The organism is Streptomyces sp. NPDC020845, from assembly GCF_044334165.1.
In the GTDB taxonomy this organism is placed as follows: Bacteria; Actinomycetota; Actinomycetes; order Streptomycetales; family Streptomycetaceae; genus Streptomyces.
On record NZ_JBIRSJ010000002.1, the window covers coordinates 571,106 to 741,004 of the forward strand.

Below are 169,899 nucleotides of genomic sequence, written 5' to 3' on the forward strand. Positions count from 1 at the left end.
ATGCCGCCCGCGCACACCGCCCGGACCCCGAACCGCTCGACGACCAGCCGGGTGCGCGGCGCGAAGATCAGCTGGGCGACGGCGAGCGGCAGGATCAACAGGCCGGACTCCAGCGCGCTGTAGCCGCGCACGCTCTGGATGTAGAAGACCATGAAGAACGTGACGCCCATCAGGGCGAAGAAGACCAGCGCGATCGCGGCGATGGCGGCCGAGAAGGCGGGCTTGCGGAAGTACGAGACATCAATTGCCGGGTGGTCGCTGCGCTTCTCGTACACCACGAACAGCACCAGGATCGCCAGTCCGCCGGCGATCGTGCCGAGCACCTTCGCATCGGAGAAGTCGGCGAGCTGGCCGCCCTTGATGATGCCGTACACCAGCAGCACCAGGCCCACGACCGACAGCAGCACACCGCCGGGGTCGAGCCGGCCGGGCGCCGGGTCCTTGGAGTCGGGGACCAGCAGCGACATCGCGATCAGCGCGATGATGACGACGGGCACATTGACGAAGAAGACCGAGCCCCACCAGAAGTGCTCGAGCAGCACACCGCCGGTGATCGGGCCGATCGCGATGCCGAGGCCGACGGCCGCGGTCCAGATGCCGATGGCCTTGGGCTGCTCGTCGCGTTCGAAGACGTTCACCAGGATGGCGAGGGTGGCGGGCATCACCAGCGCCGCGCCCAGGCCCATCAGCGCCCGGTAGCCGATCAGTTCGCCCGGCGTACTGGAGTACGCGGCGAGCACCGACCCGATGCCGAAGATCACCATGCCGCTGAGCAGCACCTTTTTACGGCCCAGCCGGTCGCCGAGGAGACCGGCGGTGAACAGCAGCCCGGCGAAGACGAGGGTGTAGGAGTTGATCGCCCATTCCAGCTGGCTCTGGCCGGCGCCGAGCCCTGTCGGCTTGGGCGAGGCGATGGTCTTCATCGCCACGTTGAGTATGGAGTTGTCGAGGACGACGACCAGGACGCTGAGCATCAGCACGACCAGGATCGCCCACCGTCTGCGGTGGATCGCCTCGGGGACGCCGCTCACGGCGGGGGCGCCCTGGGTGTCGGAGGGGGATGCCATATGCCCCAGGCTAGGTCGCGTTCCGATACGGAACCGTCTCGTATTAGAAAGTCTTTGCGAGCCTTTACCCGCCTTTACGGTCTCGCGCACGCCGAGCGGGGTAGAGCGGGCCCGGCTGAGGGCCCACTTTCGCCCGGCGGCACCGCGTGCCAGCATGGGGGTGGTCCGGGGACGCCGTGAGGGCGCCTCGAGATGACGAACAGGAGCGTTGCAATGACGCACGTCAGCCCTGCCGGGAAACAGCCCGACAGCAGCGGGACCGGCCCCCCCGAGGCCGGAAAGGCGCTGTACGGAGGGAAGGGGTCCCGGCGTATCACGGTCCGCGATATCGCGGCCGCCAAGGAGCGCGGCGAGAAGTGGCCCATGCTCACCGCCTATGACGCGATGACCGCCTCCGTCTTCGACGAGGCCGGCATCCCGGTCATGCTGGTCGGCGACTCGATGGGCAACTGCCACCTCGGCTACGAGTCCACCGTGCCGGTCACCATGGACGAGATCACCATCCTGTCCGCCGCCGTCGTACGGGGCACCAAGCGCGCCCTGATCGTCGGCGATCTGCCCTTCGGCTCGTTCCAGGAAGGCCCGGTGCAGGCGCTGCGCAGCGCCACCCGGCTGCTCAAGGAGGCCGGGGTGGGCGCGGTGAAGCTGGAGGGCGGCGAGCGCTCCGCCCACCAGATCGAGCTGCTGGTCCAGTCCGGCATCCCGGTCATGGCCCATGTCGGCCTCACCCCGCAGTCCGTCAACGCCTACGGCGGCTACCCGGTGCAGGGGCGCGGTGAGGAGGCCGCGCAGCAGCTGCTGCGGGACGCCAAGGCCGTACAGGACGCGGGCGCCTTCGCGGTCGTGCTGGAGACGGTCCCGGCCGAGGTGGCCGCCGAGGTCACCCACTCGCTGCACATCCCGACCGTGGGCATCGGCGCCGGGCCCGACTGCGACGCACAGGTCCTGGTGTGGACCGATATGGCGGGTCTGACCGGCGGCCGCGTGCCGCGTTTCGTCAAGCAGTACGCGCAGCTGCGCCAGACTCTCGGAGACGCGGCGCGCGCCTTCGCGGAGGATGTCGTCGGCGGCGCCTACCCGGCCGCGGAGCACACTTTCCACTAGCCACCGCGGCACGCCGACAGCCCGCCGATCTTCCCCCGTCGGCGGGCTGTCTGCCGCTTGTCTGCTGTATGTCTGCGGCTTGTCGGTGGGTTGTCGGTAGCGGCTGTCATCGTGGCGGTATGACGCGATACGAACACACGACCAGCGGCGGCAACGCCGTCGAAGTGCGGGGGCTGGTCAAACACTTCGGCGACACGAAAGCCGTCGACGGAGTGGACCTGACCGTGCCCGAGGGCACCGTCCTCGGCGTGCTCGGGCCGAACGGCGCGGGCAAGACCACCCTTGTCCGCTGCCTGTCCACCCTGCTGGTGCCGGACGCCGGCACCGCGGTGGTGGCCGGGTACGACGTGGTGCGCCAGCCCCGGCAGCTGCGCCGCACGATCGGGCTGACCGGGCAGTACGCCTCGGTCGACGAGAAGCTTTCCGGCTGGGAGAACCTGTACATGATCGGGCGGCTGCTCGATCTGTCCCGTAAGGACGCCCGCGCGCGGGCGGACGCCATGCTGGAGCGGTTCTCCCTCACCGACGCGGCCAAGCGGGCGGCGCGCACGTACTCCGGCGGTATGCGCCGCCGGCTGGACCTGGCCGCGTCCATGATCGGCCAGCCCTCCGTGCTCTATCTGGACGAGCCGACCACCGGTCTGGACCCGCGCACCCGCAACGAGGTGTGGGACGAGGTCAAGCGGATGGTCTCCGAGGGCTCCACGGTCCTGCTCACCACGCAGTACATGGAGGAGGCCGAGCAGCTGGCGGACGACCTCACGGTCATCGACCAGGGCAAGGTCATCGCCGAGGGCCGGGTCAACGAGCTCAAGGCCAAGGTCGGCGGCCGCACCCTGCAGATCCGCCCGACCGATCCGGAGGAGCTGCACCGCATGGTCGGCGCCATCGCCCAGGCGGGGCTCGACGGCGTCAGCGGCGCGACCGCGGATGTGGAAGAGGGCCTGGTCAATGTGCCGATCATCAGCGATGAGCAGCTGACCGCCGTGATCGGCCTGCTCGGCGAGCGCGGCTTCGCGATCTCCGGGATCGACACCCATCTGCCCAGCCTGGACGAGGTGTTCCTGGCCATCACCGGTCAGAAGACGTCCCTCTCCGATACGCACGACGCACTTGAGGAGGTCGCGGCGTGAGCGACGCACACGAGGCCACCGGCCTGCCGACAACAACGATGCCCGCACCTCTGAGCCGAGTGGGCGACAGTGCCCGCGGCGGAGCCGCAGATGTCACGAGCAGCCGCTACCGCGGCGGGGCGAACGGAAAGGTCACAGCGTGAGCGCCGCGACGGTGAGTTCCGCGCCCGTGAAGGCGCTGCCCGGAGAGGGCCGGATCGGGCTGCGCGCCAATCTGCGCCATATCGGCGCGCTGGTGCGGCGCAACGCGCTGCAGATCAAGCAGGACCCGGAGTCGATGTTCGACGCCCTGCTGATGCCGATCGTCTTCTCGCTGCTGTTCGTGTACGTCTTCGGCGGCGCGGTGGCGCAGGGCGACCGGAACGCCTATGTGAACTACTTCATCCCCGGGATGATGGCGATGGGCGGGCTGAACATCGCGATGTCGGTCGGCACCGGCGTCAATGACGACTTCAACAAGGGCGTCATGGACCGGTTCCGGACGATGCCCATCGCCCGCTCCTCGGTGCTGATCGCCAAGCTGATCGTGGAGACCGGCCGGATGCTGGTGTCCACCGTCGTCCTGCTGATCATGGGCTTCATCATGGGGTTCGACCTCAAGACCGGGCCGGCCGAGCTGCTGGCCGCGGTCGCCCTGGCCCTGTTCTTCGGCTCCTCGCTGACCTGGATATTCATGCTGCTCGGCCTGTCGTTGAAGACCCCTCAGGCCGTGCAGGGACTGGGGTTCCTCGTGATCATGCCGCTGCAGTTCGGTTCGTCCATCTTCGCCCCGACGTCGACCATGCCGGGGTGGCTGCAGTCCTTCACCAAGTACAACCCGCTGTCCCAACTCGCCGACGGGGCCCGGGCGCTGACCAGCGGTCATGGGGCGGTGGCGCATCCGGTGACCATGGTCGTGATCTGGGCGCTGGCCATCACGCTGGTCACCGCGCCGCTGGCGGTGGCGAAGTTCCGCAACAAGACCTGAACCGCGCGCAGCAACCCGCGGCACCCGCCGTCTCATACGAGCGGCCTTATACGAGCCGCCTCATACGAGGGCGGTGGCCTCCTCCAGGGACAGGCCGCCGCCCTCGGCGTACGCCCGCTCGTACGCCGCCTCGCCCAGCCGGTCCCGCGCCGCGGCCACCGTCCGCTCGCGGTTGGTGACCTCCATGGTCGGGACGAGATAACCGGTCGGCCGCAGCGCGTCGTACGCGCCGACCAGCCGCGCCGCGGTCTCGGCATGCTCAGCGTCGCCCAGCGCGGCCAGCGCCCGGGCGCCGACCAGGACGTTGACGATCTGCATCTGCGGCGCGATCATCCGGGCCAGCGGGTCGCTGCCCTTGGCCAGGGCTCCCCGCAGCGTCAACAGGGCGTCCTCGGGCCGTCCTTCGAGCAGATCCAGCCAGCCGAGCAGCCCCTCCACCAGCCCGTGGAAGAGGTCGAGCGCGCGCTGGTCGAACACCGCCAGCACATGCTCCAGGTGGTCCCGCGCCTCCTGGGTGGCTCCGCTGTTGCCGCACCGCATGGCGAGATGCAGCCGGGCGTACGCCAGCGCCTCGGCCTCCATATGCTGCCCCTGCTCCACCACCTCGCGCAGGATCCGCTCGCCCTCGGCGACCTTCGCCGCCACCCCGCTCTCGATCATCACCCCGGCCAGCCGGGCCCGCAGCAGCGACACCTGCGACAGCGCGCCAAGCTGCTCGGCACAGCCGATCGCCGCGCGATAGTCGGCGGCGGCCGCCTCGCTCTCACCACGCTGCTCCAGCAACTCGCCGCGGCCGGACAGGGCCTCGGCCACGCCCCACACATCCCCGAGCCGGGTGAAGATCTCCAGGCTCTCGTCAGCGGCCCGGCGCGCCTCGGCAGTGTCCTCCACCCGGTCGCCCAGGATCTTGGCGCGCAGCTGGAGGATCAGGGCGGTCTCCCACTCGTAGCCGAGCTCCCGGCAGCTGCGCACCCCCTCGTCGACGATCCCCCGCAGCAGTGTGAAGTCGCCCGTGAGCAGCACGGCGTAGAACCACATGAAGCCCGGTACGCGGCAGTTCTGCGGCAGCCCCGGACGGTACGCGGAGATGATCCCCTCCAGCTCGCGCCGCGCCTCCTCGCTGCCCAACTTCCGCATATCGCCCTCGATATTGGCCAGCCCGATCAGCCGCACCCCGCGCCGCGCCTCCTCGAGCAGATCGAGCGGCATGGGCGGCGGCCGGTCCGTGGAGGCCGCAAGCAGCGGGGGCGCCGGGGCCACGGGCGGCGCGAAGGGGTTGGGGCCGAGCGCCGCGGCGGCGGCCGACCAGTGGCGCGCATCGCCGCGGTGGCCGCGCAGCTGCCAGAACCAGCCGAGCGACAGCACCAGGCACAGCGCCTCCTGCTCGTCACGCGCGGCGACGGCGCGGCGCAGCGCGGCCCGCAGATTGTCGTGCTCCGTCTCCAGCCGGTCGAGCCATACGCGCTGCTCCCGGCCGCGCAGCAGGGGGTCGGCGGTGCGGGCCAGCTCGCGGTAGGCGACCAGGTGGCGCCGCTCCACCGCCGGGCGCTCCCCGGCCTGTTCGAGCCGTTCGGCGGCGTACTCGGCGACGGTCTCCAGCAGCCGGTAGCGCATCCCGCCCGCCGTGTCGGGGGCGGCGACGACCAGGGACTTGTCGACGAGGGAGCCGAGCAGGGCGGTGACGTCGAGGGGGTCGACCGCACCGGCCCTCTCAACTTCGTCCCCTGCGTCGCCCGGGTCGCCCGGGTCTCTCGGGTCACCCGTGTCGCTCGGGTCTCCGCATACGGCCTCGGCGGCGGCCAGGTCGCAGCCGCCCGCGAAGACCGACAGCCGGCGCAGCACGGTGCGCTCCCGCTCGTCGAGCAGGTCCCAGGACCAGTCGACGACCGCGCGCAGCGTCTGCTGGCGGGGCAGCACGGTCCGGCTGCCGCTGGTCAGCAGGCGGAAGCGGTCGTCGAGCCGGTCGGCGAGCTGACGCGGGGTGAGCGACCGCAGCCGCGCCGCGGCCAGCTCGATGGCCAGCGGCAGACCGTCGAGCCGGTGGCAGATCTCGGCGCAGGCCGCCGGGTCGTCGTCGACCCGGAAGCCGGGCCGGGCCGCCGCGCCCCGGTCCTGGAGCAGCCGCAGCGCGACGGGGTCCGGCAGCGGATCCACGGGGCGCACCAGCTCACCCGGGACGGCCAGCGGTTCCCGGCTGGTGGCCAGGAGGGTGACGCCGGGGCAGCGGGTGAGCAGGGTCTCGGCGAGCCGGGCCGCGGCGTCGACGAGGTGTTCGCAGTTGTCGAGCACGATCAGCATGCGGCGCGGCGCGCAGTGCTCCACGAGCCGCGCGAGCGGGTCGAACGTGGTCGGGTCGGTCGCGGCCCGCAGCCCTTCCGCGGCGGTGCTGCGGATGACGGTCTGGCGCGCCCCGAGCGCGGTGAGCACCGTCTCGGGCACGGTCCCCGGGTCGTCCACGGGCGCCAGCTCGGCCAGCCAGACGCCGTCCGGCCAGGCGTCCACCACCGATTCGGCGGCCTCCTGCGACAGCCGTGTCTTCCCGGCCCCGCCGGGCCCGAGGAGGGTGATGAGCCGGTGCTGCCCGGCCAGGTCCGCGCGCAGCATGCCGAGATCCGTCTCACGGCCGACGAAGCTGGTGAGCCGGGCCCGCAGATTGCCGCCCCGCACCCCGGGCCGCGCATCCGGCCGCCGGGTCGGCACGCCCTCGGAGCCCGGCCCCGGACCCGGCCCTGGCGCGGCGGATACGGCAGATACGGCGGCTACGGCAGACGCCGCCGGGTCCAGCAGCTCGGCGTGGAGCGCGCGCAGGGCGGGTCCGGGGTCCGCGCCGAGCCGTTCGGCGATCTCGACGCGGATCGCCTCGTACGCGGTCAGCGCCTCCGCCGGACGGCCCGCGTCGCGCAGGGCGCGGATCCGCAGGGCGTGCAGGGGCTCGTCGAGGGGGTGGGCGGCGCAGTCCTCGGCGAGCTGGGGCAGGGCCTGGTCGGCCCGGCCGAGGGCGAGGTCGGCCGCGATACGGCAGCGACGGGCGTCCAGCCGGCGGGCCTCGGCCCGGGCCGCCGCCGAGCCGCCGCCGGGGAGGTCGGCGAGGGCCGGGCCGCGCCACAGGGCGAGGGCGTCGTCGAGGACGGCGGCGGCCTTGGCCGGGTCGCCGTCGTCCAGGGCCCTGGCCCCCTCGTCCACGAGGCGTTCGAAGCGGTGCAGATCGACGTCGTCGCGGTCGGCGCACAGCCGGTAGCCGCCGGGGACCGAGCGCACGGCGTCCTTGCCGAGGGCCCTGCGGAGCCGGCCGACGAGGGCCTGCAGCGCGCCGTTGCCGTCGGCGGGCGGGTCGGCGTCCCAGATCTCCTCGATCAGCGCGCCGGTGGTGTGCGCCCGTCCGGGGTGCAGCGCCAGTACGGCCAGCAGCGCGCGCAGACGGGTGCCGCCGAGCGCGACGGGGGTGCCGTCGTCGCGTCGGGCCTGGGTGGTGCCGAGTATGGCGTAGCGCACCGACCTATTGTCATGCACGGCGGCGGCTGGTCCGCTCAGCTGTTCGCCCCCTTTGACGACAGGCCCTACTAGCATCTGCCACCGGAACTCACCGCACCTCGATCGACGTTTCCCGGTCACCGCACCGTGCACCGCGCACCACGCCCCGACCGCACAGCCGCACCCCCCACGGAGAGACTTCACGCATGGCCACCGCAGTCAGCCGCCGCAATCGGCGGATCAGTCCCGTGTTCCTCGGCTTGGTCGCGATCATGGGCGTGTCCGGATGGGCGGTGTGGACGGACTTCTCGGCGAGCCCCGGCTTCGCCGTCTTCCTCTTCGTGGTCTCCGGCTGGATCGTGTCGCTGTGCCTGCACGAGTACGCCCATGCGCGCACCGCGCTGCACGGCGGTGACATCTCGATCGGCGCCAAGGGCTATCTGACCCTCAACCCGCTGAAGTACACGCATGTGGCGCTGAGCATCGTGCTGCCCGTGCTCTTCGTGATCATGGGCGGCATCGGGCTCCCCGGCGGGGCGGTGTTCATCGAGCGGCACCGCATCCGCGGCCGCTGGAAGCACAGCCTGATCTCGGCCGCCGGACCGCTGACGAATGTCGCGTTCGCCATCGTGCTGACCGCGCCGTTCTGGCTCGGCGTGGACGGTGTGCCCGAGGTGTTCCGCTACGCGCTCGCGTTCCTGGCGATGCTCCAGGTCACCGCCGCGATCTTGAACTTTCTCCCGGTCCCGGGGCTCGACGGGTACGGGGTGATCGAGCCGTGGCTGTCGTACCGCGTACGGCGGCAGGTGGAGCCGTACGCTCCGTTCGGCCTGATCGCGGTGTTCGGCGTGCTGTGGATACCGGAGGTCAACACGGTCTTCTTCGACGCCATCGACGCGGTGATGCGGGCGCTGGGCATCTCGGAGTGGGAGACGTACTGGGGCCAGGAGTTCTTCCGCTTCTGGAAGGGCGAGCCCCAGCCGTACTAGACCAATAGCCCCGGCTCACTCACGCCGCGGCCTCCCGGGCGCCCTCCTCCGCGACGGCCCGGTCGATCTTGGCCTTGCGCAGGTAGTACCAGGTCATATTGGAGGAGATGCCCGCGAGCAGGATCCACACGACGCCGATCCAGCTGCCCCGTGCGAAGGACACGACCGCCGCGACGACGGCGAGGACGCAGACGGCGAGGGCGTAGAGGGCCAGTCGGGGCATGGGGTCGGCTCCTGTCCGGGGGTGTGTCAGTCCCGACATTGTCCCCCATGCCCCGAGCCTGCGGTCCGTGGCCCCGGTCAGACGTCGGTGATCCGCAGACCCGCGTGCGCCTTGTAGCGGCGGTTCGTCGAGATCAGATTGGCGACCAGCGACTCGACCTGGTGGGCGTTGCGCAGCCGCCCCGCGAATACGCCCCGCATCCCGGGGATCCGGGCCGCCAGCGCCTGCACCAGGTCGGTGTCGGCGCGGCTCTCGCCCAGCACCATCACATCCGTGTCGATCCGCTCGACCGCGGGGTCCTGCAGCAGCACCGCCGACAGATGGTGGAAGGCGGCGGTCACCCGCGAATCGGGCAGCAGGGCCGCGGCCTGCTCGGCGGCGCTGCCCTCCTCGGGCTTGAGCGCGTAGGCGCCCTTCTTGTCGAAGCCGAGCGGGTTCACACAGTCGACGACGAGCTTGCCGCTCAGCTCCTCGCGCAGCGCCTCCAGGAGCTTGCCGTGGCCCTCCCACGGCACCGCGACGATCACGACATCGCTGCGCCGCGCGCATTCGGCGTTCTCCGCACCCTCGATGCCGTACTCCGCGCCGCCCAGCTCCTCGGCCGCGGTGTGCGCCCGCTCCGCGGCCCGGGAGCCGATGATCACCTTCTGGCCCACCCGGGCCAGCCGGTAGGCCAGCCCGCGCCCCTGGTCGCCGGTGCCGCCGAGCACGCCGACGACCAGGTCGGACACATCGGGCAGATCCCAAGGGTCCTTGGCGGGGGCCTTCTTCGCAGGAGTCGCGTCACCAGCAGCAGTAGAAGTCATGACAGCGATACTGACACGCCCGATGACGCGGACACGCCCCGGTCACGCCTTGACACTGCCCTCCGTGAGCCCGGTGCGCCAGTACCGCTGGAGGACCCCCATCAGCACCATCAGCGGCAGTACGGACAGGAAGGCGCCGCCGACCGTGTACTGGTAGAGCTCGGGCTGCCGGTCCGCGTACCCCTGCCAGGAGGTGAGCCCCAGCTGGATCGGGTACAGATCGGAGTCCGAGAGCATGACCAGCGGCAGGAAGAAGTTGTTCCAGATATGCACGAACTGGAACAGGAACACGGTCACCAGCGCCGGGGTCATCAGCCGCAGCCCCAGCGTGGAGAAGATCCGCGCCTCGCCCGCGCCGTCGATCCGCGCCGCCTCCAGCAGTGAGTCGGGCACGGCGGCGGCCGCGTAGATCCGGCACAGATAGACCCCGAAGGGGCTGACCACGCTGGGCAGCAGCACCGCGGCATAGGTGTTGGCGAGCCCCATCTCGCTGAAGAGGAGATACAGCGGGAGGGCGAGCGCGGTGCCCGGGATGAGCACCCCGGCGAGGATGACGTTGAAGATGCCCTCCCGCCCGGGGAAGGGGAACTTGGCCAGGGCGTAGCCGGCGGCGGCCGACAGCAGGGTGGCGGCGAGCGCGCCGACGCCCGCGTACATCAGGCTGTTGGCGAACCAGCGGACGTAGATGCCGTCGTCGTAGGTCAGCACCCGGTGCAGATAGTCGATGGGGTGCGGATCGTGGAACCAGAAGCCGAATGTGCCGAAGAGGTCGCTGCTGGACTTGGTCGACGACACCACGAGCCAGTAGACCGGGACCAGGAAGTAGACGGCCGCGACGGCGAGCAGCGAGAGGGTGATGATGCGGTAGCGCAGCGGCGGCTGCCGGCCGTCCCGGCGGCGGCCGGGGCGGCGCGACTCGCTCGCCCCGGTGCCCGGCGCCGGGGTGCCGTCCGCCGGGATCTGCTGGGTGACCTCGGTGCTCACCTGCTCGTCCCGCCCTTCCCCTTGGACCCCTTGGACCCTTTGGACTTCTTGGACCCCTTGGACCCGCTGGGCTCTCGCTGTCCCACGAGCCTGAGGAAGCTGAAGGACAGTACGCAGGCGACGAGTGCGAGCAGCACCGCCTCGGCCGCCGCGATGTGCTGGTTGTTGCTGGTGAACGCCTCGTTGTAGGCGGCCAGATTGGGGGTGTAGCCGGAGTCGATGGAGTTGCTGAGCGGTTTGAGCACCTTGGGTTCGGCGAACAGCTGGAGGGTGCCGATGATGCTGAAGACTGTGGTCAGCACGAGCGCGGGCCGGATCAGCGGCAGCTTGATGTGCCAGGCGATCTGCCAGGCCCTGGCCCCGTCGATACGCGCCGCCTCGTACAGCTCGCCGGGCACGGACTTCAGCTGGGCGATCAGCACCAGCATGTTGTAGCCGGTGAACTGCCAGGTCACGATGTTGGCGATGGACCACAGCACGGTGGAGCGGGACAGGAAGTCCACGTCCCAGCCCGCGGAGTGGGCCATCTCCACCAGGGGACTGATGCCCGGTACGTAGAGAAAGCCCCACAGGATCGAGGCGATGACGCCGGGCACCCCGTACGGCAGGAAGAAGGCCGTCCGGAAGAAGCCGACCCAGCGGGCGGAGGCCGCCTCCAGCAGCAGCGCGAGCCCGGTGGCCAGCACGATCATCACCGGGATCTGGACGGCGCCGAACAGCAGCACCCGCCCGAATCCGGCGGTGAAGCGGTCGTCCTCCAGTGCGTGCGTGTAGTTGGAGAGGCCGGCCCAGACTTCCTTGGTCTCGCCGCCGAGGCCGAGCGCGCCGGTGCGCTCGACCTTCAGCAGACTCTCGTACAGGGCATAGCCGATGGGCGCGATGAAGCACAGCAGGAACAGCGCGAGGAAGGGCAGCAGAAACCCGGCCGCTGCCCGCGCGCTGCGGGCCTCCGTGTGGGTGGGGCGTCTCACCCGGCCTTCACCTGCAGTCCCTTTTCCTTCAGATCGGTGATCGTCTCGCCCTGCACCTTCTTCAGTACGGACCGGAAGGAGCCGCCGTCGCCGAGGGCCCCGGTGAAGGCGTCGCCGAGCCGCTGGTAGAGGGTGTCGGTGGCCGGGCCCCAGCGCCAGCTGGTGTCCACGCCCTTGCTCGCGGCGTCGAACACCTTGCTGTACTCCTGGCCGCCCATGAAGTCCTTGTGCACATCCAGCTGGGAGGTGGTGTAGCCCTGTTTGGCGGCGGGGGTGCCATAGCCGTTGTCGATAAGGAGCTTGATCGACTCGGGGTCGGTGTTGAGCCAGATCGCGAACTTGAGCGCGTCCTGGGGGTACTTGCTCTTGGCGAAGACCGCCGTGGTGGAGCCGCCCCAGTTGGCGAAGGCCCCGTCGCCCTTCTTCCACTGCGGCATGGGCACGACCCGCCACTTTCCGCTGGTTTTCGGGGCGTTGCCGACCAGCAGCGCGTCGCCCCAGCTGGCGCCGAGCCAGGAGGCCATCGCACCGGTCTGGACGTCCTTGTACCAGGCGTTCTGCCGGTCCGGGATGGTCTTGATCAGCTTCTGCTTGACCAGCGCCTCCCAGTAGTCGGCGACCTTACGGGTCGGCTCGTCGTCGATGCTGACCAGCCAGGTGTCGCCCTCGGAGCCGAACCAGCGCGCCCCGGCCTGCCAGGCCAGGCCCGCGAAGCGGTTGCCGTTGGTCGCCGAGAAGGTCTCGATCCAGGCGCCCTTCTTACGGATCGCCTTGGCCGCCGCCTCGTACTCGTCCCAGGTGGTGGGCGGCTCGATGTCCCACTTTTCGAACAGGTCCTGACGGATGAACAGGCCCATCGGTCCTGACGCCTGCGGTACGGCGTAGACCCCCTTGCCGAACACCGACTGCTGCCACTGCCAGCCGACGAACTTGTCCTTGTACTTGTCGACCCCGTACTTGGTGAGGTCCAGCAGACCGTTGTCGATGAGGAAGCTGGGCACGACCGGGTACTCGATCTGGCCGAGGTCCGGCGGGTTGCCCGCCTTGATCGCGGCATGCATCTTCGCGTACTGGGCGCCGTCCACGGCCGAGACCTTCTCGACCTTGACCTGCACCTCGGGGTTCTTGCTGTTCCACAGGTCGACGGGCTTGTCTATGCCCGGCACCCAGGACCAGAAGGTCAGCGAGATCTTCTCGCCCTTCTTACGGCCCTTGGGCTCGTCGTCCCCGTCGTCCGAGCCACAGCCGGCGAGGGCGAAGCCGGCCGCCACGGCGGCCGCGCCGCCCAGGACAGCGCGCCGCCCGGGGGCCTGGAGGGGACCGTGAGAACTGTGGTGGTGCGTCTTGCTCATACCAGCTCCTTCACCGGAATGCGCCGGAAGGTGATCGTCGAGTAGGCACTGAAGTCGCCGGTCTCGTACAGCAGTCCGACGGTCGCGTCATCGATCCTGACCAGATCGGAGTAGGCGGCCGGCAGCCCGTCGACGGTGTGCGCGGGCCGCCAGGTGACCCCGCCGTCACGGCTCGCCCGTACGGTCATCAGGGCCCGGTAGCCGGGGTCGGCGGGCCCGGAGAACAGCAGCACGTCCGGGCCCCCGGGGTCGCCGAGATACAGCACGCTGCCCTCGACGACCGGCGCGACCAGCCCGGCCTGCGGCCTGAAGGGCTTGGTGAGGGTCGCGCCGCCGTCGGACGAGTAGGCGTCGGCCCGGTTTCCGGGCGCGTTCGCGTCGCTGCGGGTGTTGAAGTAGATCCGGCCGTCGGGGAGTTCGGCCGCGGTGGTCTCATTCGCGTTGATGTATCCGTCGGGGTTGTCCTCGACGTATCCGATCCGCCAGGTGGCTCCGTCGTCGTCACTGAGCAGATCGTGTCCGCCGTCGTACTTCCCCTCGGCCCCGGTGTCCCCGGCGACGGTCGGCGGCGTCGAGTGGTTGCCGGGGACGACGATCCGGCCCGGCCAGGAGCCGTGGCGTAACCGCAGGGCGTGGCCGGGCGTGGTGGCGTACCAGCGCCACTCCGGCCGCTTCGCCTCGCTGGTGATCTCCCGGGCCGCGCTCCAGCTCGCCCCGTCGTCGTCGCTGTGCGTCACCCACACCCGCCGCCCGTCGGCCGCGGACACCTCGCCAAGCCGGATCAGGGTCTCGGTGGCGGTGGCGGCGCTGGTCACATGGACCAGGACGATCCGGCCGCCGGCGGTGACCACGGGCGCCGGATTCCCGGCCGTGCCGTCGCCGTATTGGGCGACGACCTGTAAGGGCCCCCAGGTCCGGCCGCCGTCAGCCGAACGCTTGAGGACGAGGTCGATGTCGCCGTGGTCGGCGGAGGACCCCACCCGCCCCTCGGCGAAGGCCAGGAGCGTCCCGGCGGCCGTCGCCACCACCGCCGGAATGCGGTAACTCGCATACCCGTCGGCTCCTGCCCGGAACGGCACGGAGACCTCGTACGCGCGCGCTGCCACACCGCTTGCCATCCGACCTCCGATGCCCCGTTGCAATCGAGTGCCGCCGCCAAAATGACCGGACGTAGGACGTCCCTTGTGTCCGGCGACCTTAGGGTTCGCCTCACAGAGCGTCAAGGGACGGCACATGAACACTTAGCGGCGGATCCGTCGAAAGATGCAGGGAGCCGCCACCGATTTCCTCCGCCGGGCGGAGGTTCCGTCAGCCGGCGGCTCATAGCGTCGCGTTATGACCAACGCTTACAAGCAGCTCCTGGAAGGGGGCGTCACCCTCGTCATCGGGCTGGCGCTGTGGCTGTTCACCGGGGACATCGAGCTCCCCGTCGTGACCCTCACCAAGATCGGGGTCGTGATGATGTGCTGGGGTGGCGCCCAGCTGCTCTACGGTTCGTACTTGAGCCTGGGCGGACAACGCTCAAAGGGGTGAGACCGGCCCGAATCGCCCCCACCGCCCCGCGCGGCCCGGCAGGATCCCGGTGCCATGGACGCCGTACGGGTCGCGCTGCTGCGCGATGTGCTCGCCGGGACCGAATGGCTGCGGGCCACCCGCCAGTTCGCGGGATCCCTGCGGGCCTCGGTCGAGCCGCGCGGGGGTGGGCTGCGCGGGGGCGGGTCGCGTGGGGGCGGACTGCTGCTGGTCGGCAGCGAGGAGTACGAACCCTGGCACCTGGCCGCGCACCTCGACGACGAGGCCGCCTGGTCCGGACTGCCCGAGCTGTCCCCCACCCTCGTACGCCACCGGGTCCCCGACGGCGCTCCCCCCCCGCATCTGGCCGTCGGCCTCGGCCGGTTGGAGCACGCCAGGCGCGGCGAGACGCTGCTCGTGGTCGCGCCCGACGCCCCGGGAGCCGGGCTGCTGGAGCGGGTGCACGGTGCGCGCCGGAGCGGGGCCACCGTGTTCGCCCTCGACGGCGGCCACGCCGAACTGCACGCCCTCGCACATGACGCGCTGGCCGCCCCTTCCGACGCGGGCCTCGATCTGGACACCCTCCAGCACCTGGTCAGCGCGGCTGCCGGGGAGAACGGCCTGCCCGCGCCGCGCGGCCGCCACCGCTTCCGCGACCGCCTCGCCCGGCTGGCCGACCGGCTGACGGACCCGCCGCCGGCCCCGTGGTAGGCCCGGCGAAGTGACCCGCCGCAGCGGCATGGCGCAGCGGCATGGCGCGAAAAATTCGTTTGTGGGCGGCACGGACGGCGCTTGAGCATGTCCCCTTGTGACGGACGATCCGCATCCCCCGCCGCCGGGGGCGCGTTGGCGCGCCCTGCTGCCCGATCTCGCGCCCTGGCGCTCCTCCCGCGACTTCCGCCTGTTGTGGACCGCGGGCCTGGTGACGTCCTTCGGCACCTTCCTGACCATGGTGGCGCTGCCGCTGCAGATCAAGGAGTTGACGGGGTCGGCCCTCGCCGTCGGCGCGATCGGCGCGGTCGAGCTGGTGCCGCTCATCGTCTTCGGCCTGTACGGCGGGGCGCTCGCCGACGCCGTCGACCGCCGAAAGCTGATCCTGCTCACCGAGGCGGGCCTGGGCCTGCTGTCGGCGCTGCTGCTGGCCAACAGCCTGCTGCCCGACCCCATGCTGTGGCCGCTGTACGTCGTGGCCGCCCTGACCAGCGCGCTCACCGGGCTACAGCGCCCGGCCCTCGACTCGATCACGGTCCGCATCGTCCCGCACGACCAGCTCACCGCGGCCGCCGCGCTGAGCGCGCTCCGCTGGCAGCTGTCCGCCGTCGCGGGCCCCTCGCTCGCGGGCATCGTCGTCGCGTACGCCGGGCTGCCCTTCGCCTACGGCCTGGACCTGCTGACCTTCGCCGTCTCGATCCTCCTCGGGCTCGGCCTCAAGCCTGCGGCACCCGCCCACGACGCGGAGAAGCCGTCGCTGCGGGCGATCGGCGAGGGCGCGCGCTACGCCTGGCGGCGCAAGGAACTGCTCGGCACGTATGCGGTGGACATGGCGGCCATGCTGTTCGCCTTCCCGAACGCGATCTTCCCCTTCCTCGCCGACGAACTGGACGCGCCCTGGTCGCTCGGCCTGATGTACGCGGCCGGGTCGGTCGGCTCCATCGCGGTGAGCGTGACCAGCGGCTGGGCCTCACGGGTGCACCGGCACGGCCGGATGGTCGTGCTCAGCGCGGCGCTGTGGGGCGCGGCGATGGCCGTGGCGGGATGGCTGCCGAACGTCTGGCTGGTGCTGCTGTGCCTGGCGGTGGCGGGCGGGGCGGACATGGTCAGCGGGCTGTTCCGCTCGACGATGTGGAACCAGACGATCCCCGACGAGCTGCGGGGCCGGCTGGCGGGCATCGAGCTGCTGTCGTACGCGACGGGCCCACAGCTGGGCCAGGTCCGGGCCGGCGGCATGGCCGGCCTGGTCGGCGTCCGGGCCTCAGTGTGGACGGGCGGCCTGGCCTGCGTGGCCTCCATCGGCCTGCTGGCGCTGACCCTGCCTAAGCTCATGACATACGACGCGAGGACAGACGAACACGCGCGCCACGTCCGCGAGCGACGCGAGACGGCGAGCGCGAGGGTGGCCGACGCGGCGGCGTAGACCGCGGCCCGGCGGGCGGGCGCGGCCCGCGGGTCATCCGGGCGCGAGCCCGACCCGGCCCAGCGCCCCCCGGCACGGTCCGGGGCACCGCCCGGCGGGGCGCGGCCCCGCCCGCGCAAGGCCGGGCGCGGCGGCGTAGGCCGCGGCGCCGCCAGGTGCGCCGCGGCAGGGCACGGGACCACGGCGCAGCCGAGTACGGCACGGCAGGCCGCAGGACCGCGGCCCGGCGGGCAGGCGCGGCCCACGGGTCATCCGGGCGCGAGCCCGACCCGGCCCAGCGCCCGCCCCGACGCGGTCCGGGGCACCGCCCGGCGGGGCGCGGTCCCGTAAGCGCAGGCGGGCCCATGTAGCGGAGCCGCGCCTCGCCACGGACATACGGGTCGGGAAGGGGCTGACCGCAGCGGGCCTGCGGCGCGCGGCTTCGGCGCGTCGTCGGCCCGCTGCGGTCAGCCCGCGCCCCGCGGGCCCTCGCCCGACGTGTCCTCGCCCCGCGTGGGCTCATCGCGCCATCGCGGGTCGGTCTCCCACTCCGCGTTCCGCTCCGCGGTCAGCTCCATCGCGTGCTGCGCCTCGGTGCGGGTCGGGTAGGGTCCCAGCCGGTCGGCGGCCCGGCATTCCGGGCCTTCCTCGACCTTCTGGTGCTTGATGCAGTAGTACCACTCGCCCGGTTTCCCCGCGGCCCGCTTCTTGAACAGCGCCATCGCGGCCCTCCCGCCCTCTTCTCTCCCTGTTTCCCGCCATGCTGCCCGATGCGCCGCCGATACACTCGCTGACATGTCTGGCCAGTCGCTTCTTGTCCCGGGAAAGCTCTCTCCCACCCGCCCGGTCCCCGCCTCGATCCCCCGCCCCGAGTACGTCGGCAAAGAGGGCCCGACGCCGTATACGGGGTCCGAGGTGCAGGACGCCGAAACGATCGAGCGGATGCGGATCGCGGGCGGGATCGCCGCGCGGGCGATGGCGGAGGCCGCGAGCCGGATCGCGCCAGGGGTCACCACGGACGAGCTGGACCGGGTGGCGCATGAGTATCTGTGCGACCACGGCGCGTACCCCTCGACGCTGGGCTACCGCGGTTTCCCCAAGTCGCTGTGTTCCTCCGTCAACGAGGTCATCTGCCACGGCATCCCGGACTCGACCGTGCTGCGCGACGGCGACATCGTGAACCTCGATGTGACCGCGTACATCGGCGGGGTGCACGGCGACACCAACGCCACCTATCTGTGCGGCGAGGTGGACGACGAGTCGCGGCTGCTGGTGGAGCGCACCCGGGAGTCCCTGAACCGCGCGATCAAGGCGGTCAAGCCGGGCCGCCGTATCAACATCATCGGCCGTGTCATCGAGTCGTACGCCAAGCGCTTCGGCTACGGCGTGGTCCGCGACTTCACCGGCCACGGCATCAACTCGTCGTTCCACTCCGGCCTGATCGTCCCGCACTACGACAGCCCTCATCACACCACCGAGATCAAGCCGGGGATGACCTTCACGATCGAGCCGATGCTGACGCTGGGCACCTACGAGTACGACATGTGGGACGACGGCTGGACGGTCGTCACCAAGGACCGGAAGCGGACGGCTCAGTTCGAACACACGCTCGTGGTGACCGACACGGGCGCGGAGATTCTGACCCTGCCGTAGGGGCGTATTACACATTTTTTACTCTCAGCTTACGAATCCTTGGGGCTGAGCTGGAGCTGGGTAGGTAAGCCTCAGTTAAGTTAGGGCGGCCTATCCGGCCCCTGTCTCGACATGCCGCCATATCGGCATGCTGCCCGATCTCGACTGGAGTCCCGTTTATGAGAGCCGCCCGCTCTTCCGCCGTCACCGCCATCGCGGCGGTGGCCTCGCTGGCCGCCGTGTCCGGCTGCGCCGAGAAGTCCGACGCCAAGGGCTCCGACGCGATCCAGATCACGGCGTCCGACGACAAGTGCGAGGTCTCCAAGACCAAGTTCCCGGCCGGGCACGTCAAGCTCGCGGTGGAGAACAAGGGCTCCAAGGTCACCGAGGTGTACGTCTACGCGCCCGGCGACCGGATCGTCACCGAGCGGGAGAACATCGGCTCCGGCCTCAAGGCCAGCATCACCGCCGAGATCAAGGCGGGCACCTACGAGATCGCCTGCAAGCCCGGTATGAAGGGCCACGGCATCCGCCAGAAGGTGACCGTGACCGGCGGCAAGGTCGCCAAGCGGAACCCGAAGCTGGACAAGGCCGTGGCCGACTACCGCGCCTACGCGCAGGCCCAGGCCGACGAGACGCTGCCCAAGGCGCAGGCGTTCGCGGACGCGGTCAAGAAGGGCGACCTGGAGGCCGCCAAGAAGGCGTACGCGCCCTCGCGCGTCGGCTGGGAGCGGACCGAGCCGGTCGCGGAGTCCTTCGGCGACATCGACCCGAAGGTCGACATACGCGAGGACGGTCTGGAGAAGGGCCAGAAGTGGACCGGCTGGCACCGGCTCGAGAAGTCCCTGTGGAAGGACAAGAAGATCACCGCCGAGGACAAGACCCTCGCGGACCAGCTGATCAAGGACCTCAAGGACTGGCAGAAGCGCGTCGGCACGGCGGACATCACCCCCACCGGCATGGCCAACGGCGCCAAGGAACTCCTCGACGAGGTGCAGACCGGCAAGGTCACCGGCGAGGAGGAGCGCTACAGCCACACCGACCTGGTCGACTTCGAGGGCAATGTCGACGGCGCCGAGAAGTCGTACCAGCTGCTCAAGCCGGTGGCCTCGGAGAACAACCCGGCCCTGACCAAGGACCTGGACAAGCAGTTCGCGGCGGTGAAGAAGCTTCTCGACAAGTACCGCAAGGGCGATGGGTTCGTGTCGTACGACACCGTCGGCGAGGCCAAGCGCAAGGAGCTGTCGGACGCGGTCAACGCCCTGGCCGAGCCGCTGTCCAAGCTCGCCGCGGCCGTGGCGAAGTAGGGGCGCGCCGACCATGACCGACCAGCCCCGGACCGACGACCGGTCCACGAGCGACCAGCCCGAGATCAACCAGCCCGCGACCGACGACCAGCCCGCGACCGACGACCAGCCGACCGCCACCCGCCGCACCGTCCCCTCCCGCCGCGCGCTGCTCGGCTGGGGCGGCGCCGGGCTCGCGCTGGGCGCCGCGGCGGGTGGGGGCGCCGCGGCCGCCCTCAGCAACTCCGGCGACGACACACAGCCGGTGGCCGACAGCGGGGCCGCGGTGCCCTTCTACGGCGCGCACCAGGCCGGGATCTCCACCGCCGTACAGGACCGGCTGCACTTCGCGGCCTTCGACGTCACCACCGACGACCGCGACGAGCTGATCGCGCTCCTGAAGGAGTGGACGAAGGCGGCCGCCCGGATGACGCAGGGCCACGCGGTCGGCGGCGGCGCGGTCGGCGGGCTCGCCGAGGCCCCGCCGGACGACACGGGCGAGGCGCTGGGGCTCAAGCCGTCCCGGCTGACCCTCACCTTCGGCGTCGGGCCGTCCCTCTTCAAGGACAAGAAGGGCAAGGACCGCTTCGGCCTCGCCGGGCGCCGCCCGGAGGCTCTGGTCGACCTGCCCGCGTTCCCCGGCGACAACCTGGACGCCGCGCGCAGCGGCGGCGACCTGTGCGTCCAGGCGTGCGCGGACGACCCTCAGGTGGCGGTGCACGCGATCCGCAACCTGGCCCGTATCGGCATGGGCAAGGTCGCGATCCGCTGGTCGCAGCTTGGCTTCGGCAAGACGTCCTCGACGACGCCGGACGCGCAGACCCCGCGCAACATGATGGGGTTCAAGGACGGCACCCGGAACATCGCCGGCACCGACTCCGCGGCCCTGGACAAGCATGTGTGGGTGGGGGCCAAGGCCGGCCCCGAGTGGCTGGTCGGCGGCTCGTATCTGGTCGCCCGCCGGATCCGGATGCACATCGAGACCTGGGACCGCACCTCCTTGAAGGAGCAGGAGGACGTCTTCGGGCGCACCAAGGGTGAGGGCGCGCCCATCGGCAAGCCGCGCGAGCGCGACGAGCCGCTGCTGAAGGCGATGCTGCCCACCGCGCATGTCCGCCTCGCCCACCCGGACTCCAACGGCGGGGTGCGGATCCTGCGCCGCGGCTACTCCTTCACCGACGGTACGGACGGCCTGGGGCGGCTGGACGCGGGGCTGTTCTTCCTCGCGTACCAGCGGGACGTGCGGCAGGGGTTCATCCCCGTGCAGCAGAAGCTGGCGCGTAACGACGCGCTCAACGAGTACATCCAGCACGTGGGTTCGGCGCTGTTCGCCGTCCCGCCGGGCGTCCGCGGCGCGGACGACTGGTGGGGACGGGCGCTGTTCACCTGAGCGGCCCGAGAAGAACAAGAGAAAGGCCAACCTCGTGTTCGGCAACTACCTGATCGGACTGCGCGAAGGGCTGGAAGCCAGCCTGGTCGTCTGCATCCTCGTCGCCTATCTGGTCAAGACCGACCGCCGGAAGGCGCTGCTGCCGGTCTGGCTGGGCATCGGCGTCGCGGTCACGGTGAGCCTGGGCTTCGGCGCCGCGCTGCAGTTCGGCTCGCAGGAGCTGACCTTCAAGGCCCAGGAGGCGCTGGGCGGTTCGCTGTCCATCGTCGCGGTCGGCCTGGTGACCTGGATGGTCTTCTGGATGCGGCGCACCGCCCGGCATCTGAAGGCCGAGCTGCACGGCAAGCTGGACGCGGCGCTCGCGATGGGCACCGGCGCGCTGGTGGTGACCGCCTTCCTGGCGGTGGGCCGCGAGGGCCTGGAGACCGCGCTGTTCGTCTGGGCGGCGGTGCAGAAGACCAGCGACGACGGCACATCGCAGCCGCTGATCGCGGTGGTGCTGGGGCTGCTCACCGCGGTCCTGATGGGCTGGCTGTTCTACCGCGGCGCGCTGAAGATCAACCTGGCGAAGTTCTTCACCTGGACCGGCGGCATGCTGGTCATCGTGGCGGCGGGCGTGCTCGCGTACGGCTTCCACGACCTTCAGGAGGCGGAATTCCTCCCCGGTCTGCACAGCCAGGCCTTCGACATCACCGGAACCGTCCCGCCGGACTCCTGGTACGGCACCCTGCTCAAGGGCGTCTTCAACTTCCAGCCCGACCCGACCGTTCTGCAGGTCACGGTGTGGCTGCTGTATCTGGTCCCCACGCTCGCCTTCTTCCTGCTCCCCGGTAGGGTTGCGCCGACCAGAGCAGTCCCGAAGGAGCCCAAGTCCGATGACACGCAGGTCACAGCGTCGGCGGTGCGCAGTTCCTACAGCCGCGGCAGCAGCGGCGGTGACGCTGGCGATGACGCTGACAGGCTGCATGACGGTGCACGGCGAGCGGGAGAACATCCCGTCCATCGCGAAGGATGAGGCGCCCAAGGCGCTCAAGCGATTCACGGACGTCTACAACAAGTCCTACAGCGAGCTGGATCCGGCGCTGGCAGGCCAGGTCCAGACCGGCCCGCTGCTGGACATCAGCGCCGCCGACCTGAAGGCGCAGCACGCCGACAAGCCCGACGGGAACCCCGATTACCCGCCGCTGAAGCTCAACGACGCGCGCTATGTCATACCCAAGCAGGTCGGCTGGCCGAAGTTCTTCGTGGCGAACACCGAGAGCAACCGCGACGACAACCGCTGGCTGCTGGTCTTCACGCGGGACGGGGCGAACGAGCCGTGGAAGGCCGCGTATCTGTCGATCCTCAGTCAGGACGAGGTGCCGGCCTTCCAGATCGACAAGGACGGCTGGGCGAAGTCCGTACCGGCCGAGGGGGCCACGCCCAAGCTGGCGTCGCGTCCGGATGAGCTCAGCGCCGAGTACACCGACTATCTGATGACCGGCAAGGGCGAGGTCTTCGCGGACGGCCAGGCGACGTCGGGGCTGCGGACCTCGCGGAAGAAGTTCCTGCGCACCCCGAAGTTCTGGACCGAGTACATCGACACGGCCGCCGAAGGCGCCCGCTACGCCCCGGTGGGGCTGCGCCTGAGCGACGGCGGAGCGCTGGTCTTCTTCACCTCCCACCACCGGCAGAAGCAGACCATGGCCAAGGGCTACCGGCCCAACCCCACCCCGCAGATCAAGGCGCTGATGACCGGCGAGGCGAAGAAGTCGGTGACCTTGACCCGGGTGTCGGAGTCGGCGGTACGGGTGCCGGCGAAGGACGCGGCGGACCCGAAGGTGGTGTTCCTCAACCGGCTGGAGGGCGTGACGGCGGCGAAGGGCGAGTAGCCACTGAGCGGGGCCCCGCTGACCCCACTGAGCAGGGCCGTGCTGAGCAGGCCCCCGCTCTCCCGGCGACTCCCGGCGCCGCCCCCGTCAGCGTCCTATCGGCCAGGCGTGCGACTCGTGCTCATGCCCCTCGTCCGCGAGCCGGGCGCACGCGTCGGTCAGCGACTCCAGCAGCGACAGCGGGTCCGGCAGCGGCCGCTCCGGGCCGAGCAGCCAGGCCACCTGGCCGTCCCCCGGCAGCCGCGCGGGCGGCAGGAGCACATAGCTGCCCCGGCAGTGCCAGCGCAGCCCGGGGTGCTCGTCCATCGTCTCGGGATGGCAGTCCAGTTCACACGGCCACCACTCGTCCTCGTCCTCCGGCGTGCCACGGGTGGCCGTGAAGAACAGCATGCGCTCCTGGTGATCGACGCTGGTGGTGGCGACGGGACCGACCTCGACACCCGCCTCGCCCAGCCGCTCCAGGGCCAGCCGGCCGGCGGCCACGGGCACGTCCAGCACGTCGTGGGCCATACCGGTGGCGGTGATGAAGTTCGCCTCGGGGTCGCTCCGCAGCCACCGCGCGACCTTCTCCGGGTCGGTGGTCGCCTGCGTCTGCCAGGCGAAGGAGACGGGGTGCCGGGCCGGGGTCGGACAGCCGATACGGTCGCAGGAACAGCCGTAGCCGGAGGGGTGGGCCGCCGGCGCGAGCGGGAACCCGGCCGCGGCAGCGGCCATGAGCAGATCCTCGCGGGCGCCTGCCGCGCCCGCCCCCGTGCCCGTGTCGCCGCCCGCACCGCTCCGCGGCCGACGCAGCCACTGGGAGAACCTGCCCTTGCGTTCCATCTACCGCCTCGCTTCCCCACCGGTACCGCCGAATACCGACCCAATGGTCTTAATGCTGCCACCATCCTGCTCCGGAGGTGGCCGGTGTCCGCATCCGGGGTGCACAGGACCCCCCTCTGGGTGCGGATATCAGGCATAACCGAACTGGCGCCCCTAGCGTTCCCTTTATGGTCACGAGGTCTCTACTGACTGGTATAGCGGTCCTCACCCTGGCCGTGCCGGCCGCTGCGCCGACCACCGCGCCGACCACCGCACCGGCCGCCGCGCCAACCGCCGAACCGCCCCTCCCGTCCGGGCGGCGCAGCGGGTTCCCGACCGCCGATTCGCTCCCGCCGATCACCTACGTGGCGCACCGCGGCGGCGCCCTGGAAGTCCCCGAGAACAGCATGTCCGGCCTGACCGCCGCCTATGAGCGGGCCGCCGCCCAGGTCCTGGACTTCGACACCAGGATGCTGCGGGACGGCACGCTCGTGGTGATGCACGACGCGACGCTGGACCGTACGACGTACTCGACCGGCTCCGTGAAGTCGCTCACCGCCGCCCAGTGGCGCTCCATACGGCTGCGGCCGGGCCCCGATCTGCCCGGCCTGTGGCTGCCCGAGGCGCCGCCGACCGTCGGCGAGGCGCTGGACCGCTTCGGCAGGCGCAAGGTGCTGATGGTGGAGGCGAAGGACTCCGACAGCCTGCCCCGCCTGTCCGCGATGATCCACGAGCGCGGCCTGACCCGCTCCGTCTTCGTCAACACCAACAGCCTCCGGGTGGCCCGGCAGGCCCACCGGATGGGGCTGCTGACGCAGCTGTGGCGCTCGGCACAGCAGCTGCGCGAGGACCGGCCCCGCATGTGGCGGGGGTTCGTGGATCTGCTGGACGTCGACTACCAGGCGCGGAAGAAGGACCTGCGGCGGGCGGTGACCTCCGGCATACGCCGGGTGTGGGCCCATACGGTGAACACGCCCGAGGCGCGGGACCGGATGCTGCGGCTGGGCTGCGGCGGCATCATCTCGGACGCGCCGACGCTGCTGACGCGGACACCGCGCTGACCTCACGGATCACCTGTCGCTGATCTCGCTGTTCACCTGTCGCTGACCTCGCTGTTCACCCGTCGCTGATCTCGCGGATCACTTCTTGAGGATCCCCCGCAGCGCCGTATCGACCACCGCGTCCGCGTAGTCGTGGCTGAGCGGATGGGTGCGCAGCAGCCAGCGGTGGGTCAGCGGGCCGCACACCAACTCGACGACGACGTCCGGGTCGACGTCCCGCCCGATCTGCCCGGCGTCCTGCGCGGCCCGCAGCCGCTCGGCGAGCAGCCGCAGCCCCGGCTCCAGGACCCGGGCGACGAAGTGGGCGCCGAGCTCGGGGTTCACCAGGCCCTCGGCGGTCAGCGCGCGGGCGGGCAGGTCGTACGCGGGGGCGTTCATCTGGTCGACGGCCCCCCGCAGCACGAGCTTGAGGTCCGCCTCCAGGTCCCCGGTGTCGGGCAGCGCGGGCTCGCCGCCCTCGGGGGTCTCCCCCTGGGGTGTCTCCCCCTGGGGTGTCTCCCCCTGGGCGGTGAAGGCGTCGAGCAGCACCGCGGCCTTGGAGGGCCACCAGCGGTAGATCGTCTGCTTGCCGACCCCGGCGCGGGCCGCGATGGCCTCGATGGTCAGCCGGGGGTAGCCCATCTCGCCGATGAGCTCCAGGGCGGCGTCGAGGATCGCCCGGCGTGCGCGTTCGCTGCGGCGGGCGGAGTCGGGCGCTGCCTTTTCGGCTGCTTTGTCGGCTGCTTTGTCGGCCATGGCGGACAACCTATCGACCTCTTTAAACCATCCATACGGCTCATGCCCCGGGCGGGGGCCGGGGCGCACCATATGTCCAGGACCGCGTACGACGATCCGTACGGGCCTGCATTCCCGTGAGGAGCCATCCTTGTCCTTGCGCACCCCTGAGCGCCGCGCCACCGCGCGCCGCTATCTGATGTGTCCGCCGACCCACTTCCGGGTCACCTACTCCATCAACCCCTGGATGGACCCGGCCAAGCCCGTGGACCTCCCGCTCGCGCTCGCCCAGTGGGAGGACCTGCGCGACCGCTACCGCTCCCTCGGCCACACCGTCGAGGAACTGCCGCCCCGGCCCGACCTCCCCGACATGGTGTACGCGGCGAACGGCGCGACCGTCGTCGACGGCCGCGTCCTCGGCGCCCGCTTCGCCCATCCCGAACGCACCGGGGAGGCGGCGGCCCACCTGGAGTGGTTCCGCGCCCACGGGTACGCCCAGGTGCGCGAGCCCGAGCACGTCAACGAGGGCGAGGGCGACTTCGCCGTGACCGCGTCCTGGCTGCTGGCGGGCCGCGGCTTCCGCAGCAGCCCGCTCTCGCACCCAGAGGCGCAGGAGTTCTTCGGCCGCCCGGTGCTCGGCCTGGACCTCGTCGATCCGCGCTACTACCACCTCGATACGGCGCTGTGCGTGCTCGACGACACGACGGACACGGAGATCATGTACTACCCCGGCGCCTTCTCCCCGGGCAGCCGGGCCGTACTCGCCCGGCTCTTCCCCGACGCGATCATCGCCACGGAGGCGGACGCCGCGTCCCTCGGGCTCAACGCCGTCAGCGACGGCCGCCATGTCGTACTCCCCCAAGCGGCGGCCGGACTCTTCGGCCCCCTGCGCGAACGGGGCTACGAGCCGATCGCGATGGACCTGAGCGAGCTGCTCAAGGGCGGCGGCAGCGTGAAGTGCTGCACGCAGGAACTACGAGATCCGGGCCACTAGCCCGGACCGCCCCGGCCGCCGCGAAGGTGCTGCCGCCGGGGCGCCGCCACCCCGCCGCCGGGGCGCCATCGACCGGCCGGGAGGCGGTCGCGCGAGCGGTAAACTCTGGCGGATGCACGCTTCCGCCGCCGAGGGCGCCCGTACGGGCGAGACGTTGCGCGCCGCGCTGGCCGGGTTGGTCGATGGGTTGTCGGCCCGGCAGGCCGCGCAGGCCACGGGGCGGCTGATCGAGAACTACCGGGGGCGGACCCCGACCGACGCGCCCGTGCTGCGCGACCGGGCCGACGTCGTCGCCTACGCCGCGTATCGGATGCCCGCGACGTTCGAGGCCGTGCGCTCGGCGCTGGCCGCCTTTCGGGCGGGGGCGCCGGGATGGAGTCCCGGCTCGCATGTCGACATCGGCGGCGGCACCGGTGCGGCCACGTGGGCGACCGCCGCGGCCTGGCCTGACGCGGAGCGCGCCACCACCGTGCTGGACTGGGCCGAGCCCGCGCTCGCGCTCGGCCGGGAGCTGGCCGGCGGTGCGGCGGTCGAGGCGCTGCGGGAGGCGCGCTGGCAGCGCCAGGTCATCGGCGACGGGCTCGCCCTCCCCGACGGGACCGACCTGGTCACCGTCTCGTACGTGCTCGGCGAGCTCACCGCCGCCGACCGCCACGCCGTCGTCGACGAGGCGGCCCGGGCCGCTCAGGCCGTGGTGCTGATCGAGCCCGGCACCCCGGACGGCTACCTCCGTATCCGCGAGGCGCGGGAGCGGCTGCTGGCGGCGGGGCTGCGCGTGGTGGCGCCGTGCCCGCACAGCGCACAGTGCCCGATCGAGCCGGGTGCGGACTGGTGCCACTTCGCGGCCCGGGTCAGCCGGTCCTCCCTGCACCGGCAGGTGAAGGGCGGTTCGCTGCCGTACGAGGACGAGAAGTTCGCGTACGTCGCGGCCGCCCGCTTCCCCGCCGCCCCCGCGGACGCCCGCGTGGTGCGCCGCCCCCAGCTCCGCAAGGGCCAGGTGCTCCTCGACCTGTGCGGCCCCGACGGCCTGCGCCGCGAGACGGTCACCAAGCGCCAGGGCCCCCGCTACCGCACGGCCCGCGACGCCGACTGGGGCGACGCCTGGCCGGGCGCGGGCACGGACGGGGAGCCGGGCGCCTGATCGTCCCGCTCAACCGCCTATGTAGGCCGCCAAGTGCTCGCCGGTGAGCGTGGCCCGCGCGGCGACGAGATCCGCCGGGGTGCCCTCGAAGACGATCCTCCCGCCGTCGTGGCCGGCACCGGGGCCGAGGTCGATGATCCAGTCGGCGTGCGCCATGACCGCCTGGTGGTGTTCGACGACGATGACCGACTTACCGGCGTCGACGAGCCGGTCGAGCAGGCCGAGCAGCTGCTCGACATCGGCGAGGTGGAGACCGGCGGTCGGCTCGTCGAGGACGTACACGCCGCCCTTGTCGGCCATATGGGTGGCCAGCTTGAGCCGCTGCCGCTCGCCGCCGGAGAGCGTGGTGAGGGGCTGGCCGAGGGTGAGGTAGCCGAGTCCGACGTCGGCGAGGCGGCCGAGGATGCGGTGTGCGGCCGGGGTGCGCGCTTCACCGGCGCCGAAGAACTCCTCGGCCTCGGTCACCGACATCGCCAGCACCTCGCTGATGTCGCGGCCGCCGAGGTGGTAGTCGAGCACCGAGGCGTCGAACCGCCTTCCCTCGCAGTCCTCGCAGGTGGTGGAGGTGCCGGCCATCATCCCCAGGTCCGTGTACACGACGCCGACACCGCCGCAGGTGGGGCAGGCGCCCTCGGAGTTGGCGCTGAACAGCGCCGGTTTCACGCCGTTGGCCTGCGCGAACGCCTTGCGGATCGGGTCGAGCAGCCCGGTGTACGTCGCCGGGTTGCTCCGCCGGGAGCCGCGGATCGCGCTCTGGTCGACGGACACCACACCCTCATCCGTAGGAATCGACCCGTGCACGAGGGAGCTCTTGCCGGAGCCCGCCACTCCGGTGACCACGCAGAGCACCCCGAGCGGAATGTCGACGTCGACGCCCTGAAGGTTGTGGGTGCTCGCGCCGCGGATCGGCAGCGTGCCAGTAGGCTTCCGTACCGTCTCCTTGAGTGAGGCCCGGTCGTCGAAGTGGCGCCCGGTGACGGTGCCACCGGCCCGCAGCCCCTCGACGGTGCCCTCGAAGCAGACGGTGCCGCCCGCCGTACCGGCGCCGGGGCCGAGGTCGACGACGTGGTCGGCGATCTCGATCACCTCCGGCTTGTGCTCGACGACGAGCACCGTGTTGCCCTTGTTCCGCAGCCGCAGCAGCAGCCCGTTCATCCGCTGGATGTCATGCGGGTGCAGACCGGTGGTGGGCTCGTCGAAGACGTACGTCACATCGGTGAGCGAGGAGCCGAGGTGGCGGATCATCTTGGTGCGCTGTGCCTCGCCGCCCGAGAGCGTGCCCGCCGGCCGGTCGAGCGAGAGATAGCCGAGGCCAATCTCCACGAACGAGTCGAGGGTCTGCTGCAACGCGCTGAGCAGCGGCGTCACCGACGGTTCCTTGAGGCCGCGGACCCATTCGGCCAGGTCGCTGATCTGCATCGCGCAGGCATCGGCGATGCTGATCTTCTTGATCTTCGACGACCGGGCGCCCTCGCTGAGCCGGGTGCCGTCGCACTCGGGGCAGATGGTGAAGGTGACCGCCCGCTCCACGAACTCCCGGATGTGCGGCTGCATCGCCTCCTTGTCCTTGGAGAGCATCGACTTCTGGATCCGCGGGATCAGCCCCTCGTAGGTCATGTTGATGCCCGCGATCTTCATCCTGGTCGGCTCGCGGTGAAGGAAGTCCTGCAGCTCCTTCTCCGTGAACCTGCGGATGGGCTTGTCCGGGTCGAAGAAACCCGACTCGATGTAGAGCCGGGAGTTCCAGCCGCCGCCCTTGTAGCCGGGGACGGTGATCGCGCCCTCGGCGAGCGACTTGGAGTCGTCGTAGAGCTGGGTGAGGTCCAGGTCGGTGACCGAGCCCCGGCCCTCGCAGCGTACGCACATGCCGCCGGTGCGGTTGAAGGTCGCCTTCACCGCCTTCTTCGCACCGCGCTCGACGGTGATCGCGCCGCTCGCCCGGACCGAGGGGACATTGAAGGCGTATGCGCTGGGCGGGCCGATATGCGGCTTGCCGAGCCGGCTGAAGAGGATGCGCAGCATCGCGTTGGCGTCGGTGGCGGTGCCGACCGTGGAGCGGGGGTCGGCGCCCATCCGCTGCTGGTCGACGGTGATCACCGTGGTGAGCCCGTCGAGGACGTCGACCTCGGGCCGCGCGAGCGTCGGCATGAAGCCCTGTACGAAGGCGCTGTAGGTCTCGTTGATCAGCCGCTGCGACTCCGCGGCGATCGTGTTGAACACCAGTGAGCTCTTGCCCGAACCGGAGACGCCGGTGAACACCGTCAGCCGCCGCTTCGGAAGCTCGATGCTGACGTCCTTGAGGTTGTTCTCGCGCGCGCCGTGCACGCGGATCAGATCGTGGCTGTCGGCAGCGTGCGGCGCGACGGGCGGCCGCGGGTCCGTCTTCTTGGCCATGCTCATGGTGTCTCCGTCTTTCTGTTACGCGAGTGCGCGAGTGCGCGAGTGCGCGAGGCCGCCTGCGCGGTCGGCGCGACCCCGTCCCATTGACGCCGGACGGGGTCGCGAGCGCAAGGAGCGAGGTCAGCGCAGTTCGTTGATGCGGATCAGATTGCCCGCGGGGTCGCGGAAGGCGCAGTCGCGCACCCCGTACGGCTGATCGATCGGCTCCTGGACGACCTCGGCATCGCCGGCCTGAAGCCGGGCGAAGACGCCGTCGAGGTCGGCGGTGGCCAGAGTGAGGCGGGCATAGGTGCCCTTGTCCATCATCGAGACGATGGTGCCGCGCTCGTCGTCGGTGATGGCCGGGTCGGTGGCCGGCGGTTCCAGGACGATGGAGGTGTCGGGCCGACCGGCGGGGCCGACCGTGATCCAGCGCATCTTGCCCTGTCCGACGTCGTTGCGGACCTCGAAGCCGAGGGTGTCGCGGTAGAAGGCCAGGGAGGCGTCGGGGTCGTGGTGCGGGAGGAAGGTCCAGTGAATGGTGAGGTCCATGGCGTCATGCGTGGCGTTGGTCATGGCGTTCACGCTAGCCACGGCCCCGTGACCCGGGCTTCTCCATTCCTGATCGGTTCCTGGGCCATTCCTGATCGGTTCCTGGACCGGTTCTCTGTGCGAAACTCCTCGCATGAAACGGCAGGACCTCGACGACCTCGTACGGCTGCGGCAGGCCCGCGACCGGATGGACCGCGACTACGCCGAGCCGCTCGACGTCCCGGCGCTGGCGCAGGGCGCCCTGATGTCGCCGGGCCACTTCTCCCGCAGCTTCCGCGCCGCCTTCGGCGAGACGCCCTACAGCTATCTGATGACCCGCCGTATCGAGCGTGCCAAGGCGCTGCTGCGGCGCGGCGACCTCACGGTGACCGAGGTCTGCTTCGCGGTCGGCTGTACGTCGCTGGGGTCGTTCAGCTCGCGCTTCACCGAGCTGGTCGGCGAGAGCCCGAGCGCGTACCGGGCCCGCAGCCACGACCATGCCGCCGCCATCCCCGCGTGCATCGCCAAGATCCACACGCGGCCGGTCAGGAACGCGGAGGCGAGGCGCGCCCCGCAGCCGTAGCGTGATTGCTATGGAGATCACGCTTTCCACCTGCTTCATCGCCGTCGACGACCACGACAAGGCGATCGCCTTCTACCGCGATGCGCTCGGCCTCGAGGTGCGCAACGACGTCGAGTTCGAGGGGATGCGCTGGGTGACCGTCGGGTCGCCCGCGCAGCCGGGTGTGAGCATCGTCCTGGAACCGCCGCTCGCCGACCCGAACGCCTCACCGGCCGACAGACAGACCATGGCGGAGCTGATGGCCAAGGGCCTGCTGCGCGGTGTCATCTTCTCGACGGACGACTGCGACGCCACCTTCGAGCGCGTCAGCGCCACGGGAGCCGAGGTGCTGCAGGAGCCCATGGACCAGTTCTACGGACTGCGCGACTGCGCCTTCCGCGACCCGGCCGGCAATCTGCTGCGCTTCACCCAGCCGCTCGAGAAGTGAGCTCTGGGGGCGGGCCCGGGCTCAGGGCCACGCTCAGGGGCCCGCTCAGGGGCCCGCTCAGGGACCCGCTCAGGGCCCCGGCGTTCCGGGCCGCAGCGCCCGTGCCAGCGCCGTGCCCGCCGCCGCGCGCGGGGCGCTGTCGGCCGGGCGGCGGCGCGGGTGAACGGTGTTGGCCAGCAGCACCAGATACGACGACGTGGCCCGGTCGAGCACCAGGCTGGTGCCCGTGAAGCCGGTGTGGCCCGCCGCGCCCCGGCCCGCCAGCTCGCCCATGAACCAGCGCTGATCGATCTCGAACCCCAGCCCCGGCGCGGCCAGCATCAGCTCGACGGACTCCGGCCGCAGCACGGGCGGGCCCCCGCCCAGCAGGGCGCGGCACAGCAGCGTCAGATCCGCGGCCGTGGAGAAGAGCCCGGCGTGGCCCGCGATGCCGCCCAGGGCGTAGGCGTTCTCGTCATGGACGACGCCCCGCAGCATGCCGCGGTCGAGCTTGGCCCAGGGGCGCCGCTGGTCCTCGGTGGCGGCGATACGGGGCAGCCAGGCGCGGGGCGGGCGGTAGCGGGTGGCGGTCATGCCGAGGGGGCGGGTGATGTCGTCGCGTACGAGGTGGGCCAGGGAGCGGCCGGTCACCCGCTCCAGAACGCGCTGGAGCAGCAGGAAATTCAGATCGGAGTAGCGGCGGGCGGTGCCGGGGGCGGCGGTCGGGGGTTCGGTGTGCAGCCTCGCCAGCCGCTGTTCGTGGCCGGCGTAGTCGTACAGCGGGAGTTCGGGCAGCAGCCCGGAGGTGTGGGTGAGCAGCTGCCGTACGGTGATGCCGTGTTCGGCGGCGGCCGTGAACTCGGGGGCGTGCGCGGCGACCCGGCCGTCCAGGTCGATCTCGCCGCGCTCAAGGCACCGCACCGCGACGATCGTGGTGAACAGCTTGGTCAGCGAGGCGAGGTCGAAGACGGTGTCCTGCCCCCGGTCCCGGCCCGGCCCCGCGCCCCGCCCTCCCGTCCGCATCGGCACCCACCGCTCACGCGGCAGCTCCACGCCGCGGTCCGTGGCCTCGTCGTACGCCGCGTAGCGCACCGACCAGCCGAAGGCCTCCTCGACGAGCAGGTCCGGGCCCCGCCCGGCGGCCACGACCACCCCGGCGCACCAGGGGCGCTCCCCCTCGGGAAGCGCCCCCACCTCTCGTATCAGCTGATCCAGATGGTCGTTCAGACGGTCTTGCCGGTCTTGCGCTGCTGCCACGGACGGCACAGTCCCATGAAACTGGCCATGGCCGCGACCGCACACACCAGCTGGACCACCGTCATCGGCACGGCCGTGTGCTCGCCCGCGATGCCCACCAGCGGCGAGGCGATCGCACCGACGAGGAACGAGCAGGTGCCCAGCAGCGCGGACGCGGAGCCCGCCGCGTGCTTGGTGCGCATCAGCGCCTGGGTGTTGGTGTTGGGCATGGCCAGGCCCATCGCGGACATCAGCACGAACAGCCCGGCGGCCATCGGTACGAGGCCGACGTCGCCGAAGACCCCACTGGCCATCAGGCACAGCGCGATGGCGGACAGGGTGATCGCGGCGAGTCCGACGAACAGGGCCGCGTCCAGGCTGACCCGCCCGGCCAGCACCTTCCCGTTGAGCTGTCCGACGGCGACCAGGCCGATCGAGTTGATCCCGAAGAGCAGGCTGAAGGTCTGCGGGGAGGCGCCGTAGATCTCCTGGATCACAAACGAAGACCCGGAGACATAGGCGAAGAGCGCGGCGAAGGCGAAGCTGCCCGCGAGCATGTAGCCGGTGAAGACGCGGTCGGCAAGCAGTCCGCGCATGGTGTGCAGCGCCTGGCCGAGGCCGCCGCCGTGGCGCCGCTCGGGCGGCAGGGTCTCGTGCAGCCAGCGCCACACGACGAGGGTGAGCAGCACACCGACGACGGTCAGCACGACGAACACGCCGCGCCAGTCGGTGAGGCGCAGGACCTGGCCGCCGATCAGGGGCGCGGCGATGGGCGCGACGCCGGAGATCAGCATGAGGGTGGAGAAGAAGCGGGCCATCGCGGCGCCGTCGTACAGATCGCGGACGACGGCGCGGGAGATCACGATGCCCGCGGCGCCGGCCAGGCCCTGGAGCAGCCGGAAGGCGATCAGCAGCTCGACGGTGGGCGCGATGGCGCATACGGCGGTGGCGACGATGTAGACCACCATGCCGACCAGCAGCGGGCGGCGGCGCCCCCACTTGTCGCTCATGGGGCCGACGACCAGCTGGCCGAGCGCCATGCCCGCCAGACAGCCGGTGAGGGTGAGCTGGACGGTGGCGGCGGGGCTGTGCAGCGCGCCGGTGACCTCGGGCAGGGCCGGGAGGTACATGTCCATGGACAGCGCCGGGAGGGCGTTGAGCCCGCCGAGCACGAGGGTCATCAGGAGGCCGGCGCGGCGAGCCGCGGGGCTCGGGGAGGGCGCGGGTACGGGGGTGGACTCGGGTACGGATATGGGTCTGTGGTCGGGTGCGGTCGGATGGCCGGACGGCGGCATGCAGCTCTCCGTGAGTTGTTGAGTCTTCTCTATGCTCTCAGCAAGTTCGTTGTGGTCATGACCGATGTGTGTACGGAGTGAGCGTGGAGATGGCCGAGACCGTGCGGTGGGGAATTCTGTCGACGGGCGGGATCGCCGCGTCGTTCACGGCGGATCTGCTGGAGCTGGCGGACGCCCAGGTGGTGGCGGTCGGCTCGCGCGGCCCGGACTCCGCGAAGCGCTTCGCCGAGCGGTTCGGGATACCGCGCGCGCACGGCAGTTGGGCCGAGCTCGCCGCCGATGAGGAGGTGGACGTGGTGTACGTCGCCACCCCGCATTCGGCGCACCGTATGGCGGCCGGGCTGTGCCTGGAGTCGGGGCGGGCGGTGCTGTGCGAGAAGGCGTTCACGCTCAATGTGCGGGAGGCGGCCGAGCTGGTCGATCTCGCCCGGGCCCGTAACGCCTTCTTGATGGAGGCGATGTGGACGTACTGCAATCCGGTCGTCCGGCGGATGACCGAGCTGGTCCGGGACGGCGCGATCGGCGACGTGCGGGTGGTGCAGGCCGACTTCGGTCTGGCCGGGCCGTTCGACGCCGGGCACCGGCTGCGCGACCCGGCGCAGGGCGGCGGTGCGCTGCTCGACCTCGGGGTGTATCCGGTGTCCTTCGCGCAGCTGCTGCTGGGCGAGCCCGATGACATCCAGGCCAGGGCGCGGCTGACCCCGGAGGGCGTGGACGAGAACACCGGGATCCTGCTGGGCTGGGACGGCGGCGCGACGGCGCTGCTGAGCTGCTCGCTCAACGCCGACACACCGCAGACCGCGTCAGTGACCGGGACGGCGGGCCGGATCGAGTTCCCGCGCGGCTTCTTCCACCCGGAGCGGTTCGTACTGCACCGGCCGGGGCGGGATCCTGAGGAGTTCACCGCGCAGGACGCGGACGCCGGTCTGCACGGGCTGCAGCACGAGGCGGCGGAGGTGATGCGGTGTCTGCGGGCGGGCGAGACGGAGTCCCCGCTGGTGCCGCTGGACGGCTCGCTCGCGGTGATGCGCACGCTGGACGCGGTGCGCGAGCGGATCGGTGTGCGATACGCCGCCGACGAGGGGTGAGCAGCAGCAGGATGCGGCCCGCTGCGGCGTCTGCCGCCGCGGGCCTCAATGGGGCCTATCACCGCGCTTCTGACCTCCGTTCGTAACCGCCATGGGCTCATCGATGATGCGCGGGTGTGGGTGCGCTCCGCTGCGCTGCGCGCCGCCTAGGCGCCGTCTCGCGGCATTCCGGTTCACGCGGGTGCGGGTTTCGTCTCGGACCCTCCGGGTCCAAAGCGTTTGCGAGAAGGGGGAAGAGGGAAGAGGGGCGGCTGGCCCGGTGTCCCGATTCCTCGGCCCGGCGGGTGGCACATGTCCCCCGGCTACCGGACCGCCGTGCGTACCGGACTGCCCCACGCCACCGTGGTAGTCGACCACTTCCACGTCGTCCAGCTGGCGAACAAGATGCTCAACCTGGTGCGCCGCCGCACCACCGCCACCCTGCGCGGCCGGCGCGGACGGGCCGGCCACCCGGAATGGAAGGCCCGGCGCCGCCTGCTGCGCAACCGCGAAGACCTCACCGACACCCAGTTCAGCACGTTGTGGAACCAGCTCATCGGCACCGGCGACATCGGCATGACGCTGCTGACCGCGTGGATCGCCAAGGAGAAGCTGCGTGACCTGCTCGCACGCGCCCGCACCACCGACCGGCACCGAACCGGCCACCTGCGCTGGAAGTTCCTCACCTGGTGCGCCGACTGCGACATCCCCGAAGTCCGCACCATCGACCGCTGGTGGCCCGAGATCCAAGCGTTCATCGCCACCGGCCACAGCAACGCCAAGAGCGAAGGCATCAACCGCATGATCAAGCTGGCCGCGCGAGCCGCCCACGGCTTCCGCAACCCCACCAACCAACGCCTACGCACACGCTGCGTCACCACCCGCCGGGCCCAAGGCCACCTCCACCCCGCCTAAATTCGAAGACTCCGCAAACCTTGCCGCCGGGATTTGTCGTTCGAGGCCCGGCGGAAAGGTATGCGTTTGGGAATCGCTCCGGCGTTCGTCTCTATGCGCGGACGGAGTGCACCGTCGTGTCGCGCGTATTGCGGCTAGATGCTTGATCCGCCGCCGGAGGTGTTGTTCCACCAGGCGCTGTAGGCGTTCAGCGAGTACCGCTTCTGCACGCCGCTGGTCGAGGTGATCTCAAGGCCGAACTGCATCGTGTCGAAATTGGTGTTGCGCAGGAGGTTCTGCGACGCGGCCCATCGCCAGACCGCCGAGGCGTCGATGCTGCCGGTGTTGCTCTGCTGGGCGGGGATGAGTTGCAGGACGTTCCATCCGGGATCGGCCTGCCAGACCGACGCGTACTGGACGCCGCCGATGGTCACGTTGGACGCGATCTGCCTTCCCCAGCCGCCTGCCGTCCCGGACCAGCTGGTGAAGACCATGATCTCGTCCTGGTTGCCGGTCGACCAGATGTCGCTCGTCCAGTTCCAGTGGTCACTGCCGGCGACGGGAGCCGACGACGTGTTGTACCAGAAGCCCGCCGAGTTCAACTGCGACAGCGGCGTCTGGGGCCGGACCGAGGTGTTCGGGTAGGACTTGATCCCGCCACCGGAGTGGTTGGCATCGACGTACCAGGACTTGATGCTGTTGACGGTCAGGCACTGCGTGCCGGCGTTTTCGCCCCAGACGTTGTTGTAGATCGTCCAGGTGCCCTGGGTGTACTGACCCCACCGGTCGCAGGTGGAGGATACCTGGGCCTGCGCCGGAGACGCGAAGCTCAGGAACCCGGCGATCACGGCGACGATCAGGGCCAGCCGACCGAACCCGGCCGACTTGCTGCTGACGGATTTAAGGGCTTGCCATCTCATGTGTCCCTCCAAGGACGGCGATGGGTTGTTCCGGACCCCCGGTCTGGTGGCGGACTCTGGCGCCGCGAGGTGTCGCTCGCCGGCGAGTCCGGGCTCGGGACGGCGCGACCCAGCCCCGTCCGAGGTGCTTGCGCAGTTGGCCGACTGATCGGCTCGATGGCCGGCCCTGGGCGAAGTGGTTCCTTCCACTGCTCGCAGTTGGAGTCCCCGCCGAAAGCGAGGCGGCCGAGACGGTCGATCAGCTGACGTGTTGACACCTTCGCTCCGTTCGCATGCGGTGCTGCTCGCGATGGTGGGTGGCTCGTGTCGTCGAGGTGGCGCGCTCAAGAACTGCGGGAACGGTGCTCGGTCCCCTTACCTTCAAGCACCGGGCTTGCCAGACTTAGGTGCGAAGTGTCGAAGCGCTTGCGTCCGTGGAACAGTAATGATGGGGCGTCTGAACAGCAAGGCTCTGCGCAGTGAGACACATTTCTTTCACCTGCGGACATCGTTGTCGAAGCGCTTCGAATAGCGGCCGCGCCCGCCACCTGGCCTTCACGGAACCGCTACTGGCCCTGGTGGATGTGGCGGAAGGTGCCGGGGCAGGTGCCGATGTGACGGGTGAAGAACTTCCCGAAGTTGGTGGGGTCGGGAAAACTCAGACGGCGGGCGATGGTCGCCACCGGCTCATCCGTGTGCGCCGGCAACCGCTGCACCTCCAACGCGACACGGGCATCGATCACATGCTTCACCGGCTGTCCGGTGGCAGCCATCCACGCACGGGTCAGGGTCTTGACCGTGTAACCCGGACGGTGCGCGTGCCACCGGTCGTTCCCGGCCGCACATACCGCTGCACCTGTGCAGATCACCGTCATCGGCGCCCGGAACATGGCCCGGGGCATCGCCACACGGGCCCCGGTGGGCGGGCACACAGTGACCGTCACCGCCAAGGATCCCGCCAATGCCGCGCGACTCGCCGGCGAGCTGGGCGCGCACGCCAGGAACCCGCCCACCAACACCGCCACCGGATACGGGGACGGCATGACCCTGAGTCGTGTCCCGGCCTCGCCCACCTACCGTCGGTCATGCCCGAGCGTTTCAGGCCCTGCTTGCCCCGGACCACCGGGGAGCGTCCGGCCGCCTCGCCCCCGCCGGGGGCTTTTGTGATGGAGCCGTCGACGGCGATCTGATCCCGGTCGGCGATCCGGCGCCGGTGGCAGCCCAGCGGATGGGCCGGATCGAACTCCGGGTGCCTTGGCAGCAGAGCCGCGAATTGGTCCCATAGCGGCTTGGTCAGCCATGATGGCAGTGCGGGCACAGATCTCCTTGATCAAAGAGCGTCGCAACTCGATGATCACGGAACCTGTGCCTGCCTCGTCTGCCCCCGGTGGCCGCCTATCTGTGCGAGCTCTTAGCGCCCCCAATACGGCGAAGGCCCCTTTCAGCCCGGGCAACCCCCATCGTCGCCTTCCTCCGCAGCCGGAGCCGATGTTCATCTGGTCGGCGTTCGGCCGACCTCGCGCGGATGGCGGAAGGGCCCCAAGACGGCACCGCCTGAAGTGGCGGTGCCGTCTTCCGCCTGCGGCCGACACTGCGGCGTACGTTTCGCCGACTGGTTCAGGCCGGTTCAGGCCGGTTCAGGCAGCAGCCGTCAGGCGTCCTGGAGGCCGGGGTTGCCGGCCTCGCTGACGAACGACGCCGCCGTGGTGAGCGGCGCGCCCGGCACGGTGACTCCGGGGATCGTCTTGTAGTCGGCCCGGGCGGCTTCGCCGTCCAGGGTCAACGTCACATAGCCGCGGCGGCCGTTGTAGAACTTCATATGCGGGTTGGCCGCCATGTACGTGGCCCAGTTGGACGGCTTGTCCAAGCCGTCCTTGCCGCTGCTGATGGAGGTGCCGACGAACTCCACGCCCAGGGTGCGGGACGTGGGGTCGTTGAAGTCCTTCTTGATGTCGAAGGCGTAGTGGACGTGGACGTCGCCGGTGAGGACGACGAAGTTCTCCACCCCGGCCGCCTCGACGCCCGCGAGGATCCGCTCGCGGGAGGCGGGGTAGCCGTCCCAGGAGTCCATGCTGAGCTTGGAGCGGGCGGCCGTGGTGTTCTTCCGCTGCGAGAAGGTGACCTGCTGCGGAAGCACGTTCCAGGTGGCCTTGGAGCGCCGGAAGCCGTCGAGCAGCCAGCGCTCCTGGGCGGCGCCGGTGAGGGTGCGCGACGGGTCCTCGGACTCGGGCCCCGGGTACTGCCAGCCGTCCCCGTACGCCTGGTTGGAGCGGTACTGGCGGGTGTCGAGGATGTCGAACTGGGCGAGCCTGCCGTAGTGGAAGCGGCGGTAGAGCCGCATATCGGGGCCGTCGGGCTGCTGGGGCATGCGCAGCGGCATGTTCTCCCAGTACGCGCGGTAGGCGGCGGCCCGGCGGATCAGGAACTCCTCCGGCGGGTTCCCGTTCTCGTCGATGTCGCCCGCGTAGTTGTTCTCGGTCTCGTGGTCGTCCCAGGTGACGTACCACGGGAAGGCGGCGTGCGCGGCCTGTAGGTCCTCGTCGGTCTTGTAGAGGGCGTAGCGCAGCCGGTACTGGTCGAGGGTGATGGTCTCGGTGTTGAAGAGGGCGGGCAGGGTGCGGTCGGTGTAGTTGCGCGCGCCGCCGACCGAGCTCACGGCGTACTCGTACTGGTAGTCGCCGACGTGGAAGACGGCGTCCAGGTCCTCGCCCGCGAGGTGGCCGTAGGCGGTGAAGTAGCCGTCGTGGTACGCCTGGCAGGAGACCAGGCCGAAGCGGCCCTCGCGGACGTGGGCGCCGGTGGCGGGGGCGGTGCGGGTGCGGCCGGCGGGGCTGGTGAAGCGGCCGACGCGGAAGCGGTACCAGTAGACGCGGTCGGCGTCGAGGCCCTTGGCGTCGACGTGCACGGTGTAGTTGAACTCGGCGTGCGCGACGGTCTTGCCCTTGCGGACCACCCGTCTGAAGCGCTCGTCGTGGGCGATCTCCCAGTCCACGTACACGAAGCCCTCGTCGGGCAGTCCGTTGCCCGGCTCGTACGGGCGCGGGGCGAGTCTGGTCCACAGCACGACGGCGTCCGGCAGCGGATCGCCGGAGGCCACGCCGAGGGTGAAGGGGTCGTCGCCCAGGGCGTGCGAGGTCTGCTCGGTGGCGTGGGCGCTGGGCAGGTTGGTGCTGAAGGCGATGGCCGCGGCGGCCCCGGTGACGGTGAGGAAGCGGCGGCGGCCCAGGCGCGCTGCCGCGGCTCGTATGGCCTGCTGATGCGGGTGGTGTGCCATCTTTTGCTCTCCCCTGGCTCGTGGCGGTCAGCTCGTGGCGACTGGCTGTGGCGTTCCGGCTCGTGGCATCTGGCTGGTGTGCCAGAGGAATTGCACGGCCAACGGGCGGCCGCCCGCTAGCCTGTACACGTCATCAAGATGTCGGACGGGTGAGTTCCGCATCGGGATGGGACGTTTGACGCGATATGCCGCCGCCTTGAGCGATGTTGACGTCGCGTACGCTGCGGACCCATGAATGTCATGTCGAAGGTTGCGGTGGTGACCGGCGCCGGATCCGGGATCGGCCGGGCGGTGGCCCTCGAACTCGCCGACGCGGGCTGGTCGGTGGCCCTGGCCGGACGCCGCCGAGACGCCCTCGCGGAGACGGAGCGGCTGGCGGGCCGGGACGGGGCGGTGATCGCCGTACCGACCGATGTGACCCGCCCCGAGCAGATCGACGCGCTCTTCGCGGCGGTACGGGACCACTTCGGCCGCCTGGACCTGCTGTTCAACAACGCCGGCAGCTTCGGGCCGCGGGAGGTGGCGCTGGACGAGCTGCGCCACGAGGACTGGCAGGCGGTGGTGGATGTCAATCTCACCGGCGCGTTCCTGTGCGCGCAGGCCGCGTTCCGCCTGATGCGCGGCCAGGATCCGCAGGGTGGCCGGATCATCAACAACGGCTCGGTCTCGGCGCACGCCCCTCGGCCGCGGAGCGTCGCCTACACGGCGACCAAGCACGCCCTGACCGGGCTGACCAAGTCGCTGTCGCTGGACGGGCGGCCGTACGGCATCGCATGCGGGCAGATCGACATCGGCAACGCGGCCACCGAGATGACCGAGAGGATGCGCGCCGGTGTCCCGCAGGCGAACGGGGAGACGGCGGTCGAGCCGGTGATGGACGTCGCCGACGTGGCTCGTACGGTGCGGCACATGGCGTCGCTGCCACTGGAAGCGAACGTGCAGTTCGCGACCGTGATGGCGACGGCGATGCCGTTCATCGGGCGGGGCTGACGGGCGAAAGATCGTCACTACGCGTACTTAACCAGTCACTTGATCCGATAATTCGATCAAGTGCTGATTTCACCCCTTAGGGCCAGTCGGGAGCCGGCCCGCGGGGCCGCCCCGGGCTGTTCGCAGACCCGTTCGTATGGCATGGTCGTCCTCTCACCGCGCCGCCCACCACGCCGCTCACGACCGAAGAGAGACCGCCGTGCGTTCTCTGCCGCTCACGCTGGTCGCCCGCCTGCTGCCGGTCGCCGTACTCGCCGCCGCGGGCGTGGCCATGACGACCAGTTCCGACTCGGACGCACAGCCCAAGCCCTCCGCCTCCTCCCCGCGCCCCTCGGCGACCCCGACCGCGACCGCGTCGGCGGATCCCACGTCCGCCCCGACGTCGGACGGGCAGGGCGACGGCACCGCGGCGCCGCGCTACCCCGAGCCCCCGGCCAAGCCCTGCGGCACCCTCCCGGCCGGCACCGTCAAGGAGCTGGTGCCCGAGGCCGAGACGGCCGGCACCCGGCTCAAGACGAGCGACGCCACCCACCGCTCGGGCTGCTCCTGGCACGCGCTGAGCGGATTCGACTACCGCTGGCTGGATATCACCTACGACGTGTCGGCATCGGCGTCCGCGCGCGCCCGGACGGCGCAGGGCAGCGGTCCGAGCACCGCCGTGCCCGGCCTCGGCGACCAGGCGTCGGTCAGCCTGAACGTCACGACCGATGACGATCAGCGGATACGCGAGGCGGTCGTGGTCGCGCGTGACGCCAACGCGGTGGTCACCGTCACCTACAACGGCGGCGACTTCGAGACACACGAGGCGGCGGGCACCGAGGAGATACGCAAGGGCGCGATCACCGCCGCGAAGACGGCCCTCGCCGCGCTCAACGGCTGAGCAGCGCGCTTGACGGCCGATCCGCCGTTCCATGGACCATCACGCCCCCATCCGCAAGGCCATTGGGCAGAAGGTGGCATGAAGTCTCCATGTGCTTGAGACCGACTCCACCATGCGCGACGATCGCCTACCAGTGGTAACTACAGCATCATCAGAACCGCTCTGAACAGCTCGGAAGTTGCAATGAGACCCACCCCGGTGCCCTTAGGGGTGCCGATCTCTGCTCAGCTGGACACCTTTCGGTGTCGTTTGGGCACCTTTTGGTGCCGGTGTGGATGAGAGGAGCACGAAGGTGATCGTAACGGGGGAGGACGCAATGCCGATCAAGGTCCTGATCGCCGATGGACATGCCCTGGCCAGGCTGGGGCTGTTAACTCTGCTGAGCTCGGCCCCCGGGCTGCGCGCCGTCGGCGAGGCCGCCGACAGCGACGGCGCCCGCGCCCTGGCCGCCGCGCACAGCCCGGACGTCATTCTCATGGACATCTCCCTTCCGCATCTCGGGGGAATCGCCACCACCCAGCACATCGTGGAGGCCGCGCCCGCCCGGCCACCCCGCGTCATCGTCACCGCCTCGGAGGTCAGCGACGAGGAAATCCAGTCCGCGCTGCGCGTGGGCGCCGCCGGGATCCTGCTCAAGGACACCTCACCGCAGAAGACGATCGCCTCGATCAGCGCGGTCGCCACCGGCGATATGGCCTTCTCGCCCAGCGTGATGGAGCGGCTGATCGACGCGTACACCTACCGCGCTACGGCCACCGAGACCGCGGGGTCGACCCTGGCCATGCTGACCATGCGGGAGACCGAGGTGCTGCGCCATGTCGCCAAGGGCCGCAGCAACTCCGCCATCGCACGGGAGCTCAAGATCAGTGAGGCGACCGTGAAGACCCATCTGAACCGGGCGATGACCAAACTGGGCATCACCAGCCGGGCCCAGGCCGTGGCGCTGGGCTATGAGTGCGGTCTCGTCGTTCCCTCGCAGCCCCATGCGGTCGCCTGAGTTCTCCCTCTTCATGACGGGCCTGCCCCGGCGGACCGGCCGACGACCGGTGACGGCGTCTCCGGCCGCCGGGGCGGCGCCACGCCCTCCCGCGTCAACACACCGCTCACCCCCGCTCCGCCACCTCCTTGATCCGGCCCAGCGTCGTACGCATCCCCTCGACCATCAGCCGCTCCCGCCGGAACCCCACCAGGCCGCTGGCGTCGACCGCCCGTATCAGCAGATGGGGGCGGCCGAAATGCTCCCGCCACTCGGTCAGCACGACGCCGTCGCCATCACCATCGCCGTCGGGTTCGATCCGATAGCCCCACCGCACCTTCGACTGCGCGACCTCGAACGCGAACACCTTCCCTTCCTCGCACTCCACGACCGTGCAGTCGGTGGTCCAGAAGATGAGCCCACGCCGGTTGCGGCCGCGGAACCGGGCCCCGAGGGCAGGCCCCGACGCCGGGCCCACCCAGCGTCCGCCCTTGCACTCGGGGCTGAACCGGCCCATGCCGGTGACATCGGAGACCAGCCGCCACACCCGCTCGGGTGGGGCGGCGATGGTGATCGAGACCTCGTCCACTGTGCGCCCGCCTTCCGGTCAGCGCCCGTGCCAGTCCCGCATATGGGACCGGTGCACCTCGGGCACCACGGACGGGTCGTAGAACTCGTCGTAGAAGTCGACGTCGAGATGGACGGACTGGAAGCCCATCTGCGTGTGATACGCGGGCAGATACGAGGGGAACCGACCGGACTTCTGGTACGTGTACTCGCAGAAGGCCACCGTGGCGTCGATCGCCTTCTGGCTGATTCCGCTGATCCCCGCCGCCACCTTCTCCGGCTCCCGCCAGCCGCCCCGGCCGATGCCGCCGCGGTAGATGCCGTTCTCGCCGAACTTGCGCTCGACGACGGCGTGCACCGCCGCCTCCATCGACTCGTAGTACGGCGGGCAGTACGGCTTGAGCAGCACCTCGCCGTCCCGCTCCAGGCCCAGCGGATAGGCGAAGCCCGCGTCCTGGCGGCGGAGTTTGAGGACCATCTTGGCCAGCGTGGGCACCCGGAAGTACTGGCTGATCGGCATCTCGGCCATCCGGAAGTCCAGCGCCTCGAACCACCCGCCGTCGTGCCCGGTGTAGTGCGGGAAGCCGCCAAGCCCCAGCGCCTGGCTGACCAGGCCCAGGTTCTGCAGCATCATGCCCATCTCGATACACGCCGTCTCCACCAGAAGGCGCTCGGCGTACTCCATCGGCATGGACTTCAGCTTCCGCGGGTCGTCGTCGAGGTGGCCGCCCTTGGACTTGCCGAACTTGCCGAGACCGGCCGGCAGAAAGAACCGCCGCTCGTCCAGGCAGAAGACCGCCATCTCCTCGTTGAAGAACTCCAGCAGGATGTTGATGTAGAGGTAGGACAGATCCTCAATCGGCAGGAAGTAGGTGGATCCGGGGGTGTGCAGCGACCACTCGTTGCCGGTGAGGTTGTACGGCGACGCCACCGGCGGATGGCGGCGCTCGCTCCCGATCTTGACCCGGGTGGCCCGGTACGCCCCGACGAAGTCGTTCTTGGCGACCAGCTCCTTGACCTCGTTCAGCTCCGCCGTGGACAGATCGCCGGGCCGGCGGATCAGATAGGTGGCCTCGTCGTCCATGACCACCATCGCCCCGCTCTGGAGCGCGTCGGAGCTGGAGATGGTGCGGCCGACGACGCCGGCCATCACATTGCCGCCCTTGCCCTTCTCCCAGTTCCAGTCGTTGAGCGCGGGGCCGGTGATACCGCAGGCGGCGAAGGTGAGGATCGCCTGCTCCTCCTCCGTCAGCGGCACCGGCTCGTGCTTGCTGCGGTACTCGAGCGGCCCGCCGGGGACCGTCATCCCCATGCCGAATCTACGGGCCCGGCGGGACTTCAGGCCCTCGATCAGCGGAAAGCTCTGCCAAGTGTCGCTCGCTGCCATGGTCTTGCGTGCTCCTCGTTCTTGAGGTTCTTGAGTTATCGGCCACGGATGGGGCGGCGGATGTGGCTGCGGATGAGGCGCCGCCCCGGCCGGGGAACCACCAGTTGGCCGAGCCCATGAGCTTCATCGCGGCCGGTACGACGAACATCCGCACCAGCGTGGCGTCCACGGCGATCGCCACCGCCATGCCGAAGCCCAGCTCGCCGATGGGCTGGATCCCGGAGAGGGTGAAGCCGCCGAACACCGCCACCATCAGCACCGCCGCCCCGGTGATCAGCGGGCCCGTGGCGGAGATGCCGAGCGCCACGCTCTCGGTGTTGCCGAGCCCCGCCTTGTAGTACTCGCGCACCCGGCCCAGCACGAACACCTCGTAGTCGGTGCTCAGGCTGAACAGCAGGGCGAGCAGGAGCACGGGGACGAAGTTGGTGACCCGGCCGGACGCGTCAAAGCCGAGCGCTTCCGCCACCGGGCTGTCCTTTTTGAAGGCGAGGGCCAGCATGCCGAACGCCACGGACACCGAGAACACATTGACCAAGATGGCCTTCAGCGGCAGCAGCACCGAGCGGAACGAAAGCATCAGGATGACGAAGATCGCGAGCAGCATCACCCCGACGACCGTGGGCAGTCCGTCGGCGATCACCTTGTTGGCGTCCACGCCCTCGGCGGTCTGACCGCCGACCTCGATACGCAGCCCGTCGCCGTCGGCCCGCGCCGCCACCCGCCGGACGTCCGCGAGCAGCCCGCGCGTCTCGGACGAGGAGGCGTGCTCCTCGGGGATCACCTGGGCGATGAACTTGGTGCGGTCCTTGGAGACGAAGTACCCCACCGAGGCGCGGACGGGGTCCGGCAGCCGGTCGCGTACGGCGGGTTCGAGCGCGTCGAACGGACGCCCCGGAGCCGCCTGTTCCAGGGCGTCGAGCGCGGAGTCCACCCGCCGGACGTGCCCCAGGTCGGCCAGCTCGTCCCGTAGCTCGGCGATCCGCCCGCCCTCGCCGCGCAGCGGGGTGCCGGAGCGGATCAGCACCACCATCGGGGAGGCGTCGCCCGGCCCGAACTGCTCCTCCACCCGGTCGTAGGACTGGCGCACGGTCGACGAGGTGGGGGTGATCTTGGCGTCCGGGGTGAAGGTGTCCAGGGCCAGGGCCGGGACGGCGCCCACCGCCAGCAGGGCACTGCCCGCCAGCAGGGAGAGCACCGGCCGGCGCAGCACCCAGTGGGCGAAGCGGTACCAGGCGCGCTCGCGGGGGTCGGCGGTGGCGCCGGCCGGGCGGAGCTTGGCGAACAGGTCCCAGCGCCCGATCCGGGGGCCGACCGCGTACAGCAGCACCGGCAGCAGCAGGACGCTGGTGAGCACCGACACCGCGACGACCAGCGCGGCGCCCAGCGCGATCGACTGGATGACCGGGAGGTTGACGAAGGCCAGCGTGGCCATGGACACGATGACGGTCACGCCGGAGGCGACCACGGTCTCCCCGGAGGTGGCGAGCGCGATCCGCAGGGCGCGCGGCACCGGCTCGCCGCCTTCGAGTTCGTCCCGGAAGCGGCGGATCATGAACATCGAGTAGTCGATGCCGACGCCGAGACCCAGCATGGTCGCGGTGTTCTGGACGAACACCGACAGGTCGTAGGAGTCGGCGAGCACGGACAGGATCGCGAAGGTGACGACCGCCGCCGTGCCCGCGGTGATCATGGCGACCACCGCGGAGACCACGCTGCGGAACAGCAGCAGCAGGATGAGGGTGATCAGCGGCATCACGATGATCTCCGCCTTGACCAGGCCCTCTTCGCTCAGGACGTTGATCTCGCCGAAGAACGGGGCCGTGCCCACCATGCCGACGGTCAGGCCCCGCGCCTCGTACCGCTTGTCGAACTCCCGCTGGATGTCCGGGAGGATCCGCCGGGCGGTGCCGTCGTCCACATCGAGGCCGAACATCTCGATCGCGGTGTGGCCGTCCCGGCCGACGAACGCGTTCTTGGGCGCGCCCTGGAGGGTGGACCACCCGTAGTGCGAGGCGGCCTTGAGCCGTTTGTCGCCCTCGATGTCGGCCATGGCCTGGCGTACCCGACGCTCGAAGGCGTCCGTGCCGGTGGCGTGGCGCTTGTCGTGGACGACCACGGTGACGCTGGTCCGGCCGCGGCCGGTGAACCCCTCCTTCTGCTGCTCCGCCACCCAGGTGGACTGTGAGCCGGGGACATACCAGCCGCCGCCGCTCAGCTTGTCCGGCAGCGACAGCGCGAGCAGCCCGCTGATCACCAGCAGCGCGCCCCACGCCGCCAGCAACGGCCATCGCACCCGGCCGATTACGCTTACGAACCGCTCCGTCACGTGGCCTCTCCCCGGCTTCTCCCGATGCTGCTGTCGGACGATCAGTAGACCGTGGTGTCCAGGTCCTCGCCCAGGAAGTAACCGGCCAGTGCCGGCAGCGCCTTGGCCCGCGCCGGCGGGTGGAACGCCAGGGCGCGCGTGGCCTGCAGCAGATAGCCGACCTCGGTGTCGCGGATGAAGGAGATACCGCCCGCCAGCTCGCTGGCGGCCGTGGACACCTCCATCACCGACTCCTGGACCTGGAAGCGGGCCAGCAGCGAGCGGGCCAGCTGGTCGCCCGGGTCCTCGATGGACGCGGCCATGTCCCGTGCCACGTTCTCCACCGCGCCCATGGAGCTTTCCAGCTTCACCAGCAGGGCGCCCACCTCGGCGCGCGAGACCCGCGGGGAGGCCATCGCCTTCTCCACGAGCGTGCTCGCCACCCCCACGTACGAGGCCGCGGCCAGCAGCTCGAACCAGGTCCAGCCGCGGACCTGGAGGGTGTCCATCTGGGTGCCGGGGCGCTGGTCGGTGAAGACCATCAGCGACTCGTCCAGGACCAGGTCCTCCAGGATGACCTCGTCGCTCTCGGCGCCGGCCAGCACCTCGCTCTCCCAGAACGGGCGCCGCACCAGGCCCTCGGTCGCGGCGGGCACCAGGGCCATGGCCAGATGGCCGTCGTACTTCTCGTCGCCCTCCACCAGCACGCTGGCGGTGAACCAGTCCATCGACGCGGACAGGCTGCACGGCTTCTTGCTGCCGCTGATGATGAAGTTCGTACCGTCCCGGCGGGCGCGCATGGTCGGCGCCAGCATGCTGGCGCCCCGCTTGGCCTCGGCGGAGGCCGAGGCGACCAGCTGCTTCTCCCCCGCGATCGACTTGAGCAGGATCCACTCGAAGGCGTCGGGGGCGCAGTGCTCGGTCAGATACTCGGTGAAGGTGGCCAGCGAGAGCTGGTGCATCATCGCGGCGACCGCCAGCGAGGGCGAGCGCATGGCCAGGGCCCGCTGAACGCGGACGGCATCCAGCGGCTCGGCGCCCAGGCCGTCGTGCTCGGCGGGCACCAGCAGCCCCGCCCCGCCGGCCTCCCGGAACGCCGGGATGGCCGGTCCGCCCCGCTTCTCGAGATCCGCCAGCGAATGGGCGGCCAGCTTCTCGTCGAGCCCGGGGAGCAGCCGCTCCAGCACCGCGCGCTCGCGCGCCCCGAGGCGGCCCGCTGCGGACGAGGCTGCGGACGATTGGGTGTCGGTCATGGTGAACTACTCCGGCTTCGCTACGACGGCACAGACAGGGGAGAAGCCGCGGTGGACGGCTTCGAGGCGGAATCCGGCGGACGCGAGCAGGGCCTTGATCTCCGGCTCGGTACGCAGCTCACCGCCGCTGACGACCAGGCACTCGATATCGCCGAGGGTGGCGAAGGAGGGGGTGCCGTTGCGCGGGATCACCATGTCGAACAGGACCAGGGTGCCGTCCTCGCCCATGGCGGCCCGGCAGTTCTCCAGCAGCTTGCGGGCCTTGTCGTCGTTGTAGTCGTTGAGGACCATCGACAGCAGATAGCAGTCGCCGCCCTCGGGCACCGACTCGAACATGTCCCCGGGTACGAAGTCGACGCGCTCGGCGTGCCCGGCCTCGCCCAGCAGTTCCTTGGCGCCGGCCACCACCCGTTCGCGGTCGAAGAGCACACCGCGCAGATCGGGGTGGGTCTCCAGCAGGTTGGACAGCACCACACCCGCGCCGCCGCCGACGTCCACGACCACCTTGTGCTGCCCGAAGTCGTGCAGCGATACGGCCAGCAGCTGGGCCTGGGAGGCCATGGCCGTCATCGCGCGGTCGAAGAGGTCGCCCTCCTCGGGGTGCTTGTCGATGTACGCGTAGTAGGGCGAGCCGTGGTGGTCGGAGAAGGCCTCGCCGCCCTTGCGCACCGCCTCCGGGGCCAGCGACCACGGGTCCCAGTGCCAGCGCGAGCTGTGCAGCATGGCGTTGTAGCGCATCGAGAACGGGTAGTCGGTGCGCAGGAAGTGTCCGGCCTCGGTCAGCGCGAACGTCTCGTCCTCGACATGGTCCAGCACCCGCAGCGTGGCCGCCGCCCGCAGCACCCGGTACAGCGCCCGCGGGTCCACCTCGTGCTGCTTGGCCAGGTCCTCGGCGCTGCGCGGGCCGTCCGCGAGCGAGTCGGGGATGCCCAGGGTGGCGAGGGTGCCGACCACCTGGGTGCCCCAGTGGCCCAGGATCAGCTGCATGAGACCGGCGACGGGGAGCACGGAGTGCGCTATGACGTCGACCGGTTTCAGCTGTTCGTCGGCGGAGGAATCGCCGGAGGACTCGGCGGAGGAATCGGCTTGCTCGGTCATACTCATCCTTCCTCGGGGCGCTGCGGGCGGTGGGCGACCACTTCGCCGGGCAGTTCCTGGTCCAAGTACTGGGTCAACATGAGGCGGCGCCGGGGCTTGCCGCTGGAGGTGCGCTGGATGGTGCCGCGTCGGCAGCTGAAGACGGTGACGTCCACGACGCCGCCGATGTAGAGGGACAGCGCCTCGGCCAGCCGCTCGGCCCACTCCCCCGGCTCCAGTTCGGCGAGCACCACGATCCGGCGGGCGTCGACGAGGGTGGCGCAGCGGTAGCGGTCCACGCCGGGGGTGTCGCCGAGCCGGGCGTCCAGGTCCTCGGCGTAGATGTTGCGGCCGCGGACGCTCAGGGCGTCGCCCAGCCGGCCGATGACATACGTCTGGCCGTCCAGCAGGAACCCGGCGTCTCCGGAGTACACGCTGCCATCGACGAACCGGGACGAGCTCTCGGCGTCCGGCGGCTCGTACCCGGCGGCCACGCTGTCGCCGGACAGCAGGAGTTCGCCGAGATAGCCGTCGGGCAGCGGCCGGCCCTCGGGGTCCACGGCGGTCAGCGAGACGCCCTCGATCGGGGTCCCCGAGCTGACCAGCCACTGGGCCGGGCTGTCGGCCGCGCCCGCGTCCCGCAGAGTGCCGCGGGCGAGGATCTTGACCGGCTGCTCCGGGGCCAGCGACTCCCAGTCGAGGTGGACCGCCTGCGGTACGGTGCCCGGCGCGTGTCCGGTGATCCCGAGCGTCATCTCGGCCATGCCGTAGCAGGGCGTGAACACGGCGGGGTCGAAGCCGTACGGCTCGCACAGCTCGGTGAACTCCCACAGCCCGCGCGGATCGTGGCGCTCCGCGCCCAGGGTGGCCGAGCGCAGGGTGGAGAAGTCGGCGCCCTTCAGGTCCTCGGGCTTGAGCCTGCGGGCCGCGTACGCGAATCCGAAGGACGGCGCCGCGGTGTACGCCATCCCTTCCCGGGCGATGCAGTCGATCCAGCGCCGGGGGTCGTAGATGAACTGCTCCGGGCGCATCAGGGACAGATCGCCCTGCTGGGACACGATGGTCATCAGACAGCCCACGAGCCCCAGGTCGTGGTACATCGGCACCCAGCTGACGGTCTGCAGCGAGCCGTCGTAGTCGATCAGCCGGCTGTTGCCGCGGGCGTTGGCCTCCATGTTCGCCCAGGTGATGCGCACCCCGCGGGGGCTGCTGGTCGAGCCGGAGGTGAACTGGAGGGTGGCCAGCTCGGCGGCGGGGACCGCGCTGAGCCGGTCGGTCTCGGTGCCGGTGGAGAAGTCGCTGGAGAGTACGGCGACCGGACCGCCGCCGTCCTCGCCCGCCGCGTCGGCGGCGGCTGCTGCTGCGTCGGTCAGTATCGACAGATGCACCGGGTCGCCGACCACCGCCGAGGCGCGGGTCAGCCGCAGGACGCGGGCGACATGGCGTACGTAGTCCTCGCGGCCGCCGAAGCGGGCGGGCGGCGCGATGGCCGTGGGGACGAGCCCCGCGTTCACCGCGCCGAAGTAACCGGTGACGAAGCCGACGCTGTTGGGCGTGGCCAGCACCACGCCCGGGCGGTCCTCACGCGCCCGGGCCCGGAAGGCCGCGCTGGCCAGGGAGACCAGATGGGCCAGATCGGCGTAGCTGTAGCGGTCCCACTCGCCCGAGCCCCGTGCGAAGCGCATACCGCGGTCGGTGCGCGGGGCGACCAGCCAGGACAGCAGCGGTGAGGGAGCGGCACCGGGCGCACCGGTCACGGGGTGTCCGCCTTCCGCTTCATCACCTTCTGCACCTCGGCGAACACCTCGAGGGCCTGTTCCAGCTGGGCCTGGGTGTGGGTGGCCATCGGGCAGATCCGCAGCATGGCGCCCGTCGGCGGGACCCCGGGGTACAGCGCCACACCGGTGAACACCCCGCGGTCGTACAGCTGCCGCCACCACTCCATGGCCAGGTCGTCGTCGCCGAGGATGACCGGGATGATGGGCGTCGTCCGCTCGGGCAGGTCCGAGTCGGGGCCCATCGGCAGGCCCAGGCCCTTGAGTTCGGTGCGCAGAAAACGGGAGTTGCGGCGCAGTTGCTCGGCGAGTTGGTCGCCTTCGGGCGAGCGGCGGATACGTATGGCCTCCAGCGAACCGCCCAGGGCCGCCGGGACACCGACCGTGGTGAACACGAAGGCGCGCGCGGTGATCTGCAGGTAGTCGATCAGCTCGCGGCTGCCGGCGATGAACCCGCCGACGCCGGCCAGCGCCTTGGACAGGGCGCCCATCCGGATGTCGATCTGGTCCTGGACGCCGAAGACCTCGGCCGCGCCGGTGCCGTGCTCGCCGAGCACACCGAGGGAGTGCGCCTCGTCCAGCATCACCGCCGCGTCGTTCTCGCGGCAGATGTCCAGCATCTCGTCCAGCGGCGGCAGGTCCCCCTCCATCGAGTACAGCCCGTCGAGGATGACCAGGATCCGGCCACCGTCGGCCTTGGCCCGGCGGACGCTGTCGGCGAACAGATCCATCCGGTTGTGCCGGAAGCCGCGCAGCTTGGCCCGGGAGAGCCCGGCCCCGTCGAGCATCGAGGCGTGTGCGAAGGAGTCGGACACCACGGTGTCGCCCACGCCCACCAGGGCGCTGATGGTGCCGATGTTGGTCTGGAAGCCGGTGGTGAACAGCAGGGTGGACTCGACCCCCAGCCAGTCCGCCAGCTCCTCCTCCATCTCCCGGTGCAGGGCCGTGGTGCCGTTGAGGATCCGGGAGCCGGTGAGCGAGGTGCCGTAGCGGTCCACCGCGGCCTTGGCACCGGCCAGCACACGGGGATGGCTGGCCAGGCCCAGGTAGTTGGGCGACCCCAGCATCAGCCGCGGTGTGCCCTCCATGGTGACGACCGGGTCGAGCAGGGATTCCGCGTTACGGAAGAACGGCAGGTTTCCGTTGGCGACGCCGCGGTGGTACGCGGTGACGAACTCCGACGACTGCAGGTCCTTGAGCCAACTCGCCGTGTACTCAGGCATCGTGGGCCCCCTCGCCCTCGGTCTGGGCGCCGCCGCCGGACACGCGCACGATGTAGTCGACGGCGTCCCCTACGGTGCGGAGGTCGATGGCGTCCTCTTCGCCGATCTTCACGTGGAAGGTGTCCTCGAGCTCCTGGGTGAGGGTGAGGATGTCGAGCGAGTCGATGCCGAGGTCGGCCTTCCAGGTCGCGCCGCGCACGATGCGCTCGGCGGACACCCCGCGGACCACCAGGTGGTCCAGGATCACCTTCATGACCTCGTCATCCGTCACCCGGGTCGACTGCTCTGCCATCACGCGTCCTCTCCTTGGTCCTGGCCGTCCCGGCGTTCCCCGTCTTCTTGGCGCAGTTGTCCCCGGGCCCTGACCAGATCGCGGCGGCTGACGCCGACCTTCTTGAGCGTCGGCATCAGGACGTCGCGGAAGAACACCTCGCGGTCGATGCCGATGACCTGCATCACGGCCAGCCGCTTGTCGTAGTCGGGCAGCAGGTCGTAGGCCGGCATCTTGAATTCCTTGACCACATGCGCGATGTCCTTGAGCGTGCCCTCGTGGTCCTCCTGAAGGCAGGCCTGGAGCGTGCGCCGGTAGAAATCCGCGTGCGCGGCCTCGTCCCGCGCGATGTAGCGGCAGATCTCGGCCATCACCGGATCGCCGAGGTCACGGGCCCGGTTCAGCTGCTGCCGATAGCTCATCCAGGTCGTCTTCTCCTGGATGGCGCCGTACACGAACATTCTGCGCGGGGTGGAAAACGGCATCGTCCACCGCCGGCTCAGCACCCTCTTCTCGAATTCCCGGATCTGCTCGTCGGTGCGCTGTCCGGTGCGCAGCAGGAATTCCTTCAGGGCGAGCGCGTGCTTGGACTCCTCATAGCCCCAGTTGACCTGGAACCAGGCCTGCCCGAAGGATTCCCGTACGACATTGAGCCCTTCGGCCACATAGTCCGGCAGATACATCTCGACGCCGAGGAAAGTCTCCGCGCACTGGGCCAAGCTCTCGTCCCGGCTCTGCTCCTGCCATTTGTCCCACGGAATATCGTCGAAAACACTCCAGCGGCGGCGGCGCTCGGCGAGTTCGAAGAACTCCATGTACTGCCGGTACAGCGTCTCCTCGGAAAGGAGGTCCACGGCTCAGCCCTCCCGGACCGCGGGCTTACCGCCCCGGATCAGTTCGACGACATCGCCGACGGTGCTGACCCCGAACAGCACGTCGTCGTCGAAGCTGAGCCCGGTCTGGTCCTCGATGGAGACGATCAGCTCGAGGGTGGCCACCGAGTCGAGGCCGATCTCCCCGATGTCGTCCGCCGGCGTGAACGTACGCTCGGCCAGCCGGGCGTCCACCTGCGCCGCGGCCTTGGCGACGATGCTGAGCGCTTCTTCTTCCGTCAGATCGGCGGTCGTCACTTGGCTCCTCCATGGCCCGCGGGGCCGTTGTGGGAATACGCGCCCTGGGAATACGCGTCGCGGCAGGCGGCGCGCCGCAGTTTGCCGCTGCTGGTCTTGGGCAGCGTGCCGGGCTTCACCAGCACCACGTCGTCGGGCGTCACCCCGACCGAGCCGCGGACCCGGGTGGCGATCTGCTTCGCGAGGTCCGGGGGCGAACTCGCCGGCTTGTGCTCGGCGACCACCACCAGGCGCTCGTCGGGAGTGGAGAACGCGATCACATGGTCCGGGCGGACCCCCGGGAGCCCCAGAGCGGCCCATTCGATGTCCGTCGGGTGGTACTTGCGGCCGTGGTGAATGACCAGGTCCTTCGTCCGGCCGGTGACATACAGCTCACCGTCGCGCAGAAAGCCGAGGTCGCCGGTGCGCAGCCAGCCGTCCCGGAAGGTCTCCTCGGAAAGCTCGCGCGCCCCCCAGTAACCGCGCGCGACGCTCCCTCCACGGATCTCGATCTGCCCTTCCTCGGCTACGTCGGCGAGTTCGCCGGAGGCGGCCCGGATACGGGCTTCCCAGCCGCTGAGCAGCGGCCCGCAGGAGACGATCTCGCGCGTCCCGGTCGCCTCGGCCCCAGGTGCGACGTCCACCGGACAGACGGCACCCCGCTCCTCGAAGGCCGCCCTGTCCACCGACAGCGTGCGAAGCCCGTCGCCGATCGTGGTGAAGGCCACCCCGAGGGTGCCTTCCGCCAGCCCGTAGGACGGGGTGATGGCGTTCGCGTCGAACCCGACGCCGGCGAAGCGCTCGGCGAACTCCCGCATGGTCCGCGGCCGGACCGGCTCCGCGCCGACCCCCGCCACCCGCCACGCGGACAGGTCCCAGCCGGCCATCTGCTTGTCGGTCGCCCGGCGGGTGACCAGCTCGTAGGCGAAGTTGGGGGCGTAGGAGAAGGTGGCGGAGATCTTGGACATCCAGTCCAGCCAGGTGGTGGGCCGGCGCGCGAACTCGTAGGGCGGGATGAACCAGACGGGGACCTCGTACACCAGCGGCCCGAGCATGCAGCCGATGAGCCCCATGTCGTGGTACAGCGGCAGCCAGCTGACGAACCGGTCGCGTTCGCCGGAGGTCCCCAGCGCCTGGTCCATGGCCCGGGCGTTCTCCAAGAGGTTGTCGTGGGTGACCACGACGCCCTTGGGCATGGCGGTGGAGCCGGAGGTGTACTGCAGGAAGAGCGGCTCCCCGCCCTCCGCCTCCACCAGCTCCCCGGTCGGCTCCCCGGCGGCGAGCTCCGCGTAGCCGATGGGCTTGGTCCCCACCGCGTCGACGCAGATGCCGAAAAGCGACTCGTCGGCGATGATGTGCCGCGGCTCGCATGAGGAATGGATCGAGTGCAGGCGCTCCCGGTATGCCTCGATCCGGGTCAGCATGGCCGGCGGGAACACCGGTACGGGGATGACTCCGGCGCGCACCATACCGATAAAGGCGACGATGAACTCACGCTGACCGGACAGCATCAGAATGCCGCGGTCACCTCGCCGAAAACCCGCAGAGGCGAGCCTCCTGCCGAAGTCCTCACCGGCGGCCTTCAGCTCCGCGAAGCTGAGAAAGTCAGTGGAATCCCCGGAGACGAACGTGAACCCCTGGGACGTTGATGACAACCGAGCGATGACACGAGAAAAGCTCACGTGCTGGAAACCTCCGCGTGCACGTACACCCCTTGGCAAGGGGGCATCGTTTTGCCGGGCCGCATTTTCGGTCCCCGGCGTCGTACGACACGGCAAGAAAATACCGAGGCTCGCACGCCACGGAATCCGGCACCCGATGTAGTCAGCGCTGCAACCAGAGCGGAAGTCCGGCATCAACCTTCCGCGGCACGCCGGATCAACCTCAGGGGGTGGGCGGCGGCGCGCGTGCCGCCGGGGGACTCCGTGCCCCCGGGCGGCGGGGGGAGTCGGGGGTGGAAACCCCCGTGGGGAGGTGGTGCGGGATGTACCCCGGATCCGCTGTGTAGCCCACCTCTCAGGGCCGCCGTATCTCCCTACCGTCGTTGTGCGCCACCGCATGGCGCACAACACCCCTTCCCCCGAACGGCCAGGAGCCGACTATGAGTTCACACGACAAGCAGGGGCGGCGCACCGTCCTGCGGGCCATGTCGGCGGCGGGCGCGGGGCTGGCGCTGACCCCGTCCGCTGCCCGGGCGGCTTCCGCCTCCCCGGACGGTGCCGCCGCCGGCTCCGGCACATGTGCGCCAGGGTGGCTGCCCGAAGGCCCGCTGCGTGTGTCCCCCGCCGACCCCCGCTACGCGCACCTGGTCGCGCGGGGCGCAAGCAACCGCTTCCGGGGCAGGCCCGACCATGTCTACCTGGTCGGCTCGACGGAGCACGTCGTACGGACCGTACGGGAGGCCGTCCGATCCGGAGCACGGCTCGCCGTCCGCAGCGGCGGGCACTGCTTCGAGGACTTCGTCGACAGCCCCGACGTCAAGGCCGTGATCGACATGTCCCCCATGGCGGATGTCTCCTTCGACGAACGGCGCCGGGCGTTCGTCGTCGAGGCCGGGGCCACCCTCGGCGAGGTGTACCGGAAGCTGTACCTCGGCTGGGGCGTGACCTTACCGGCCGGGTACCACGCCGAGGTGGGCGCGGGCGGACATGTGCCCGGCGGCGGATACGGACCGCTGTGCCGGCTGTTCGGGCTGGTCAGCGACTATCTCTACGCGGTGGAGGTCGTCGTCGTTGACCACGCGGGCGAGGTGCGTGCCGTCGTGGCCACCCGGGAGGAGGACGACCCGAACCGCGAGCTGTGGTGGGCCCATACGGGCGGCGGGGGCGGCAACTTCGGCGTCGTGACCCGCTTCTGGTTCCGCTCCCCCGAGGCCACCGACGACACGGACCCGGCCCGGATGCTGCCCACCCCCACCAGGACCGCGCTCACCTTCACCGCGGACTGGAGCTGGGAGGGGATGGACGAGGAACGCTTCACCCGCATGGTCCGCAACCACGGCCGGTGGGCCGAGCGGCACGGCGCCGCCGACGACGAGAACGCCGCGCTGTACGCCGAGTTCGCCCTGACCCGCCGCGCGGCCGGCGCCCATCTGCTCCTCGGCCAGGTCGCCGCGGAGCCCGGCGCGGACCGCCGGCTCCTGGACGGCTTCCTCGGCGCGGTGAGCGCGGGCACCACCCGGCCGGGCAATCTGAAGGTCCAGCGGCTGCCCTGGCTCACCGCCGCGCTGAACGGTTCGGGAGAGGCGGTGGGCGACTGGCACATCAAGATCAAGTCGGCCTTTCTGCGGCGCCGCCTGACGGATGCCCAGCTCGCCGTCGTACACCGCCACCTCACCCGCGCGGACACCGATGTGGTCGCCGGGAGCGTCGTCCTCAACACCTACGGGGGCGCCGTCAACGCCCTGTCCCCCGCCGATACGGCCATGCCGCACCGCGACTCCGTCATCAAGCTCTCCTGCCTCGCGTCCTGGGCCGAGCCCGATCAGGGGCCTGACTATCTGGCCTGGATCCGCGAGTGCTACCGGGACCTGTTCGCCGACACCGGAGGCGTCCCCGTACCCGGCGAGGCCGCCGACGGCGCGTTCATCAACTACCCGGACACCGACCTCGCCGACCCGCACTGGAACACCTCGGACACGGCCTGGCAGACCCTCTACTACAAGGACAACCACTCGCGCCTGCGGGCGGCCAAGGCGCGCTGGGACCCGCGCGAGGTCTTCCGTCACGCGCTCTCGATCCGCCCCTGACATGCATCACCCCCTTGACAGGTGACGCACGCGGCCGCCAATATCGTCACCACCCAAACAGGTGACGGTAACGAGAAGAGGGAATCTCCATGGCTGCCACATACACCGCTGTTGTCACGGCGACCGGAGAGGGGCGCAACGGAGGCCGGGTCGCGGCCGACGACGGCCTCCTCGACACCACGCTCGCCATCCCGAAGGAACTGGGCGGCGCCGGCGGCGCCACCAACCCCGAGCAGCTGTTCGCCGCGGGGTGGGCGGCCTGTTTCATGGGGGCGGTCAAGAGAGTCGCGGCGGAGCGGAAGACCGGCCTGAAGGGCGTGGCGGTCACCGCGGCCGTCACACTGCACCACGACGACGCGGACGAGTTCGGCCTCAGCGCCGTTCTCCGCGTCGAACTGAGCGGCGTGGATCAGCAGACCGCCGAGGAACTGGGCGCCGGCGCCCACCAGGTCTGCCCGTACTCGAAGGCCACCCGCGGCAACATCCCGGTCACCATCGAAGCGACCGCGGCCTGAGCGAAGCAGAGCGCCTGAAGCCCCGGGGCTGTCAGCACAACGGCCCTCAGAACGACGGCTGTGAGAACGACGGCTGTCAGATACGGGGCCACCGCACGGCCGTGTCGGCCACGGCGGAACGGGCCCGCGCCAGCGTCTCGGCATGCCCGAACAGGCCGGGCAACCCGCCGGTGTGCAGGAACACCGTGCGTCGGCCGGGGCGCACCTGGCCGTCGCGGACGGCCGCGATCAGACCGGCCAGGGCGCGGCCGGTGTAGATGGGGTCCAGGACGACGCCCTCGGTGCGGGCGGCGGTGGTGAGGGCGTCCATGACCGGCTCGGTGAGCGCGGAGTAGCCGGGCCCGACCTGGTCAAGACGCAGCCGCAGGGGCGCGCCCGCGGGGCCGCCGCCGGCCGGTCCGCCGACGACCAGGCCACCGATCAGGCCGCCGACCAGGTGGCTGACGGTCTGTTCGGGGTCGGCGACGGCCCCGCAGTGCACCCCCAGCACCCGTTCGGCGCCCAGGGAGTGCACGAGCCCGGCCATGGTGCCGCCCGAGCCGAGGGCCACGACGACCGTGGACAGATCGGGAGCCTGTTCCAGAAGCTCCCGCCCCGCCTCGACATACCCCTGGGCGCCCAGCACGCTGGAGCCCCCGAAGGGAATCACCACCGGCCGGGCCCCCCGCCCGCGCAGTTCCTCGGCCACCGCGGCCACGACGGCCTCCAGCTCCGCCTCGCCCACCTCCCCGGCCCATACGACGCGTGCGCCGAACAGACCGTCGAGCGCGATATTGCCGGTCATCCCCTCACTCGGCGCCCCGGCCAGCACCAGCACCACATCCATGCCCAGCCGCGCACCGGCCGCGGCCGTCAGCCGGGCGTGGTTGCTCTGCGCGGCACCGCTGGTCACCAGGGTGGTCGCACCCTCGGCACGGGCGGCGCCGGCGGTCCACTCCAGCTTGCGGACCTTGTTGCCGCCGCCACCCAGTCCGATCAGATCGTCACGCTTGACCCACAGGTCGCCCGGCTCCAACCCGACCGCCCGCGCCAGCCGCGGCGCGGGCTCCAGCGGCGTGGGCCGACTCATCAAGTGGGCCCGGACGGTTTCCTGATGCTCTTCGGACACGTTGGCCGCCTTCGCTGTGCAGTGGGACGACCTTGATAATGCCCCGGGCGTGGTCAGCCCTGAGCGTTCTTGGCTGCCTGGGCCGCCTCGGCCGCCGGGAGACGGTCGAAGATCGTGGTGATGTGCTTGATCTTGCCGTCCTCGATCGTCATGTACTCCGAGCAGCGGAAGTCCTTGATCCACTGGGTGTCGAAGCTGTAGACGATCGCGGCGCTCTCCTCATCGGCGAGCACCTTCGTCACAGTCGCCCTGGCCAGCACGTCGACGAACTTCTGGGTGAACGGACGGTACGCCGCAACACCCTCGATCCGGCCGGGAGGCGCGTCGCAGACGACGTCCTCCTTCAGGAAACCCAATGCGGTCTCGACATCCCCGCTGGTCCACGCCTTGGCGTAGCCCTCGGCGATCCGCTTGGTGTCGGTCGCGGTCGCGGTCACAGCCATGTCCTTCCGTAGCGGCCGCGTCGTTCAACGGCCTGATGGCTGCATCCTCGGCGAGGTATATGACACCTGGCGTCATATACCTCAGGAACTTGGCACGGCGAGACTCAGGACGCCGGGGTCTTGTCCGCCGCGGTGATCTGACACGTGATGGACGTCCGCTTGCTGTAGCTGGTGGTGTCCGCCATGGTGACCGTCTTGGTGGAGTTCGCGAGCACCGTGATGTATTTGTGCCGGTACCCGATGAGGCCGCCCGACGGATCGTTCCAGCTCACCGCGACGCTGTAGCTGTAGCCCCGCGTCGTGTCGGCGTTGGTGATGGTGACGTCGTACTTGAGCTGCTGGGTCGACGGGTCGTAGTTGCAGTTGCTGCCGTCGGTCTCGTCGAGCCCTTCCGGGTCGTAAGTGCTCGGCGCGGAGGGGGAGTCCGACGGGGTCCCGTACGACGGCGCGGACGAGGGGACGCCCGAGGGCAGGTCGGTCGGCAGGTCGGTCGGCAGGTCCGTGGGCAGATCGGTCGGAACCCCGCTGGCGCCGGACGACGCGCCGCCACTGCCGCCACCGGAGATGAAGCCGCCACCCCCGAGCCCGTCGCTCCCGTTGCTGTGCCTGTCCTTTTTCCCGCAGCCGGTCAGGGCCAACAACCCGACCGCGGCGACGGCGACAAGGCGTGAGGAACGGCGATGCATGTACTACCCCCGTGGGAAAACAGCCGATCAGGCTTTGACGAGCACACGCCACCCTAAATGGCTCCCCGCGCCGAGTTCGCCCCGGGGGGCCGGCCGAGGTGCCATCGCCCCGACAGCCGGTAACATTCCAGACAAAACGCGAGATCCCCCAGGCCGGGGAGGGCGCGACCACGCCAAAAAGCGCGAGTCGAGGTGACCACCGATGGCGACCGAGAGCGTGCGGTACCCGAGCCTGATCGTCCCGGTCGGCCACGTCGAACCCGTACCGCGACGCATCCGGGGGCTGATCGGCGGCCACGTCGTCTTCGACACCCGGCGCGCCCTGTACGTATGGGAGTGGCCCGCCTATCCCCAATTCAGCATCCCGATCGAGGACATGGTCGAGGGTGTGCTGACCGACGACCACCACACCGAGCCTCTGGGCCCCGGCCGCGCGCGGCGCCACTCCCTGCACATCGGATCCGAGGTCCGCCCGGGCGCCGCGTGGCTCTGGACCGACGGCGCCCCCGAGCCCCTGCTCGGCACCGCCCGCTTCGAGTGGAAGGCCCTGGAGTCCTGGTTCGAGGAGGACGAACAGGTCTTCGTCCACCCGAGAAGCCCCTACTCCCGAGCGGACGCGCTGCGCTCCTCCAGCAGCGTCCGCGTGGAACTCGACGGCGTCGTACTGGCCGACGCGCCGCACTGCGTAAAGCTGTTCGAGACCGGCCTGCCGACCCGCTACTACCTCGACCGCACACACATCGCCTGGCCCCGGCTGCGCCCCACCGACACCGTGACCAGCTGCCCGTACAAGGGGACGACGAGCGGCTACTGGTCATTCGACAGCGACACCTCCCCCCACGAGGACATCGCTTGGGCCTACGACTTCCCCACGCCCCACGTCAACCGCATCGCGGGCCTGGTCGCGTTCTACAACGAACACGTCGACCTGTACGTCGACGGCACGCCACTGCCACGCCCCGCCGACCCGGCCGCCGTTCGTCCACAGTTGCGTAGACGAACGACCGGAGCCGGTGGGCCGACGGAGGATGATGCGCCCCAAGATCCTGATTGTTGAGGACGATCACGCCCTGCGGGACGTGCTGCGCCGGGGGCGACGACCACCTGCCCAAACCCTTCCATCTCGCCGAACTGGCCGCCCGGCCGCGCCCTGTGACCAGCGCCCTGAGGGACGGGCAACCGCCGACGGCGGCCGGCGTCTCCGACCGTGGCACAGAGAGCCTGTACGCATCCTGAACGCGAGCCGTTCGGCAGGTCAGGCCGCCCTGGTGATCACGGTGCCCAGGCCCGGGCCGCCGTCCCCGGCGGCTGGGGGCACTCCGGCTCACCCGCCCGGTCGCTCCCCTTGGGCGATCTCGACGTTCTGGTGGAGGGTGAGCGCTCCGGCCCCCGCTCCGGCGAGCGAGAGGCAGGCGGAGAGCGCGAGGAGCACGCCCGCGGCCACCGCCGCGGGATACCCCCTGCCGCGGACCCCGGGCAGCGGTGGCCGCAGCAGCGCCGCGACCCGCTGCGGCACCGGCCCGGAGGTGGCGGCCGGGGCGACGGTGGGGCGGCGCCGGTCCGCGCGGGCCGCGCGGGTGGCGAGGGCCGCACGGCCGATGGCCCGGGCCGTGAGCTGCCGATCGCCGATGGCGGCTGCCGCGGCCTCGTCGGCGGCTCGCTCCGCGGCGAGCCGCACGGCGGCGCCGGCCGGGCGCAGCCCGGGGTGGCAGTGCGCGGCGAGCCCGACGGCGGCGAGGTGGTAGTGGTGGCGGGCGCTGAGATGGGCCCGCTCATGGGCGAACAGCGCCTCGCGCTCGGCCGGGCTCAGGCTGCGGAGCATGGAGGTGGTCACCACGATCCGGCCCGGGGTGCCGGGCAGGGCGTAGGCGTCGGGGTCAGGGCTGTCGATCACGCAGAGGTCGCCGGCCGTGGGCTGGGCGTCTGCCGTCTCCTTGGCCTCGTGGTACTCACCGAGCTGGCGCAGCGCCGAGCGCGGCAGCGCCCAGGCGCACACGGCCAGCGCCCCGGTGGCGGCCGCGGCGAGCGGAAACAGGCCGGGCGCGGCGCCGAGCGGATGGATCAGCTCTCCGAACGAGGCGAACGGCGGGAGTGCCAGCAGGCCGTACAGCGTGAGGGTGCCGAGCGCGGCCAGTGAGCACACGGCCAGCACCACCGTGGTCGCGGTCAGGCACCACAGGGCGGCGGCGGGGGTCAGCCGGGCGACGGCGCGCCGGGCAAGGGGCGGCACGGCAAAGGGCACGAGCAGCGGGACCAACGGCGCGACCAGCAGCGGGGCGATCATTGATCACCCCCTTCGAGGAGCTCCCTGAGCAGGCGCTCGTCGTCGTCGCTGAGCTGGTCGACGAAGCGCGCCAGGGCGACCTCGCGCGCTTCGTCGCGGTCGAGCTCCTGGTGCATACGCCGGGCGGTCAACCCGTGGGAGTCCTGCAGAGGGAAGTAGGCAAAGCCGCGCCCGGACCGCTCCCGGCCGATGACCCCCTTTTCGTACAGCCGCGTCAGGATCGTGGTCACCGTCGTACGGGCCAGGGAGGTCTCCATGCCTCGTTGCACCTGACCGGGGCTCTGCGGCCCCGAAGCGGCCCAGAGCGCGGCCATCACGGTGGCTTCCAGTTCCCCCGCGGGTCTGCGTTCGGGCTGCTTCCCGGCCATCGGCATGCCGTCTCTCCCCTGTTCGTCTACAGTGTCGTAGACCGTCTACTGGATTGTAGTCGTCGCGAGGCCCGAGGGCCCCGCCCCGTTTCCGTGCTGTTCTGTTCCGTACGCCCGCTCTGTTCCGTACGCCCGCCGAAGGGACCGCGCCCGTGACCCTCGACCTGTCCGCAGGCCCACCCCTCGCGGTGAACATCCTGGACGCCCAGTCCCTGCTGTCCGCATTCGGGGTGCTCGGCATCGCCGTAGTCCTGTTCGCCGAGACCGGGCTGCTGATCGGTTTCTTCCTCCCCGGGGACTCGCTGCTCTTCACCGCGGGGCTGCTGTGCACCGCCGGTACGTCGAGCGGGCTCAGGCTCTCGCTGCCCGGGGTCATGGTCGCATCCGCCGCCGGGGCGCTCCTCGGCGCCCACTGCGGCTATCTGCTCGGCCGGCGGGCGGGCGCCGCGCTGCTGGCCCGGGGCCGCTCGCCCCGGCTGCGGGCGGGCGCCGACCGGGCCGGGGAGCTGCTGGACCGCTACGGACACGCGCGGGCGGTGGTGCTGGCCCGGTTCGTGCCGGTGGTGCGCACGGTGCTGAACCCGATGGCGGGGGCGCTCGGTGTGCCGCCGCGCACCTTCGCGGTGTGGCAGACGGCCGGCGGGCTGCTGTGGACCCAGGGGCTGGTGATCGCCGGATTCGCGCTGGGGTCGTCCATCCCGAACGTCGACCGCTATCTGCTTCCGCTCATCGCCCTGATCGTGGTGGTGTCCCTGCTGCCGCTGGCAGCCGAGCTGCTGCGCGCCCGGTCCGTGCGGCGGAAGGAGGCCGGCCGATGACGCTCGCCTACGACGGTTCGGGGATCGACGGCTCCGCGTACACCGCGGTGGTGGATCTGGCGCACCGCACCCCCGGCTGGCTGGACACCGCGATCTCGATCTGGTCCACCTACGGGCTCGCGCTGTTCGCAGTGCTGATGCTGGCGGGCTGGTGGCACGCGCGGCGCAGCGGCCCCGAGGCGGCCGTGCAGGCCCTGGCCGCCCCGGTGCTGGTGCTGCTGGCGTTCGGAGTGAACGACGCACTGAAGCAGGTGGTGCGCGAGGACCGCCCGTGCCAGACCCTGCACCGCGCCGTCCTCGAGGCCTGCCCGGCGCCGGGCGACTGGTCCTTCCCGAGCAACCACGCGGCGCTGGCCGCGGCCGCCGCCGCGGCGCTGTGGTTCGTCTCGGCGCGGCTCGGCGCGGTGGCCACCCTCGCCGCCCTCGCGATGGGGGCTTCCCGGGTGTGGGTGGGTGCGCACTATCCGCACGATGTCGCCGCCGGGCTGGTGATCGGTACGGCGGTGGCCCTGGCCCTGGGCGCCGCCCTGCACCACAAGCCGCACGCCCTGGCCCGGCGCCTGGCGGCCACGCGGCTACGGCCGCTGCTGACCGTGGCGTAATCCGGTGTTCATCCGGAGGGCGTGAGGGCCCCGAACAGGACATAAGCCCAGGTCAGTGACCTAGAGGCGGACGAGTCGGCCATGTACGCCGGGTTCTGTTCCCCAGGGCCCTTACGGCCCCTGGGGCGGCGGCCATCCATCTAGGACCGACGTTGCCGCCGGCCTCGTGCGGTCTACCCGCGAACTCGGGCGGGCAGCCCTCGATCGTCCGCGCAGAGCCGCCGGTGGCGGCTCCTCTTGACCTTGCTCCGGGTGGGGTTTACCGAGCCGTCCGAGTCACCTCGGACGCTGGTGGTCTCTTACACCACCGTTTCACCCTTACCGGGAGCCTTGCGGCTCCCGGCGGTCTGTTTTCTGTGGCACTGTCCCGCGGGTCACCCCGGGTGGGCGTTACCCACCACCCTGCCGTATGGAGCCCGGACGTTCCTCGGCGGGACCCCGAAGGACCCCGACGCGACCGCCCGGCCGGCTCGTCCGCCGTAGTGACCATGGTACCGGGGGTGAGTGGTGGGTTGGACAGCGGCGGGGGTCAGAGGAAGTCGGCTTGGGGAAGCATCGCCGCCCGCGGCCTGGCCCACCAGACAAAGACCGCGGTGGACCGTGCGAGTGGCGCGATGGTCATCCGCAGCGTGGTCGACATTCTCGAAGCCACCGCCGTGGTCGAACCAGCCACCACCGAATCTCGACGGGATCGGTCCAAGACCGGACCCACCCGGCGAAGCACCACACGCCCCGCGCCCAGGCGACGCAGGGCACCCTCCCCCACCGGCCCCTGCGGTCCGGCGGGCAAGCGTCCGGAGGGACACGCACCAACGGACCCAAGACGGCTGCCCCGCGCAGCCCACCGGCACCAGGGCGTGACAACGATCAGCGCACCCACCACCCGCCGACACCGGCCGAGAGGGGCAGCACTGGGCGCAGGCTTCCACCTGCACGCCCACGCCACCCCACCACGGTGGGAACCGATCCAACCGATCCCACAACCCGCGGATCACATAGGATCACCTAGCTGATCAGAGACGCTGCCACGGGCTCGCCCGGACCCGTGAAGCGAAGGAGAGAAGACCGTGCTCGTGCTGTTGCCGCCGTCGGAGGGAAAGGCCCCGGCGGAGTCGGGGGACCCGCTGGACCTGGGGGCGCTGTCGCTGCCGGGGCTGGGTGAGGCGCGGGCGGCGGTGCTTGATGAGTTGGTGTCGCTGTGCTCGGGCGACGTCGAGAAGGCCGCCGAGGTGCTCGGGCTGAGCAAGGGGCTGCACGGCGAGGTGGCGAAGAACGCGGGGCTGCGGGAGGCCGGGACGCGTCCTGCCGGGGAGATCTATACCGGAGTGCTGTACGACGCACTCGGTCTTGCGACCCTGCCCGCCGCCGCGCGACGCCGGGCGGAGCGGTCGCTGCTGGTCTTCTCGGGGTTGTGGGGCGCCGTACGGATCGACGAGCGGATCCCGTCGTACCGCTGCTCGATGGGCGTGAAGCTGCCGGGCCTCGGCGCGCTCGGACCGTTCTGGCGCGCGCCGATGAGCGAGGTGCTGCCCGAGGCGGCCGGGGACGGGCTGGTGCTGGACCTGCGGTCGGCGGCATACGCCACGGCGTGGAAACCGACGGGCGAGGTGGCGGAGCGTACGGCGAGCGTGCGGGTGTTGCAGTCGAAGATCGTGGACGGGGTCGAGAAGCGGTCCGTGGTCAGCCACTTCAACAAGGCGACGAAGGGGCGGTTGGTGCGCGATCTGCTGATGACCGGGGCGGAGCCGAGCGGGCCCGAGGAACTGGTGGAAGCGCTGCGGGCGCTCGGGTACACCGTGGAGGCCGCGGCACCGGGCAGGCCCGGGCGGGGCTGGGGGGTGGATGTGGTGGTCACCGAGGTGTAGGCCCCTTGAGCCGGATGGTGCTGTGAGCTGTGCCCCCGCGAGCCGCCACAGCCAGCCCGCCCCCGCCTCCACTCTTATTGCAGCATGCGCAACGGTCGTTGCGGGATGTGTCCCGCGGCGGCAGGATGGCCGGTGTGACTAGCGCTGCCCCCTCCGCCACGCCCTCCGGCTCCCCCTCCGTGCTCGACCTCGCCCCCGTGATCCCCGTCGTCGTCATCGAGGACGCGGCCCACGCCGTGCCGATGGCCCGCGCGCTCGTCGCGGGTGGGCTGCCCGCGATCGAGGTGACTCTGCGTACCCCGGCGGCGTGGGATGCCATCCGGGCCATCGCCGCGGAGGTGCCCGAGGCGGTCGTCGGGGTCGGTACGGTGTTGACGCCCGAACATGTGGAGGCGTCCGTCGAGGCCGGGGCGCGGTTCCTGGTCAGCCCCGGTTGGACCGAGCGGCTGTTGCGGGCGATGCGTGCCTCGGGGGTGCCGTTTCTGCCGGGGGTCTCGACCGCCTCGGAAGTCCTGGCGCTGCTGGAGCACGGGGTGACCGAGATGAAGTTCTTCCCGGCGGAGGCGGCCGGCGGGACAGCCTACCTGCGATCGCTCGCCTCCCCGCTCCCCCAGGCCCGCTTCTGCCCCACGGGCGGCATCAACGCCTCCCGCGCCCCGGAGTACCTCGCCCTCCCCAACGTGGGCTGCGTCGGCGGCACATGGATGCTGCCCCCGGACGCGGTCGCCGCCCGCGACTGGACGCGCGTGGAGGAACTGGCCCGCGAGGCGGCGGCCCTGCGGGGCTGACCGCTACTGCTACCGCTGTCCGCGGCTACCGCCTTGCGCCGGGCGCGGCGGAAGCGGGTGCCTCCTGGGGCTGAGGGTGGGGAGCCCGGCCGAAGCGTCCAGAACCGGAGACAGGACTTCAGCAGAGCTCGATGACCAGCTTGTCGGACCTGGCCCGCGACACACACAGGGCGATCTGCGTACCGGACGCCTTGTCGGCGGCGGAGAGGCAGTTGTCACGGTGGTCCGGGGTGCCGTCGAGGACTCCGGAGACGCAGGACCCGCAGATGCCCTCCTCGCAGGACTTGAAGACATCGATCCCGTTCTCCTCCAGTACCGCGAGAATCGATTTGTCGGCCGGGACCTCGAACACCTCACCGGTGTCCAGTTCGACGGTGAAGGCCCGGTCACCGCTGGTGTTGATCTCGGCGGCCGTGAAGTGCTCGATGTGGACACGGTCCGCGCCGACCGCGGGGGCGAAGACCGAGGTGACCTGGTCCATGAAGCCCTGCGGGCCACAGGTGTAGACGTGGCACGCCAGGGGCAGCGCGGCCGCCGTCGCGGCGAGCAGCGCCGGCTGGTCCGCCCGTGGTACACCGGGACGGAGGCGGACCCGGTCGCGGAAATCGGCCCGTCTCTCCAGCAGGTCGGCGAACGCCGCTTCTTCCCGCGAGCGGGCGAAGTAGTGCAGTTCGAACTCCGAGCCCCGGGCGTGGAGCCGGTAGGCCAGGCTCAGCAGCGGGGTGATGCCGATACCGCCGGCCACGAGGACGTGCCGGTCCGCGTCCTCGGCCAGCGACAGCAGATTACGGGGGGTGCCGATCTCGAGCCGGTCTCCCGGGCCCACCTGGTGCAAGGCGGCCGATCCGCCGCGCGACCGCGGCTCCCGTTTCACCGCGATGAGCAGGGATCCGGGGTCGTCCGGCGGACCGCACAGCGAGTACTGCCGCAGCACGCCGGTCGGTCCCGTCACGTCGATGTGCGCGCCGGCCTCGTAGGGTGTGAACGGCGCCCCGTCCTCCCGGACCAGGCGGAGGGAGCGGATCTCCGGCGTCTCCTCGGTGACCTCGGCGACCCGGACGACGAGGCTCACAGCAGGAATCCCGCTGCGGGCACGGCGTCTTCGCTGTCGATGAGCCGTACGACCTTCAGGGCGATCCGGTCGCCGGGCTCCGACAGCCGGATGCGGTGGGTGACCTCGGCGGCCCACACGTCGTGCCTGCCACGCTTGTAGGCGACCACGACCTGGGCCGAGCGCAGGGTCACCTCATCCGCGCGGACCTCGACCGGCACGAACCGCGACACGGTCCGGACGGTCCGGGCGGCGTCGACCGCGGCGATGGCGTAGCCCTCGGTCATCCGGGTCACCCGCATCCGCCGCATCCGGGCGTCGTCGTACACCATGTTGAGCGTGTTGGCGAAGTCCTCGGTCGTCGCGTCGATCGGGACGACGTAGTGCGCGTCCTCGGTGTAGAGCTCCTGCCAGGTCTGGTACTCCCTGCGGTCGAGCAGGTCGGCCTCCTGCCAGACCAGCTCGACCGCCCGGGTCACGCGCGGGTCCGCCAGCAGCAGGCTCAGGGAACCAGCCGTCCGGGAGCCGGCCGTCTGCGGGGAATCAGTCATCGCTCATCATCTGCTTCCACTTGTCGTACGCCGCGCGCATGCCGGTCTCGTCGGTGACGTGGGAGGTCGCCCAGCCCTCCGGGCTCGGGGTCTCACGGGCCAGGCCGCGGTTGACCATGATCGGCATCTCCGGTGCGCCCTGGGCGCCGCGCTGGACACGGTCCCAGCCCTCGGCGTCGTCGGGGGTGCCGAACCCGAACGGGCCCTGGAAGTGCTCGTGGATACGCAGCCGTTCCCGGTTGACCGGGTCCACGATCTCGGCCGGCCCGTCCGGTCCGAGGGCCACGTGCTCGATCAGGGTCTCGTCGACCGAGACCGGCCGCAGCACCCGCAGGAACGAGATCGACATCGACACGTTCGGGAAGAGGTTGAGGTTGAAACCGGTGCCGTGCATGGCCCGGACCAGCTTGCGGATCCCGACGTCACCGAGACCGGCGGACTTCAACTCGGTTACCAGGGAGGCGAATCGGGGCTGCAGCGGCTCGGTACCGTCGTCGATGTCGAGGTCGGAGTGGTCGGGGACCATCTGGGCGACGCTGTGCCCGTTGCCGAGGTCGTGAGTGACCGCCGCGGGGTCGGTCATGAACGACATCATGTCGGCGGTCTCGGCGTCGGCCGAGGCCATCCACGAACGGTGCACGATCGGGAAGTGGTAGCCGTCGGTCGTGTTCTCCAGCTGGATCTTCCAGTTGCCCCGGAATCTGAACTGGTGGGTGCCGAGCACCTTGATCGGGTAACCACCCCCCTGCTTCATGAAGCGGTCGATCCACAGCTTCACATCGCCGAGGAAGTCCTCCAACGGTTCGACGCCGTCATGGAAGGTCGCGAAGACCATCCCGCCGTAGGACTCGGTGCGGAGCTTCTTCAACCCCATGTCCCCCTTCTCCATGACGCCCTCGTAGCCGTCCGGGTAGGGGATGCCGCGCAGTGCGCCGTCGAGGCCGTAGGACCAGGCGTGGTACGGGCAGGTGAAGCCGTTGACCTGGCCCTTCTTCTGCTCGCAGAGGCTGGCGCCCCGGTGACGGCAGCGGTTGACCAGGGTGTTGATGCGGCCCTTGCGGTCCCTGACCACGATGACGGGCCGGCGGCCGACGAACGTCGACTTGAAGCTGCCGGCCTTCGGCAGTTCGCTCTCGTGTGCGACCCACACCCAGGTGCGCTCGAAGATCTTCCCCATCTCGAGCTCGAAGATCTCGGGATCGGTGTACATCCGGCCGGCCACGCGATCGGCCTGCACCAGATCGGGCGGTGCGAGTTCGTGGATGTTCTCGGTGGTGAACGGGGCGTTCATGAAAGGGGCCTCCAGGAACGGTTCGGAGGTGTCCCGGCAGAGCCCGGGTTGTCGTCGGTCGGCTCTTTTGACGCTAAGGAGCCGACAGCGGCGGGCCAATTGGGAATGGCCTCGGCGGGCGTAGGGGATTTCTTCAGCCGGCGGCTCGGAGGCGGCACCGCGGTTCGTCCTCCGGACGCCGTAGGGGAAATCCTCAGCGACGCCCGAGGAAGTCTCGATACCACTGTCGGCAGGCGCGGTTCTACTTTCGGTAGTGCCCGGGGTGCACCCGGGAGCCCGAGGGCCCGGCAGGAGGAACAGTGGCTCCGAACATCACGCAACCCACGCCGACACAGCAAGAATTCCGCGCCGCGATGGCGAACCTCTCCGCAGGCGTCAACATCGTCACGACGGACGGCCCCCGTGGCCGCGCGGGCATCACGGTGAGCGCGGTGTGTTCCGTCACCGACACCCCGCCGACCATGCTGGTGTGCGTCAACCGGTCCAGCCGCAGCCACGACATCCTGCGGGACAACGAACGTGTCTGCGTCAACGTGCTCGGTCCCGAACACCAGGACATGGCCCTGGCCTTCGCGGGAGGCGTGCCGCCCGAGCAGCGGTTCTCCGTCTCCGGAGACGGGTGGGACCACTCGGTCGCCGACGTGCCGGTGCTCAGGGGCTCTGCCGCCTCGATCGTCGGCCACATCACCGGCACCGCCACGCAGGGCTCCCACTCGGTGCTCTTCATCGAGGCGGACCGGGTGATCGTCGGTGAGGACAGTGGCGGCCTGGTCTACTTCCAGCGCCGGTTCCACCCGATCAGTACCCCGCTGGGCGCGTGATGGCCGGCGAGCGGACACCGGATGACGGTTGCCGGATGACCCTGACCTGCTATAACGACACGTTTGGCTACGGCTGGCGGCATGTGGACCTGTTCACCCGCGACGCCGACGGGCGCGAGCTGAACTGGGTCCACTGGTCGGTCCCCGCCGACGGCCCCGACGCGGCCGACGCGATCACCGCCAGGGTCGAACCCCGGCTGCGGCGCACCTCCGAGTGGCGCCACGGGGTCAGTGCCGGCGGCATGGACTACTGGGAGGCCGACGCGGCCTGGGACGAGTCGTGAACCGGCGACACCCGCGGCCACCCCGGGCCGGCGTGAGACCGGCGGGGATCACCGGCCCGCCGTCATCGCGGGTCCCGGAGGATCGCGGGGAAGGACCACCGGAATGAGATTCGTGCACGAGACCCTGCCACAGCGGGTCGTCTTCGCCCCGGGCGGCGCGGCCCGCGCCATCGGCGACGAGGCCGCCCGGCTCGGCGCCGCACGCGTCATGGTGGTCGTCGCTCCGTCGTCGTCGGCACTCGCCGGCACCCTCACCGGCGCGCTGCCGGTGGCCCACGTCCACCACGAGGTCGTGCGGCATGTGCCCGTCGAGGTGGCCGGCCGGGCGCGCGAGGCCGCGGCACGGTGTCGCGCCGACGCTCTGGTGTCCATCGGCGGCGGTTCGGCGACCGGGCTGGCGAAGGCGGTCGCCCTCACCACAGGACTGCCGGTCGTCGCCGTACCCACGACCTACGCCGGGTCCGAGGCCACGAACGTCTGGGGCCTCACCGAAGGCGCGACCAAGACGACCGGCGTCGACCCCAAGGTGCTCCCGCGCGCCGTCGTGTACGACGCCTCTCTCCTGCGCACGCTGCCGGTCGAACTGTCGGTGGCCAGCGGACTCAACGCGCTCGCCCACGGCGTCGACGCGATGTGGGGGCCACACGCCGACCCGATCGACCTGGCCCTGGCCGAGGAGTCGATCCGCGGCCTTTGCCAGGGGCTCCCCGCCGTCAAATCCGACCCGCGCGGACTGGCGGGCCACGAGCGGACGCTGTACGGCGCCTACCTGGCGGCCGTCGCCTTCGCCTCGGCCGGCTCGGGCCCGCACCACAAGATCTGCCATGTCCTGGGCGGAATGTTCGACCTCGCCCACGCACAGACCCACGCCGTCGTCCTCCCCCACGTACTGGCTCTCAACGCCCCGCACGCCCCCGAGGCGGAGTGCAGGATCGCGGCAGCGCTCACCGCTCCCACCGCGGTCGAGGGGCTGGCCGCGCTGTACGCGCGGCTCGACGCGCCGATGGCCCTGCGGGACTGCGGAATGCCCGAGGACGGGATCGCCAGGGCGGTCGAACCGATCCTCGCCGCCGTCGCCGCGAACGCCCCCGCGCTCACCCGCGACAGCCTCACTGCCCTGCTGCGTGCGGCCTGGGCAGGAGAGCCGCCCCGCCCACCGTGCCGACCAGCCGTGCCGAGCCAAGGAGTATCCCGATGACCGACAAGACCACGATCGCCACGCTCGTACAGCGCGTCGAGGCGCTGGAAGCCGAGGCCGACATCCGCAGGCTTCAGGCGCGCTACATGTTCCTGTGCGACACACCGTGCCCCGAGTTCGGCGTGCGGGACGACGCCCACCGCATCGACCTGCTGATGGAGCTCTACTCCGAGGACGCGGTGTGGGAAGGAGTGGGCGAGTACTACGACAACCAGTTCGGCCGTGCCGAAGGCACCGCCGCCATACGGCGCCACTTCGCGGAGTTCTGGGGAGGGAAGCACGATTCCGCGCTGCTGCTGAACGCGCACTACCTCACGTCGGAGCAGATCCACGTCGACGGTGACGAGGCCACCGGTCAGTGGATCCATATGCAGCCGTGGCTCTTCTCCGACGGGACGGCCCTGCTGCGTTCGAGTCGGCTCAACAACGCCTTCCGCAAGATCGACGGCGTCTGGAAGATCACCCGGACCCGTACGGAGAACGTCTTCGTCACGCCGCTGCCGGAGAACTTCGCCGAGAGCCACCCGTCGGTTTCGGTGCTGATGCGGCCCTGACACACGGCGACATCGGGACGATGGAGCGCACCCGGGCTCGGACGGTTGGCCGTCCGGGCCCTTCCCGAGGTCAGCGGACGGATCGTGCCTGTGCGTCCAGGAACGCTTCTACGGGGTCGCCGCGAAGTTCCCAGGGCCACGCCGTGACCTTTCCCTCCAATAGCGGGAAGACGCGTGCGGCCTCTCGTCCCCGCTCCGCTGTGACGAGCGCGTACGCCAGGAGATTGAGATCCGCCAGAGCCCGCGCGTGCTGTAGGAATCCTGGCTGCGGCCACATTTCTCCGGCCTCGTCGAGGACCTTGGCCACGGGCGGGCGAGTCCAGAAGTCCCGGGCCATGAGCGCTTCGAGGTGGCCCTTGGCCACGATGCTCCGGTGCTGGTCGACGACGGCCGCCAGTCCCAGCCCGGCGGTCGGGGCGTTCGCCGGTGTACGGGCGCGCACGGAGTCGATGAATTCGAGGACCTGCATGCGTGAACCCCCCTCTTCCGGTGAGAGGTAGCCGAGCATCTGCAGATGCGCCTCGCGGTGCTGCGGGTCTCGCGCCGTCACCTCGCGCCATATCGCCAGCACGTTGTGGCGGTCGTAGCGCTCCAGACGGGCCACGCCCAGGGCGACGACCCAGGGATTCGGGTCCCCAGGATCCAGATCCGCCGCGTCGTAGCAGGTCCTGAGGGTGGCCGGCGCATCCCGTATGCCTCCTGACCATCGTCCCCGGACCAGCTCCGTCCAGGCGTACAGCAGCATCGCGTCCGCGCTGCGCGGTGCACGGGCGATCCAGGCGGACGGGACATCGGAGCCGGCTGCCGCCTCGGCCAGCACCGCGAGGCGGTGGGCGCGCCGGTCCCAGTCCACGCCGGTCTGCTGTATCAGGTTGGCTATGCGTGCGACGTGCAGATTCGTCATGCCGATCACACCTGGGCGGGGCACCTCTCGCAGGGATTTCACGACCCGGTCCAGCCCGGTGTCGTCAAGCGCGGAAGACAGGTGCGGTTTACGACGGTTTGCGAAGAGGGGCATGGGCGCAGAGAGTACGCGGTACTCGGCGCTCGGCCAACGCTCGTTGTCGCGCGCCGGTGGCTCTCAGGAACGGTCCGGGCCGGCCAACGCGCGTCGGCGGAAGTCCCGGGGTGTCTCGCCGTACGCCGACTTGAACAGGCGGCTGAAGTGCCGGCAGTCGAGTAGTCCCCAACGCGCGGCAACCATGCTGATCGGCTGTTCGGGGGCCGATGTGTTCGCCAGGTCCCGGGCACAGCGCTCCAGCCGGCGCATGCGGATCCAGCCGGCGACGGTCAGGTCCTGTGCGGCGAACAGCTTGAAGAGGTAACGGCGTGAGATGCCGTGTGCCTCCGCGATCGAGTCCGGCGTGAGATCGGGATCGGACAGCCGGTTCTCTATGTAGGTACGGATGCGGAGCATCATCGCGTCCTGCGGAGGCGGCGGCGCGGACCGGGCCAGGCTCTCCGTGACCAGTGCCGTGATGAGGGACACGGCACCGTCCGTGAGGCTGCCGGCAGCCGGGCCCGCACAGTCACGGATCTGTTCGCTCAGTGACCGCAGGAACGGCCCCACGACGGCGGCGACACCCGCGTCGGCGCTGATCCGGCGCGCGGTGAGGTCACGGAGGGCGTCGGGGCGCACGGGCAGCATCGGGCGGGGGAGCAGCACCAGCACCGTACGGAAGTCGGTGTCGTAGGTGAAGGAGTACGGCCGGGAGGTGTCACAGATCGCGATGTCTCCGGGCCCCAGCGTGCTGCACACCCCGTCCTGCTCGATCACGCAGATGCCCGCGGTCTGGAGGGCGACCTTGTAGTGGTCCTCCTCGTGCTGGGCGATCATGCGCGCGGTGCGACGCACCCGCAGTGGTCCCGCGCTGATCGAACTGAGGTGGAGCAGCCCCAGATCGTCGCTGGCAGCCTGCCCGTGGAACGGAGTCCGCACGATCGGCCGGGCGTCGAGGCCGGTGAAGAGTTTGGACATCTCGCAGGCCCAGTGATCAAAGCGTTCGGCCTGGGCGACGGAGTCAGTGGTCACGGTCGTTCTCATAGTGCGCTCCGCCTGGTAGCGGTCTGTCTTGTCACGGTGGCCCGAGCGGAATCATCGCGGGCTTCCTGCATGTTGCATCGCGCAACGCCTGGTGGAAAGGTGCTGGTGACTCCGAGGGAAGCGATTGCCCGCTCTGCACGGTAGCGCCGTGCATGGAATGGCGGGAAGGGGTGCACGCCACCCCACCTCCCGGGCCCGATGCGGGCGCACAGTACTCCACACCAGGTTGGGGAGATGATTCCCGGCCGGCGAACCACCGAGGCCGTTGGCCTGTCCTCCGAACGCGCCTCGGTTCCGCTGCGGTCCTTCGTCCCAGCCGTCAACGGGCGGCGCGGAAGAGGTCCCATCGCAGCCGGGCCTCGTGGCGGCCGACGCGCTCGCCCCTGGCCCTCAGGCGTCATGCCCCGGCTTCTGCCGCACTTCCCAGGGAGTCCCCCGTGACCCAGCAGTCATCAGGCCCGGATCACCGCACCCACCTCCGGCGAGGAGCTGTAGGGGTGGCCGGGATCCTGTTCTTCGTCCTCTCGGCCCAGGCGCCGCTCACAGGCGTCGCCGGAACCCTCCCCGTACCGCTCGGCCTCGGCAACGCGGCCGGCGTGCCGGCCACCTACCTGGTGATCGGGGTGATGATCGGCCTGTTCTCGGTCGGGTTCATCGCCATGAGCCGGCATGTGACCGACGCGGGTGCCTTCTACGCCTACGTCTCCCACGGTCTGGGCAGGCCGCTCGGGGTCGGCGCCTCCCAGGTCGCGGTGATGTGTTACTGCGCCGTACAGGCAGGGATGTACGGCCTCTACGGCGTCGTCGTGGAGGGCCTGGTCCAGCAGTACGCCTCGATCGACCTGCCCTGGTGGTTCTGGGCGCTGGCGACCATCCTCCTGGTGCAGCTCCTCGGATCGCTGAACATCGAGTTCGGGGCGAAACTCCTGGCCGTCCTCGTGGTGGCCGAGACCTCGCTGCTCCTGGTGTTCGCCGTCCATGAGCTGCTGTGGGGCGGCGGCCCCGGAGGGCTGGCCTTCCGCGCCTCCTTCTCTCCCTCGGCCTTCCTCTCCGGGGCGCCAGGGGTCGCCGTGACCTTCGCGATCGCCTGCGTCCTCGGCTTCGAGTCCACGGCCATCTACGCCAAGGAGGCCAGGGACCCGGCTCGCACCATCCCCCGCGCCACCTACCTGTCCGTCACCGTGATCTCGGTTTTCTTCGCCTTCGTGTCCTGGATGTTCGTGAGCTTCTACGGCCCGGACAAGGTGCAGGGCGTGGCACTGGACGCGCTGCGGAAGGGCGACGCCACCGCGGTGGTCTTCGGTGCGGTCACACACACCCTCGGCAGCTGGGCCACCGATGTCATGCAAGTACTGCTCGCGACCTCACTGCTCGCGGGGGTGCTGGCCTTCCACAACGGCATCAACCGCTACTTCCACTCCCTCGGCACGTCCGGCGTACTGCCCCGGTGGCTGTCGCACACGAACCGCCAGGGCGCTCCCTACACGGCCAGTTCGGTCCAGACCGTCATCGCGATCGCGATGGTGGTCCCGTTCGCACTGGCCGGCGCGGACCCGGTACTCACCCTGCTGACCTGGGGTGGAGGTGTCGGAGTGCTCGCGCTCCTGCTCCTCTACCTGCTGACCTCGCTGTCCGTCATCATGTTCTTCCGCAGGACCGGTCTCGACCGCAGGCGGTGGAACACCCTGATCGCGCCGCTGGCGTCCATCGCCCTGCTCCTCGGCGCCGCAGCGCTGGCACTGGAGAACTTCACCACGCTGATCTCCGCCTCCGGTACCACCGCGCTGGTCCTCGAACTCACCGTGGTCGCCGTCCTCGCCGGAGGCATCGTCCTGGGACTCCTGAGACGCGGCGGGGAGGGGACGGACGCCGAGCACCAGCTCCGGGGCAGCGATGCCGAGGACGCACAGACCCCTGTCTGACCGGCTCCGGCCGGGCAGGCCCCGTCGAAGTCCGCTGTGGTCCCCGCCGCCCGGAAGGGGTGCGGGGCCACAGCGACCGGCGGCGACACGAAATCCGCCGTTGCGTGCACGCTCTTTCACCCCGTGGTGCACGGGATCGGGCGGTTCGCCAGAAAATCACTGTCTGCATCTGGACATGTGACCCTCACGCCGTTTTTCCTCTACAGACGTAGAATAACCCGCCGAGTGCATCCGGAGGCGCACCTTGACCGCCGCACCACACCCCCTCGACCAGCTGACCGCCGGCGAGATCGAGCAGGTCCGCTCCGTGCTGGAGCACGCCGGTCTCCTCCGGGAGACCTCCCGCTTCGTCTACGTGGGCCTCGAAGAACCCGCCAAGGGCGACCTGCTCTCCCACCGCGACGGCGACTTTGTGGACCGCCGGGCCAGGGTGCTGCTCCATGACACCGCGGGCGCTCCGGGACGGGACGTCATCGTGTCCCTGACCGGGCAGGACGTGGTGGCCGAGCGGACGCTGGACGCCGTCGTCGACGGTCAGCTGCCCATTCTCGAGGAGGAGTTCGGCATCGTCGAGGAGGTGCTCGCCCGGGACGAGCGGTGGCTGGCCGCCCTCAAGGACCGCGGCCTGGACGTGTCACAGGTGCGTGTCGCCCCGCTGTCGGCCGGCGTCTACGCCGACGAGTACCCGGACGAGTCCGGGCGCCGCATCCTGCGCGGCCTGGCGTTCCTGCAAGAACACGACCGGGACCACGCCTGGGCGCACCCCGTCGACGGACTGGTCGGCTACGTGGACGTACTCAACCGCACCGTCCACCGCGTGGTGGACCTGGGCCCGGTCCCCGTGCCCACCGGGTCCGGGAACTTCGACGACCCGGCCGTCACGGGCCCCGCTCGTACCAGCCAGAAGCCCATCGAGATCATCCAGCCCGAGGGCCCCAGCTTCACTCTGGACGGCAACCTCCTGACCTGGGAGAACTGGACTCTTCGCATCGGGTTCGACACCCGCGAGGGCCTGATTCTGCACCAGCTGGCCTTCCGCGACCGGGACCAGGGACGCACCCGCCCGGTCATTCACCGGGCGTCGATCGCCGAGATGGTCGTGCCCTACGCCGACCCGTCCCCGGTCCGCTCCTGGCAGAACTACTTCGACACCGGCGAGTACCTCATCGGCCGGGTGGCCAACGCCCTGCGGCTCGGCTGCGACTGCCTCGGCGACATCACCTACCTCGACGCCGTCATCGCCGACGAGTCGGGGCACCCCCGCACCCTGCCCAACGCGGTCTGCCTCCACGAGGAGGACTACGGAATCCTCTGGAAGCACACCGACCTCTGGTCGGGCTCGAACGAGACCCGCCGTCAGCGCCGGATGGTGCTGTCCTTCTTCACCACGATCGGCAACTACGACTACGGCTTCTACTGGTACCTCTACCTCGACGGCACCATCGAGTTCGAGGCCAAGGCCACCGGAATCGTCTTCACCTCCGCCCACCCCGGCGGCGACTACCCGTACGCCGCCGAGATAGCCCCCGGCCTCGGCGCCCCGTACCACCAGCACCTGTTCTGCGCCCGGCTGGACATGGCACTCGACGGGCCGCGGAACAGGGTCGAGGAAGTCGACGCCGTCCGCGTCCCCATGGGCCCGGGCAATCCGCGCGGGAACGCCTTCACCTACCGGCGCACGCCGCTGCGCAGGGAGAGCGAGGCGCAGCGCACCGCCGACATGGCGGTCGACCGGGTGTGGCACGTCACCAACCCCAGCTCGCTCAACGCGCTGGGCAACCCGGTCGGCTACGTGCTCCACCCCGAGGGCAAGCCGACGCTGCTCGCCGACCCGGGCTCCTCCATCGCCGCCCGAGCCGCCTTCGCCACCCGGCACCTGTGGGTCACCGCCTACGACCCCGCCGAGCGCTATCCGGCCGGTGACTTCGTCAACCAGCACCCCGGTGGCGCCGGGCTGCCCGCCTACGCGGCGGCGGACCGGGACCTCGACGGGCAGTCGCTGGTCGTCTGGCACACCTTCGGCCTCACCCACGCCCCCCGCCCGGAGGACTGGCCGATCATGCCGGTCGACTACACCGGTTTCAAGCTCAGGCCGGCCGGTTTCTTCGACCGCAACCCCACGCTCGACGTGCCCGGGAACACATCGGGCCCGCACGGCTGCTGCGGCACCGACGACCATGCGTGAGCTGCTGCTGCCGGCCTGCCTGGCAGGGGCCGTCCTCTGCCTGGCCGGTCACCTTCCCGGGCCGGTCCGTCGTTGGGGGCCGCAGGTGCCCGCTCTGGGCGGCATGGCGCTGATGGCCGGCGGCCGGGCACTGCCTGGAGCGTGCGCCGTCGGGATCGCGTGCCTGTGGCATGCCGTACGGGCGTGCGTCGACCGCCGCGGCTGGACCGAGGTGGCCGACACGGCTGTGATGGCGTTGCTCATGGTGCTGATGACGGGCGCTGCCGGCGGGGCCCACGCGCACATGGCGACCGGGCACGCGGCCGGGCCGGCCGTGCTGGCCCTGGTCGTCTGGGTGACCGCCCGCGCGGGCGGGTTCATGTTCTCGCAGTTGTCGGACGCCCCCCCCTGGGCACAGCCGGTGCGCCGGCCGCCCGCCGGGCACGGGCGTTCCGGGAATCCGGCGCGACCGTCATGATCATCAGCATGGCGACCATGCTCGTCTGACCCGGCCCGACAACGAGAGCGGAGAGCAACGGATGCCGAAGATCGTCGATCATGAGGCTCGCAGACGCCTGATCATCCGGTCGGTCTGGTCGCTCATCGGCCGCCGCGGCCTCGCGGCGGTGACCATGCGGGAGCTGGCGGCCGAGGCGGGCTTCGCCAACGGCGGACTCGCCCCCTACTTCCGGGACAAGGACGAGATCCTGCTCGCCGCCTTCCGGTACGCGTGCGAGGCCACCGAGCGCCGCCTGGAAGGCGCCGTCGAGGAGCCGAGCGGCGGCCTGGCCGCCCTGCGCAGCCTCTGCCACGAGCTGGTGCCGCTGGACGACACCCGATTGCTGGAGGCACGGGTCGTGGTCGCGTTCTGGGACCGGGCCCTGTACGACCCGCGTCTGTCGTCCGACTACGAGGCCACGGTGCAGCGGTGGCGGATGCTGATGCACAAGCACCTCGCCGAGGCCAGGGCGGTCGGAGAGGTGACGACCCCCACCCCCGACGAGGACATCGTCGAGACGCTCTTCGCCGTCGTCCTCGGCTTTCAGGTCAACGCCGTCCTCACACCGGGAATCACCACCCCGGAACGCCAGATCGAGGTCCTCGAGGGTCTCCTGGCGTCGTACGCCTGAGCGGTGCACACGATGGCGGAAGTCCGTGCACACGGTGTCCCGGCCATCCTCGTCCCTCCGCCTAACGTCCGTACCACGACGTCCTTCGAAGCGAGGAGCGATGACCGTCAACTCCCCCCTCTCCTCTTCCCCCAGGCTCGCGGGGTCGGCCGGGCACGTCTACGTCCTGGACGACGACGAGCAGTTGTGCCAGTCCCTGGCCTGGCTGCTGGGCTCGGTGCACATCCGCACCGAGTGCTTCACGGACGCCGACTCCTTCCTGGCGGCGTTCGACCCGGACCGGCCCGCGTGCCTGGTCCTGGACGTACGGATGCCGCACATGGGCGGGTTCCAGGTCCAGGAGTTCCTCGCGGCCCGCAACGCCGTGCTCCCGGTCGTCTTCGTCTCGGCCCACGGCGACATCCGGATGTCGGTCCGTGCCCTGCAGCAGGGGGCGGTGGATTTTCTGGAGAAGCCCTACGGCCCACAGCACATGCTGGAGGCCGTGCAGAACGCCCTGTCCCTGGCCCGCGATCGGTACGCCGAGCAGGCCGAGCGGCGTGCGGTGAGGTCACGACTCGCGTCGCTGAGCAGACGCGAACGAGAGATCCTTCGGCTCGTCATGGCAGGCCGGCCGAGCAAGTCGATCGCCAGGGAGCTGGACATCAGCGTGAAGACAGTCGATGTCCACCGGGCCAGGATCAGGGAGAAGACGGCCGCCGAAAGCCTCGGTGCCCTGATCGGGGACATGCTGCGCTGTGGTCTCGGACAGTCCGAGGTGTGAGCCCGTATGTCCGGCAGCCCCGAGATCACGCCATCCGACTTCGGCCGCCTCTTCGCCGCGCTGCGGCACTGCGTCCTGGTGCACGACGCCGAGACGAAGGCCATCCTGTGGGCGAATCCCGCCGCTTGCGCGGTGCTGGGTTTCACCGTCGACGAACTGAAACCGCTCAAGGCCCCCGACATGAGCTCCAACGCCCGCCAGTACGCCCGTGAGATCGGCGTCACGTGGTTGCAGCGGGCCGTCGACGAGGGCACCAGCACCATCGAATGGTGCTATCGGTCGAAAACGGGCGTGGACATCCTGACCGAGGCCGTCGCCGTACGAGTGGACCTCGCCGCCGGGCCCGTGGTGATGGTGCAGTTCCGCGACATCGCGGAGGAGAAGGCCACCCGGCGCGACCTGTTCCGCACCGAGGGCCGGCTCCACACGTTCCTGCGCAACCTCGACGAAGGGATCGTCGTCCTCGACGGCGACGGCCGCACACTGTTCGCCAGCGCGACCGCGGCGACCCTGCTCGGCGGCGAACCCGACGATCTCCTCGGTATCGACTTCGCGGGATTCCTGGCGCCCGAATCCGCCGCCCTCCTGCGCGAGGCCCTCACCACCTCCTCCCAGGGCCTGTCCCCCAGGAACGCCCGCTACCGCCTCGCCACCCCGGGCGGCGCGGACGGGCCGGCCCGCTGGTTCGCCGCCCGCTGCCAGTACATCGACATCGAGCACGACCTCCGTGGCCTGCTTCTCCTCTTCCACGACATCACCGACACCGTCCGCGCGGAGGACGAACACCGCCACGACGCCCAATACCTCAACCACCTGGCCCGCTACAACGCCATGGGCGACATGGCGATGGCCATCGCCCACGAGGTGAGCCAGCCCATCGCGGCCGCTCACAACTTCGTGGCCGGTGTGCGAAGCCGTATGAACGGCGACGGCGGGAACCTCGGCTGGGGCCTGGAGAACGCAACCAAACAACTTGACCGGGCGGCCCTGATCCTTTCGAGTCTGCGGCAGTACGTCGTACACCTCGAAGAGTCCAAACAACTCGTCGATCTGAACGACATCGTGACCGACTGCGCCTACTTCGTCGATGTACGGGCCAACCAGAACTCCGTCGCCCTGCACTGGGACCGCACGGCCGAAGCACTTCCCGTGAACTGTGAGAAGGTCCTGATCGGACAGGTCGTTCTGAATCTCGCCTTCAATGCCGTCGAAGAAATGGCCCAGTGGCCCCACGAAAGGCGCACAGTGGTCGTGGCCACCCGCCGTCACGACGCGTACGCCGTGGTGGAGGTCCGGGACACCGGACGGGGACTGCCACATCCCCCCTTCGGCCAGATATTCGACGGAGCCTTCAGCACGAAGGGCAATGGCCACGGCATCGGTCTCGCCCTCAGTCACCGCATCGTCACGCGCCACGGCGGCGACATCCAGGCCACCGAGAACACGCCCCACGGAACCGTGTTCCGGGTCCGGCTCCCCCTGCTGCATAAGTGAAATCCCCTACGGGAGCCATCCGATCCCCGATTGTCCACCCGCGGCCGGCTTTCTAGGGTGAGCCCAAGACGCGGAAAATTATCCTTCCCGGCATGCCAGAGGACAATCTCATGACGCAGACGCTGGATTCGCCACAGTCGGCCGAACGGGAACTGATTTCCCGGAACGACAAGGCGTTCGAACGGGCTCTGGCCCTGGTGGCCGACCGGAGGGGGGAATTCGAGGAGAAGCGGCATGTGCCGCGGGACATGATCGCCGAATTCAAGAAGGCAGGTCTCTACCGGGCGAGCACACCGCGACGCTTCGGCGGTGAACCGCTGACTCCGGCGGAATTCCTCCGGCGCATCGAGCGCATATCCGAGGTCGACGGTTCGGCGGGCTGGGTCGCCAGCTTCGGCTCGTCCCTGATCTACCTCGCCGCACTGCCGCTCGACACGCAGGCAGAGCTGTACGCGGAAGGTCCCGACCTCGCCTTCGCCGGAGGACTGTTCCCCGTCCAGGCCGCGGAGCGATCCGGCAACGGATACCTGGTCTCGGGCCGTTGGAAGTTCGCCAGCGGCTGCAAGGGCGCGGACGTCCTCGGTGTCGGCATCAAGGGTACGGACCCGGCGGGCCGGCCGCTGACCGCCCTGTTGCGGCCCGAGCAGGTGCGGATCGCCGAGAACTGGGACGTCCTCGGTCTGCGCGGCACCGGCAGCCACGACCTGGTCGTGGACGGAGTCGTCGTACCGGAGGAGTGGACCTTCGTCCGCGGGGGCGAACCCACCGTCGACGAGCCGCTGTACCGCTACCCAGCCGTCGCGTACGCCGCGCAGGTGCTGGCCGTCGTCGGCCTCGGCGTGGCCCGCGCCGCGCTCGACCACGTCGCCGAACAGGGCGGCCGCGCCAGTTACACCGGTGGGCCGAAGGCGGCCGACCGGGCCGGCTTCCGCATCGGAGTGGGCCAGGCGGAGGCCGGGCTGCGCTCGGTCCGCGCCTTCTTCTACGAGGTCACCGAGGAGGTGTGGGCGACGGTCGAGCGCGGCGACCCCGCCACCACCGACCAGGCCAGCCTGCTGCGCCTGGCGTCCGCGCACGTCGCCAGGGTCTCCTTCGAGGTCGTCCGGTCCGCGTACCAGCTCGCCGGCATCCCCGCCATCGCGGACAGCAGCCCCCTGCAGCGATACCTGCGCGACGCCTCCGTGATCCCGCAGCACGCCTTCCTCCAGGAGGGCGTCTACGACGGTGCCGGCGCGGTCCTTACGGGCGTACAGCCCTTCCCCGGCTACCCGTAGCCGGACCTCCGCCCGAGCCGAAGTCCCCCTGAAAGGTAGAATTCCCATGTCCGATTCCCCCGAGGCCCCGCTGCGGGTGCTGTTCTGCATCGGCGTCAACCAGAACTTCTTCGACCTGCCCACCGGGCAGGGCAAGGCCGTCTGGGACGGCTTCACGAGCATGCTCACGCAGCTGCACGGCCTGCCCGGAGTGACCGTCCTCGGTACCGTCGACGACGACCAGCACATGGTCGGCCCCTCCGGCTCCTGGCCCTGGACCTGCTACGTCCTCGCCGACGTCGTCGATCAGCCCACCGTCGCCGCGGCGTGCAACCTCTTCCGTACCGTGCGGGTCGGCGAGCACGGCCTGTGGCGCTACATGAGGATCGAAGCGCGCATCGGCCGCCCGCTGCCCGACCCGGAGCCGGCCCGATGAGCCCCCAGGGAATCAACGAGACCTGGGAGGACGACACCTACCGGGTGGCCCTGGTGACGGGCGCGGCCCGAGGCCTGGGCGCCTGCATCGCCGACCGGCTGTACGACAAGGGCTACCGCGTCGCGCTGACCGACCTGGACGCGGAGTCGGCCGCCAGGGCGGCGGCCCGGCTCGACCCCTCCGGGCAGCACGCGGTCGGCCTCGCGCTCGACGTACGGGACAAGGACGCCTTCGCGCGGGTGCGGGACCATCTGGTCGAACGCTGGGGCGCGGTGCACGTCCTGGTGAACAACGCCGGACACTCCAAGGTCGAGTCGCTGATGCGGATCAGCCCGGAGAGCTTCGAGTCGGTGGTGGCCACCAACCTGGGCGGCACGTTCTTCGGCTGCCAGGTCTTCGGCGAGTACTTCGCCGAGCGCGGCTACGGACGCATCGTCAACATCGGTTCGCTGGCAGGACAGAACGGCGGTACGGCGACGGGCGCGCACTACGCGGCGGCCAAGGGCGGAGTCGCCACGCTGACCAAGGTCTTCGCCCGCGAACTCGGTCCGCACGGAGTCACCGTCAACGCCATCTCCCCGGGGCCCCAGGACCTTCCCGTGGTCCGCGAAACCGTCGCCCCCGAGGAGCTCGCCCGGATCGAGGCGATGATCCCGGTCGGTCGGCTCGGACGCCCCAGGTTCATCGCCGACATGGCCGTCCTGCTCGCCGCCGAGCATGCGGACACGGTCACCGGGGCGTGCTGGGACGCCAACGGCGGACTGTTCATGCGCTGACGGCGTCGTCGCGCCAGGAAGGAGTCCCCTGTCATGACACCCCGCAGCACCATCGCGGTCGAGCGGGCGCTGAGGCGTCTGGAGCAGACCGAGCCCCACATCCGTGCCTGGGTGCGGGTGGACGCCGACGGAGCCCGCGCGGCGGCCGCACGGGCTCCGGACGGCGCGCTCTTTGGCGTGACGTTCGGTGTGAAGGACATCATCGATGTCGCCGGTCTGCCGACGGAGTGCGGTTCCCCGCTTCGTCGCGGCCGTGTCGCCGCCGCTGACGCCTGGTTGGTGGACCGGCTCAGACGCGCTGGTGCCGTGCCGCTCGGCAAGACCGTGACCACGGAGTTCGCCTACTTCGAGCCGGGCCCCACGCGCAACCCGCACGGTCTGGCCCACACGCCCGGCGGTTCCTCCAGCGGATCGGCCGCCGCCGTCGCGGACGACGTGGTGCCGCTCGCCCTGGGCTCCCAGACGGCGGGCTCCCTGACCCGGCCCGCCTCCTTCTGCGGTGTGGCCGGATACGTCGCCCCGGTGGGCGCCTGGCCGACAACGGGGTTCACCGGACTCAGCCCGACCCTCGACGCACCGGGGCTGCTCGCCACCCGTGTGAGCGACCTGATCGCGGCCGTCGACGCGGTCGACGGCACGCATGCCGAGGACCCCGCGGCCGTACGGGCGCTGGTATGGACCGGCGCCGAACTGGCCGACATCGACCCGGCGATGCACGAAGCACTGCGCCGCACCGTCCGCGCGCTCGCGGCCGACGGCACCGGGACGGACGGACTCGGAGACGAAGTCGGTACGGCCGGGCTCACCGAGGCGCATGCCACGGTCATGGCCTACGAGGCCGCACGCTCCTTGCGTGCCGAGGCGCGGCACCCCGAGTCGTTGAGCACGCACCTGAACGAGCTTCTGGAGCGCGGACGCAGCACCGCCGAGGACACCTACGATGCCGCGCTGGCCGTGCGGGACGGGGCCCGCACCGCGATCCTGCGGCTCCTGGAGCGCGTGGACGTCATCCTGGCTCCGGCCGCCCCCGGCCCCGCCCCGCACGGCCTGGGCGCCACCGGAAGCCCCGTCCTCAGCCGCCCCTGGCAGCTGCTCGGCCTGCCTGTGGTCACCGTTCCCGGCCATCGCGACCCGTACGGCATGCCGCTCGGACTTCAACTGGTCGGCCACCCCGAGCGCGTGGGCCGTCTGCTCGGCATCGCCCGGTACACGGAAACCGTCGTCCGCCGGATCGCGGAGAGCGCCCCATGAAGATCACCCGCGTCGAGGCCGTCCCGTACGCCATCCCGTACACCAAGCCGCTGAAGTTCGCGAGCGGCGAGGTGCACACCGCCGAGCACGTGCTCGTCCGGGTCCACACGGACGAAGGACTGGTGGGTGTCGCCGACGCGCCTCCCCGCCCCTTCACCTACGGCGAGACACAGACGTCGGTCGTCGGGGTGATCGAGCGGATCTTCGCCCCGCAGCTGGTGGGCGAGGACGTGTTCGCCCGGGAGCGGATCCACGGCCGGCTGCACCGGACGGTCGGCAACCCGGCCGCCAAGTCGGCCCTGGACATGGCCCTGTGGGACATCACGGGCCAGTCCTGCGGGCGGTCCGTCACCGAACTGCTGGGCGGCCACACCGACCGGATGCGCGTCAGCCACATGCTCGGTTTCGACGAGCCGCGGCGGATGGCCGACGAGGCGCAGCGCATGCGGGACACGTACGGCATCACCGTCTTCAAGGTGAAGGTCGGCCGCCGGCCCGTCCACCTGGACCTCGAGGTGTGCCGCGCCCTGCGCTCGGCCCTCGGTGACGAGGCCGAGCTGTACGTCGACGGCAACCGCGGCTGGACCGCCTCGGAGGCCGCGGCGGCACTGCGGGAGTTCGAGGAACTCGGCATGACGCTCGCCGAGGAGCTGTGTCCGGCCGACGACGTGCTCGGCCGGAGATGGCTGGTCGCACGGAGCGGCATCCCCTTCGTCGCGGACGAGTCCGCCACCACACCCGCCGAGGTCACCCGTTCCCTGCTGGACGGAGCGGCCACGGCCATCAGCGTCAAGACCGCCCGCACCGGCTTCACCCACTCCCAGCGCGTGCTCTTCCAGTGCGAGGGGATGGGCGCCGAAGTGGTGATGGGCAACCAGATCGACGGCCGGCTGGGCACGGTGTGCACCGTCGCCTTCGGCGCCGCCTACGCCGCCTCGTCCCGCCGGGCGGGCGAACTCTCCAACTTCCTGGACATGAGCGACGACCTCCTCACGGACCCGCTCGTGATCACGGACGGCACGCTCGCCGTCCGGGACGGCCCCGGGCTGGGCGTCGTCATCGACGACGACAAACTCGCCCGCTACCGCCAGGACCGCTGAGAACCCTCTTCCACAAGGAGCCGCACACCATGTCCGAGACCATCACCAAGGCCACGGCCGCCGACTCCGGCGCCTCGGCGACGGAGCGCTTCCTCGCCGACAAGACCGGCGGGACCGGACCGGGCGCCGACACGGCCAGGGTGAGCACCCTGGCCACGGAGGTCATCACCGCCGTGCACGAGGTGATCCGCCGCCACCGCGTCAGCTACGCGGAGTACAACGCGCTGAAGTCCTGGCTGATCTCCGTCGGGCAGGACGGCGAGTGGCCGCTGTTCCTCGACGTGTGGGTCGAGCACGTCGTCGAGGAGGTCGCCCACGCCTCCCGCGAGGGCAGCAAGGGCACCATCGAGGGCCCGTACTACGTTCCGGGTTCTCCCGCACTGCCCAGTGTCGCCACCCTGCCCATGCGCGAGAACGAGGCGGGCACGCCGCTCCGCTTCAAGGGCCGGGTCACCGACGTCGGCGGGCAACCGCTGGCCGGCGCCCTGCTGGAGCTGTGGCAGGCCGACGACGAGGGCCTGTACGCCCAGTTCGCCCCCGGCATCCCGGAGTGGAACCTGCGCGGCAGCATCGTCGCCGATACCGAGGGCCGGTTCGAGGTGACCACCATCCAGCCCGCGCCGTACCAGATCCCGACCGACGGCTCCTGCGGCAAGCTCATCGCCGCCGCCGGGTGGCACGCCTGGCGCCCCGCTCACCTGCACCTGAAGGTGTCCGCGCCCGGCCACGAGCCGCTCACCACACAGCTGTACTTCAGGGGCGGCGAGCACATCGAGGACGACATCGCCTCCGCCGTCAAGCCCGAACTGGTCCTCGACCCGCGCCCGGCCGCCGACGGCGCCGGCGAAGTCACCTACGACTTCGTCCTCGACCCGGCGTCCTGACGGAGACCACAGTGCTCTTCGCCGTACGGATGGCCGTCGCCCTCCCGCCGGACATGGACCCCGAGTTCAAGGCCTCGGTGATCGCCGCGGAACGGGAGTACGCACAGAAGCTTCAGCACGCCGGCGAGTGGCTGCACCTGTGGCGCTGCGTCGGCCAGTACTCCAACCTCAGCATCTTCGACGTCACGGACAACGACCGGCTCAATGAGATCCTCTGGGGTCTGCCGCTCTTCCCTCACATGGACATCACCGTCACACCGCTCGCCCGGCACCCTTCCGCCGTCCGCTGAGCGTCCGCACCGACGAGAGGGCTCCGACCGCCTGCACGGTCGGAGCCCTCTCGTCGGTCTCTGCCGCCGCGGCAGGTTTCCGCCACAGCAGCGGTCCGGGCCGTTTCAGCAGTAGAGCGACTGGACCCGCAGGTACGCCTCCAGGCCCTCGGGACCCAGTTCTTTGCCCAGCCCACTCGCCTTCGCTCCGCCGAAGGGAGCGACGGGGTCGGGGAGATAGCGGTTCACACCGATCGTGCCCGTACACACACGCCGGGCGACGGCCTTTCCTCGTTCGGGGTCCGATGTCCACACGGTGCCCGCGAGGCCGTAGTCGGAGTCGTTGGCGATCCGGACGGCGTCGTCGACGTCGTCGTACGCCACCACGCAGAGCACCGGCCCGAAGATCTCCTCCTGCGCCACGGTGAAGCCGTTGTCGACGTCCGCGAAGACCGTGGGTTCCACGAACCAGCCCCGGTCCAGGCCCGCGGGGCGTCCGCCGCCCGTGGTGAGACGGGCCCCCTCGCTGAGCCCCTTCGCGATGTAGCCCTCCACACGCTCCCGCTGCTGCGGTGTGGCCATCGGCCCGATCAGGGTGCTCTCCGCCAGGGCGTCGCCCACCGGCAGGGAGCGGACCAGGTCGGTGAACAGGTCGACCACCTCGGTGTACCGGCTGCGCGGGGCGAGGATGCGGGTGCTCAGGAAGCAGGTCTGGCCGTTGTTCGTCAGCGTGGCGGCGACCAGGTCCTGCCCGATCTGCGCGGGGTCCAGCCGCGCGTCGTCGAGGATGATGCCCGCGGACTTTCCGCCGAGCTCCAGGGTCACCGGACGCAGCAGTCGGCCGCAGACCTCGGCAATGGCCCGGCCGGCCGCCGGCGACCCGGTGAACGCCACCTTGTCGACTCCGGGGTGCGACACGAGACGACTGCCGACCTCACGGCCGCCCGGCACGATGTTGAGCACCCCGGCGGGAACCCCGGCGGCCTCGGCGGCCTCGGCGATCAGGAAGGAGTCGAGCGGCGCCTCGGGGGCGGGCTTGAGTACCAGCGTGCAGCCCGCGGCCATGGCCGGCGCGATCTTGAACATGGACAGCACCTGGGGGTAGTTCCAGGGCACGATCCCGGCGACGACCCCGACCGGGGTCCTGCGCACCTCGATCGAACCGCCGAGCAGTCCGGCGCGCACCTCGAAGAGGGCCGTCGTACGGGCCAGCCCCGCGTAGTAGCGCAGCACCGCGGTCGGATAGCCGGCCTCCAACTGCCGGGAGATGCTGATCGGCATGCCGTTCTGGCTGCTGACGAGCTCCGCGATGCGGCCCGCCCGTGCTTCGAGCTGCTCGGCGAAGCGTTCCATGACCTCGGCCCGGCGCTCCGGCTCCCAGGCGGCCCACCCGCCCGGCTCGTCGAAGGCCCGGCGCGCGGCCTCGACCGCGGCGTCGACATCCGCTTCCAGCCCTTCGGGCACACTGCCGAGCACCTCCTCCGTGCTCGGGTTGACGGGCGCGATGACGCGGCTGCTGGAGGGCCGAACCCACTTCCCGCCGATGTAAAGGTGTTCGTATCGAAGGTCCATCAATGCTCTCCTGGCAATCCGGTGCCCGTTCCGGGGTCGGGTACGGGGCTTTCCCCGAGCTTCGCCCGATCCGCCGACGGCGGCGTGCGGCAGGGTGCATGGGCAGCCACCAGGGAATGCACGGGACCGCGCCGGTCCCTGACTGCGCTCCGGTGTCAGCCGGAGGTCTCCAGGCCCCAGGCCCCGGCGTGGCTCGCGGCGGCCGCTCGATTGGCGACGCCCAGCTTGGCGAGAATGTGCTCGATGTGTGTGGCGACCGTGCGAGAGCTCACGAAGAGGCGTGCTGCGATCTCATGGTTCGTGTGCCCGGCGCTGAGCTCGGCCAGGACCTGCAGCTCCCGGAGGGAGAGCCCTGCGGGGTGCGGACCGGAGCGGCAGGTGGCGATGATCATGTTGCCCTGGTGGGCGAGCCGCAGTTCGAGCAGATGTCGGCCGTGGGGCACCAGAATCGTGGTGGGCAAGATCCTTCGCGCGGCCGCGCGGCGCACGGCATGGCCGAGAGGTACCACGTTGCCCAGCCAGGCCGGGACCGGTCCACTGGTCGGGGCGGGGGCACTCTGCGGCGAGTGGGGCACCGCCAGCGTGCACGTCTCCGTCGCCCAGCCCGGTGGCGGCGCCCCCCTCTCCGGCAGGGGAGCGTCCACGATCGCTGCCAGGCAGTCGCCGAGCAGCGCCGGGACGAGATCGGTGGATCGCAGGCGCAGCCGACGGCGCTTCATGCTGAGGTTCAGCACGCCCACGTAGCGGCCGTCGGAGGAGAACAGACACTGCGTCATGCCGTCTTCGAACCCGGATGGCTCGATGACGTCACGAATCGTGGTGGAGACAGCGCGCAGGCCAGGAGCCAGGTCACGCAACCACAGGGGGCATCGGTACCGGAGCGTGAAGGTGAACAACGGGTCCGTGTGCTGCCGAGCGTTCAGGTACTCCCGCTGGGACGGCGAGTAGTCGTCGGCGAGACTGATGTGGCGACGCTCGGCGGGATGCCAGCGGGCGAGGGAGGCATGGTCACATTCGACCACCTCGGACAGCACGGCCAGGACGGATGCAGCGGTTGTTCCTGAGGCGTACGGGTCCCGGCGCGCGATCTCGCGTACGCGCGAGGCCGCTGCCATGACTTCTTCCGGGCCGCGTGCTTCCTGCATCCGCTCAGCATGAGCGGTAGTACTTTTTTGGTCAATGGATGTCATTCGGTGAGCAGGTCGTGCACGATCTCACCGTCGAGCACGGTGAGGACCACCGGAAGGTTCGGGATGTCGTGCGGGTCCGCGGTGAGGAGGTCACCGCTCAGGGCACACAAGTCGGCGACCTTGCCAACCTCGAGGGAGCCCTTCCAGCTGTCGGCGAAGTCCTGCCATGCCGCGTTGATCGTGTAGGTGCGTACGGCCTCGGCGAGGGTGATGCGCTGCTCCGGGCCGCTCACCCGGCCGCTGGCCTTCGACTCGCGCAGCAGCATGGTGGCGATGCCCTGGCGCCAGTCGGGGAAGGCGACGGGCGCATCGGAACTGCTCGCCACCGTGATCCCGGCGTCGACGGCGTCCCGGTAGGGCCATTCGTACGCGGCGCGTTCCGGGCCGACGAACCCCTCCTCCAGGTCTGCGACCGTCCATTTGATGTTGGGGTTCATATTGACCCCAAAACCGTGTTCGGCCAGTTTCGCCATGCTCCGGGGGGTGAGGAAGTCGCCGTGGATGACATAGTGCCGGGCGTCAGGACGCGGGTGCTTCGCGATTGCGGATACGAAGGCGTCGACGACGGTGTCGATGCCCCGGTCGCCGGTTACGTGGACGCCGAGCTGATGACCTGCGAGGTGCGCGTGCCGCACCATCTCACCGATCTCGGCGATCCGCTCCTCATCGGTCTCGCCCCCCACGCACAGGGCGCCGCAGCCACCGCCGAGGTACGCCTCGTGCATCCAGGCCGTCTTGTTCGGCGGAATGCCGTCGGCGAATATCTTGACCCCGATGACGTTCAACCGGCGTGAGTCGCCGCTCGCCGGCACCTCGATCCGGTCCAATGCCCGCGCGAATTCCCTCGCCGTGCTGGACAGGCCGGTCGGCAGCAGCAGCACGCTGACCCGTGCCGTGAGTTCTCCGTCGGCCAGCAGACGCCGGTACACGTCGAGGGTCTCCTGCGACAGCGCCCCGCCCATGATCTGCCCACCGCCGGGGCCGAGACCGGGTTCGGTGTAGCTGGTGATGCCGAGAGCCCGAAGTTTCGCCTGCGTCGAGCGGATCGCGGCAGCCCGGATCTCCGGCGTGAGTGGCGGCAGCGCTTGCTGAACGCACGCTTGGGCACCCTCGCGCAGCAGTCCGGTGGGCTCGCCGGAGTCATCCGTGACGATGGCTCCGCCGGGAGGGGAGACGGTCCTGCCGCTGACCCCGGCGAGAGCCAGTGCCGCTGAGTTGACCCAGGAGGCGTGGCCCGAGAAGTCCTGCAGAAGGACGGGGTGTCGCGGGCTGACGACGTCCAGGTCGTGCCGGGACGGAAGGCGCGAGGGATCCGCCTCGCATTCGGCCAGGTAGCCCGAGTCCCAGCCGATACCGAGGATCCACTGACCGTCCGGGGCGGCTTCGGCGGCTGCCCGGACCGCCTCGGCTATGTCCGCGATCGATCGGACGGCCGGGAATCGCAGATCGAGAGCCAGCGGGGGCGAGCTCATGCCGAAGGCGCAGCCGTGCAGGTGCGAGTCGTTGATACCGGGCAGCAGCGTGCCGCCCTTGAGGTCGATGACCCGGGTGTCGGGACCGACGAGTGCTGAGGTCTCTCCGGGGCCGCCCACCGCTGTGATCCTTCCCCCGGTGACCGCGAGCTCGGAGGCGACGGTGAATTCGGCGTCGACGGTGAGCACGGAGCCGTTGACGAAGACCAGATCGGCGCATGCGAGCACGGAAACTCCCGGTGGTATGTGAGGGCTATGGCGGGGTACGCGCAGGACCACGGCGTGGAAGCGACTCTGCGGCCCCGACCGGCCCTGGTACATCGGTCATTCAACCGATGGCGGCCTGGCGGCGCGGGCCTGGGACCGGCGGCACACCCGTCACCGGCCTTCATCGTGAACCCCGAACTGCTCGGCAAGCTGACCAGTTCACCGGACACCGCCCGCGACGGGCGCCACAGCACGACGGCGCGCGGACACTTCGAGCTGCTGGCCGAACGCGGCCTGCTCCGCGACGACATGGGCGTCGAGGAGATCGGCTACGCCTACCAGGCGACCTTCGAGGGCTTTCCACGGGCCGAAGGCGCCGCCGATCGGCGAGCCGACCTGCTCGCGCGGACCGTCCAGCGCGCGTTCGAGAGCGGGGCGGGGGCGGCCTCTGACACCGCACTGCGGGATATCGCCGCCGCTACCGTCGCCCTTCTCACCGGCCTGATCGATGCCGACCGCGCCGAGTCAGGCTTCCTCCAGGACCGACGGCTACCGCAGATGCGTCGTGTCGTTCAGCAGGCGCAGCGATGCGTTGCCGTCCGCGTAGTACGCCAATGCCGACAGCGACGCCGCGGAGATCTCCATCCGGAACAGCGACTCCGGCGGCGCGCCCAGCGCCAGCCGGACCAGGGTCTTGATCGGCGTCACATGCGTGACCAGCAGCACCGTACGGCCCGCATGGCGCGCGATGAGCTTGTCGCGGGTGAGCGCGACCCGGCGGGCGACCGCCGCGAAGCTCTCGCCGCCCCCGGTGGGGGCCGCCTTCGAGGAGGCGAGCCATGCCTGGAGGTCGCCCGGGTGGCGCTCCCGCACCTCCGCGAACGTCAGGCCCTCCCAGGCCCCGAAGTCGGTCTCCCGCAGCCCCTCTTCGATGTGGACGTCGACACCGATGCGGGACGCCACCGCCTCGGCCGTCTCGACGCAGCGCCTGAGCGGCGAGCTGACCACCACCTGGATGGTGCCGCGCGCCGCCAGCGCCGTCGCCACCAGCTCGGCCTGGCGGCGGCCCACGGGTGAGAGCTCCGGGTCGCCGCCGCCGCTGCCCGAGAAGCGCTTCTCGGGGGTCAGCGCCGTCTCGCCGTGCCGGAGCAGGACGAAGGTGGCGGGGGCGCCCAGGTCCGCCGGGACGGCCCAGCCCGGGGGCGCGACACCCGGAGCCACAGCGGACGGGGACGCGGCGGACGGGGACGCGGCTCCCGCAGGCGTGCCGCCCAAGGCCGCCGTCTCCGCGCGCGCCTCAAGGGCGCCGTCCGCCGACGGCGCCACCCCCGTACTCGGCCGCCACTGCTCACCCCGCGCGCCCGCGTCCATCGCCTCGTTGGCGAGCCGGTCCGCGTGCTTGTTCCGCTCGCGCGGGATCCACTCGTACGACACCTGCCCGGGTGGGAAGATCTCCTTGGCCTCGGCCGCGAGCGGGCGCATACCGGGGTGCTTGACCTTCCAGCGGCCCGACATCTGCTCGACCACGAGCTTGGAGTCCATCCGGACCTGGACCTGAACCCCGGCCTCCGGGTCGAGGGCGCGCGCCGCCCGCAACCCGGCGATCAGGCCCTTGTACTCGGCGACGTTGTTGGTCGCGGTGCCGATGTACTCCGCCGCCTCGGCAAGGGTCTCGCCCGTGTCCGGGTCGAGGACGACCGCGCCGTAGCCGGCCGGTCCCGGGTTGCCCCGGGAGCCGCCGTCCGCCTCGACGACGAAGCGACGGGCCATCGGCCTACAGCCCCGATTCGGGCGTACGGACCAGAATGCGGCGGCAGTTCTCGCACCGCACCACGGTGTCGGGGGCCGCCGCCCGCACCTCGTTGAGCTCGGTGATGGCCAGCTCCTGGCGGCAGCCGTCGCAGCGGCGCTGGTAGAGCCGGGCCGCGCCGACGCCGCCCTGCTGCTCGCGCAGCTTGTCGTAGAGCTTCAGCAGGTCGGCGGGGATGGTCCCGGCGATGACCCCGCGCTCCTTGGTGACGGTCGCCACCTCGGCGTCGATCTCCCCGGCCGCCGCGTCCCGCCTGGCGGTGGAGTCGCCGATCTTGGCCTGCAGCGATTCGACGCGGCCGGTCAGCTCGGTCACCCGCTCCTGCGCGGACTCGCGGCGCTCCATGACCTCCAGTACGACGTCCTCCAGGTCGCTCTGGCGCTTGGCGAGGGAGGCGATCTCGTGCTGCAGGTTCTCCAGGTCCTTGGGGGAGGTCACGGCGCCGGAGTCGAGGCGCTTCTGGTCGCGGGCGGCGCGCTGGCGCACCTGGTCCACGTCCTGCTCCGCCTTCGTCTGCTCGCGGGCGGTGTCGCTCTCCTCGGTCTGGGCCGCCACGAGGAGGTCGCGCAGCTGGGTGAGGTCGGCGTTCAGGGTGTCGAGCTCGGCGTGCTCGGGCAGCGTCTTGCGCTTGTGGGCGAGTTGCGAGAGCCGGACGTCGAGGGCCTGGACCTCGAGGAGGCGGATCTGGTCGGCGGGCGCGGCGTTCAGCGGGGGGCTCCAGGGGTGGTGGTGGACGGGACGTGAGCGGTGGTGGGCGCGTGCGCGGCGGGCGCGTGCGCGGTCCAAGGGTCGGTGACCGTACGGGAGATGTGGGTGCGCAGACCCCAGCCGTGCCGGTCGGAGATCTCGTCGAGCTGCGCGGCGGCCTGCTCGACCCACGGCCATTCGGTGGCCCAGTGGGCGGCGTCCAGCAGCGCGAGGCCGTCCCCGCCGCGGGTCATCGCCGCGGCCTGCTGGGCCTCGGAGGCGGGGTGGTGGCGCAGGTCGGCGGTGAGGTACGCGTCGACCCCGGCCGCGCGCACCTCGGCGAACAGGCTGTCGCCGGAGCCGCCGCAGACGGCGACCGTACGGATCAGCCGGTCCGGGTCGCCCGCGACGCGGATGCCCTGGGCGGTGGCGGGCAGCCGGGCCGCGGCGCGCTCGGCGAAGTCCCGCAGCGCGACGGGGTGGTCGAGCTCGCAGACCCGGCCGAGCCCGCGGCGCCCCGCCGGGTCGGTGGGGTCGGGCACCAGCGGGCCGGTGATCCGCAGGTCGAGGGCGCCGGCGAGGGCGTCGGACACGCCCGGGTCGGCGCGGTCGGCGTTGGTGTGCGCGACGTGCAGCGCGATGTCGTTCTTGATCAGGGTGTGCACCACCCGGCCCTTGAAGGTGGAGGCCGCGACCGTGGTCGTACCGCGCAGATAGAGCGGGTGGTGGGTGACGAGCAGATCGACGCCCAGCTTCACCGCCTCGTCAGCGACTTCCTGGACCGGGTCGACGGCGAACAGAACCCGGCCGACCTCGGCGTCGGGGTCTCCACACACCGTGCCGACGGCGTCCCACTGCTCCGCCCGCTCGGGCGGCCAGAGTGCGTCGAGTGCGGCGAGGACGTCAGAGAGTGCGGGCACGGGGCAAGGCTACCTCCCGGACCACCGACAAGCCTTGCCCCTGCCTTTACTCACCGCGACGGCATGATCCGGACTCGCACACAGCACAGCCCGGCGCGACTTCTCAGGCGAATCGGGCAACAGACACACTTACGTGTGAAGCGAGCCGATTTCGGCGTTCGGCAGGGAGTACGAAAACTACGTTGAGTGGCCGGAGGTGACTGAACGATGACTGCCTGTGCCTTCGATGCCGCGCTCGCCGCAGGCACCACCGGTGCCCAGGGCACCGCACACCGGCGCCGAGCGGCGTTCACGATCGCCGCGGACGGTTCGTACGGCGCCCGGCTCGCGCTCAGCGGCGAGGCCGGGTGCTGGTTCCCCGAGCGCTGGACGCTCGACGGACCCGAGCCGTACGCCGTGCCGCTGCCCGCGGCCCAGCCCGAGGAGCCGGACAGCGAGGTGCTGCCCCTGGCCGACGGGCAGGTGCTCATCCGTCGCCGGGTGGCCGGCCGCCACGCCCTCTCCCTGCTCTACCCGGCCGGCCCCGGCACCGGCGAACGGCCGCTGGGCGCCATCGAATGCGCCGAACTGTCGCTGCTGCCACCCGCCCCCGGCGGCTCCTTCGCCTTCGCGCTCGGCCACGGCGAGCGGTCGACCTCGGTGTGGCTGGTGCACGGCGGCGGCTTCGGACCGCAGCACCTGGCCGAGTTGCCCGGCCGCTGCACGGGCGGCGTCTGGCTGGACCGTACGGGCCGGCTGCTCGCCCTCGACCGGCGGCTCGACGGCCGCACCAAGACCGTCGTCGTCGACCTGCGGCGCGGCGGCGAGACCAGCCCGCTGCTGCAGATCACCGACGACAGCGACGACCGGCTGCTGCTGGCCGACCCGGACAGCGGCCTGCTGCTCGTACGGTCCGACGCGCCCGGGGACGAGCGGCTGGGGTGGGGGGTGCTGGGCAGCGCCCGCCCCATCAGGTTCCCCGACTGTCTGCGGCCCGCCCAGGCCGAGGCGGTGCCCTTCGCGGTGCAGCCCGGACAGGTCCTGACGCCGGAGGCGTGCGCGGTGGCCTTCCGTGTCTTCCGCATCGACGGCCCGGCCGAGCGGCCGTGGGTCGGTCTGTGGCGGCCGTCCGAGCGGCGGTTGCAGCAACTCCCGGCGCCGGAGGGCTGGCTGGCGGGCGCGGGCCTGTGGACCCGCGACGGCGAGCTGCGGCTGCCGTACGCGACGGGGCAGGTGCCGTGCGGGCTGGCGCGGCTGCGGATGCCCGAGCCGCCGGAGCCGCCCCGGGTGGCGCGGGTCGCACGGGTCACGCGGGTGGATCGCGTGGTGGGGTCCCTGGATCTGCCGCGGCCGATGGGACTGGTGGGGCCGGGGCGGCGGCAGTCGGCGGCGGCGTCCTCGCCGTCCTCGCCGTCCCTGTCGGCAGGGGCCGCGATCGCGTCGTGGACCCGGGTCGGGGCGGCCCCCGTGGCCCCCGCGGCCCCTGCCGGTAAGACCGGGGTCGAGCCATGGGCCGGTACGGGGTCATGGGCCGGGGTGGAGCAGGAGACCGGCCCGGAGGCGGAGCCCGGCGCCGAGGCGGGGCCCGGCCCCGAGGCCGCGCGGGAACCCCGGCGCGGGGGCGGACCGGGCTCCGGGCCGCCGTCCGGTGCGGAGCTCGGGAGGGAGCGCGTACGGCAGCGGGAGCACGTACGGGTGCCGGAGCAGGGACTCGTACGGGAGCAGGGACTCGTACGGGAGCAGGGGGGCAGCGTCGGGCGGGAGCGCGAGCAGGGGGCTGAGCGCCGACCCGAGCGCCTGCCCGCCCACCGGCTCAGACCCGAGCTCATGCCCGGCCCCGGCCCCGAAACTGCCGCTGGGCCGGAGTCCGGTACCGCCGCGCGGCCCGTACCACTGCAACAGGCCCCGCTCGCCCGCCGTGACCAGCTCCATCCGTCCCATCCGCCCCATCAGCCCCGCCCGCCCCGTCCACCCCGTTGGGTCCGAGATCGACGCTCTGGTTAGACTTCTCCGGGGGGCCAAGGCAGCCGCGTTCCGTTCACCCGCGGGGCGTCGGGTGACACGTGCTGACGGTTCTTGACCCTCGTCGTGACGTCGTGGCGAGTTGACTTCGTGGCCGGCCTCCCGTGACCGTACGCAGCGATCTGACGGGGTGACTTCCCAGATGTCCCAAGCCCGCACGAACACGACCGAGTCGCGTCCGCAGGAGGCGGCCGCCGCAGCGGGGGCCGACGACACCATCCACGGCAAGCACAGGGGCCAGGCCGCGTCCGAAGACGCCCAGACCTCGCCCCACGGCCGCCACCGCCGCCCCGGCGAGGGGGCGAACGCGTCGTAAGGCCCGACACCCGGGGCCCCATCGGGCCGGGGCCCATCGGACCAGGGCCCATCCGTCCCCCGGGGCCCCGGACCGCGCCTTACCCCCGCTTGAGCCCCAGCACCTCCACCGCCGCGAAGGTCTCCCCGCGGGGCCGTTCGGCGAAGTACGGCGTGAGCACTCCGTCCAGCTCCTCGAAGGTGAATGCCTCCTTCGCCGTGTCCAGCTTCGCGGCCACCTTCGGCCGCTCCAGGACGGCGACCATCCCGCCGTGGACGACGAAGACCTGTCCGCTCACGCCCGCCGCCTCGGGGGCCGCCAGATAGCCGACGAGCGGGGCGACGTGTTCGGGTGCGAGCGCGTCGAGGGTGCCGTCGTCGGGGGGTTCGAGGCCGGCGAAGACGTCTTCGGTCATCCGGGTGCGGGCGCGGGGGCAGATGGCGTTGGCCGTGACGCCGTATTTGGCCAGCGCCCCCGCCGTGGAGGTGGTGAGCCCGACGATGCCGCCTTTGGCCGCGGCGTAGTTCGGCTGGCCCGGGGAGCCGGCGAGGAACGCCTCGGATGAGGTGTTCACGATCCGGCCGCCGACCGGGCCGCCGTCCGCCGCCTTGGAGCGCTCCCGCCAGTGGGCGGCGGCGAAGCGGGTGGTGTTGAAGTGGCCCTTGAGGTGGACGCGGATGACGGAGTCCCACTCGTCCTCGGTCATCGAGAAGACCATCCGGTCCCGCAGGATGCCCGCGTTGTTGACCAGGATGTCGAGCGCGCCGTAGGTGTCGACCGCCAGCCGCACCAGCTCGGCCGCCTGCTCGAAGTCGGCCACGTCCCCGACGTGGGCCGTGGCGTGCCCGCCGGCCTCCCGGATCTCCTGCGCGACCGCCTCGGCGGGGGCGGCCGACGCCTCGCCCGAGCCGTCGCGTCCGGGCCGGCCGAAGTCGTTGACGACGACGCTCGCGCCCAGACGCGCCAGTTCCAGCGCCTCGGCGCGGCCGAGGCCCCGCCCGGCGCCCGTGACGATCGCGGTCTTCCCCGCCAGCGGCATGCGCGGCATGAACGTCCTCCCGGGTCCGTATCGTCTGTCTCGTCCGTGTCGTTCAGGTCGTCCGTGTCGTTCAGACCTGGATGCAGGTGCGCAGCGCCTCGCCCGATCGCATCTGGTCCAGCGCGTCGTTGATCTCGGTGAGCCGTACGCGGTGGGTGATCAGCCCTTCGAGGTCGATCCGGCCCGCCCGCCACAGCGCGACGGCCCGCCGGTACGAGCGGAGCACATCGCCGCCGCCGTACAGCGAGGGCAGGATCCGCTTCTCGTCGAAGAACAGCTCGAACATGCTGAGCTGGAGGAAGTCGTCCACCGCCCCCGCGCCGACCACGCACAGCGTGCCGCCGCGCCGCGTCGCCTCGTAGGCCGTACGGGCGGTGGCGGACCTGCCGACGACCTCGAAGACGTAGTCGAAGCCCTCGCCCGAGGTGACGCGGCTCTTGGCGTCGTCCAGGCCCTCGGGCGCGACCGCTTCCGTGGCGCCGAAGCGCAGCGCCGCCGTACGCCGCGCGTCGACCGGGTCGACGGCGACGATCTGCGCGGCGCCCGCCGCCCGGGCGCCCTGGATCGCGCTGATGCCCACGCCGCCGCAGCCGATGACCGCGACCGAGGAACCCGCCTCGACCTCGGCCGTGTTGAGGGCCGCGCCGAGCCCCGTGGTCACGCCGCAGCCGATGAGGGCCGCGATGTCGTACGGCACATCGTCCGGGATCGGCACGGCGCACTGCGCGGGCAGCACGACCTCCTCGGCGAAGGTGCCGGTGCCCGCGAAGCCGAAGATGTCCTCCGGGGTGCCGCCGGGGCGCTTGAAGTTGGGGGTGCCGGCGTTCATGAACCCGCTCAGGCACAGATGGGACTGGCCGCGCTCGCAGGCGGGGCACGTGCCGCAGGCGGGCAGCCAGCACACCAGCGCCCGGTCGCCCGCGCTCAGGCCGGTCACCCCCTCCCCCACCTCGACGATCTCGCCCGCGCCCTCGTGCCCGGGGACGAAGGGCCCGGGCTGGGGCAGTACGCCGCTCATGGCGGACAGATCGGAGTGGCACAGCCCGGTGGCCTTGACGCGCAGCCTGACCTTGCCCGGGCCGAAGCCCACCGCCTCCATGTCGTCGAGGACTTCGAGCTTGTCCTGCCCTATCTCGTGCAGTACGGCTGCGCGCACAGCGGCTCCTCTCGTCCGTGCGAGATCAGTACGTGCGGGGTGTCTGCTTCGTCAGTCGTGCGACGTCAGTCGTGCTCGACGACCGTGTCGGTGAGGACCGGCGCGTCGTCCCGTTCCGCGGCCGTGGCCAGCACCTGGACGCGGCCCGGCGCGCCGGAGTCCCGCCACATCCGGATGCGCAGCGTCTCGCCGGGGAAGACGATCCCCGCGAAGCGCGTGGCGTACGAGCGGACGCGGGCGACGTCCCCGCCCAGGGCGGTGTCCACGACGGCCTTGAGCACGATCCCGTACGAGCACAGGCCGTGCAGGATCGGCCGGTCGAAGCCCGCGACCTTGGCGAACTCGGGGTCGGCGTGGAGCGGGTTCCAGTCCCCGGAGAGGCGGTAGAGCAGCGCCTGGTCCTCGCGGATCGCACGGTCGACGGTCAGGTCGGGCTCGCGGGCGGGGGGCTCGAGCCGGTCGGCGGGCCCGCGGTCGCCGCCGAAACCACCTTCTCCGCGTACGAAGATCCGGGTGTCGCAGGTCCACAGCGGCCCGTCCGCGTCGGCGACATCGCTGCGCAGCACGATGACCGCGGCCTTGCCCTTGTCGTAGACGGCGGCGACCTTGGACGTCTGGGTGGCGTCCCCGGCGAGCGGGATGGCCCGGTGCAGCTGGATGGTCTGGCCGCCGTGCAGGACGGCGGCGAGGTCGACGTCGATACCGGGGGCGCTCATACCGCCGGCCACCGCCATGCCGCCGCCCGCGACCGTGGCGAAGCTGGGGAGGACGTGCAGCTTGCTCTCGAGGGTGTAGCGGAGCTCGTCGGGGTCGGTGGCCGGGACACCCGCCCCCACGCCGAGGTGGTAGAGCTGGATGTCCTTGTGGCCCCAGGTGAGGGCCGTCGTCCTGGGTTCGGCCGAGACGGCCTTGGCGGCATCGATGGGCATTGCTGAGAGCACTCCTCGCCACGGTGGGGAAGACCCCGGCCCGCCCGTCCGCACCGTCGGCCGCGCCGGGGTCGTCACTGGTCGGCCGCTGCGGGTTCCGCGTACGGGCGCGTACGACAGCCCGCCCGGCGGAGCCGCAGATCGAAACAGGAACGCGTTCTAGCCGATGGCCCATGTATAGCCCAATCCCCATGCACTGGGAAGACCGCTGACGGTATGTCAGATCTCTCTCGCGACGCCCGGGACGAATGTCACCGGCCCCGTCATGACAACCACATCTGCCCAGCTCACCGATGACTTCCGTAACCTCGGACCATGTCTGCCAGAACGTCGAACGCGGAAGATGCCTCGGATGCGGAAGATGCCTCGGACGCTGAGGCTGCCTCGGACTTCGAGCGCCGCAAACCGCCCGGCCCGCGTGCCTTCCTGCCCTGGCTCTTCATGCTCACCGGGGACGTCAAGGACCTGATCCAGGGGAAGACCCCGCTGCCATGGCTCGGCGCCCTCGGGGTGGCCGCCTTCTGCGCCCTGTACGCCACCACGGTCTATGCGGGCCTGGACAAGCGGCGCCGCCCCACCCGGCGCTGCCTCGCCTCCCTCGCCGGGCTGGCCGCCCTCACCTACGCCCTGTCCATCGGCTACGCCGGCAACTGGCTGCTCTGCTTCCCGCTGCTGTCGCTGGCCACCGGCATCGTGGTCCGCCGCCGCCAGCTGGGGCCGCTGCTGCTGACGTACTCGGCCTCCGCCGGGATCATCTCCGGCTGGCGCGGCGGCGCGGACGACGCGCTGATCGTCGGCTACGGAACGGTAATGTCGGGCCTGGTGACGGCAGCGATCCTGTCGCTCTTCGACACCGTCGCCGAACTCCGCGCGACCCGCCAGGAGCTGGCCCGCACCGCCGTCGAGAAGGAGCGGCTGCGCTTCTCCCGCGATCTGCACGATCTGCTGGGCCACACCATGTCGGTCGTGGTGGTCAAGGCCGAGGCCGTACGCCGCCTCGCCCCGCGCGACCTGGACGCCGCGCTGGGCCAGGCCGCCGACATCGAGGCCGTCGGCCGCCAGGCCCTCACCGAGATCCGGGAGGCCGTCACCGGCTACCGCGAGGGCAGCCTGGCGACGGAGCTGGACCGGGCCCGCTCGCTGCTCGACGCCTCGGGCATCGACGCCGTCGTCCGCCGGTCGGGGCCGCCGCTGCCCCCGCAGACCGAGGCGCTGCTGGGCTGGGTGGTACGCGAGGGGGTCACCAATGTGGTCCGGCACAGCGGGGCCGGCCAGTGCGAGATCGAGGTCCGTCAGGAGGCCGATCAGGTGCGTCTGGAGATCGTCGACGACGGGAACGGCGTAGGCTCCCGTTCGGCCGGTAAGGCCGTCCCCGGCGGACGGGGAGGTACGGGGCTCAAGGGCCTGGCCGAGCGGCTGGCCTCGGCGGGCGGCTCGCTGGAGACCGGCCCGGCCGGGCGCCGTGGCTTCCGGCTCGCGGCGGCGCTGCCGGTGGACGGCAACAACGGCGACGACGGCGAAAACGGGGAAGACATGAAAGGCGAGGGCAAGGATCCGATGGACGTCAAGGGGGTCCGTACGGCGTGATCAAGCTACTGCTCGCCGAGGACCAGGGCATGATGCGGGGCGCGCTGGCCCTGCTGCTCGGCCTGGAGCCGGACTTCGAGATCGTCGCGCAGGTCGGCGAGGGTGACAAGATCGTGCCCCGCGCGCTCGAGACGCGGCCGGACGTGGCTCTCCTCGACATCGAACTGCCGGGCCTCAGCGGTCTGGACGCCGCCGCCGCGCTGCGCCAGGAGCTCCCCGGCTGCCATGTGCTGATCCTGACCACCTTCGGCCGCCCCGGCTATCTGCGCCGCGCGATGGAGGCGGGGGCCTCCGGGTTCCTGGTCAAGGACGGCCCGGTCGAGGAACTGGCCGTCGCGGTCCGCCGGGTGCTCGCGGGCGAGCGGGTCATCGACCCGGGCCTGGCCGCGGCCGCGCTGAGCGCGGGCCCCAACCCGCTGACGCCGCGCGAACGGGACGTGCTGACGGCGGCGGTGGACGGGGCGACCGTCGCCGACATCGCCGCCAAGGTCCATCTGTCCCCCGCCACCGTCCGCAACTACCTGTCCTCGGCCATCGGCAAGACCCAGACCCGCAACCGCATGGAGGCGGTGCGGGCGGCGCGCCAGAACGGCTGGCTGTGACGACTGGTCATAACGGCCGGTCGTGACGGCTGGCTGTAACGGCTGGCGGCCCCGCGGCGCGCCCCGGATCGCCCCGAGGCGCGCCCGCCCCCGTCGCTTGTCCTACTTCTTCGTCGTCACCCGCCGCTTCTTCTCCTGCTCCTTCTTCTGGAACGCCGGATCCTTCCCCACGGCGTCGAACCGCAAGGGGGGCCCGAGCCGCGTCCCCCTCCCCGCGCCGTCGAAGACCTCGATGTATTCGTCCGATACCCCGTGGGCCGGGCGCTCGCTCACGATCCAGCGGACGTCGGTGCCCTTCACCGGGACCACCTTCGGCTCGTCGGTCGAACCGTCCTTCCAGTGGACCGCCACGCGCTCCACCTTCGGCGACAGCCACGCCAGGCCCACCGGGCCGGCCTCGGCGCCGGAGTGCTGATACGAGCCGCCCAGCAGCGTCTCCCCCTTGGCCGGCTTCGGCGACACCCAGTCCGCCATCGTCGTCCTCTGCTTCCCGCCCTCGGTCACCCGGGTGGAGAACCAGGTCACGCCGATGCGCAGGGTCTTCGGGTACTTCCCCTCCCACTTGCCGTCCAGTATCGGGTAGGCGTCCCCCCGGCTCATCGCCAGGTCGTACTGGCGGTGCGCCTCCTCCTTCGTCCGCGCGGGCCCGTAGACGGTGACCGAGACCTCCCAGCGCTTCCCGTCGGTTTTCCCCTTGCCCACGACGGTCGTGACCGGCTGAAGCGCGCCCGGCGCCGGCGCCGACGCGGCGGCGGCCGTCGCCGTCTCTTCCTGGCCGGAGTCGCCGAACTGCCCGAGGCCCACCCCTCCGGCCACCAGCACCGCCGTGACCGCCAGCGCGGTGGCCCCCGCCCGCCGGCGCGCCCTGCGCCGGCGGCCGGCACGGACCACGTCCGGGTAGGGCACGGGGCCGATGGTCACCTCGTCCGCGATCGTGCCCAGCCGATCCGTCAGTTCACCTGCTTCCCGGTCCGGATCCCCCGCGTACTCGGGCTCCGCGTACCACGACTCCCTGTTCATCGCACCTCCCCGTGACCCGCGGTCACGTCTTCGCGCGCCAGCGCGGCCCGCAGCTTCGCCAGCCCCTTCGCCGCCTGACTCTTGACCGTTCCGACCGAGCAGCCCATGGCGACCGCCACCTGTGACTCACTGAGGTCCTCCCAGTACCGCAGCACCACGGCCTGACGCTGCCGGGGCGGAAGCCCGGCCAGGGCGTGGCGCAGCATCTCCCGGTCGTCGGCCAGGGTGATCCGGTCACGGTCGGGCGTCTGCCAGCCGTCGGTGTCGCCCGGGGAGAGGGTCAGGAGCTCCTTCAGCTTTCTGCGGTGCCGCCGCGCGTGCTCGTTGACGAGGACGCGGCGTACGTAGGCGTCCGGCTCGTCCGCGGCGCGGACCCGTCGCCATGCGACATAGACCCGGACCAGGGCCGACTGGACCAGGTCCTCGGCCGTGTGCTGCTCACCACAGAGCAGATACGCGGTGCGCACCAGCCGCGGCCATCGCGTGGTGACGAACTCCCGGAACTCCTCGTCCCGGTTCGCCGTCGTGTCCCCCATGGGCACCTCCTCGACCTACGGAGTCCACGGAGGCGGCGAACCGTTGCCCGGCCGCGGAAGAATTCTCAGGCGCGGCGGCGTGGGAGGGCCACGGCCATCAGGACCACAGCGGCCGCGATGATGCCCGAGGCGACGGTGAACGCATGACTGTACCCGGCCGCCAGCGCCACCGGGCCCGGCCCGTCCCCGCCGCCGTCACTGCCGCCCTCGGTGGCGGAGATGCGTTCGGCGGCGACCGTGGTCAGCACGGTCAGGCCGAGCGCGCCGCCGATCTGACGGCTGGTGTTGACCAGACCCGCCACCAGCCCCGCCTCGGACGGCGCGGCGCCCGAGGTGGCGGCCGTGGCCAGCGGGGTCATCATCAGGCCGGAGCCCAGCGACATGACGATCGCGGGGCCCAGGACCGTACCGACGAAGGTGCCGTCGGCGTCCATCCGGCTCTGCCAGGCATAGCCGACGACGGCCAGGATCCCGCCGGTCATCGCCAGCGCCTTGCCGCTGAACACCGCCATCAGCCGGGGCGCGAGCTTGGAGCCGAGGACGATGGACAGGGTGTGCGGGAGGAAGGCAAGTCCGGCCTCGATGGGGCTGAAGTGCAGCACGTTCTGCAGGTAAAGGGACATGAAGTACCACATCGCGAACATGCCGCCGCCGCACACCAGCATCACCGCGTTCGCCGCCCAGACCGTTCTGATCCGGAACAGCCCGAGCGGCATCAGCGGAGCCCGGGTGCGCGCCTCGACGGCGACGAAGACGCCGAGCAGCGCCAGGCCGCCGAGCAGCGGTACGAGCGAGGCGGCGGCGGCCCAGCCGTGCCGCTCGGTCTGCACGATGCCGTACGCGAGCGACGAGACCCCCGCCGTGACGAGGACCGCGCCCGGTACGTCGAGCCGGCGCCCGGCCACCGCCCGGCTCTCGGCCAGCCACACCGCCGCGGCGACCAGCACCAGCGCGCCCACGGGCACATTGACCAGCAGCACCCAGCGCCAGGAGAGATAGTCGGTGAGCAGCCCGCCGACCAGTCCGCCCGCAGCGCCGCCGCCCGCGCCGACCGCAGTCCAGGTGCCGATGGCCCGGGTGCGGGCCGCGCCGCCCGGGAAGGTGGTGGTGAGGATGGTGAGGGTGGCCGGGGAGAGCACGGCCGCGCCCAGGCCCTGGGCGGCCCGGGCGGCGACCAGCTGCCAGGGCTCCCGGGCGAGCCCGCCCGCCAGGCTGGCGGCGGTGAACAGGCCGAGGCCGACGAGGAAGGCGCGCTTGCGCCCGAAGAGATCGGCGACCCGGCCGCCGAGCAGCAGGAATCCGGCGAAGGTGAGCGCGTAGGCGTTGACCACCCACTGGAGCGCGGTCTCGCCGAGCCCGAGGTCCGTACGCATCGACGGCAGCGCGACATTGACCACGGACACATCGAGGACGACGAGGAACTGACCCGCGCACGCGGCCAGGAGCACCGCCCAGGCCGGTGGGGTGACGCGTGCCGCGGCGGACGAGTGACCTGTGGTGGAGGGGGTGTGGGCGGGCATGGCCGTGATGCTGGCACCGAGCCATGCACAGTGCATCGTATTTTTGTCGTACCTATGCAGGTCGTTGGGCGTAGGGCTCGCACGGCAGGCGCATCTGCACGGGCACAAGCCGGGGCACGCGCCCGTCTCGGGCGTGGACCGCGCTCCCCGGGCCCCGGTGCGCGTGCCGTGCGAGCCCGGCACGCGCGTACGGGCGGGCCCGGATCGCGCGTACGGGCGGGCCCGGATCGCGCGTTACGCGGGCGCAGGGTCGCGCGGCAGCTTCAGCATCCGCTCCGCGACGACGTTCAGCTGCACCTGCGTCGTACCACCCGCGATGGTCAGACAGCGGGACATCAGAAAGCCGTGCAGCGCCCGCTCCCCCGCGCCCTCGCGCACCGCGCCCGCCGGGCCCAGCAGCTCAAGGGCCAACTCGGCGACCTTCTGCTGGTGCGCGGTCTGAATCAGCTTGCGGACGCTCGCGCCCGCCCCCGGCTCCACACCGGACACCTGCCGCAAGGTGGTGCGCAGCCCCAGGCAGGCCAGTGCGTGCGCCTCGGCCATCAGCGCCCCGACCCGCTCCCGCACCCAGTCGTCGGCACCGCAGGGGGCGTTGTCGTTGCCGGTGTCGTTGTCGGCGTCGTTGTCGGCGTCGGCCGTGCGCGCGATCAGGGCCTCCAGGCCGGTGTCGAAGGTCAGCTGGTCGGCCATGTGGACGCGTTCGTTGCCGAGCGTGTTGCGGGCCACCGCCCAGCCGCCGTCCACCTCACCCACCACCGCGTCGTGCGGCAGCAGGACATCGTCCAGATAGACCTCGTTGAACAGCGCCTCCCCGGTGATCTCCCGCAGCGGACGGATATCGATCCCGGCGGTCCGCTCCATGTCGACGAGGAAGTACGTGAGCCCCTTGTGCTTGGGCGCCCGCGGATTCGTACGGGCCAGCAGGATGCCGTGGTGCGCCCGCCGCGCCCCCGACGTCCACACCTTCTGCCCGCTGACCCGCCATCCCTCCTCGGTCCGCTCGGCCTTCGTGCGCAGCGCCGCCAGGTCGGACCCCGCCTCCGGCTCGGAGAACAGCTGGCACCAGCGCAGTTCGCCGCGGAGCGTCGGCAGCAGATAGCGCTCCCGCTGCTCCGGCGTCCCGTACGCGATGAGCGAGGGCACCACCCAGGTGGCGACCCCCAGATCGCTGAGGACCACCCCCGCGTCGGCCAGCTCCCGCTGCACCGCGAGCTGTTGTACGGGGCCGGCGCCGAGCCCGTACGGGGGCGGCAGATGCGGGGCGGCGTGGCCGGTGGGCGCGAGGGCGCGGCGGGCGGCGGCGGGGTCAAGACCGCGCGCCGCCTCGATCGCGGCGCGCGCCCGCGTCCGGTACCGCTCGTACTCCCGGCGGACCTCCCCCTCGGCCGGAAGCTCCAGCCGCAGCTCACGCCGCGCGCCCGCGGCGGCGAGCCGGGCGGCCCGCAGCCGATGCGCGCCGCCCGCGCCGAGCAGCGCGCGGGCGGCGGTCGCGCGGCGGAGGTGGAGGTGGGCGTCGTGCTCCCAGGTGAAGCCGATGCCGCCGAGGATCTGGACGCAGTCCTTGGCGCAGCTGTGGGCGGCGTCGAGCGCGGTGGCGGCGGCGAGCGCGGCGGTCAGGGCGAGCGGGGGGTGGTGGGCGTGCGGGGCGGGTCCGGTGTGGGTCGTGGGCTCGCCCGCCGCGCGGGCCGCGTCCCAGGTCAGGGCGCGCGCCTGCTCGACGCGTACGAGCATGTCGGCGCACAGGTGCTTGACGGCCTGGAACTGGCCGATGGGCCGCCCGAACTGCTCGCGCGTCTTGGCGTGCGCGACCGCGGTGTCCAGGGCCCATGCCGCCGTCCCGCACGCCTCGGCCGCGAAGAGCGCCGCGGCCAGATCCCGCACCAGCCCCGGGTCCACGGCGAGCGCCCGGTCGGCGGGGACGGCCGTACGCAAGGCCCGAACCTCGGCCGTGGGGCGGGTCGGGTCGGCGCTGTCGTGGACACGGATCTCCAGGTCGCGGGCGTCGACGGCGAACCAGGCCGTACCGCCGTCGGCGGTCGCGGCGGCCAGGACGACGAGGTCGGCGTCGGCCGCGCCGAGCACCGGCGGCGCGCATCCGTCCAGCACCCAGCCCCGCACCGCGTCGCCCGGCGCCGCGGGGGTGGCGGTGAGCGACCCGGCGCCCAGGGCGACCGCGCCGATGCGCGTACCCCCAGCGAGCGCGGCGGTCAACTCGCCCTGCCCCGCCCGCGCCAGCACCGCCGAGGCCAGTACGGTCGGCAGATACGGCCCGGGGAGCACCGCCCGCCCGGTCTCCTCCAGGACGACGGCGAGGTCGGGCAGCCCGCCGCCGCCCCCTCCGTACGCCTCTGGCAGATGCGGCCCGAGCAGCCCCTGCGCGGCCAGCCCGTCCCAGTAGGCGGGCCGCCCCGAACCGCCCGCGGGGGCGTCCAGCAGCTTGCGCACCTCCTCGGGGGGCACGGCCCGAGCGGCCCACCCCCGCACCGCGTGCGCCAGTTCCCGCTGGTCTTCCGTGATGGCGATGCCCATGAAACGCCTCTCTCGGATCTCAGAACTCTCGGCCCTGCTCGCATCCAATCTGACGGATAGTCAGAAATCAGGGAAGACCGGTGCCACAGGAGAGCGACGCGGCCCAGGCCGCCGACTCGCCGCCGGCGTCCACCCCGGCGGTGGCGTCCCGGTCAAGGTCAACCCCGGCCGCCCCGCCGCCGGGCCGTACGGCACGATGGCCCGGTGACCCAGCCTGCCTCCGCCCCCACCGGAACCCCCGCCGCGACCCCCGACGCCGCCACCCTCGCCGCCTTCCAGGCCGCGAAGGGCTTCATGCCCGTGGACGAGGGCGTCGCCCTGTACGCCGCCGCCGTCGACGCGGCCGCCGCTCTGCGGCTGCCACTCCTGGAGGTCGGCACGTACTGCGGCCGCTCCACGATCCTGCTGGCCGCCGCCGCCCGCGCGGCGGGCACGGTCGCGGTCACCGTCGATCACCACCGTGGCTCGGAGGAGCAGCAGCCCGGCTGGGAGTACCACGACCCGGAGGTCGTCGACCCCGAGGTCGGCCTGATGGACACCCTGCCGACCTTCCGCCGCACCCTTCACGCCGCCGGCCTCGAAGACCATGTGATCGCCGTCGTTGGCCGGTCCCCGCGGGTCGCGGCCGTATGGGGCGGGCCGGTCGGCCTGGTGTTCATCGACGGCGGGCACACCGATGAGCACGCGACGGCCGACTACGAGGGCTGGACCCCGCATCTGGCCCCTGGCGGGCTCCTGGTGATCCACGACGTGTTCCCCGACCCGGCCGACGGCGGCCAGGCCCCGTACCGCATCTACCGCCGCGCGCTCGCCTCCGGCGCCTTCGCCGAGCTGTCCGTGACCGGCTCGCTACGCGTCCTGCGCCGCACCGCCGCGTAACGTGTCCCGCTGCTCCCTCCCCCCCCTGCTCCCCTGCCCACCGCCCGCCGCCCCAGCGCGACCGCCCACCAGACCCGCCCGCGCCCGCCAGTGCCGCACGACTACCATCGCCCGAGTGTCGAACGGAAGCTTTCCCTCAAGCCCCGGCCGCCGCAGCGGCACCCTGGCGGTTGTGCTGACCGCCCTGGTGCCCGCCTGTCTCGCCGGCTGGCTGATCTGGGATTCCATGGGCGACCCGAAGAGCGGCGGCGGCACCAGTTCCCTGCCGACCGCCGACAGCACCTCGATCGCCCCGCCCGCGAGCGGTGGCCCGTCGAGCGGGGCCACCGGTCATCCGAAGGACGACTCCGGCCGGCCGCTCACCGGCAAGGTCGTGGTCATCGACCCCGGCCACAATCCACACAACCGCGACCACCCCTCCGCGATCGCCCGCAGTGTCGACATCGGTACGACGAAGAAGGAGTGTGACACCACGGGCACGGCCACCAACTCCGGCTACTCCGAGGCGTCCTTCACCCTCGACGTCTCACGCCGTGTGCGCACCCTGCTCCAAGACCGGGGCGCCAAGGTCGTCTTCACCCAGGACGGCGACCGGGCGTACGGGCCGTGCGTGGACGAGCGGGCGGAGATCGGCAACAAGGCGCACGCCGACGCGGCCGTCTCCGTGCACGCGGACGGCGCGGCGGCCGGGCAGCGCGGCTTCCATGTCATCCTGCCCGCCTCCGTACGCGGCGGCGGGGCCGACACCTCGACGATCACCGGCCCGTCCCACCGACTCGGCACCCGGCTGGTCACGGAATTCAGCGAGGCGACCGGAGCGAAGCCCGCCAACTACATCGGCGACGGCACCGGTCTGAAGGTGCGCGATGACCTCGGCGGACTCAACCTCTCGACGGTTCCGAAGGTGTTCATCGAGTGTGGCAATATGCGTGACTCGAAGGACGCCGCAGAACTGACCGACGCGGCATGGCGGGAGCGTGCCGCACGGGGGATCGCACAGGGCATTACGGACTTCTTGAACCGATAACGCAACAACTCCCCGAACAGCAGGTCACGACCGGGACACCGATCGGACACCCCTGCTCTTCGGCGAGAGATTCACCCGTACGATGGGGCACCACCCCCGACGCCTTCGCGCCACGCGCGCGGCGACTGCCGTCCGTACCGACGAAACCAACAAAGGACCCCTACGTTGAACATCCGCTCCCTCACTCGAGGCGACGGCGTGGTGATCGGAGCAGCGGTGTTGCTGTTCATCGCCTCGTTCCTCGACTTCTACTCCGTCGACGGCTGCGGCTCGTACTGTGACAAGGTCGACATGCCGAACGCGTGGGACACGGACAAGCTCGGCATCATCCTGCCGTCGGTGTTCCTGGCCGGTCTGATCGGCGCGGGGCTTGTCATCGCCGGCCGCTTCCAGCCGGAGAGCCGCAAGGTCAGCGGGCTCACCCTCGGCCAGTGGGGCAACGGCCTCGCGGTGGGCGCCGCCTGGGCCTCGCTCTGGACGCTGTTCCTCACGCCTGACGGCATGAGCATGAGCGTCGGTGCGATCCTCTCGCTGCTGGCCAGCCTCGCCCTGGCGGCGGGCGTCGTCCTGACCCCGCGCGTCCCCGCCCTGCAGGCCCCGCTCGCGGGCGCCGGCGGCCCGGCGGCCCCGTCTCCGTACGGCGCCGCCCCGCAGCCCGGTTACGGCTACCCGGGCCCGGGTGGCGCGCAGCCCGGCGCCCCGGCTCCGTACGGTGCCCAGCCCGGTCAGCCCGCCCCGCCGTTCGGCGCCCAGCCGGGCGCGGGTCAGCCGACCCCGCCGCCGGCCGCCGGCTCGGACTTCGCTCCGTTCTGGTTCGCGGTGCCGGTGGCGCGCCCGCTGTACGCGGAGGACGGCTCCTCGTCGACCATCGCCGAGCTGGCCCCCGGCACCTGGTACCTCGCGGTGGAGCAGCGCGGTCAGGCGCTGGTCGCCCAGACGCAGGACGGCCGTCGTGGCGTGCTGCAGGACACGACGGGGATCCAGCGCGGCTGACACCGCCCAACGCGAGCCATACGCTCGACCCGGCTCGCTGATCACCACGACAACGGCCCCCCGCCCGATCAAGGGCGAGGGGCCGTTGCCATTCGCGGGTCCGGCCCGTACAGTCCGCCGCACCACCACCTGATACACCGTCAGCCATCATGCGATACGGGACGGAGGGACGCCATGCGGCTCGGACTGGCGCTCGGCTACTGGGGCCGCGGCCCCGACCCCCGCCATCTGGAACTCGCCCGGCAGGCCGAGCGGTTCGGCTATCACTCCGTGTGGACGGCCGAGTCCTGGGGTTCGGACGTCTTCACCCCGCTCACCTGGATCGCCGCCCACACCACCCGGGTCAAGCTGGGCACGGCCATCGCGCAGATGGCCGCCCGCACCCCCACCGCCACCGCGATGCACGCCCTCACCCTCGACCACCTCTCCGGCGGCCGGATGATGCTCGGCCTCGGGCTGTCGGGGCCCCAGGTCGTCGAGGGCTGGTACGGGCGGCCGTTCCCGAAGAGCCCGCTGACCGCCACCCGCGAGTATGTGGAGGTCATCCGCCAGGTGCTGCGCCGCCAGGCCCCGGTGCGGCTGGACGGGCGCTTCCATCCGCACCCGTACACCGGGCCGGACGCCACCGGCCTCGGCAAGCCGCTCAAGCCGATCGTCCACCCGCTCCGGCCCGACCTGCCCGTACTCCTCGGCGCGGAGGGCCCCAAGAACATCGCGCAGACGGTGCGGATCGCGGACGGCTGGCTGCCGCTGTACTGGTCGCCGGGGCGCACGGAGCTGTACGAGGCGGCGCTCACCGACGCGCCCGAGGGGTTCATGGTGGCGCCCATGGCCCAGGCCCGGGTCTGCACGGACGTCGCCGAAGGGCTGCTGCCGGTCAAGGCGATGCTCGGCTTCTACATCGGCGGCATGGGCCACGCGGCCCGTAACTTCCACGCCGATCTGATGGGACGCATGGGCTACGAGGCGGAGGCGCGCCGGGTCCAGGAGCTCTTCCTCGCGGGCCGCCGCACGGAGGCGGTCCAGGCGGTGCCGGATGCCTTCGCGGACGAGATCTCGCTGGTCGGGCCGCGCGAGCGGATCGCGGAGCGGCTGGAGCTGTGGCGCAAGGGCCCGGTGACCGATCTGCTGGTGACCGCGCCCGACCCGGAGACGCTACGGACGCTGGCCGATCTCAACAGCTGAGGCCCGGGGCGTCGCTCCACGCAGCGCCTCAAGCCACCAACTACGCGCAGCAGTCCGAGTCCAGCCCGCGCGGCAGCCGCTCCCCGCCGAAGACCGCCATGGTCGCCTCGTCCCCGCCCAGCACCGCCACCGCCAGCAGCAGCGAGCCCGCGGTCCAGGTGGTGCGCTCCTCCGGCCAGACGGCGTCGTCCTCGAAGACGTAGCCCGTCCAGTACATCCCGTCCTCCTCCGCACGCAGCGGGGACTGGATCCAGCGCAGTATCTCCACCGCCCGGTCGGACTCCCCCATCGCCCAGAGCGCGAGGGCGAGTTCGCAGCTTTCGCCGCCGGTGATCCAGGGATTGGTGGACAGACAGCGCACGCCCAGGCCGGGGACGACGAAGCGGTCCCAGTCCGCCTCGATGCGCTCCTTGGCCTCGGCGCCGGTGAGGGCGCCGCCGAGCACCGGGTAGTACCAGTCCATCGAGTAGTGGTCCTTGTTGAGGAACCGCTCGGGGTGGTGGCGGATGGCGTGCCCCAGCAGCCCGGCCGACAGCTCCCAGTCCGGCTGGGGCTCCTCGCGGTGCTCGGCGATGGCCAGGGCGCAGCGCAGCGCCTGGTAGACGGAGGAGGAGCCGGTGAGCAGGGCGTCGGTGAGCGCGGTGCCGTCGGCCTCGCGCCGCCAGCCGATCTGTCCGCCGGGCTGCTGCAGGCCGAGGACGAACTCGACGGCGGCGAAGACGGTCGGCCAGAAGCGGTCCAGGAAGGCGTCGTCGCCGGTGGACAGGTAGTGGTGCCAGACGCCGACGGCGACGTACGCGCAGAAGTTGGACTCCCGGCCAAGGTCGGCGGGGTGCGCGGTGTCGACCCCGCTCGCGGTGTCGGGGTAGGCGGCGCACCAGGAGCCGTCGGGGTTCTGGTGGCGGGCCAGCCACTCGTACGCGGCCTCGGCGCGCTCCCGCTCGCCGGCCGCGTCCAGCGCCATCGCGGCCTCGACGTGGTCCCAGGGGTCGAGGTGGTGGCCGCGGAACCACGGGATGGCTCCGTCGTCACGCTGTACGGCGGCGATGCCCGCCACCGTCCGCGTGGCCTGTTCCGCGGTCAACACGCCGGGCAGGACGAGGCGTTCGGTGCGGCCGGGCCCGGGGCCGAAGGCCGTCACGCCTCCCCCCGTGCGGGGGTGTGCGGCTTGGTCGCGTACGCCACGAAGCTCTTGCCGATGACCGGATTGAGGGCCCGCTCGGCGACCCGGGTGGCCAGCGGCTTCTTCATGATGTCCCACACCAGCAGCTTGTGGTACGCCCGGACGGGCAGGGCCTTGTCGTTGTCCACCCCGAAGGCGCACTTGAGCCACCAGTAGGGGCTGTGCAGCGCGTGGGCGTGGTGGGTGCCGTACGGGCGCAGGCCGGCCTCGCGCATCTTGGCGAGGAGTTCATCGGCGCGGTAGATGCGGATATGGCCGCCCTCGACCTCGTGGTACGCGTCGGACAGCGTCCAGCAGACCTTCTCAGGACCGTAGCGCGGCACGGTGACCGCGATCCGGCCGCCGGGGCGCAGCACCCGCACCATCTCGGCCAGCACGCCCTTGTCGTCGGGGATGTGCTCCATCACCTCGGAGATGATGACGACGTCGAAGCTGTCGTCGGGGAAGGGCAGGGCCAGTGCGTCGCCCTCCATGGCGGTGGCCGTCGCGCCCGCGGGGGCCTCGCCCGCCTCCTTCATGGCGGCGAACCACTTGGCGACTTCCCGTATCTCCTCGCCGTCGCGGTCGAGGGCGACGACCTGCGCGCCGCGCCGGTAACACTCGAAGGCGTGCCGGCCGGCGCCGCAGCCCAGGTCGAGGACGCGATCGCCGGGGGCGAGCGGGAAGCGGGAGAAATCGACGGTCAGCACGGTGATCTGCCTTCTGATCAGGGGGGTTCCGGCGGGTCGGCGTACGGGGCGGGGCGAGACGGGACGGGGCGGGGCTGGGCGAGACGGGGCGGGGCTGGGCTGGGCCGGCTGCGAGGCCGCGCGGGGGAAGGGTGGTCAGACGGGGCGGCGGGCGGCGCCGCGGACGGCGGGCCCAGGGCGGCGGGCTCCGGCCCGGGCCGCGATGGCCTCGCGGTAGCGCTCCACCGTGCCGATCGCGGCCCGCTCCCAGGTGAAGTGCGTCAGTACCCGCTCACGGCCCGCCGCGCCCAGCTTCCGGCGCAGCTCCGCGTCGTCCAGGAGCCGGGTGAGCGCGGCGGCGAGCGCGCCCGCGTCGCCCGGCGGGACGGCGAGGCAGGTCTCGCCGTCGGGCCCTGCGACCTCGGGGATCGCGCCGCCGGTGGTGGCGACCAGCGGGGTGCCGGTGGCCATGGACTCGGCGGCGGGCAGCGAGAACCCCTCGTACAGCGAGGGCACACAGGCGATCTGCGCACCGCGCACCAGGTCGACGAGTTCGGCGTCGCTGATGCCCTTCACGAAGTCGACGGCGCCTTCGAGCCCGTACCGGTTCATGGCTTCGGCCACCGGGCCGCTCTCGGGGCGTTTGCCGACGACGACCAGATGTGCGTCGGGGTTCTCGGTGCGGACCTTCGCCAGCGCCTCCACGAGGTGGACCAGGCCCTTGAGCGGTACGTCGGCGCTGGAGGTGGTGACGATCCGGCCGGGCACCTCGGGCACGGCGGGGTCCGGGGAGAACAGCCGGGTGTCCGCGCCTATGTGCACCACGTGCACCCGGCCCGGGCGCACTCCGAGGTGGTCGACGATCTCCCGGCGGGAGGAGCCGGAGACGGTGAGTACGGAGGGCAGCCGCCGGGCCACTCGCCTCTGCATCCGGGTGAAGCCGTACCAGCGGCGCACCGAGGCGCGGCGCTTCCAGTCGGGCGCGGCGTCCAGCTCCAGCTGACGGTCGACGGTGATGGGGTGGTGGATGGTGGTGACCAGCGGGAAGCCGACGCGGTCCAGGTCCAGCAGACCGTAGCCGAGGGTCTGGTTGTCGTGGACGACGTCGAACTCGCCTCGCCGGGCGGCCAGATGGCGGCGGGCGCGCAGGCTGAAGGTCAGCGGCTCGGGGAAGCCGCCGGTCCACATCGTGGCGACCTCCAGGCCGTCGATCCAGTCGCGGAACTCCTCGCGCCGGGGCGTACGGAAGGGGTCGGGCTGCCGGTAGAGGTCGAGGCTGGGCAGCTCGGTGAGGGTGACGCCCTCCTGGTCGTCGAGGACCGGGTACGGCTGGGAGCCGATGACCTCCACGGTGTGGCCGAGCCGGGCGAGTTCGCGGGAGAGATGGCGTACGTAGACGCCCTGACCCCCGCAGAACGGATTCCCCTTGTAGGTGAGCAGCGCGATCCGCAGCGGTCGGTCCGGATCCCTGTCGACGGTGGCTGGAGGCGGGTCGGGCAGCGGTTCGATCCCGGTCTTCTGCGCGGCCTCAGCGGTCACTCGCGCCCCCTCCTAGGTGCAACTCAGCGGGAGCGTAACCGCTCGCGTTTATCTAGAACAAGTTTCACTATCGGATCGCCCGAGAAGTCCTGAAGATACCTGGTCAGGACATCGGCACCGCGGCCGGGACGGGTGATCCGCACCACTGCGGGCGCAGGTCGGGAGGTTCGGGGGGCGCGCGGCTGACCGGCCCCGATACTCGCCAGTAGGGCCGCCACCTGTCTCAACTGCGCAAACGCCGGTGTGGTGGGCGAGCCACCGCGCTAATCTAGAACGAGTTTCAGTGGCTGTACCGCACCGAAGTGAGACAGATGACCGCAGAAGCCAAGCCGGCCTCCCTGCAGCTGACCGAGCGGCAGGAGGCGCGCCGTCGGCGGATCCTGCACGCCAGCGCCCGGCTGGCCAGCCGCGGCGGCTTCGACGCGGTGCAGATGCGCGAGGTCGCCGAGAACTCGGGCGTGGCGCTCGGCACCCTCTACCGCTACTTCCCCTCCAAGGTCCATCTGCTGGTGGCCACCATGCAGGACCAGTTGCAACATATGCACGAGGCGCTGCGCAAACGCCCCCCGACCGAGGAGGAGCCGACCGCCCGGGTCGCCCAGACCCTGATGCGCGCCTTCCGGGCGCTGCAGCGCGAGCCCCATCTGGCGGATGCGATGGTCCGGGCGCTGACCTTCGCCGACCGCTCGGTCAGCCCGGAGGTGGACACCGTCTCCCGGCTCACCACCGCGATCATCCTCGACGCGATGGGTCTGGACGGGCCGCCGACGCCCGAGCAGCTGTCCGCGGTGCGGGTCATCGAGCACACCTGGCATTCGGCGCTGATCACCTGGCTGTCGGGGCGCGCCTCCATCGCCCAGGTGAAGATCGACATCGAGACGGTCTGCCGCCTCATCGACCTGACCGCCCGGGACGGGGCGCGCGAGGGCGCAGACGGCGCACGCGAGGGCAGATAAGCATGAATGAGGTCTTTTGCGCGCCCGTGCGCCCCCCGTTGGCTCAATATGCGCGTTCATGACAGGGGCAACCCCGGTATTCATCAACGATGCCCGGAACCGGGCAAACCGCACGGGGTTGGAGGGACAGCACGTGATCCGGGTACTTCTGGTGCACGACTCCTGCTTGCTGCGATCCGCGCTGGCAGCGCTGATCGAAGCTGAACCGGACATCGAGGTGACGCCGACATCCTGGCGTGACGCGCGTAGTCGAGCCCGCGCGGTCCGACCGCACGTTTGCGTGGTGGACACGGGCTGTCCAGGCTCCGACGGGGCCACGAGAAAGGGGGAGTTAGCCAAGATAGCCGGGGGGATATCCAGCGAGAGATCCGGCAAGGACGGCCGGTGCGAACTGCTGGTCCTGGCGGACGCGGAGCGTCCGGGGCCGCTGCGCCGGGCCCACGAGGCACGAGCCCTCGGCTACATCGACCGGAACGCCTCGCCGGACCGGCTGCTTGACGGCATCCGGAGCGTCGCGAACAAGGAGCGTTTCATCGACGACTCCCTGGGCTACGGCTTTCTCCAGGCGGCCCAAATGCCGCTCACCGCACGCGAGTTGAGCGTGCTCTCACTGGCCGCCGAAGGCGCCTCGATCGCCGAGATCGCCCACAGCCTGCATCTGTCCAACGGGACGATACGCAACTACATGGCCTCCATCACCCGGAAGACCGGGGCGCGCAACCGCGTGGACGCCATCCGCATCTCGCGGGGCGAGGGCTGGGTCTGAAGCCCCGGCGCCCAGCAGGTGCCCCGAGCCTCCCGGGCTCCCCGAGCTCCCCAGGTCCCCCCAGTCCCGCCAGCTTCCCGCGAGGTCGCGGTAGAGCGGTGAGCGCTCCAGCAGCTCGGCGTGGCGGCCACAGACCGTCTGCCGGCCGTCCATGACCAGCACGCGCTCGGCGCGGCGCGCCGAGCTCACGCGGTGGGCGATCACGATCAGGGTGGTGCCGGGCCGCCGCGCGAAGGCCCGCTCAGCGCGGGCCTCGGCAGCCGGGTCGAGATGGCAGGTCGCCTCGTCGAGCAGCACCACGGGGGCGGGCGAGAGATACGCGCGGGCGAGCGCGATCAGCTGGCGCTCCCCCGCGGACAGGGCGCCGGGGTCGACGTCGGCGTACGGCCCGCCGATCCGCGACAGCAGCGCGTCGAGCCCCACGGCCTCGGCGGCGGCGGCGAGTTCGGCGTCCGTACGGGCCCCGGTGCCCGTCTCCGGGCACAGATAGCGGAGGTTGTCGGCGAGGGTGCCGGAGAACACGTACGCCTCCTGCGGAATCAGCACCCGCAGCGCGGCAGCCCGTACGGCGCCGGTCCCCCGTACGGGCTCCCTTGCGGGCTCCCCGCACACCCGGACCTCGCCCGACCGCGGCTCCAGCAGCCCCGCGATCAGCCCCGCCAGCGTGGACTTGCCGATCCCGCTCGGCCCGACCACGGCCAGATGACCGCCCGCCGGCACATCGAGGTCCAGGCCCTCGACGACCGGGGCGGCACGGTCGCCGTACGCGAAGGTGACGGCGCGCAACTCGACGGCGGGGGAGGCCGGACGCGCCGCCGTTCCGTCTGGAGCCGCCACCCCTGAAGCACTCTCCGGACCCAACTCGTCCCCATCGGGCGCCGTCCCGGCCAGCCGTCCTACCACCACCGCCAGCCGGGAGCCGCCCGTGCCGAGGGCCTGCATCAGGCTCTGGAGGGCGGGCAGCAGCGACTGCTGGAGGTAGGCCAGCGCACCCACCAGCACGCCCGTGGTCACCCCACGCCCCAGCAGCCACGGGGCGGCCACCAGCAGCAGTACGACGGGCAGCCGCCCTCCCACCCCGATGGCGATCACCCGCACCACGCCCCAGCGGGCGAGGGCGCGGGCCGCCCGGTACTCGGCGTCGATCCGGTCCCCCGCGTCCGCCCCGACCCGCTCCTCCGCCCCCGCCGCCGTGATGTCCCGCAGCCCGGAGGCGACGGCGCCCAGCGTCTGCGCGATGTTCTCGTCCGCTTCGAGGAACGCCTCCTGACGGCGGGCCATCGGGCGCAGCGTCGCCAGGAACAGCGCCAGCCCGAGGATCAGCGGCGGGAGGACGACGAGCAGCAGGACCGGGGCGAGTGAGAAGAGGCCGACCAGGGCGCCGGCGGCGACGAATACGAACGAGCGGGAGACCATGACCAGACCGGCGAAGGTGTCCCGGGCGATCTCCACCTGGTGGGTGAGCCGGGAGACCGCCGTAGCGCCCCCGCCCGCACCCCCATCGTCCGTACGCCCGCCACCCGCGCCGCCCACGGCGTGTGTCACCACCCGGCGTACGAGCGCGTCGCGCAGCGGCTCGACGAGGGCGGCCATCGCGCGGTAGACGCGGCCGGTGCCGTACGCGCCGAGGGCCACGGCCAGCGCGGCGAGCCCCAGCCAGGCAAGGCCGACGCCCCGCTCCTCCGGCAGGAAGCCGTCGTCCAGGGCCCGGGCCAGCGCGTATCCGCTCAGGAAGGTCTGTCCGGACTCCAGCACCGACCACGCGGCGAGCCGCCACAGCACCCGGCGCCGCTCGCGCAGAAAGCGAATGCCCTCGGCATATGGCCCCGGTCTAGCCCCGCGCGCGCCAATCCGGCCGCCCTTTTTGCCCGGCACGGATTCAGCCACCTTGAACTCCTCCGTCCGGTTGCGGCACTTCGGATCCGTTCGGCTCGTCGAATGCATCCGGCACATCCAGCACATTCAGCCCGTCGGGGACATCCAGCCCGCCGGGGACATCCGGCCCGTCGGACACATCCGGCGCGGCGAACACCGCCCGGTACCCGTCCAGCGCCCAGAGTTCGGCGTGCCGCCCCGCCGCCCGTACCCGCCCGTCCTCCAGCCAGACCACCAGATCCGCGCGGGCCGCCGTCGCCGCGCGGTGGGCGACGATCACGCGGGTGCGGGGCCGGGCGCCCAGGAGGCGGCCGGACAGGGCCCGGGTCACCCGCAGCTCGGTGACCGTGTCCAGGCTCGACGTGGCGTCGTCGAGGATCAGCACCCGGCCCTCATGGACGAACGCCCGGGCCAGGCCCAGGCGTTGGGTCTCGCCACCGGACAGCGGGGCGTCCGCGACCGGTGTGTCGTACCCGTCCGGGAGCAGCCGTACGAAGTCGTCGGCGCAGGCCGCGCGCGCCGCCTCGACGACCCGGCCGGGCGGGGGCGGGGCCGGTCCCAGCGCGATGGTCCCGCCGACCGTGCCGCCGAGCAGCGCCGGGCGCTCGAAGGCGTAGCCGATCGCGCGGCGCAGCGCGCCGTGGGTGAGCTCGGGCAGCGGCACGCCGTCGAGCAGCACCTCGCCGCCGTCCGGGTCGGCGAGCCGCCCGGCGATCGCGGCCAGCGTCGACTTGCCGGACCCGGAGCGGCCGACCACGGCGACGCAGCGCCCGCCCGGCACCACCAGATCGACCCCGTGCAGCACTTCGCGCCCGCCGCGCGCCGCCCGGACCCCGCGCAGCTCCAGCGTCCCGTCTCCCGGCGGCAGCGAGCGCGTGCCGTACGCGGTGGCGGGCTCGGCCAGGACGGGCGCGAAGCGGCGGGCGGCGGTGCGGCTGCGCACCAGGCCGTTGAGGTGGCCGACCAGCATGCCGATGCCGGTGGCCAGCACCGCGTAACGGGCGGCGGCCAGCAGAGATCCGACGCTCAGCTCCCCCGCCGTCAGCCGCAGCCCGGCCACGGCGACCACCGCGATCTGCAGCAACGGCACGATCGCGGCGGCCCACGCGGCGGAGCGCCCCTGAACCCGCCACATGCGATGCCCCTGCCGGCTGAGCTCGGGCAGCGGCGCGAGCACCCGCGCCCGCTCCCTGCCGCCCGTCCCGGCCGCCGCGATGGTCCGCGCCCCGCCCAGCGCCTCCACCAGGCGGCCCGCGATCTCGCCCTGGCTGTGCTGGTAGCGGGCGACGCTGTCGGTGGTGTCCCGGACGAACGAGCGCAGCAGAACAGCGAGCAGCGGCAGCCCGAGGAGGAAGGCGAGGGCGAGCCACGGGTCGATGAGGGCCAGCGCGACCAGCCCGCCGACCGGGGTGACGACGGCCGCCAGCGCGGAGGCGAGCGCGGTCGGCGCGGTCCCGGCCTGCGCGGCGTTGCCCACCAGCCGGGTCACCAGATCCCCGGCCGCCGTCCGCCGCCCCGCGCGCGGCCCGGCGCTCAGCGTATGGCGCAGCAGGCGGCGGCGCAGCCAGGCGATCGAGCGGGCGTTGGCGGTGCCGGTGAGCAGGGAGTCCAGCGCGTCCAGCACCACGAGCAGACAGGTGAGCCCAGCGCTGGTGAGCACCCAGCGCCGGGCCTCGGCGCCGTGGGGGTCGGCGAGCAGGACGTCGAGCGTACGGCCGAGGACGGCGGGGAGCGCGAGCCCGACGGCGGCGGCCGCGGTGGTGAGCCAGAAGACGGCGACGACACGCCCCGCGCTGTGCCGCAACGCCCCCCGCAACAACCGCTCACCCGCACGGTCGGCGGGCCTGTCAGGGGTGGTGGCGGCGTCTGCGGAAGTGGTGTCCGCCGGGCTGGAAGAGGCCATGCGGGGCAGGTCCTCGTCTCCTCGCGAGTGGGATGTCGTCCGGGCAGCCGGAGCGGGGCGCCGCCCGGCCGGGCCCGGCTGCCGACGCGAACGGGTCGAGACGGGGCGGCCGAACCGGACGCGTGGCCCGGGGCACACGTCCAAGCCGCGCGCACGCGGGACCTGCCCCGCCCGCGAGGCCGCGCAGGCGGCCGAGCCGCCGACGCGGGCCAGAACCGGGCCCGGGACATGGAGCCCCACGCCCGAACCAGGCCCAGGACCCGCGCCGTAACGGCGCGAAGCGCCCCGCGCCGGTCCGGAAGCCCGGCGCGGGGCCGCGGGTTGCGGTGGGCCGATCCCCGCGGGGCGCGGTCCCGGCGGGTGATGCCGCCGGGACCGCGATGGTGCGGACCGGTCAGGTCACAGGCACAGGAGGTTGCTGTGCGAGCTGTGCTTGTCACAGAGCAGCAGGCTCACGCTGCTCTCGCCGCCGCCACCGCCGCCGAAGTCCTCGGACTCCTCGGTCTCGAGCGTCTGGAGGTCGAGCAGTGTCATGGTGGTTCCTCTCTCTCAATATCCCTGGGGATGGGTTTTCTTGCGGTTCCTTGCGTTTTCTTGCCGCGACCCCCTTGCGAGGGCCGGTCCTAGGGCCGCCGGAGCGGCGGCAGGAAGGGCAGGCCGACCGGTGCGGCGTGCGGCGGCGCGCAGGCCGCGCCGAGCGCGAGCAGGCAGCCCGCGGTTCCGGTGGCCAGATCCATCGAAAGGCGCATCATCTGCTCGCCGGGGAAGGCCAGTTGGCCCTGGTACGGCACGGCGTACCAGCCCAGGGCCGCGATCTGTGCGGCCATCCGTTCGGGCGCGAGGTCCGGGGTGGTGGTGCGGGCGAGGTGCAGGACCATCCCGGCGCGGCCGTTGAACAGCCCCGGCTGGGCGTAGTAGCGCAGCGACGCCGCGGCCGCGATACCGCCGCGTACCGCCTCGAAGTCGTCGTCGGCGCGGTGCGCGAGCCAGCTGTCGAGGACCATCCCGATCCCGACACTTCCCGCGCCCAGGTACGGCATGGTGCGGAACCCCTCGTCGACGAGCAGGGTGCCGTGCCGGTCCCGGACGCAGCGGTCCAGGTCCTGGCGGAGCGCGGTGGCGGCGAGGTCGAGGTGCGCCGGGTCGCCGGAGTGCTCGTACAGCCGCAGGAAGAGCAGCGCCGGGCCGGTCGCGCCGTGCAGCAGCCCGGCCCGCTTACCGGTCAGCCGCGCCCCGGCGGCCCCGGCTGCTCCTGCCGCCCCTGCTGCCCCGTCCAGCCGGTCGGCGAGCAGCCGCACCGCTTCGTCGGCCCGCTCGCGCAGCCCCGTCTCGCCGGTCGCCCGGGCGAGGTGCTCCAGCGTCAGGCCGACCCCCGCGAGGCCGCCGTACAGATCCGGCGCAAGCCGCTGCCACTTCTCGTCGAGGACCCGCTCGATGAGCTCCAGCGCGCGCTCGGTGTGGCCGAGCCGTTCCAGGACGTAAGCCACGCCCGCCAGCCCGTCGTAGAAGCCGAGCGGGGTGCCGCGCGGGGGCGGGGCGGTGTGCTCGAGCAGCCACTCCTCCCCCGCCTCGAACCGTCCGGCGCCGGTCTGGTCGAGCACGTGGAGCACACCCGCCGCGCCGTGCGCCACCCCGAGCCCGCCGCCATCGGCGAATTGGCCGATGTCGCCCGGGAAGAGCCGGTCGTCGCGCTCGGGCGTGGCCGAGGCGCGGATGGCGCGGGCCATCGAGTCACGGCTGTGGGGCCAGTCCGCGGGGTCCACGGGGACGTACGAACCGCCGCCGCGGCCCGTCGCCCCCGCGGTCCCCGCCGAACCACCACCATCCGCCGCCCCCGCCGAGCCACCATGCCCGCCGTACGCCCCGTGCCCGTCGCCCGCGATCACCTCCACCGCCTCGGCCAGGAAGGCCCGGTCCACCGGGAACTGCCCGGCCGCCACCTCCGCCAGATGGGCCGCCTTCCCGCGGTTCACCACCAGCAGCGTGGTCATCGGTACGAAGAGGGCGAGCCGTAGACACGCGAGGGCGTAGCGGTCCACCTCGAAGCCGCGGCGGTCGAGCGGGGCGACGAAGCCGGGGTGGGCGATGGCCTGCCGCCGCCCCTCGCCGATGTGTGCGGCCGCCTCGAAGTCCAGCAGCATCACGGACAACTCGTCGGGGCTGACCATGATGTTGAACATGTGCAGGTCGTTGAAGACCACCCCGCGCCCGTGGACCGCGGCGACGGCCTCCTCGACCGCGCTGTGGATCCGCAGCGCCCAGCGGGTGTACTCGGCGACCGCGGCCGGATCCGGCTCGGCGGACAGCAGCGGATGGCGCTGCGCGAAGAAGGAGTTGAGGGTGCGGCCCGCGATGTGGTCCATCACCAGGAAGCGGTGGTCGCCGAGGGTGAACCAGTCGCGTACCTCGGGCGCCACGCCCAGCCCCGACAGCCGCTCCAGCGCGGCCTTCTCCCGCTCCAGGCGGGTGACGGCATCCGCCCCGTCGGAGGCGAGCCCGGCGTACGGGCGGGCCTCCTTGAGGACCACCTTCGCGCCGGTGCGGGTGTCCGTCCCCACATAGACCCCGCCGCCGTTGGAGAAGTGCAGGGCCTTCTCGATGCGGTACGGGAGGTCGGCGACCGTGGTGGCGTTACGGGCGGCCAGCTGCGGCGCGAGGAAGTCGGGCAGCGTCACCCACTCGGGGACGTGGAAGGCGGGGTCGCGGCGGTCCGGGACGAGTCTGCCGGACGGGTCCTCGATGGCGGGCACCAGCGTGCCGCCGGCGCCGGAGCCATCGGCATCAGCCGCGTCGTCGACGCAGAAGCGCTGCGCGAAGCCGCCGTATCGCACATACAGCGGGCCTTCCTGCCAGCGCAGATCGGTCAGAATGTAGGGGCCGGGCTCGCCCGCCAGCAGCTCACCCAATTCACGGAGAATGGCGTGGAGTTCTGCCTCGTCGGCCGGGTAGATGGTGGCGAACTTCCCGCTGGAGCCGCGCCCCGCGTATTTGGAATTGCGCAGGTGCAGCGCATGCGCGGTGGGCACGAATTTAAAAGGTATTTCCCGCGGAACGCAGTAGTCCCAGACCTTGGCCGCGGTCTTCTCCGCATTGTCCAGACAGGCCGAGACATGCACCTTCCAGCCCTGGTTCGGCCGGCCCGGCCGAGGGGTCCCATCCTCCAGTACGGGGTTGACGTGCAGCCAGTCCCCGGAGACGAAGGTCTCCCACCCCTCGGGGGCGGCGCGCTGGGCGGCCTCGTAGCGGGATTCGGAATCCCCGGCATCGGCGGACAGTCGGTCCGGGGTCTCATAGAAATATCTGTCGGCAAGACAGAAGACCTCATACCTCTTGTCCATCGCGTCCCCCTCGGCGTGATGGGCTAGACATTTCCACGCCACCACCGAGGGGAACAGTCACATCCGTCATGAAGAGACCGTGCAATACGCATGAGTAAGTTCGATGAACTGAAGTTCGAAACTATGAACTACAGTTCGACATTACTACTCGTCCGGGGGGAATACCTGCTCGCCGCCGATGAGCCGGATGGCGATCGCCTCGACCGGGCATCCCTCGGCCGCCGCCAGCACCGCCTCCGACGCGTCCGTCTCCGCCGCGACCGGATGCGACTGCCGGGCCCCGTCGAGCCGGAACCCGCCGGGCGCGGCGCTCACACACAGCCCCGAGCCGATGCAGACGTCGCGGTCCACCTCGACATGCCAGCGGTCGCCCATCAGCCCTGCTCCCCGTCCCAGCCCTGGGGCAGATGGATCATCTTGTGCTCCAGGAACGAGGAGAAGCCCTCAGGCCCGAACTCCCGCCCCAGGCCGGAGTTCTTGTAGCCGCCGAACGGCCCGAGCATGTCGAGGCTGAAGGTGTTGACGGAGTACGTACCGGTGCGGATCCGGCGCGCGATCTCGATGCCGTGTGCCACGTCCGCGGTCCACACACTGCCGGACAGGCCGTAGTCGGAGTCGTCGGCGATGCGCACCGCCTCCTCCTCGTCCCCGTACGGCAGCAGGCAGATCACCGGCCCGAAGATCTCCTCGCGGGCGATGCGCATGCCGTTGTCGACGTCGCCGAACAGCGTCGGCTCGACGTACCAGCCCTTCTCCTGGGCCGCCGGACGCCCGCCGCCCGTCAGCACCTTGGCGCCCTCCCGCTGCCCGGTGGCGATGTAGTCGAGCGACCGCTGCTGCTGGCGCCGCGCCACCAGCGGGCCGACCTGGGTCGCGGGGTCCAGCGGGTCGCCGACGACCAGGGCCGAGGCGGCGGCCGCGAAGCGGTCGGCGATCTCGTCGTAGTGGCTGCGCGGGGCGAGGATACGGGTCTGGGCGACGCACGCCTGCCCGTTGTTCATCCACGCGTTGGGCACGATCCCGGCGACCGCCGCGTCCAGGTCGGCGTCCGGCAGGATCACCGCGGCGGACTTCCCGCCCAGCTCCAGCGTCACGCGGGTCAGATTGCGCGAGGCGACCTCCATGACCCGCTTACCGCCCGCGACCGAGCCGGTGAAGGACACCTTGTCCACACCAGGGTGCCCGACCAGGTACTCGCTGACCTCACGGTCCGCCGGGAGGATCGACAGCACCCCCTCCGGCAGCCCGGCCCCGGCGACGATCTCCGCCAGGATGTAGGAGTCCAGCGGGGTCTCGGGCGACGGCTTGAGGATCACCGAACACCCGGCCAGCAGCGCGGGCGCCAGCTTCGCCGCCGCCGTGAACTGCGGGACGTTCCACGGCACCACCGCCGCGACCACCCCGACCGGCTCGCGCCGCACCAGCAGCGGCCCCAGGACCCCGGCCCGCCGCTCCTCGAAAACGAAGTCGCGCGCCACCGTGATCGCGGAGTCCCACACCATCAGCGCGCCGAGCGCCTGGCCCAGCACGCTCCAGGAGTACGGAGAGCCGTTCTGCGCGCTGATGGCCTTGGCGATCTCCTCGTGGCGGACGGCGACGGCGTCCTTGATACGGGTGACGACCGCGATCCGCTCCTCCAGCGACGCCCGGGCCCAGGGCCCCTGCTCGAAGGCGGTGCGCGCCGCCGCGACCGCCCGGTCCACGTCCTCGCGCGAGGCGTGCGGCACCCGCCCGATGACCGCCTCGGTGTGCGGCGAGACGACCTCGATCACATCCGTGCCGGCCGGATCGGCCAACGCGCCGCCGATGAAGAGCTGTCCGTGCTCGATGAGGTCGCTCATCGCCGAGCCTCCCGCCGCTCGTCTGGATCTGACGCCGATCTGACGCTGCATCAGAACTGATACCAGTTCTAGTTATAGTGGGCAATGCTTGCGATGCTTGCGTTGCTCGCAGCAGCGGCCCGGAGAGGGGGCGTCCATGACGGGGGCAGAGGCAGCGGGACCAGCAGGAGCGACAGCAGAAGTAACGGACCACGGTGGCGGGGTGTGGAGCATCCCGGTCCCCATCCCGGACAACCCCCTCGGCCACACCCTCGTCCACCTCCTGGACACCGACCGCGGCCCGGTCCTCGTCGACACCGGCTGGGACGACCCGACGGCCTGGGACACCCTCACCGCCGGCCTCGCCGCCTGTGGCACCTCGGTGTCCGACGTCCACGGCGTGCTCATCACCCACCACCACCCCGACCACCACGGGCTGTCCGCCCAGGTGCGCGAGGCTTCCGGCGCGTGGATCGCCATGCACGCCGCCGACGCCGAGGTCGTACGCCGCACCCGCGAGGCCGAGCCCACCCGCTGGCTCGACTACCTCGCCGTAAAGCTCGCCGCCGCCGGAGCCCCCGAGGAACACCTCGCCCCGCTGCGCGCCGCCCGCGCATCCGGCGGCGGAGGCGCCCTCCCGGGCAGGCGCGCCGCCCAGCCCGACCGCCATATCACCCCCGGGGAACTGCTCGACCTGGCCGGCCGCCGGCTGCGCGCCATCTGGACCCCGGGCCACACCCCCGGCCATGTCTGTCTGCACCTCGAAGAGGCCCATCCGGCGGCCGGCGAGGGCCTGCCCGGCCATGGCCGACTGTTCTCCGGCGACCATCTGCTCCCTGAGATCAGCCCGCATATCGGCCTGTACGAGGACCCCGACGACACCACCGTCACCGACCCCCTCGGCGACTACCTGGACTCCCTGACACGCATCGCCGCCCTCGACCCGGCCGAAGTGCTCCCCGCCCATCAGTACGCCTTCACCGACGCCCCGGGCCGGGTCCAAGCGCTGCTGCGCCACCACGAGGAGCGCCTGGCCGGGCTGCGCGCCCTGCTGCTCGGAGCGCCGCTGACGCCCTGGCAGCTGGCCGAGTCCATGGAGTGGAACCGCCCCTGGGCCGAGATCCCGTACGGATCGCGCAACATCGCGGTCTCGGAGGCCGAGGCGCATCTGCGCCGCCTGGTGAAGCAGGGCCGGGCGGAGCCGGTGCCGGGCACGGACCCGGTGGTGTACCAGGCGGTGTGACCGCCGCCCCCGGCCACGGGCGCCCCACCCACGGCGTCGACGGCACCGCCGACGGCCCGCCCCGCAGGCGTACCAGGCGGTTTGAGTCTCCCTCAGGGGTGGAGGCACCGGTGATCCACAGCTAGCCTTACCCCGCCCGGCCGGGCCGTACGGCGTCGTTGCCGTACGGGATCGAGCCGCGCCCACCCCCGCCATGACGCTGTCATGCCCCGTTCATCCCAGCACCATCCAGGAGTACGTGTGCCGACCTCCACCCCTGACTCCGGTCCGACCCCGCCCCCCGGCTGCCCCGCCCACACCGGGCAGGGCCGGGCACCGGGGCTGCCCGAGTCGCTGTACGGCGCCGAGTTCGCCGAAAACCCGTCCGCCGTCTACGCACGGCTGCGCGCGTACGGGCCCGTCGCACCCGTGGAGATCTCCCCCGGCGTCCACGCCTCGCTGGTCACCAGCTACTCCACCGCCCTGGAGATCATGCGCAACACCGAGACCTTCCCCAGGGACCCGCGCCGCTGGGAAGCGCTCAACAATGGCACGATCCCCATGGACAGCCCCGTCGTGCCGATGATGATGTACCGGCCCAACCCCATGTACACCGACGGTGAGGAGCACGACCGGTACCGCGGCGCGGTCTCCGACACCCTCAACCGGCTGAACCCGCACGCCCTGCGCACCTACGTCGAGGAGAGCGCCGACCTGCTCATCGACCTCTTCGGCCCCGAGGGCGAGGCCGAACTGCTCAGCGAGTACTGCGCCCGGCTGCCGCTGCTGGTCTTCAACCAGCTCTTCGGCTGCCCGCCCGAGCTGAGCGAGACGCTGGTCAAGGGCATGGCCTCGCTGCTGGACGCCAGCGAGGACGCGGTGGAGGCCAACGCCGTCCTGGTCGAGACCCTGCTCGCGCTGATCTCTTTGAAGCGGCGCGAGCCCGGGGCGGACATCACCTCCTGGCTGCTGGCCCATCCCGCCCGGCTCAACGACGAGGAGATGATCAGTCAGCTGATCCTCCTCACGGGCGGCGGTGTCGAGCCCGTGAAGAACCTGATCTGCAACGCGCTGCGGCTGCTGCTGTCCGACGACCGGTTCGCGGGCGATCTGTCGGGCGGCACCATGCCGGTCGACGAAGCGCTCGACGAGGCGCTGTGGACCGATCCGCCGCTCGCCAACTACGCCACCCACTTCCCGGTCCGCGACGTCACCATCGCCGGACACCGGGTGGGCAAGGGCACCCCCGTCCTCATCAGCATGGCCGCCGCCAACAACGATCCGCAGCTGATCTCCGACCGCCGCGGCAACCGCGCCCATCTGGCGTTCGGCGCCGGCCCGCACGCCTGCCCCGCGAAGGACCCGGCGCGGATCATCGCCTCCACGGCCGTCGAGAAGCTTCTCGACCGTGTCCCGGACATCGAGTTGACCGTCGACCCGGCCCAACTGCAGTGGCGGCCAGGCCCATTTCACCGCGCTTTGGTCGCCCTGCCTGTGCGTTTCCCGCCGGTGGCCGCCAAGTACGATGCGACGGGCGCCGCCGCGACCGACCAGACCACCGGAGACACCGCATGGAACAGCAGCCCGGATCCCTCGACCACAGCCCCCTTGTCCTCGACCCCCAAGGGCGCGACGTCCACGGGGAGGGAGCCCGGCTCCGGGAACGGGGCCCAGCGGCCCTGGTGGAACTCCCTGATCACGTGGTGGCGTGGGCGATAACCGACCCCACCCTCCTCAAGCAGCTGGTCACCGACCCGCGCGTCTCCAAGGATCCCCGGCAGCACTGGCCCAAGTTCATCAACGGTGAGATCCCCGCGACCTGGCCCCTGATCGCCTGGGTCGCGGTGGAGAACATGTTCACCGCGTACGGCGCCGACCACACCCGGCTGCGCAGGCTCGTCGCCAAGGCCTTCACCGGCCGCCGCACCGCCGCCCTGCGCCCCCGTATCGAGCACCTGGTGTCCCGTTTCCTCGACGACCTCGCAGCCGGCGGGCCCGACACCGCGGTCGACCTCAAGGCGGCGTACTGCCACCCGATCCCCATGGAGGTCATCTGCGAACTGCTCGGTGTCCCCGAGGGCGAGATGCGCGAGCGCGAGCTGGAATTCGTCAGCACCATGTTCCGTACGAACGCGCCGCCCGAGGAGGCCATCGCCGCCTACCAGGGCCACGAGGCGCTGCTGCACGAACTGGTCGCGCTCAAGCGGCACTCGCCGGGCGACGACATCACCAGCGACCTGATCGCCGTCCGCGACGAGGACGGCTCGCACCTCAACGAGCAGGAACTCGCCGACACCGTGGGCGTGTTGATCGCCGGGGGGTTCGAGACCACCGTCCAACTGCTCGACAACGCCGTGCACGCCATGCTGACCCACCCCGACCAGCTCGCCCTGGTCCGCTCGGGCCGGGCCTCCTGGGACGATGTGATCGAGGAGACCCTGCGCGCCCAGCCGCCGGTGGTCAATGTGCCGTTGCGCTACGCCGTCGAGGACATCGAGCTCGAGGGCGTCACCATCAAGCAGGGCGACGCGATCATCCTCTCCCTCACCGCCGTCAACCGCCACCCCGAGGTCCACGGCGAGGACTCCGACCGCTTTGACATCACCCGCGCCGTCAAGGAGCACCTGGCCTTCGGCCACGGCGTCCACTACTGCCTGGGCGCCCCGCTGGCCCGCCTCGAAGCCCGTATCGCCCTCCCGGCGCTCTTCGACCGCTTCCCGGAGCTCCGACTCGCGGTCCCCGCACAGGATCTCCGCCCCATGCCCACCCTCATCTCCAACGGCCACCAGGCCCTTCCGGTGCGCCTGAGCGGGGAAGCGGAGCTGACGGGCTGACAGCACGTCCGTGGCCGTCGCGGCCGTGGCCGCCACAGCCATGGCCGTCACGGCCCCGGGAAGGCGCGCAGCTCAGACGCGGTTGCTACGATCACTCCGACGCGAGAGACGCGTGATCACGTCACGAGGAGGTTGATGAATATGGCCGCCGTCGGCCCTCATCGGCATGTCCTCGTCCGGCCCGCGCCGTAGCGGAGCGCGGCCCGGGTCGTTCCAACAACCAGGAGTGACACGTGTCTTCCACTCTCTCGACTTCTCACGATGATCTGACCACCGACCGCCTCGTCCTTCAGCGGTGGAGCATCATCGAGGCCGCCGCGGTCATCGACAACACCAGGTCGGTGCACTGGGCGGACGACTTCCCCGCCGACGGCGACCGGGTGATCGCGAACCTCTTCGAGCAGCACCCGGACTGGCTCGGCGCATATGGCCACCGCCTGATCATCGAGCGTGACAGCGGCTTGACGGTGGGCTCGCTCGGCCTGTTCTGGCCGCCCAGCGAAGGAATCCTCGAAATCGGATACGGCATCGTGGCCTCCCGCCGCGGCCGGGGCTACGCCACCGAGGCCACCCGGGCCCTGGCGGAGTTCGCCCTCACCGCGCCGGATGTCCACACCGTCTCCGCCACCGTGGAGCTGCCGAACCCGTCGTCCCTCCGTGTGCTGGAGAAGGCGGGCTTCCACCACGTGGCCACCGAGGAGAACGTGGCCCGGTTCAGGATCACCAAGCCGGACCTCGACCGGCAGTGACCCGGTAGGGCGCGGTGGGGTCGGCGGCATGCCGTCGGCCCCACCGCGGCCGCGGTCAGCCGACCACATCGGCACAGTCGGCGAGCCGGCGGGCCAGGGCGCGTACGTGGTCACGTAGCGCGTCCGGGTGCTCGATCACGAACGGGAGGTCCAGCCAGGCGAGCACGGAGGCGACCCACTCCAGCCGCTCGGCGCGCAGCAGGATCCGTACCCACGGGCCACCGTCCTGCGCCGAGTCGGCCGAGGGGGCCGAGCCGGCCGAGGGGGCGGCGTCGGCCGGGAGTTCCCGTACGGTGGCGATCCCGGCCGGGAGCCGGGAGCGGACCTGCTCGGCGGTGCCCCGGACCCGCAGCGACACCTCGTGCAGATAGGGCACCTCGGCGAGCCCGGACAGCACCCGGGCGGTCGCGTCGAACCCCACGGGCACCTCATACGACCCCGGCAGCTCCGTCGCCGCCTCGATCCGGTCCAGCCGGAACGTACGCACCTCGCCGCTGGCCGAGTCCGCCCCCGTCACATACCAGCGCCCGGAGTGGGCGACGATCCCGTACGGGTGCACGGTGCGCTCGCTGCGCCGCCCGCTCCAGGCGGTGTACGTGAGGGCGACCGGCCGACGGTGCCGCGCGGCCTCCGCGAGCTTCAGCAGCACGCCCGTCTCCGGGGTGGTCACGGGGCGGGCCGGGGCGGTGAAGTCGGCGGTGGCCAGCAGCGCGTCCAGGCGGCGGCCAAGCGCCTCGGGCAGCACCCGGCGCACCTTGGCGGCGGCGCTCTCCGTCGCCGCGACGGACGTGGTCACCAGCCCGGCCCGACGGCCGGCGACCAGGCCGAGCAGCACGGCCAGCGCCTCCTCGTCGGTGAGCATCAGCGGCGGCATCCGGTAGCCGGGGGCGAGCCGGTAGCCGCCGTACCGGCCGCGCACCGACCGGACCGGGACGTCCAGGTCGATCAGGTGGTCGACGTAGCGCCGGACGGTGCGCTCGTCCACGCCGAGCCGGTCGGCCAGGTCGGCGACGGTGCGGGTGCCGCCGGTCTGAAGGATCTCCAGCAGGGCGAGCACTCGGGCGGTCGGTCGGGTCATGCCCGGAAGTCTCCCTCTTATACCGGGCGGATCCTGTCCGGTATCCCTCCTAGCGTGTGGGCCATGGCAACCTACGTACTGCTCCCCGGGCTCTGGCTCGGGGCCTGGGCCTGGCGCCCGGTGACAGCCGAGCTGCGCCGCCGCGGGCACGACGTCCACCCGCTCAGCCTGACCGGCATGGCCGAGCGCGCGCACCTGGCCCGGCCCGACACCGACCTGGAGACGCACATCACCGATGTGCTCAACCTGATCCGCTACGAGGACCTGCACGATGTGGTGCTGGTCGGGCACAGCTACGCCGGTTCGGTGGTGATCCCGAGCGTGGCGGACCGGATGCCGGAACGGATCGCTCAGCTGGTGTTCATCGACAGCGGGCCGCTGCCGGACGGGATGTCCCAAGCGCAGTTCTCCCCACCGGAGGACCAGGCGCGCAACGCCGAACTGGTACGCACGGCGGGCCACGGCTGGCAGCTGCCACCGCCGCCATGGGAGGAGCTGGCCGCCAAGGCGCCCGAGCCGCCCGCGCTCCCCGACGGCACGTACGAGCGCCTGACGCGACTGTCGACGCCACAGCCCTGGGCCACCGTCACCACCCCGGTCCGGCTGACCGGCGCCTGGGAGAAGCTGCCGCGGCTGCACATACTGTGCAGCTTCGGGATCGAACAGGTCCGCGCGATGGCCGCCACCGTCCCCGCCTTCCGGCACATGGCGGACGACGGCTGGACCCACCGGGACCTGCCCGGCTGGCACTGGCCGATGTTCGAGCAGCCCGGCGAGCTGGCGGAGATCCTGGATGAGGCTGCCGCGGCTGCCGAGGCGCACTGAAGCGCCGAAGCAGCCGTACACCGGGACGGTGGGCGGTACCGTTCCTCCGACTGCGAACGATCTTTCATCCCGCCTCGGAGCAGCCGTGAGTGACGCTTATTCCCCCGTCCCGGAACTCAACAGCCTCAAGGAGTTCGACGAGCGCGTCGGAAACCATTACTACGCCGCCGGGTTCGAGCTCCTCGAGTTCGACAAGTTCGACGCCGCCGGGGGCTACTCGGACGAGCAGGAGTTCATCGACAGCTTCCTCTGCTTCGCCTACGCCAACAGTTCCGGTTCGCTCTATACGCTCTGGCGCATGGACGATCGCGAGGACCTGGCCACCTTGCCCGTGGTGGTCTTCGGAGACGAGGGCGGAATCGGCATCGTCGCCAAAGACCTCCGGGACCTGTTCCGGCAACTCGGCTGTGACTGGCGGCAGTGGCCTTCCTGGGACGGAGCCCAGTTCATGAAGCCGGACGCGGACGACGAGCCCAGCCCGCGCCACGGGGAGTACGTCGCCTGGTTGCATGAGACCTTCGGCCTCACCCCGCCGGACGACCCCGGCGACCTCCTGGACGCCGCAGTGGTCGAGTTCCGCGCTCAGCTGGAGAGCTGGGTCGACCGCTTCTACGAGGAGGAGTAGGTAGCCTACGGCGCGGCGATGCGCAGCGGACGCATCATGACCGCGTACACCGGGGAATCCGAGAACGGCTGCTGCGTTCCGATCCGCGCGTACCCCCACGCTTCGTACACGGCCTTGAGCTTTCCGTCTCCGTGCTTCGGATTGACCAGGAGCGTGACGCGCTCCTCGGACCGACCGGAGATCAACTCGTCGTGGATGCGGCGGGCGACACCTCTGCCGCGCCACGGCTTGCGCACCAGGATCTCGTTCAGAGCCAGCGTGCGCACGCCGTTCTCTTCAGTGTAGGCCTCCGGAAGCGGGTTCTTCATCGACGCCCACCAACGGGTGTTGGCGGCCAAGGGGACAGCGAAGGCAAAGCCGACCGGCTCCCCTTCGGCGTAGCCAAGGACGGCTTCCCAGCCGGGCCGCGAGGCATAACTGCTCAGACGCTCGTCGAATCGCTCCACGAACTGGAACGGCTGGTCCATGAGGCCGAACTCGCCGCGCACCTCGACATGGATGTCCAGGAGGAGCTGACGTACGTCCTCGACATCGGTGACCCGGCGGAAGTCGATCGAGGCCAGTCCGGTCATGTTGCCGTCCTGCTGTGGCTGCGGGTGTACTCGGCCCAGGCGCGGGCCTCTGTGGTTCCCGGCGCGACGCCCTCCAGGCGGTCACCGAAGCTGTCGAGGAGGCGCCCGATGCGCCCGCTGCTGTGAGCGAGGTCGACGGGAACTGCCTGGGCGGAGGCGACAGCGGACTCCAGGGCGCCTTGGGCGAGCTGCGCATGGGCCAGGTACGCGCTCACCATGGCGCGATTGCGGATCAGATGGGGGCGGAGCAGGGCCATACTCCGATGGGCGTGTGCCTCGGCCTCGGCCCACCGGCCGAGCTTGCTATTGGCCACCACGGCGAGGTCTTCCAGTTCGGCCTGGTCGTAGAAGCCGACCCACCGTGGCCGGGGGACCGCCGAGTCAGCGCGGTCCAGTGCGTCTTGGGCATGGCCGAGGCTGCGCAGGGCAGCCGTGGCCTCGCCCGCGTCGGCATGCGCAATGGCGATGCGGGCGTGTGCGAGGGAAGCGAAGAGCGGATCGCGGCGCACGATGCTGGTGGAGCGCGCGGCCTCTCTGGCAGCCGCGGATTCCGCGGGGCGCCCGAGCTGCCGATACAGCATGCTCCCGTGGCTCCAGATTTGGAACTGGACGGTGGAGTGGCCCGACAGGCCCGCCAGGGTGACGGCGTGGTTCAAGTGGTGCTGCGCGCTGTCCAGTCGCCGCCCATCGATGGCGGCCCACAGCGCGGTCGCGGTGAACGAGGCGGCCATGGAATAGAGGTGGCCGCGTACGCGCTGGCTGGCGGTGCCCTGCTGCTGAACCTTCAGGGTCCGCTTCGCCAGGTCAACGGCACGGCGTTCATGCGTCAGGGTGCCGCCGCGCCGGTCGTCAGCCGCGATGAGGTCGGTCAGCTCAGCATTCAGACGCGCGACGTCGGACATCCCAACGCGGCGAGGTGTTCCTACCGCTGGGGAGGCGACGGACGCGCCGGCGGCCGTCGCCGCCGTGAGGAACGCACGTCGGTACATGGGATCCTCTTCGGGAGTCGAGGGTGGGTCGGGTTGGCGCCCTCGGGGGCGGAACCCTAACTGCGTCGATGTTCGACCGGTGACCCGCGCCAAGGCAACACGCTGCCGCGCATGCGGCCAGGTGATCTCGCCCGAAAGCCACCGGAAGACCCCCCGCTCGGTGCACGTCCCATACGAGCCCGTGAACTCGGCGATGGCCGAATTGACCTGCGAGGCCAGCCCGTTGGCGGTCACCTCGTGCTCGGCCATCCACGCAGCAAGCGCCTCGTTCCGTGTTCGCGTCATGACAGAACGTTAACGCAACGCCTCGCCTCACCAGGGGGACGGAAGCGTCAAAACGACAGGGGCGGACCCCAGATGCCTTGCCGAGTCCGGCATACCCCCACCGCAGCGCCTGTCGGTTATCTGGACAAGCGCGGACGCCGTGGCGCCCTTCCGCCACCACGCTCCGCTCCCCAGGAAGGACCGACGATGCCTCCGAAGCCCTCCAGCGACACCGTCGCCACTGGCGCTACGGCCGACCGGCACGTGCGCCCCGCCGCGACCGGCCGCCCCTCCTACAGCCAGAGCATGCCGTGCGAGGCAACGTCGGTCATACGCGCCCGTCGCCTGGCGGAGGCGGCGTGCTCCGCGTGGGGGCTGCGGGATCTCGCCGCCCCGGCGGCGCTGATCGTGTCGGAGCTGGTCACCAACGCCGTCGCGCACAGCGGCAGTCGCTGCCTGCGCGTCACCATCTCGCGGCCGGGCCCAGGCTGGATCCGCGTAGCCGTCACCGACAAATCCCACGTCGCCCCCACGCCCCGCACGGCGAAGGACGACGACGAGAACGGGCGGGGCCTCGCCATCGTCGAGGCCGTCTCCGACCGGTGGGGCACGGACCGGCTGCCCTGGGGGAAGCGCGTATGGAGCGAGCTGCGGGTCGAGCGCGAGCAGTAAGCGGCGCTTCGACGTGGGGAACCGCCCTGCGTCGGCAAAGCAAAGGAGAGCACACAATGAAGATCATCCTGCGCAACAGCGACGGCGGGAACGGCGGCAAGCTGCCGGGACAGCCCTACCCTGGTCCGCACCAGCCGCCGTCCCCTGATGGCGGTCCCGGTGTCCCCAACCCGCCCAAGGCCGCTGCCCTGTGACGACAGACCCACGCAAGGAGCGCCCCAGCCGTATGGAGCTGGGGCGTGCCCTCATGTCCGCCGGCTTCCTGTCCTCGGACTGGGCACCCGCGTTCCACGCCGTACCCCGCTCCGCGTTCCTGCCCGACTTGATGTGGCCGTTCGACATGAGCACGAGCCGGAGCATTGCCGTCAGCCAGGCAGGCGATCCGGGGGCATGGCAGGGCTATGCCGACTCCGACGCACCCATCGTCACGCAGTGGGACGACGGGGAGCACTCGGGAACAGAACCAGGAGAGGTCTCCACCAGCTCCGCGTCAATGCCGAGTGTCGTGTTCTCCATGCTCCGGGACCTGGACGCACAGCCTGGGAACCGAGCCTTGGAAATCGGCACGGGCACGGGCTGGAATGCCGCCCTGTTGGCTCACCGGCTCGGCGTGGAGAACGTCGTCACGGTGGAGGTCGACCCAGCCGTGGCGTCAGCCGCGCGGACGGCTCTTGAGCGTTTCGGGACGCCGGTCCGAGTCGTCCACGGGGACGGCTTCAAGGGCTACCCCGAGGCCGCGCCGTACGACCGGATCATCGCGACCTGTGGGCTCCGGTCGATCCCGTTCGCGTGGGTGCGGCAGAGCAGACCTCGAGGGGTCATCGTCGCCCCCTGGGGGACGCACTACAGCAACGGGGACGCCGTCGTACGGCTGGTCGTCGCCGACGACGGACAGAGCGCGTCCGGGGCTTTCACGGGCCCCGTGGAGTTCATGAAATTGCGGGCGCAGCGCCGCCCGCCCGTGCCGCACTCCGACTACGTCACGGGCAGCGTGGCCGATGGTGACGAGTCTTCCACCACGATCACGGAAGAAGAGTTCGTGGGCGGCCGGTTCAGCCCGCACCGCTTCGCGCTGGGGGTGTGTGTCCGTGATTGCGGAAGCATCGTTGCCGACAAGGACGACCGAGCACGGCCGGTGTGGTTCTACGGGCTCACCGATCGCTCATGGGCGTGTGTGCAGTTCCGCGACGGGGCAACCGCGCGTGTGTGGCAGTCGGGCCCGCGTCGGCTGTGGGAAGAAGCGGAAGCGGCCTATCGGTGGTGGGAGGAACAGGGCCACCCTGGGTTCGACCGCTTCGGACTGACCGTGGATGGTGACGGCGAGCGGGTGTGGCTCGACTCGCCGGGCAACCTCGTGCCCGCCCGCGTGACGCCCTGACAGCCCAGCCGCCCGGCCCGGGCACGGCATACCCTGCGGACATGGTCCGCACCACTCCGCCCCGCCCGGTCGACGTCACCGTGGACTTCCCGGAGCTCATGCCGCTGGCCCGCACCACGGTGCGGCTGCACCCTCGCGCCGGCGATCCGACCACGGCGGACAGCTCGATCGGCGGTCCGCTGCTGTGGCCGTCCCAGGAGCCGTGGCCCACGTGTCCGGACCACGCCGGTCCCTGGCACCTCGGCTACGCGCCCGGCGATGTCCGGCTGCGGCGACGCATCCTCGCCGAGGCGTGGAGCCGGCCCCGCGCCGCCGGGGCGGAACTGTTGACAGAGGAGGAGGACGCCGTCGTCGAGCGTGCCGGGGATGAGGCGCGGATAGCCCAGGACGGCCCGGTCCCGATGGTGCCGGTGGCCCAGCTCTACGCCGCGGACATCCCCACGCTGCCTCGCCCGGACGGCGCCGATCTGCTACAGCTGCTGTGGTGCCCGTTCGACCACGACGAGGACTACCTGCCCCGGACCGTGCTGCGCTGGCGGACCGGAGCCGATGTCGCCGACCCGATCGGCACCGCCCCGCAGCCGTCGGTGATCGGCAACGACGACTACCTGCCCGAACCGTGCCTGCTGCACCCCGAGACGGTGACCGAGTACCCGGCTCCGCATGAGCTGCCGGAGGACCTGAGGGGCAGGATCCGTACCTGGGAGAAGCTCCACGGGACGGTCTACCAGTACGACCTCGGCGTCGCCCCAGGGTGGAAGGTCGGTGGCCACACCCCATGGAGCTTCTCCGATCCGTTCCCCATGGCCTGTGCCGAGTGCGGCTCCGGCCTCCTGCCCTTGCTCACCGTCGATGGCCGCGAGTGGGACGGTGGAAGCGCGAGTTGGCGGCCGGTAGAGGATTCCGAGGTCGCCGACCCGTCGTTCCCCGACGCCGGCGGTGCCACCCATCTGAACATCGGCCGTGGCTACAGCCTGCAGCTGTACGTCTGTGCGGAGTCCTGGGAGCACCCCCATGTTCAGAACATGCAGTGACACGGCGGACGGGCTCAGCGGGCTGTCCCGCCCGGCGCCCAGCGGGTTTCTCAGCCCCCGAAGCCCTTGTCGCTCAGGATCTTGTCGATGCGGGCGCGGTGCGCCGCCTCCCACGCGTCGAGGGATTCCCCGGCCTCCTTGGCCAACTTCGCCTGCGCGGCGAGCAGCACCTCCTCCTGGCGGGCGTGGGGAGTGACCACGATGCCCTCCTCGTCGGCCACCACGATGTCACCGGCGTTCACGTCGACGCCGCCGCACCGCACCCGGACATTGAGCGGCTGGGCGACGGCCTTGGCGCCGGGGATGGGGATGGCTCCCCTGGCGAAGACGGGGAAGCCCATCTCGCGCACCTCGCCGATGTCGCGTATCACTCCGTCGAGCACGAACGCCGCGATACCGCGGCGCTGCGCGACGGCGCAGACGTTTCCTCCGGCGAGGGCGTAGTCCACGTCTCCCGACTCGACGACGATGACCGAGCCGGGCTCGGCACGGTGGATGGCCGCGTGGAGCATGAGGTTGTCGCCGGGAGGGCACCGCACGGTGAAGGCGGGGCCGGCGACGCGCGGCGTCGGGGACCAGAGCGGGCGGATGCCGATGTCCATGACCTGGCCGCGGCCCAGGATATCGGCGAGGGTGGTCGGGGGAATGCTCTCGAAGCCGGTGGCATCGGTCATGGTCTGCCTTCTTCCATCTGCTGCCATGGACGAGGGGGTCCGGCGGACCACCCTCGCCCATGATCGCCCATGGCGGTGGCTACCTGACGGTGGTCAACGGACCGGCTCGTTGTGCCGCTCGAAGCCCGGCAGGGACGGGGTGGCGGCGAGGGCTCCGTCGCTCCAGCGGACCTGGTAGCGGGCGGTGCCGCCCGATGGGCAGCAGTTCGGATCGCTGTCCTTGAAGATGGGGCGGGCGAGCGTCACCGCCTTGCCGTCCTGCGCTTCGACCGCCATCGCCCCTGGTCCGCTCGCCTGGCCCACGAACCGGTTTCCGTGGAAGAAGAACACGGCCGCGCAGTTTCCGTCATAGCTGCCGGTGCACATCGCCCTGACGGCGCGCAGCGGGCCGGGGAGGGAGCCGAGCACGTCGGCCGTGACGTCGGGGGTGTAGTTGGCGTCCTTCATCAGCCGCAGGGCTGCGGGAGCATCCAGCTCGTCCTGGTTCGCGGCCGGTTGCGCGGCGCAGCCGACGGAGGAGATCAGCGCGGCCGGGGGCTTCATCCCGCGGAGGGTTTCGCAGTCACGGAGCCAGTCGGGGTCGTACGGGTCGTCCATGACGGGCAGCAGATGAACGGCGGGGTAGAAGTGGCGGGCGTTGCGCTTGAAGACGCTGATCGTCACGGAGTCCGAGGCCGGTTCGTCGGACCAGGTGACGGCCGCCCATCCAGGCCAGCACGTCGACTCGCCCAGGTAGGCCTCCGTACCGTAGTCGGCGATGGCCTCGAGCTCCTTCTTCATCCACGGCCGGGAGGGACAGGCCACGGCCTTGTCGAGGTCGGCCTTCTTCACCTTGGCCTTGACTTCGCCCGGGGCGGATTCCCAGATGGTGGTGGGTTTGGCGAGCGGGAACGAGACATCGATGCTGCGGGGAGGGGGAAGGTTGGGATCGAGGCCGAGGTTGCCCGGACCGAGGTTCATACTGACCGTCGCTTCCGGAAGGAACTTGACCTTGGCCGAGTCATGGATGACATCGATCCTGCCATCGAAGACCAGTGCCGTTTCCAGGTCGACCCCGGCCACCAGGATTTCGATCATGGGGCTCACCTTCAGGCTGATCCGGACGCCGAGCTTTGCCCTCGCCCCCAGTCCGGCTGCCGAAGGCATTTTCACCGTGGCCTTCGGAGGCCAGCCGGTGGCGCCGGCCGACGGTTTCCGGAGGAGGTTCAGCCGCGTGCTCCCCCGATAGTCCAGGGGGCTCTCGATTTCGATCTTTGCCCCCGCGTCGCCCTTGATCTTCCCGTTGAGATAGATGGCGACCTCGGGGTCCAGGTTGAAGTACCCGACCTTGAGGAGCTTCGCGGTGACGTGGGGCACCCGAAACTTCGCGAATTCCCAGTCGAAGCCACATGACGCGCCCACCGGCGAGCCCAGGGTCAGTTTGTGTCTCTGTTGCACCTGGACGTTCATACGGGCCCAGGCCCCGTCCTGCCGGTTCCATCCGAAGTCGGAACCCGACATACCGAATTTCAGCGGACCGTGCTCATACTTGACGAGCGCCAGCGAGCCGCTGCATTTCATCTTCGTCAGCGGGCCCTTCCCCCTCCAGGTGTCCACGCCGATGGAAACCTCGGGCTGAAAACCCTCGGGGTCGGGACTGGACGATGCGAGCGCCTGCGGCATTTGATACGACGCGGGCTGTATCTCGGTCTTCGTACCGGGCGACGAACCCGATGCGTCCTCGACCCGCAGCACGGCCTTGGGCATCGCCTGCTGAAGCGTGGCGTCCTTGGTCCGGACGACGATCCGATCCTTCTCCCGGGTCACCCCGCGCACCTCGCGCACCAGCCCCCGCGGTGTCCGCTCGCTCTCCGCGGCGACGACGAAGTCGCCCTTCTTCAGCTTGCGCGCCGTCGCCGAGTCCGCGGCGAAGACCATCTCCGACTTGCCGGGGCGCTTGAGGAGTCCGGAGTCGGCGGAGTCCGCGGTGTTCAGGACCGTCGTCTTCTCGGAGAGGGCCACGGCGTAATCGATCACCGCCCGCTCGGTTTCGCCGCTGCCCACCGTCCAGGTCGTGGTCTCGTCCGCCGTGTAGTAGACATTGCCCTTCGCATGGCTGGCCTTCGCCGTGATGCGGTAATCACCGGGCTTGACGGAGAACGTCTTGTCGGTCGTCAGCTCTTCACTGAAACCGTTCGCCCCGCTGATATGGAGGGTGAAACGCGCCTTGGCGGGAAGGCCCGTGACCTTGACGGCCAGTTTTCCCGGCCGGTTGGCCGCCATCTGCCACGCGGTGAGCAGGCCGGCGGAGACGGCCAGCGCGATTCCGGCCGACAGCAAGATACGCAACGACCGCCTGCGCGGCCACCATTTCGACATTCGATGCCCCCGATGTGCTCTGCTCGCGCGCCCGTTACTGGAAATCGCCGGTCTGGAAGTTTCCGCGGAGCACGAAGTCGTCCCCCACCCCCTGCGGGAGCGGCCCCAGCTCCTCCGGTTCTCCGGGCGTCGTCAAACTGGCCCGGTACAGCTTCACGTCGGCATCCTCACCGCTCTGGCTCGACGCGATATAGATAGAGCGACGGTCCTTGGCCACGGCCACCGAGAAAATCTTGTTCTCCGTCGCGGGAGCGACCTCCCGCCTCACCCCGACCTCCACCGTGTGCATCGCGTCAAGGTCGTCCCGCGCCTTGCTCACATCCACCCGGATGATGAAGAAGTCGTTGGACGACCCCTGGCAGAGGAGGTCGGCGGCGCTGATCCAGGACATGGGTACGCAGCCCCGCAGATCACCGTCGTCGCGCACAACCACCTGGTTGGTGAGGGCTCCTACGTCGGGATCGTCGGAGAGCCGGTCGATCCGGGGCCCCAGAACGCTGAGGTCGAAGCCGTCCACCGTGTAAAGGCCGACAGCGACCGTGGTGGGGGAGGCGGCGAACTTCCCACTCGGATGGATGACGCGCGGACATGTGACGGCGGCCGACTTCACCGGTCGGTAGAAGACGGTGTCCCGGCGCCGCTCGCCGGCGCAGGCCTCGCTGATCGGGTGCTGGGACAGGCGGCCGCTCTTGTCCGCCGAAACGTACTCCTGGGAGTCCCGCAGGAACCACAGCGATCCGTCCGGAGCGAATCCAGGGGTTTGGTCGGAGTGCTTCTCCGGGCTGTAGCCCTTCTTCTCCGAGGCCTTGGTGATGTCCGTGAACTTGCCCGTGACCAGGTCCAGCCACCCTACGTGCCACTCCGAGTCACGGTCGTCCGTGTCCACCTCGACCGCGACCCGCCGACCGTCCGGGGACACCGGGCTGACCCCCGCCTCCCCCGGGTGGTCGCCGTACTGCCCCTCCCCGCACAGGTTGCCCACCCGCGCATCCACCCCGCCCACGCTCCGGGCGATCTCGGCCAGGCGTGGCAGCAGCGGCTTTTCGGAGAACGTGGCGACCCGCTTGCCGAGCCCGGCGTCGAAGGCCGCCGCCCGCCAGCCGCCCTCGGCGTTCTGGTTCCAGCAGATCACCGGCCCGGTGGCCGAGACCACACGGGAGAGGTTCCTCATCGCCTCGGCGAGCTCGGATTCCGCCGAATCGACCGAATCCCCCGAATCCGCCGCGCCCGCCCCGGACTTGCGCCCGCCGCCGTCCGAGACGCCGGAGCGCCCGCCGTCCTTCCCCGAGTCGTCGGACGCGCCGCACGCGGTCACGCCTCCCACCGCGAGAACGGTCGCCGCCGCCACCGCGGCCACATACGCCTTACTCACTCAGCTCTCCGCCTTCCCCCAAGCGTGACTGCCCTTAGAAGCGAGAATAGTATTAACCATGCGATGCACCTTCACGGCAAGTCGGTTGCCCGTACGCCCGACAGCCGATGAAGGATCATTGAGGCGCACTTGACCACAACAAGGAGGCGACGGTGTCCGGCACAGACCGAGACGGGGGCGGAGACGGGGGCGGAGGCGAGCGCATGGCAGGGCTGACCCGGCGGGAGCGGCTACGCGCGGAGCTCGAGCGCGACGCCAAGGCCGCCGCACGCCGGATCACCGCCGCGGAGGGCGTCGAAGGTCTCACCGTGGCCGCCGTGGCCCGCAGCGTCGGCGTGACCTCGCCGGCCCTCTACCGCTACTTCGAGGGCAGGAACGGACTCATCCGCGCGGTCTACGACGATGTGATGGCGGAGTTCATGCAGGTGGTCGCGGCGGCGGTGGAACGGCAGGACCCCGACGACATCAGCGCCCGGCTGCACGCCGCCACCCGGGCCGTATTCGACTGGTCAGTGGGCAATCCGGCGGAGTTCAACCTGCTCATGGGCGCCGCCTATCCCCAGGCGGCCGCCGCGTCCGCCGACGACATCCCGCACGCCATATTGCGTGAGCTGGGCGGGATGTACGGGCAGCTCTTCACCCGGCTGTGGCGCGAGCAGCAACTCGCCCACCCGTCCGACGACGAGATCGACCCGGTCCTGGCGCGGCAGTTGCGGACGTACCGCGAGGCCATGGGCATCGAAGTCCCCATCGGTGTCGCGCTCCTGATGATCACCTGCTGGCGCCAGATCTACGGCATGCTCTGCCTGGCCGTCTACAGCCACATGTCCTACGCCCTGGACGACCCGGTGCCGCTGTTCGAGGACATGATGGACCGTCTCCTCGGCATCCTCGGCCTCACCCGCAGTCCTCGTCTGGTGATCTGAGGAGCGCCGCCGCGCCCGTCCGTACGGCGGCCCAGTCGGTGGCGTACGCATACCGCCGCGCCCGCTCCAGCCACCCCGCCCGGTCCCGGTGCTCGCGGCGCAGCTGCTCCAGGTCGAGCTCGATCCCCGGCGGCCCCGCCGCCTCCAACTCGCCGATCCGCCGCTCCATCGCCTCCAGCAGCGCACGGTCGAGCTCGGTCACGGCGGCGACGAAGGCGCTGGTCGGCACGGTCACCAGGCCCGTGGCCGGGCCGGCGAACTCGATCTCGCCCTCGGGATCGGATGGATGCGCCCAGCTGACGTTCATGACGTCCTCCCCCGCGACCGTCCGCCAGCAGTGGATGTACGGCGCGACGCGCAGATACCCCGTGTTCAGGGTGCGATCGCCGTGCCACCCCGCCGCGGTCTCGGCCTCGGTCTCGACCTCGGCCTCGGCCTCGGCCTCAAGGGTCTCCAGAGTCTCGTCCCAGTACCAGTCGGAGGAGTCACTGGCCACGAAGTCGGCCAGTTCCTCGGGCACCGGCTCCAGCGCCGCCGGCAGCAGCGCGAGCAGGTCCTCCCACAGCCGCACCACGTAGTAGTCCACATACGGATGCGCCGGGCCGACGCCCCCGCCGTCCCCTCCGCCCCGCAGCGACCGCACCGTGCGCTCCGAGTAGCGCAGCAGCTCATGCTCGCCGAGGTCGATCGCGTACCAGCCGTCGGTCAGCCCGAACCAGTGCAGTACGGGGTGCCCGGGCCGCCCCCACGGCCGTACCTCGGCCAAGGGGGTCAGCCCGAAACGGAACCGGATCATGGGAGGAGTATGGGCCCGACCGCCGTGGAACGCCCCGGTTCGGCGCCGGATAAGGTATCCGTGAAAACTTCATCCGCGTCCGATCGGGGGAAGCCGGTGAGAACCCGGCGCTGACCCGCAACCGTGAGTACGGGCTGTGTGCCGCAGCGCGTACGAGCCGGAGCACCTGATCTGGCGCACCGCAGGCTCCCGCCGTCGGCCCGTCCGGCGGCGGCACCGTCGAGGTATGCGGAGCTGAGCCCGGTGTCATCGCGTTCGTACGTCCCTCGGCGTGCGGGGTGGGCGGCCGTGCGTGGCCGCGTACCGATGTCCAGCCACCGCCGAGACCATCGACCGAGAGGCACCCGTCGCCATGAACGTACGCCGCAGCGCCACGGCTCTGGCCGCCCTGGCCGCCCTGTGCACGGCCGCCGCCCCCGCCGCGTTCGCCGACGCCTCGCCCTCCCCCAAACCGTCCGGCGGCTCGGCGGCGCTGCCCAAGGGGCTGTACGGCACCAAGGACCCCAAGTTCGACGGGGTGTGGCGGCAGTCACTCGCGCTGCTCGCCCAGGACGCGGTCGGGGTCACCCCGGCGAGGTCGGCCATCGACTGGCTGGCCGGGCAGCAGTGCGAGGACGGCGGCTTCGCCGCGTACCGGGCGGACGCCTCCGCCGCCTGCGACCCGAAGAAGGGCGAGTTCACCGACGCGACCGCGGCGGCGGTACAGGCGCTGGCCGCGGTCGGTGGGCGCAGCGCCTCGGTCGAGAAGGGCATCGGCTGGCTGAAGAAGCACCAGAACGACGACGGCGGCTGGGGCCTGAACCCGGGCAGCCCGAGCGACGCCAACTCCACCTCCGCCGCCGTCGGCGCCTTCGCCGCCACCGGCCAGGACCCGAAGCAGGTGAAGTCGGCCAAGGGCGGCAAGACGCCGTACGACGTGCTGCTGGGCCTGCAGCTGGGGTGTGATGCTCAGGAGGGGCAGCGCGGGGCGTTCGCGTATACGGCGGACAAGGGCAGCGGCAAGCCGGTCGCGAACGACCTGGCGACCGCGGCCGCCGCGCTGGCCACCGAGGGCAAGGGCTTTGTCTTCGAACCGGCCGGCAAGGACACCGGCAAGGCCCCTAAGCCGCTGGACTGCGACGCGGGCAAGGGCGGCGGCAAAGACGGCGAACCGGCCGGGGCCGATGGGGCGGCCGAGGCCGCGCAGGCCGCCGCCGCGTATCTGTCGGAGACCATGGCCGGGCACGGCAACCACCTGCTGTCCGCCATGCCCGGTGCCAAGGCCCAGCCCGACTTCGGCAGCACGGCGGACGCGATCGTCGCGCTGGCCGCCGGGGAGCACAGCGCGACCGCGGCCAAGCCCCTGCAGTGGCTGCAGAGCGAGAAGAGCGGCGCGCTGGCGTGGGCGAAGGGCGACCCGGGCGCCCTGGGCAAGCTGGTCCTGGCGGCACACGCGGCCGGTGCGGACCCGCGCAGCTTCGGCGGCGTGGATCTCGTCCAGCAGCTGAACGCCACGGGCCCGAAGCCGGAGTCGGTCTCCGCGGCCGGGTCGGAGTCGGGCAAGGACTCCGACTCCGACTCCGGTAAGGATGAGGACAAGAAGAGCGACGACGAGGGGGGTGTCGGCGGCGTCTGGTGGACGGTCGGCGTCTTCATGGTGGCCGGCATCGGCATCGGCTTCCTGCTGAGCGGCCGGAAGAAGCAGCAGCTCTGATGGGTCAACGCGCCGCCCTCGTCTGCGCCGTGCTCCTGTCCGCGCTGGTGTCCGTGGTCGCGCTCGGCGCCTCGCCCGCGCAGGCCGCGGGCTACCGCTACTGGTCGTTCTGGCAGCGGGAGCGCGGCGCCGGCGGCTGGACGTACGCCACGCAGGGGCCCGCCACGGCCCGGCCGGGCGACGGCGACATGATCGGATTCCGGTTCGCGGTGAGCGAGGACTCCGGGGACGCCACCCAGCCGCGCGACTCGGCCGACTTCAAGGCGGTCTGCGCGCACACCCCGGCGAAGGACGGCACCAAACGCGTCGCGGTGGTCCTGGACTTCGGCACGGCCGCCGACGCCCCCGACCACCGCACCCCGCCCGAGCCCCGTACGGAGTGCGCGCGGGTCGGCCAGGACGCGAGCGCCGGGGACGCGCTGGCGGCCGTCGCCAAACCGCTGCGCTACAACTCCTCCGCCCTGCTGTGTGCCATCGCCGGCTACCCCGCCAAGGGCTGCGGCGAACAGGTCGGCGCCACCAGCGGCGGATCCGGCGGCAGCAGTAGTGGCGGGGACGGCGGACAGGGCGGCGGCGGAGGCGGCCCGTCGGCCGGGCTGGTCGGCGGTCTGGCCGCCGTGGTCGCGCTGGGGGCCGCCGCCGTATGGCAGGCGCGCCGCCACCACCGGCGATGAGCGGCACCGACCGGGCCGCCGTCGCCGGACATCCGCGCACCGACGGGCACCCAGACACCGCCGGACGCCCGGGCGCCGCCGGGCACCCGGGCACCGCGCGCGGCGCGCTGCACGCCGGGGCCTGGTGGCTGTGGGCCCTCGGGCTGGCCACGGCCGCCTCCCGCACCACCAATCCGCTGCTGCTGGGGCTGCTCGTCGCCGTCGCGGGCTATGTGGTCGCCACGCGCCGTACGGACGCGCCGTGGGCGCGCTCGTACGGCGCGTTCCTCAAGCTGGGTCTTGTGGTGCTGGCGATCCGGCTGTGCTTCGCGGTCCTCCTCGGCTCGCCGATCCCCGGCACGCACGTACTGGTCACGCTCCCCGAAGTGCCGCTCCCCGACTGGGCGCAGGGCGTACGGATCGGCGGCCGGGTCACCGCCGAGGGGCTGACCTTCGCGCTGTACGACGGGCTGAAGCTGGCCACCCTCCTGATCTGCGTCGGCGCGGCGAACGCGCTCGCCAACCCCGCCCGGCTGCTCAAGTCCCTGCCCGGCGCGCTGTACGAGGCGGGTGTCGCGGTCGTGGTCGCGATGTCCTTCGCCCCGAACCTGGTCTCCGACGTCCAGCGGCTGCGCACCGCCCGCCGGCTGCGCGGCCGCCCCGACCGCGGGGTACGCGCCCTGCTCCAGGTCGGGCTGCCGGTCCTGGAGGGCGCGTTGGAGCGTTCGGTGGCGCTCGCGGCCGCGATGGACGCGCGCGGCTACGGCCGCACCGCCCACGTCCCGCCCGCCGTCGCCCGCGCCACCGCCGTCCTCACCCTCGGCGGGCTGCTCGGCGTCTGCGCCGGTACGTACGGGCTGCTGGCGGCGCAGGGCGCGGGCTTCGGCCTGCCGGTGCTGCTCGCCGGGCTCGCCGCCGCGCTCGGCGGGCTGTGGCTGGGCGGCCGCCGTTCGGTGCGCAGCCGCTACCGGCCGGACCGGTGGGGCGCGCGGGCGTGGCTGGTGTCCGGGTCGGGGGTGGCGGTCGCGGGCCTGATGATCTGGGCCGCCTCGTACGCCCCACAGGCCCTGAACCCGCCCGCCGTTCCGCTCACCGCGCCCGTGCTGCCGCTGTGGCCCGCGGCCGGGGTGCTGGTCGGGCTGCTCCCGGCGGTCGTGGCCCCGGCGCCGGGGCCGGGGTCGGGGTCGGGGTCGGGGTCGGGGTCGAGGTCGAGGTCGGCAGTGCCCACAGCCCGGAAGAACATTCAGCCCCAGAAGACCGTTCAAGCTCAGCAGACCACTCGGCAGACCAGCGAGGACACCGGTAAGGAGGCCACACGGTGATCCGCTTCGAGCAGGTGTCCGTCACCTACGACGACGCCGCGCGACCCACCCTCCAGGGCGTGGATCTGACCGTTCCGGAGGGGGAGCTGTGTCTGCTCGTCGGCCCCTCGGGAGTCGGCAAGTCGACTCTCCTGGGCGCCGTCTCCGGTCTGGTGCCGCACTTCACGGGCGGCACGCTGCACGGGCGGGTCACCGTGGCGGGCCGCGACACCCGGACCCACAAGCCGCGCGAACTGGCCGATGTCGTGGGCACGGTGGGCCAGGACCCGCTGGCCCACTTCGTCACGGACACCGTCGAGGACGAACTCGCGTACGGCATGGAGTCGCTGGGCGTCCCCCCGGACACCATGCGCCGCCGGGTCGAGGAGACCCTGGACCTGCTCGGCCTCGCCGCGCTGCGCGACCGGCCCATCGCGTCGCTCTCCGGCGGACAGCGGCAGCGAGTCGCCATCGGCTCGGTGCTCACCACGCACCCGCGCGTCCTGGTCCTCGACGAGCCGACGTCGGCGCTTGACCCCGCGGCGGCCGAGGAGGTCCTTGCGGTGCTGCAGCGGCTCGTACACGACCTCGGCACCACCGTGCTGATGGCCGAACACCGCCTGGAGCGGGTGGTCCAGTACGCGGATCAGCTGATCCTGCTTCCCTCCTCCGGCGCGGCCCCCGTCGTCGGGGACCCGGCCGAGGTGATGGCGGTCTCGCCCGTCCAGCCGCCCGTGGTCGAGCTCGGCCGCCTCGCGGGCTGGACCCCCCTCCCGCTGTCCATACGGGACGCCCGCCGCAAGGCGGCCCCGCTGCGGGAGCGGCTGACACCGCTCACACCGCTGACACCGCTCACGCCGGGCGGAGATCCGCACGAGGGAGGCGGTGAGCCCGTCGCCCAGGCGGTGCGGCTGGCCGTACGCCGCGGTCGAATCGAGGCGCTGCGCGGCGTGGACCTGACGGTGCGGCCGGGCGAGACGGTGGCGCTGATGGGCCGCAACGGCGCGGGAAAGTCGACCTTGCTGTCCACGCTGGTGGGGATGCACACGCCCGCCTCCGGTTCGGTACGCGTCGGGGGCGGCGGACCGGGCGGCGAGGGTGACGGCGGAGGTGGCGGGCGTGGGGGGCGTGGCCGGGGTGGCGGTGGCCGGGGCGTCGACAGCCGCGGCGTCGTACCGCACCGCACCCGGCCCGCCGAACTGCTGCGCCACGTCGGCCTCGTACCGCAGGAGCCGCGCGACCTGCTCTACGCCGACACCGTCGCGGCGGAGTGCGCGGCGGCCGACCGCGACGCGGGCGCGGCCCCGGGCAGCTGCCGGGAGCTGGTCGGCCGGCTGCTGCCCGGCGTGGCGGACTCGGCGCACCCCCGCGATCTGTCGGAGGGCCAGCGGCTGGCGCTCGCGCTGTCGGTCGTCCTCACCGCGCGCCCGCCGCTGCTCCTGCTCGACGAGCCGACCCGCGGCCTGGACTACGCGGCGAAGGCGCGCCTGATCGAGATCCTGCGCGCGCTGGCCGCCGACGGCCACGCGACCGTCCTGGCCACGCACGACGTGGAGCTGGCCGCCGAACTCGCCCACCGGGTGGTGATCCTGGCCGACGGCGAGGTCGTGGCCGACGGCCCGACGGCGGAGGTGGTGGTGTCCTCCCCCGCGTTCGCCCCGCAGGTCGCCAAGGTGCTGGCCCCGCTGCCGTGGCTGACGGTCCGACAGGTGCGGCGGGCCTTGGAGGACCGGGAGCGGGCCACATGAGGCCACGTGGCGGCGCCGCTGGGCCGGACCAACCCGGCGCGCGGAGCGAGCCCGGCGCCGACCGTCAGGGCGGCCGCGCGGAGGCGTGCGGACCTGGCCAAGCGAACGAGGCGGCCGACGCGAACAAGGCGGTCGACGCGAAGAAGGCGGCCGGTGCGAACAAGGCGGCCGGTGCGAACGGTGCGGCCGGCCGGACGCGCGCGGTCCGGCTCGGCCCGCGCTCCGTCGCCGCCCTCGCCCTCGTCTCCGCGATCGGCGTCGCCGCCTTCGGGTGGCCGCTGCTGGCCGACTCCGCCTCCGGACTGGCCCACTCCGCCGACGCGCCATGGCTGTTCGCCGCGCTGCTGCCGCTGCTGCTGGCCGTCGTCGTGGCGACGATCGCCGACACCGGTCTCGACTCCAAGGCCGTCGCGATGCTGGGGGTGCTGGCCGCCGCCGGGGCCGCGCTGCGGCCGCTGGGCGCGGGGACGGCGGGCATCGAGCCGATGTTCTTCCTGATGGTGCTGTCGGGGCGGGTACTCGGCCCCGGGTTCGGCTTCGTACTCGGCTCGGTGTCGATGTTCGCCTCCGCGCTGCTGACGGGCGGGGTCGGGCCGTGGATGCCGTTCCAGATGCTGTCCATGGGGTGGGTGGGCATGGGCGCGGGCCTGCTGCCGGGGGCGGATCGGCTGCGCGGGCGCGGGGAGCTGTTCCTGCTCGCCGGATACGGGGCGGTCGCGTCCGTCCTGTACGGCACGGTGATGAACCTCCAGGGCTGGCCCTATATCGCCGGAATGGCTTCGGGCGTGTCGTTCGTACCGGGCGATCCGCTGTCGCACAACCTGGCCCGCTTCGTCGCGTACTGCCTGGCGACGTCCCTCGGCTGGGATCTCCCGCGCGCGGTGGTGACGGTGGTGCTCACCCTCACTCTCGGCCGTACGGTCCTCAGGGCCCTGCGCCGTGCGACCCGCCGGGCGGCCTTCGACGCGCCGGTCGCCTTCAAGGAGCCGTGAAGCCGCGAACGGGCGGTACCGACGAGCGCGCACCGGTACCGCCCGCGGCCTCCGGGAGCGGCTAGCCCTGGTGGTACACGTTCACCGACCAGTCAGCGATCCACTTCCCGTCCCCGTACTGCAGATCGGCCGCGCACTTGTATGTTGACCGGCTCCGGCGGCCGTCGCCGCGCCGGTGCTGTAAGGAAGCAGACGGCCCTCGCGACCAACTCGAGCCCCCGGGCGACTGCCGTTCTGACCGGCGGAGCTATCCGCCGAGCGCGGCGACGAGGTCCGGCAGCCGGTCGGTGGCCGCGGCCACGCCGAGTCCGTCCATGTAGTCGCGGGTGTGGACGATCAGACCGTCCCGGACTCGGATCACCAGGATCCCCGGGACGGTGACGGGGCGGCCGGTCGGCGCCAGCGCCCCGACCACGGTCTGCTCGACGACGACCGTGCCCGCCTCCGCGGTCTCGTGGATCGCCACATCGCGGATCGTCTCGGGCTCCACGGGGGTCGCGCCCCACATCGCCCGGTAGCCCGCCCGGATCTCCTCGCGCCCGTTGAAGCAGGCGGGCAGCCCGGGGAACAGAAACGGGAACTCATGGCGGGCGTCGACCGCGTACAGATCTGCGAGGTCGTCCGCGGACTTGTTCAGCATCGCGCGGTGGAAGCGCTCGACGATGTCATGTAGCGCGGCGGCGGTGGTTTCGGGCATGACGATGCGCTCCGATCACTCGTACAGGTTCACTCATGCGGGGTCACTCACACATGTTCGCTCAACATGCGTTGACTCAACAAGTGTAGAGCGAGCGCGCCCTCGGTCAACAGCTGTGGAGCGATCGGTAGAGTCGGAGATATGACCGCAGCCGGAACCACCCGCGCCGAGCGCCGCCGCAACACCGAGCAGCGCATCCTCGCCGCCGCCCGCGAGCTGTTCGCCGAGCGCGGCTTCGAGCGGACCACGATCCGCGCGGTCGCCTCGGCGGCGCAGGTCGACCCCGCGCTGGTCATGCAGTACTTCGGCTCGAAGCAGGAGCTGTTCTCCCAGGCCGTACGGATCTCGGTCGCGGGGGCGGAGGACCGGCCGCGGACCGGCGGCCCCGAGGCGCTGACGGATTCGCTGCTGGCCTCGCTCGGGATGAAGATCGGCGGGCTGCCGGAGGCCTCGCTGGCGATGCTGCGCTCCATGCTCACCCACCCGGAGGCGGCGGAGGCGGCCCGCACCGCCCTCGACCATCAGATCACCGAGCTCGCGGCCGCCATCTCAGCCGGGCACGGGGGTGACGACCGGGCCGAGGACGCCCGGCTGCACGCCGCGCTGGCCGTCGCCACGATGGTCGGGGTGACCATCGGCCATCAGCTGCTCGGCATCGACGATCTGCGCCGCGCCTCCCCGGAGGAGATCGCCGCCGCCCTGCGGCCCGCCCTGCACGCCCTGGTCACAGGCGCTGAATGAGCGTCGGTCAAAGGCGCTGAATGATCGTCCCGGTCGCCAGCGCGCCACCCGCGCACATCGTGATCAGCGCGAACTCCTTGTCCGCCCGCTCCAGTTCATGCAGCGCCGTGGTGATCAGCCGGGCACCGGTGGCCCCCACCGGATGCCCCAGCGCTATCGCGCCACCGTTGACGTTCACCTTCTCCAGGTCCTGTTCGAAGACCTGCGCCCATGACAACACCACCGACGCGAACGCCTCGTTGATCTCGACGACGTCGATGTCCTTGAGCGTCATCCCCGCCTTGCCGAGCACCGCGCGCGTCGCGTCGATCGGCCCGTCCAGGTGGTAGTGCGGATCCGCGCCGACCAGCGCCTGGGCGACGATCCGCGCGCGCGGCTTGAGCTTGAGCGCCCGCGCCATGCGCTTGGACGCCCACATCACCGCGGCCGCGCCGTCGGAGATCTGGGAGGAGTTGCCCGCCGTGTGCACGGCGGTCGGCATCACCGGCTTGAGCCCGCCGAGCGCTTCCATGCTGGTGTCGCGCAGCCCCTCGTCACGGTCGACGAGCCGCCACATGCCCTGCCCGGCCGCCTGTTCGTCCTCGGTCGTCGGCACCTGCACCGCGAAGGTCTCGCGCTTGAAGCGCTCCTCCGCCCACGCCCGGGCGGCCCGCTCCTGCGAGAGGAGGCCGAGGGCGTCGACCTTCTCCCGGGTGAGCCCGCGGCGGCGCGCGATCCGCTCCGCCGCCTCGAACTGGTTGGGCAGATCGACGTTCCACTCGTCCGGAAACGGCTTACCGGGCCCGTGCTTGGAGCCGCTGCCGAGCGGCACCCGCGACATGGCCTCGACGCCGCAGCCGATGCCGACGTCGATGACGCCGGTCGCGACCATGTTGGCCACCATGTGGTTGGCCTGCTGCGAGGAGCCGCACTGGCAGTCGACAGTCGTGGCCGCGGTCTCGTACGGCAGGCCGACGGCCAGCCAGGCGTTACGGGCGGGGTTCATCGACTGCTCACCGGCGTGGGTGACCGTGCCGCCGACGATCTGTTCGACGCAGTCTGGCTGGATACCGGTACGGGCGAGGAGTTCGCGGTATGTCTCACCGAGCAGATAGGCGGGGTGCAGATTGGCGAGTGACCCTCCGCGCTTGCCGATGGGCGTGCGTACGGCTTCGACGATGACGGGTTCCGCGGCCATGACTCGTCCGTCCTCACTCTCTTAACGGGCTGTTCCCCTCCGGGGCGCTTCAGCCGCTGTCGACGGTCGACCACGCGGCGGTAGCCGCATGTCGACTACAGCCTCGACCCCTCGTTCCTCGGGGCCTCCGCGCGCTCTCCCTTTCACAGTGACATCAGCGCCTCCGGCGCGGGCGACCGCGCCCCTTCGGATCACTCGCCCAGCGGATTCCGCGGGGCTCCCGGCAGCGCCCGCGACAGAACTAGTACGCGTTCTAGTTCTTCAATCAGTCTGCTGAGGCCCGGCCCGGCGGCGCAAGGGGCTTGCATGCCCGTTATTGAGCCGCCCCTCACGCATGTGCGCCCGTTGTGCGCAACAAAGGCGGCCATGACACTTGCCACTTGTAGAACCCGTTACTACCTTCTCCGACACTTCTGATAGGCCGTCAGATCTGGAGTGGCCGATGTCCTGCCCAGCCCTTCCCGAAGGATTCGACTTCACCGACCCCGACCTCTACCAGCAGCGTCTGCCGTTCCCGGAGTTCGCCCAGCTGCGGCAGACCGCCAAGGTGTGGTGGATCCCCCAGCGGCACGGAGTCGCGGGCTTCGACGACGACGGGTACTGGGCCGTCACCCGCCACGCCGACGTCAAAGAGGTGTCGACCAAGCCGGAGATCTTCTCCTCCCACCTCAACACCGCGATCATCCGCTTCAATGAGCACATCCACCGCGACCAGATCGACGTCCAGAAGTTGATCATGCTCAATATGGACCCGCCCGAGCACACCCGGGTCCGCCAGATCGTCCAGCGCGGCTTCACCCCGCGCGCGATCCGCGCGCTGGAGGACGCCCTGCGCGAGCGCGCCACGCGGATCGTGGCCGGGGCCAAGGAGGACGGCAGCGGGGACTTCGTCACCGATGTGGCCTGCGAACTGCCGCTGCAGGCCATCGCCGAGCTGATCGGCGTTCCCCAGCAGGACCGCTCCAAGATCTTCGACTGGTCCAACAAGATGGTGGCGTACGACGACCCGGAGCTCGCCATCACCGAGGAGATCGGCGCGGAGTCGGCCATGGAGCTGATCTCGTACGCCATGAATCTGGCCGCCGACCGCAAGGCCTGCCCGGCCAAGGACATCGTCAGCCAGCTGGTCGCCGCCGAGGACCAGGGCAACCTGGCCTCCGACGAGTTCGGCTTCTTCGTCCTGCTCCTCGCGGTCGCGGGCAACGAGACCACGCGCAACGCCATCAGCCACGGTATGCACGCCTTCCTCACCCACCCCGACCAGTGGGAGCTGTTCAAGCGCGAGCGCCCGGCCACCGCCGCGGACGAGATCGTACGATGGGCCACCCCGGTCATGTCCTTCCAGCGCACCACCACCCAGGACACCGAGCTGGGCGGACAGCGGATCGCGGCCGGCCAGCGGGTCGGCATCTTCTACTCCTCCGCCAACCACGACCCGGAGGTCTTCGACCGGCCCGAGGACTTCGACATCACCCGCGACCCCAACCCCCACCTGGGCTTCGGCGGCGGAGGCCCGCACTTCTGCCTCGGCAAGAGCCTCGCGGAGCTGGAGATCCGCCTGATCTTCAACGCGATCGCGGACGCCATGCCGGACATCCGGCTCGCGGGCGATCCGAGGCGGCTGCGATCGCCCTGGCTGAACGGAATCAAGGAGCTGCAGGTGAACTACGGCTGACCGCCGGTGCCCCGTGGCGCCCGCCCCGCCCCGGGAGTGCCGCTGCGGCCCCGCACGGGGGCACACTGTCCGCCATGAACGACACGAGCGGCACGCCCGGCGGACAGCATGAGCACGAGTTTCGAAGACTCTTCGACTTCATCGCCTTCACGGCCCGGCTGCGGGAGATCGAGCGCCCCAACAACGCCACGCCGACACGCCGGGAGAGCGTGGCCGAGCACTCCTGGCATCTGGCGATGGTCAGCTGGATACTGCACGCCGAGTTCGAGCGGGAGGCCGGCCACTGCCTCGACCTGACCAAAATGCTCAAGCTCTGTCTGATGCACGACCTGGTCGAACTCGACCCTCTCGACCCTTCAGTCGACCCTTCGGCCGACCCCAATGCCGCGGATGACGCCGCCGAAGATCCCTTCGCCTCGCTGCCGGGCGCGCTGCGCCCCGAGTTCCTGGCCCTGTGGCACGAGTACGAGGAGGGCCGTACGCCCGAGGCCTGCCTGGTGCGCGGGGTGGACCGGCTCAACCCCGCGCTGATGCGGTACCTCACTGGCCAGGGCTGGCACGATGTGCCCACCGACACCAACGCCGCCATGGACGCCGACGCCCTGGACCGGCTGCAACTCCCGCGGGTGGCCGTCAGCGAGACGCTGCGCGCGCTGTACGAGGAGGTCCGCGACGCGTCGGTGCGGCGCGGGCTGCTGACCCCCGCGCCGCTGACGCCTTGACGCGCGTGCGTTGACACATACCCTGACGCGTCATCCCTCGAGACGCGTTGTCATTTGAGACGCGTTATCCCTTGAACGGCACCTTCACGCACGCCACCCGCGCGCCCGCCTCCCCGGCATGGCCCTTGTGCGTGGCGGTCGCATGCTCGTGGAAGACGAGGGAGCGCGCCTCCGAGTCCCGGAAGCGCCAGTTCACGTGGGCCATGGCGTGGCCGTCGCCGTCCTTGTCGGTGGTGACCTGCAGCCACACCTCGTTGTGGGGATTGGCGTACTTCGGGTTGGTCGACGGCTGCTTCGGGTCCTTCATGTTCTGATAGTGCGGACCCGAGTCATTGGGCATGGTCCCGCAGGTCTTCGTATGGACATGCACCCCGAAGGTGTGGTTCGCCTTGAGGCCGCGCACCCACACCATGACCCGGGTGCCCTTGCCCTCGCCTTGCGTACCGTGCGGGCTCGGCGTACCCGTCGGGCTCGGTGAGGTTTGCGTGCCGGTCGGGCTGGGCGTGGTTTGGGTGCCCGTCGGGCTCGGTGTGGTCAGTGCGGCCTGGGGGGCGCCTTGCCATTGATGGTGGTGGCGGTATTCGCCCCCGCCGTGCCACTTACCCAGGAACTGCACGACGACGACCTTGGCGGATACGGGCACCAGCTTGGTGTTGTACGTCACCGCCTTGTGGCTACTGGCCTCTGCGGCCGGTGCGAACTTCGCGTGGACCACCACGAAGGGACAGGGCGACACCGCAGGGGACACCGCGACCATCGATGCCGCGGCCGCCGCCGTGACCGCCATGGCAAGAGACATGGGGGATCACTCCTCCAAGCGTGGACCCCCCTTGATTGGCCCCCGGGCGCGGGCCCCGCGCCGCATCCCGCCCGGCCGGACCCGTCCTCTGCTTTCCACGCTAGTGCCCTTCGTCACACCCTTCAACGCGAGCCCGGCCGGTGGCCTCAACGCGAGCCCGGCCGGTCGGCTCAACGCGAGCCCGGCCCGGCCACCTCTGTCGGCTCGGCGGCTTCGGGGAGAACGGGCTCCTTGGCCTGTCCCGGCACCGAGGCGACAGGCGCAGACCCCGACTCCGCCCCCGCGCCCGACCCCGCAGGCTCCGGCTCCCGCTTGCGGAATCCGAGGAGCGGCCACAGCGGACCGGCAGCCTCCTCCTTGGGCCGTTTCCCGACGCCGAACAGCAGATACTGCAGCCCGAACCCGGCCGCTACGACCACCCCACCGCCAACCGCGTCCAGCACCCAGTGGTTCGCCGTACCGACGATCACCGCGGTGGTCATCAGCGGATACATCAGCCCGAGGATCTTCATCCACAGATACGGCGCCACCAGCGCGATCACCACCCCGCACCACAGCGACCACCCCACATGCAGCGAGGGCATGGCCGCGTACTGGTTGGACAGCTTGGTCAGCGCGCCGAAGTCCGGATTGTCCAGGTCCTGCGGACCGTGTGCGGTGTCGATGAAGCCGAGGCCCATCAGCCGGGGCGGGGCGGTCGGGTAGAGCCAGAAGCCGACCAGCGCGAGGAGCGTGGCGAAGGCGAGCGGGGTGCGGGCCCAGCGGTAGGTGACGGGGCGGCGCAGATACAGCCAGGCCAGCAGGGACAGCGGGACCAGGAAGTGGAAGGTGCTGTAGTACCAGTTCATGCTGTCCCTCAGCCATGGTGTGTCCGCCACCACGCCGTTGAACCAGTGCTCGATGTCGATATGCAGCCACTTCTCGGCGGTGAGGACCTGGTGTCCGTGACTCTCCGCGAGGGTCCGCGAGTCGGGGGCGTGCGCGCGGACGTAGGAGTACCCGAAGTAACCGATACGGATGAACATCAACTCGAGCATGAGGTTCGGGCGGGACAGCGGCCGCCGCACGAAGCGCAGCAGCGGCACCCAGGCGAAGCGCCCCTGGACCGGTTCCGCGACCGGGGTCGGGTCCGGGTTGTCCCACGCCGGGGAGGTGCGGGACAGGAAGGGCACCAGGCAGGCGGCGGCGAGAGCCGCCAGCAGCGGTGCGTTATATCCGATATGGCCCAGAATATCGATATCAGGCAGCAGCGCCTGGCGGTTGAGGGTCATCGCCAGCACCACCAGCGCCGGCCACACCAGCCGGTCCGTGGCGCGCTTGCCGACCCGCCCGACGACGGCCAGCAGGATCCACAGCTGCTGGTACTGCCAGGACGTGGGCGAAATCGCCAGCGCCACACTGCCGGTGATCGCCGCCGCCAGCAGCAGCTGCCCGTCCTCGGCGTAGCGCGCGGCGCGCCGCAGACCGACCACGGCCACCGCCACCGCGCCCACCGCGAGCAGCGCCAGCTCGGCCGGGCCCGAGAAACCGACCCTCAGCAGCAGCCCGTGCAGGGACTGGTTGGCCAGGCCGTCCGGGGGTGCGCCGAGCCCGGCGCCGCCGAAGTGGTGGATCCAGTACGTCCATGAGTCATGCGGCATCAGGGCCCAGGCGAGCGCGGAGCAGGCGGCGAAGGTGGCGCCCGCGAGGGCAGCCGCATGCCGCCGCCCGATGAGCCACAGGACCACCGCGAACAGCAGCAGCGCGGGCTGCAGCGCCGCGGCGACCCCGATCAGCACACCCGTCTGCCGCTCCGAGGTCCTGGGCAGCACGGTGAACAGCACCAGCAGCACCGGGATGATGCTGGTCTGGCCGAGCGTGAAGGTGTTCCGTACCGGCAGGGACAGCACCAGCAGGCTGATCGCCACCGGCGCGGCGAGCAGCGAGGTGCGCCGGGAGACGGGGCCGGGCAGGGAGCGCGCCGCGACCAGGCCGAGCACCACGACCAGCAGCAGGGTGCCAAACGTCCAGGCATAGCCGAGGCTCTGCTCGGCGGCGCGCGTCAGCGGCTTGAGGACCAGCCCGGAGAACGGCGTCCCGGTGAACGCGTCCCCGTCGTACAGCGATCCGCTCACGTGGAGGACGCCCTGCTCACCGATCCAGGTCTCGAGGTCGGTCAGCCGCTCGTCGGGTGGCAGCCGCAGCACAGCCGCGGCCTGACGGACGGCCAGCACACCGGCGAGGAGCCACAGTGCTCCCAGCACCAGTGCGTTCCGTGACATCCGTGCCCCGACGGGACCGGGGCGGGGCCCCGTATCCGGAGTTCTCCCCAGTCCGCTTCGCTCCACGTTCGTCACGCCCTGCTGCTCCCCCACTCGCCCTTGTCATTCGGTCGGGATATTTGAGACCTTACTGAGCCCTGTACTCAGACGCGGAACACCCCCTCGTCACCTGACCGTCGTCAAGGATTGTCCGAAAAGTACCGCTCGGTCGACTGGATGAGCCCGTGAGGCATGACCCGTGAGGTCTGCCCCAATTTCATCAGGCGCTCGGCCCGCACCGCGAATGCGACCCGCGGCACGGACCGTACGCCGCTTCCCTCGGCCGCTCCCCTCGGGCAGCGGACCACTCCTAAGGTCTGCCGCCGATCACCACTGGCAGTGGACGTGGGTGGAGTGCCCGGAGTCGCCGGGGCCGAGCACGAGGACGGCGCCGTAGGACCGGCAGGCCCTCATGAACTTCTTGGCGTTGTTGTAGCCCGCCCCACTGGTGCTGACCCGCTTGCCGTTGACGGTACCGACGTCGAAGGCCCGGCCCGCGTAGTGCTTCGAGCCGCGCGAGTGACTGCCGCCCGCGACCTCGGTGACCCTGAAGGTGAACCGCTTCGCGGTGTTCAGCTTGAGCATCGCGTTGAGCATGGTCTTGTTGAGCGTGACCGATCCGCCGGGGGCGGTGCCGTAATGGCTGCGCTTGGCCTTCCGCCCGGCGGCGGTGTCCTTGATGTTCTGCTTGGCGTTCGCCTTGTCGGTGCGGCCGCTGTCGTGCGTGGTGGCCAGGGAGATGCCCCGGTGGTTGAGTATCGACTTCGCGATCGCGGGGCGCGAGGCGGCCTCCGCGGTCGTCGCCGAGGCCATGACGGCCAGCGAGGAGGCCACGACCGCGGAGATCATAAGAGGCGTGCGCTTCATCGGTGATTCCCTCCGGATACGGTGATGCGGCCGGCCAACCGACCGCCGCGAACCACGGTCCCGGTGCGGCCATGCGGAAATCTTGGACATGTCTTGAATCGCCAACCAGACGCGGGCATACGAGATGAAAGAGGAGCGACGTCCATGACCAAGACGCGCGGAACAATGGTGGATATTCCCACCCCGGACGGCACCGCCGACGCCTATCTGACCCACCCCGACGACGACACCCCCCATCCCGCCGTACTGCTCTACATGGACATCTTCGGGCCACGTCCGCACCTGTGGAAGATGGCCGACCGCCTGGCCGAGGCGGGCTACACCGTGCTGATTCCCAACGTCTTCTACCGCCACGGCCGCGCACCGCTGGTGGAGCTCCCCGACTTCATCGGCCATGACACACGCCCCGAGGTCTTCCAGGAGCTCATGTCCTTCCTCCCGTCGCTCACCCCCGAGGCGGCCATGCGCGACGCCGACGCCTATCTGCGGTGGCTGGCCGACTGTCCGCAGGCCACGGACGGACCGGTCGGCGTCACCGGCTACTGCATGGGCGCCCGCCTGGCCCTGCGTACGGCCGGCGCGTTCCCCGAGCGGGTCGCGGCGATGGCCGGCTTCCACGGCGGGGACCTGGCCACGGAGGCCCCCGACAGCCCGCACCTGGTCGCCGACCGCATCACCGCCGAGGTGTACTTCGCCCACGCCGACCACGACTCCTCGATGCCGCCCGAGCAGATGGACCGCCTCGACGCGGCGCTCACGGCCGCAGGCGTACGCCACCGCAGCGAGGTGTATCCGGGCGCGCAGCACGGCTTCACCCAGGCCGACACCGCCGCGTACAACGCGGACGGGACCAAGCGCCACTGGGAAGCGCTGCTGGACCTCTTCGGCCGCACGCTCTGACCGCGCCCTCCGGTGTGTCCCGCATCACGCCGCCGGTTCGAATGGGCGCGATGAGTTTGGCGCGGCCCGGAGGTCTTTATCGCCGTAAGCCACGCAACAACCAGGAGGAGCAAGTCCCGTGCGCATCGTGATCAGTGAGTTCATCAGCCTGGACGGCGTCGTACAGGCCCCGGGCGGCCCCGAGGAGGACACCGAGGGCGGCTTCGCGCACGGCGGCTGGACCCACCCGTTCTTCGACCCGGAGGTGATGGGCAGCGCCGTCGCGGACGTGCTGTCCAAGGCCGACGCGCTGCTGTTCGGGCGCCGCACCTGGCAGACGATGGCCGCGGCGTGGCCCGAGCGGGCCGGCGACCCGTTCGCCGACCAGATGAACTCCATCCGGAAGTACGTGGTGTCCCAGACCCTGGGCGACGACCAGCTGACCTGGAACAACACCACACGCATCGCCGGCGGCGAGGCCGTCGCCCGCATCCGCGAGCTGCACGGTGCCGAAGGCGGCGACCTGTTGGTCATGGGCAGCCCCACGCTTGTCCGCACTCTCCTGCACGAGGGCCTGTTCGACGAGCTGCTGTTGATGCACATGCCGGTGATCCTCGGCGGCGGAAAGACCATCTTCCCCGTCGATGGAATGCTGCGCACGCTGGAACTGGCATCCACGGCCACCAGCGGCACGGGCGTACAGGTGTGTACGTATCGGCCGGCCGCCGGCTAGCCAGGTCGGCGGAACAGGGCCGTCCAGAGGAAGGGTTCTCCTCCGGCCAGGCCATCCCCAAGTGCGTCAGCCAACGCGGCGCACCCGACGGCCCGCGCGCCGCCTCGACCGTCAACCCGTCGTGATCGACATTCACCCGGACGTGGCCCGACGTGAGCGGGACGGCCTTCGGTTTCCCGCGCGGCCGCCGGGCGGTACGGGGCTTCGGCGCGGCCGGGGTGGACGGAGCGGATAGATACGTCCGCATCCGAACGGCGGCGTTCCAGCCGAGCCAGAGCGGAATCAGCACGACGAGCGGCGCCGCGGCGGCCAGCCGGGGAATGGGCGGCCGCCCGGGCGTCCCCTCCCGCATCCGCTTCGACCCGCCGCCGACCCCAACTCCCATGGTGCCCGCGCTCGTTCCTACCCCGCTTCGACGCGGCGCCCCTACGGTGCACGATGCGCGGTGGCCAGATCAACGCCGGTGCTGTCACAGGTCGATGCCGTGTGGGCCGTTGTCGGTCAACGGGCCTCGGACGACAGCCCCCAGGCGATGGTCCTCAGACGGAGGCCGGGGCGGCGCCGACGCAGAACTCGTTGCCCTCGGGGTCGACCATCACGATGTGATGCCTGTCGACCTCCGCCACCACCGTCCCGCCGGCCCTCACCAGCCGCTCCGCCTCCGCCTTCATCCGCACCCACCGCTCCTCGGCACCGCCATGGCCCGGCACCCGGATGTCCATGTGAAGCCGGTTCTTCGCCGTCTTGGGCTCCGGCACCTTCAGGATCGACAGCCGGGGACCGACACCGTCCGGATCACAGAGCCACGCCCCGTCGTCCGCGGAGTCGTCCTCCGGCAGATCGAACTGCGCCAGCCACTCCTCGCGCGTCTTGAAGGGAGGAGGCGGCGGCTCGTCGATATAGCCCAGCGCGGTCTTCCAGAACTCGGCGAGGAGCCGGGCGTCCGTACAGTCGAAGGTCAGATCGATTCTGGCTGCCATGACCGGACCGTACTGCGCGCCTCTGACAACCACCGCTCCGTCGGACCCGGTCCCGCTCAGGAAGATCGGCGGGGCGCTGAGGCAGGATGGCTCCATGAGCATCGTGAAGATCAATGTGCTGACGGTTCCCGAGGAGCAGCGCGAGGTGCTGGAGAAGCGCTTCGCTCGCGGGCGGGAGCAGTCTAGAACGGGTCCGACTGATTCTCGTGAACCGATAGCATCGGGAGTCCAAGGCCCCATACGCTGGCACTGTGACCCTACCTGTCGATGACATCGAACTAGCTGACGCTGTAGAGGCAATTCGCGATGGTCTCTTGGCAGCGACTAGTCGTGCTACTGGTTCGCCATTACGCTTCGAAATGGGCGAAATTCAGATGGAGTTCTCGGTCGAACTCCGACGCGAAGCCAGAGGAAAGGGTGCCGTTAAGGCATGGGTCGTCAACGCGTCCACCGAAGGAGCCATAGCAAGCACCCGAATTCAAAAGGTTTATTTTACCCTCAAACCCAAGAACGTCACCACGAACGCTGGCTGGGATATTTCTAATGAAACCGAGGGTGACGCAAGCAGGTTTGAGGACAGAAACTGAAAACCATGTCATACTGTGGCCCAGCTCGGGAGCGCATAAGCGCAGTGTTCGCTGACGGGAAGCAGGGAAGCGGATACCTTCTAACTCCACGCCTGATTCTTACTGCTGCCCACGTGGTGACCGACAGAGTTAACGTTCAAGTCGCAGCACCCGGCACTGGGAAGGTGCATTGCGACGTGGTATGGATTCGGCAAGATGAGCGATGCGATGCCGCGCTACTCATCGCACATCACCCTATTCCCAGCGACGCCACTACTTTCCCCAATGTTCGCCTAGGTTCAGTCGATTCTTTGACACCTCTTCCGAATTGCCAGGCGATTGGATTTCCTGAAGCACAGCGAGACAACGAGGGGCACCTCGATAGCGAACAACTCGTAGGAACTCTAAAGCCTGGCTCCAACTTACTAAGCCGGCGATACGTCCTGGATAGCACTCATACTCCTCCTTCAGAACGGGAGGGTTCCAATTCCCCCTGGTCAGGCTTCTCAGGGTCGGCGGTGTTTTACAGCGACGTAATCATAGGAGTCGTCGGTCACGACCCTGCCAATTGGCAACATGGTCGTGTCGAGGCAACTCCAGTATCTGAATTCAGCGACGATCCATTTTTTAGAGCAATTCTAGAGAAAGAGGGTCATCCCGAGTATCTCGTGGTGCCTGATGATCTATCACCCGATCGAATATTCGAGGAGCGGTACAGAGAATACATCGCGGCCAAATTCGGCACTCTGACCATTTTCGGCATCGACCTGAACGATCGCTCTAAGGCTGAATGGCCCCTTGACGCAGCTTACCTGAGTCTTGAGGCGATGAATTATAGAGAAGCGAAGCGGGACGCAACCACAGCAAGGGAAGACATAGCAACAACATCACAATCTTTGCTGCCTGCTGATAGGGCCCTTGACGGTCATGACCGTGTGCTGTTGCGCGGTGTGGCGGGTTCGGGAAAGACCACACTCGTTCAATGGCTAGCGGTCTCGACTGCTAAACGGGAGCTGCATGGAGGGATCCCGCACCTCTACAATCGGGTTCCCTTCGTTCTCCCTTTGAGGACTTTGATCCGACGTCCGTCACTACCGCTACCCGAAGAGTTTCTTGCCGCTGCCAGGAGTCCGCTATCTGGTCTGCAACCGCAAGGATGGGCAGAGAGAGCGCTCTCGGCACAGCGTGGGCTCGTTCTAGTAGATGGCCTCGATGAGATTTCAGAAGGCGATCGCGAGCGAGTAAGGCATTGGCTACACGAGCTCCTCATCGCGTTTCCCGGAAACTCCTGGCTAGTTACTTCGCGCCCTTCTGCTGTATCCGATGACTGGCTGGCTTCGGAAGAGTTCATTGAGCTCAGCTTGTCGCCGATGAACCGCAAGGATGTTGCCACTTTTGTACAGAGGTGGCACAGCGCCGCCTGCAGAACGTGCCGCGATGCCGATGAACATTTGCGCCTTACGGGTTATCAAGAACGACTCCTTGGAGCTCTCAGAGCTAAACAAGATTTAGGGCGTCTCGCCACGAATCCTCTCATGTGCGGGCTAATCTGCGCTCTTCACCGTGACCGGAGAGGCTACCTCCCCCCGGGCAGAAAGCAGCTGTATGACGCTGCTCTTTCGATGCTTCTTGCACGACGTGATCGCGAGCGGGATCTAGACGTTCAAATCTCAGAAGAGACACAAATTCAACTGCTGCAAAAATTAGCCTATTGGTTGATCCGTAACGGGCAAGTTGAAATGGACCGTTCCGATGCCATTAGCATCATCGCGGCAACTCTTCCGGCTATGCCTGCGTTGGGGCAACTTGGGGACGCGGAGCAGGTCTATAAATACATTCTCGTCCGGAGTGGCGTCCTGCGTGAGCCTGCGGATGGCGTGATGGATTTCGTTCATCGCACATTTCAGGACTACTTGGGAGCTAAGGCAGCCGTCGAAGAACGCGACTTCGATCTGATGGTGAAGAACGCTCACCACGATCAATGGGAAGACGTTATACGGATGGCAGTGGCCCACGCGTATCCCGCAGAAAGAACGCGCCTGCTCAACAAATTGATTAGACGTGGAGATCGGGTAAAGCGCCACAAAACACGACTCTATCTGCTTGCCATGGCTTGCTTGGAGCAGGCTACGGAACTGAACCCCGATATTCGGCGTGAAATCGAGAAGAGGGCTAGCGAGCTAATTCCCCCGGATAATTACGAAGAGGCTCAACACCTTGCGAATGCAGGCCCGATGGCGCTCGACCTGCTCCCTGGACCAGAAGGACTCACCTCAGATCAGGTCAGAGCGGTGGTGCATACGATCTCGCTCATTGGTACTGACGCAGCGATTCCTGCCCTCGCCCGCTTTCGGGACCATCCGGTGCCGGAAATCCGAGATCAACTGTCTAGAGACTGGCATAAGTTCGATATGCGAGGGTATGGCCAAGAGATCATTTCTTGCCTGCCCGAAGACACGCTGTTCTGGCCAAAGACAGAGGAGCACCTACGATTTCTCCAAGAGATCGGAGGGCGTCCAGAAATAATTGCCAGCGGTGACTATCCGCAAGAATTCCTGACAAGCATCCTGAATCGCGAAATTCTGCGCAAATTTGGGATCCACGCAAACGACACGATTGAAAGTCTTTCTTTTCTTGAGGAATGCGTTAAGTTGAGGTCCTTGTTCCTCTTTGATTGCCCACTGATTGGAGACCTGTCACCGATCAATGAGATTCCGCTCGAAGAACTCAGTATTAACAAGATGGGCGGCCTGTCAAAAGATTTTCGCGGCTTGAGCTCCATGCGCCAACTCAATCGTCTCGGCATTCTACAAGAAGTCCCAGGTCGTGACCTCGCTGTACTGCCTCGCGAGGCGTCATTGCGAAGGGTTTCTTTCTCGAAAGGAGCCCTTGTTAATACTGGTCTCCGAGGACTGAGCGAATACACGACCCTCGAGCAGCTCTGGATCTCTGACACTCCACGTCTCGCCCCTGAAGACTGGACCGAGGCGAATCTATTGCCGAATCTGCGAATACTGAGCATAGATAGGAATCTGATTCCAAGCTTGATGGGGCACCGCAACTCCTGGCCGCGAGTGGAGACGGTTAATTTCATGCATTCGTCCGGCAGGATGGGTCGCGAAATAGAGGAAGAGGATTTTCAAATATTCGCGGAAATGTTCCCGAACCTACGACGGTTGACTGGAACACTGAATAAAGCTGAGCGATCTAGCGCGAAGTCGGTGTTCGGAGATGTAGAGGTGGGGGGTAGGCCAACGCAACGATAACCCATCGCCCCGCTTATTCCAGGGACCCCATGATTAATCCTGCAGAGGAGTCGAGGGCAGTCTGTTGGGTGCCGATGTATCCGAAATCGATTTGATCTAGCGGACTGCTCTTGTCACATATCGATGGCTGATGCGGTGATAACAGCCGTGGGGTGAACAAGGCCCACGAGGTGGTCTCTTGCGTGCCGGGCTACGGGGATCGATGACAGAGGCGCAGAGCTGATCCGGCTCGGGGAGAACGCGCTGTTCCGGCTGGCTTCAGCGCCGGTCAACGTACACGCGCGGGGAAGGAGTGGCTGCCCAAACCTCGCGTAGAAGTGGACGTGTCGCGGTAGCTGGAGGAGAAAGGTTTTCCGGCTGCTCGAATCGCCGAGGACCTGGAGCAGCCTTCTCTTGATCGATGGTCACCCGGTGACGTTCTGGCATCTGATCGTCGAGGGGAGACCGTAGGGCGACGTACGGGGAGCTGGGTGGTGTCCTCCAGGATCTGCACTCACTGACCGTGCCGGACGGCAGGTGCGGCGCCTCGTGCCTTCCGTGATGTCAATCTCCGTTCAGACGGTCCTTGCGCGCCTAGTCCGCGGGCTGGTCTGGACGCGGGCCTAGGCTTGCGTACATGACTGAGTTCCTTCAGGTGGCGACCGCGACGGAGACCCGCGAGGAAGCCGAGACGCTGGCGGCGTCGGTGGTGACAGCACGGCTCGCGGCCAGTGCACAGATCGTCGGGCCGGTGCTCTCCGTCTTCTGGCATCAGGGCGAGTTCGGCACGGGGGAAGAGTGGCAGCTCTTGTTCAAGACCCGTGCCGACCGTTACGCCGGTCTTGAGGCACATCTGTTGCGGCACCACCCGTGGAAGAACCCGGAAGTCTCAGCGGTGCCGATCGTGGCGGGATCGGATGCATACCTGCGCTGGGTGGAGAAGACCACTGAGCCGGGCTCTGCGGACTGACATCTCAGAGACTGGCCTTTGCCAGGACCTCGGCCACCGCTGGCAGTTCGTGGTGAGCGCGAAGCCGTCGGATGATGGGCGCCAGTCGCTCGCCCGGGCGAACGGACGCCACTCCCGCCGAGAGCTCCAGTGCGCGGCTGGTGATGGCCGCAGCCTGCTCGATCTCTCCGGCGGTGAGGTAGGAATCGGCGAGCCACGACAGATACAGGCTCTTGTCGCGGGCGTGGGCGTCGTCGTATTGGGCCAGCACATGTTCCAGGACGGGGACGGCACGGAGCGGGCGGCGCAGTTCCGTCCAGCATCGGCCGGTCATGATCTGGAGTTCGTTACGGTCCACCCAAGCTGACCAGTCCGGTTGCGGAGTTCCATCGCTTTCGTTGAGCGCGGTTTCGGCGGCGATGAGCGCGCGTTCGGTCTCGCTGGCACTTCCTGCGACGGCGTAAGCCCACGCGAGGCGTTCATGAAGTAGCGCGCGTACGCCGGGCGGAGCATCGGGGCCGGCGGTGCGGCATGCTTGCACGGCGGTCTCGATTGCTGCGGTGCGGTCATCGCTGAGCTTCTGATAAGCGAGAAAGGCCAGCGCGTTTCCGGCTAGAGCGGTGTCTTCTGATTCGACTGCGGCCTGATGGCTTTCCTCGTAGAGGCTGGTGGCATCGGCGTGTTTGCCCGCGTCGAAAGCGGCCCATCCGGCTTGCTGGGCTTGCTCGGACAGGACCGACAGGAGAGCGCGGCCAGTGTCCTCCGCGTAGCTGGCCTCTTGGATCATCGTCTTGGTTGCTCTGTATTCGCCGAGATAGACGCGGTAGGTGTCGCCTCCGCCCAGAATGTCGTCAAGGCGGCGCAGTCGCGCCGTGCGTTGTCTCAATTGTTCCGGTACGTCTCGGCCAATGCGGCGGCCCGTCTTGAGCTGGGTCAGCTCGGGCAGACCCAGCGCCAGCCCGGCACTCGCCGAGGACCGGAAGAACTCCCTGCGCAGCACTGGTTCCTCTCCTTTTCGGGTCGTGGTGACGGTGCATGCTGAGGCGGTAAGGGCATTCTCAGTGGGCGGTTCGTGAGTCTTTGAGTCGATCTGCTGTCGCCTGATGGTGTGGCGGTGGGGCGGAATCTGCCGGTCCGCGGTTGGTGGTCTGGTGATGTGACCGGGTGAGTGAACGCAAGCCGTACCCGAG

Annotated in this window: 153 protein-coding genes, 1 other RNA gene, 5 pseudogenes and 1 riboswitch (1 of these 160 running past the window's edge); of the genes and pseudogenes, 82 read left to right on the plus strand and 77 right to left on the minus strand. The window is 70.8% G+C overall.

The genetic code is table 11. The features are described 5' to 3' along the window. A protein-coding gene (locus ACH4U7_RS06465; RefSeq protein ID WP_398526849.1) for an MFS transporter crosses the window boundary here: on the minus strand, positions 1-1,067 show its 5' portion. 559 nt of this gene lie to the left of the window's left edge; only the first 1,067 of its 1,626 coding nucleotides appear in the window; its start codon is at positions 1,065-1,067; the stop codon falls past the left edge of the window. Between the two features lie 213 nt (positions 1,068-1,280). Between ACH4U7_RS06465 and panB the strand changes: the two genes are divergently transcribed. The 3 genes from panB to ACH4U7_RS06480 all read left to right on the plus strand — a co-directional run bounded on the left by panB (position 1,281) and on the right by ACH4U7_RS06480 (position 4,271). Next, on the plus strand, positions 1,281-2,171 hold the full coding sequence (panB, locus tag ACH4U7_RS06470) for a 3-methyl-2-oxobutanoate hydroxymethyltransferase (protein ID WP_398526850.1): 891 nt from the start codon (positions 1,281-1,283) through the stop codon (positions 2,169-2,171). Positions 2,172-2,290: 119 nt separating this feature from the next. Further along, positions 2,291-3,304, plus strand: a complete 1,014-nt coding sequence (locus ACH4U7_RS06475; protein WP_398526851.1) for an ATP-binding cassette domain-containing protein — start codon at positions 2,291-2,293, stop codon at positions 3,302-3,304. 139 nt (positions 3,305-3,443) lie between these two features. Beyond that, positions 3,444-4,271, plus strand: a complete 828-nt coding sequence (locus ACH4U7_RS06480; RefSeq protein WP_398526852.1) for an ABC transporter permease — start codon at positions 3,444-3,446, stop codon at positions 4,269-4,271. A gap of 60 nt (positions 4,272-4,331) precedes the next feature. Here ACH4U7_RS06480 and ACH4U7_RS06485 read toward each other — a convergent pair whose 3' ends face one another. Continuing rightward, a complete protein-coding gene (locus ACH4U7_RS06485) occupies positions 4,332-7,763 on the minus strand; it encodes an AfsR/SARP family transcriptional regulator (RefSeq protein ID WP_398526853.1) in 3,432 nt (1,143 codons plus the stop codon). A 185-nt stretch (positions 7,764-7,948) separates the two neighbouring features. Here ACH4U7_RS06485 and ACH4U7_RS06490 point away from each other — a divergent pair, with 185 nt between their 5' ends. After that, the gene (locus ACH4U7_RS06490) at positions 7,949-8,731 is read left to right on the plus strand and encodes a site-2 protease family protein (RefSeq protein ID WP_398526854.1); all 783 of its coding nucleotides are present in this window, start codon (positions 7,949-7,951) and stop codon (positions 8,729-8,731) included. A gap of 19 nt (positions 8,732-8,750) precedes the next feature. Here ACH4U7_RS06490 and ACH4U7_RS06495 read toward each other — a convergent pair whose 3' ends face one another. The 6 genes from ACH4U7_RS06495 to ACH4U7_RS06520 all read right to left on the minus strand — a co-directional run bounded on the left by ACH4U7_RS06495 (position 8,751) and on the right by ACH4U7_RS06520 (position 14,185). Beyond that, positions 8,751-8,954 carry a hypothetical protein gene (locus tag ACH4U7_RS06495; protein ID WP_398526855.1) on the minus strand — a complete coding sequence of 68 codons (204 nt, stop codon included), beginning with the start codon at positions 8,952-8,954 and terminating at the stop codon, positions 8,751-8,753. Between the two features lie 77 nt (positions 8,955-9,031). Then, a complete protein-coding gene (gene npdG / locus ACH4U7_RS06500) occupies positions 9,032-9,760 on the minus strand; it encodes an NADPH-dependent F420 reductase (protein WP_398526856.1) in 729 nt (242 codons plus the stop codon). A gap of 42 nt (positions 9,761-9,802) precedes the next feature. Then, a complete protein-coding gene (locus ACH4U7_RS06505) occupies positions 9,803-10,744 on the minus strand; it encodes a carbohydrate ABC transporter permease (RefSeq protein WP_385622660.1) in 942 nt (313 codons plus the stop codon). Next, on the minus strand, positions 10,741-11,715 hold the full coding sequence (locus ACH4U7_RS06510; RefSeq protein ID WP_398526857.1) for a carbohydrate ABC transporter permease: 975 nt from the start codon (positions 11,713-11,715) through the stop codon (positions 10,741-10,743). Before ACH4U7_RS06510 ends, ACH4U7_RS06505 begins: the two co-directional genes overlap by 4 nt. Beyond that, on the minus strand, positions 11,712-13,067 hold the full coding sequence (locus tag ACH4U7_RS06515) for an ABC transporter substrate-binding protein (protein ID WP_398526858.1): 1,356 nt from the start codon (positions 13,065-13,067) through the stop codon (positions 11,712-11,714). The genes ACH4U7_RS06510 and ACH4U7_RS06515 overlap by 4 nt, the downstream gene beginning before the upstream one ends. Beyond that, entirely contained in the window at positions 13,064-14,185 is a 1,122-nt protein-coding gene (locus ACH4U7_RS06520) for an exo-alpha-sialidase (protein WP_398526859.1), read from the minus strand. The genes ACH4U7_RS06515 and ACH4U7_RS06520 overlap by 4 nt, the downstream gene beginning before the upstream one ends. Before the next feature lie 217 nt (positions 14,186-14,402). Between ACH4U7_RS06520 and ACH4U7_RS06525 the strand changes: the two genes are divergently transcribed. From ACH4U7_RS06525 to ACH4U7_RS06535, 3 genes are all read left to right on the plus strand, one after another. After that, the gene (locus tag ACH4U7_RS06525; RefSeq protein ID WP_398526860.1) at positions 14,403-14,600 is read left to right on the plus strand and encodes a DUF5708 family protein; all 198 of its coding nucleotides are present in this window, start codon (positions 14,403-14,405) and stop codon (positions 14,598-14,600) included. 54 nt (positions 14,601-14,654) lie between these two features. Continuing rightward, a complete protein-coding gene (locus ACH4U7_RS06530; RefSeq protein WP_398526861.1) occupies positions 14,655-15,290 on the plus strand; it encodes a hypothetical protein in 636 nt (211 codons plus the stop codon). 97 nt (positions 15,291-15,387) lie between these two features. Next, complete coding sequence (locus ACH4U7_RS06535) at positions 15,388-16,713, plus strand: MFS transporter (RefSeq protein ID WP_398526862.1); 1,326 nt, start codon at positions 15,388-15,390, stop codon at positions 16,711-16,713. A gap of 446 nt (positions 16,714-17,159) precedes the next feature. Here the strand turns inward: ACH4U7_RS06535 and ACH4U7_RS06540 are convergent, their stop codons facing one another. Next, positions 17,160-17,414, minus strand: a complete 255-nt coding sequence (locus tag ACH4U7_RS06540; protein WP_398526863.1) for a hypothetical protein — start codon at positions 17,412-17,414, stop codon at positions 17,160-17,162. Between the two features lie 73 nt (positions 17,415-17,487). Here ACH4U7_RS06540 and map point away from each other — a divergent pair, with 73 nt between their 5' ends. The 5 genes from map to ACH4U7_RS06565 all read left to right on the plus strand — a co-directional run bounded on the left by map (position 17,488) and on the right by ACH4U7_RS06565 (position 22,871). Continuing rightward, positions 17,488-18,345 carry a type I methionyl aminopeptidase gene (gene map / locus ACH4U7_RS06545; protein WP_398526864.1) on the plus strand — a complete coding sequence of 286 codons (858 nt, stop codon included), beginning with the start codon at positions 17,488-17,490 and terminating at the stop codon, positions 18,343-18,345. 158 nt (positions 18,346-18,503) lie between these two features. Continuing rightward, positions 18,504-19,631 carry an iron uptake system protein EfeO gene (gene efeO / locus ACH4U7_RS06550; RefSeq protein ID WP_398526865.1) on the plus strand — a complete coding sequence of 376 codons (1,128 nt, stop codon included), beginning with the start codon at positions 18,504-18,506 and terminating at the stop codon, positions 19,629-19,631. A gap of 13 nt (positions 19,632-19,644) precedes the next feature. After that, positions 19,645-21,000, plus strand: coding sequence for an iron uptake transporter deferrochelatase/peroxidase subunit (gene efeB / locus ACH4U7_RS06555; RefSeq protein WP_398526866.1), 1,356 nt, complete (start codon positions 19,645-19,647; stop codon positions 20,998-21,000). A gap of 34 nt (positions 21,001-21,034) precedes the next feature. Beyond that, on the plus strand, positions 21,035-22,015 hold the full coding sequence (gene efeU, locus ACH4U7_RS06560) for an iron uptake transporter permease EfeU (protein ID WP_398526867.1): 981 nt from the start codon (positions 21,035-21,037) through the stop codon (positions 22,013-22,015). Beyond that, positions 21,966-22,871: a hypothetical protein gene (locus ACH4U7_RS06565; protein WP_398526868.1), complete on the plus strand. Its 906-nt coding sequence runs from the start codon at positions 21,966-21,968 to the stop codon at positions 22,869-22,871. The genes efeU and ACH4U7_RS06565 overlap by 50 nt, the downstream gene beginning before the upstream one ends. Positions 22,872-22,958: 87 nt before the next feature. Here ACH4U7_RS06565 and ACH4U7_RS06570 read toward each other — a convergent pair whose 3' ends face one another. Beyond that, entirely contained in the window at positions 22,959-23,693 is a 735-nt protein-coding gene (locus ACH4U7_RS06570) for a bifunctional DNA primase/polymerase (RefSeq protein WP_398526869.1), read from the minus strand. Positions 23,694-23,860: 167 nt separating this feature from the next. On the opposite strand from ACH4U7_RS06570, the gene ACH4U7_RS06575 reads away from it, so the two are divergent. Next, positions 23,861-24,733: a glycerophosphodiester phosphodiesterase gene (locus ACH4U7_RS06575; RefSeq protein WP_398526870.1), complete on the plus strand. Its 873-nt coding sequence runs from the start codon at positions 23,861-23,863 to the stop codon at positions 24,731-24,733. A gap of 78 nt (positions 24,734-24,811) precedes the next feature. Here the strand turns inward: ACH4U7_RS06575 and ACH4U7_RS06580 are convergent, their stop codons facing one another. Then, positions 24,812-25,468, minus strand: a complete 657-nt coding sequence (locus tag ACH4U7_RS06580) for a TetR/AcrR family transcriptional regulator (RefSeq protein WP_398526871.1) — start codon at positions 25,466-25,468, stop codon at positions 24,812-24,814. 136 nt (positions 25,469-25,604) lie between these two features. On the opposite strand from ACH4U7_RS06580, the gene ddaH reads away from it, so the two are divergent. Both ddaH and ACH4U7_RS06590 read left to right on the plus strand, forming a co-directional pair. Beyond that, on the plus strand, positions 25,605-26,441 hold the full coding sequence (gene ddaH / locus ACH4U7_RS06585; RefSeq protein WP_398527014.1) for a dimethylargininase: 837 nt from the start codon (positions 25,605-25,607) through the stop codon (positions 26,439-26,441). A gap of 112 nt (positions 26,442-26,553) precedes the next feature. After that, complete coding sequence (locus ACH4U7_RS06590; protein ID WP_398526872.1) at positions 26,554-27,582, plus strand: small ribosomal subunit Rsm22 family protein; 1,029 nt, start codon at positions 26,554-26,556, stop codon at positions 27,580-27,582. Positions 27,583-27,591: 9 nt separating this feature from the next. On the opposite strand, the gene ACH4U7_RS06595 is transcribed toward ACH4U7_RS06590, so the two are convergent. Further along, positions 27,592-29,982: an ATP-binding cassette domain-containing protein gene (locus ACH4U7_RS06595; RefSeq protein WP_398526873.1), complete on the minus strand. Its 2,391-nt coding sequence runs from the start codon at positions 29,980-29,982 to the stop codon at positions 27,592-27,594. 120 nt (positions 29,983-30,102) lie between these two features. Further along, entirely contained in the window at positions 30,103-30,513 is a 411-nt protein-coding gene (locus tag ACH4U7_RS06600) for a VOC family protein (protein WP_398527015.1), read from the minus strand. A gap of 133 nt (positions 30,514-30,646) precedes the next feature. Here ACH4U7_RS06600 and ACH4U7_RS06605 point away from each other — a divergent pair, with 133 nt between their 5' ends. Beyond that, positions 30,647-31,075 carry a helix-turn-helix transcriptional regulator gene (locus ACH4U7_RS06605; RefSeq protein ID WP_398526874.1) on the plus strand — a complete coding sequence of 143 codons (429 nt, stop codon included), beginning with the start codon at positions 30,647-30,649 and terminating at the stop codon, positions 31,073-31,075. 10 nt (positions 31,076-31,085) lie between these two features. Then, positions 31,086-31,502 (plus strand): VOC family protein, encoded by a 417-nt coding sequence (locus tag ACH4U7_RS06610; protein ID WP_398526875.1) that lies wholly within the window; start codon positions 31,086-31,088, stop codon positions 31,500-31,502. Between the two features lie 69 nt (positions 31,503-31,571). Here the strand turns inward: ACH4U7_RS06610 and ACH4U7_RS06615 are convergent, their stop codons facing one another. Together ACH4U7_RS06615 and ACH4U7_RS06620 are read right to left on the minus strand one after the other, a co-directional pair. Further along, on the minus strand, positions 31,572-32,687 hold the full coding sequence (locus ACH4U7_RS06615; RefSeq protein ID WP_398527016.1) for a serine hydrolase domain-containing protein: 1,116 nt from the start codon (positions 32,685-32,687) through the stop codon (positions 31,572-31,574). A 17-nt stretch (positions 32,688-32,704) separates the two neighbouring features. Beyond that, complete coding sequence (locus tag ACH4U7_RS06620; protein ID WP_398526876.1) at positions 32,705-34,012, minus strand: multidrug effflux MFS transporter; 1,308 nt, start codon at positions 34,010-34,012, stop codon at positions 32,705-32,707. 89 nt (positions 34,013-34,101) lie between these two features. Between ACH4U7_RS06620 and ACH4U7_RS06625 the strand changes: the two genes are divergently transcribed. Then, positions 34,102-35,100, plus strand: coding sequence for a Gfo/Idh/MocA family protein (locus ACH4U7_RS06625; RefSeq protein WP_398526877.1), 999 nt, complete (start codon positions 34,102-34,104; stop codon positions 35,098-35,100). Positions 35,101-35,391: 291 nt separating this feature from the next. Then, on the plus strand, positions 35,392-35,994 hold the full coding sequence (locus tag ACH4U7_RS06630) for a transposase (protein ID WP_398526878.1): 603 nt from the start codon (positions 35,392-35,394) through the stop codon (positions 35,992-35,994). Positions 35,995-36,128: 134 nt separating this feature from the next. On the opposite strand, the gene ACH4U7_RS06635 is transcribed toward ACH4U7_RS06630, so the two are convergent. From ACH4U7_RS06635 to ACH4U7_RS06650, 4 genes and pseudogenes are all read right to left on the minus strand, one after another. Then, positions 36,129-36,893, minus strand: coding sequence for a hypothetical protein (locus tag ACH4U7_RS06635; protein WP_398526879.1), 765 nt, complete (start codon positions 36,891-36,893; stop codon positions 36,129-36,131). 545 nt (positions 36,894-37,438) lie between these two features. Then, a pseudogene (locus ACH4U7_RS06640) lies at positions 37,439-37,693 on the minus strand (helix-turn-helix domain-containing protein); the annotation flags it as partial. A 254-nt stretch (positions 37,694-37,947) separates the two neighbouring features. After that, positions 37,948-38,190 (minus strand): annotated as a pseudogene (locus tag ACH4U7_RS06645) (IS5/IS1182 family transposase); the annotation flags it as partial. A 333-nt stretch (positions 38,191-38,523) separates the two neighbouring features. Further along, positions 38,524-40,146 carry an alkaline phosphatase D family protein gene (locus ACH4U7_RS06650; RefSeq protein WP_398526880.1) on the minus strand — a complete coding sequence of 541 codons (1,623 nt, stop codon included), beginning with the start codon at positions 40,144-40,146 and terminating at the stop codon, positions 38,524-38,526. Between the two features lie 240 nt (positions 40,147-40,386). On the opposite strand from ACH4U7_RS06650, the gene ACH4U7_RS06655 reads away from it, so the two are divergent. The 3 genes from ACH4U7_RS06655 (at position 40,387) to ACH4U7_RS06665 (ending at position 43,013) form a co-directional block, all read left to right on the plus strand. After that, entirely contained in the window at positions 40,387-41,136 is a 750-nt protein-coding gene (locus tag ACH4U7_RS06655) for an SDR family oxidoreductase (protein WP_398527017.1), read from the plus strand. A 199-nt stretch (positions 41,137-41,335) separates the two neighbouring features. Beyond that, positions 41,336-42,016 carry a hypothetical protein gene (locus ACH4U7_RS06660; RefSeq protein ID WP_358636680.1) on the plus strand — a complete coding sequence of 227 codons (681 nt, stop codon included), beginning with the start codon at positions 41,336-41,338 and terminating at the stop codon, positions 42,014-42,016. A 316-nt stretch (positions 42,017-42,332) separates the two neighbouring features. After that, positions 42,333-43,013: a response regulator transcription factor gene (locus tag ACH4U7_RS06665; protein WP_358636678.1), complete on the plus strand. Its 681-nt coding sequence runs from the start codon at positions 42,333-42,335 to the stop codon at positions 43,011-43,013. Between the two features lie 106 nt (positions 43,014-43,119). Here the strand turns inward: ACH4U7_RS06665 and ACH4U7_RS06670 are convergent, their stop codons facing one another. The 11 genes from ACH4U7_RS06670 to ACH4U7_RS06720 all read right to left on the minus strand — a co-directional run bounded on the left by ACH4U7_RS06670 (position 43,120) and on the right by ACH4U7_RS06720 (position 55,614). Then, complete coding sequence (locus tag ACH4U7_RS06670; RefSeq protein WP_398526881.1) at positions 43,120-43,581, minus strand: SRPBCC family protein; 462 nt, start codon at positions 43,579-43,581, stop codon at positions 43,120-43,122. Between the two features lie 18 nt (positions 43,582-43,599). Further along, positions 43,600-44,946 carry a hypothetical protein gene (locus tag ACH4U7_RS06675; protein WP_398526882.1) on the minus strand — a complete coding sequence of 449 codons (1,347 nt, stop codon included), beginning with the start codon at positions 44,944-44,946 and terminating at the stop codon, positions 43,600-43,602. Beyond that, positions 44,879-47,239 (minus strand): MMPL family transporter, encoded by a 2,361-nt coding sequence (locus tag ACH4U7_RS06680; RefSeq protein ID WP_398526883.1) that lies wholly within the window; start codon positions 47,237-47,239, stop codon positions 44,879-44,881. Before ACH4U7_RS06680 ends, ACH4U7_RS06675 begins: the two co-directional genes overlap by 68 nt. A gap of 74 nt (positions 47,240-47,313) precedes the next feature. After that, positions 47,314-48,504, minus strand: a complete 1,191-nt coding sequence (locus tag ACH4U7_RS06685) for an acyl-CoA dehydrogenase family protein (RefSeq protein ID WP_398526884.1) — start codon at positions 48,502-48,504, stop codon at positions 47,314-47,316. Positions 48,505-48,510: 6 nt separating this feature from the next. Beyond that, the gene (locus ACH4U7_RS06690; RefSeq protein ID WP_398526885.1) at positions 48,511-49,602 is read right to left on the minus strand and encodes a methyltransferase; all 1,092 of its coding nucleotides are present in this window, start codon (positions 49,600-49,602) and stop codon (positions 48,511-48,513) included. A 2-nt stretch (positions 49,603-49,604) separates the two neighbouring features. Further along, entirely contained in the window at positions 49,605-51,338 is a 1,734-nt protein-coding gene (locus ACH4U7_RS06695; RefSeq protein ID WP_398526886.1) for an AMP-binding protein, read from the minus strand. Next, the gene (locus tag ACH4U7_RS06700; protein WP_089506342.1) at positions 51,335-52,579 is read right to left on the minus strand and encodes an aminotransferase class I/II-fold pyridoxal phosphate-dependent enzyme; all 1,245 of its coding nucleotides are present in this window, start codon (positions 52,577-52,579) and stop codon (positions 51,335-51,337) included. The genes ACH4U7_RS06695 and ACH4U7_RS06700 overlap by 4 nt, the downstream gene beginning before the upstream one ends. Next, positions 52,572-52,871, minus strand: coding sequence for an acyl carrier protein (locus ACH4U7_RS06705; RefSeq protein WP_398526887.1), 300 nt, complete (start codon positions 52,869-52,871; stop codon positions 52,572-52,574). The genes ACH4U7_RS06700 and ACH4U7_RS06705 overlap by 8 nt, the downstream gene beginning before the upstream one ends. Then, positions 52,871-53,704, minus strand: a complete 834-nt coding sequence (locus tag ACH4U7_RS06710; protein ID WP_398526888.1) for an acyl-ACP desaturase — start codon at positions 53,702-53,704, stop codon at positions 52,871-52,873. Before ACH4U7_RS06710 ends, ACH4U7_RS06705 begins: the two co-directional genes overlap by 1 nt. Before the next feature lie 3 nt (positions 53,705-53,707). Beyond that, the gene (locus ACH4U7_RS06715) at positions 53,708-53,980 is read right to left on the minus strand and encodes an acyl carrier protein (RefSeq protein ID WP_398526889.1); all 273 of its coding nucleotides are present in this window, start codon (positions 53,978-53,980) and stop codon (positions 53,708-53,710) included. Further along, positions 53,977-55,614, minus strand: a complete 1,638-nt coding sequence (locus ACH4U7_RS06720) for a fatty acyl-AMP ligase (protein ID WP_398526890.1) — start codon at positions 55,612-55,614, stop codon at positions 53,977-53,979. The genes ACH4U7_RS06715 and ACH4U7_RS06720 overlap by 4 nt, the downstream gene beginning before the upstream one ends. A gap of 446 nt (positions 55,615-56,060) precedes the next feature. Between ACH4U7_RS06720 and ACH4U7_RS06725 the strand changes: the two genes are divergently transcribed. Further along, positions 56,061-57,707 (plus strand): FAD-binding oxidoreductase, encoded by a 1,647-nt coding sequence (locus ACH4U7_RS06725; RefSeq protein ID WP_398526891.1) that lies wholly within the window; start codon positions 56,061-56,063, stop codon positions 57,705-57,707. A gap of 89 nt (positions 57,708-57,796) precedes the next feature. Continuing rightward, positions 57,797-58,222 carry an organic hydroperoxide resistance protein gene (locus tag ACH4U7_RS06730; RefSeq protein WP_398526892.1) on the plus strand — a complete coding sequence of 142 codons (426 nt, stop codon included), beginning with the start codon at positions 57,797-57,799 and terminating at the stop codon, positions 58,220-58,222. A gap of 76 nt (positions 58,223-58,298) precedes the next feature. Here ACH4U7_RS06730 and ACH4U7_RS06735 read toward each other — a convergent pair whose 3' ends face one another. From ACH4U7_RS06735 to ACH4U7_RS06745, 3 genes are all read right to left on the minus strand, one after another. Next, positions 58,299-59,291 (minus strand): pyridoxal-phosphate dependent enzyme, encoded by a 993-nt coding sequence (locus ACH4U7_RS06735; protein ID WP_398527018.1) that lies wholly within the window; start codon positions 59,289-59,291, stop codon positions 58,299-58,301. A gap of 92 nt (positions 59,292-59,383) precedes the next feature. Then, entirely contained in the window at positions 59,384-59,773 is a 390-nt protein-coding gene (locus tag ACH4U7_RS06740; RefSeq protein ID WP_398526893.1) for a nuclear transport factor 2 family protein, read from the minus strand. A 104-nt stretch (positions 59,774-59,877) separates the two neighbouring features. Then, positions 59,878-60,459, minus strand: coding sequence for a hypothetical protein (locus ACH4U7_RS06745; RefSeq protein ID WP_398526894.1), 582 nt, complete (start codon positions 60,457-60,459; stop codon positions 59,878-59,880). A 202-nt stretch (positions 60,460-60,661) separates the two neighbouring features. On the opposite strand from ACH4U7_RS06745, the gene ACH4U7_RS06750 reads away from it, so the two are divergent. Next, a complete protein-coding gene (locus tag ACH4U7_RS06750; RefSeq protein WP_398526895.1) occupies positions 60,662-61,516 on the plus strand; it encodes a DUF427 domain-containing protein in 855 nt (284 codons plus the stop codon). Between the two features lie 267 nt (positions 61,517-61,783). Here the strand turns inward: ACH4U7_RS06750 and ACH4U7_RS06755 are convergent, their stop codons facing one another. Continuing rightward, positions 61,784-62,743 carry a M48 family metalloprotease gene (locus tag ACH4U7_RS06755; protein ID WP_398526896.1) on the minus strand — a complete coding sequence of 320 codons (960 nt, stop codon included), beginning with the start codon at positions 62,741-62,743 and terminating at the stop codon, positions 61,784-61,786. Next, a complete protein-coding gene (locus ACH4U7_RS06760) occupies positions 62,740-63,111 on the minus strand; it encodes a BlaI/MecI/CopY family transcriptional regulator (RefSeq protein WP_398527019.1) in 372 nt (123 codons plus the stop codon). Before ACH4U7_RS06760 ends, ACH4U7_RS06755 begins: the two co-directional genes overlap by 4 nt. A 152-nt stretch (positions 63,112-63,263) precedes the next feature. Between ACH4U7_RS06760 and ACH4U7_RS06765 the strand changes: the two genes are divergently transcribed. After that, the gene (locus ACH4U7_RS06765) at positions 63,264-63,929 is read left to right on the plus strand and encodes a DedA family protein (protein ID WP_398526897.1); all 666 of its coding nucleotides are present in this window, start codon (positions 63,264-63,266) and stop codon (positions 63,927-63,929) included. Beyond that, entirely contained in the window at positions 63,926-64,531 is a 606-nt protein-coding gene (locus ACH4U7_RS06770) for a phosphatase PAP2 family protein (RefSeq protein ID WP_398526898.1), read from the plus strand. The genes ACH4U7_RS06765 and ACH4U7_RS06770 overlap by 4 nt, the downstream gene beginning before the upstream one ends. Positions 64,532-64,598: 67 nt before the next feature. On the opposite strand, the gene rnpB is transcribed toward ACH4U7_RS06770, so the two are convergent. Beyond that, positions 64,599-65,004, minus strand: an RNA gene (gene rnpB / locus ACH4U7_RS06775) — RNase P RNA component class A. Between the two features lie 594 nt (positions 65,005-65,598). Here rnpB and yaaA point away from each other — a divergent pair. Together yaaA and ACH4U7_RS06785 are read left to right on the plus strand one after the other, a co-directional pair. After that, positions 65,599-66,396, plus strand: coding sequence for a peroxide stress protein YaaA (gene yaaA, locus ACH4U7_RS06780; protein WP_398526899.1), 798 nt, complete (start codon positions 65,599-65,601; stop codon positions 66,394-66,396). A gap of 125 nt (positions 66,397-66,521) precedes the next feature. Beyond that, complete coding sequence (locus ACH4U7_RS06785; RefSeq protein ID WP_398526900.1) at positions 66,522-67,184, plus strand: bifunctional 4-hydroxy-2-oxoglutarate aldolase/2-dehydro-3-deoxy-phosphogluconate aldolase; 663 nt, start codon at positions 66,522-66,524, stop codon at positions 67,182-67,184. A 118-nt stretch (positions 67,185-67,302) separates the two neighbouring features. Here ACH4U7_RS06785 and ACH4U7_RS06790 read toward each other — a convergent pair whose 3' ends face one another. From ACH4U7_RS06790 to ACH4U7_RS06800, 3 genes are read right to left on the minus strand one after another with little or no spacing between them, the layout of a single operon-like run. Continuing rightward, the gene (locus ACH4U7_RS06790; protein ID WP_398526901.1) at positions 67,303-68,256 is read right to left on the minus strand and encodes a PDR/VanB family oxidoreductase; all 954 of its coding nucleotides are present in this window, start codon (positions 68,254-68,256) and stop codon (positions 67,303-67,305) included. After that, complete coding sequence (locus tag ACH4U7_RS06795; protein WP_398526902.1) at positions 68,253-68,786, minus strand: aromatic-ring-hydroxylating dioxygenase subunit beta; 534 nt, start codon at positions 68,784-68,786, stop codon at positions 68,253-68,255. Before ACH4U7_RS06795 ends, ACH4U7_RS06790 begins: the two co-directional genes overlap by 4 nt. Further along, on the minus strand, positions 68,779-70,077 hold the full coding sequence (locus ACH4U7_RS06800; protein ID WP_398526903.1) for a Rieske 2Fe-2S domain-containing protein: 1,299 nt from the start codon (positions 70,075-70,077) through the stop codon (positions 68,779-68,781). The genes ACH4U7_RS06795 and ACH4U7_RS06800 overlap by 8 nt, the downstream gene beginning before the upstream one ends. A gap of 299 nt (positions 70,078-70,376) precedes the next feature. Here ACH4U7_RS06800 and ACH4U7_RS06805 point away from each other — a divergent pair, with 299 nt between their 5' ends. The 4 genes from ACH4U7_RS06805 to ACH4U7_RS06820 all read left to right on the plus strand — a co-directional run bounded on the left by ACH4U7_RS06805 (position 70,377) and on the right by ACH4U7_RS06820 (position 72,934). After that, complete coding sequence (locus ACH4U7_RS06805) at positions 70,377-70,898, plus strand: flavin reductase (RefSeq protein WP_398526904.1); 522 nt, start codon at positions 70,377-70,379, stop codon at positions 70,896-70,898. 35 nt (positions 70,899-70,933) lie between these two features. Then, positions 70,934-71,182, plus strand: coding sequence for a hypothetical protein (locus tag ACH4U7_RS06810; RefSeq protein WP_398526905.1), 249 nt, complete (start codon positions 70,934-70,936; stop codon positions 71,180-71,182). A gap of 103 nt (positions 71,183-71,285) precedes the next feature. Beyond that, the gene (locus ACH4U7_RS06815) at positions 71,286-72,380 is read left to right on the plus strand and encodes a maleylacetate reductase (RefSeq protein WP_398526906.1); all 1,095 of its coding nucleotides are present in this window, start codon (positions 71,286-71,288) and stop codon (positions 72,378-72,380) included. Beyond that, complete coding sequence (locus tag ACH4U7_RS06820) at positions 72,377-72,934, plus strand: nuclear transport factor 2 family protein (protein WP_398526907.1); 558 nt, start codon at positions 72,377-72,379, stop codon at positions 72,932-72,934. The genes ACH4U7_RS06815 and ACH4U7_RS06820 overlap by 4 nt, the downstream gene beginning before the upstream one ends. Positions 72,935-73,004: 70 nt before the next feature. On the opposite strand, the gene ACH4U7_RS06825 is transcribed toward ACH4U7_RS06820, so the two are convergent. Continuing rightward, positions 73,005-73,838 (minus strand): hypothetical protein, encoded by an 834-nt coding sequence (locus tag ACH4U7_RS06825; protein ID WP_398526908.1) that lies wholly within the window; start codon positions 73,836-73,838, stop codon positions 73,005-73,007. 177 nt (positions 73,839-74,015) lie between these two features. Continuing rightward, positions 74,016-74,966 (minus strand): helix-turn-helix domain-containing protein, encoded by a 951-nt coding sequence (locus ACH4U7_RS06830; protein ID WP_398526909.1) that lies wholly within the window; start codon positions 74,964-74,966, stop codon positions 74,016-74,018. A gap of 509 nt (positions 74,967-75,475) precedes the next feature. Here ACH4U7_RS06830 and ACH4U7_RS06835 point away from each other — a divergent pair. The 13 genes from ACH4U7_RS06835 (at position 75,476) to catC (ending at position 88,441) form a co-directional block, all read left to right on the plus strand. Continuing rightward, positions 75,476-76,900 carry an APC family permease gene (locus ACH4U7_RS06835; RefSeq protein WP_398526910.1) on the plus strand — a complete coding sequence of 475 codons (1,425 nt, stop codon included), beginning with the start codon at positions 75,476-75,478 and terminating at the stop codon, positions 76,898-76,900. 244 nt (positions 76,901-77,144) lie between these two features. After that, positions 77,145-79,085, plus strand: a complete 1,941-nt coding sequence (locus tag ACH4U7_RS06840) for a primary-amine oxidase (RefSeq protein WP_398526911.1) — start codon at positions 77,145-77,147, stop codon at positions 79,083-79,085. Then, positions 79,078-79,542, plus strand: coding sequence for a hypothetical protein (locus ACH4U7_RS06845; RefSeq protein ID WP_398526912.1), 465 nt, complete (start codon positions 79,078-79,080; stop codon positions 79,540-79,542). Before ACH4U7_RS06840 ends, ACH4U7_RS06845 begins: the two co-directional genes overlap by 8 nt. Positions 79,543-79,603: 61 nt before the next feature. Further along, entirely contained in the window at positions 79,604-80,194 is a 591-nt protein-coding gene (locus ACH4U7_RS06850) for a TetR/AcrR family transcriptional regulator (protein ID WP_398526913.1), read from the plus strand. Positions 80,195-80,294: 100 nt separating this feature from the next. Continuing rightward, positions 80,295-80,957 (plus strand): response regulator transcription factor, encoded by a 663-nt coding sequence (locus ACH4U7_RS06855; RefSeq protein ID WP_398526914.1) that lies wholly within the window; start codon positions 80,295-80,297, stop codon positions 80,955-80,957. 6 nt (positions 80,958-80,963) lie between these two features. Next, positions 80,964-82,451, plus strand: coding sequence for an ATP-binding protein (locus ACH4U7_RS06860; RefSeq protein ID WP_398526915.1), 1,488 nt, complete (start codon positions 80,964-80,966; stop codon positions 82,449-82,451). A 92-nt stretch (positions 82,452-82,543) separates the two neighbouring features. Next, positions 82,544-83,725 carry an acyl-CoA dehydrogenase family protein gene (locus ACH4U7_RS06865; RefSeq protein WP_398526916.1) on the plus strand — a complete coding sequence of 394 codons (1,182 nt, stop codon included), beginning with the start codon at positions 82,544-82,546 and terminating at the stop codon, positions 83,723-83,725. A gap of 46 nt (positions 83,726-83,771) precedes the next feature. After that, positions 83,772-84,140, plus strand: a complete 369-nt coding sequence (locus ACH4U7_RS06870) for a hypothetical protein (protein WP_398526917.1) — start codon at positions 83,772-83,774, stop codon at positions 84,138-84,140. After that, a complete protein-coding gene (locus ACH4U7_RS06875; protein WP_398526918.1) occupies positions 84,137-84,916 on the plus strand; it encodes an SDR family NAD(P)-dependent oxidoreductase in 780 nt (259 codons plus the stop codon). Before ACH4U7_RS06870 ends, ACH4U7_RS06875 begins: the two co-directional genes overlap by 4 nt. A gap of 33 nt (positions 84,917-84,949) precedes the next feature. Then, complete coding sequence (locus ACH4U7_RS06880; RefSeq protein ID WP_398526919.1) at positions 84,950-86,167, plus strand: amidase; 1,218 nt, start codon at positions 84,950-84,952, stop codon at positions 86,165-86,167. Then, positions 86,164-87,267, plus strand: a complete 1,104-nt coding sequence (locus ACH4U7_RS06885) for a mandelate racemase/muconate lactonizing enzyme family protein (protein WP_398526920.1) — start codon at positions 86,164-86,166, stop codon at positions 87,265-87,267. The genes ACH4U7_RS06880 and ACH4U7_RS06885 overlap by 4 nt, the downstream gene beginning before the upstream one ends. Before the next feature lie 29 nt (positions 87,268-87,296). Beyond that, complete coding sequence (gene catA / locus ACH4U7_RS06890) at positions 87,297-88,151, plus strand: catechol 1,2-dioxygenase (protein ID WP_398526921.1); 855 nt, start codon at positions 87,297-87,299, stop codon at positions 88,149-88,151. Between the two features lie 11 nt (positions 88,152-88,162). After that, entirely contained in the window at positions 88,163-88,441 is a 279-nt protein-coding gene (catC, locus tag ACH4U7_RS06895) for a muconolactone Delta-isomerase (protein ID WP_398526922.1), read from the plus strand. Between the two features lie 105 nt (positions 88,442-88,546). Here the strand turns inward: catC and ACH4U7_RS06900 are convergent, their stop codons facing one another. The 6 genes from ACH4U7_RS06900 to ACH4U7_RS06925 all read right to left on the minus strand — a co-directional run bounded on the left by ACH4U7_RS06900 (position 88,547) and on the right by ACH4U7_RS06925 (position 96,278). Continuing rightward, positions 88,547-89,992 carry an aldehyde dehydrogenase gene (locus tag ACH4U7_RS06900; RefSeq protein ID WP_398526923.1) on the minus strand — a complete coding sequence of 482 codons (1,446 nt, stop codon included), beginning with the start codon at positions 89,990-89,992 and terminating at the stop codon, positions 88,547-88,549. Positions 89,993-90,147: 155 nt separating this feature from the next. Then, a complete protein-coding gene (locus tag ACH4U7_RS06905; protein WP_398526924.1) occupies positions 90,148-91,137 on the minus strand; it encodes a LuxR C-terminal-related transcriptional regulator in 990 nt (329 codons plus the stop codon). Positions 91,138-91,178: 41 nt separating this feature from the next. Next, positions 91,179-92,882 carry an amidohydrolase gene (locus tag ACH4U7_RS06910; RefSeq protein ID WP_398526925.1) on the minus strand — a complete coding sequence of 568 codons (1,704 nt, stop codon included), beginning with the start codon at positions 92,880-92,882 and terminating at the stop codon, positions 91,179-91,181. A 528-nt stretch (positions 92,883-93,410) separates the two neighbouring features. Then, positions 93,411-94,631, minus strand: a complete 1,221-nt coding sequence (locus ACH4U7_RS06915) for a bifunctional RNase H/acid phosphatase (RefSeq protein WP_398526926.1) — start codon at positions 94,629-94,631, stop codon at positions 93,411-93,413. A 4-nt stretch (positions 94,632-94,635) separates the two neighbouring features. Further along, positions 94,636-95,379, minus strand: a complete 744-nt coding sequence (locus ACH4U7_RS06920) for a zinc ribbon domain-containing protein (protein ID WP_398527020.1) — start codon at positions 95,377-95,379, stop codon at positions 94,636-94,638. Next, on the minus strand, positions 95,376-96,278 hold the full coding sequence (locus ACH4U7_RS06925; RefSeq protein WP_398526927.1) for a Nif3-like dinuclear metal center hexameric protein: 903 nt from the start codon (positions 96,276-96,278) through the stop codon (positions 95,376-95,378). Before ACH4U7_RS06925 ends, ACH4U7_RS06920 begins: the two co-directional genes overlap by 4 nt. A gap of 207 nt (positions 96,279-96,485) precedes the next feature. On the opposite strand from ACH4U7_RS06925, the gene ACH4U7_RS06930 reads away from it, so the two are divergent. Together ACH4U7_RS06930 and ACH4U7_RS06935 are read left to right on the plus strand one after the other, a co-directional pair. Beyond that, positions 96,486-98,261: a hypothetical protein gene (locus ACH4U7_RS06930; RefSeq protein WP_398526928.1), complete on the plus strand. Its 1,776-nt coding sequence runs from the start codon at positions 96,486-96,488 to the stop codon at positions 98,259-98,261. Positions 98,262-98,421: 160 nt separating this feature from the next. Beyond that, a complete protein-coding gene (locus ACH4U7_RS06935) occupies positions 98,422-98,595 on the plus strand; it encodes a hypothetical protein (protein ID WP_398526929.1) in 174 nt (57 codons plus the stop codon). Positions 98,596-98,674: 79 nt separating this feature from the next. Here the strand turns inward: ACH4U7_RS06935 and ACH4U7_RS06940 are convergent, their stop codons facing one another. The 3 genes from ACH4U7_RS06940 to ACH4U7_RS06950 form a co-directional block, all read right to left on the minus strand. After that, a complete protein-coding gene (locus ACH4U7_RS06940; protein WP_385626150.1) occupies positions 98,675-99,613 on the minus strand; it encodes a 3-oxoacyl-ACP reductase in 939 nt (312 codons plus the stop codon). Between the two features lie 70 nt (positions 99,614-99,683). Then, a complete protein-coding gene (locus ACH4U7_RS06945) occupies positions 99,684-100,769 on the minus strand; it encodes a Zn-dependent alcohol dehydrogenase (protein WP_398526930.1) in 1,086 nt (361 codons plus the stop codon). Positions 100,770-100,834: 65 nt separating this feature from the next. Then, positions 100,835-101,698, minus strand: a complete 864-nt coding sequence (locus ACH4U7_RS06950; RefSeq protein ID WP_398526931.1) for a MaoC/PaaZ C-terminal domain-containing protein — start codon at positions 101,696-101,698, stop codon at positions 100,835-100,837. A 315-nt stretch (positions 101,699-102,013) separates the two neighbouring features. Between ACH4U7_RS06950 and ACH4U7_RS06955 the strand changes: the two genes are divergently transcribed. Beyond that, positions 102,014-103,285 carry a sensor histidine kinase gene (locus tag ACH4U7_RS06955; RefSeq protein ID WP_398526932.1) on the plus strand — a complete coding sequence of 424 codons (1,272 nt, stop codon included), beginning with the start codon at positions 102,014-102,016 and terminating at the stop codon, positions 103,283-103,285. Continuing rightward, positions 103,282-103,887, plus strand: coding sequence for a response regulator transcription factor (locus ACH4U7_RS06960; protein WP_014180185.1), 606 nt, complete (start codon positions 103,282-103,284; stop codon positions 103,885-103,887). Before ACH4U7_RS06955 ends, ACH4U7_RS06960 begins: the two co-directional genes overlap by 4 nt. 102 nt (positions 103,888-103,989) lie before the next feature. Here the strand turns inward: ACH4U7_RS06960 and ACH4U7_RS06965 are convergent, their stop codons facing one another. From ACH4U7_RS06965 to ACH4U7_RS06980, 4 genes are all read right to left on the minus strand, one after another. Next, on the minus strand, positions 103,990-104,907 hold the full coding sequence (locus ACH4U7_RS06965) for a hypothetical protein (RefSeq protein ID WP_398526933.1): 918 nt from the start codon (positions 104,905-104,907) through the stop codon (positions 103,990-103,992). Continuing rightward, on the minus strand, positions 104,904-105,443 hold the full coding sequence (locus ACH4U7_RS06970) for a SigE family RNA polymerase sigma factor (RefSeq protein WP_089506395.1): 540 nt from the start codon (positions 105,441-105,443) through the stop codon (positions 104,904-104,906). The genes ACH4U7_RS06965 and ACH4U7_RS06970 overlap by 4 nt, the downstream gene beginning before the upstream one ends. Before the next feature lie 65 nt (positions 105,444-105,508). Further along, positions 105,509-106,963, minus strand: a complete 1,455-nt coding sequence (locus ACH4U7_RS06975) for an MFS transporter (RefSeq protein WP_398526934.1) — start codon at positions 106,961-106,963, stop codon at positions 105,509-105,511. A gap of 234 nt (positions 106,964-107,197) precedes the next feature. Then, positions 107,198-109,492, minus strand: a complete 2,295-nt coding sequence (locus ACH4U7_RS06980; protein ID WP_398526935.1) for an acyl-CoA dehydrogenase — start codon at positions 109,490-109,492, stop codon at positions 107,198-107,200. A gap of 204 nt (positions 109,493-109,696) precedes the next feature. Here ACH4U7_RS06980 and ACH4U7_RS06985 point away from each other — a divergent pair, with 204 nt between their 5' ends. From ACH4U7_RS06985 to ACH4U7_RS07000, 4 genes are all read left to right on the plus strand, one after another. Further along, positions 109,697-110,371 carry a class I SAM-dependent methyltransferase gene (locus ACH4U7_RS06985; RefSeq protein ID WP_398526936.1) on the plus strand — a complete coding sequence of 225 codons (675 nt, stop codon included), beginning with the start codon at positions 109,697-109,699 and terminating at the stop codon, positions 110,369-110,371. 115 nt (positions 110,372-110,486) lie between these two features. Then, a complete protein-coding gene (locus ACH4U7_RS06990) occupies positions 110,487-111,398 on the plus strand; it encodes an N-acetylmuramoyl-L-alanine amidase (RefSeq protein ID WP_398526937.1) in 912 nt (303 codons plus the stop codon). A 165-nt stretch (positions 111,399-111,563) separates the two neighbouring features. Continuing rightward, positions 111,564-112,391, plus strand: a complete 828-nt coding sequence (locus ACH4U7_RS06995; RefSeq protein WP_398526938.1) for a hypothetical protein — start codon at positions 111,564-111,566, stop codon at positions 112,389-112,391. A 174-nt stretch (positions 112,392-112,565) separates the two neighbouring features. Next, positions 112,566-113,576 (plus strand): LLM class F420-dependent oxidoreductase, encoded by a 1,011-nt coding sequence (locus ACH4U7_RS07000; RefSeq protein ID WP_398526939.1) that lies wholly within the window; start codon positions 112,566-112,568, stop codon positions 113,574-113,576. A gap of 40 nt (positions 113,577-113,616) precedes the next feature. Here ACH4U7_RS07000 and ACH4U7_RS07005 read toward each other — a convergent pair whose 3' ends face one another. From ACH4U7_RS07005 to ACH4U7_RS07015, 3 genes are all read right to left on the minus strand, one after another. After that, positions 113,617-114,717: a prenyltransferase gene (locus tag ACH4U7_RS07005; protein WP_398526940.1), complete on the minus strand. Its 1,101-nt coding sequence runs from the start codon at positions 114,715-114,717 to the stop codon at positions 113,617-113,619. After that, entirely contained in the window at positions 114,714-115,448 is a 735-nt protein-coding gene (locus tag ACH4U7_RS07010) for a methyltransferase domain-containing protein (protein WP_398526941.1), read from the minus strand. The genes ACH4U7_RS07005 and ACH4U7_RS07010 overlap by 4 nt, the downstream gene beginning before the upstream one ends. 135 nt (positions 115,449-115,583) lie before the next feature. After that, positions 115,584-116,966 carry a glycosyltransferase family 4 protein gene (locus ACH4U7_RS07015; protein WP_398526942.1) on the minus strand — a complete coding sequence of 461 codons (1,383 nt, stop codon included), beginning with the start codon at positions 116,964-116,966 and terminating at the stop codon, positions 115,584-115,586. 311 nt (positions 116,967-117,277) lie between these two features. Here ACH4U7_RS07015 and ACH4U7_RS07020 point away from each other — a divergent pair, with 311 nt between their 5' ends. Together ACH4U7_RS07020 and ACH4U7_RS07025 are read left to right on the plus strand one after the other, a co-directional pair. Continuing rightward, the gene (locus ACH4U7_RS07020; protein WP_398526943.1) at positions 117,278-117,922 is read left to right on the plus strand and encodes a TetR family transcriptional regulator; all 645 of its coding nucleotides are present in this window, start codon (positions 117,278-117,280) and stop codon (positions 117,920-117,922) included. A 58-nt stretch (positions 117,923-117,980) separates the two neighbouring features. Next, positions 117,981-118,604 (plus strand): annotated as a pseudogene (locus ACH4U7_RS07025) (LuxR C-terminal-related transcriptional regulator); the annotation flags it as partial. Here ACH4U7_RS07025 and ACH4U7_RS07030 read toward each other — a convergent pair. The 6 genes from ACH4U7_RS07030 to ACH4U7_RS07055 all read right to left on the minus strand — a co-directional run bounded on the left by ACH4U7_RS07030 (position 118,530) and on the right by ACH4U7_RS07055 (position 127,645). Continuing rightward, positions 118,530-120,632: an ATP-binding cassette domain-containing protein gene (locus ACH4U7_RS07030; RefSeq protein WP_398526944.1), complete on the minus strand. Its 2,103-nt coding sequence runs from the start codon at positions 120,630-120,632 to the stop codon at positions 118,530-118,532. The pseudogene ACH4U7_RS07025 and the gene ACH4U7_RS07030 sit on opposite strands and share 75 nt — an antisense overlap. Then, complete coding sequence (locus tag ACH4U7_RS07035) at positions 120,568-122,466, minus strand: ABC transporter ATP-binding protein (RefSeq protein WP_398526945.1); 1,899 nt, start codon at positions 122,464-122,466, stop codon at positions 120,568-120,570. The genes ACH4U7_RS07030 and ACH4U7_RS07035 overlap by 65 nt, the downstream gene beginning before the upstream one ends. 399 nt (positions 122,467-122,865) lie before the next feature. Further along, positions 122,866-123,000 (minus strand): SapB/AmfS family lanthipeptide, encoded by a 135-nt coding sequence (locus ACH4U7_RS07040; RefSeq protein ID WP_014180165.1) that lies wholly within the window; start codon positions 122,998-123,000, stop codon positions 122,866-122,868. 89 nt (positions 123,001-123,089) lie between these two features. Next, positions 123,090-125,804 (minus strand): class III lanthionine synthetase LanKC, encoded by a 2,715-nt coding sequence (lanKC, locus tag ACH4U7_RS07045; RefSeq protein ID WP_398526946.1) that lies wholly within the window; start codon positions 125,802-125,804, stop codon positions 123,090-123,092. Positions 125,805-125,948: 144 nt separating this feature from the next. Continuing rightward, positions 125,949-126,179, minus strand: a complete 231-nt coding sequence (locus tag ACH4U7_RS07050; protein WP_014180164.1) for a ferredoxin — start codon at positions 126,177-126,179, stop codon at positions 125,949-125,951. After that, the gene (locus ACH4U7_RS07055; protein ID WP_398526947.1) at positions 126,179-127,645 is read right to left on the minus strand and encodes an aldehyde dehydrogenase; all 1,467 of its coding nucleotides are present in this window, start codon (positions 127,643-127,645) and stop codon (positions 126,179-126,181) included. Before ACH4U7_RS07055 ends, ACH4U7_RS07050 begins: the two co-directional genes overlap by 1 nt. Positions 127,646-127,781: 136 nt before the next feature. Between ACH4U7_RS07055 and ACH4U7_RS07060 the strand changes: the two genes are divergently transcribed. From ACH4U7_RS07060 to ACH4U7_RS07075, 4 genes are all read left to right on the plus strand, one after another. Continuing rightward, complete coding sequence (locus ACH4U7_RS07060; protein WP_398526948.1) at positions 127,782-128,867, plus strand: MBL fold metallo-hydrolase; 1,086 nt, start codon at positions 127,782-127,784, stop codon at positions 128,865-128,867. A gap of 240 nt (positions 128,868-129,107) precedes the next feature. Then, complete coding sequence (locus tag ACH4U7_RS07065; protein ID WP_398526949.1) at positions 129,108-130,565, plus strand: cytochrome P450; 1,458 nt, start codon at positions 129,108-129,110, stop codon at positions 130,563-130,565. Then, positions 130,547-131,680, plus strand: coding sequence for a cytochrome P450 (locus tag ACH4U7_RS07070; RefSeq protein WP_398526950.1), 1,134 nt, complete (start codon positions 130,547-130,549; stop codon positions 131,678-131,680). Before ACH4U7_RS07065 ends, ACH4U7_RS07070 begins: the two co-directional genes overlap by 19 nt. Before the next feature lie 233 nt (positions 131,681-131,913). Then, a complete protein-coding gene (locus ACH4U7_RS07075) occupies positions 131,914-132,429 on the plus strand; it encodes a GNAT family N-acetyltransferase (protein WP_398526951.1) in 516 nt (171 codons plus the stop codon). 55 nt (positions 132,430-132,484) lie between these two features. Here the strand turns inward: ACH4U7_RS07075 and ACH4U7_RS07080 are convergent, their stop codons facing one another. After that, positions 132,485-133,507 (minus strand): helix-turn-helix transcriptional regulator, encoded by a 1,023-nt coding sequence (locus ACH4U7_RS07080; protein ID WP_398526952.1) that lies wholly within the window; start codon positions 133,505-133,507, stop codon positions 132,485-132,487. Positions 133,508-133,570: 63 nt separating this feature from the next. On the opposite strand from ACH4U7_RS07080, the gene ACH4U7_RS07085 reads away from it, so the two are divergent. Both ACH4U7_RS07085 and ACH4U7_RS07090 read left to right on the plus strand, forming a co-directional pair. Beyond that, positions 133,571-134,332 carry an alpha/beta fold hydrolase gene (locus ACH4U7_RS07085; RefSeq protein WP_398526953.1) on the plus strand — a complete coding sequence of 254 codons (762 nt, stop codon included), beginning with the start codon at positions 133,571-133,573 and terminating at the stop codon, positions 134,330-134,332. 85 nt (positions 134,333-134,417) lie between these two features. Next, positions 134,418-134,957 carry a hypothetical protein gene (locus ACH4U7_RS07090; RefSeq protein WP_398526954.1) on the plus strand — a complete coding sequence of 180 codons (540 nt, stop codon included), beginning with the start codon at positions 134,418-134,420 and terminating at the stop codon, positions 134,955-134,957. Positions 134,958-134,962: 5 nt separating this feature from the next. Here ACH4U7_RS07090 and ACH4U7_RS07095 read toward each other — a convergent pair whose 3' ends face one another. After that, positions 134,963-135,529, minus strand: a complete 567-nt coding sequence (locus ACH4U7_RS07095; protein ID WP_398526955.1) for an N-acetyltransferase — start codon at positions 135,527-135,529, stop codon at positions 134,963-134,965. Next, complete coding sequence (locus ACH4U7_RS07100; protein ID WP_398526956.1) at positions 135,526-136,767, minus strand: Tat pathway signal protein; 1,242 nt, start codon at positions 136,765-136,767, stop codon at positions 135,526-135,528. The genes ACH4U7_RS07095 and ACH4U7_RS07100 overlap by 4 nt, the downstream gene beginning before the upstream one ends. A gap of 222 nt (positions 136,768-136,989) precedes the next feature. Here ACH4U7_RS07100 and ACH4U7_RS07105 point away from each other — a divergent pair, with 222 nt between their 5' ends. The 4 genes from ACH4U7_RS07105 to ACH4U7_RS07120 are packed head-to-tail and all read left to right on the plus strand — an operon-like array spanning position 136,990 to position 139,866. Continuing rightward, complete coding sequence (locus tag ACH4U7_RS07105) at positions 136,990-137,454, plus strand: ATP-binding protein (RefSeq protein WP_398526957.1); 465 nt, start codon at positions 136,990-136,992, stop codon at positions 137,452-137,454. Between the two features lie 56 nt (positions 137,455-137,510). After that, complete coding sequence (locus tag ACH4U7_RS07110; protein WP_398526958.1) at positions 137,511-137,648, plus strand: hypothetical protein; 138 nt, start codon at positions 137,511-137,513, stop codon at positions 137,646-137,648. 32 nt (positions 137,649-137,680) lie between these two features. Then, positions 137,681-138,832, plus strand: coding sequence for a methyltransferase domain-containing protein (locus ACH4U7_RS07115; RefSeq protein ID WP_398526959.1), 1,152 nt, complete (start codon positions 137,681-137,683; stop codon positions 138,830-138,832). A 41-nt stretch (positions 138,833-138,873) separates the two neighbouring features. Beyond that, positions 138,874-139,866, plus strand: coding sequence for a hypothetical protein (locus tag ACH4U7_RS07120; protein WP_398526960.1), 993 nt, complete (start codon positions 138,874-138,876; stop codon positions 139,864-139,866). Between the two features lie 50 nt (positions 139,867-139,916). On the opposite strand, the gene ACH4U7_RS07125 is transcribed toward ACH4U7_RS07120, so the two are convergent. From ACH4U7_RS07125 to ACH4U7_RS07135, 3 genes are all read right to left on the minus strand, one after another. Beyond that, positions 139,917-140,540 carry an RraA family protein gene (locus ACH4U7_RS07125; protein ID WP_398526962.1) on the minus strand — a complete coding sequence of 208 codons (624 nt, stop codon included), beginning with the start codon at positions 140,538-140,540 and terminating at the stop codon, positions 139,917-139,919. Between the two features lie 93 nt (positions 140,541-140,633). Continuing rightward, a complete protein-coding gene (locus ACH4U7_RS07130) occupies positions 140,634-142,868 on the minus strand; it encodes an LppP/LprE family lipoprotein (protein ID WP_398526963.1) in 2,235 nt (744 codons plus the stop codon). A gap of 64 nt (positions 142,869-142,932) precedes the next feature. Then, entirely contained in the window at positions 142,933-144,270 is a 1,338-nt protein-coding gene (locus tag ACH4U7_RS07135; protein ID WP_398526964.1) for a hypothetical protein, read from the minus strand. Positions 144,271-144,422: 152 nt separating this feature from the next. Between ACH4U7_RS07135 and ACH4U7_RS07140 the strand changes: the two genes are divergently transcribed. Further along, positions 144,423-145,196, plus strand: coding sequence for a TetR/AcrR family transcriptional regulator (locus ACH4U7_RS07140; RefSeq protein WP_398526965.1), 774 nt, complete (start codon positions 144,423-144,425; stop codon positions 145,194-145,196). On the opposite strand, the gene ACH4U7_RS07145 is transcribed toward ACH4U7_RS07140, so the two are convergent. Continuing rightward, the gene (locus ACH4U7_RS07145; protein ID WP_398526966.1) at positions 145,168-145,992 is read right to left on the minus strand and encodes a DUF5984 family protein; all 825 of its coding nucleotides are present in this window, start codon (positions 145,990-145,992) and stop codon (positions 145,168-145,170) included. The genes ACH4U7_RS07140 and ACH4U7_RS07145 overlap by 29 nt on opposite strands. A gap of 87 nt (positions 145,993-146,079) precedes the next feature. Continuing rightward, positions 146,080-146,159, plus strand: a riboswitch (cobalamin riboswitch). Positions 146,160-146,344: 185 nt separating this feature from the next. Here ACH4U7_RS07145 and ACH4U7_RS07150 point away from each other — a divergent pair. The 5 genes from ACH4U7_RS07150 to ACH4U7_RS07170 are packed head-to-tail and all read left to right on the plus strand — an operon-like array spanning position 146,345 to position 152,379. Continuing rightward, positions 146,345-147,685 (plus strand): prenyltransferase/squalene oxidase repeat-containing protein, encoded by a 1,341-nt coding sequence (locus tag ACH4U7_RS07150; protein ID WP_398527021.1) that lies wholly within the window; start codon positions 146,345-146,347, stop codon positions 147,683-147,685. Next, the gene (locus ACH4U7_RS07155; RefSeq protein WP_398526967.1) at positions 147,685-148,359 is read left to right on the plus strand and encodes an SCO2322 family protein; all 675 of its coding nucleotides are present in this window, start codon (positions 147,685-147,687) and stop codon (positions 148,357-148,359) included. Before ACH4U7_RS07150 ends, ACH4U7_RS07155 begins: the two co-directional genes overlap by 1 nt. Beyond that, positions 148,356-149,660: an energy-coupling factor transporter transmembrane component T gene (locus ACH4U7_RS07160; RefSeq protein WP_398526968.1), complete on the plus strand. Its 1,305-nt coding sequence runs from the start codon at positions 148,356-148,358 to the stop codon at positions 149,658-149,660. The genes ACH4U7_RS07155 and ACH4U7_RS07160 overlap by 4 nt, the downstream gene beginning before the upstream one ends. After that, the gene (locus tag ACH4U7_RS07165) at positions 149,657-151,387 is read left to right on the plus strand and encodes an ABC transporter ATP-binding protein (RefSeq protein WP_398526969.1); all 1,731 of its coding nucleotides are present in this window, start codon (positions 149,657-149,659) and stop codon (positions 151,385-151,387) included. Before ACH4U7_RS07160 ends, ACH4U7_RS07165 begins: the two co-directional genes overlap by 4 nt. Further along, entirely contained in the window at positions 151,384-152,379 is a 996-nt protein-coding gene (locus ACH4U7_RS07170; RefSeq protein ID WP_398526970.1) for an ECF transporter S component, read from the plus strand. The genes ACH4U7_RS07165 and ACH4U7_RS07170 overlap by 4 nt, the downstream gene beginning before the upstream one ends. Positions 152,380-152,626: 247 nt before the next feature. Here ACH4U7_RS07170 and ACH4U7_RS07175 read toward each other — a convergent pair whose 3' ends face one another. Continuing rightward, the gene (locus ACH4U7_RS07175) at positions 152,627-153,076 is read right to left on the minus strand and encodes a nuclear transport factor 2 family protein (protein WP_398526971.1); all 450 of its coding nucleotides are present in this window, start codon (positions 153,074-153,076) and stop codon (positions 152,627-152,629) included. Positions 153,077-153,217: 141 nt separating this feature from the next. On the opposite strand from ACH4U7_RS07175, the gene ACH4U7_RS07180 reads away from it, so the two are divergent. Continuing rightward, the gene (locus tag ACH4U7_RS07180) at positions 153,218-153,817 is read left to right on the plus strand and encodes a TetR/AcrR family transcriptional regulator (protein ID WP_398526972.1); all 600 of its coding nucleotides are present in this window, start codon (positions 153,218-153,220) and stop codon (positions 153,815-153,817) included. 7 nt (positions 153,818-153,824) lie between these two features. Here the strand turns inward: ACH4U7_RS07180 and ACH4U7_RS07185 are convergent, their stop codons facing one another. After that, complete coding sequence (locus tag ACH4U7_RS07185; RefSeq protein WP_398526973.1) at positions 153,825-154,994, minus strand: steroid 3-ketoacyl-CoA thiolase; 1,170 nt, start codon at positions 154,992-154,994, stop codon at positions 153,825-153,827. 442 nt (positions 154,995-155,436) lie between these two features. Here ACH4U7_RS07185 and ACH4U7_RS07190 point away from each other — a divergent pair, with 442 nt between their 5' ends. Then, entirely contained in the window at positions 155,437-156,669 is a 1,233-nt protein-coding gene (locus tag ACH4U7_RS07190; RefSeq protein ID WP_398526974.1) for a cytochrome P450, read from the plus strand. A gap of 74 nt (positions 156,670-156,743) precedes the next feature. Continuing rightward, positions 156,744-157,391: an HD family hydrolase gene (locus ACH4U7_RS07195; protein ID WP_398526975.1), complete on the plus strand. Its 648-nt coding sequence runs from the start codon at positions 156,744-156,746 to the stop codon at positions 157,389-157,391. A gap of 64 nt (positions 157,392-157,455) precedes the next feature. Here ACH4U7_RS07195 and ACH4U7_RS07200 read toward each other — a convergent pair whose 3' ends face one another. The 3 genes from ACH4U7_RS07200 to ACH4U7_RS07210 all read right to left on the minus strand — a co-directional run bounded on the left by ACH4U7_RS07200 (position 157,456) and on the right by ACH4U7_RS07210 (position 161,357). Next, positions 157,456-158,190, minus strand: a complete 735-nt coding sequence (locus tag ACH4U7_RS07200) for a superoxide dismutase family protein (protein ID WP_398526976.1) — start codon at positions 158,188-158,190, stop codon at positions 157,456-157,458. Positions 158,191-158,360: 170 nt separating this feature from the next. Continuing rightward, positions 158,361-160,451, minus strand: a complete 2,091-nt coding sequence (locus ACH4U7_RS07205) for a bifunctional glycosyltransferase 87/phosphatase PAP2 family protein (protein WP_398526977.1) — start codon at positions 160,449-160,451, stop codon at positions 158,361-158,363. Positions 160,452-160,817: 366 nt separating this feature from the next. Beyond that, positions 160,818-161,357: a hypothetical protein gene (locus ACH4U7_RS07210; RefSeq protein WP_398526978.1), complete on the minus strand. Its 540-nt coding sequence runs from the start codon at positions 161,355-161,357 to the stop codon at positions 160,818-160,820. 144 nt (positions 161,358-161,501) lie between these two features. Here ACH4U7_RS07210 and ACH4U7_RS07215 point away from each other — a divergent pair, with 144 nt between their 5' ends. Continuing rightward, the gene (locus ACH4U7_RS07215) at positions 161,502-162,257 is read left to right on the plus strand and encodes a dienelactone hydrolase family protein (protein ID WP_398526979.1); all 756 of its coding nucleotides are present in this window, start codon (positions 161,502-161,504) and stop codon (positions 162,255-162,257) included. A 118-nt stretch (positions 162,258-162,375) separates the two neighbouring features. After that, the gene (locus ACH4U7_RS07220; RefSeq protein WP_398526980.1) at positions 162,376-162,969 is read left to right on the plus strand and encodes a dihydrofolate reductase family protein; all 594 of its coding nucleotides are present in this window, start codon (positions 162,376-162,378) and stop codon (positions 162,967-162,969) included. A gap of 539 nt (positions 162,970-163,508) precedes the next feature. Here ACH4U7_RS07220 and ACH4U7_RS07225 read toward each other — a convergent pair. Continuing rightward, positions 163,509-163,949 carry a VOC family protein gene (locus ACH4U7_RS07225; RefSeq protein WP_398526981.1) on the minus strand — a complete coding sequence of 147 codons (441 nt, stop codon included), beginning with the start codon at positions 163,947-163,949 and terminating at the stop codon, positions 163,509-163,511. Positions 163,950-164,043: 94 nt separating this feature from the next. Here ACH4U7_RS07225 and ACH4U7_RS07230 point away from each other — a divergent pair. The 5 genes and pseudogenes from ACH4U7_RS07230 to cutA form a co-directional block, all read left to right on the plus strand. Continuing rightward, positions 164,044-164,115: pseudogene (locus ACH4U7_RS07230) on the plus strand (antibiotic biosynthesis monooxygenase); the annotation flags it as partial. Positions 164,116-164,200: 85 nt separating this feature from the next. Next, on the plus strand, positions 164,201-164,536 hold the full coding sequence (locus tag ACH4U7_RS07235; RefSeq protein ID WP_398526982.1) for a trypco2 family protein: 336 nt from the start codon (positions 164,201-164,203) through the stop codon (positions 164,534-164,536). 5 nt (positions 164,537-164,541) lie between these two features. Further along, a pseudogene (locus tag ACH4U7_RS07240) lies at positions 164,542-165,030 on the plus strand (trypsin-like peptidase domain-containing protein); the annotation flags it as partial. Positions 165,031-165,033: 3 nt separating this feature from the next. Then, the gene (locus tag ACH4U7_RS07245) at positions 165,034-167,781 is read left to right on the plus strand and encodes an NACHT domain-containing protein (RefSeq protein WP_398527022.1); all 2,748 of its coding nucleotides are present in this window, start codon (positions 165,034-165,036) and stop codon (positions 167,779-167,781) included. 616 nt (positions 167,782-168,397) lie between these two features. After that, positions 168,398-168,730, plus strand: coding sequence for a divalent-cation tolerance protein CutA (gene cutA / locus ACH4U7_RS07250; RefSeq protein WP_398526983.1), 333 nt, complete (start codon positions 168,398-168,400; stop codon positions 168,728-168,730). A gap of 4 nt (positions 168,731-168,734) precedes the next feature. Here the strand turns inward: cutA and ACH4U7_RS07255 are convergent, their stop codons facing one another. After that, positions 168,735-169,709, minus strand: a complete 975-nt coding sequence (locus tag ACH4U7_RS07255; protein ID WP_398526984.1) for an XRE family transcriptional regulator — start codon at positions 169,707-169,709, stop codon at positions 168,735-168,737. Positions 169,710-169,899: the final 190 nt, after the last annotated feature.

What these genes read in the sequence shown, in the direction of transcription:
- ACH4U7_RS06825 (WP_398526908.1), bottom strand. Translation starts at nt 73,838, where the DNA reads ATGACGAATCTGCACGTCGCACGCATAGCCAACCTGATACAGCAGACC.
- ACH4U7_RS06740 (WP_398526893.1), bottom strand. Translation starts at nt 59,773, where the DNA reads ATGGCTGTGACCGCGACCGCGACCGACACCAAGCGGATCGCCGAGGGC.
- ACH4U7_RS06795 (WP_398526902.1), bottom strand. Translation starts at nt 68,786, where the DNA reads ATGACTGATTCCCCGCAGACGGCCGGCTCCCGGACGGCTGGTTCCCTG.
- ACH4U7_RS07175 (WP_398526971.1), bottom strand. Translation starts at nt 153,076, where the DNA reads ATGCCCGAAACCACCGCCGCCGCGCTACATGACATCGTCGAGCGCTTC.
- ACH4U7_RS07035 (WP_398526945.1), bottom strand. Translation starts at nt 122,466, where the DNA reads ATGGCCTCTTCCAGCCCGGCGGACACCACTTCCGCAGACGCCGCCACC.
- ACH4U7_RS06490 (WP_398526854.1), top strand. Translation starts at nt 7,949, where the DNA reads ATGGCCACCGCAGTCAGCCGCCGCAATCGGCGGATCAGTCCCGTGTTC.
- ACH4U7_RS06565 (WP_398526868.1), top strand. Translation starts at nt 21,966, where the DNA reads ATGACGGTGCACGGCGAGCGGGAGAACATCCCGTCCATCGCGAAGGAT.
- ACH4U7_RS06785 (WP_398526900.1), top strand. Translation starts at nt 66,522, where the DNA reads ATGGCCGGTGTGACTAGCGCTGCCCCCTCCGCCACGCCCTCCGGCTCC.
- efeB (WP_398526866.1), top strand. Translation starts at nt 19,645, where the DNA reads ATGACCGACCAGCCCCGGACCGACGACCGGTCCACGAGCGACCAGCCC.
- ACH4U7_RS07105 (WP_398526957.1), top strand. Translation starts at nt 136,990, where the DNA reads ATGCCTCCGAAGCCCTCCAGCGACACCGTCGCCACTGGCGCTACGGCC.
- ACH4U7_RS06575 (WP_398526870.1), top strand. Translation starts at nt 23,861, where the DNA reads ATGGTCACGAGGTCTCTACTGACTGGTATAGCGGTCCTCACCCTGGCC.
- ACH4U7_RS06665 (WP_358636678.1), top strand. Translation starts at nt 42,333, where the DNA reads ATGCCGATCAAGGTCCTGATCGCCGATGGACATGCCCTGGCCAGGCTG.
- ACH4U7_RS06860 (WP_398526915.1), top strand. Translation starts at nt 80,964, where the DNA reads ATGTCCGGCAGCCCCGAGATCACGCCATCCGACTTCGGCCGCCTCTTC.
- ACH4U7_RS06975 (WP_398526934.1), bottom strand. Translation starts at nt 106,963, where the DNA reads ATGCCCGCCCACACCCCCTCCACCACAGGTCACTCGTCCGCCGCGGCA.
- ACH4U7_RS06605 (WP_398526874.1), top strand. Translation starts at nt 30,647, where the DNA reads ATGAAACGGCAGGACCTCGACGACCTCGTACGGCTGCGGCAGGCCCGC.
- lanKC (WP_398526946.1), bottom strand. Translation starts at nt 125,804, where the DNA reads ATGGACAAGAGGTATGAGGTCTTCTGTCTTGCCGACAGATATTTCTAT.
- ACH4U7_RS07195 (WP_398526975.1), top strand. Translation starts at nt 156,744, where the DNA reads ATGAACGACACGAGCGGCACGCCCGGCGGACAGCATGAGCACGAGTTT.
- ACH4U7_RS06845 (WP_398526912.1), top strand. Translation starts at nt 79,078, where the DNA reads ATGCGTGAGCTGCTGCTGCCGGCCTGCCTGGCAGGGGCCGTCCTCTGC.
- ACH4U7_RS06495 (WP_398526855.1), bottom strand. Translation starts at nt 8,954, where the DNA reads ATGCCCCGACTGGCCCTCTACGCCCTCGCCGTCTGCGTCCTCGCCGTC.
- ACH4U7_RS06750 (WP_398526895.1), top strand. Translation starts at nt 60,662, where the DNA reads ATGGCGACCGAGAGCGTGCGGTACCCGAGCCTGATCGTCCCGGTCGGC.
- ACH4U7_RS06475 (WP_398526851.1), top strand. Translation starts at nt 2,291, where the DNA reads ATGACGCGATACGAACACACGACCAGCGGCGGCAACGCCGTCGAAGTG.
- ACH4U7_RS07110 (WP_398526958.1), top strand. Translation starts at nt 137,511, where the DNA reads ATGAAGATCATCCTGCGCAACAGCGACGGCGGGAACGGCGGCAAGCTG.
- ACH4U7_RS06735 (WP_398527018.1), bottom strand. Translation starts at nt 59,291, where the DNA reads ATGAGTCGGCCCACGCCGCTGGAGCCCGCGCCGCGGCTGGCGCGGGCG.
- ACH4U7_RS06625 (WP_398526877.1), top strand. Translation starts at nt 34,102, where the DNA reads ATGGCCGAGACCGTGCGGTGGGGAATTCTGTCGACGGGCGGGATCGCC.
- ACH4U7_RS07125 (WP_398526962.1), bottom strand. Translation starts at nt 140,540, where the DNA reads ATGACCGATGCCACCGGCTTCGAGAGCATTCCCCCGACCACCCTCGCC.
- ACH4U7_RS06970 (WP_089506395.1), bottom strand. Translation starts at nt 105,443, where the DNA reads ATGGGGGACACGACGGCGAACCGGGACGAGGAGTTCCGGGAGTTCGTC.
- ACH4U7_RS06810 (WP_398526905.1), top strand. Translation starts at nt 70,934, where the DNA reads ATGACCCTGACCTGCTATAACGACACGTTTGGCTACGGCTGGCGGCAT.
- efeO (WP_398526865.1), top strand. Translation starts at nt 18,504, where the DNA reads ATGAGAGCCGCCCGCTCTTCCGCCGTCACCGCCATCGCGGCGGTGGCC.
- ACH4U7_RS06600 (WP_398527015.1), bottom strand. Translation starts at nt 30,513, where the DNA reads ATGGACCTCACCATTCACTGGACCTTCCTCCCGCACCACGACCCCGAC.
- ACH4U7_RS06930 (WP_398526928.1), top strand. Translation starts at nt 96,486, where the DNA reads ATGACTGCCTGTGCCTTCGATGCCGCGCTCGCCGCAGGCACCACCGGT.
- ACH4U7_RS06650 (WP_398526880.1), bottom strand. Translation starts at nt 40,146, where the DNA reads ATGGCACACCACCCGCATCAGCAGGCCATACGAGCCGCGGCAGCGCGC.
- ACH4U7_RS06520 (WP_398526859.1), bottom strand. Translation starts at nt 14,185, where the DNA reads ATGGCAAGCGGTGTGGCAGCGCGCGCGTACGAGGTCTCCGTGCCGTTC.
- ACH4U7_RS06525 (WP_398526860.1), top strand. Translation starts at nt 14,403, where the DNA reads ATGACCAACGCTTACAAGCAGCTCCTGGAAGGGGGCGTCACCCTCGTC.
- ACH4U7_RS06540 (WP_398526863.1), bottom strand. Translation starts at nt 17,414, where the DNA reads ATGGCGCTGTTCAAGAAGCGGGCCGCGGGGAAACCGGGCGAGTGGTAC.
- ACH4U7_RS07030 (WP_398526944.1), bottom strand. Translation starts at nt 120,632, where the DNA reads ATGCATTCGACGAGCCGAACGGATCCGAAGTGCCGCAACCGGACGGAG.
- ACH4U7_RS07205 (WP_398526977.1), bottom strand. Translation starts at nt 160,451, where the DNA reads ATGTCACGGAACGCACTGGTGCTGGGAGCACTGTGGCTCCTCGCCGGT.
- ACH4U7_RS07215 (WP_398526979.1), top strand. Translation starts at nt 161,502, where the DNA reads ATGACCAAGACGCGCGGAACAATGGTGGATATTCCCACCCCGGACGGC.
- ACH4U7_RS06685 (WP_398526884.1), bottom strand. Translation starts at nt 48,504, where the DNA reads ATGACCGACACCCAATCGTCCGCAGCCTCGTCCGCAGCGGGCCGCCTC.
- map (WP_398526864.1), top strand. Translation starts at nt 17,488, where the DNA reads ATGTCTGGCCAGTCGCTTCTTGTCCCGGGAAAGCTCTCTCCCACCCGC.
- ACH4U7_RS06935 (WP_398526929.1), top strand. Translation starts at nt 98,422, where the DNA reads ATGTCCCAAGCCCGCACGAACACGACCGAGTCGCGTCCGCAGGAGGCG.
- ACH4U7_RS07160 (WP_398526968.1), top strand. Translation starts at nt 148,356, where the DNA reads ATGAGCGGCACCGACCGGGCCGCCGTCGCCGGACATCCGCGCACCGAC.
- catA (WP_398526921.1), top strand. Translation starts at nt 87,297, where the DNA reads ATGTCCGAGACCATCACCAAGGCCACGGCCGCCGACTCCGGCGCCTCG.
- ACH4U7_RS07055 (WP_398526947.1), bottom strand. Translation starts at nt 127,645, where the DNA reads ATGAGCGACCTCATCGAGCACGGACAGCTCTTCATCGGCGGCGCGTTG.
- ACH4U7_RS06580 (WP_398526871.1), bottom strand. Translation starts at nt 25,468, where the DNA reads ATGGCCGACAAAGCAGCCGACAAAGCAGCCGAAAAGGCAGCGCCCGAC.
- ACH4U7_RS06595 (WP_398526873.1), bottom strand. Translation starts at nt 29,982, where the DNA reads ATGAGCATGGCCAAGAAGACGGACCCGCGGCCGCCCGTCGCGCCGCAC.
- ACH4U7_RS06965 (WP_398526933.1), bottom strand. Translation starts at nt 104,907, where the DNA reads ATGAACAGGGAGTCGTGGTACGCGGAGCCCGAGTACGCGGGGGATCCG.
- ACH4U7_RS06635 (WP_398526879.1), bottom strand. Translation starts at nt 36,893, where the DNA reads ATGAGATGGCAAGCCCTTAAATCCGTCAGCAGCAAGTCGGCCGGGTTC.
- ACH4U7_RS06690 (WP_398526885.1), bottom strand. Translation starts at nt 49,602, where the DNA reads ATGACCGAGCAAGCCGATTCCTCCGCCGAGTCCTCCGGCGATTCCTCC.
- ACH4U7_RS06725 (WP_398526891.1), top strand. Translation starts at nt 56,061, where the DNA reads ATGAGTTCACACGACAAGCAGGGGCGGCGCACCGTCCTGCGGGCCATG.
- ACH4U7_RS06865 (WP_398526916.1), top strand. Translation starts at nt 82,544, where the DNA reads ATGCCAGAGGACAATCTCATGACGCAGACGCTGGATTCGCCACAGTCG.
- ACH4U7_RS06610 (WP_398526875.1), top strand. Translation starts at nt 31,086, where the DNA reads ATGGAGATCACGCTTTCCACCTGCTTCATCGCCGTCGACGACCACGAC.
- ACH4U7_RS07170 (WP_398526970.1), top strand. Translation starts at nt 151,384, where the DNA reads ATGAGGCCACGTGGCGGCGCCGCTGGGCCGGACCAACCCGGCGCGCGG.
- ACH4U7_RS06755 (WP_398526896.1), bottom strand. Translation starts at nt 62,743, where the DNA reads ATGATCGCCCCGCTGCTGGTCGCGCCGTTGGTCCCGCTGCTCGTGCCC.
- ACH4U7_RS07155 (WP_398526967.1), top strand. Translation starts at nt 147,685, where the DNA reads ATGGGTCAACGCGCCGCCCTCGTCTGCGCCGTGCTCCTGTCCGCGCTG.
- ACH4U7_RS07150 (WP_398527021.1), top strand. Translation starts at nt 146,345, where the DNA reads ATGAACGTACGCCGCAGCGCCACGGCTCTGGCCGCCCTGGCCGCCCTG.
- ACH4U7_RS07115 (WP_398526959.1), top strand. Translation starts at nt 137,681, where the DNA reads ATGGAGCTGGGGCGTGCCCTCATGTCCGCCGGCTTCCTGTCCTCGGAC.
- ACH4U7_RS06880 (WP_398526919.1), top strand. Translation starts at nt 84,950, where the DNA reads ATGACACCCCGCAGCACCATCGCGGTCGAGCGGGCGCTGAGGCGTCTG.
- ACH4U7_RS06770 (WP_398526898.1), top strand. Translation starts at nt 63,926, where the DNA reads ATGACGCTCGCCTACGACGGTTCGGGGATCGACGGCTCCGCGTACACC.
- ACH4U7_RS06980 (WP_398526935.1), bottom strand. Translation starts at nt 109,492, where the DNA reads ATGGGCATCGCCATCACGGAAGACCAGCGGGAACTGGCGCACGCGGTG.
- cutA (WP_398526983.1), top strand. Translation starts at nt 168,398, where the DNA reads ATGACTGAGTTCCTTCAGGTGGCGACCGCGACGGAGACCCGCGAGGAA.
- ACH4U7_RS06955 (WP_398526932.1), top strand. Translation starts at nt 102,014, where the DNA reads ATGTCTGCCAGAACGTCGAACGCGGAAGATGCCTCGGATGCGGAAGAT.
- ACH4U7_RS07100 (WP_398526956.1), bottom strand. Translation starts at nt 136,767, where the DNA reads ATGGCCGAGCACGAGGTGACCGCCAACGGGCTGGCCTCGCAGGTCAAT.
- ACH4U7_RS06675 (WP_398526882.1), bottom strand. Translation starts at nt 44,946, where the DNA reads ATGGCAGCGAGCGACACTTGGCAGAGCTTTCCGCTGATCGAGGGCCTG.
- ACH4U7_RS06820 (WP_398526907.1), top strand. Translation starts at nt 72,377, where the DNA reads ATGACCGACAAGACCACGATCGCCACGCTCGTACAGCGCGTCGAGGCG.
- ACH4U7_RS07225 (WP_398526981.1), bottom strand. Translation starts at nt 163,949, where the DNA reads ATGGCAGCCAGAATCGATCTGACCTTCGACTGTACGGACGCCCGGCTC.
- panB (WP_398526850.1), top strand. Translation starts at nt 1,281, where the DNA reads ATGACGCACGTCAGCCCTGCCGGGAAACAGCCCGACAGCAGCGGGACC.
- ACH4U7_RS06570 (WP_398526869.1), bottom strand. Translation starts at nt 23,693, where the DNA reads ATGGAACGCAAGGGCAGGTTCTCCCAGTGGCTGCGTCGGCCGCGGAGC.
- ACH4U7_RS06905 (WP_398526924.1), bottom strand. Translation starts at nt 91,137, where the DNA reads ATGCAGGAAGCACGCGGCCCGGAAGAAGTCATGGCAGCGGCCTCGCGC.
- npdG (WP_398526856.1), bottom strand. Translation starts at nt 9,760, where the DNA reads ATGACTTCTACTGCTGCTGGTGACGCGACTCCTGCGAAGAAGGCCCCC.
- ACH4U7_RS06530 (WP_398526861.1), top strand. Translation starts at nt 14,655, where the DNA reads ATGGACGCCGTACGGGTCGCGCTGCTGCGCGATGTGCTCGCCGGGACC.
- ACH4U7_RS07085 (WP_398526953.1), top strand. Translation starts at nt 133,571, where the DNA reads ATGGCAACCTACGTACTGCTCCCCGGGCTCTGGCTCGGGGCCTGGGCC.
- ACH4U7_RS06590 (WP_398526872.1), top strand. Translation starts at nt 26,554, where the DNA reads ATGCACGCTTCCGCCGCCGAGGGCGCCCGTACGGGCGAGACGTTGCGC.
- ACH4U7_RS06950 (WP_398526931.1), bottom strand. Translation starts at nt 101,698, where the DNA reads ATGCCCATCGATGCCGCCAAGGCCGTCTCGGCCGAACCCAGGACGACG.
- ACH4U7_RS07060 (WP_398526948.1), top strand. Translation starts at nt 127,782, where the DNA reads ATGACGGGGGCAGAGGCAGCGGGACCAGCAGGAGCGACAGCAGAAGTA.
- ACH4U7_RS06815 (WP_398526906.1), top strand. Translation starts at nt 71,286, where the DNA reads ATGAGATTCGTGCACGAGACCCTGCCACAGCGGGTCGTCTTCGCCCCG.
- ACH4U7_RS06870 (WP_398526917.1), top strand. Translation starts at nt 83,772, where the DNA reads ATGTCCGATTCCCCCGAGGCCCCGCTGCGGGTGCTGTTCTGCATCGGC.
- ACH4U7_RS06800 (WP_398526903.1), bottom strand. Translation starts at nt 70,077, where the DNA reads ATGAACGCCCCGTTCACCACCGAGAACATCCACGAACTCGCACCGCCC.
- ACH4U7_RS07185 (WP_398526973.1), bottom strand. Translation starts at nt 154,994, where the DNA reads ATGGCCGCGGAACCCGTCATCGTCGAAGCCGTACGCACGCCCATCGGC.
- ACH4U7_RS06875 (WP_398526918.1), top strand. Translation starts at nt 84,137, where the DNA reads ATGAGCCCCCAGGGAATCAACGAGACCTGGGAGGACGACACCTACCGG.
- ACH4U7_RS07095 (WP_398526955.1), bottom strand. Translation starts at nt 135,529, where the DNA reads ATGACCGGACTGGCCTCGATCGACTTCCGCCGGGTCACCGATGTCGAG.
- ACH4U7_RS06620 (WP_398526876.1), bottom strand. Translation starts at nt 34,012, where the DNA reads ATGCCGCCGTCCGGCCATCCGACCGCACCCGACCACAGACCCATATCC.
- ACH4U7_RS06515 (WP_398526858.1), bottom strand. Translation starts at nt 13,067, where the DNA reads ATGAGCAAGACGCACCACCACAGTTCTCACGGTCCCCTCCAGGCCCCC.
- ACH4U7_RS07040 (WP_014180165.1), bottom strand. Translation starts at nt 123,000, where the DNA reads ATGACACTGCTCGACCTCCAGACGCTCGAGACCGAGGAGTCCGAGGAC.
- ACH4U7_RS06730 (WP_398526892.1), top strand. Translation starts at nt 57,797, where the DNA reads ATGGCTGCCACATACACCGCTGTTGTCACGGCGACCGGAGAGGGGCGC.
- ACH4U7_RS07120 (WP_398526960.1), top strand. Translation starts at nt 138,874, where the DNA reads ATGGTCCGCACCACTCCGCCCCGCCCGGTCGACGTCACCGTGGACTTC.
- ACH4U7_RS07050 (WP_014180164.1), bottom strand. Translation starts at nt 126,179, where the DNA reads ATGGGCGACCGCTGGCATGTCGAGGTGGACCGCGACGTCTGCATCGGC.
- ACH4U7_RS06700 (WP_089506342.1), bottom strand. Translation starts at nt 52,579, where the DNA reads ATGCCTGAGTACACGGCGAGTTGGCTCAAGGACCTGCAGTCGTCGGAG.
- ACH4U7_RS06885 (WP_398526920.1), top strand. Translation starts at nt 86,164, where the DNA reads ATGAAGATCACCCGCGTCGAGGCCGTCCCGTACGCCATCCCGTACACC.
- ACH4U7_RS07000 (WP_398526939.1), top strand. Translation starts at nt 112,566, where the DNA reads ATGCGGCTCGGACTGGCGCTCGGCTACTGGGGCCGCGGCCCCGACCCC.
- ACH4U7_RS06850 (WP_398526913.1), top strand. Translation starts at nt 79,604, where the DNA reads ATGCCGAAGATCGTCGATCATGAGGCTCGCAGACGCCTGATCATCCGG.
- ACH4U7_RS07200 (WP_398526976.1), bottom strand. Translation starts at nt 158,190, where the DNA reads ATGTCTCTTGCCATGGCGGTCACGGCGGCGGCCGCGGCATCGATGGTC.
- ACH4U7_RS06745 (WP_398526894.1), bottom strand. Translation starts at nt 60,459, where the DNA reads ATGCATCGCCGTTCCTCACGCCTTGTCGCCGTCGCCGCGGTCGGGTTG.
- ACH4U7_RS06915 (WP_398526926.1), bottom strand. Translation starts at nt 94,631, where the DNA reads ATGGCCCGTCGCTTCGTCGTCGAGGCGGACGGCGGCTCCCGGGGCAAC.
- ACH4U7_RS07080 (WP_398526952.1), bottom strand. Translation starts at nt 133,507, where the DNA reads ATGACCCGACCGACCGCCCGAGTGCTCGCCCTGCTGGAGATCCTTCAG.
- ACH4U7_RS07145 (WP_398526966.1), bottom strand. Translation starts at nt 145,992, where the DNA reads ATGATCCGGTTCCGTTTCGGGCTGACCCCCTTGGCCGAGGTACGGCCG.
- ACH4U7_RS06900 (WP_398526923.1), bottom strand. Translation starts at nt 89,992, where the DNA reads ATGGACCTTCGATACGAACACCTTTACATCGGCGGGAAGTGGGTTCGG.
- ACH4U7_RS07180 (WP_398526972.1), top strand. Translation starts at nt 153,218, where the DNA reads ATGACCGCAGCCGGAACCACCCGCGCCGAGCGCCGCCGCAACACCGAG.
- ACH4U7_RS06760 (WP_398527019.1), bottom strand. Translation starts at nt 63,111, where the DNA reads ATGGCCGGGAAGCAGCCCGAACGCAGACCCGCGGGGGAACTGGAAGCC.
- ACH4U7_RS07210 (WP_398526978.1), bottom strand. Translation starts at nt 161,357, where the DNA reads ATGAAGCGCACGCCTCTTATGATCTCCGCGGTCGTGGCCTCCTCGCTG.
- ACH4U7_RS06655 (WP_398527017.1), top strand. Translation starts at nt 40,387, where the DNA reads ATGTCGAAGGTTGCGGTGGTGACCGGCGCCGGATCCGGGATCGGCCGG.
- ACH4U7_RS06630 (WP_398526878.1), top strand. Translation starts at nt 35,392, where the DNA reads ATGTCCCCCGGCTACCGGACCGCCGTGCGTACCGGACTGCCCCACGCC.
- ACH4U7_RS06855 (WP_398526914.1), top strand. Translation starts at nt 80,295, where the DNA reads ATGACCGTCAACTCCCCCCTCTCCTCTTCCCCCAGGCTCGCGGGGTCG.
- ACH4U7_RS07190 (WP_398526974.1), top strand. Translation starts at nt 155,437, where the DNA reads ATGTCCTGCCCAGCCCTTCCCGAAGGATTCGACTTCACCGACCCCGAC.
- ACH4U7_RS06705 (WP_398526887.1), bottom strand. Translation starts at nt 52,871, where the DNA reads ATGGCAGAGCAGTCGACCCGGGTGACGGATGACGAGGTCATGAAGGTG.
- ACH4U7_RS06940 (WP_385626150.1), bottom strand. Translation starts at nt 99,613, where the DNA reads ATGCCGCTGGCGGGGAAGACCGCGATCGTCACGGGCGCCGGGCGGGGC.
- ACH4U7_RS07020 (WP_398526943.1), top strand. Translation starts at nt 117,278, where the DNA reads ATGACCGCAGAAGCCAAGCCGGCCTCCCTGCAGCTGACCGAGCGGCAG.